The organism is Streptomyces sp. NPDC001604, assembly GCF_042893475.1.
In the GTDB taxonomy this organism is placed as follows: Bacteria; Actinomycetota; Actinomycetes; order Streptomycetales; family Streptomycetaceae; genus Streptomyces.
This window is the reverse complement of record NZ_JBIAUY010000020.1, coordinates 1-200,668: the sequence shown is the minus strand read 5'-3', so window position 1 is coordinate 200,668 and position 200,668 is coordinate 1. Positions and strand designations below refer to the sequence as shown.

Sequence of the window (200,668 nt, the reverse complement as noted above, 5' to 3'; positions counted from 1 at the left end):
TTGGGGGGATGGGGCGCCCTGGCGGGGTTTTTTTTCCAAATGGCGGGGGCTACGCCCCCGGGGGTGCTGCTCCCTAAATAAAAACACCCGATTTTGGGGGGGGGCCCCCCCCCCCGCCGCGCCCCCCCCCCGACCCCCCACCCGCCGGCGGAAGTTGTTCCTCAGCCATGCGCCTGTATCTGCTTGCCCTCAATCCGACCGACTCCGTCTCCGAGGGCTTCCTGCCCGCCGCCGCCCGGCTGGGCCTGGATATCACCGTCCTCACCGACCAGCCCGACGCCCACCGCCGCGCCCACCCGGAGACCGAGGTCCTGGAGTGCGACGTCCGCGACCACCGGGCGGTCATCACCCGCATCTCGACGCACCACCGTCCCGACGCCGTCTTCACCAACAGCGACCACCTCCAGGCCCAGGCCGCCCTCGCCGCCGAGTACTTCGGCCTGCCCGCCAAGGACTGGCGGGCCGCGCTCGCCACCAAGGACAAGGCGGAGATGCGGCGCCGGCTAGCCGCCGCCGGCGTGGACACGGTCTGGTCGGCCGAGCTCACCGAGCCGGTCGCGCCGGACGACGCGCCGTATCCGTGCGTGCTCAAGCCCCGCGAGGGCGTGGCCAGCGAGGACGTCGTCCTGGTCGACGACGCCGAGCAACTCACCACGCACGCCAAGGACATCCTTCAGCGCCGCCCCGGAGCCGTCCTGCTCGTCGAGGAGTACCTCCCCGGCGAGCTGTACACCCTGGAGACGCTCGGTGACGGGCATGTCCGCCATGTGCTGGGCGGGTTCCACACCGAGCTGTCGACCCCGCCGTACTTCATCGAGGAGCGACTCACCTTCGTCCCCGCCCACCCCGAGGCGGTCGTCGCGCAGGTTCTCGCTCAGCTGGACGCCCTGGGCGTCGGTTTCGGAGCCTGCCACACCGAGTTCGTGGTGCACGCGGGCCGCGCCAGGATCATCGAGGTCAACTACCGTGCCATCGGCGACCAGTGCGATCTGCTGCTGGCCCGGCTGCTGGAGATACCGCTCTTCGAGCTGATCCTCCGCGCCCACCTGGGCGAGCGTCTCCCCGCCGACCTCGGGGCCCGCCGCGACGGCGCCGCGCGCCTGGACTACCCGTGCGCCGACCGCTCCGGAACCCTGACCGAGGCTCCCCCCGCCCAGGAACTGACCACCGACGGCGTGCATCTGACGTACCGTCCGCTGCGGCCGGTGGGCGAGCGGCACGAGCTCTACCGCACCAACCGCGACTACCTCGGGGTCCTGCGGGCCGTCGGCACCGACCAGACGACGGTGGACCGGGTGTCGGCCGACTTCCTGGCCGCGCATCGCTGGGAGATCCAGCCGTGACCGCGCCGACCGTGACGGACACCTGCGAGGCGGAGCTGCTCACCCGCGTGCTCAGCGCCCTGCTGCGGGAGGACGTGATCGGGCTGCGCAGCCGCAGCACGCTCGTGCACCGGGCTGACGGCGACTGGCTGCGGCTGCCCACCACCGAGGACGCCTTGCTGCTGCCCGTCACCGAGGACGGCTACCAGTGCGAGCACCGCGCCCGGCTGCCCCTGCTCATGCGCGAGTCGGACGGCTCCGAGCTGACCTCGTACGAGACCGTGCTCGGCGCGCTGCGTGAGCTCGCCGAGCCCGTGGACCGCGACGGCTTCGACGCGTTCGCCGAGGAGTGCCGTCAGACGCTGGACACGCTGCGGCTGCACGCGCGAACCCAGGACGAGGTCGGCCGGCGGCTCATCGACCGGTACGGGCACGATCCGGCACGCTGGACGGGTCTGGCGTACGACACCCTGGCGGCCCGCCTCGACCATCCCGTCTACCCGACCGCGCGCGGCCGCTCCGGCCTGTCCGAGGAGCAACTGCGGACGTACGCACCGGAGTTCCATCCCCGTTTGGCCCTGCGCTGGCTCGCCGTGCCGCGTGAGGCGGTGACCCTGACCGGCCCGCTCCCGGAGCTGTGGCCCTCGCCCGCGCGGCTCGGCCTGCCCGAGGTGGAGCAGACCCATGTGGCGCTGCCCGTCCACCCGTTGACCGTGGGCGCGCCGCTCGACGAGGCGCTGCGCACCACCGGTCTCGCCGGTCGTGCGCTGCTCGCCGAGCAGGCTCATCTCGAAGTCGTGCCGACGCTCTCGATGCGCACGGTCGCGGTGGCCGAGGATCCGTCCCTGCACCTCAAACTCCCCCTGGCGACAGCCACGTTGGGCCTGCGCAACAAGCGCTCCATCAAGCCCGGCACACTCGTCGACGGGGCTGCGGGGCAACGGCTGGTGGAGGCGGTGATCGCGCGCGAGCCGCGTTTCCGGGACACGATCCTGCACGCCGACGAGAGCACGTATGCGCATGCCGGGCACGAACTGCTGGCGGTTCTCTGCCGCCGCTTCCCGGCCGGTCTCGAGGACTCCGTGGTCGTTCCGCTGGCCGCACTCCTCGCCGAGGCGCCCGGCGGACGACTGGTCCTCGACCACCTGGCCGACCGCTTCTACGGCGGCGATCCACTGGCCCTGCTGGACGCCTGCCTGTCGTTGCTGTTCGACTGGCAGACCACCCTGTTCGGCTACGGCATCGCGCTGGAGTCGCACCAGCAGAACGTCTCGCTGGTGCTCGGGCCGGGCGGTCTGCGGTTGCTGTTCAAGGACAACGACGGGCCCCGCATCAACACCTCGCGCCTTGCGGCCGCGCTGCCCGGGCCGTGGGGTTTCGACGACCCGCGGACCTTCACCGCCGAGGACGGGCCGGTCGCCGACGTGTTCGCCACCATCACGGTCCATCTGTGTGCGGGAGCCTACGCGTTCGGGCTCCCCAAGCACCGGGACGCACTGCTGGCGCTCGTACGCGAGCGGCTCGCGGAGGCCGTCGACCGGCTCGGCGGTGACGCGGGCGCCACCCTGCGGGCGCAGGTCCTCGATGCACCGCGGTTGCCGGTCAAGGCCATGGTCACGGCCGGCACGCTGCTCAGCAAGGAGCGCTCGGGCGCCGCTGACGTCAACAAGCACTACACGAGCGGCCCCAACTACCTGCTGCCCGACGGGGGGTGCGCATGAGCACCGAGACGCTGCGGATGCCGGGTACGGCGTTCACCCGCGGCCATGTGCACGCGGTCGCGGGCTGCTACTTCGTGGCGTCGTTCGCGGCGCTCGGGCTGCCGCCGTATCTCACCGAGATCCTCCCGGAGCTGGGTGACCGCCACGCCCGCTGGGCGGGGGTGCTGTACGTCGTGCCGACCGTGTTCGGTGCGCTGGGCGCCCCGCTGTGGGGACGACTCGCCGACCGCTACGGCCGCAAACGGCTGCTGCTGCGCGCCCAGTTGGGGCTCGCCGTGGCCTTCCTGCTCGCGGGCTGGGCGGACTCCCTGGCCACGTTCACCGTGGCGCTGGTGCTGCAGGGCATCCTGGGCGGCACGTTCGCCGCCTCCAACGGCTACCTGGGCGCAGCCCTGGAGGGCCCGGCCCTGTCCAAGGCGCTCACCTTGATGCAGGGCAGCGCGCGGGCGGCGCTGGTCGTGGCCCCCATCGTGGTCGGCTCCCTGTCGGGCTGGCTGTCACCGCACCGCCAGTACGCCCTGCTCGCCGTACTGCCGCTGACGGCCGCCCTGTTGCTGGCCGCACTGCCCGAACCCGAGCCTGCCGCACAGGAGTCGGAGAACGCCCCGGAGACGACTGCCGTACACGAGCCGCCGGTGATCTCGCTCAAGGCCCTGTACGCCCTGGAGTTCGCCTTCGTCTTCTCCACCGTCATCTCCTTTCCCTATCTGATCGCCCTCGTCGACGACCGCCTCCCGGGCACCTCGCCGACCCTGTCCGGCGTGCTGTTCGCCCTCCCCCACCTGTGCTATCTCGTCTCGGCACTGGCCGTGCACTCCGCCTTCCACAACCGCCCCCGCACCGGGATCGCGCTCGGGTTCGCCTGCATCGCGCTCGGGCTCGCCGGACACGGGGTCGCCGGCTCCCTGCCCACGTTGATCGCCGTACGGCTGCTGCTGGGCGCGGGCCTCACTCTCGGCCTGGTGTGCCTGTCGGTGCTGGCCGCCGACTGCGCCAAGGGCCGTGCGCCGGGCGGGATGTTCGGCTCGCTGGAGTTCTTCTCCAAGGCCGGCGCGGTCGCCGCCGGAGTGGCCGCGGCGGCGGGCAGCGCCCGCTTCGGCCCGGCCGCACCCGTGCTCATCGGCAGCGCGGCCGCCGCCGTCACCGTACTGGCCACCGCCCTCCCCCCGCTCACCCCCCGCACCCGCAGGAGCCGCTGATGCCCTCGCTGACCCGTCCCCAGACCCCGTCCGGGGGGCCCGCGATCTCGCTCTCCGGGAGTACCGCCGCGCCCGCCGGGCTCCCTTCCGCCGACGACGCCGTGGCCCACACGCTCCTCAACTGCCTGCTGCGCGAGGTGTCGGGCCCCGAGCACCAGTCGGTCGTCGCCGACGGCCGGCTGCTGCTGCGGCTGCCCCGTCGCGGAGTGCTGCTGCGGGTGGCGCTGCGCCGCACCTCGCTGCTGGGCGCGCACCGCTTCACCGGCCCCGTGAGCGAACAGGGCGAGGGCGGCTGGTCGGAGGTGGACTGGCGGCGGCTGGCCGAGTACACGCACGACGAGCTGTCACTGCGCACCGGCGTACGCAACGAGGAGTTCCTGGAGCAGATCGCCTCCAGCCACGACGCCATCACCACCGCGCTCGCCGCCAGACGCCCGACCCGCCTCCCCGAGGACCGGCTCTCCGCCTATCTGGCCTCCGAGCAGTCCCTGCTGTTCGGGCACCGCTTCCACCCCACGCCCAAGGCTCGCACCGGCGACCCGCACGCCTGGTCCGCGTACGCCCCCGAGGTCGGCGCCTCCTTCCCGCTGCGCCACCTCGCCGTCCGCGCCCACCTGATCGCCGAGGAGTCCGCGGACCCGTCGGCGGCCGCCCCGCTGGACGGGCTGCGCACGGACGTCCCCGAGGGCTACCGGCTGCTGCCCGCCCACCCCTGGCAGTACGAGACGCTCCGGGCCCACCCGGCCCTGCGCGCCGCCCTCGACCGCGGCGACATCCTCGACCTGGGCCCGGGCGGGCAGCCCTTCGCGGCCACCGCCTCGGTGCGCACCGTGTACGACGGGGAGACCTTCCTCAAGTTCAGCCTGAACGTCCGGATCACCAACTGCCTGCGAAAGAACAGCAGTTACGAGCTGTCCGGCGCCGTCGCCCTGACCCGACTGCTGGCCCCGGTACTCGCCGACCTGGCCGAGCGCTTCCCCGGCAGCTCGGTGCTGCGCGAGCCGGCGTACCGCGCGCTGGCCCTGCCCGGCCCGGACGGCACCCCCGACCGGGACCTGTTCGAGGGCTTCGGCGTCATCGTCCGCGAGGGCCTGCCGCGCCGCCTCGCCCCGGGCACGGTCCCCCTGCTCGCGGCGGCCGTCGCCGACGAGTACCCGACCGGCGCCGCCCATGTCTCCCGCCTCCTCGACGGAGCGGACGTACGCACCACCCTCGCCTGGTGGTCGACGTACCTCGACCTGCTCGTCCCACCCGTGCTGGCCGCGTACTTCGACCACGGCCTGGTCCTGGAACCCCATCTGCAGAACGTCCTGGTGTGCGTCGGCGCCGACGGCATGCCCGCGCAGGTCCTCTTCCGTGACCTGGAGGGCACCAAGCTGGTCCCCGACCACCACGCCCGGACGCTGGCCGCACTGCCACCCGACGTCGCGGGCCCGATGACGTACGACGCCCAGCGCGGCTGGGACCGGGTCGTGTACTGCCTGCTCGTCAACCACATCGCCGAGCTGCTGGCCGCCCTCGCCGATCTGCACCCGCAGGCCGAGGCGGCCCTGTGGGCCCGGGTGCGCGGCACGCTCCAGTCGTACGCCGACCGCCACGGCTGCCCGCCGAGGCTCGCCGCCCTGCTCGCCGGGGTGCCGCTGCCCGCCAAGGCCAACCTGCTGACCCGCTGGGAGCGCAAGGCCGACCGGGACGCCGGGTACGTCCGGCTGCCGTCCCCGCTCGCCGAGGACATCCTGCGCGACACGACCGGGAGCGCCCGATGACCGACCCGACGCCAGCGGTCCAGGAGCGCGTCCTGTCCCTGCCCGCCACCGAACTGCCCGCATACGTCTACGACTTGGCGGCGCTGCGTGCCCACGCCGCCGCGGTGCGGGCCGCACTGCCGGAGCGGGTCGAGGTGTACTACGCCGCCAAGGCCAATCCGGAGCCGGAGATCCTCGGCGCCCTCGGCCCGTACGTGGACGGCTACGAGGTCTCCTCGGGCGGTGAACTCACCCATGTGGCCAAGGCGGTGCCGGGCCGCCCGCTCGCCTTCGGCGGTCCCGGCAAGACACCGGACGAGGTGCGGGCCGCGCTGGAGCTCGGCGTCGAGCGTTTCCATGTGGAGAGCGAGTACGAGCTGCGCATGCTGGCCGAGCTGGCGCGGACGTGCGCGCCGGGGCGACGGGTGGCGGTGCTGGTCCGCGTCAATCTGCCGGTCGCGGACGGGGCACTGGCGGGCAGTTCGCTGGCGATGGGGGGCCGTCCGACGCCGTTCGGCCTGGACCCGGCGCAGGCCGTCGACGTCGTACGGGCGCTCGCCGACGGGAGGTACCCGCACCTCGAACTACGGGGTGTTCACGCGCACCTCGCCAGTGGCCTGGAGGCGGCGGAGCAGCTGACGGTGGCCGAAAGCGTCGTGTCCTGGGTGGCGGGTCTCGGTGTTCCGCTCGCCGAGGTCAACGTCGGCGGCGGGATGACCGTCGACTACACCGATCCGGAGCGCCGCTTCGACTGGGCCGCCTACGGCAGCGGACTCGCCCGTCTGACCGAGGCGCACCCCGAGCTGACCCTGCGCATCGAACCGGGGCGGGCACTGACGGCGTACTGCGGCTGGTACGCCACCGAGGTGCTGGACGTGAAGCGCAGCCACGGCGAGGAGTTCGCGGTGGTCCGGGGCGGCACGCACCACCTGCGGACCCCGGCGACGAAGGGGCACGACCAGCCCTGTTCCGTGCTGAAGGTGGACGCCTGGCCGCACCCGTGGCCGCGGTCGGCCGCCGAAGGTGACCAGGTCACGGTGGCGGGACAGCTGTGCACACCGAAGGACGTCCTGGCCCGCCGGGTCCCCGCGCCGGGGCTCAGGGCCGGCGACCGGGTGGTGTTCTCGCTCGCGGGCGCCTACGCGTGGAACATCTCGCACCACGACTTCCTGATGCACCCCCGGCCCGGTTTCCACTTCCTTCACCCTTCAACAGCAGGGTCGTGATCAGGTCACCGGCACAGCGAAAGGGCCGCCCGTCTCCGGGCGGCCCTTTCGCTGTGGGGGGGAACGTTCGATGCTGCGTCGGCGGGTTACAGGGCCCCCGGGAACCCGCTGGCGGCTCCCATGCGGGCGACCCGGTCCAGCTGCTCGAGGTTGTTGAGGCGGTTCAGGTTCCGCAGCTGCTGGGAGGGGCGCGGCACCTCGGCCCTGCGCTCCGCCGGGATGCCGCTCTGGGCGAGCGAGTCGAGCGTGGCGATCGGGTTGAGCTCGCTGGCGTCCTTGTTCTGGATGGTCGCGTCGGACGCACAGGCAAGCGGTGCGGCAAGGGCGGTGATTCCTGCGGCGAGACCAACGGCGGCGACGATACGTCGTGTTGAGATCATGCTTCCCACAACGCCGCCGGGCCCGCGGCGGTCACGGCCGCGCCCCGCCGCTCACCCGTCAGGGGCAGTGCTCCGGCTGCGCTTGCCGACGCTGCCGCAGCGGAGGAGCCTCATAGGAGGGGTCCTTCGCGGCCCGCAGCTCCTCGGGTCGCGGCCCTCGAAGGAGGTCATCATGGGCACCACGGCAACTCCCGGCTTCAGCGCGGACACCCTGCGCAAGGGGGTCGAAGGACACACGGCGGCGGATCTTCTGTCGCTCTACGCGGACGACGCGCAGATACGCATCGTGGACCGCAACACCCAGCCCAGCCAGCCCAAGGTCCTGCGCGGTCGCCAGGAGATCGGCGAAATGTTCGAGGACATCTACAGCCGCGACATGACGCACCACGTGGACCAGTGCATCGTTCAGGGTGACCACGCCGCCTACAGCCAGTCCTGCCAGTACGCGGACGGAACGCGTGTCCTGGCCGAGTCGATGATCACGCTGCGCGACGGCAAGATCGCCGAAGAGGTCCTGATCCAGGCGTGGGACGAGTAGGACGAGCAGGAGGCAGAATCGCGAGGGTCCAGATCACCTCCCGGTTGACCTGGACCTTCTCGGTCCGTGCGGCGCTCGGGCGGGTGCGTCCGGCCGGGCCTCGGACAGGTACGGCACAACGGCTGGCGTCGCTGGCTCTGCTGCGGTCGATGCTGAGAGCGAGGCGGTCCCGGGCGCTGCCTGCTGCGCGAAGGCGGCGCGGCCTGCACCGGTGAGCGGTTCCTGACCGCCGTGGCGGCTCGGCTAGTGTGAGGGCGGGCCGTGACTGGCGCTGAGGTGGAGCACCACCGGGGAGCGGCCACGCAGAGTCGATGCCGTGCGCCTGGGCACACGTCACCCCCTGCCCAGGAGTGGATCATGCCCCAGGCCCGGCTCATCGACGGCACCTCCCTTGCCCGGCGCATCGTCGAGGACACCGCCAAGCGGGCGGCCGACCTCACCGCACGGACCGGAACGGCGCCCTGCCTGGCGACGGTTCTGGTCGGCGAGGACCCTGCCTCCGTCACCTATGTCCGGATGAAGCGCAACCGCTGCCGCAAGGCCGGCATCGAGTCACGGCAGGTGGAACTTCCCGCCGCCACGACCACCGAGGAACTCGTCGGCGCGCTGCGTTCCCTGTCGGACGACCCGGGGGTGCACGGCATCCTGCTGCAGCACCCGATGGGCGAGCACATCGACGAGCGGGCCGCGTTCGAGGCGATCGCGCCCGAGAAGGACGTCGACGGTGTCACCTTCGCCTCGTTCGCGACGATGAGCTTCGGCCTGCCCGGCTTCGTGTCGTGCACGCCGGGCGGCATCATGCGGCTGCTCGACGAGTACGGCGTCGACCCGTCCGGGAAGCGGGCCGTGGTCGTGGGCCGCAGCGCCATCCTCGGCAAGCCGGCCGGCATGCTGCTGCTCGCCCGCGACGCGACGGTGACGTACTGCCACTCCCGTACCCGGGACCTGTCCTCGGTGGTGCGGGAGGCGGACATCGTGGTCGCCGCCGTGGGGCGGCCGCGGTTGATCCGGGGCGAGGACATCAAGCCCGGCGCGGTCGTGATCGACGCCGGCTACAACCCGGGAAACGTCGGCGACGTCGACTTCGGCTCCGCCGTGGAGCGGGCCGGTCTGATCACTCCGGTGCCGGGCGGTGTCGGTCCGATGACGATCGCCACGCTGCTGGAGCAGACCGTGGAGGCCGCCGCCCGGCAGCTCGGGGTGTGATCAGGGCATCCAGGCGCTGTAGTCCATGACGTCGCCGGCCTTGACGCCGTACTGCCGCTCCGCCCTGGTGAAGACGGTCTCCAGGCCCAGGACCGCACCGGTGGACGGCTGCATGATCAGCATCCGCCGGTAGCCGGCGCCCTCGTACTCGTACGCCTGGCCGCGGCGCCCGAGCCGGTCCGTGACCTGGCCGACCGGCCGCAGCCCCTCGGTGCCCGCGAGGAGCCGGGCCAGCGCCGCGGACTCGCGGGCGCCGAGGGTCCAGTGGTCGAGCAACACCCCGACGGCGTCGAGGAGTTCCGGGGTCGTCAGCTTGGTTCGGGTGTACGAGGCCTCCTGGAGATAGGCCCGCAGCAGCGCCGTGTCGTTCGGCGGGGGTGACTCGGGCGGGGCGTCGCTCCAGCTGGGCGGAAACGTCTGGCTGCTGATGACATGGCCGTCCTCGACCAGGTGCGGATCACCCCCGTCGTCTCGCAGGACCGGCCGGCCGGGGTGGCGTGGGTCGGTCGCCACCACGAGCTCGGTGTGGCTGCCGTCGGCCTTCCAGCGCACGACGCGCTCCTCGGGGAGCGTGATCGGGGGCTTGTCGTCGCTCATGCCGAGGCTCCAGGACTGCACATGCGTGCCCTTGCGCAGCTTCGGCGCATCCTCCGCCGTGGCCTGCCGCTCTGCCCGGTCGGCCAGTACCCGAAGGGGCACGGGGGTGGAGTCCGCCTGGACGACGAGCGGGCGGGGCGCGGCAATCGCGGGGGTGGCGCCGGGGCCGCTGAACAGCAGCGTCAGCGCGGTCGCGGCGACGACGGCGGTGGCGGCGAGACCCCAGACGAGCCGGGTGCGGCGGCGGCCCGTGGGGCGTTGGTGCAGCAGCCGGTTGAGCCGTCGTTCGGCGTCGTGGTCGAGAGGGCCGTCACCGTAGTGGGGGCCGTCCACCGGCACCGGGTTGGCGCGGCGCAGGAGTTCGAGTTCGTCAGCCATGGCCGTGTTCCTTCGAGGGGGTCGCGTCGGCGGAGGGCGCGGTGGGGCGCAGAGGACCCATGCGGTCTATCTCGGCTCTCAGCCGGCGCCGGGCACGGTGCAGCCGCATCGATGCGGCCCTCGTTCCGCAGCCGAGGGCGACGGCGACCTCGTCGATGCCCAGTTCCTCCCATGCCGTCAGGCGCAGCACCTCCTGGTCGGCCTCGGACAGCCGGGCCAGCGCCTCGTGCACCCAGCCGCCCGGTGTCTCCGCATCGGGGCTCGCCACGATCTGCCGGCCGTGCGCGGTCTCGTCGTTGCCCAGGCGGTCGACGAGCCGGCGGCGCCGCCCGTAGCCGCGTACCGCGTTCGCCAGGCAGTTGCGGGCCACGCCGTACAGCCAGGGCAGTGGGGATCCCGGCAGGTCGGCCCGGCGTCGCCAGGCGACCGTGAACACCTCCGCCACCACTTCCTCCACCTCGCTGGTCCGCCCGTCCAGTCGCCGCGCAACATAGCGGCTGACCGCCCAGTAGTGCTCGCGATAGGCAGCGGCGAAGATCTCGTCGTTGCTCATGTCCCGTTCGTGTCCGGCACCATCCGGATCGTCACACCCGTTTCCGTGATTCTCCTCGCGTCACCCGAGTGTGACCGGCGGGCCCGGATCGGACACAGGCGGGGCATGAGGCACCTCAAGTGGCTGACGACCACTGATCACAAGACGATCGGAACGCTGTATCTGGTCACGTCGTTCGCGTTCTTCCTGATCGGCGGCGTGATGGCGCTGCTGATGCGCGCCGAGCTGGCCCGTCCGGGTCTGCAGATCATGTCGAACGAGCAGTTCAACCAGGCGTTCACGATGCACGGCACGATCATGCTGCTGATGTTCGCGACGCCGCTGTTCGCGGGCTTCGCCAACTGGATCATGCCGCTGCAGATCGGCGCCCCGGATGTGGCGTTCCCGCGGCTGAACATGCTCGCGTACTGGCTCTATCTCTTCGGCTCGACCATCGCGGTGGGCGGCTTCCTCACCCCGCAGGGTGCGGCCGACTTCGGCTGGTTCGCCTACTCCCCGCTGTCGGACGCGGTCCGCAGCCCGGGCGTCGGCGCCGACCTGTGGATCATGGGTCTGGCCTTCTCCGGCTTCGGCACCATCCTCGGTGCGGTCAACTTCATCACCACCATCATCTGCATGCGCGCGCCGGGCATGACCATGTTCCGCATGCCGATCTTCACATGGAACGTGCTGCTGACCGGCGTTCTCGTGCTCCTGGCCTTCCCGGTGCTGGCCGCGGCCCTGTTCGCGCTGGAGGCGGATCGCAAATTCGGTGCGCATGTCTTCGACGCGGCCAACGGCGGTGCCTTGCTCTGGCAACACCTCTTCTGGTTCTTCGGCCATCCGGAGGTGTACATCATCGCGCTGCCGTTCTTCGGCATCATCTCCGAGGTCATCCCGGTCTTCTCCCGCAAGCCGATGTTCGGCTACATGGGCCTGATCGGCGCGACCATCGCCATCGCGGGCCTGTCCGTGACCGTGTGGGCCCACCACATGTACGTCACCGGCGGTGTGCTGCTCCCGTTCTTCTCCTTCATGACGTTCCTCATCGCCGTACCGACCGGCGTGAAGTTCTTCAACTGGATCGGAACGATGTGGAAGGGGTCCCTGTCCTTCGAGACCCCGATGCTCTGGGCGACCGGCTTTCTGATCACGTTCGTCTTCGGCGGTCTGACCGGCGTGATGCTCGCCTCGCCACCGCTGGACTTCCCGACCTCCGACACCTACTTCGTCGTCGCCCATTTCCACTACGTCATCTTCGGCACCGTCGTCTTCGCAATGTTCTCCGGCTTCCACTTCTGGTGGCCCAAGTTCACCGGCAGGATGCTCGACGAGCGCCTGGGGAAAATCACCTTCTGGACGCTGTTCGTCGGCTTCCACGGCACCTTCCTGGTCCAGCACTGGCTGGGGGTGAACGGAATGCAGCGGCGGATTCCGGACTATCTGGCGGTGGAGGGCCTGACGACGCTCAACACGGTGTCGACGATCTTCTCGTTCCTCCTCGGAATGTCGTTCCTGCCGTTCTTCTACAACGTCTGGAAGACCGCGCAGTACGGCAAGAAGGTGGAGGTCGACGACCCGTGGGGCTACGGCCGCTCCCTGGAGTGGGCGACGTCCTGCCCGCCCCCGCGGCACAACTTCACCTCTCTCCCCCGAATCCGCAGCGAATCCCCGGCGTTCGACCTGCACCACCTTCAGGATCCGGCACCGCAGAGGGAGTTGACCGCCCCATGAGCAGTGACGACGCGCATGTGCTCCTCAACGAGATCGAGGGGCACCTGCTGATCGCCGCCGCCCGCGAGGAGGGCCGTACGGCCGCCGCACGTTTCAGCGCCCCCTTCGACTGGTTGACGCAGGCCCAGCGGGAGGAGGTGGAGCGCCGGTTCGAGGCGGAGTACCTCGCGGTCGCCCGCAGCTCGTGGCAGCACACCGCGGAGCGTGCCCACGAGCTGCGGGAGGAGTACGAGGGCGCCTACCGCGACCTGCGGCGCCGCCTGCTGGCCGGCTGGCTCCTGGCGTGCGCCGCGGTCGTGGCAGTGGGCGTCCTGCTGCTGCCGTTCGCCTAGGCCGGGCCTACGACAGCGTCCACTTCTGGTTGTCGCCCGTGCCGCAGGACCACAGCACGATGGAGGTGCCGTTGGCCGTGCCGTTGTTGTAGGCGTCGAGACAGAGGCCGGCGTTGACGTTGGTGATGGTGCCGTCGCTGTTGACGTTCCACTTCTGGTTGTTCTGGCCGTTGCAGTCCCATATGACGACCTTGGTGCCGTTGGTCGTGCCCTGGTTGTAGGCGTCCAGGCACTTGTTGCCGTACACCACGAGTTCCTTGCGGGAGGTGTACGTCCAGGCCTGGTTCTGGCCACCGTTGCAGTCCCACAGCTCGCCCTGGGTGCCGTTGGTGATCGTGTTGTTGTAGATGTCCAGGCAGCGTCCGGACTGCTTGCCGACGACCTGGGAGCCGTTGGCGCCCGGCAGGGGTCTGACGGTGATCGAGTCGAGGGGCGGGGCGCCGGAGAAGGTGAGCGAGTTGGCGGACCCCTTGGACAGACCGACCTGGACCGAGATGGTGCCCGGGCCGGCGCCCGTCGGCGGGAAGGAGACCGTGGTGGCCACCTGGCCGTTGACCTTGAGGGTGCCGGTGCGGGCCGTGGAGGTGTTGTTGGTGTACGACACGTCGACGACCTTGATGCCGGTGCTCCCGGCGGCCACGCCCGAGAAGCCCGAGGTACCGGTGTACGAGCTGCCGGCCGCCTCCGTCCCGCCGGTGACCGTCAGCATCACCGAGCCGCCCGCCGGAACGCTGGTGGTGTAACCGGTGCCGTAGGTACCGACATCGGCGCGCGCCCACAGGTCCCGCACGGTTGCGGACGCGTTCGTCAGACCGAGGTCGGACCAGCGGGCGGTGATGTTCTGGGCGGAGGAGGTGCGGTTGAGGAGGACGACGGCACGGTTGCCGGTGCCGGAGAGGACCTTGCCGTACACCTGCAGGCCGGTCGTGTCCTCGGCGACCTTCACGCCCTGGAGGCCGCGCGGGTCCAGGTCGACGGCGATGACCTCGGGGTTCTTGAGGATGCCGGCGGTCTCCGATGTCATCGTGGCGAGGTTGTTGCCGGCCAGGAGCGGCGCTCCGGAGATGGCCCACAGGTTCATATGGGTGCGGTTCTGGGCGGCGGTGAAGCCGTCCATGCCGACCATCAGCATGTCCGGGTCGTTGTAGTAGCCGGTGTGCTGGGCGGTGGGGTGCAGGGCCTGGTCGAAGTTGGACATCAGGTTCGTCATCGACGGCGAGTTCCCGTAGTAGATGATGTCCGTGCTGGTGCGCCACATCGGGGCCTGGCCCGGCGCCCAGTTCCAGGGGTTCTGCTTGCCCCAGTTGCAGATGGAGAGGGTGAGCGGCCGGCCGGTGGTGGCCGTCGCCTTGGCGACCGCGTCGCTGATCGACTGGTACGCCGTCGCCGCGTCGAGTCCCTCGACGTCTCCACCGCACCAGTCGACCTTGACGAAGTCGAAGCCCCACTTGGAGAACTGCAGCATGTCCTGGTCGTAGTGGCCCTCGCTGCCGGTGTTCGGGGCGACGGGGCGGCCCGTCGGGTAGTAGTAGCCGCAGCCGTTCCTGCCGGCGTCGGTGTAGATACCGGCCTTGAGGCCCTTGCTGTGGATGTAGTCGGCGATGGCGCTCATCCCGCCGGGCCACTCACCGGTGTCGACGGTGATGTTGCCGGCGCTGTCGCGGGTGCCCTGCCACCAGCCCTCGTCGATGTTGATGTACTTGTAGCCGGCCGCCGGCAGCCCCGCCGCGACGAAGGCGTCGACCTGCTGCTTGATGACGTTGTAGTCGATCTTGGCGGCGAAGCTGTTCCAGGAGGCCCAGCCCATCGGGGCGGTGGGCACGGCCATCTGACGGGTCGTCGCGGCCTGGGCGGGGGCGGGTGCCGCGAACAGGAGTGCGGCGGCCGCGGTGACGGCGAGGGCGAGGAGGCGTACGGCGGCGGCTCTGCAGCGGGCTGCGAGACCTCTGCGGGTCGAGCGCGGAGGAGGGTACATGCGGCTCCATTCATTCGACATATCGAACGAGGATCGATGTTCCGAACGCGTTGCGCGCCGAAAGTAGAGCCACCGCAAGCGTCAAGTCAACGGAAGCGACAAGCGTGAACTCGCCTGTCTCGACGGGGCGTTCTCGCTGAAAGGGGTGTGCCGGCGCCATACTGGCCGTCGTGCGCATCGCGATCATGACGGCGGGATCCCGGGGCGACGTCGCTCCGTACACCGGACTCGGACACGGGCTCTCCCGCGCCGGGCACGACGTCACCCTGGTGACGCACGCCCGTTTCGAGCCGCTCGTGGCCGGGTCGAAGGTGCGTTTCCATCCGCTGCCCGTCGACCCGCTGGCGGAGCTGGAGTCCTCGCGGGGGCGCGGGCTGCATCGCAGTGCGACCGGCGTGGGCAAGCTGGTGCGGGTGGTCGCGATGGCGCGGGCGCTGGTCGGCAGGATGACGGACGATCTGGTGGCGGCCGCCCGGTCAGGCGACATGCTGCTGCTGTCCGGTTCGGTGGGTCCGCTGGGACACACCATCGCGGAGGGGCTGTCGCTGCCCTCCCTGGACGTGCCCCTTCAACCTCTCGCTCCGACACGGGAGTTCGGGCCGCCGATGCTGGGGGCCCGCTCGCTGGGCGCGGTGGGCAACCGGATCGCCGGGCACGGGGTCGGCCTGGCCGTGGAACAGGTCTTCGCCGGGGCGCTGCCTGCGGTACGGCAGCGGCTGGGGCTGCCCCGGATGAGTGTCGCCGCGGCCTGGCGGGCGCGGGAGCGGCAGGGGCGGCCGGTGCTGCACGGATTCAGCCCGCTGGTGGTGCCGCGGCCGGACGACTGGCGGCCGGGCCTGTCGGTGACCGGATACTGGTGGCCGTACGATGCAGAACCTCAACTCCCTGGTCTTGTAAGGGACTTCCTCGACGCGGGGCCGCCGCCCGTGTTCGTGGGCCTGGGCAGCGCGACCGTGCCCGATCCCGAGCGGCTCAGCGCCTGCATCGTGCGCGCCCTGCGCCGGGCCGGGCTGCGCGGAGTGATCCAGCGCGGCTGGGCCGGCCTGGAGGCCTCGGAAGACGACATGCTGGGCGTGGACGAGGTCCCGCACTCCGTGCTCTTCCCCCGCATGGCCGCCGTGGTCCACCACGCGGGGGCGGGCACGACGGCGGCGGGTCTGCGCGCCGGGGTGCCGGCCGTGCCGGTGCCGATCCAGTTCGACGAGGGCTTCTGGTCCGCCCGCCTGGTCTCACTGGGCGTCGCCCCCCGCACGCTGCCGCTGCGCCGCCTCACCCCCGACACGCTGGCCACGGCGCTGATGCGGGCCACCAGGGACCCGGCTTTCGCCCGGCGCGCCGAGACGCTCGGGGCACGCATCCGCGGCGAGGACGGGGTGGCTCCGGTGCTGGCGGCAGTGGACCGGTGGGGTGGCTAGGAGGCCAGGGGCGCCCTCCGCGCGGACGGCGGGGTAAGTCTCGCTCATGACCTTCAAGAGTCCCGTTCAGCGCGGTGGCCCGCGGCGCGGCCGGTTCGATCAATTCGCCGAATACGCCTCCAATTTCACCAGCTCCCCGCTCTTCTTCCTGGTCTGTCTGACGCTCATCGCCTTCTTCGTGGCCTCCCATCTGGCGCATCTGAGAATCGAGCTGCTCCTGCTCGCGAGCGGGTCCATGACCGCGGTGACCCTGCTGCTCCTGGCGCTGTTGAAGAACGCCGAGATGCGCGCCGAGCACGCGGTCCAGCGCAAGCTCGACGCGATCGCCGCCGCCCTGCTCGAAGGGCACCGCGGCGACCACAGTGAGGCGTTCGAGGACCTGAGGAATGCGATCCGGATGGAGGAAGAGACCTGACACCGGACCACGAAACGCCGCCGCGGTCCTTCTCGCCCTTCCGTATACCGACGATCATCCGCGTCATGGACATCTTGCTCGTCGCCAGCGCGTTCAACAGCCTGTCCCAGCGTGTGTACGCGGAACTGTCCGACGAAGGGCACCACGTGGACGTCGTGCTCGCCTCGCACGGCGCCGAGGCGGTCCGGACCGCCGTTCACGAGACCCGCCCGGATCTGATCATCGCCCCGATGCTGAAGACGGCGCTGCCGGAGGACATCTGGCAGGGGCACACCTGCCTCATCGTGCACCCGGGGCCGCCCGGCGACCGCGGCCCGTCCTCCCTGGACTGGGCGATCGCCGAGGGTGCCTTGCACTGGGGGGTGACGGTGCTGCAGGCCGAGGCGGCCATGGACGCGGGCGCCGTGTGGGCGGCCGGGTCCTTCCCGGTGCCACCGGTCGGCAAGAGCAACCTGTACCGGGGCGAGGCCTCCGACGCCGCCTCGGCCGCCGTCCGGCTGGCGGTGCGGCGGTACGCCGACGGATCGTTCAAGCCGCAGCCGCAGAGCGATCCCGCGATCCGGGTGGTCTGGCGCGACTTCTTCCGTCGCGAGCAGCGAAGGATCGACTGGGAGACCGACACGACGGAGACGGTCCTGCGCAAACTCCGCGGGGCCGACTCCCAGCCGGGAGTCCTGGACGAACTCTGCGGACAGGAGATGTTCCTGCACGGCGGGCATCCCGAGGACCGGCTGCACGGACGGCCCGGCGAACTGCTCGCGACGCGTGCCGGGGCCGTGTGCCGGGCCACCCGGGACGGGGCGGTGTGGATTCCGGAACTGCGGCCCCGCAAGGCCTCCGGCGACCCGGCGCCGTTCCGCCGCCCGGCGGCCTCCGTGCTCGCGTCGTTCCCGGGCCCCTCGCTGCCGGAGGTCGCGGCTCCGCTCGAGTTGCCCTCCGGCCGGATCACCTGGAGCGACATCCGCTACCGGCAGCACGGCGACGTCGGATTCCTGAGCTTCTCCTTCCCCGGCGGGGCGATGAGCACCGGCCACTGCCGCAGGCTGCTGGCCGCCTACCGGTACGCGCTCACCCGCCCCACCTCACTGCTGGTGCTGGGCGCGGCCCGCGACTTCTTCTCCAACGGCATCCACCTCAACGTCATCGAGGCGGCCGCCGACCCCGCCGGCGAGTCCTGGTCCAACCTCAACGCCCTGGACGACCTGGTCGAGGCGGTGCTGCGCACCACCGACCGGATGGTGGTGGCGGCGCTCGGCGGCAACGCCGCGGCCGGCGGCGTCATGCTCGCCCTGGCCGCCGACCAGGTGTGGTGCCGCACGGGCAGCGTCCTCAACCCGCACTACCGGCGGATGGGCCTGTACGGGTCGGAGTTCTGGACGTACACCCTGCCGCGCCGCGTCGGAACCGAGACGGCCGAGCGACTGACGGCCGAGGCCTTGCCGCTGAGCGCCGCGAGCGCCGCACGGATCGGCCTGGTGGACCGTCTGGTGCAGGCCCCGCCGCATGAGTTCACCGCCGAGGTCGAACGGCTGGCGGCCGAACTCGCCCACGACCCGGACCTCCCGCAGCGGATCGCCGCGAAGGCCGCGGCACGCCAGGCGGACGAGGCACGGCAGCCGCTCGCGGAGTACCGGCGGGACGAACTCGCCCGTATGCGTGCCATCTTCTTCGATCCGCAGGCCCCCTACCATGCCCTGCGTACCGCCTTCGTCCGCAAGCTGCCGAACGGCGGGGCCCGGCCCCTGACCCCAGTGGGTGACCCGGTCGCCGGGGATGTCCGGTGACGGGGTCCGGTGCCCGGCTGCTGGTGGCGGGCGTCGGCAACATCTTCCTCTCGGACGACGCCTTCGGGCCCGAGGTGATCCAGGCCCTGGCCCGGCGGCCGCTGCCTCCCGGGGTCCGGGTCCGGGACTTCGGCATCCGCGGTCTGGATCTCGCGTACGAACTGCTCGACGGCTACGACGTGGCCGTCCTGGTCGACGCGGCCGCGCGGGGGCACCGACCGGGCACCCTGTCGCTGATCGAGCCGGAACTGCCCGAGGGCACCACGGGCGCCGCCCCGCCCGAGGCCCATGGCATGGATCCGGCCAAGGTGCTGGCCCTGGCCGCCCACCTGGGCGACGAGCCGCTGCCGCGGGTCCTCGTCCTCGCCTGCGAGCCCGAGGTACGGCCGCGCGGCGACGAGGACATCGCCCCGGGCATCAGCGCAGCGGTTCGCGGGGCGGTCGACCGGGCCGTCGCAGCCCTGCACACCCTGGTCCCGGCACTGCTCGCCGACCCCGCGGCCACGCCTTCGTTGAGCCGCCCGGACGAATCCACGGACCTGTCCGCGGCCGAGGTCCCGCTCCCGGTGGCCGGCGGCATCGAGGATCGGTGACGCACCGACACCCATCTCCCTCGAACGACCGCGAGGAGCAGCGCCCATGTGCGAGTCCATGGACGACGTCACCCAGGCCGTCCTGGCGAAGAACGACGGCCTGGCCGCGAGCCTGCGCGTCGAACTGGCCCGACGCGGGGTCGCCGTCGTCAACCTGCTGTCCAGCCCGGGCAGCGGCAAGACGGAACTGCTCGGGCAGGTGCTGGCCCTGGCGGTCAAGCGCCGCATCCCGGTGGCCGCGCTCACCGCCGACCTGGCGACCGAGAACGACGCCCACCGGCTCGCCCGGTCGGGCGCGCCCGTCAAACAGCTGCTGACCGACGGGCTGTGCCATCTGGAGGCGCGGCAGCTCAGCGGCCATGTGCACGGCTGGCTGCCCGAGGACACCGCGGTGCTGTTCGTGGAGAACGTCGGCAATCTCGTCTGCCCGGCGGCCTACGACCTCGGCGAGAGCCTGCGGATCGTCCTCATGGCGGTCACCGAGGGCGAGGACAAGCCGCTCAAGTACCCCACGGCCTTCGGCTCCGCCCATCTGGTCGTGCTCACCAAGACCGATCTGGCCGAGCCCGCCGGTTTTGACCAGGCCGCCTTCGTCGCCCATGTGCAGCAGGTCAATCCCGGGGTGGAGGTCGTACGGACCTGCGCCCGTGACGGCGCCGGCGTCGCCACCGTGCTGGACCGGGTCCTCGCCGCGCGGGACGGAGCCCCCGTGCACCGGCCTCCCCTCGCGCCGCACCCCCACGGCCACCAGCACGCGCACCAGGCTCCGGGCCTCGCGGCCGGCCGCGTCTCGTGACCGCCCCGGCCGCGCAGGCGGTACGGCGCCGCGTCCTGGTGCGCGGCACGGTGCAGGGCGTGGGTTTCCGCCCCTTCGTACACCGCCTGGCCACCGATCTCGCGCTGGCCGGGTTCGTGAGCAACACGGCGAGCGGCGTGGTCATCGAGGTGGAGGGCCCGCCCGACGCTGTCGCCCGTTTCTGCGGCCTTCTGGCCACGGAGCCGCCACCGCTGGCCGCCGTCACCGGCGTCGGCGTCGAGGACCTGCCCGCCACGGGCGCGGACCACGCCTTCACCATCCGTGCCACCGAACGGTCCGCGGGCCGTACGCTGCTCCCGCCGGACACGGCGGCCTGCGAGGACTGTCTGCGGGAGCTGGCCGATCCGGCCGACCGCCGCCACCGGCACCCGTTCGTCACCTGCACCCACTGCGGCCCCCGCTTCACCATCGCCACGGGGATGCCGTACGACCGGGCGGTCACCACGATGGCCCGCTTCCCCATGTGCCCCGCGTGCGCCCGGGAGTACGGCGACCCCGCCGACCGGCGCTTTCACGCCCAGCCCGTCGCCTGCCCGGAGTGCGGTCCCCGGCTGCGGCTGGTGCCGGCGGCCGGCAGCGGTATCCGTCCTGCACGGGACGGCGACGCCCTGGAAGCGGCGCGGTCGCTGCTGGCAGCGGGCCGCGTCCTCGCCGTCAAGGGCCTCGGCGGCTATCACCTCGCCTGTGACGCCACCGACGCACGCGCCGTCGACACACTGCGCACCCGGAAGGAGCGTGGTGGCAAGCCGTTCGCGGTGATGTGCGCGGATCTGGACACCGTGCAGGGGATCGCCCAGGTCTCCGCTGCCGAGCGCGCGGCGCTCACCGGCCCGCGCCGCCCCATCGTCCTGCTGCGCCCGCGGACACCGGCCGCGCACCTGCGCCTCGCTCCCGGCGTCTGCCCCGGCAGCCCGCAGCTCGGCGTGATGCTGCCCTACACCCCTTTGCACACCCTGCTGTTGGGCCTGCCCGGCGATCCGCCGGGCCCTCGTGTGCTGGTCATGACCAGCGGCAACCGGTCGGGGGAACCGATCGTCACGGACGACGAGGAGGCGCTGACCCGGCTGGACGGGCTGGCCGACGCCTGGCTCACCCACGACCGGGCGATCGCCTCACCGTGCGACGACTCCCTGCTGCGGGTGCGCGCCGACGGCAGCGAGCAGGTGCTGCGCCGGTCCCGGGGGTATGTGCCCCGCCCGCTGCGGGTGCCGGTCGCCGTGCGGCCCGCGCTCGCGGTGGGCGGCGACCTCAAGAACGCACTGTGTGTCGGCGAGGGCGATCAGGCCTGGTTCGGCCCGCACATCGGTGACATGGGCGAACTGACCACGCTGGAGGCCGCCGAGCGGGCGGAGGAGCACATCCGGCGGCTGAGCGGTGTCACCCCCGAACTCGTCGCAGCCGACCGGCACCCCGGCTACCACTCGGCCCGCTGGGCCCGCCGCCGCGCCGCCCAACTGCCCCGGCGTACACCGGTGTTCGTGCAGCACCATCACGCGCACATCGCCTCGACGATGGCCGAGCACGGCCTCGACGGCACCGCACCCGTGATCGGCGTCGCCTTCGACGGAACGGGCTACGGCGACGACGGCACCGTCTGGGGCGGCGAGATCCTGCTCGCCGACTACAGGGGCCACCGGCGCTTCGCCCACCTCTCCCCCGCCCCGCTGCCCGGCGGAGACGCCGGGGTCGCCAACCCATGCCGGCTGGCGCTGGCCCGGCTGTGGGCCGCGGGCCTGCGGTGGGACACGGACCTGCCCTGCGTCGCCGCCTGCTCGTCGACGGAACTGGAACTGCTGGAAAGGCAGTTGGCGCGCGGGGTTGCCTGCGTGGCCACCTCCAGCATGGGCCGGCTCTTCGACGCGGTGTCCTCCCTGCTGGGGGTGTGCCACCGCGCGGGATACGAGGCCCAGGCCGCCCTGGAGCTGGAGGCCGCGGCCGCTTCGGCCCGGGACGCCGACACCTCGGCGTACACCTTCGGTATCGGCCCCGGCCTGTGCGACCCGGCACCGGTGCTTCGCGCACTGGTCGCCGATCTGCGGCGCGGCACGCCGGTCCCCGTGCTCGCGGCGCGCTTCCACCGGGGCGTCGCCCGGGCGGTCCTGGAGATCTCCCGGCAGGCGCGCCGGGACACCGGCCTGGCCACGGTCGCTCTCAGCGGCGGGGTCTTCGCCAACGCACTGCTGGAGGAGGAGTGCACACGGCTGCTGGCCGAGGACGGCTTCGCGGTGCTGCGGCACGGTGAAGTCCCCCCGAACGACGGCGGATTGGCCCTTGGACAACTCGTGGTCGCGGCGCACGAACGACAAGAGGAGTGACCCATGTGTTTGGCAGTGCCCGGCAAGGTCGTGGCCATCGACGACAGTGCCGACCCGCTCACCGGGCTGATCGACTTCGGCGGTGTGCAGAAACAGGCGTGTCTGGAATACGTGTCGGACGTGCGGGTGGGCGAGTACGTCATCGTGCACGTCGGGTTCGCTCTCCAGCGCCTGGACGAGGAATCGGCGCTGGCCTCCCTGCAGCTCTTCGAGGAACTCGGGCTGCTGGAGGAGGAGTTCGGCGACGCCTGGGAGCAGGCGTCGCGGGACGCGGGAGTCGCCGCCGTGAGCGAGGAACCACGAGAGAGCGAGGCCCGGTGAAGTACATCGACGAGTTCAACGACCCCGATCTGGCCCGGCGCCTGCTGGACGAGATCCGCGCCACCGCCACCCGGCCGTGGGCCCTGATGGAGGTGTGCGGCGGGCAGACGCACTCCATCATCCGGCACGGCATCGACCAACTGCTGCCGGAGCAGGTCGAGTTGATCCACGGCCCCGGCTGCCCCGTGTGTGTCACCCCGCTGGAGGTCATCGACAAGGCACTGGAGATCGCCGCGCGCCCCGGGGTGATCTTCTGCTCCTTCGGCGACATGCTCCGGGTTCCGGGCACGGACCGGGACCTGTTCCGGGTCAAGGGCGAGGGCGGCGACGTACGCGTGGTGTACTCACCGCTCGACGCCCTGGAGCTGGCCCGCCGCAACCCGGACCGGGAGGTGGTCTTCTTCGCCATCGGCTTCGAGACCACGGCTCCCGCCAACGCGATGGCCGTGCACCAGGCGCGCCGTCTCGGGCTGACCAACTTCAGCCTGCTGGTGTCGCATGTGCGGGTTCCCCCGGCGATCGAGGCCATCATGACGGCCCCCGAATGCCGGGTGCAGGGCTTCCTGGCCGCCGGACACGTGTGCAGCGTGATGGGCACGGCCGAGTACCCCGAACTGGCCGAGCGGTTCCGGGTGCCGCTCGTGGTGACCGGTTTCGAGCCGCTGGACATCCTGGAGGGCATCCGCCGGGCGGTGCGCCAGCTGGAGCGCGGGGAGCACCGGGTGGAGAACGCGTACCCGCGTGCCGTGCGTGAGGACGGCAACCCGGCCGCCGTACGCATGATCGAGGAGGTCTTCGAGGTCACCGACCGCAACTGGCGGGGCATCGGGCCCATCCCGCTCAGCGGCTGGCGGCTGACCGAGGCGTTCCGCGCGTTCGACGCCGAGCACCGCTTCGACGTCACCGGGATCCGCACCGAGGAGCCCGCCGAGTGCCGCGCCGGAGAGGTGCTCCAGGGACTGATCAAGCCGACCGAGTGCGCCGCGTTCGGCACCACCTGCACCCCGCGCACCCCGCTCGGCGCCACCATGGTCTCCAGCGAGGGCGCCTGCGCGGCCTACTACCTCTACCGCCGGATGAACTCCGCGACGCCGAAGGCCGCGCGGGAGGAGATGAACCCCGTTGCCTGAACTCTTCGAAACCGTGGACCCCGCGGCCTGGACCTGTCCAGCGCCGCTTCGCGACCAGCCCGTGGTGGTCATGGGCCACGGCGGAGGCGGCGCCCTGTCCGCCGAGTTGATGGAGCAGGTCTTCGCCCCCGCCTACGGCAATGCCACCCTCGCCGCGCTCGCCGACTCCGCCGTCCTCGAACTGGGCGGCGCGCGGCTGGCGTTCTCCACCGACTCCTATGTGGTCAGACCGCTGTTCTTTCCCGGCGGCTGCCTGGGCGACCTCGCCGTCAACGGCACGGTCAACGACCTCGCGATGAGCGGTGCCAGGCCCGCCTATCTGTCCGCGGCCTTCGTACTGGAAGAGGGCGTGGAACTGACCGTGGTCGAGCGGATCGCGCGGGCCATGGGCGCGGCGGCCGAGGCGGCGGGGGTCGTCGTTGCCACGGGTGACACCAAGGTGGTGGAGTCCGGGCACGGCGACGGCGTGTACGTCACCACCGCCGGTGTGGGGCTCGTCCCCGACGGGGTGGACATCCGTCCCCAGCGTGCGCGGCCCGGTGACGCCGTCATCGTCAGCGGTCCGATCGGCCTGCACGGGGTGGCGATCATGAGCGTGCGTGAGGGGCTGGAGTTCGGTGTGGAGCTCGCCAGCGACACCGCGCCGCTCGCGGACCTGGTGGCGGCGATGCTGGCGGTCACGCCCGACCTCCACGTCCTGCGCGATCCCACGCGTGGCGGTCTGGCCGCGTCGCTCAACGAGATCGCCCGCGCCTCCGGTACCGGTGTCCGCCTCCAGGAGCGGGCCATTCCGGTGCCGGACGCCGTCGCCAACGCCTGCGGCTTCCTGGGCCTCGACCCGCTCTACGTCGCCAACGAGGGCCGGCTCGTCGCCTTCGTGCCACCGACCGCGGCGGAGGAGGTCCTCGCGGCGATGCGCGCCCACCCGCAGGGCGCCGGGGCCACGCTGATCGGCGAGTGTGTGGCCGAGCACCCGGGGATGGTCGTGGTCTCCACCGGCCTCGGCGGCACCCGGGTGGTGGACCTGCCGCTCGGCGAGCAGCTCCCGCGGATCTGCTGAGCCCGACGCACGAGGCCCCGCCGCAGCATCGAGCTGCGGCGGGGCCTCGTGCATGTCACTCGATCCCGGTGATCTCCAGTTCCCGGCCGCTGCGCAGGTCGTTGGAGGGCCGGTCGCAGTGCGGGCACCAGAAGAACGGGGGCATACCCACCGGGAACTCCTGCGCGCACGCGCCGCAGTAGGCGTGCGCCGGGACCCGCTCCACCACGAGCCGGGCCGCGGCGAGAGCGGTGCCGTCGCGGGCCACCTCGAACGCGAAACTCAGTGCGTCGGGTACGACCCCGGCCAGCTCGCCGACCCGCACGGTCACCGCCGAGACGGCGTCCGTCCCGTCCGCCCGGGCGAGCTCGTCGGCCCGCTCGATGATCGCGGTCGCGATCGACAACTCGTGCACGGTCGGCTCATGGATAGCGGCGGCCTGCGCGGAAGCCGCCGGCCAACCGGTAGATCCGCAACTCGCGCCTGATGCTCGGCAACTCATGGACGAACAGCGCCAGGGCCACGGCACCGGCCAGGGCGGCCTCCGCGATCAGCAGCTGCCGTCCCGTCGTTGCGCTCTGTGCGCCGTCTGATCGTTGGACCTTCATTCCGGCTCCCTGTCGTTCCTCATCCCGGGGGGATGTTCGGCATGACGTCGAGGAGGGCGTCGTGCCGCTTCCAATGGATCCCGGTGGAGCGGCGCGCGTCGGCGGTGCCGTCCTTGTGGTGTCCGGTCTGGCGGCCGTAGGGCCCTGTGTTGCCCTGATGCATGCCGGGCACATGCCCGGTGGCGTCGGGCTTGGCCTGGGGTCGGCCGACTCTGATGTTGCCCATGGGGTGTTCTCCTTTCTCGCCTCCGCGCCGCGGAGGCATGGTCATGGCCGCTCGGTGAGGTCGTCGAAGAACCGCTCGACGGCGGGCCAGACCCGGCCGCCGCCGGACAGGCCGCGCCATTCCCGGCGTACGACGGCGATCATCCGGTAGCAGTCGTCGACCGGGACGATCCAGTGGTGGTCGAGGCCGTGGACGGTGTTCACGAGCAGTGCCTCCACGTCGGGTTCCACGGACGCGAGCTGCGGACAGGTCGCGGTCAGCCGCTGCCAGGCCCCGGCGTCGACCTCCCACCGCATGGCCCCGGCCGGGCTCGGGCCCTCGGCGGTGACCGTGCCGTCGGACCGGGGCACGAAGAACACCAGCCCGACGGGCACGCCCAGGATCTCAGTGTCCACCCGGGGGAGCCTGATCCGCCTGCGGGGGACGAGCCGGTAGTGCCCGTCGCCCGCGCCGCTGTCGGCGAACAGCACCGAGCAGGGCCCGCAGGCGCAGCGCACCTCGTCGTCGGCGGTGTCGTACAGGTGGCGGTGTTCCTCGGGCACCGGCGCGGCGCACAGGTCGCACCGCTCCGTCTCAGCCGCCGGCGTGGCCTCGGCGGAGGAGCGGATGAGGCGGGCGAGCGCGCCGTCCGTGGTCACGGTGTGCCTCGGTGGGTGAGCGTCGTCAGCGGTACGAAGGCCGGGGCGGTGGTCTGCACCTGCTCCACCTCCGTCAGCTCCGGGGCCACGGCGAGCACCGCCTCCCGGACGGCGGCGGTGACGTCGCCCGTCCCGCCGCCGCAGCCGGAGCCGCAGCCGCCGCCCGCCGTCAGCCGTACGCGGCCCACCGCACCGTCCACGCCGGCCCACTCCACGTCACCGCCGCGTTCCTGTACGGCGGGCCGCAGTCGCTCGACCGCGCGGGCCGCACGGCGCTCTACGGGCTCGGGGTGGATCGCGTGCAGAACCAGCAGGTGCCCCACCAGCTCGTCGTCGGCGAGGCGTTCGGCCAACTGCGCGTCCGCGTGGTCCATGACCCGGGCGAGCGCCTCGCCGTAGACCTCGGTCAGCAGCCGTACCGTCTCGACTGCGGGGCGGGTGGCGGGTCCGGGCGTGGACTCGAGTTCTTCCAGCAGCTGGTCGAGCCGGGTCAGCCGGGCCACGACGGCCGGGTCCGCGAGCCGCTCGGGCTCAGCCATGGTTCGCGCCGTACGTCGGCGAGTGCAGGGTGGTCAGGGTCTTGCCCTTGCCGACGTACATGTGCACGCCGCACGGCAGACAGGGGTCGAAGCTGCGGACGGTGCGCATGATGTCGACGCCCTTGAAGTCGTCCGGTCCGTTCTCCTCGAAGATCGGCTGTCCCTGGACGGCGTCCTCGTAGGGGCCGGGGGTGCCGAACTTGTCGCGGGGGCTGGCGTTCCACGGAGTGGGCGGGTACGGGTGGTAGTTGGCGATCTTCTTGTCCTTGATCACCAGGTGGTGGGAGAGGACTCCGCGCACCGCTTCGTGGAAGCCGCAGCCGATGGCCTCGTCCGGCACCTCGAAGTTCTCGAAGACCTTGGTGTCGCCGTCGCGCACCAGACCCATGGCCTCGTCCAGGAACTGCAGGGCCATGGCCGCCGCGTAGGCGACGAAGTAGGGCCGGGCGCGGTCCCGTTCGATGGTGTTGCTCCACTTCGGGATGCGCCACTCCAGGGTGGTCTCCGGCAGCGACTCGCCCTTGGGCAGCGAGATGCGCACGCTGTGGCCGGTGGACTTGATGTACGGGGTGTCGACCAGTCCGCTCAGCGCGGTGGACCAGAGGCGGGCGAGCGGGCCGCCGCCGGTGTCCAGGGCGAGGTGGTCGCCGCTGCGCGCGTCGTACCAGCGCGGGCTCATCACCCAGCTGTACTTGTCGTCGAAGTTCCGCTTCTGCGGGACCGGCACGGTGGTCTGGTTCCACGGGTGGCGCATGTCGACGGGGTTGCCCAGCGGGTCGTGGGTGACGAAGGGCTGCTCGCCCACCCAGTCCTCGTAGTACGAGCTGCCGAGCATGATCCGCAGTCCGAGGTTGATGTCGACGAGGTTGTTGGTGACCAGTTCGCCGTCGACGACGATGCCGGGGGTGACGTACATCGCCTTGCCCCAGGTGTTCATGTTCTCGTAGCGGTAGTCGACGACGTCGGGGTTCTGCCACGCGCCCCAGCAGCCCAGCAGGATGCGGCGGTTGCCGACCTGTTCGTAGCCGGGCAGTGCCTCGTAGAAGAAGTCGAAGACGTCGTCGTTCATGGCGACGGCCTTCTTGACGAAGTCGATGACCCGCATGAGGCGGCTGAGGTAGTCGGTGAAGACGGTCGGCTGCGGCAGCGTGCCCACGCCGCCCGGGTACAGCGTGGAGGGGTGGACGTGGCGTCCCTCCATCAGGCAGAACATCTCGCGGGTGACCCGGCTGACCTTCAGGGCCTCCTTGTAGACCTCGCCCTCGAAGGGGTTGAAGGCCTTCATGATGTCGGCGATGGTCCGGTAGCCGTGGATGTCCCCGCGGGGGGCGTCGGAGCGTTCGGCGCGGGCCAGCACACCGGGGTTGGTGGCCTTGACCATGGCTTCGCAGAAGTCCACGAAGACCAGGTTGTCCTGGAAGATCGTGTGGTCGAACATGTACTCGGCGGCTTCGCCGAGGTTGACGATGTGCTCGGCGAGCCGTGGCGGTTTGACCCCGTAGGCCATCTGCTGGGCGTAGTCGGAGCAGGTGGTGTGGTTGTCGCCGCAGATGCCGCAGATGCGGGAGGTGATGAAACCCGCGTCCCGGGGGTCCTTGCCCTTCATGAACACCGAGTAGCCGCGGAAGAGCGACGACGTGCTGTGGCACTCCACGACTTCCCGGTTGGCGAAGTCGATCTTCGTGTAGATGCCCAGGTTCCCGATGATGCGGGTGATCGGGTCCCAGGACATGTCCACGAGCTGCGGCGGCTTGCGTCCCGTGGGCCGGGCCTCGGTTGTGGTCATCGCTGTTACTGCCCCTTGCTGTCGCTGTTCCGTAGGTCGGTCCGTGGTGAGGGTGTGCGGGTCGGGCGGTGTCAGGGACGCCAGTGCGGGTCGTAACCGCTGGTCAGCTTCCGCTTGTTGTGGCGCCACTTGGGTTCGTGGTTGACCAGCTCGTTCGTGAAGCCGCGCAGTCGGCGGATGACGGCCCCGTACGGCTTGACGATCATCGAGGAGAGTGTTCCGCCGGGCGGCTCGTCCATGAACGGCATGAACGCGTCGGGGAAGCCGGGCATGGTGCAGCCGATGCAGATGCCGCCGACGTTCGGGCAGCCGCCGATGCCCGCCATCCAGCCGCGCTTGGGGACGTTGCAGTTGACGACCGGGCCCCAACAGCCCGTCTTCACGAGGCACTTGGGCGAGTTGTAGTCCTTGCCGAAGTTGCCCTGCTCGTAGTACGAGCCGCGGTCGCAGCCCTCGTGGACCGTCTTTCCGAACAGCCACTGCGGGCGCAGCATGTGGTCGAGCGGGGGCGGCGGAGCGGAGCCGGCCGCGTGGTAGAGGACCCAGATCAGGGTCTCCATGAAGTTCTCGGGCTGGATCGGGCAGCCGGGGACGTTCACCACGGGCAGGCCGCCCTGGGACCTGAAGTCCCAGCCCAGGTAGTCCGCGAGGCCCATGCAGCCGGTCGGGTTGCCGGCCATGGCGTGGATGCCGCCGAAGGTGGCGCAGGTGCCGGCGGCCACCACCGCCCAGGCCTTGGGGGCGAGTTGGTCGATCCACCAGTTGAGGGTCTGCGGTTCGCCGGTCTCGGGGTCGTTGCCGAAGGACGTCCAGTAGCCGTCGCCCTCGATGATGTTCTGGTTGGGGATCGAGCCCTCGATGACGAGGATGAACGGGGCCAGTTCGCCGCGTACCGCGGCCCGGTAGGGGGCGAGGAAGTCCTCGCCGCCCAGGCTCGGGGAGAGCACCTTGTTGACCAGGTTCACCTTGGGCAGGCCCGGGATCAGGCCGAGGACCAGGTCCTCGATGGAGGGCTGGTCGGCGGCCGTCAGGGAGACGGTGTCGCCGTCGCAGCTCATGCCCTCGGAGATCCAGAGGATGTGGAGCTCGTCGAAGCCCTGCCGTTCCTCGCCGCGGCCGGGTTCGGCGCTGACCTCGGTGGTGCTGCTGTGTGTCGTCATGTCAACGGCCTCCGGTGCGGGGGGTGTCGGAGTCGGTGGGCTGGAGTGGTTCGAGTTCGTCGGGCCGGAAGTAGTGGAAACGGCCGTACCAGCTGTGCAGTTCGGCTGCGGGGTCGTCGTCGAGGGTGACGGCGAGGTGGACGCTGCCGTCCACGTCGTGGAAGACGGCGGCCACTTCGGCGGTCCGTCCGGCCAGGAACATGTCCTGGGCGTCGGCGCCCCGGCTGCGTGGCCGAAGCCTTACGCGGCTGCCGCCGCCGAGGGGGACACCGTCGACGAGCACCGTGTCGGTGGACGGGGAGAGTCCGTCGTCGGCGCCCTCCTGCCACCAGGCGGGGCGTTCGGTGGGCGGGGGCGAAGGGTTGGCCGGGGCCAGGGAGCGGACGGCGCCGTGCAGCCGTGCGAAGACCTCCGGGGGCATGGTGTCGACCCGGTCGAGGATCGCGGCGGCCCGTGGGTCGGTGGCGCGTGCCTCGCGTTTCTCCTCGTCCGTCAGCAGCATGGTGCGCAGCGTGAGGATCTCGTCGATCTCCGCGGCGTCGTGCAGATCCCCGGGGCTCTCCGGGGCCACCTGCGGATGGTCGGGAAGGATGATCGGCGAGGAGAGCAGGACGTGGCCCGTGGCGCCGGTGCGGGACGTGGAGGGTTCGCCGCCGAGGACGGGGAAGGTGAATTCGTTCCGGCACCTGTCCGCGTGGGCCCGCAGGTCCTCGGGCGGATCGATCAGTGAGACGAATTCGAGGCCGTCACCGCCGATCAGCGTGTGCGCGGCGATGAGCGCGCCACTCAGCGCTTTCTCGCGCGTGGCCCGCGGATCCGGCGCAGGTCCCGTGTTGGTGGTGCACACCCTGAGACGGCAGAGGTTCTCCCCCAACTGCTCGGCGCCGAGGGTGACATCGGCCCGTACCTCTTCGCGACGGCGCACCACGCGCCCTACGCCCGAGGGCAGGGCCTCGATGTCCCTGCCGGCCGCCGCTCCCGCCGGAAAAATGCGTTCGCCCTGGAGGAGGTCGTCCAGCGGGACCGCGATGTCCACTTCGCACGGCACGGCCTCGTCGAAGGTCAGATGCACCGTGCCGTCGTCGGTGCGCAGCGACTCGACCTCTCGGAGGCGGCCGTGGCCGGTCTCCTCCACCTGCTTGCGCTGCAGTTGGAGGTATCGAAGCCTCAGCCGCAGGGTTGCGCCGGGCTGCCGGATCCTCAGCAGCACCTCGGTCTGCTGGTACCAGGAGTCGGCGGAGCCTGACACATTGGGGACGACCGGGCCGTCCTGCTCCACCCAGGCCCGCGGGAAGAGCACTCCGAACTGCCAGCGGACGCGGTTCTTGGCCGACGACCGACGGTAGGGATAGAGCAGGTAGCCCTCATACAGGATCGCGTCGGCGACGGCACTCAACTGCTCGAAGCCGTGCCGGGACCGGTCGGCCGGCAGACCCGGGGCGTCCCTCGTGGCGGGGGGCGCCATGCCGCCCTCGACCGAACCCTGCGACATCGCGCCTCCTCGTCACCGCATGCACGCCCATGCCTTCCACCACCGTCACACCACCTACGCACCCTCGCCTCCTCCGGCGCATCGTCACTGAGCCGTTCGGGGGGTCACTCGGAGTGGTGGGGGCGGTCCGCGGCAAAGCGGATGGGAGTGTCGTCGGCCGCTCGGCGGCAGAAGTCGTCACAGGCCCGGCGGGGCACCGCGCGGGGGGGGCGGCCGGAAGCGCCACGCCGAGCAGCGCCACGCCGCGGCCAGGCGAAGGCACAACACCTAGCCCAGCAGGAACGCCGCGCCATGAGCCTGCGGGAACGCCACACCATGGCCAGGGCGTCGCGCCGTGAGCCGGCAGGGGCGCCACGCCATGGCCCGACAGGGCACCGCGCCGGGGGGCGGCCGGGAGCGCCACGACGCAGTCAGGCGAAGGCCCCACGCCACGAGGGGGCGGGAACGCCCCACCATGCCCCGGCAGGGCACCGCTCCGCGGGCCGACGAAGCCACCGCGCCATAGCCCGGCAGGGGCACCGCGACGCGGTCAGGCGAAGACACCACGCCATAACACGGCGATAGCGCCACGCCATAGCCGGGCAGGGCACCACGCCTCGGCCCGGCGAAAGCACCACGCCATGAACCGGCAGCAACACCACACCATGGCCCGCAGGGGACTGCGCCGCGGGGCCGGCAGGGGCACCGCGCCATGGCCAGAAGGCGTACCGCGCCGCGGTCAGGCGGAGGCACCACGCCATAGCCCGGCGGGAGCACCACACCATAGCCCGGCAGGCGCACCGCGCCCCTGCCCGGCGAAGGCCCCGTGCCGCCGAGCGGCGGGAGCACCGCGCCGTTTCAACCCGTCGGAGTCGTCCACCCCGGCGGGCGCAGAAACGCGAGCAGTTGGTGGACCAGTTCGTCCACCACTTCGTCGAGCGTGGCGTTCACCCAGCCGGCGCTCCAGTCGTGCAACAGCCCGTTGACGCTGCCGATGAAGGCCGTCGCCGCGATGCGGTAGTCGCGGGGCGCCGCCTCTCCGTGGGCGGCGGCACTGTCCGCCTCGGCACAGATGAGGTCCACCCAGCGGGAGCGGCGGGCCAGGCGCTGTTCCTCCAGGCGTGCGCTGACGCCGATGATCTCGACGAAGGTGATCCTGATCCGGCGTGGATCGCCGGTGACGTTCCGGGCGTAGGCCCGGAAGATGGCGGTGACGCGCTCGGCGAGCGGGAGCCCTTGGGCCTCGGCGAACGCGGTCAGTACGGCCTCCTCGGCCCAGTCGTTGACCTGGAGGTGCAGCGCGGCCAGCACGTCCTCGAGGGTGCGGAACTCCTCGTAGAACTGGCGGGTGGACAGGCCCGCGGCCTCGCTGAGTGCCGCGACCGTGGTGGCGCGGTAGCCGGGATCGCCACCGAAGAGTTCGAGGGCGGCGTCCAGGAATCGCCTGCGCCGCTCGGCCTGCCGTTCCGCGGCGGTCTTGCCGCCGTACCGTCCGGTCGGCGCCTTGAGCCTTCCCGCCACTGAGCCTCCCTTGTCGCCCGCCGCGCCAATTTTGTCGTGTACGCAGTCTTGTGGAGAAGGGCACCCCTTCCTTACTTTCCAGTAAGTAAGAATCTGAACGCGCCAGTTTTCAGATTCGGCCTTAATTTCCTTTGGCATGCCCTCATCACACCCGCCCGCAGAGGAGAGAGCACTCATGCCTGCCTTCAGATCCAGGCACATCTGCTCCGTAGCCGCCGCCCTCGTCCTGACCGTCGCCGCACCCGCAACCGCCGCCACCGCCGACTCGTCCGCAGCGCTGCGCGAGGTGCTGTTCGTGGGCAACAACTGGGACGGCACCGCCACCGTCCTGAAGTCGTCCGGCGACTTCGCCGAGGTCGGGAAGATCAACGTCGTTCCCGACAAGGCGCAGCGCATCGCGGAGATCAACGCCGACCCCATCAAGTGGATCTACTACACGGCCATCCGCAACCAGGTCGGCCAGGGCCACGACCAGTACGTCGACGACATGTACTCCACCCCCGACGGCACCTCCGTGGTCGTCTCCCGGCCCAGCTTCGCCGATGTCGTCTCCATCGACCTGGCCACCGACAAGATCAACTGGCGTTTCCCGGTGGCCGGTTACCGTGCCGACCACATGGCCGTCTCCCCCGACGGCACCAAGGTCGCGGTCTCCGCGTCCACCGCCGACAAGGTGCAGGTGCTGGACATCAACACCGGCAAGGAACTGGGCGAGTTCGGCACCGGTGACAAGCCGCACGAGAACGTCTTCACCAACGGCGGCAAGTACATCTGGAACATGGCGATCGGCGAGGTCACCACCTCCCTCGACGACCCGTCGGCGGACTGGACCAAGGGCGACCGTCACATCACCGTCGTCGACGCCACCACGTACAAGACGGTCAGGACCATCGACATGCGCGACCGGCTGGACGCGATCGGCCTGAAGGACTTCTCCGATGCGGTGCGGCCCGCCGCCTTCACCCCCGACTGGTCGAAGATGTACTTCCAGGTGTCGTTCTTCAACGGCTTCCTGGAGTACGACATCGCCACCGACAAGATCACCCGAGTGAAGACGCTGCCGGTGAACCCGGCGACCAGCACCGACCGCACCACCTGGCTGCTGGACTCGCGCCACCACGGCATCTCGATGAGCCCCGACGGCGGCAAGCTGTGCGTCGCCGGGACGATGGACAACTACGCCACCGTCGTCGACCGGGCCACCCTCCAGGAGGGCCCGCTCGTCACCGCGTCCACCCCGTACTGGGCCACGGTCAGCGGCGACGGCAAGGACTGCATCATCTCCGAGAGCGGCGCCGACCAGGTCACGGCGATCGACTTCACGACCGGCCAGAAGGTCACGTCCGTGCCGGTCGGGGACCATCCGCAGCGGGTACGGCTCGGCCATGTGCAGGCCGGGTGGACGGGTCCTTCCGCGAGCTGATCCCACCTCACCGACGGCGCCGGACGATGCAGTCCGGCGCCGTCGGCCTGTCGGCCCGCCCGATCCCTCGACTCAGAAGTGTGCCTCCGCCCAGGTGGCCAGCTCGGCCCTGGCCGCGCTGAGCAGGCTCGCCGATGGCGCCGTTGCCCCATTGGTCACCAGCGCGTAGTGCAGGACGCCGGAGTCCGAGTCGGTGAGCAGGAGGCGCCGGCTGCCCGTGCCGCCCGGCTCGGGAGCCGCCGCGACCGGTGTCGAGGTCGCGTACGCCGGCGGGCCGTAGACCGTGCCGAGGTCGGAGACGACGGTGGTCGTCGCGGTCGGGAACGAGGCGGGCAGGTGCAGTTCGGTGGGTGCCGTGCCACTGCCCGACTTCCACACGAGCAGCCCGTACTGGCCGGAGCCGACCAGCTGGGACACGTTCGGCAGTGAACTCGGCACCGGGTTCCAGGTCAGGGTCGTGGAACCGTCGCGTGACCGGTCCTCGTAGGTGAAGGCGAGCGTCGTACCGGCCGTCGCGCTCGGATAGACGCGGTCGAGGAGCCGGGCGTCCTGACGGAGAGTCACCGCGCCGGAGTCGTCCAGCTTCACGACGGAGAGGTCCTCGTCGTTCCAGGCGTCGCCCGACGTCTTGACCTTGTCGGGGTTGTCGTTCATCAGCTCATGGTGGCGGCCGTTGTAGATGTCCCACTGCCACTGGTTGCCGGAGAGGACCGGGCCGGAGGAGGCCGGGCTCGACCACCAGCCCGAACCCGGCAGCCGGGAGTCGAGGGCCTGGTACATCGCCTTGTCGACCGTGGGGGCCTTGCCCGCCACTGATCCGGACAGGGGATGGCCGAACTCGCTGACCACGGCGGCCGTCCCGGCGGCGGACGCCCGGTCGCGGATGGTGCCGAAGTCCTTCGCGTACTGCCCGTCGGACGCGTTGCCCCACATGAAGATGCCGGAGATGGCCTTCTGGTCGTAGAAGTGGGTGTTGAAGACGTAGCGCGGGCCGAGCGTGCCGGCGTCCAGCAGTCCGCCCTCCTGCTTCTGGGAGTCGATGTTGGCGTTCCAGAAGAGGTTCGGTTCGACGAAGGCCGGTTTGTCCTGCCAGCCTGCCGCGTCCATCCGGGCCCGGAACTTCTGGTAGAAGGGCCACAGCAGACTCTGCTCCCAACTCCGGCTGCTCTGCCCGGAGTCGTAGCTGCCCGCGAAGGGCTCGTTGTACGGGTCGAAGCCGACGACGCCCGCGAACTCCGCGTCACTCAGGTGCTGTTCGACGTAGGCCATGGTCTTCTGGGCGGTGGCGAGGAAGGCGTCCTGCAGGCCGTGGTTGTTGTGCCAGAAGTCGTACTGCGCCTTGGTCACGGCCTGGTTCTGGGTGATGTTCTGACCCCAGAAGAGGCAGATCCCGCACGACTCCTGCGGATAACCGCCCAGCGCCACGGCCCACTTGGGTGCGCCGTCGCCCGTGTACCAGCTGCCCGAGTTGAAGAGGTAGCGGGAGTAGAGGTCCTGGTGGAAGTCGGGATACACGCGGATGCCTGCATCGAGGAAGGCCTGCATCTGCGCGGTGACGGCGGCCAGGTAGGCGGTGTCGACCGTGCCGCGGGTGGGTTCTGCGCGCGCCCAGGACAGCAGGAAGCGGACCGAGTTGCCGCCGCCGAGGGCGCGCAGCGCGGTCGCGGACTTCTTCGCGTCGGCGACCGAGGCGAAGGGCAGGCCGCTGTTCTCCTCCAGCTTGGTCTCGCCGGAGACGTTGTAGCCGCGCAGCACGACCTCGCGGCCGTTGCCGTCGACGAATCTGCCGTTCTGCACCGTCAGAGGCGATGCGTCGAACCAGAGGGAGTCGGGAAGGGTCGCGGCGGTGGCGGAGGGTGCGCCCGCCACCGTCAGGGATCCGAAGAGGACAACCAGCACAAGGAGCAGACGTGTCCGGATATTCGGCATGTCCACTACAGTCCGGTGATTTCCGGACACCGTCAATACTTCTGACTCTTGAGTAAGTTTCAGGATTTTCGAGGAGCGTTCCTTCTCAGCCACCTCAGCCCGTCACGCGACGCGTCACGTTCAACAGGTACTCCTTGCGGTTGAGGGGGTTGTGGTCGGTGCGCGGACGTTCGGGAACCGTTCCGTAGGTGATCGGTGCGTAGTGGTCGAAGGCGCTCTCCAACTCGCCCTCGCCCCGCGTGAGTCCGGGCAGCCGCTGCTCCAGTTCGTGCACCCGGCCGGCCGGGACCGCACCCTCCAGAACGCAGGCGGCATCCTGCGTCCGAGTCGTCTGCGGCACGGCACGCAGGGCGGCCAGCACCGGCAGCAGGGCGCCGAGGGTGTCGGCCGGTGCTTCGAGGCGGAAGCGGTGCATCGGTTCGTGGACCCGGGTGCCCGCCCGGCGCAGCGCCTCGATGAGGACCAGCGGGGTCAGGCCGCGGAAGTCGTGGCCGGTGCTGGACATGCTCTTGTCGAAGCCCTGGTGGGCGTGGCTCTGCCGGGGCGAGTAGCCGGAGTGGGTCATGGTGACCGTGCAGTCGGTGACCTGCCAGCCGTGCAGGCCCTGCCCGAGGGTTTCGCGAACCGTGTCCTCGACGGCCTTGAAGAAGGCGTAGGGCATGGCGCCGAGCTCCACCTCCAGCCGGAACTGCACGCCGGAGCCGACCGGTGCGGGGTCGACGCGCAGCCCGACGGTGGCCAGGAACGGGTTCGGGTCCTTCTTGTTGAACTCGACCGCCGCTCCCGGCCCGGCCGGCCGCTCGATGCAGATGACGGTGGTCTCCCGGAAGGTGACGTCGAGCCCGAACTCCTCGGCGAGCGTGGCCTGGACGACCTCCTTCTGGACCTCGCCGTAGAGGGACACGGAGGTCTCCTGGCGCACCTCGTCGTGGCGCAGGTCGATCAGCGGGTCCTGTTCGGCGAGTTGGGTGAGCGCCAGATGCAGCTTGCGGGTGTCCACGCCCGGGCCCGGGACGACCACCGTCTCCAGCGTGGGCGGGGCGAAGAAGTGCTCGTAGGCCTTGCGGGGTTCGCCGAGCGCGTCGCCGGTCCTGATGTCGGTCAGGCCCCAGAGTCTGGCGATCCGTCCGGCGGGGACGCCGTCCGCCCGGACGTCGGTACCGTGGTCGAAGACACTGATCGCGGTGACCCTTCCCTCCGTGCGCGTCTCGCCGAAGGGGATCCGGTCGCGGGTGCGCAGGGTGCCGGAGAACATGCGGGCGTACGCCACCTTCTCCCCCGCCGGGCCTCGCTCGACCTTGAAGACGGTGCCCGAGACCGGCCCCTCGGGATCGCCGTCGGCCGGCGGCAGAAGCTCTTTGATACCGGTGACCAGGGCGTTCACGCCTGCGCCGGTGATGGCCGAACCGAAGTGGACGGGGTGGACGAGGGCCTGGCCCGTCTGGGTGGTGAGGGCCGCCCGGAGGGTTACATGGGACATGTCACCGCCCTCCACCCAGGCGGCGAGCAGCCCGTCGTCATGGTCCGCCAGGACGTCGAGCGCGGCCTCAGGGAGTCCCGGCACGAACTGGGCAGCGGGCGTGCCGAGTCCGCCGACCGTCCCCATCGGCACGACCGCCGGCGTGAGCCGCTCGCGGATCTCCCGCAGTACGCCGTCGTATCGCGCCCCGCGGCGGTCGATCTTGTTCACGAACAGGAGGGTCGGGATGCGCAGCCGCTGCAGCGTCCGCATCAGGACGCGCGTCTGCGCCTGGACGCCCTCGACGGCCGAGACGACGAGGACCGCGCCGTCGAGCACTCCGAGCACCCGCTCCACCTCGGCGATGAAGTCCGGGTGGCCGGGGGTGTCGATGAGGTTGACCGTCACGTCGTCGATCGCGAACGAGACGACGGCGGACTTGATGGTGATGCCGCGCTGCCGCTCCAGCGCGAGGGTGTCAGTGCGGGTGTTCCCGTCGTCGACACGGCCGGGCTCGTCGATCACGCCGACCGAGTGCAGCAGCCGCTCGGTCAGGCTGGTCTTACCTGCGTCGACGTGCGCGAGGATGCCAAGGTTGAGCAAGTGCACGAAGCGTCATGTCCTTCGAAGAGTGGGTCATTCCTTCCTGGGCGGACATGAACGGTGCTCGCATTGCTTCTCCTGGGCGGTGCGGTGACACGACCCATGAAGTGCACCAGTACGGGCGTCCCGGCGGCAACGGATTAACGCTCAACGAATGGCTTCTCGTCCCCGCCCCCTCTGGAAGCAGCACGTCCTCGGTCGTCTCCGCCCCTGTGGCCGCCGGGATGGCGGCGGCGCTGCCGAGCGTGGACGCTTTCGTCGAGGGGCACAGTCTGGCCGCGCTGGAGCGTCCGGCGGCAGCGGTGGTGTGCGGGGCCGGCCCGGCGCCCGTGGAAGGAGCGGATCGTGCGTGAGATTCTCCCGACGCTGAGCGAGTGGTACGCGGCCCGGGTGCCGTTCGGCCTTGCGACCGTCGTCGCCGTGAGCCGCAGCGCACCGCGTGATCCCGGTGCGGCCATGGCCGTGGGGCCCGGTGACGAAGTCGTGGGCAGCGTGTCCGGGGGCTGCGTGGAGGGCGCGGTGTTCGAGCTCGCCCGGGAGGTCGTCGAGACCGGCGAGGCACGCCTGGAGACCTTCGGCTACAGCGACGAGGACGCGTTCGCGGTCGGGCTCACCTGCGGCGGTGAGGTCACGCTGCTGGTGCGGCCCGTCACGCACGAGACCGACCCGGGGTTCGCCGCGGTCGCGCGGTCCGTGGCCGAGGGCCGTCCGGTGACCGTGGCGACGGTGACGGACGGACCGGCGACGATCGGGGCCACCCTAGCGGTCTGGCCGGACGAGGTGTCCGGGACGCTGGGCACGGCCGGGCTGGACGTCGCCGTCACCGCCGACGCGCGTGGTGAACTCGCCCTGGGGGCCACCGGGTTGCGTCACTACGGCCCGCACGGCGAGCGCCGCGAGGACGCGGTCACGGTCTTCCTGCACTCCTTCGCCCCGCCGCCGCGCATGCTGGTCTTCGGCGCCATCGACTACGCGGCCGCGGTCGCCCGCATCGGCAGCTTCCTCGGCTACCGGGTCACCGTGTGCGACGCCCGCCCGGTGTTCGCCACGCCCAAACGCTTCCCGGACGCCGTCGAGGTGGTCGTCGACTGGCCGCACCGCTATCTGCGGGGCACCGACACCGATGAACGCACGGTGATCTGCGTTCTCACCCACGACCCCAAGTTCGATGTGCCGCTGCTGGAGGAGGCACTGCGCCGGCCGGCTGCCTACATCGGGGCGATGGGCAGCCGCCGCACCCACGACGACCGCATGAAACGCCTGGTCGACGCCGGGCTCACCGAGGGCGAACTGTCCCGGCTGCGCTCCCCCGTCGGCCTCGACCTGGGTGCCCGTACGCCCGAGGAGGTCGCCGTGTCCGTCGCCGCCGAGATCGTCGCGCTGCGCTGGGGCGGCAGCGGCGCCCCGCTGACGGCCACCGGAGGGGCCATTCATCCGTCGACGTGACGCCCGCTGGAGGAAGCCATGGAGCTGCACCACGAGTGCACCGTGCCGGTCCCGGTGGACGACGCCTGGCGAACGCTCCTCGACATCGAGCGGGTCGCCCCGTGCAGGCCTGGGGCGATGGTCGAGGAGTACAGAGGGGAAACCGTCACCGGCTCGGTGGAGGTGAAGGGGCCCGATCAACGTGCCGTACGAGGGCACCTCCGTCTTCGAGGAGCAGGACGGGGCGGCGCACCGCACGGTGCTGATCGCCGACGGCAGGGAGACCCGCGGCCGGAGCACCGCACACGCCACGGCGACCGGCACTCTGAGCGATCGCGACGGCGGTACGGCGATGTCGGTCCGGTCCGATCTGAGGGTGACCGGGCGTGCGGCGCAGTCCCGGCGGGGTGCGATGGCGGAAGTTGAAGTGGGCGACCTGGTCGTCGGCCGGTTCGCTCAGTGTGGCGGTGGCTGTCCCTGCGGCCGTCGTGTTCGCGCGGGTACGGCGGTGGCGGCGCGGTTGATCCCCCGTCCCCTCAGCCCGCGTCGCTCCGGTAGTCCGCCAGGATGGCCTCCAGGTGCTTCAGGGCTGCCGTGATCCGGGCCGGACAGTCCCGGAAGAAGGGGTCGTCGGGTACCGGGAGCGATCCCGCGAGGGCCCAGCCGCGGCCCCGCGCCCAGGTCGCGTCGTCGGCGCCGACCGCCTCGCGGAAGACGTCCCGTGCCCGCGCGGGCAGGAACTTCCAGGCGGGCACCAGGTCCACGGCGGGGTCGGCCACGGCCAGCGTGCCGAAGTCGATGACGGCGCTCAGCCGGCCGTTCCGCGTCAGGAGGTTGCCCGCGTCGAGGTCGCCGTGGATCCACACCGGCGGCTTCTCCCAGGCGGGCGCGGTGAGAGCCGCCTCCCACACCTCCGTCACCGCGTCGACGTCGACGAGGCCAGCGTGCTTCAGCGCCTCGAGCTTGGGCCGCACACGTGCCTCCGCGGCCACGGAGTCACGTTCGTCGCCGAGCGGCACACCGCGGAAGGCGTTGCTCTGCTCGGGGCCGGGGCCGCCGGTGGGGTCGGCGGCCTGCAGGGCGGTGATGAATTCGGCGAGGTCGAGGGCGGTGCCGACCGGGTCGACCAGCGCTTCGGTGGCCGCTGTCTCGCCGTCCAGCCACCGGTACACGGACCACGGGTAGGGGTAGCCCTCGCCGGGCTCCCCCATCGCCAGGGGCTCGGGCACGGCCAGCGGGAGGTAGGGGGCGAGGCGGGGCAGCCAGCGGTGCTCGCGCTCCACCTGGCCGGCCCAGTGCGCGTAACGCGGTAGACGTACGGACAGCTCGTCGCCGAGCCGGAAGGTGGCGTTGTCCATGCCGGACTGCGGCACCGGGACCACCGGCAGATGGGCCCATTGCGGGAACTGCGCAACGAGCAGACGGCGTACGAGAGTTGCGTCGATCAGCACGCCGTCCATCTCAGCGGAGGGACGGCTGGACGTCCATCGGATTTCGGCGGGTGGGGTGCCGTCCGGGCAGGCGGCGCCCGATGGGGCATGCACGCTTCCGCGACACAGCACCTGTGCTTCCACGAACGGCCGCTCACGTCACCTCTCGCCGCCCGGAAGCAGGGCGCCCGGCAGCACCAGCAGGGCGAGCACCGCAGCGGCCGCGTAGAGGCCCGCGGCTCCGAGGGCGACGGCGTGGAAGCCCCGTACGAAACGTGTCTCGTCACCAGGCTGTCCGGCGACCGCGCCCGCCACCGCGATGCCTATCGCACCGCCTGTCTGACGTGCGGTGTTGTTCGTCGCGGAGGCCAGCCCCGACCGTTCGGCCGGGACGGCCGCGATGGCCGCGGCGACGACCGCGGGGGTCAGCAAGCCCATGCCGATACCCCACAGCAGGAACGCGGGCAGCAGGACGAGATACGGGGAGTGCGGTGCGGCCAGGGCGAGGAGGGCGAGCCCGGCCGTGGCGACGAGCAGACCGGCGGCGGCCGGAAGCCGCGCCCCGATCCGGCTGGTGATCCGCCCGCCGAAGGGTGCGATGACGGCCAGCGGGGCGAACAGCGGTATCACGGCGGCGCCCGCGAGCAGCGCGGAGCGGTCCTGGACCGACTGCAGGAACAACATGAGCACGAACAGCGTGCCGAGCGTGCCCATGTTCATGATCCCGGCCACCACGTTCGCCGCGTCGAAGGCGGGTCGCCGCAGCAGCGGAACGGGCAGCATCGCCTCGTCCCCGCGGCGCAGTTCGACCACGGCCAGTGCCGGCACGGTCAGGACGGCGAGCGCCGCGGCCACGAGCACCTGCGGGGCATCGGCGCCGGCGCGTCCGCCCTCGATGAAGGCGTATGTCGTCGCCAGGAGCAGCAGGCTGCCGAGCAGCAGTCCGGGCACGTCCAGGCGCCGGGCCTGCTCTTCCCTGCTCTCCCGCACGATCGCGGCGGACCACACGAGGGCGACCAGCACGATCGGCACGTTCAGCAGGAAGATCGCCCGCCAGCCGAGGGTTTCGGTGAGGGCGCCGCCGAGCAGTGGGCCCGCGGGCAGCGCCAGGCTGCCTGTGCCGGCCCAGACGCCGATGGCACGGGCACGTGCCGCGTCGTCGGGGAAGGCGCGGCTGATGATGGCCAGGGTGCCCGGCAGCAGCAGCGCCGCGCCTACGCCCTGGACCACCCGGGCGGCGACCAGGGCGGGGACACCGGGGGCGAGTCCGCAGGCCAGCGAGCCGGCGCCGAAGACGACGAGTCCGGCGAGGACCACGCGCCGGTGCCCGTACAGGTCCCCGGCCGTCCCGCTGGTCAGCATGAGGGCGGCGAGCGCCAGCGCATAGCCGTCCACCACCCACTGCAGGCCGCCGATGTCGGTGTCGAGGCCCGAACCGATGCCGGGCAGTGCCACGTTGACGATGGTGACGTCGAGCAGCACCAGGAAGTAGCCGGTGCACATCACGAACAGGACGGTGCGCGGCGAGCCCTCGTGCCGTGCGGGGCTCACCGCGCGCCGCAGGAGCGTTGCCGGTGATCCAGTCATGGTTCCTTGGTAACAGGAGGGTCTGACAACGCCGCCGGATGCCGGATGCTCGTGAACGGCCGCCGCTGCCGGGTGCCCCGCCCTGTTGTCCCGAAACCGGTGTCTACCTCGGGGGCAGGCGGTGCAGTTCCACGTCCGTGAGGAGGCCGTCGGCCACGGTGGCGGTCATGTAGGTGCAGTGGGGCTGGCGGCGCCGGTCGGTCGGGGAGCCGGGGTTGAGCAGGCGCAGGCCGCCGGGGGCGGTCGTGTCCCAGGGGATGTGGCTGTGCCCGAAGACCAGCACGTCGACGTCGGGGAACCGGGCGGCACAGCGCGCTTCCCGGCCCTGTGCCGGGCCCGTCTCGTGCACGACGGCGAAGCGCACTCCGCCGAGCTCGGCGTACGCCACTTCGGGCAGCCGGGCTCGCAGCTCCGGTCCGTCGTTGTTGCCGTACACGCCGACGACCCTGCGGCAGCGGGCCTCCAGCAGGTCGAGGGTGGCGGTGTCCACCCAGTCCCCGGCGTGGACCACGACGTCGGCGCGCGGGAGTTCGGCCAGGAGCGGCTCGGGCAGTTGCTTGGCCCGTTTGGGGAGGTGGGTGTCGGTGGTCAGCAGAAGGCGCACGCGCTCAGCCTAGATACGGCGGAGGCGGCATGGCGTGAGCGGGCAGCTCGTGGTCGGCACGGTGGTTGTCCCGGCCGCCGAGCCAATCCATCGGGCTTGGAACGAGCACGGTTCACCGTCACGGCAACCCGATTCGCCGTCACGGCAACCCGATCTACAGGAAAACTGTTCAGTCTGGACTGGACAGTTTCACCTTACGGTTTTAGGGTCGGGGCATGGATGCACAGACCACCGGCCCCTCCGAGGGCATCGGCGAGTCCGCCGCCCGTGCGGCGCGTGATCTGCGGGTGGTGGTCAGCCGTCTGCGGCGCCGCATCAGGGAGGTCGCCGAGGACGACGAGCTCACGCCGCCCCAGGTCTCCGCGCTCACCCTGGTGGCGAAGCACGGCGCCGCGACGGCCAGTGCGCTGGCCACGGCGGAGGGTGTGCGGCCGCAGTCGATGGCGACCACGCTCGCCGCGCTGGACCGGCAGGGGCTGATCAGGCGCAGTCCCGACCCCGACGACGGCCGCCGCCAACTGGTCACCCTGACCGAGGCGGGCCGTCTGCGCGTCGAGGGTGACCGGCAGGCCCGTGAGGAATGGCTGGCCCGGGCGTTGCAGGACCGCTACACCGAGGACGAACGGCGGACGGTCCTCGCGGGACTGGCGCTGCTGGAACGGCTCACGCAGCCGTGATACGTCGACTCTCCGGCATCGGGGGCGGCGCGCGGACCGCCCGACCCTCCCCCACCGGGTTCGACCGGCGGCTGATCGCGCCGATGCTGTTCGGTTCGGTGCTCAACCCGGTCAACTCCTCGATGATCGCGGTGGCGTTGGTGCCGATCGGCGTCGCCTTCGGTGCGCCGCCGGCCGAGACGGTGTGGCTGGTGTCCGCCCTCTACCTGGCCACAGCGGTGGGACAGCCGGTCGTCGGGCGGCTCGTGGACATGTACGGGCCGCGTCGCCTGTATCTGATCGGTACGGGTCTGGTGGGCATCGCCGGGCTCCTCGGCGCGTTCGCCCCCTCGCTCGGCGCGCTGATCGGTGCGCGCGTGCTGCTCGGCTTCGGGACCTCGGCCGCTTATCCGGCGGCCATGCAGCTGACCCGCAGCGAGGCCGAGCGCACCGGCCAGGACAGCCCGGCGGGGGTGCTGACCGCGCTCGCCATGGCCAATCAGGTCGTGGCCGTGATCGGTCCCGCCCTCGGCGGTCTGCTGATCGGCCTCGGGGGCTGGCGGGCCGTCTTCACCGTCAACGTGCCGCTGTCGGTGGTCTGTCTGGCCCTGGGGATGCGCCGACTGCCGAGGACGCCCGGGCGACCGACGGGCCGGGGAAACGGTGTCGACCTGCCCGGCATGGCGCTGTTCGCGGTCACGCTGGTCTCGCTGATGGTCTTCCTGACGGGCCTCAGGCTCGATCGGTGGTATCTGCCGGTGCTGTCCGCCGTGGCCGCGGCGGGTTTCGCGGTGCGGGAGCTGCGGGTGCCCGACCCGTTCGTCGACCTGCGCGTCCTCGGCGGCAACGTTCCGCTGATCGTCACGTATGTGCGCCAATGGCTCGGCTACACGACCTCGTACGCCTTCATGTACGGCTTCACCCAGTGGCTGGAGGAGGGGCGCGGTCTGCCCGCCGCGACGGCGGGAGTGGTGCTGCTGTCGCTGTCGGCCACCGGGCTCGCCGTCTCCGCCGTCACCGGACGCCGGGAGGCCGTACGGACCAAGCTCGTCGTCGGCAGCCTTATGCAGATGGCCGGCTGCGCCGCGCTGCTGCTGGTCGGCGCCGGAACCCCGATGTGGGCGCTGGTCCTGGTCGGAGCAGTGATGGGCGTGCCGCAGGGCCTCCTCGGTCTTGCCATCCAGAACGCCCTGTACCGCCAGGCCGAGCCGGCCCGCACCGCCTCGGCCGCCGGGCTGCTGCGCACCTTCGGCTACCTCGGCGCGCTGGCCGCGTCCGCCGCCGCCGCGGCCTTCTTCCCGCACCGCGCCGACACCTCCGGGATGCACGACCTGGCGCTGTTCATGCTCGCCGGATCGGCGCTGCTCCTGGCGTCCGCTCTCCCCGACCGTTCACTCGACACCCTCGTACCGCAACGAAAGGCCTGATCCCATGACCGTCACCGCCCTCGACCCGCGCACCGCCCTCGTGGTGATCGACCTCCAGGCCGGCATCGTCGCCGCGCCCGTCCAGCCGCACAGCGGCGCCGACGTCGTCACCCGTACGGTGGAACTCGCCGACGCCTTCCGCGCTCGGGGTCTGCCCGTGGTGCTGGTCCGGGTCTCGTTCGCCGCCGACGGGGCGGACACGGTGCCCGGCCGCACCGAGGTCTCCCGCCCGGGCGGCGCCTTCCAGGAGGGCTGGGACGTCGTGGTCGCCGAACTGGCCGGTCACCCCGGCGACATCACCGTCACGAAGCGTAACTGGGGTGCCTTCCACGGCACCGGTCTCGATGTCCAGCTGCGCCGCCGCGGTGTCACTCAGATCGTGCTGACGGGCATCGCCACCAGCATCGGCGTGGAGTCCACCGCCCGCGCGGCGTACGAGCACGGCTACCACGTCACCCTCGCCACCGACGCCATGAGCGACCTGGACCCGGAGGCCCACCGGAACAGCGTCGAGCGGATCTTCCCGCGGCTGGGCGAGACGGGCACCACCGCCGAGATCCTGGAACTGCTGGCCAAGACGCACGCCTGACCGGCTCGCGCAAACGATCTGCAGACAGGCTCGCAGTGGGACGAAACCCAGGGCGGAGATAGCATCTGGCCACCCGTACCCACACTTTCGGCGAGCGACCCGAGGGGGCTCGGAAGCCCGATGCCGGTCAAGGTCAGCGTCATCGTCCCCGTCTACAACCCGGGGCCCTACATCGAGGACTGCATCACCTCGTTGCTGAAGCAGTCACTGCCACCCGACGAGTACGAAGTGATCTTCGTTGACGACGGTTCCACCGACCAGACCCCGGCCCGGCTCGATGCGCTTGCCGCAGAGGAGCCCCGCGTCCGGGTGATCCACCAGGAGAACTCCGGCTGGTCGGGCAAGCCCCGCAACGTCGGCATCGCCGCCTCCCGGGGCGAGTACGTGATGTTCGTCGACAACGACGACCGCCTCGGCGACGAGGCCCTGGAGCGGATGTACGGCTACGGCGTGGCCAACGGCGCCGACGTCGTCGTCGGCAAGATGGCCGGCCAGGGCCGCGGCGTGCCGGTGGAGCTGTTCCGCCGCAACCGGCCGCGGGCCAGTGTGCGGGACGCCCCGCTCATCGACAGCCTCACCCCGCACAAGATGTTCCGCCGGGCCTTCCTGGACGAGATCGGCCTGCGCTTCCCCGAGGGCAGACGGCGCCTGGAGGACCACGTCTTCGTGACGGAGGCGTATCTGCGCGCGGCCAACGTGTCCGTCATCGGCGACTACGTCTGCTACTACCACCTCCGGCGCGACGACTCCTCCAACGCGGGGTTCCAGGAGTTCGACCCGGTCGGGTACTTCAAGAACCTGCAGGAGGCGCTGGACGTCGTCGACCAGTACACCGAGCCGGGCGCGGTGCGCGACAGCCTCCACCGCCGCTGGCTGCGGGTGGAGATGGTGGAGCGGCTGCGCGGCAGCCGTCTCCTCGCCAAGCCGGACGACTACCGGCGCAAACAGTTCGAGGAGATCCGCCAGGTCGTCGTCGAGCGCTTCGGCCCCGGGGTCGCCGTCGGACTGCAGCCGACGCAGCAGGTCGTGGCCGCGCTCGTCGCCGCCGACCGGTATGACGACGTGGTGGCCTTCGCCGAGTGGGAGACCGGGCTCGGCCTCTCGGCCCGGCCCGGGACCGTCGAGTGGCAGGGCGGCAGGCTGCGCTTCGATTTCGCCGCCGAGCTCACGGCGGGCGGTAAGCCCCTGACGTTCCCCGGCGGCGGGGTCCGCACCCCGCTGGACGGCCCGCCGAAGGACCTCGACGAGGCGATCGCGTGGGTGGGCGCCGACACCGTGGCCCGGTTCGGTCGGGCCACCGTGGACCTGCTGGTGCGCGAACGCTCCAGCGCCGCCCAGTACTTCCAGCCCGTCGAGGTCACCCGGGAGATCGTGCCGGTCGAGGACAGCGGGCAGGTGCGGCTCGTGCTGCGCGCGACGGCCACCGTCGACCCGGCCGCCGCGGTGGACGGCGCGCCGCTGCGCGCCGGGCTGTGGGACACCTACGCCCGCGTCAAGCTGGGCGGATGGAGCAAGACGTCCCGCGTGGGCCCGGGCCCGCGCAAGGCCCGTGCCGCCACGTCCGCGGCGGTCGTGGGCGGGCGGGTGGTCCTGCCGTACTGGACCGACCAGCACGGCAATCTGTCCCTGGACGTCGACCGGGCCAACCAGCGCCTCGGCCTCGGCCGGCTCGATCCGGACGCCGTGGGTGTCTCCGGGGGCCGGCTGCGCGTGCCCCTGCCGCTGCACGTCCCTGCCGAGACGGCCGTACTGCTGCGGCTGACCTCGCCCGACAGGTCGGTGGACGTGCCCGGCACGCTGTCCCCGGCCGGGGACGGGGCCCTGCTGGAGGCCGCCCCGACCGTCGCCGATCTCAGCGGCGCGACCTGGCGGACCGCCCTGTGCGCGGCCCCCGACGCCGCCGAGCCGCGCTTCCTCCCGCTGCCGCTCGCCCTGCACGCGGACGCGAACTCCATCAAGGTGGTACGGACTCCCAGGCCCTCGGCGGTACGGCGACTGGCCCGCAGGGCGCGGCGTGCGCTGGCCGCGGTCCTCAGACGGCGTGCGGCATCCCGGGCGGGAAAGGCGTGAAAGGGAGCGCTCCCTGGGCATAGCGGGCGCGTGAGCACGGCGTGCACCCCAGGCGTGCAGGCGCCGTCGTCGGCAGAGGCCCGGCGGACCGGGCTCCTGCCGTCGTACGACGCCTGCACCTCCCCGTTACGAGGAGTTTCTGCGCGGCCGGCAGTTCAGCGGCCGGCCGTCAGGCTCTCCAGGGCCGAGCGCAGCGGCTGCCAGCCGCGCGAGCGGCTGAGGCCGCGGTTGCGCGCACGGACCAGAGGCCGCCAGAAGTCGGCTCCCAGCAGGGCCTCGGGCGTGACCGCCTTCACCCGCTCCAGGACCGTCTCGGGCACCTTCTGGGGGTCGGGCACCTGGAACTCGGCGATGATCTCGTCGTACTTGTCCTTCAGCACCGTGTTCTGGTGGTCGGCGCCGAAGACCACCAGCTGGCCGGTGGGCTGGGTGTCGACGAGGACGGTCACGAGATCCGGCCGGTAGCGGTTCAGGATCTCGATGAGCTTGTAGACGTCGCCGGTCCAGGCGTCGGTGTGCCGGTCGCGGGCGGCCTCGTCGATGCTGCGCGGCAGCATGTCGTCGAAGACGATCACGCTCGACCAGTCCGAGTGCTTCTCGATGTTGATGAAGTCCCGCAGCGCGTACTCGAACAGGTGCATGCCGTCGATGAACGCGAGGTCGAGCGTGGTGCGCCGCCAGTAACCGATCGGGCTGCGGCCCCGGCGCAGGTTGCGCACGGGGTGGCGGCCGCCCTTGAGGTGGCCGAGGGGGTTGTCACGGGCGAAGAAGTCGTCGCTGGTGGCCTTCACCAGGTGGACGTCGCAGCGGATCTCCGTGACCACCTTGAACGCGGGGTCGACCGCGATGCTGGGGACGCGGGACAGCGTGAGACTGCGGCCGTCGTTGACTCCGATCTCCAGGTAGTTGCGGTTCGCGGTGGCCTTGTGCAGACCCCGCAGGAATTCATGGCGTTTCACGAAGAGGACTCCTTGCGGATAAAGGGGAATGCTTCATGCAGGGCGGATCGCCGGTCGCGCGGCGCCGGCAGACCCAGCCTCTGCCGACGACCGTGGGCGAGGGCGCTGTACGCGGGGCGGGGAGCGAGCCGCGGGAAGGCCCCGCTACTCACTCGCCGCGCCCGGTCCGGGTCCGCGCCGAGGCGGGCGCAGACCTCTCGGACCGACTCGTACCAGGAGGTGTCACCACGGCCGGCGGCATGGAGGACACCGCTCGCACCCCGGCCCGGGTGCGGGCCGAGGTCGACGGGACGTGCGGCGACGTCCGCGCTCCACGTGGGCTGCCCGCGCTGGTCGTCGACGACGTCGAGGGTGTCGTGGCGGGACTCCAGGTCGATCATCGTGCGGACGAAACTACGCCCGTGAACGCCGTAGAGCCAAGCGGTTCGCACGATTGCGCTCGATGTGGGAGGCTCCTCCGCCACCGGCGAACCGGGTGCGGCCGCACGCCTTGCTCGGGACGGTGCATGATCTCCGGGATACGGGGTAGGCGCATCGCCCGCCGAAGACGTGGTCGGCGCAGAGATGGATCAGGCGGACGCCGTGTGTGCCGTGCAGGCCCTGGCGGGATCGCGAGCGCATCGCCGTTGATCCGGTTCGGCCAACGCCCGCTGGACGGGGTCCTGTTGGGCGATGAAGAGGCCCCCGCTCCGGCTTCTCTTCCAGGCCCACGGTCTGGCCGGGGAGTTGCCATGGGGGGACGAGCTGCTTGGCTGAAGTTGAGACTATGCGCTGGTGCGGGTGGGCGTGCCGGTGGTCAGTCCTCGCCCCGCACGATGTTGCCCTCCGGGCCGGGCTGGTCCGTTCGGGTGGTGCCCTGCTCGAGAACCGCCGGAATACAGGTGCGCAGAACGCCCTTGCCCCGCAGCCGCCGGGCCCTCGCCCAACCGGTCTCCGGTCGACGGATCGCAAGCTTGTCTGTGGTGTGCGGCGTCACGGCGGTTCATCTTCCTTCTGCTTCAGTGGCTGTCGACCGGGTCCCCTTCGGCGGCCCGGTCAAACGCCGCATCCGCCCCACGGAACCTGCCGCGGGCAAGCCCCACTTCGGCGCCCTTTCGGCACTCAGGCAGTGCCCAGCGCCCCGCGAAGGAGGCTGACAGCCTGGCTGATGGCGGCCTCCGCGGCATGGGTCTCGCGCAGGGCGTTGAGCATCACGAAGTCGTGGATGATGCCCTGGTATCGGACCGCGGTGACCGGGACGCCCGCCTCGCGCAGCTTGTTCGCGTAGGCCTCGCCCTCGTCGCGCAGCACGTCGGCCTCACCGGTGATGACGAGGGCGGGCGGCAGACCGGTGAGCTGCTCGGTGGAGGCCCGCAGCGGGGAGGCGGTGATCTGGGCGCGCTCCGCCTCGTTTGTCGTGTACTGGTCCCAGAACCACTGCATGGCGTCGCGGCGCAGGAAGTAGCCCTCGGCGAACTGGTGGTAGGACGGCGTGTCGAAGCTCGCGTCGGTCACCGGGTAGAACAGCACCTGCGCCGCCGGCCGGACGTCGCCGCGCTCCTTGGCCATCAGCGTGAGGGCGGCGGCCATGTTGCCGCCGACGGAGTCGCCTGCCACCGCGAGGCGGGAGCCGTCCAGGCCCTGGGCGGCGCCCTGCTCGACGACCCACTTGGCCACCGCGTAGTTCTGCTCGATGGCGACCGGGTAGCGGGCCTCGGGCGAGAGGTCGTACTCGGGGAAGACGACCGCGGCGCCGGTGCCGACGGCGAGTTCGCGCACGAGCCGGTCATGGGTGTGGGCGTTGCCGAACACCCAGCCCGCGCCGTGGATGTAGACGATCACCGGTAGGACGCTGGTGGCCCCGGCGGGGCGGACGATGCGGGTGCGGACCTGGCCGGTGGGGCCGCCGGGCACGGCGATCCACTCCTCGTCGACTCCGGGCTTCTCGATGTCGCCGGACTGCACCTCGTCGACGGTCTTGCGGCCCTCGGCCGGGCCGAGGTCGAAGAGGTAGGGCGGGTTGGCGGTGGCCTCGACGAAGGCCTGGGCGGCGGGTTCGAGGACGGGGCGGGGTGCGGTGGTGCCGGTCATGACGGCCTCCTCGGATCGGGTGCCGCGGCCGCGGCACACAATGGAGAGTAGCGCGCGATTAAGTCGTGCACAACTAATATGGGCGCGACTTATTTGAGCCCGATACAATCGAACGGACCCGAACGACAGGCTGGTGATCGCCGTGCACAGGACAGCAACCGGGAGCCCCACCGCGAGGCCCGCTGCGGAAACGAGCGAGGGCTCGCTCCTCCTCGACGACCAGCTCTGCTTCGCCCTGTACGCCGCCTCCCGCGCCGTCACCGCCCGCTACCGCCCCCTGTTGGACGAACTCGGCCTGACGTACCCGCAGTACCTGGTCATGCTCGTGCTCTGGGAGCAGGACTCGATCTCCGTACGTGACCTGGGATCCGCGCTCCAGCTGGAGTCCAGCACCCTGTCCCCGCTGCTGAAGCGGCTGGAGGCGAACGGGCTGCTGCGCCGCGAACGCCGCGTCGAGGACGAGCGGTCGGTCGCCCTGCGCCTCACCGAGGCCGGTGCTCAGCTGCGGGAAAGGGCGGCCCGGGTGCCCCTCGCCATCGGCGACGCCATGGGCCTGACCCCCGAGCAGGACGCCCTGGCCAAACAGCTCCTCCGCCTGATCACCGCCAACGTCACGAACTGAGCACGAGCTCCGCCCACACCTGTTTGCCGCCGCTGGCCGGCACGGTCCCCCACGCCTCGGACATCGCTTCCACGAGGAGGATGCCGCGACCGCCGGTGGCCTCCCAGCCGATGCTGGTCGGCTTCACCGGAGTGCGCGGCGAGGCGTCGGCGACCGAGACGCGCAGCCGGTTGTCGAGCAGGGTGAGGTCGAGGCGGACCTGGCCGTCGGTGTGCACCAGGGCGTTGGTGACGAGCTCGGAGACGACCAGGAGTACGGCGTCCATGTCGTCGCGGGTGACGCCCCAGGCGCGCAGGGTACGGCGGGTGAAGCGACGGGTGTGGCCGACGGCCTCGGGCACGCGCCAGACCGTCCAGTTCTCGCGCAGCGGACGCAGCGCCATGCCGTCGTAGCGCAGCAGGAGCAGGGCGACGTCGTCGCTGCGCCGGGCGTTGCCGAGGAGGGCGTCGGCGACCAGGCCGAGGTGGCCGGGGTCGGAACCGGACAGTTCCCGGGCGAGTCGCTCCATGCCGTCGTCGATGTCCGCCTCCGCGGACTCGACCAGGCCGTCCGTGGTGAGCGCCAGGACCGTGCCGGGCTGCAGCCGCAGCGCGCTCATCGGGAAATCGGCCTGGGCGACCACGCCGAGCGGCGGCCCGCCGTCGGACTCGGGCACCTCGGTGCTGCCGTCCGGGTGGCGCAGCACCGGCGGCAGATGGCCCGCGCGCACGTACCAGGCGGAGCCCTCCTCCATGTCCACGTCGACGTAGCAGCAGGTGGCGAAGAGGTCCGTCTCCATGTCCGTCAGGAGCCGGTTGGCGTGGGAGACGACCACGTCCGGCGGGTGGCCCTCGACCGCGTAGGCGCGCAGCGCGGTGCGCATCTGGCCCATGAGGGTCGCGGCGCTCGCGTTGTGGCCCTGGACGTCGCCGATGACCAGGGCGACGTGGTTGTCGGGCAGCGGGATCACGTCGTACCAGTCGCCGCCGACCTCCAGGCCCGCCGTGGTGGGCAGGTAGCGGGCGACGGCGACCGCGCCGGGCAGCTTGGGCAGGCGGCGCGGCAGCAGCTGGCGCTGGAGCATGCCGACCAGTTCGTGTTCGGCGTCGAAGGCGTGGGCGCGCATCAGGGCCTGCCCCGCGAGGCCCGCGGACGCGGTGAGCAGGGCGCGCTCGTCGGGACCGAAGTCGTGCGGGGTGTCCCAGCCGATCAGACAGGCGCCGGCCATGCGGTTGCCCGCGGGCAGCGGCAGCACGGCGAGTCCGCCGGGGCCGACGTCGGCGAGGGCGGGTTCCAGAGGGGTGCCGGCGGGCCAGATGCGGGCGCGTCCCTCGCGCAGGGCGGCAGCGAGGGTGGGCATGGCGCGCACGGGCGCGTCGGGCCACTCGGTGCGCCACTCCAGGCGCCACAGCTCGGGCCAGGACTCCGGATCGGGCGGGTCGAGGACCGTGACGACGAGCCGGTCGCCCTCCAGTTCGGCGAGCGCGATCCGGTCGGCCTGCAGCGGCTTGCGCAGGGCGGAGACGACGGCCTGACTGACGTCGCGGACGGTCCCGGCCGTCGCGAGCATGGCGGCGAGGCGCTGGACGCGGGCCACGTCGGTGACCTCGGAGCGCAGCTTGGAGGCGTCGGCGACCGTGCCGACGAGCATGGCGGGCCGGCCCTCGCCGCCGGGCAGCAGACGCCCGCGCAGCCGCAGCCACTTGGGCGGGCCGGAGGGCTGCAGGACCCGGAACTCCAGCTCACGGTCGCCGAGGGACATGTGGTCGGCCTCGACCACCGACATCAGCGAGGGCAGGTCCTCCGGCACCGTCAGGCCCAGCAGCGTCTCGGCCCTGCCGTCGAATTCGGCGCGGGTGATCGCGAACAGCCGCAGGATGTCGTCGCCGGCCTCGACCCGGCCGCTGTCCATGGCGAGGCTGAACGCGTTGGCCGGCAACTCCGCGCCCTCGGCGGCGCGGGCCGGGGCGGGACAGCCGACGGCGTCGGCGATCAGCTCCAGGCACTTGCGGTCCTCGGTGTCGAAGCCGTCCGGCCGCTCGCTGACGGCCAGCAGACAGCCGCCGTCTCCGTTCCCGCGCGCGGGCAGCACGGCCAGGTGGAAGTCCCGCGGCGGCGTCCGCCGCGCCTCGGTGTCCCCGGCGAGTTCCTCGGGCCCCAGCCACACCGGGCTCCCGGAGCGGTGGCCGTCGGCCACCGGGGAGCTGCCGGAGCGCGGGTAGCTGTCGCGCAGCCCGAACAGCGTCCTCGGAACGCCCGCCGACTCCACCAGGCACAGCAGGTCGCCGTCCTCCTCCGGCGTGTACACACCGGCGAACGCCGCCCCGGCGAAGACCAGCGCCTGCTCCAGGACCCGGCGCACCCGCTCGGGTGCCGGACCGGACGTGAGCGCTTTCAGGGCACCTTCGGCGCGCAGAGTTCTCGTTCTGCGTGCCTCGGCGCCCTCACTGACCACGTCCGCAATTACAGCGCGTATGGGACGCCTGCGCAGCCCCTGTGAGCATTCCGTGGAGGTCGTCGTGCCTGTCCGCTCGAAACGCGCCGAACATGTCTTAACGCGTGCGTATCGCACGGTGATCTCGTGACAGGCGTGACTGTCCCGGGCCCTCGGACGGCTGGAAGTGTCGGTGCCGGGCCACGGAGGGGAATCCATGGACAAGCGGTACGAGGTGTACGCACTCGCGGACAGACACTTCTACGAGACGCCGGACCGGCTTGCCGGCGCCGGACAGCAGCCGGCACCGCTCTTCGAGACCGCGCGTCGTGAGGTGCCGGAGGGCTGGGACGCGGCGCGGATCGGCGACTGGCTGACGCTGACGCCGCTCGGCGCGGACGGCGGCGTACAGCCGGGCCCGGCGCAGGGCTGGAAGATCCACGCCTCGGCCACCCGGGCGAACGCGGAGCGGATCGCGGCGATCGTGTGGGACTACTGTGTGCCGCGCCGGATCCCGTTCAAGTTCGTGCCGGGACCGCATCTACTGCACCTGCGCAACACCAAGTACGCGGCCCGCGACACGAGCGGCAAGTTCGTCACCGTGTATCCGGCCGACGAGGAGCAGCTCCACCAGGTGCTGCGCGAGCTGGGCCAGTTGCTGGAGGGCTTCGAGGGGCCGTACATCCTCACCGATCTGCGCTGGCACGACGGCCCGCTCTACGTCCGCTACGGCGCCTTCGCGCGCACCTTCGTCGTCGACGAGCGGGGCTCGCTCGTGCCGGCGGTGCGGGACGGCGCGGGCACGCTGGTGCCGGACCGGCGGGCGCCGTCCTTCCAGGTGCCCGACTGGGTGACGCTGCCGGCGTTCCTGGAGCCGCATCTGGCGGCCCGCAACACCACGACGGTGGGCGAGCTGCCGTATCGCATCGAGAAGGCACTGCACTTCTCCAACGGCGGCGGGGTGTACGCGGGCACCGACACCCGTGACGGGCGCAAGGTGGTCCTCAAGGAGGGGCGGCCGCACGCGGGGCTCGCCTCCGACGGCGCGGACGCGATCGCCCGGCTGGAGCGCGAGAAGCAGGCGCTGGAGCAGGTGGCGGGCACCGGGGTGGTGCCCGAGGTGCGGGACTGGTTCACGCTGGGCGACCACCGGTTCCTGGTGATGGACTTCCTGGAGGGGCGGCCGCTCAACTCCTTCTTCGCCGAACGGCATCCGCTGCTCACCCCGGACCCCGATCCGGAGGCCGTCGCGCGCTACACGGCGTGGGCGGTGCGCATCCACGGGGCGGTGCAGCGGGCGGTGGAGGCGGTGCATGCGCGCGGGATCGTCTTCAACGACCTGCACGTCTTCAACATCATGGTCGCGCCTGACGAGGAGTCGGTGTTCCTGCTCGACTTCGAGGCGGCGGCACCGGTCGAGGAGAACGGCCGTCAGGTCGTCGCGCACCCCGGTTTCTTCGCCCCGCCCGACCGGAGGGGCACCGAAGTCGACCGCTATGCGCTGGCCTGCTTACGGCTCGCGCTGTTCCTGCCCGTGACCACCCTGTTCGTGGTCGACCGGGGCAAGGCGGCACATCTGGCCGAGGTGATCGCGGAGCAATTCCCGGACGTGCCGCGGGAGTTCCTGGACGAGGCGGTCGCGGAGATCACGCGAGGCGCCGCTGTGGGCGCCCCGGCGCTGGTGCGGCCCGGCGACTGGCCGCACAGCCGTGACTCGATGGTCAAGGCGATCCTCGCCTCGGCCACCCCGGGGCGCGAGAACCGGCTCTTCCCCGGTGACATCGCCCAGTTCTCCGACGGCGGCGGACTCGGGCTCGCCCACGGCGCGGCCGGAGTGCTGTACGCGCTGGCCGAGACCGGCGCCGAGCGGTACGAGGAGGGCGAACGCTGGCTCCTGGAGCGTACGGCCCCGCCACCGCCCGGCACACCGCTCGGCCTGTACGACGGACTCGCGGGCGTCGCGCACGTCCTGGACCGGCTCGGTCACCGGCAGCGGGCCCTCGATCTGGTCGAGGGCATCCTCGCCGAGAAGTGGCAGAACCTCTCCTCCACCCTGCACGGCGGCCTGGCCGGCCTCGGCCTGGTCCTCGGCCGACTGGCAAGCACGACGGGTGAGTCGGAGCTGCGCGAGCGGGCCGCCGAGGCCGCCGAGATCGTCGTACGACGCCTTGCCGAGCCGCTGCCCGACAAGCCGAGGCGGCGGGCCGGGCTGCTGCGGGGTGCGAGCGGACCGGCGCTGTTCCTGCTGCGGCAGTACGAGTGGACCGGCGACGCCGGGCTGCTGGAAGCGGCCGGAGTGGCGCTGCGCCGGGATCTGGACTGCTGCGTCGTGCAGAAGAGCGGCGGTGGTCTGGAGGTCGACGAGGGCTGGCGGACCCTGCCCTATCTCGGTGACGGCAGCGTGGGCCTCGGCATGGTCCTGGACGACTATCTCGCGCACGCCGCCGACGCGGAGTTCGACAAGGCGCGTTCCGGCATCCTCACCGCCGCCACCTCCCGCTTCTACGCACAGCCCGGCCTGTTCCAGGGCCGCGCCGGGATGATCCTGCACCTCGGCCGCACCACGGAGCCGAGCGCGACGGACCGTCACCTGGCCGAGCAGATCGCCGCGCTCGGCTGGTACGCGATGGCGTACGAAGGCCAACTGGCCTTCCCCGGGCACCAGATGATGCGGCTGTCCATGGACCTCGCCACCGGAACGGCAGGGTGCCTGCTCGCGCTCGCGGCGGCCACCGGTGGCAGCGCGCACCTGCCGTTCCTCCCGCCGCTGCGGCGGCCCCTATGACGCGGCTCCGCGACCTGGCGGAGTCGTGACCCAACCCCGTCCCCACGGGTGAACACACAGATGGAAGGACACGAAATGGCACTGCTCGACCTGCAGACGATGGAATCCGACGAGCACACCGGCGGTGGCGGCGCCAGCACCGCGAGCCTGCTCTCCTGCATCAGCGCGGCGAGCGTTCTGCTCTGTCTCTGACGGCACCGTGATCCACGGCTCCGGGCGGTCCGCTCCCGCGAGGGAGGGGCCGCCCGGGGTCCTGCGCTCCCCCGACCCCGGATGCGAGGCCGCAGCCGTATGACGACTCGTGCCGACGCCGCACATCCCGCCGCGTTGCTGAACTCCGCCACCCGGCACAGCGGCGCGCGCTGCATCGCCCTCTGCCTGATGAGCACGGCGTCCACCGGTACCGGACTCCTGCTGCCGGTCGCGCTCGGCCGCACCCTCGACCTCCTCCTCGCCCACGCCCCGGCGACCCGCTGGGTGCTGTACTGCGCGGGGATCGTGCTGCTGCTGGCCCTGCTGGACGCCGGCGAGACCGTGCTGAGCGGCACCGTCGACGCCCGGACGACTGCATGGCTGCGGCGACGGCTGACAGGACATGTGCTGGCCGTCGGTCCGCGTGCCGCCGCCCGCTTCGGGCCCGGCGACCTGGTCGCCCGCCTCGTCGGCAACGCTGCCCAGGCGGGAACGGCTCCGGCCGCCCGCGCCGCGCTGCTCGCCGCACTGGCCGGCCCAGTCGGAGGCATGGTGGCGCTCGGCCTGATCGACCCGTGGCTGGCGGCCGTGTTCCTGGCCGGAGGGCCACTCCTGACGCTCCTGCTGCGCGCCTTCTCCCGTGACACCACCCGCTGCGTGGCGGACTACCAGCAGGTACAGGGGCGGATCGCGGGCGCGCTCGCGGAGGCGGTGGCCGGCCACCGCACCGTCCAGGCGGCGGGTACGGCGGACAAGGAGGCGGCGCGGATCCTGCGGCCCCTGCCCGAACTGTCCCGCGCGGGCCACCGCATGTGGCGGGTGCAGGGGCGGGCCGCGGCGCAGGCGAGCGCCGTGGCGCCGCTGCTGCAGCTGGGCGTCGTCGCCGTGGCCGGGCTGCTCCTCACCAGGCACCGGCTGACGGTCGGCGAGGTGCTCGCTGCCTCCCGGTACGCGGTCCTCGCGACCGGTGTCGGCGTGCTGGTCGGCCAGTTCGCGAGCCTGGCCCGGGCCAAGGCGGCCGCAGGGCGCCTCGACGAGGTACTGACAGAACCGGCCATGACCTACGGCCACCGCCGACTGCCGCCCGGTCCCGGCCGCTTGGAACTGCGTGGCGTGACGGCGCGGCGCGGCGACCGTACCGTTCTCGACGGCGTCGACCTCGTCGTCCCCGGCGGCACGACACTCGCCCTGGTCGGCCGTTCCGGCACGGGCAAGTCGCTGCTCGCCGCACTCGCCGGCCGCCTGGCGGAGCCGGACGCGGGAGAGATCCTGCTCGACGGCGTCCCCCTGCACGACCTGACCCACAAGGACCTTCGCGGATCGATCGGTTACGCCTTCGAACGCCCCGCCCTCCTGGGCACCACCATCGAGGACGCGCTGGCGCTCGGCCTGCGGTCCCCCTCCCCCGCCCGCATCCGGGAGGCGACCCGCCTGGCTCGTGCCGACGACTTCGTACACCGCCTGCCGAAGGGCTACGCCACCACGTGCGCCGACGCACCCCGTTCCGGCGGCGAGTCCCAACGCCTGGGCCTGGCCCGGGCCTTCGCCCACGACGGCCGCCTGCTCATCCTCGACGACGCCCTCTCCAGCCTCGACACGGTGACGGAGGCACAGATCGCAGAGTCCCTGACCCGGGGCATGGCCGGCACCCGACTTCTCATCGCCCATCGAGCGGCCACGGCGGCCCGTGCGGATGCGGTGGCGTGGCTGGACGGGGGGCGGGTGCGGGCGGTGGGCACACATGCGGAGTTGTGGCGGATGGCCGGGTACCGGGCGGTGTTCGGGGACGGGGGGCAAGCGTGAACGGCGGGGGCCGCTGGTGTCGACGGGGGTTTCGGCGGGGCGGGGCGCGAGTGGAGGAGTCCCGGTGGAACGCCGGCTGCTCGGCAGGACTCAGTGACGAGGCCTGTCCCGGGCAGGACGGGATCGAGCGGCACGACCCCCGCCGGGTTCGGCAGAGCGAGGCGCGAGTGGATGGGCTCCGGCGGAACACCCACTGCTCGGCAGGACTCAATGAGGAGCCAGACCCCAGCCAGGACGCGATCGAGCGGCACAGCCCCCGGCAGATCCGGCCGAGCAAAGCGCGCGTGGAGGAGCCCCGGCGGAACACCCACTGCTCGGCAGGACTCAATGAGGAGCCAGACCCCAGCCAGGACGCGATCGAGCGGCACAGCCCCCGGCGGATCCGGCCGAGCAAAGCGCGAGTGGATGGGCCCCGGCGGAACGCCGGCCGCTCGGCTTGGCTTGCTGAGGCGTGTTCCTGGCAGGAGAGGGGCGGGTGGTGCGGTCGCCGTTCGCCGTGGGGCGGAGGCCTGGCGGCGAGGGTGGGCATCGGGCGGTGGCAGGGTGTCCGCTTCCGGATGGTGGACGGAGACGGGGTGCCCGTATGAACGGCAGGGGGATCCTTGGGCGGGGGCTTCGTTTCCTGCGGGACCGGTGGCGGGTCGTGGTGCGGCTCGGCGGGTGGTCCGTGCTGGAGACGGGGCAGACCTTTGTCACCGGGTACGCCCCGGCGCGGGCACTCGACGCGGGGTTCCTGGCCGGGCGGGCCGAGGTCGGGCTGGCCTGGCTCGGGGTGGCCGGGCTCGGTGTCCTCGTGGGGGCGTACGGGACCGGACGGGTGTACGCGGCCGTCGCCGCGCTGGTCGAACCCCTGCGAGACCGGCTCGTCGAGCGGGTGGTCGGGCGCGGGGTGCGGGAGGCCGACGGCGGGACGCTGTCGGGGCTGACCCAGCAGGTGGAGATCGCGCGGGACACCTTCGCCGGGCTCGTGATGGTGTCGCGGTCGTTCGTGTTCACCGCGGTCGGCGCGTTCGTCGGGCTGTTCTCGCTCGCCCCGCTGCTCCTGCTGGTCGTGGGCCCGCCACTGGTCGCCGGAGTGGCCCTCTTCGCGGCGTCGCTGCGGCCGTTGGCCCGCCGGCAGGAGGCGTTCCTCGTCGCCGACGAGGCGCTGGCCGACCGCCTGGGTGCCGTCTGCCCGGGGTTGCGGGACATCACGGCCACCGGCGCCGAGGAGCGGATCGCCGCCGACACGGGGGAACTCGTCGACGCCGAACTGCGGGCCGCCCGCTCCCTCGCCCGTTGGGGCGTCCTGCGCATCGCGTCGCTCGCCGTCGGCGGCCAGCTCCCGATCGTGCTGCTGCTCGCCGCCGCCCCCTGGCTCCTGTCCCGCGGTGTCACGACGGGCGCCCTGGTCGGCGCCCTCGCCTACATCACCCAGTCCCTCCTCCCGGCCCTCGGCAACCTGGTCCACGGCCTGGGCACAAGCGGCTCCCGCCTGACGGTGGTGCTGCGGCGCCTGGCTCCGCCCCACCGGACCGGCACCCACGAACCGCCCGCGGAACGGAGCGCACCACAGACCCCCGACGGACACCCCGCACCGCCCCAGCCCCGGCCGACACGCACTGACCAGGCCAGTCCTTCGCCTACTCCCGACGACCAGTCCCCCGAACACCCGCCCGCGCTTGACCCACAAGGCGAAGAGCCGCCTCCTGCCCCGCACCGTTCGCCCGCCCCGGCCCCCGACGACGCCCCCCGCAGGACGGCGGCCTCCGGCACCGGTCGAGACGGGCATCCAGCCACTCCCCCGCACCGGTCGACTTCCACCCGCACAGCCACCACCCAGCCCATGTCCGACGACCGCCGTCACCCGGCACCGATCGCACCAGGCCCCCCGGGCAGACGCCCCGCCGCACGGCGCCCGGCGCCCCCGGCCCTCTCCCTCACCTCCGTCACCTTCGCCTACGGCCCCACCGCCACCCCCGTCGTCGAAAACCTGGACCTCGTCCTTCCTCCCGGCTCCCACCTGGCCGTCGTCGGCCCCAGCGGTATCGGGAAGTCCACGCTCACCGCTCTCGTCGCGGGGCTGTTGGAGCCGCGTGGCGGGACGATCAGGGTGGGTGGGGAGCCGGTGCCGTCGGCGGCTGCCGCTCGGCGGCGGGTGCTCATTCCGCAGGAGGCGTACGTGTTCACCGGGACCGTCGCCGACAACCTGGCCCACTTCCGGGGGGACCCCGTCCCCGAGGCGGAGCTGCTCGCGGCGGCCGACGCCGTCGGACTCGGTCCGCTCCTCGACGCCCTCGGCGGCCCCGGTGCCCGGATCGACCCCGCGGCGCTCTCCGCGGGCGAACGGCAGCTGCTCGCGCTGGCCCGGGCCTATCTGTCGGACGCCCCGCTCGCCCTGCTCGACGAAGCGACCTGTCATCTGGATCCGCAGGCCGAGGAGCGCGCCGAGCGTGCATTCGCGCAGCGGCCGGGCGGCACCCTCGTCGTGGTGGCCCACCGCATCAGCTCGGCGCGGCGGGCGGATCGCGTGCTGGTCATGGACGGCAGGGGCACCGCGTGCGGAACCCACCACGAGCTGCTGGAGACCTCGCCTCTGTACCGGGAGCTCGTCGGCAGCTGGACGCCCGTGCCGTCACAGCCAGCCCTCCCCCTGCGAGATACGGATCGCGTCGATGCGGTTGCGGGCCCCGGTCTTGCGGGTGATGGCCGCCATGTAGTTGCGCACGGTCCCGTGGGACAGGTGGAGGCTCCCGGCGATCTCCGCGACGGACGCGCCCTCGGCGGCCAGGGATAACACGCTCAGCTCCCGCCGGGTCAGCGGCATCTCGGCGGCCTTCAGGAACCCGAAGCCCAACGAGTCGCTGATGAAACGTTCCCCCTGGGCGACCCGCCGGATCCCGTGCACGAGGTGTTCCGGCGAGGCCTCCTTGTCGACGTAGCCGAGCGCCCCCGCCTCGATCGCCCGTTTCAGCAGGCCCGGTCTGTTCGCACCGGCAAGCACGAGAAGTCTCGGCGGAGCCCCGTCCGGGCCCCGCGAGCGTAACTCGCCCAGCGGCGGGATGCCGTACGCGTCCGCGCACTCGAGGTCCGCCGCGCAGACGTCGGGCCGCAGGGATCTCACCCGGCCGGGTGCGCTGCGCCACGGCGTGTCCTCCACCCGGAGGTCGGGTTCCCGGCGCAGCCAGTCCGCCAGCACCGATCGCACCAGACACTCGTCATGTACCAGAAGTACCCGGATCACTGCCGCCCCTCAGCATTCCGTCATTCCGTCTGCGGTCGCATTGGTGTTGAACGCGTGCCCATTGTTGGCGCCCGCGACCAATCATGGGCGCGAAGAACCGGCCAACAGGGTGCGCGGGGGCGCACGCGCGGCGCCCGCACACCCTGCCGCGCATCAACCGAGGGGGCATGCACCGGCGGCGAGGGGGTACACGGGCTTTCTTCACCGGGCCGCGGGCCGTCGTGTGCCCGTACGCGAGCCGGGCGACGGCGCCCCGGCCACCGCTCGCCGTGCGCGAACGGCCGCCAGGGGGCAGATTGATCCCTGGGACCCGTCGCCCGGCCGTGCGAGGAGGTGGTCGGCGTGTCCGACGGGCAGACGTCCGCACAGGCGCCGGCGACCACGAGGACGCGGGTGGGCCGACCGCTGCTGTCCCTCGCGCTCGCGTCGATGATGGACGAGGTCAACGCCCACTCCGGGGCGGTGTATCTGCTGTCGCCCGACGAACCCGTGCTGGAGATGGCCGTGATGGCGGGCCTGCCCCGGGCCTTCGCCGCGCCCTGGGAGCGGGTGGGGCTGAGCGCGCCGATCCCGGTCGCGGACGCGGTGCGGGAGCGGCGGCTGGTGTGGGTGGGCGGCGAGGAGGAGATGGCGGCCCGCTACCCGCGCATCGCCGTGGTGCTGCCCTATCCCTTCGCGCTGGCCGCGGTACCGGTGGCGACCGGCTCGACGGCGTACGGCGCGGTCTTCGTGACCTGGCCCGGCTCCCATCCGCCCGACCTGTCCGAGCGGGAGCGGGAGCATCTGACCGCGGCCTGCGACCGGCTCGCGAAGCGGCTGGAGCGCGCCCTGGAGGAGAGCCGGCAGCTGCTGCCCGAGTCCGATCTGCTCGGTGGACCGCCGGTGGGCGGCCTGGCCGGCACCCTCGGCACGGTGGAGGCTGCGCGGATGGTGGCGCGGCTGCCGTACGGACTGTGCTCACTCGATCTGCACGGCCGGGTCGCCTTCGCCAACGCGGCGGCGGCCGAGCTGATCGGTCTCCCGGTCAGCAGGCTGCTGGGCACGCAGCTGTGGGCGTCGGTGCCCTGGCTCAACGACCCCGTGTACGAGGACCGCTACCGGGCCGCACTGATGAGCCAGCAGACCACCTCGTTCGTGGCGCTGCGCCCGCCCGGGGACTGGATGTCCTTCCGGATGTATCCCAGTACGACCGGGCTCAGTGTCCGTGTCACCCGGGCGCGGGCGGTGGCGGAGATGAACCGCGCGGGGCCACAGCCCGGTGACACCCCCTCCCGGCTGGTCACCATCTCCCAGGTGCTGACGCTGGCCGGTGCGCTGACCGAGGCGGTGGGGGTGCAGGACGTGGTGCAGCTGGTCGCGGACGAGATCGCGCCGGCCGTCGGCAGCCAGGCGCTGGTGATCCTCGGTTCCCGGGCCGGGCGGCTGCATGTGCTGGGGCACCGCGGATATCCCGACCCGCATCTCGTGGAGCGGTTCGACGGGCTGCCGCTGGCCGAGCCCACACCGGGCACGCACGCCCTGAACACCGGGGTGCCGGCGTTCTTCGACTCCCGGGAGGAGCTGGAGCGCCTGTATCCGTCTCGGCACGCCACCCCGGACGGCTTCGCTGCCTGGGCCTATCTGCCGTTGATCGCCTCGGGGCGACCGGTGGGCACCTGTGTGCTCGCCTACTCGGAACCGCACCCGTTCCCCGCGGACGAGCGGGCGGTGCTGACGAGCCTGGGCGGCCTGATCGCGCAGGCCCTGGAGCGGGCCCTGCTCTACGACGCCAAGCACCAGCTGGCGCACGGCCTGCAGGCGGCCCTGCTGCCGCACTCTCTGCCACCGCTGACCGGCATCGACTCGGCCTCCCGCTATCTGCCCGCCACGCACGGCATGGAGATCGGCGGCGACTTCTACGACCTGGTGCCGACGCGGGGCGGGGCGGCGGCGGTGATCGGGGACGTGCAGGGCCACAACGTGACGGCGGCCGGGCTGATGGGGCAGATCCGCACCGCCGTGCGTGCCTACACGACCGTGGGGCAGGCGCCCGAGGAGGTCATGGGCAGCACCAACCGGCTGCTCATCGACCTCGGCGCGGACCTGTTCGCCAGCTGTCTGTATCTGCGGCTCGATCCCGCGCGCGGGCGGGCCGTGATGGCACGGGCGGGTCATCCACCGCCGCTGCTGCGCCGCCCCGACGGCCGGGTGCGGGTGCTCGACCTCGCCGGTGGCCCGCTGCTCGGCATAGACGGCTCCGCCGGCTATCCGACGACGGAGGTCGACCTCGCTCCCGGCTCCGTACTCGCCCTCTACACCGACGGGTTGATCGAGTCGCCCGGTGTCGACATCGAGGACGCGCTCGCCGGTCTCGGTGAACGCCTCACCGAGGCGGGCGAGTTGCCCCTGGACGAGCTCGCCGACCATCTCGTACAGCACAGCACGGCCGCACGCGAACGGCTCGACGACGTGGCGCTGTTGCTGCTGCGGGCACGTTGAAAAGGTCCGAACGGGCGCGGACACGACGCGGTCCGGCCCTCCCGCCGGAGGGCCGGACCGTCCACCGTCGACCGGAACCGCACTGGAGGCCGATCAGTGGGTCTCCATCAGAGGGTCCGCGCCGGGTGAATGCGCTCGATCAGTGAGCGGCACCCGATCACTGGGACCCGGTGAGCGACGACGAACCGTCGTCCGCGCCGGTGCCGCTCTGGTCCCCGACGCCCGCACCGGACTGGTCCCCGACGCCCGCACCGGACTGGTCGCCGACGCCGTTCCCGGACTGGTCGCCGACCCCAGCTCCGTCACTGGCCGTCGCGGACGGGTCGGCGGTGCCCACCTGGTCGCCGCCGCCGACCGCGTCGCCGCCTCCGGCCTGGTCGCCGGCCGAGGCGGACGGGTCGGCGGTGCCGGCCTGGTCACCCGCACCGGCACCCGCGCCTGCGCCACCGTCGCCCAGCGTCGCGCCCGTGGCCTGCAGGGCGGTGGTCACCGGCTGGAAGAACGTCTCGCCGCCGTTGGTGCAGTCGCCGCTGCCGCCGGAGGTCATGCCCACCGCGCTGCCGTCCTGCGTGAACAGCGAGCCACCGCTGTCGCCGGCCTCTGCGCAGACGTTGGTCTGGATCAGGCCGGTGACGGTGTCGACGCCGTTCGGGTCGGTCTCGCTCTGGAAGTTGACGGTGGCGTCGAGACCGGTGACCTGGCCGTCGTGCAGGCCGGTGGTGCTGCCCATCCGGAAGACCGTCTCGCCGACGGTGGCGTCCGCAGCCTGGGTGATCTGGACGGTCTTTCCGTCGCCGGTGTTGACCTCGCTGGCCGCCTGGGTGTTCGGGTCGTCGTACTTGACCAGGGAGAAGTCGCCGTCGCCGGGGAAGGTGGCCTGGTCGACGGTGGCGATGGGCTGCCCGGTCTCCGAATCGGACCACTGCTTGGCCGCCACACCGCAGTGGCCGGCGGTCAGGAAGGCCGGACTGCCGTCGCTGGCCTTGACGTTGAAGCCGAGGGAGCAGCGCACGGTGCCGCCCTGCGCCTGCGCGAAGATGGCGTCACCGCCCGACACCTTCGTCTTGAAGGTGCCCGAGGACTTCTTCACGGTGGCCATGTCGGCGCCGAGGCTCTTGACCGTCGACGTCAGTCTGTCCCACTTGGCGCCGGTGACCGTGGAGTCCGCCGTGACAGCCAGCTTGTTGGTCTTCGGGTCGATCGCCCAGGCCGTGCCCGGGATGGTCGCCTTGGCCTTCAGGGTCTGTGCGCCCGCCTTCAGCGCGGCGAGGCTGTTCTTGACCTCGCGGACCTTCGCGCCCGCCTTCTCCGCCTGGACGACCACGTTGTTCTTGTCGCCGGATATGACGTTGACGACGAGCTGCTGTGTGCCCGAGTCGTAGTAGGAACCGGCGAAGGCGTCACCGAGCAGGTTCTGGAGCTGCGAGGCGAGATTCGAGGCGTCGGTCGCCTTCAGGACCCTGGGGGCGGCATTCGTCGACGACCCGTCCTGCGAGGCGTTGGCGTGCGGAAGCAGGATGGCGGCTGCGCCGAGCGCCGCGACGCTGCCTGCCGCGATTGCGGCCTTGCGCTTCGGAATTCGCTTGTGACTCAAACTTCTCGACCTCCTGGGGGACCGGAGTCTGTGCCGCCGTACGGCAGCTGTTCTGTTCGGGCGCCTGGATGGCTGTTGGTACGCACGGGTCACGTGGTGCGTTCAATTCCGTTTGCCAACTGGCTTTGCGCAACGCCGAATCGGCCATGACCCGCGTCTGAGGAAACCGCGCGGGGAACAATCGCCCATATGACGATGACCACCGCCGAAGCCGACAAGATCCTCTCCGCCAACTTCGCCCCTTGGGTCCTCGAGCTGGGCCTGACGGTCGAGGCCCTCGCCGAAGACCGGGCCACGCTGCGACTTCCCTGGTCGGACCGGCTGGCCCGGGAGGGTGGCGGGCTGTCGGGGCAGGCACTGATGGCCGCCGCCGACACGGCCACCGTGATCGCCGTGTCGGCCGCCCGCGGGGCCTACGGGCCGATGACGACGGTGCAGCAGTCGACGTCGTTCCAGCGCGCGGTGACCGGTTCGGATGTCCTGATCGAAGCGGTGCTCACCAAGCTGGGCCGCCGTATGGCATTCGCGGACGTCACGATGACCGCCGAGGCTTCCGGTGAGCTCGCGGCACGCGCGAGCACCGTCTACGCACTTCTCGGCTGAGCGTTTCTCGGCCCGACAAGGGGCCGACACGTTCCGCAGTCGATCGACAACGGTCCGTTCAGAACTGCGACCTGAATCACAACTTCAGGGAATCTGCACATCCAATTCCCATCCGGGTCACCGGGTGCAGGGGATCTGCACACGGTGGCGGACTTCGTCATGCCATTGGGACGGGAGTGTCGGATTCGTCGCGGGGAGGGCAAGGCCGCGGCTGAACCGATGCCGTGACGCATGTGAAGAACTCGCCATCGAGCGGTGCGCAAGCCTGCACGGATGGGTGCCTCTGGGACTCAAGTTGCCTGGTGAGGCCGTTGGTTGATTGGAAGCCCGCGCCTGCAGCGTGCTTTGATCCATCGCACCGCAGGGGCCGCGAAGGGTCACCGGAAACGGATGCCCGGCGCCTGCGGTCGCGGCCGTCGCTCTGTCCCCCAGAGGGGGGCCGCTCCCCCCTTGTGAAATATCCATACGAAGGGAAGTTCCATCATGAACTCCACCCCCCGTGTTGAGACCGTTGAGATCTCGGACGCCGAGCTCGACGCTGTTTCCGGCGGCCTGTCGATCAACGCTGTCAACTCCGTCACCGGTGCGCTGGACGGCATTGCTCCCGTTTCCGGCACGGTCGACACGGTCGTCGGCACCGTCGAGGGTGTGACCGGCCTGAACACCGCTCCGGTCACCAGCCTGGTCGCCGGTCTCTGATCGCGCCTTTTGTGATCGTCGAGTCCCGGAGTCGTATCGCGACTCCGGGGCCTTCGGTTGCCGTAAAAGCCTCACACAGGCTCTTGAACCAGCCGGCTCGTGCGAGCCGGTCCTCTCTCGTTTTCAGGTGAGGGAAAGTTCCGTGCAGTTCCGCCAGCAGGCCCTCGCCAAGCTCCAGTCGCCGGAGGAGCTCGATCTCCCGGTGCGTTTCGCCCGCCCTCAGGGCTGGCTCGTCCTGTCGGTGACGGTGGTCGCCATGGCGGCCGCCTCCGTGTGGGCGGTGACCGGCACGGTCACGTCCACGGTCGGCGCGCCGGCCATCCTCACGCACGGTGAGGGCAGCTACATCCTGCAGAGCCCGGTCGCGGGCCAGGTCACGGCGGTGCTCGCCGAGCAGGGCGAGCGGCTGCCGGCCGGCTCGCCGGTTCTGAAGGTCCGGACCGCCCAGGGCGACAGCGTCGTCCGCACGGTCGCCGCGGGCCGGATCACCGGGCTCGCCGCGACCATCGGGCAGATCATCCAGACCGGCGCGAACGTCGCCGCCGTGGAGAAGGTCGCGCACGCCGGCGATCCGCTGTACGCCACGGTGTACGTGCCCGCCGAGAACGCCGCTTCCATCCCCGCGGACGCCGCCGTGGACCTGACCGTCTCGTCGGTGCCGACCCAGACGTACGGCGTGCTGCGCGGCCATGTGAAGTCGGTGGACCGCTCGGCGCAGTCGGCCCAGGAGATCGCCGCCTTCCTCGGGGACAACCAGCTGGGCGAGCAGTTCACCAAGAAGGGCCGCCCGGTGGCCGTGCTGGTCAGGCTCGACAAGTCGTCGAGCACCAAGAGCGGCTACAAGTGGTCGTCCGCGGACGGCCCGCCCTTCGACCTCACCTCCATGACCCTGGCCTCGGCCTCGATCCGGCTGGCCGATCAGCGTCCCGTCGATTGGCTGCTGCCGTGAGCACCGCACAACAGACGCGGAGCAGGCGCCGTGCCGCTCCGCCCAAGCGCCCGGTCCCCAAGGGCAAGGCGAAGACCGTCCGCACGCCGACCGTCCTCCAGATGGAGGCCGTGGAGTGCGGCGCCGCCTCCCTCGCGATGGTGCTCGGCCACTACGGCAAGCACGTCCCTCTGGAGGAGCTGCGCATCGCCTGCGGTGTCTCCCGCGACGGCTCGCGCGCCAGCAACCTGCTCAAGGCGGCCCGCAGTTATGGCCTGACGGCCAAGGGCATGCAGATGGACACGGCCGCCCTCGCCGAGGTCAAGACACCGGCGATCCTGTTCTGGGAGTTCAACCACTACGTCGTCTACGACGGCATGGGGCGCCGCTTCGGCCGCCGCGGTGTCTACATCAACGACCCCGGCAAGGGTCGCCGTTTCGTGCCGATGGAGGACTTCGACGGCAGTTTCACCGGCGTCGTCCTGGTGATGGAGCCCGGCGAGGGCTTCAGCAAGGGCGGCCGCAAGCCCGGCATCCTGGGCGCGATGCCGGCCCGGCTGCGCGGCACCGCGGGCACCATGCCCGCCGCGGTGCTGGCGAGCCTGCTGCTGGTCGCGGTCGGCGCCGCGGTGCCCGCGCTCAGCCGGACGTACATCGACGAGTTCCTGATCGGCCAGAACACCTCGCTGCTGGGTGTGCTGTTCGCGTCGATGGGCGCGTCCGTGCTGCTCACGGTGGTGCTGACGTGGCTGCAGCAGGCGAATCTGCTGCGCGGCCGCATCATCTCCTCCACCCTCTCCAGCGCCCGCTTCCTGCGGCATCTGCTGCGGCTGCCGGTGACGTTCTTCGCCCAGCGCAGCCCGGCCGACCTGGTGCAGCGGTTGCAGTCCAACGACCAGGTGGCCGAGACCCTGGCCCGCGACCTCGCGGCGGCGGGCGTGGACGCGGTGGTCGTGGTGCTCTACGCCGTCCTGCTCTACACGTACGACCCGCAGCTGACGTTCCTCGGCATCGGTGTGGCCCTGCTGAACATCGTCGCCATGCGGGTCGTGATCCGGCTGCGGGCCACCCGGACGGCGAAGCTGCGGGCCGACAGCGCCCGGCTCACCAACACCGCCTACACCGGGCTGCAGCTGATCGAGACGATGAAGGCGACCGGCGGTGAGGACGGCTACTTCCGCAAGTGGGCCGGTCAGCACGCCACCACCCTGGAGGAGCAGCAGCGGCTCGGTGTGCCGAGCGCCTGGCTCGGGGTGGTCGCGCCGACGCTGGCCTCCCTGAACAGCGCGCTGATCCTGTGGATCGGCGGCATGCGGGCGGTCGAGGGCGGTATCTCGGTCGGTCTGCTGGTCGCCTTCCAGGCCCTGGTCACCCGCTTCACCGCTCCGATCACCCGCCTGAACGGCGTCGCGGGCCGCATCCAGGACTTCGCCGCCGACGTGGCCCGTCTGAAGGACGTCGAGAACTTCCAGGCCGACCCGCTCTACGGCCGCCCCGGCGCCGGCGACTCCACGCGCCGCCTGCACGGCCACGTCGAGCTGCAGAACATCAGCTTCGGCTACAACCCGCTCGACAAGCCCCTGCTCACCGGCTTCGACCTGACCGTCGGCCCCGGTCAGCAGGTGGCGCTGGTCGGCGGCTCGGGAAGCGGCAAGTCGACGGTCTCCCGGCTGATCTCGGGCCTGTACACCCCCTGGGAGGGCGTGATCCGCATCGACGGACAGCGCCTGGACGACATCCCGCGAGGCGCGCTCGCCGCCTCGGTCTCCTTCGTCGACCAGGAGGTCTTCCTCTTCGAGGGCACGGTCCGCGACAACGTGGCGCTGTGGGACCCGTCGATCCCGGACGACGCGGTCGTCGACGCGCTGCGCGACGCGGCGCTCTACGACGTCGTGACGCGACGGCCGGGCGGCATCCACAGCAAGGTCGAGCAGGACGGCCGCAACTTCTCCGGCGGCCAGCGTCAGCGCCTGGAGATCGCCCGGGCGCTGGTGCGCCGCCCCAGCATCCTGGTCCTCGACGAGGTCACCAGCGCCCTGGACGCGGAGACCGAGCAGGTCGTGATGGACAACCTGCGCAGGCGCGGCTGCGCCTGCGTGGTGATCGCGCACCGGCTCAGCACCGTGCGCGACAGCGACGAGATCGTCGTACTGCAGCACGGCACGATCGTGGAACGCGGTCGGCACGAGGACCTGGTGACGCGCGGCGGCGCGTACGCGGCGCTGGTCAGGGAGCGATGAGATGACGACCGCACACCACCATGGCGACCTGGTTCTCGGCGCCCTCGGCTCCATGGGCAGCTACGTGGACTGCTCGGGCCTGACCCGGCTCGACCTGGAGGGTCCGCAGGTGCTGTGGCTGGTCGCGGCCGGCAGCCTCGACCTGTTCGCGGTGGACGCCGTGCAGCAGGGCCACTGGCACCACCTCGGCCGGCTGGAGGCGGGCTCGCTGATCCTGGGCCCGGTCCCCGGCCCCCAGCACACCCTGGTCGCCCGCCCCTTGCGCGACTGCGTGGTGCACCGCATCGGCCTGCGCGAGCTCTACCAGACGGCCGACACCCAGACCTGGTCCTACGACGAGTACGGCAACGCCCAGTACGTCCCGCCGACGACCAGCCCCCTCGAGTACGCCCTCGCCCTCGGCGTCGGCCGCAGCCTGTCCGTCCTCTTCCAGGCGCCGATGGCGACCGAGGGCTCGGCCGCCGAGGTGACCGACGACGACGTGTTCTGGATGCAGGTGCCGCCCGGCAGCGTCCAGTACGGCTCGCTCTACGGCGCCGAGGCCGCCGCCGACCTGCTGATGGACCCCGCGGTCTGGCAGAGCATGGTCGACCAGCAGTACCGCCTGCTGACCACGCTGGACCGCTGGATCGAGCAGCTGGAGCGCACCCACGAGACGCGTACGGCGGCCGGTATCAAGGCGGGCGAGGCGGTCCGCGCCCAGGCCGACCGCACCCTGCTGGCCTCCATCGGCAAGACGTCCGGCAAACGCACCACGGCCGCCGACGCGGACGCCTCGTACGCGGCCTGCAAGCTGGTGGCGGAGGCGGCCGGGATCACGCTTGCCGAACCCGCGCAGAGCGGCACCGAGAGCGAGCGCCTGGATCCGGTGGAGCTGGTGGCGATCGCCTCCCGCGTGCGCACCCGGGCCGTGCGCCTGGACGGCCGCTGGTGGCGGGACAACATCGGCCCGCTGGTGGGCCACCGGGCCCTGTCGGGGGCGCCGGTCGCGCTGCTGTGGCGGCGCGGCGGCTACGTGGCCGTACATCCGTCTACCGGGCGTGAGACGCCGATCGAGAAGGACAACGCGGAGGAGTTCGAGCCCCGCGCGGTGATGTTCTACCGCCCGCTGCCCGAACGGACGCTGAGCCCCCTGCGGCTGCTGCGGTTCAGCATGCGCGGCACCGGCGGCGACCTGACCAACCTGCTGCTGAGCGGTCTGGTGACGGTGGCCATCGGCGCGCTGGTGCCCGTCGCGACCGGCAAGGTGCTGGGCGAGTTCGTCCCGAAGGCGCAGACGGGACTGATCGCGCAGGTCTGTCTGGCCGTGATGCTCACCAGCATCGTGGCGGCGGCCTTCATGCTGCTGGAGAACCTCACCATCCTGCGCCTCGAGGGCCGCATCGAGGCCACGCTCCAGCCGGCCGTGTGGGACCGGCTGCTCAGGCTCCCGACGAAGTTCTTCACCGAGCGCTCGACCGGTGAGCTGGCCAGCGCGGCCATGGGCATCAGCTCGATCCGCCGCATGATGGCCGGGCTCGGGCCCGTCATCGCCCAGTCGTTGACCGTCGGCGGGATGAACCTGGCGCTCTTGTTCTGGTACAGCCCGTCCATGGCGCTGGCGGCGATCGGCATGCTCGTCGTCATCGCGGCCGTCTTCCTCGGGCTCGGTCTGTGGCAGGTGCGCTGGCAGCGCAAGCTGGTCGTGCTCAGCAACAAGCTGAACAACCAGGCCTTCCAGACCCTGCGCGGTCTGCCGAAGCTGCGGGTGGCGGCGGCCGAGAACTACGCCTACGCGGCCTGGGCCTCGGAGTTCGCGCACAGCCGTGAACTGCAGCAGAAGGTCGGCCGCATCAAGAACCTCACCACGGTGATGGGCGCGGTCTATCTGCCGCTGTGCACCCTGCTGATGTTCATGCTGCTGGCAGGCCCGGCACGCGGGGTGATGTCGGCGGCCGCGTTCTTGACCTTCAACACCTCGGTGACGATGGTGCTGACCTCCGTCACCCAGCTGACCAGCGCGTTCGTCTCGACCGTGGCCGCGCTGCCACTGTTCGAGGAGATCAAGCCGGTGCTTGAGGCGACGCCGGAGGTGCGCACGGCGAGCACCCGGCCGGGCCCGTTGTCCGGCGCGATCGAGGCCCGGCGGCTGTCCTTCCGTTACTCGGACGACGGTCCGCTGGTCCTGGACGACGTGTCGTTCGAGATACGCCCGGGTGAGTTCGTGGCGATCGTCGGCCCCAGCGGCTGCGGGAAGTCGACCCTGCTCAGGCTGCTGATCGGCTTCGACAAGCCGGTCTCGGGCAGTGTCCTGTACGACGGCCAGGACCTGGCGGCGCTCGACCAGTCGGCCGTGCGCCGGCAGTGCGGTGTGGTGCTGCAGCACGCGCAGCCGTTCACCGGTTCCATCCTGGACGTCATCTGCGGCACCGAGCCGTACACGCCGGAGGAGGCGATGGCGGCGGCCGAGATGGCGGGGCTCGCCGAGGACATCAAGCGGATGCCGATGGGGCTGCACACGATCGTCCAGGGCAGCGGCGCCGTCTCCGGAGGCCAGCGTCAGCGCCTGATGATCGCGCAGGCGTTGATCCGCCGGCCGCGGATCCTCTTCTTCGACGAGGCCACCAGCGCCCTCGACAACGAGACGCAGCGCACGGTGATCGAGTCGACCAAGGCGCTCAACGCCACCCGCATCGTCATCGCGCACCGTCTGTCCACGGTCCTGGACGCGGACCGTGTGATCGTGATGGAGGACGGCAAGGTCGCCCAGCAGGGCCCGCCCGCGCAGTTGCTCGCGGACACGGGCGGGCGGCTGCACGAGCTGGTGCGGCGGCAGATGGCGTGAGGGCTCAGTCGAGGCCGGGCACCGGCGCCCCGGAGGGCACACCGGCCTCGACGTACCCCTCGTAGAAGTCCTTCCAGGAGGCGCCCGCCCCGGCGTGCGGCCGCTCGGACCGCTCCCCTCGTGCCTTCGCGTCGAGGGCGGCCAGGCACACCTCCCAGCCGGCGCCGTTGCGGGCGGCGGTGTCGGCGGCCTTGAGGACGTTGGTGAGGGTGAAGCGGGTGCGCTTGTCGTCCAGCGCCTCCAGGTCGAAATGCAGCTCGTCGCCGCCCCACTCGAAGGACAGGCGACGCGGCTCGTCGAGGGCGAGCACCCGGCCCGTGGACTCGGGCATGTGCGGATCGCCGCTGAAGTTGATCGTGCCGCCGGGCCGGGGGTCGATCTCGGCGCGCGAGGGGAACCAGTGGGCGAGTTCCTCGGCCTCGGTCACGAACTGCCAGACCCGCTCGATGGGGTGGTCGTAGACACGGCTGAAGCGGACGGCCGGGCGGCCGTCGTCCAGGGTCAGATAGGTGCCGGTGGGTTCAGCGGCCATGGTGGATCAGTCCTTGGGGGCGGGGTCGAGGGCGTGGACACGCCTCCACGATCCCGCCCGGGGGCCGCGACCGCTCCAGGAGCAGCGCGACGACAGTCCGCATGAGACGGAGGCCACACCTAGCGAAACGTTGCCGTTTCGCTTGCGGAGGGTCTAGTCTGCCGGTGTACGAAACCGTTTCGTTCAAGGTTGCCCGAACGACTTCCCTGGAGTGGTTCCCCCATGTCTGAGAACACCCTGACCGACAGCGCCCCCAGACGGGTGGTCGAGGCCGAGCCCGCCGCCTCGTCGAAGCGCTGGTGGATCCTCGCGGTCGTCGCCGTCGCGCAGCTGATGGTGGTCCTTGACGCCACCATCGTGAACATCGCCCTGCCCTCGGCCCAGGCCGACCTCGGCTTCTCCGACGGCAACCGGCAGTGGATCGTCACCGCCTACGCGCTGTCGTTCGCCTCCCTGCTGCTGCTCGGCGGCCGTATCGCCGATCTCTTCGGCCGCAAGACCGCCTTCCTCATAGGTGTCGTCGGCTTTGCCGCCGTCTCCGCGCTCGGCGGTGCCGCGAACGGCTTCGGCATGCTGGTCACCGCGCGTGCCCTGCAGGGAGCCTTCGGCGCACTGCTCGCGCCGGCCGCGCTCTCCCTCCTCAACACGACCTTCACCGACGTCCGGGAGCGCGCCAGGGCATTCAGCGTCTACGGCGCCATCGCCGGTGCCGGCGGCGCGGTGGGCCTGCTGCTCGGCGGTGTCCTGACCGACGCGTTCGACTGGCGCTGGACGCTGTATGTGAACGTCGCGATCGCCGTCGTCGCCTTCGTGGGCGGCTGGCTGCTGCTGACCAACCACCGCGACGCGGAGAACTCCAAGCTGGACGTGCCGGGCACGCTGCTGGTCGCCGCCGGTCTGTTCTCCCTCGTCTACGGCTTCTCCAACGCCGAGACGCACGACTGGGATTCTGGCCTGACCTGGGGCTTCCTGATCGCGGGTGGTGTGCTGATCGCGGCCTTCGCCTGGTGGCAGACCAAGGCCGCGCACCCGCTGCTGCCGCTGCGCATCCTGCTGGACCGCAACCGGGCGGCCTCGTTCCTCGCCGTGCTGATCTCCGGCGGCGGCATGTTCGGTGTGTTCCTCTTCCTCACCTACTACCTGCAGCTGAACCTGGGCTTCAGCCCGACGAAGACCGGTGTGGCGTTCCTGCCGATGGTCGGTGCGCTGATGGTGGCGGCCCAGCTCGGCACCACGGCCCTGGTGCCGCGGATCGGGCCGAAGGTCGTCGTCCCGCTGGGCTTCGCGATCGCCGCGGTCGGCATGGCCTGGCTGACCGGGATCGGCGTCGGCTCCAGCTACGTCAGCGCGGTGCTTCCGCAGCTGATCGTGACCGGCGTGGGCCTCGGCCTGGTGATGCCGGCGGCGATGCAGCTGGCCACCGGCGGGGTGGCCGCCGAGGACGCGGGCGTCGCCTCCGCCACCGTCAACGCGATGCAGCAGGTGGGTGGTTCGATCGGTACGGCCCTGCTGAACACCCTCGCCGCGAGCGCCGCTACCGACTACCTGGCCGGCAAGGACGCGACCAGCAAGCTGGTGCAGGCCCAGGCGACGATCGAGAGCTACACCACCGCCTTCTGGTGGTCGGCGGGCCTGTTCGCCGTCGGCGCCGTGATCGCCTTCGTGCTCTTCCGCCGCGGGGTGCCGGAGCAGGACGCCAACGCCGCACCGGTCGTCCACATGTGATCGGTCCGGCCTGAGCCGCACGGGTCCGAGGGGCCGCCGTCCGCAGGGAGACGGTGGCCCCTCTTCGCTGCCATGGTGGCCGTATGCGCAAAACAGCGGCGGCACTCGGGGCCACGCTCTTCCTCTTCCTCGCGCCCGGCACCGTGGTCGTCCTGCTGCCGTGGTGGCTGACCGGCTGGCGGGCCGGCGACTGGTGGCCGCCCGTGCGCGTGCTCGGTTTGCTGCCGCTCGTCGCGGGGGCGGTCGTCCTGCTGTCGGCCTACGTCCGCTTCGTGGTCGAGGGGTCGGGCACGCCGGCACCTGTCGCGCCGCCCGAGCACCTCGTGGTGGGCGGGCTGTACCGGTACGTGCGCAATCCGATGTATGTCGCCGTGGTCGCGGCGATCGGCGGTCAGGGCCTGCTGCTCGCCCGACCGGTGCTGTTCGGTTACGGCGCCTGCGCGGCAGGGGCGATGTGGGCGTTCGCGACGTGGTACGAGCAGCCCGCGCTGACCCGCCGGTTCGGCGCCGACTACACGCGCTACCGGCGCGCGGTGCCGGGCTGGTGGCCTCGAATGACACCTTGGCGCGGTGGGTGACGGGCGTTGGACCGACCGTAATTGGGTACCCCCTGGCCCATGCGAATCAGCGTGGTGGATGTGGGATCGAACACGGTCAGACTGGTTGTGGCGGACGCCGAGGGCGGGGTGCCGCTGCCGGTCCACACCGCCAAGTGGCGCCTGCGGCTGTCGGAACACGTGAGGCCGGGGAGCAGCATTTCCGAGGAGGACATCGACCGGATCGCCGGGGCGGTCGCCGACGCGAGCCGGACGGCGGCCCGGTGGGGTGCGACCGCACCGCTTGCCTTCGCGACGGCCGTGGTGCGGGCCGCCCCGAACCGGCGGGAGGTGCTGCGTACGGTCCGGTCCCGGACCGGGGTCGAGCTGTGCACGCTGCCCGGCGAGGTCGAGGCCGAGCTGACCTTCCTCGGGGCGCGGCGCTGGATGGGCTGGCGTTCGGGGCCCCTCGCACTGCTGGACATCGGCGGCGGTTCCCTCGAAGTGGCCTTCGGGCGCGGCCGGCTGCCCGACTTCGTGGCCTCGCTGCCGCTGGGTGCGGGACGGCTCACCCATGAGTTCTTCCAGGGGCAGGATCCGCCACCGCAGGAGCAGATGCGGGCGCTGCGCCGCAAGGTCCGGCACCAGTTGCGGGACGTCGCCGCCCGGATCCGCTGGGAGGGCCCGCGCACGGCGGTGGCCACCTCGCGCACCTTCCAGCAGCTGGGACGGCTGTGCGGAGCACCGCCCGGGCGCCACGGCCCGTTCGTGGAACGGCAGTTGAAGCGCTCGGACCTACGCCTCGCCGTCGGCCGGCTCGCCGCACTGCCGGCCGCCGAGCGCGCCCGGCTCCCCGGCATCTCCGCGCCGCGCGCCGAACAGAGCCTGGCCGGCGCGGTGGTCGCCCACACCTCGATGAAGCTGACCGGCCTCAGAGTGGTCACGATCTGCCCCTGGGCGATCCGTGAAGGCGTCCTGCTGCGCCAGATCGAGGACGGCACATCCTGGTGGACGAAGATCAACAATCTTGACGAGGCGCCCCTGTCCCCCGATCACGTGCCCCTGCGCATAGCCGCCCCAACGCCCTGAACCAAGGCCCTTGAGTCGTTGCGCGCGCAAATTGTCAAGCGCCTCCACCGCAATTCACCGGGTCGAGTGAACCAGATCTTGCGCTCGGCGTGTCGGGGATGCTCCGCCACCGGTCGGGGTAACTCCGAGACCGAATGCGCCCTTTGCCTAGGTGGAGCGGACATGAAGCCGCATGCCGACGACCACGCTTCCGAACCGCCCGCGGCGAACCCTCATGCCCGCACTCGGGTCGGCGGCCGGTTCACCGTGGTCGTGGTCGCGGGTGAGATCGATCTGGCGACCGCAGGGTTCCTCCAGGAACACCTGGACGCGGCCACTGCGCGGCCGGTGCCGGACGTACTGGTCGACCTGCGGCAGATCGAGTTCCTCGACTGCTCGGGCCTGCGTGTGCTGTGCCGGGCCGAGTCGCGGGCCCGGGAGCGCGGCGGCCGGCTGCGCATCGTCTCCGATGCACCCGGCATCCGCCGGCTGCTGGGCGGTGCGGGACTGCTGGGACGTTTTCCGCCCCTCCCCGCGATCCCCGGGGAGGGGCGGAACTGATGCCAGGAGTCGGCGGGCGGCCCCACTCCGCCCTGCCGACCCCTGGTGCGAGATCGACGGGTACCCGCGACAAGGGACTCGCACTCCCCAACTGCGTGCCTCTTCAGGTGTGCACGAGGACCCCGCGATCCCGGTCTCTCAGAACGCGAAGAGGCTGGTCCCGTAGGAGTTCTTCACGCACTCGTTTCCGAAGGTCCGTTCGTAGGAGACGCGCTTGCCCTGCCAGACACCTTCGACCGTGACGACGACCGGGTCGTACAGCTTGTTGCACATCACGCCGTCTCGCGCCTTCAGGGCGTCGATGTCACCGGCGACCCCGCGCAGATCGGCGCAGGCGAGGGCCGGGGCCGGGTGGGTGCCGGAGGCCGTCGGGGCGCAGCTCAGGGTGACGGCCCGTAGCGGGGTCGCGGCGGCCGCGCTTGCCCCGTGGCCGACGGTGAGCACCAGGGCCGAGGGGGCGTAGAGCGAGGCGGGGGCGGCCGCCGGGGTGGCGAGCGCGGCCCCGGTCACAGGTCCGCAGACGGCGGTGGCCGTGAGGGCGAGGGTGGCTGCCCAGCGCGCGGTGTTCCGCATTGTATGCATCCTTCCGCAGGATTCGAGGGTGTGCCGACCCGTTCCGGGTTGGTGCCGGACCGGCGAGCGCGAGTCTGCCGAGTCCGCCGCGGAAAAACACCTCGACCCCATGCGTTTCAGTAACCTTGCGTGTTGAATCAGTGGCGCGAAGTCACAGAGTTCGACCGCATGAACCCCGAAACTGAGCGGTTCTTGATCGCTCGAAGCAGCCAAGTGGCTGATTTCCTGCGCCTCGTTAATAGGCCTGAAACATTCCGGTTGAGCTGTCGGCGGACTCCCCCGCACCCCCTTGCGTTCATGGTCCCGTCGAGTAATCGTCATTACATGATTACGACAGAGCAACGAGAGAAGCTGCGCGGCTGGTTCGCCGGCCGGCTGCCCGAGGATCTCTTCGAGGAGTTGGTCGAACTCGCGGTCGACCGCGAGGAGATCACCGTGATCGGTCGCATCCCCGCGCCCCGGCTCGCCGAGGGTGCTTCGGACGCCGAGCGGGAGGCCGCCGTCCAGGGCAGGGTCCAGGAGTTCCGGGAGCGCACCCGGGAGGCGCGCATCGAGGTGGCCCGCGAGGCCGAGCACCGCTTCCGCCGGAAGGTGTCCTGGGGTGTGGAGTGCGATGGGGAGCGCACGCTGTTCACGCACGTGGCCGCGCCCGTGATGACCCGGCTGCGCCAGCCGGAGCGCCAGGTGCTCGACACCCTGATCGCCGGCGGGGTCGCCCGCAGCCGCAGCGACGCCCTCGCCTGGTGTGTGCGTCTGGTCCAGCGGCACACCGACGACTGGCTCGCCGAGTTGCGTGAATCCCTGGAACACGTCCAGCGGGTGCGGGCACAGGGCCCGGACACGGAACCGCAGGACGCGGCCACGGACCGCTCCCCGGACACATCGGCCGACGACGACTGATGGAGGATTCGTACATTCACCGCGCAAGAAATGGATGAACCGTCCTCTGGTGCGGGTCCTGCACACCGCCGTACGGTCGGCAGACCGCCGAGAGGACGGCCGCCATGCCCGCCGCACACCCCAGCCGCGACGACCGGCCGTCCACCCCGCCGCGCCACAACGCGCTCCACCGTCCCGCCCCCGCTGAAGCCACCTTGTCCTCGCAGTCGTCCGACTCCCCGAGCACGCCGCCGTCCCTCACCGAGGTCGAGGCCCATGGCGTCGAGCGCATCCCCGACGCCGACCGCACCGCGACCCCGCTCGACCTGTTCCGGCTCGCCTTCGGCGGCGCCAACACCTTCTCCACCTGCGTCCTGGGCGCCTTCCCGATCCTTTTCGGCCTGTCCTTCTGGCAGGGCCTCGCCGCCACCCTCCTCGGCGTCCTCGCGGGCGCGCTGATCCTGTGCCCGATGGCGGTGTTCGGCCCGGTCAACGGCACCAACAACGCCGTCTCGTCCTCCGCGCACCTGGGTGTGCACGGACGGGTGGTCGGCTCGTTCCTGTCGCTGCTGACCGCGATCGCGTTCTTCTCGATCTCGGTGTGGAGCTCCGGGGACGCCCTGGTCGGCGGTGCGCACCGGCTGTTCGGCCTGGAGCGCGGCAACCTCTCGTACGTCGTCGCGTACGCGCTGTTCGCCGGCCTGGTGCTCGCGGTGTGCGTGTACGGCTTCCGGTTCATGCTGTTCGTCAACAAGGTCGCGGTGGCCTCGGCGACGGTGCTGTTCCTGCTCGGCGCGATCGCGTTCGCCGGAGACTTCGACCCGTCGTACGCCGGTGTCTTCACCGGCACGGCGGACGCGGCGACCAGGTCCCTGTTCTGGCCGTCGTTCATCGGCGCGGCACTGATCGTGCTGTCCAACCCGGTGTCGTTCGGGGCGTTTCTCGGCGACTGGTCGCGCTACATCCCGGCGAGCACCCCGCGCCGCCGGGTCATCGGGGCCGCGTTCCTGTCGCAGATCGCGACCCTGCTGCCGTTCGTCTTCGGTCTGGCGACCGCGAGCATCATCGCCGCCAAGGCCCCTCAGTATGTCGACCCGGCCGCCCCCGACTTCGTGGGCGGGCTGCTCGCCATCTCGCCGACCTGGTACTTCCTGCCGGTGTGTCTGCTCGCCCTGGTCGGCGGCATGTCGACGGGGACGACCTCGCTCTACGGCACCGGGCTCGACTTCTCCTCCGTGTTCCCGCGGCTGTCGCGGGTGCAGGCGACCGTGCTGGTCGGCGTCCTGTCGATCGCGTTCATCTTCATCGGCCGGTTCGGGCTCGATCTCGTCCAGTCCATCTCCACCTTCGCCACGATGATCATCACGTGCACCACGCCGTGGATGGTCGTCATGATGCTGGGCTTCTTCACCCGGCGCGGCTGGTACGACCCGGAGGCCCTCCAGGTCTTCAACCGCCGTCAACGGGGCGGCCGTTACTGGTTCGCGCACGGCTGGAACTGGCGGGGCATGACCGCGTGGTGGGTGTCCGCACTGACCGGCGTGCTGTTCACGAACATTCCGGGCCAGTTCGTGGGCCCGCTGGGCGACCTCGCGAACGGCGTCGACATCAGCCTGCCGCTGTCGCTGGTGGTGGCCGCCGTGCTGTATCTGGCGCTGCTGCGGATCTTCCCCGAACCGCGCGCGGTGTACGGGCCGCAGGGCGCGCGGCTGGCCCGCGCCGTCGAGGTCGCGGTGCCGCCGATCACGGGGCCGGGAACGGGAGTCGAGGAGGGGACTTCGTCGGGCCCTTCCGCCACGCTGCGGGCGTGACGCACTTCGTACCACCGGTCCACCCCTGTGGGCGGACCTGCACTTACTCGCCAGTATCGTCGGGGTGCAACGCGTTCTCAGCGACGAGGGGCGGGACGTGCCCATGGCCAAGCACTGGGCGGACTTCCAGTACGAGATCTATCTGGGCGGGATGTCGGGCGCCGTACCGAGGCTGCCCACCGATCTGACCCGGCTGGAGGAGCTGACCGAGCAGCGGCTCGGTCCCGGGCCCGTCGGCTATGTCGCGGGCAGCGCGGGCGACGGCAGCACGGCGCGCGCCAACCGGGCGGCGCTCGGGCGGCGCCGGATCGTGCCGCGGATGCTGCGGGACGTGCACGAGCGGGATCTCTCCGTCGAGGTGCTGGGCCGCGCGCTGCCCGCCCCGCTGGCCCTGGCACCGGTCGGCGTGCTGTCGATCATGCACCCGGACGCCGAGTGTGCGGCCGCCCGGGCCGCCGCGGCGCAGGGTGTGCCGTACATCCTGTCCTCGGCGTCCAGCACGCCGATGGAGCAGGTCGCGGAGGCGATGGGCGACGGGGAACGCTGGTTCCAGCTGTACTGGGCCAAGGACCGTGAGGTGACGCGGAGTTTCCTCGACCGGGCGAAGGCGGCCGGGTTCACGGCGCTGCTCGTCACCCTCGACACACCGCTGCTGGCCTGGCGGCCCCGCGACCTCGACCAGGCGTATCTGCCCTTCCTGCACGGCGTCGGCACCGCGAACTACTTCTCCGACCCGGCCTTCCAGGCAGGTCTCGCCAAGCCGGTGCACGAGGACCCGAACGCGGCCGTGCTGCACTTCGTCGGCATGTTCGCGGACCCCGGCAAGACCTGGCCGGACCTGGCGTTCCTGCGGGAGAACTGGGACGGCCCGATCGTCCTCAAGGGCATCCTGCACCCGGACGACGCCCGGCTGGCGGCCGACGCCGGGATGGACGGCGTGGTCGTCTCCAACCACGGCGGCCGCCAGGTGGCCGGCTCCGTCGCGGCCGCCGATGCGCTGCCCCGGGTGGCCGAGGCGGTCGGCGACCGGCTGACGGTCCTGTTCGACAGCGGCGTGCGCACCGGCGACGACGTCTTCAAGGCACTCGCTCTCGGCGCGCAGGCGGTGCTCCTGGGCCGGCCGTACGTGTACGGGCTCGGTCTCGACGGACAGCAGGGCGTGGAGCATGTGATCCGCTGTCTGCTCGCCGAGTTCGACCTCACGCTCGCCCTGTCCGGACACGCCACACCCGCCACGATCGGCCCCGCCGACCTCATCGAGGAATCCGCATGACGCCCCCGAAGAACATCCTCGCGGTCATCGCCCCGCACGTCGGGGGCCGCGCCGCCGGTGCCGGGCTCGCCACGCTCTTTCCCGGCGAGGCGAACGTCACCGTCGTCGAGACGGCCGACGAGGACCAGGCCGCCCTCCGCGCAGCACACGTGATCATCACGGCGCTCTCCCCCGTCACCGACGGACACCTCGCCGCGGCACCGGACTTGAAGCTGGTGCAGTGCGCGAGCCACGGCTTCGAGTACGTCGACGTGGACGCGGCCCGCGCCCGGGACGTACTCGTGTGCAACATCGGCTCCAGCGGCGCCGAGTCGCAGAACGTGGCCGAGCAGACCTTCGCCCTCATGCTGGCGCTGGCCAAGCAGCTGGTCCCCGCGCACACGGCGCTCGTCGAGGCGGACTGGGCGCTGCCCCGACTGCAGCGCTCCCTCACCGAACTGTGCGGCAAGACGCTCGGCATCGTCGGACTCGGCGGCATCGGGCAGGAAGTCGCCCGCCGTGCGGTCGCGTTCGACATGAGCGTCGTCTACGCCGGTCGCCGCAGGCTGCCCGAGGAGACGGAGGCCCGGCTCGGCGGGGCCCGCCATGTCCCGCTCGACGAGCTGCTGCGTACGGCCGACTACGTCTCCCTGCATGCGCCGCTCACCGACGAGACCCGGCATCTGCTCGACGCCGAACGGCTCGCCCTGCTCAAACCGACGGCGTTCGTGATCAACACGGCGCGGGGCGCGCTCATCGACCAGGAGGCCCTCGCGGACGCGCTGGAGAAGGGCGCCCTGGCCGGGGCGGGCATCGACGTCTTCGACCCCGAACCGCCCACCCCGGCCCTGCGCCTGCTCAAGTCACCGAACGTGGTGCTCTCACCGCACGTCGGCGGAGTGACCCGCGAAACCCTGATCCGCATCGCCTTGGCCGCCGTGCAGAACGTGGCGGATTTCCTGACGGGTGGCCAACCGCGGGACATCGTCAACTAGCAGTCGCTGTTCAGGGGCGCGGGGCTGTGTCGATATGCGGCTCCGCCGCAGGGGCGCGAGAAGCCACTACGGACCCGCAGCCGCCACATTCCCGCACCCCCGAGCCATCAGGCGCTCTCCGTGAACCACGCCGGCCGAGCCGCAGGCGTCCCCTTCCCCGTGATCGACGGCGACCCCGGGGTCGCCGTCGCCGTCGCCGACGGATCCGCCAGCCACCGTTGCGCCGGCGAGCCGTCGCGGGCCTTGGCGACGACGTCCGCGCCCGGCTCCTCCGCGGCGGCGGCGAGGGCGAGCCGCTCGTCCCAGCGGGGCAGCAACTCCCCCTGCACGGTCAGGTCGTAGCGCACGTCCGCGCCCCGCTTGTCCTTCTCGGCGGCGCACTTGCCGAGAACGGCCACGCCGGCGTCCACGTGCGAGTCCAGGCACAGGTCGGGGTCGGCCGCGCTGCGCAGCAGACCGTCCTCGTCGAACGACCACTGCTGGGTGTCGGCGTCCGAGCACGCCGCCAGGTCGGTCCCGGCACCGGCCTTGACCGTGCCGGTGATGTCGAGGCAGAGGTCGGCGCCTTCATTCCGGAGCCTCGACTGCCCCGGAACCGTGGGGAGTTGGGGCGCTCCGGGCGACGAATGGGAGCCGACACCCGGCGCAGCGCCGCCGCCCGCACTGGTGGAGGCGGCCGGGTCGACGCCGTCGTCGTGGGACCACAGGCCGGCCGCGAACAGACTGGCGAGCAGCCCGGCGGAGACGACGCCCACCCCGGTCAGCAGTGCCCGCGAGTTCCGCGGAACGCCCGGCGGCCGCCGTCCGGGCAGCGGGATACGGGGCAGGATGCGTGGACGACCGCCGCCGTGCCGGGCGGAGCCGCTCGCGCGCGTTTCCTGCGGCGCACGCCCGGGACGGGAGTCCAGGTAGCGGCGGGCGCCCCAGCCGAGCACCGCCTCGGCGAGGAGTACCCCCAACCCGCCCTCGAAATGGCTCAGTTGTTCAGCGGCGGAACGGCAGTAAGGGCACTCCGCCAGATGCTGCTGGACATCCGGCAGCAGAGCCCCGCCCCGGCGAATCGGAACATCGAGGAGACGGTTGTAGAACCGGCAATCCTTGCTCGGCGCGAGTTCCCGATGGGCATGTACACAACCTTCGCGGAATTTTTCACGCGCCTGTTCGAGTGCCGCCGACGCGGTGTCGGTATCCATGCCGAGCAGACCGGCGGGAACGGTTATGGGCTCCGCTTCGACCTCGGTGTGCCAGAGCAAGCACCGGGAGAGTCCGGGAAGGGCCTGGAAAGACCGTTCGGCGAGCCTGCGGTTTTCGGGCGTCATGGACTTCGCCGTCCGTATACCGCGGCCGCCGGAGGGTTTCTGCAGCTCCGGCAGAACACTGGATATCCGGTCCTCGGCGGACCACAGACGGACCGTCTCGCGTACGGCCACCAGAATCCGGGGGCGCAGCGCGAGCGCGGCCTCGCCCAGCGCCAGCCGGTCCAGGACCTGGTGGAAGGCGGACGCCGTCACCATGGAGGCGAGGTCGGCCGGGGAGGTCAGGCAGATGGCCGCGTAGTCGCGGGCGGGCTGCCAGTGCCGCGCCATCAGCAGCGCGACGGATTGGGCGACCTCGCCGTCGGGACGGCCCCTGAGCCGGGTGGCGAGGTTCTCGTCGGATTCTCCGGGAACACCGCCGGGCGGCGGGTAAGGGGGACGAGGTGGGTGGGGGGTGGGCACTGAGCGGATTCCTTCCCACATGCATGGGACTCACAGGAGGGCGTGAATTCGGGTAGGTCCGTCCGGCCCGGTTTTCCGATTGGCCGATCGACACCCGGCCATTACACCCCCCGCACGGGTAGTTCACCCTTGCACAACACACTCATGACCAACAAGGCACTTGGGCAACATCTGCCTCTTTGAAGGTTGGTCAGAAACGGCGACAACTCGCCTCGTCCGCATGAGCTTTCGTCATTCCATGCGCCCCGTGTGAAACAGGCGCACGCGCCGGAGCACCGCGCACGCTCCCGGCGTGCACCACCCCGTAGTGCACTGGGTAGCGGCCCTTTCTCGGAGGCCCTGCGCAGGACGGCGGCTCTCCTGCGCCGCACGGGCCGCCGGCCTTGTTCCTCCCGCCCTCGGTCGGCGGCCCCGGGGGCGGGTCGTCCCTACTGCGGTCGGCGGCCCTCAGATCTGCCAGGAGCGCAGCCGGTCGGCCGCGCCGTAGACGTCGGCCTTGCCTGAGATCAGATCGCGGGCCAGGTCGACGAGGGCGCCGTAGGGCGGGTCGATGCCGACATCGCTGACGAACATGTACGCCACCGCTGTCGCGCAGGCGAAGCGGGCGTTGGCCGAGGGCAGGGGCTTGAGCAGGGCGAGGGTGTGCAGCAGGGCGGCGGCCCGCCAGGCGGGGTCGGAGTCCACGCCGAGGCGGGGCGGGTCCACGCGGTGGCGGGCGACGGCGGCGACCAGCGCGGAGAAGTCGTTGATGGTGGGCTGGTCCGGCAGGACCTCTTCGTGGCGCTGCAGCAGCCAGGGCACGTCGATATGGATGACGGGTGCCATCGGTCAGGCGACCCGCCCCTCACCGGCGTGGGCGGGTTCGTCGTCGGGGAAGGCGGCGGCGAACTCGTCGGCGTGGGAGGCGAAGAAGCGGCGGAACGCCTCCGCGCCCTCCTGCAGCGCGCGGTGCCGGGCTATGTCCGCCGCGGCCGCCTCGCGCACAAGGGCCTTCATCGACGTACCGCGCTCCTTGGCGATCTGCCGCAGGTCCTCTAGTTCGCGGTCGCTGAACTCGACATTCAGGGCTGGCATGCCTTCACGGTACCGCCGGGGTACTCACTCGTAAATAGCCGCTGGTCACAGCAGCTTTTCGACGGTACCTCCAGCCGTCGGAACCGCTTGAGGACCATGTCCGTTTCCCGCCGGTTCCGGACGGCGCGGCGCAGCAGACTGGAGCCATGACGACGTACACGAAGATCGACAGTCCGGTGGGTGAGCTGCTGCTGGTGGGCGAGGGCACGGCCCTCACCTCGCTGTCCCTGCCGGGGCAGCGCAACGCGCCCGTCGTCGGTGCCGACTGGCGGCGCGACGACGAGGCGTTCGGGGAGGCCGCCCGCCAGCTCTCCGCCTACTTCGCGGGCCGGCTCCCCCGATTCGAGCTGAGCCTCGCCCCCGAGGGGACCGAGTTCCAGCAACGGGTGTGGCGGGCGCTCGACGCGATCCCGTACGGCACCACGATCACGTACGGGGGACTCGCCGCCCGGCTCGAAGTGCCGCGGAGCGAGATCCGTGCCGTGGGTGCGGCGATCGGCGCGAATCCGCTGCTGATCGTCCGCCCCTGCCACCGCGTGATCGGCGCCGACGGTTCGATGCGCGGGTACGCGGGCGGCGTCGAGCGCAAGGTGCGGCTGCTCACCCACGAGGGCGCGCTGCAGCCGATGCTGGGGTGACGGGAGGGAATGGCATGACGCTCACCGAGGCTCAGGCCCACAGGCGGGTCGCCGGGACCGAATGGGCGGCTGTCGCCGCCGAGTTGGACGTCCACGGCAGCGCGCCGACGGGGCCGCTGCTGACGCCCGCCGAGTGCCGCGACCTGGCCGCGCTGTACGAGAAGCCGGAGCTGTTCAGGACCACGGTCGACATGGCACGGCACCGTTTCGGTTCCGGCGAGTACCGGTACTTCACCCACGACCTGCCGACCCCGGTGACCGCCCTGCGGGCCGCCCTCTACCCGCGGCTGCTGCCGATCGCGCGGGACTGGGCGGCCCGCCTCGGCCGCCCGGCACCGTGGCCGGACTCCCTCGAAGAGTGGCTGGAGGCCTGTCACACGGCCGGACAGAACCGCTCGGCGCAGATCCTGCTGCGCTACACCGAGGGCGACTGGAACGCCCTGCACCGTGACGTGTTCGGCGACATGCTCTTCCCGCTGCAGGTGGTCGTCGGCCTCGACGAGTACGGCAGCGACTACACCGGCGGTGAGTTCCTGATGGTCGAGCAGCGGCCACGGGCCCAGTCCCGGGGCACCGCGACCGCGCTCCGGCAGGGCCACGGGCTGGTCTTCACCACCCGGGACCGGCCGGTGCGCACCAAGCGCGGCTGGTCGGCCGGAGCGATGCGGCACGGCGTGAGCACCGTCCGCTCCGGCCGGCGGCATGCGCTGGGTATCGTCTTCCACGAGGCGTGAGTACTCCGCCGCTGTACCGATGAGCGGCTCAGGCCCCTGCCCACAGCCCCCTGCGGCGGTAACTCCCCTCCCAGAACAGCCGGTTGAGAACTCGTACCGGTGGCGGCAGGGCGCCGAGGAAGCGGGCGCGGTCCGCCGGCGGGGTACCGTCGACGATCCACGGCACGAACACCGAGGCGCCGCGCAGGCCCTGGGTCTCGCGGATGCGGCCGGTGAAGGCGGCCCAGTCCGCGGCCGTCAGGACGTCCTGCATCAGCGGCAGGGCGCTGTCCTCCTCGTGTTTGAGATGGTCGTCGAGGGTGGCCGTCAACGCCCGTACGAGATCGGGCAGTTCAGGCTCCTGGTCGTCCAGGGCGGTGTCGACGGCATCCAGCAGGGGGTCGATGCGGGAGTGTTCCGCCTCCATGTCGTCCAGCAGGGCCAGTTCCCTCGGGCGCCCCGCTACGCGCTCCCGCACGCGCGGCCACAGGTCGCTGTCCTCGGCGGTGTGGTGGATGTGCAGCTGGTGCGTGAAGTTCTCCCAGCCGGCGCGCACGCCCGGGGTGTGCGCACGGCCCTCGGCGACGGCCTGCGCGAGGCGTTCCAGGTCGCGTCGGAAGGCGTCGTGGGAGGCGTACATGGCGGTGAAGTCGATGCTCATCGGGCGGCTTCCTCCAGTTCGGTCTCGTTGATCGGCAGGGCATGGGGGTTGGCAGACGGGCCGCGGTGGCGCCGTACGGCGAGACAGACGAGCGCTCCGGCCAGCAGCACGGCGGCGGACACGTACACGGCGGGGCCCATCGCGTCCACGAAGCCGTGGCCGAAGACCTGTCCGCCCAGGGCGCGCATGCGCTCGGCGACGTCCTGCGGCACCCCGTGCGGCGCGCCGCCCTGCTGCCGGGCGCCGACGTCGGACTCGGCCTTGGAGAAGGCCGCGACGAAGGTGTCCCGGTATGCGGCGGGCAGCCGTCCGGCGCTCTCCCGCGCCCGGTCCGAGAGCGCGGAGGCGAGCTGGTTCTGCAGCACCGCGCCGACCACGGCGCCCGCGAGGACCGAGCCGACCTGCCTGAGCGCGTTGGTGACGCCGGAGGCCGCCCCGGCCAGCCGGGCCGGTACGCCCCGCATGACCTCGGTGGCGAAGGGGGCGAAGGTGCAGCCGACGCCGAGGCCGACGAGGAACAGCGGCACGGCGATGCTCGGCCAGCCCGAGCCGACGTCCGCGACGGTCACCACCCAGGCCAGTCCGCCGGCCCAGGCGAGCAGCCCGCTCATCAGGATGAACTTGCCGCCGAGCCGGTCCGCGAGCGCTCCGGCGGGCCCCGCCGTCACGAACGAGCCGAGGGCGACGGGCAGCAGCACCAGACCGGACTTGAGGGCGCTGAAGCCGAGCACGGACTGCAGGTAGATCGTCAGCGGCAGGAACATTCCGACGACGCCGAACGCCACCGTGACGCCGACCAGGTTGACGAGGGTGAAGTTGCGGTCGCGGAAGAGCGCGAACGGGACCAGGGGGTCCTTGCTCTGCCGGCCGCGCTCGTGCAGCAGGAATCCGGCGAAGAGGACGGCGGCCAGGGTGAACAGGCTCCAGATCCAGCGGTTCCAGTCGTAGCGCTGTCCCTCGGTGAGTCCGAAGGCCAGGCAGAACAGGGCGGTCGAGGCGAGCAGTACACCGAACGTGTCGAAGCTGTGCTTCACCGTGCGCCGGGAGCCCGGGATGATCGCCGCGGTCATCACCAGGACGATCACGCCGAACGGCAGGTTGACGAAGAAGATCCACCGCCAGCTCAGACGGGTGATCAGCGTCCCGCCGAGGATCGGCCCGAGCGCGCCGGACACACCCGCCACCGCGCCCCAGACGCCCATCGCCGCTCCGCGCCGGTCGGCGGGGAACACTTCGGCGATGATCGACAGGGTCTGCGGCATCAGCAGCGCCGCGCCCAGCCCCTGCACGGTCCGGAACGCGATGAGCTGGGCGGGGTCCCGGGCGAGGCCGCAGGCGAGGCTCGCCAGGGTGAACAGGGCGATCCCGGCGGCGAACAGGTTGCGTTTGCCGCGCAGGTCGCCGAGGCGTCCGCCGGTGATCAGCAGGACGGCCAGCGCCAGGGTGTAGGCGTTGACGACCCACAGGATCTCGTCCAGGGACGCGTTCAGATCCTCGCCCAGTTGTGGGATCGCGATGTTCACGATCGTCAGGTCGAGCAGTGTCATGAAGAACCCGAGGGAGAGGGTGATCAGGATCGCCCACGGGTTGCCGTGCCATTTCTTGAACACGATGTCGGTCTCCTTGCGGTCGGACTCGAGCCGGTCTCGTGTCGGACTCGCGTTCAAGAGGGCGGGACGGCGGACGGGTGTGACACGCTGCGATTTCGGTGAGACGTAGGTCACATTCCGCCCGATCCATGTCACATTCGGACCCCTCCCGGCCCTCGAAGTAGTGAGCGCGGCACCCGGGAGGCCCACACATGACGCACAGCACCGGAAGTCCGGTCGCCGACGGGGCGACCGATGTCTTCATGAACCATCGGGAGCTGTTGTTCAGCCTCGTCTACAACATGCTGGGCAGCGTCGCCGACACCGAGGACGTGCTGCAGGAGACCTGGCTGGCCTGGTCGGGCCGGGGCGTCGGCGGGATCACCAACCCGCGCGCCTATCTGGTCCGGATCGCCGTCAACCAGGCCTTGCGGCGGCAGGCCGTGATCGCCCGCCGCCGCGAGACGTATGTCGGCCCGTGGCTGCCCGAGCCCCTGGTCGCCGCCGACGCGGGCGCCGACGACCCGGTGCTGAGGGGCGAGTCCGTGTCCCTGGCGATGCTGGTCGTCCTGGAGGCGCTGACCCCACTGGAACGCGCGGTGTTCGTCCTGGGCGAGGTGTTCGGCTACCCCCACGCCGAGATCGCGGACGTCATCGACCGCAGCCCGGCGGCCGTACGGCAGCTGGCGCATCGCGCGCGCAACCATGTGCTCGCCCGCCGGCCGCGCTACCGGGCGCATCCGCGCGTCCGGCAGGAGGCGACCGAGCGGTTCGTGCGGGCCGCGCTCGGCGGGGACATCGGCGAGCTGATGGAGATCCTGGCGCCGGACGTCACGGTGTGGACGGACGGCGGCGGCAACCGCAGGCAGGCGGGGCTGCGCCCGGTGCACGGCCGGGACAAGGCGGTCCGCCTCATCACCACGTACGCGGCGCGGCGCGGCCCCCAGCAGCTCGACCTGCGCTACCGCCGGGTCAACGGCGACGACGCCGCGGTGCTGTTCGAGGGCGACTCGCCGTACGCCGTGATGGTCATGGACCTCACGCCCGAGGGCGACCGAGTGGACGGCGTCTACATCGTCACCAACCCCGACAAGCTCACGCACGTGCACAAGGACGACGAGGAGGACGAGTGACCGCCACGCAGACAGCGGGCCGGGGCGAGCGGGTCGCCGACTGGCTCGACGGACGCCTCGGCATCCACTCGCTGGGCAGGAAGTATCTGCGCAAGGTGTTCCCGGACCACTGGTCGTTCCTGCTCGGCGAGATCTGCCTGTACAGCTTCGTCGTGCTGGTCCTGACCGGCGTGTACCTCACCCTGTTCTTCCATCCGTCGATGAACGAGGTGACGTACCACGGCAGTTATGTCCCGCTCAACGGCGTGCGGATGTCCGAGGCGTACGCCTCCACGCTGCACATCAGCTTCGACGTGCGCGGCGGGCTGCTGATCCGGCAGCTGCACCACTGGGCGGCGCTGGTCTTCGTCGCCGGAATGCTGACGCACATGATGCGGCACTTCTTCACGGGTTCGTTCCGCAAGCCCCGTGAGGTCAACTGGCTGTTCGGCTGGCTGCTGCTGTTCCTCGGCCTGTTCGAGGGCCTGTTCGGCTACTCGCTGCCGGACGACCTGCTGTCGGGCACGGGCCTGCGCTTCGTCAACGGCGCGCTGCTGTCGGTGCCGGTCGTCGGCACGTATCTGTCGATGTTCCTGTTCGGCGGCGAGTTCCCCGGCCACGACATCGTGGCCCGCTTCTACTCGCTGCACATCCTGCTCATCCCCGGCATCATGGCGGCGCTCGTCGTGGCGCACCTCATCCTGGTCGTGTACCACAAGCACACACAGTTCGCGGGGCCGGGACGCACCGAACGCAACGTCGTCGGAACGCCGTTCATGCCGGTGTACCTGGCGAAGGCGGGCGGTTTCTTCTTCCTGGTCTTCGGCGCGCTGACGCTGGTGGCGGCGGTGGCGACGATCAACCCGGTCTGGGTGTACGGCCCCTTCCGCCCCGACCAGGTCTCCACGGGCGCCCAGCCCGACTGGTACCTGGGATTCGCGGAGGGCCTGGTCCGGGTGATGCCGGGCTGGGAGATCACCCTGTGGGGTCACACGCTGGTCCTCGGCGTGCTGATACCGGTCGTGGTCTTCCCGCTGCTGCTCGTCTTCATCGGGATCTACCCGTTCCTGGAGGCGCGGGTGACCGGTGACGAACGCGAGCACCACCTGCTGGACCGCCCGCGCAACCGCCCGGTCCGCACGGCGATCGGCGCGGCCTGGATCAGCCTCTATCTGATCCTGCTGGCGGGCGGCGGCAACGACATCGTGGCCACCCGTCTCCATCTGTCGATCAACACGGTCACCTGGACGGTCCGCGTGGCGGTGTTCGTCCTGCCGGTGGTCGTCTTCGTCGTCACCCGCCGCGTCTGCCTGGGTCTGCAACTCCGCGACGCGGAGCTGGTGTTGCACGGTCGGGAGACCGGTGTGATCAAGCGGCTGCCGCACGGCGAGTACGTCGAGGTGCACCAGCCGCTCGATCAGGCCGAACTGCACACCCTCACCGCCCACCGGCGGCAGGGCGAACTCGTGGAACACGAGCCGCGACCCGAGCTCGTGGAGCGCGAGCCGCAGCCCTGACGGGTCTCAGCCCTGGTCCGCCACGAACGACGCCATCCGGGCCAGGGCCGCGTTCCAGTTGATGGCCGTCTCGTTGGTCGACCAGGACTGGATGTCGTCGATGTAGCAGAACTGACCCACGCAGCCCTGGAGTTTGCTCTGTGCGTAGGGGTCCTGGATGGACGAGTTCGGCCCGCCCGCCAGCGTTCCGTGCGGCGGGTTCGGAAGCTTCGGGTCGAGCTCGTGGGCGTACCAACGGCTGTGCTGGTTGTGGGAGTTGACCTCGCCGTAGCCGGTGACGTACGAGATGTTCAGCGCGTTGCGGCCGAGGATGTAGTCCATGGTCTGGACCGCGCCGTCCCGGTACTTCGAGGCTCCCGTGATGTCGTACGCCGTCGCCAGGACCACCCCGTTGTTGAGGATCTGGTGGCTGGAGCCCCAGTCGTAGACGTTGTCGTCAGGCGCGTACGGCATGCCGTACGGCTGTGACTTCAGGGTGGCCAGGTAGCGCTCCGCGCCCTTGACGACCGACTGGCGGATCTTGTCCCGGCCCGGCAGTTTGCTGGGCACGGTCGCCAGGTCGAGGCGGCCCGCCGCCGCGGTCCTTCCCCAGTCGAAGCCGAGCGGGCCGAAGATGTCGGCGGTGTTCACCGGCGAGTTGCGCAGGTAGTCCGCGAACTCCTTCTCACCGGTGGTGAGATACAGCTCCGCCGCCGCCCAGTAGAACTCGTCCGTCGCGTTGGTGTCGTCATAGGCGCCGCCTCCGGTGCCGTCACTGGCGGAGGCGTACATGGCGGGGTGGGCGAGCGCCGCCGTCCAGGCCTTGCGCGCCGCCGTGAGTGCCTTCGCCGCGAAGGCGCGGTCGTAGGGGCGGTAGAGGCGGGCCGCCTGGGCGGCCGTCGCCGCCAGGTTGAGGGTCGCCTGGGTGGACGGCGGGTGCAGTTCGCGCTTCTGCGGGTCGTCACTGGGCAGCAGGGGCAGTCCCGTCCACTGCGCGTCGTGGATCTTGTGATGGGCCATGCCGGCCAGCGGCTGCCCGTCGGGCACCTGCATCTTCAGCAGGAACTCCAGCTCCCAGCGGGCCTCGTCGAGGATGTCGGGCACCTTGTTCGCGCTCTCCGGGATGGCGAGGCTGCCGTCCCGCAGCTTCCCTGGCTCCCCCGTGCGGGCCAGCTTTTCTCGTTCGTAGGTGCTCAGCAGCTCCCAGGTGGCGATGCCGCCGTTGACGACGTACTTGCCGTGGTCGCCGGCGTCGTACCAGCCGCCGGTGACGTCGAGCGTGTAGTCGCATACGCCGGGCTGGCAGGGCACGTGGGCGTCGCCCTGGTTCGGCGCCACGTCGAGGTGCCCGGCGGCTCGGCCGTAGCCGGGACGCAGATCGTCGCGGATCGCGATGCCGCTGCGCTGCGTGTAGTAGTACTTCACCGAGTCGAGGCGCAGTTGCTCGTAGGCGCCGGTGCCGATGTCGAAGGGGCGGCTGGTCTCACCGTCGGCGACCAGCGTGAAGCCCTTGCCCTGCCTGCGGTAGTCGCCGAAGTCGATCGAGTGGACGTTCTGCCCGGAGGAGACGTCGACCCCGCGCGGCACGGTCCAGCCGTGGTCGACCGTCACGCCGTCGGCGTCCTTCAGCTGCCAGGGCAGTTTCGTGGTGGCGTCGGTGACCAGGGTGGCGTTCTTGGGGCCGGAGGGAAGATAGGCGACCTGGTTGACGCGGACCCTCGGCCCTGTGTCCGGCTGGTACACCTCGGGCGGGACACCGCCGAGCAGCGATATGTCGTCCATGCAGAAGCGCCAGGCGTCCGTGCTGCCGCCGGCCTGGAAGGCGACCTGGCCCTGGGTGGTGTCGACGGGTGAGGTGAAGGTGTACGAGTAGGTGTTGCCGGAGACGCTCAGCTGCGGGCTGACCTCGAAGTAGGTGTCGTAAGGCGCCACTTGGAGCCCTACGACCGCCCGCACCACGTGTGCTTCGGGTGAACCGGTCGCTTTGAAGCTGAACTTGTACGACTCTCCCTTCTTCAGGGTGACGTCGTTCTGCCCGACGGCGGCGTCCCAGCGGTTGGTGGTGCCGCCCGGCACATCCGCGCAGAGCTGTCCGCCGGACACGCCTGCGGTGACGTTGGTGGTGGTCCACCAGGGGTCGATGGTGGTGTCGAAGGTGCCGTTCTTGAGCTGCTCGACCGGGTCGGCGGCGGCCGGAGAGGCCGGCACCCCGGTCAGCGCCGTCCCCAACAGGGCCGTCAGGGTCAGCAGAACGGTTCTGCGTCGTTTCACGTCTGGGCTCCTCTGGCGGAGGTACGGGTGACGCTCGCCGACCCAACGGGGTGGGAGCGCTCCCAGATGCGGACGCCGCTCATGCTTGTTTGCGCCATGACACTCCGTCAACGGTCCGGACAGGACTGTTTTCCCGCCCGGACCGCTCCGGCGGCTCAGCCGCCAGGTGCCTCCAACTTGCTGATCCGCACGGCCCCGTGGACTTCGCCCGGGTGAGCGCTGGTCAACGTGAGCCGCAGGCGGGAGCCGCGCTGCGCGTCGAAGGTGACGACGGTGGGGGCGTCCGAGGCGGTGGCCCAGTCGACCGCCGCCCCGGTGACGGGCACATACCGGCGCCCGTCCCACACGGCCGCCTCGACCTTCGCGGGCAGGCTGTGCGTCGCGTCAACGCTGAAGGAGACCTCCACCCGGTCGAAGGTCCGGGTCCGCCCGTAGTCCACCGAGACCCAGTCCTTTTCCCGCGCTCCGTTGAAGGCGGGCAGCAGAGCCGTCGCCGACTTGCTGAAGGCGTTGGACCAGCCGGTGGCCGCGTCGCCGTCGAGCATCGCGGCAGGGAGGGTGTCCGGTCGGCCTGAGTAACTGGCGTCCGCGTACGGGTAGTTCGGCGGCACCGGGTGCTCAGGGCCGAAGGCCGCCGCCGACGTGGTCGCGGCCGACCGGGCGGGCGTGGTGCGCGCGGTCGCCGTCCCTGTCCGCAGTCCCTCCGCGCGTGCGGTCACCTTCAGCGTGCCGGCCTTGGTGCCGGCGCGGACGATCGCGAGGGCCTTGCCGTGGAAGGCGGTACGGGTGGTGGCCTGATAGCGCTCGGCGCTCTCCTCCCGGCCGTTGTCGAGCCCGGCGAGGGATCCGCCCGTCACATCGAAGGTGATCAGATGCTCGGCGTCGGGCACCACCACCCCGCGCGAGTCCACGACGTCCGCCGTCACGAAGGCCAGCGAACGCCCTTCCGCGGCAAGGGACTTGCGGTCCACGGTCAGCCGTACGGCATGCGGTTCCCCTGCCGTGCGCAGCACGTCGGTGGCGACCACCTTGCCGTCCCTGCGTGCCACCGCCTTCAACTCGCCCGGCTGGAACGGCACTTTCCAGGTCAGGTGCAGTTTGCCGGCGCTGCCGTTCGGGCTGGTGTAACTACCGGGGTAGGGGCCGGTGGTGAAGGTCTTGTCGTCCCCGGCGGCCTCCGTGGTCTCCAGATAGGTACGGCCGTCCGTGGTCCTCTTCGTGTCGAAGGTGCGTGTGCCGAGGGACTCTCCGTTGAGGTACAGCTCCACGGTGTCGACGTTGGAGTAGGCCCACACCTCGACCGTGTCGCCCTGTTCGTGGTTCCAGCTCATGGGCAGCAGATGGACCATGGGCCCGCTGGTCCACTGGCTCTGGAACAGGTAGTACATGTCCTTGGGGAAGCCGGCCGTGTCGACCGCGCCGAAGAAGGACGCCTTGACCGGGAAGACGTCGTACGGCGTCGGCTCGCCGATGTAGTCGATGCCGGACCACAGGAACTGCCCGGCGAACCACTTGCGGTCCCGGTCCTTCTTGTGGCCGTACTCGCCGCTCATGGTCCAGGAGGCGAGGTTGTTGTCGTAGGAGGAGACCTCGCGTCTGCCGGGTGTGTGGTTCTCGCCGGTGTTGAGGTGCTCGGGCTCCTGGTAGGAGCCGCGGGTCGAGGTCTCCGAGGAGGACTCCGACTCGAAGAGGAACAGCTTGGGGTACTTGGCGTGCAGGGCGTCGACCGACTTGGCGGTGTTGTAGTTGAGGCCGAGGCCGTCCAGCTTGGCGAGCATGAGGTCGGCCGCGGAGCCGGTGGCGGGGACACCGTGGTACTTGTTCGAGCCGATGACGACCGGCCGGGTGTCGTCCGCCGCCTTGATGGCTCCGATGATCCGGTCCGCCATGGCGAGTCCGGCGGTGGAGGTGGAGTCGGGTATCTCGTTGCCGATGGACCACAGCACCACGGCGGGCGAGTTGCGGGCGGCGAGGACCATCTCGGTGGCGTCCTTCTCGCACCACTCGTCGAAGAAGCGGCCGTAGTCGTACTTCGTCTTGCCGGTCCGCCAGCAGTCGAAGGCCTCCACCATCATCACGATGCCCAGCTCCTCGCAGACCTGGATCATCTGCGGCGAGGGCGGGTTGTGCGAGGTACGGAAGGCGTTGACGCCCATCGACTTCATGATGGTCATCTGCCGGCGCACGGCGTCGATGCTGATCGCGGCTCCGAGGGCACCCTGGTCGTGGTGCAGGTCGACGCCCTTGATCTTGGTGTGGGTGCCGTTGAGGGAGAAGCCCTCGTCGGGGTCGAAGCGGTAGGTGCGGACGCCGAAGGGGGTGCGGTAGGTGTCGACGGTCCGGCCGCCGACGCGCAGTTCGGTCTCCAGGGTGTAGCGGTGCGGGGCCTCGAAGTCCCACAACTGGGGCTGGGGGACGGTGAGTTCGTGGGTCTCGGCCGTCTTGTCGGTGACCGTGACCGTGGTGGCGGCGCGGGCGGCCGTGCGGCCGTCGGGGTCCTTGACCGTCGAGCGGATCTCGACCTGGCTCGCGGCGCCGGACTCGTTCACCACCGTGGTCCGTACGCGTACGACGGCTCGCTCCGCGGTGATGTCCGGCGTGGTCACGTAGGTGCCCCAGCGCTCGACGTGGACCGGCTCGGTGACGACCAGGCGGGCCTCGCGGTAGATGCCGCTGCCCGAGTACCAGCGGCTGCTGGGGAGCTGGTTCTGGACCTTGACGGCGATCACGTTCTCGGTGGTGCCGTCGGTGTGCAGCAGGCCGGTCAGGTCGAAGGCGAAGCCGGTGTAGCCATAGGGGTGCCGGCCGGCCTGGGTGCCGTTGCAGTAGACGTAGGAGTCCATGTAGACGCCGTCGAACTCCACCGAGATCCGCTTGCCGTCGAAGGCGGGCGGCAGGGTGAAGGCGAGGCGGTACCAGCCGAGGCCGCCGGGGAAGAAGCCGGTGCCGCTGGTGGTGCCGTGCTCGGTGGTCGGGGTCTGCTCGATGCTCCAGTCGTGCGGCACCGCCACCTCGCGCCAGCCCGAGTCGTCGTAACCGGGGTCGGCGGCCCGCGCGTAGGCGCCGGTCGGATCGGTGATCCCGTCCGGGTTGACCAGCGCGAAACGCCAGCCGTCGCGCAGGGCGACCGTGCGGCGGCCCGATCCGCCCGCGGCGGCCTCTGCGGCCCGGGCCACCGGGGTGGCGAGAAGCGCTCCGGCGGCCGGCGCGGCGGCGGAGGCGAGCAGAACCGATCTCCGAGTCACTGTCATGGCGGCTCCCCCTCATCAGGGCCCAGAAGTACTCACAACTGATCGCGAACAAACAGATTCTGACGTGGCGCCACACGCGGCCGTCAAGGGTGCGGGAACGCTCTTCTGCCCCATGCGGCACAACGGCCGGAATCGCCCCTTGACCGGGCCGCCGCGCGCCCATGGGGGTTCCCGTCCGCGCGGTTCGCCGACGGACTAGGCTGGAACTCAAGTGACCCGGCGGTTCACTGTGAGTGTTCGCGATGGAGTGGCGACGATGAGCCCGGAGTATCCGTTCGACGATGCCGCGACGGCGCGGGCTGTCATCGATGAATCCGGCACGCTCGTCGAGTGGAACGCGGGTGCGGAGCGGCTGCTGGGCTGGCCGGTCACCGAAGTCGTGGGACGTCCCGGCCGGAACCTGCTGATCGACAGGGATGTCAGCGCGCCTGCCGGGGCCCGCTGGCACGGCACCGTCGCACTGCGCCACCGCGACGGTCACGAGGTGTCCGTCTGGCTGCTCGCCCACCATCGCCCCTCGCGCGACGACACGCCCGGCCGATGGCTCCTCTTCAGCCCGCTGGACGGCGACGCCCCGCACTCCCCCGACGACCCGCTGGCCCGGGCCGCGCTCACCCAGTCGCCCTGCGCGGTCGCCGTGTACGACGAGCGGCTGCGGCTGAGAAGGGTCAACGACGCCATGGTCGACGTGATCGGCCTGCCGGAGGAGCGCATGCGGGGGCTGCGCCTGGCCGAGATCGGCGGCAAGCCGCAGAGCGAGGAGCTCGAGGCGCACATGGTGCACGTGCTCACCACCGGGCGCCCGCTGGACGTCCAGACGTACATGCGCACCGGCGGCGAGGAACGCGCACACGCCTGGCTGGCCCGGATGGCGCCGATCACGGACGCCGAGGGACGGGTGCGGGGCGTGTGCCTGGCCGCACACGACTTCACCGACAACTACCTCGCCCGGGAGCGGCTTCAGCTGGTCAACGAGGCGAGCGTGCGCATCGGATCCACGCTCGACGTCACCCGTACGACGCAGGAGCTCGCGGACGTCCTCGTGCCCGCCCTGGCCGACCTGGTCAGCGTCGACCTGCTGGACCTCCAGGAACACGGCGGCGAGCCACCGCTCAGGCTGACCGCACCCGTCGGACTGCGCCGCGCCGCACACCACTCGGTCAATCCCGGCACGCCCGAGGCCGTCCTCCAGCCCGGGCAGCTGGAGCACTACCCGGCGGGTTCGCCCCAGGCCGACTCGCTCATCGCGGGCCGTACGATCGTCGCCTCCGTCTCCTCGGGCGCCCTCGACCAGTGGCTCAGCTGGCACAAGACACGCGCCGACCGGGTCAAGGAGTACGGCATCCACTCCACGATGTCCGTGCCGATCCAGGCCCGCGGTCAGACCCTCGGTGTCGCGGTCCTCACCCGGTTCCGGCGGCCGGACCCCTTCTCCGCTGACGACGTCCTGCTGGCCGAGGAGATCACCACACGGGCCGCCGTCTGCATCGACAACGCCCGCCGCTTCTCCCGCGAACGGGAGACCGCCCTCGCCCTGCAGCGCAGCCTGCTGCCCCGCTCACTGCCACGCACGGCCGCGGTCGATGCGGCCTCGCGCTATCTGCCCGCGGCCCGGGCGGGTGTGGGCGGTGACTGGTTCGACGTGATCCCGCTGTCGGGGATGCGGGTCGCCATGGTCGTCGGGGACGTCGTCGGGCACGGCATCCAGGCCTCGGCCACCATGGGCCGGCTGCGCACCGCCGTACGCACCCTCGCCGACATAGACCTCGCCCCCGACGAGCTGCTGACCCACCTGGACGATCTGGTCGTCCGGCTGTCCGCGGAGGCCGGCAACGACGGCAGCCCCGGCGAGGTCGGCGCCACCTGTCTGTACGCGGTCTACGACCCGGTGTCGCGCCGCTGCACACTGGCCCGGGCGGGCCATCCGCCGCCGGTCGTGGTACCGCCGGGCGGCGTACCGCAGCACGTGGACCTGCCCGCCGGGCCGCCACTCGGCCTGGGCGGGCTGCCGTTCGAATCGGCCGACCTGGAGCTACGCGAGGGCAGCGTGCTGTCGTTCTACACGGACGGCCTGATCGAGACCCGTGAGCGGGACGTCGACGCCAGCCACCGGATGCTGTGCGACGCGCTGGAGACGTACTCCGACTCGCTGGACGAGACCTGCGACCGGGTGCTGCACACCCTGCTGCCCTCGGGCGGCGCCCTGGACGACGTGGCCCTGCTGCTGGCCCGCACCCGCGGGCTGCCGTCCTCGCAGGTGGCGACCTGGCACATCCCCGCCGACCCGGCACTGGTGGCGCCGATCCGCAAGCAGGTCGTCGAGCAGCTGGACACCTGGGCGCTGCAGGAGGCGGCGTTCACCGCCGAGCTGGTGGTGAGCGAGCTCGTCACGAACGCGATCCGGTACGGCGCGCACCCCATCCGGCTGCGGCTGATCCACGACGAGGCCACGCTGATCTGCGAGGTGTCGGACACCAGCCACACGGCTCCGCATCTGCGGCGTGCGAAGACGTGGGACGAGGGCGGGCGGGGGCTGCTGCTGGTGGCTCAGCTCACGCAGCGGTGGGGGAGCCGGCACACAGCCGACGGGAAGACCATCTGGGCGGAGATCGGGCTGCTCGACGAGTGACGATCCGCGGGTTGTGCAGGTTCGGGTCGTCTTGTCTCTGCGGCTGCGTCGTGGCTGGTCGCGCCCCGCGGCGGAGCCGCATGTCGACACAGCCCCGCGCCCCTTTGGGGCGCTATCGATCAGGGTGCTTCCAGCAGCCAGGGTCTTATCTGTTTGCGGGCCTCGTGGAGGCGGGACTTGAAGGTGCCGAGGGGGATGCCGGCGCGGTCGGCGGCCTCGGCGTAGTCGAGCTGGCAGATGTCGCGGTAGACCAGGGGGTCGACGAGTTGGGGGTGTTCGCGCTCCAGGCGGTCCAGGGCTTCCAGCAGGTCGAGGCGGGAGCCGGCGATGACACTCGTCGTGCGGGGGTCGGTGAGCCGACCCGCGTCGATCGGGGCCGGTTGTTCGGCCGAGCGCCGCTTGAGTTCGCGGTACTTCTGACGGCAGCAGTTGGCGACGACCGTGTAGAGCCAGGTACTGAAGCGGCTGCGGCCCTGGAAGGTGGAGATCTTCCGGGCGACCTGCAGCAGGACGTCCTGCGCGGCCTCCTCCGCGTCCTCACGGCAGGGCAGGAACCGGCCGCAGCGCCGGACGACCTCGGGCCCGATCGCCCGGAGCAGTCCCTCCAGCGCCGCCGGGTCGCCCGCCGCTGCGCTGCGGGCCAGGTCCTCGGTGGGCGCCACCTGGGGCTCTCCTCGGGAACGATCCACGTCCAGGCATGATAGTCGTATGCATTCCGTCGAGCGGATCGGGCGCTACCGCCTCGAACGGCGCCTGGGCACAGGTGCGTTCGGCACGGTCTGGCTGGCCCATGACGACGAGCTCGACGCGCCGGTGGCGGTCAAGGTCCTCGCCGACAACTGGTCCCACCGGCTCGATGTGCGCGAGCGGTTCCTGGCCGAGGCGCGGATGCTGCGGCGGGCGGGTTCGGACCGGGTGGTGCAGGTCTACGACATCGGTGAACTCCCGGACGGGAGACCGTACTTCGTGATGGAGTACGCCGACGGCGGCACCCTCGCCGATCTCCTGGCCGGCGGTCCGCTGCCCGTGGCGGAGGCGCTGCGGCTGACGGCGCTGGCCGCCCGTGGTGCGGCGGCGCTGCATGCGGCGGGGATCGTGCACCGGGACATCAAGCCGAGCAATGTGCTGCTGTGCTCCTCCCCCGACGGCGGCTCGCGGGTGCTGCTGGCCGACCTGGGGCTCGCCAAGAGCCTGGCGGAGGCGTCCGGGCTCACGCAGGCCGCCGGTTCGGCGGGATACCGGCCGCCCGAGCAGGCCGAACCCGGCGTGGGTATCGACGCCCGGGCCGATGTGTACAGCCTGGGCGCGGTCGGCTACCACCTGGTCACCGGCGAGGTTCCGGGTGAGCCCGGCAGGGTCGTACGGCCCGACCGGCTGCGTCCGGATCTGACTCCTGCCGTCCGGCGGGCCCTGATGCGGGCGCTGGCGCCGGACCGCAGACGCCGCTGGCCCGATGCCGAGGCCTTCGCGCAGGAGCTGGAACGGCTCGCCGACTCCGGTCACCGGCCCCGGAGACACCGCACGGCCCTCACTCTTACGGGTGCCGTGGCCGTGGTCGCGGCCGTCGGTGTGACGCTGGCGCTGGTCGACCGGCAGGCCCCGGCCACCCCGGATGTGCGGGTCTCGGACACGACCGGCAGGGTGGTCGCCGAGGTTCCCCGCGGCTGGGACCGGCAGGTGCGCGACTCCGGGTGGGATCCGCGGGCGCTCGGCCTGCCTTCCGGCCATGAGCCGGGGTTCGCCGTCGCGGACCGCCTGACCGCGTGGCAGGACCTGACGGCCGCGGTCAACGGCGTGCTGGTGGGCCTGAGCGAGCACGGCGACCTCCCGGCCGCGGTGAACGCCCTCACCCACCCCGGTTGCCACTACGACGGCGCCCGTGCCTACACCGGCACCGTGTGGCACGGCAGGGTCCGCACCTGGGACGGCTGCCCGGGCGGCGGGTCGGTCACGGAGGCCGCGCTCGCCCCGGCGGCCGGCAGCGCGCAGACTCGGGTGTACGTGCAGATCCGCCAAAATGGCCGAGCGCATGCGACCGACCGCATCCTCGCCTCCGTACGCATCGGAAGCTGACGCGAAAGGCTCGGGGCGCGCGAACTTTTTCGTCCCGGCACGCATCGGACCTGCATGACGGGGCACATCAGCGCCGTACGTACACGCCACGACGTGTGCGAGGAATCTCCGGGAGTGTTGAGGCACATGGCGAAGAAGTCCCCCTCCGTCCACCGGGCGGCCCTGCTCGCGAGTGCGGTCGCGGTGCTCGGTCTGCTGACGGCCTGCGGCAGCAGTGGCAACGGCGGCACGGCGAGCGCTCCGACGACGCTGCCCGGTACAGCCGCCCCCGCCACGGGCGGCCACCACAGCACCGACCCGTCGAGCGCCTCCGCCTCGACGACGAGCACCGCTCCTGGCGAGGTCACCGTGACCGCGTCGGCGGCGCAGTCCACGCCGGCCGGCAGCACGGGAGGCCGTTGCCACACCTCGGAGCTGCGGGCGACCGTCGGGCAGAACGACCCCGGTGCCGGACAGGAGAACTTCCCGGTCGTTCTGACCAACGCCTCCTCACGCACCTGCACGGTGCGCGGCTATCCGGGTGCCGCGTTCGTGGACGCGTCCGGCCGACAGCTGGGCCCGGACCCGAAGCGCTCCTCGGGCAGTCCTACGACGGTGACGCTCGCGCCGGGCAGGAGCGCCTGGGCCGGGCTGACCTTCTCCAACCCGGACGTCAGCGGCGCCCACGCGGCCACCCCCGCCTCGCTGCTGGTGACACCGCCCGACGAGCGGGACCACCTCACGGTGACATGGAAGGGCGGCCCGGTCCCCGTGTCCGGCAACGCCTCCTCGGTGTTCCTGACGGTCCTCAGCCCGGGCACCGGTCCCTGACCCGCTCCTCGGCATTCCCACAACCGTGACACTCGCGCACCGGCGCCGGGCTGACCCTCCAGAGACACCGGCGCCCACCCGCCCATCTCACGATCATCTGGAAGGGCGGCCGGGTCCCCGTGTCCGGCAACGAACGGTGTTCCCGACCATGCTTCGCCCGGGCACCGGGCCCTGAACGGGCGGGCCCCCGGTGGATCTCTTACCGTGACCTGTTTTCATTGAGGGCCCCGCGCTGATCCGCCCTGAAGGACCCTGCCCTGAACACCGCGCTCGCCGAAATACTCTCCGCCGTCCTGCTCGTCGCGGTCCTCGCCTGGGCGGTGCTGCGCCCGAAGGGCCTGCCGGAGGCCGTGCTGGCGGTCCCGGCCGCGGGGATCGTGATCGCCACCGGGGCGATCTCCCTGGACCACGCCCGGGCGGAGGCCGCCGGCCTCGGGCCCGTCATCGGCTTCCTCGCCGCCGTGCTGGTGCTGGCGCACTTCTGTGACGTGGAGGGACTGTTCCAGGCCTGCGGGGCGTGGATGGCCCGGCGGGCGGCGGGCTCCCCCGGGCGGCTGCTCGCGGCGGTCTTCGTGCTGGCGTCGGCGATCACGGCCGTGCTCAGCCTGGACGCCACGGTGGTGCTGCTGACGCCGGTGGTGCTCGCCACCGCCGCCCGGGCCGGCGTGCGGGCCAGACCGCATCTCTACGCGTGCGCCCACCTGTCGAACACGGCCTCGCTGCTGCTGCCCGTCTCCAATCTCACCAACCTGCTGGCCTTCGAGGCGAGCGGGCTGAGCTTCACCCGGTTCGCGGCGCTGATGGCGCTGCCGTGGCTGGTCGCGATCGGCGCCGAGTACCTGGTCTTCCGGCGGTTCTTCGACGAGGACCTGGCCGCGTCCGTGCACTCCCCCGAACCCGGTGAGACACCCGCGCTGCCCCTGTTCGCGCTGATCACGGTGGGGTGCACACTGGGCGGATTCGTCGTGGCCTCAGCGGCCGGCATCGACCCGGCCTGGGTGGCCGCGGCGGGCGCGCTGGTGCTGGCCGGCCGCGCGCTCGTACGACGCAGGGCCACCCCGCTGTCGGTGGTGCGGGCCTCCTCCCCGGCGTTCCTGGCCTTCGTCCTCGCGCTCGGCATCGTGGTGCGGGCGGTCGTCGACAACGGGCTCGCGGGCGCGCTGGGCCATGTGCTGCCCGGCGGCTCGGGGCTGCTCGCACTGCTGGGCATCGCCGCGCTGGCCGCCGTACTGGCGAACCTGATCAACAATCTGCCCGCGGTGCTGGTCCTGCTGCCGCTGACCGCCGCCGGTGGGCCCGGTGCGGTGCTTGCGGTGCTGCTCGGGGTGAACATCGGCCCGAACCTGACGTACGCGGGATCGCTGGCGACGCTGTTGTGGCGGCGCATCGTTCAGCGGCACGGTCAGGAGGTGCAGCTCGGGGAGTTCACCCGGCTCGGCCTGCTCGCCACCCCGGCCGCGCTCGTCGCGGCCGTGGCGGCGCTGTGGCTGTCGCTCCAGGTGGCGGGCTGAGCCCGGCGGTCAGTGGTGGCCGCCACCGCCGTATCCGCCACCGCCGTATCCGCCACCGCCATAGCCGGGGCCCGATCCGTAGCCGCCCCATCCGCAGGAGGCCGGGTTGTAGTAGCAGTACGGGTTCGAGGGGGAGGGGCTCGTCGGCGTCGGCCACGCGGTCGTCGGAGCGGCCGACGGCGTGGGCGTGGGGCTCGGGGTCCTCGCGGCCTTGGGAGTGGCCCTCGGGGTGGGCGAGTGGCTGTTGTCGGCGTCCCAGTTGACCACCTGCATCTGCAGGTCGGCCTTGGTCGTGTCGAACACCCAGCGCTGGGCGGTGCCGTCGTCGCGGGTCTTGACGACCAGCGCGCCCGAGCCGTCGGTGGCCGCCGGGGTCAGGGCCAGGTCCTGGTTCCAGCGCGGCACCAGGGTGCCCTGCAGGGTGAAGTCGTAGCGGATGTTCTTGGCACCCGGCTCGGAAGCGCCCGTGCACGGGGCGAGCTGCACCGAGTAGCCGAGGTGGGAGTCCAGGCACAGGTCGGGGTCCGTGGCGCTGCGCAGGCGGCCGTCGGTCTCGTACGTCCACTGCTGGACGGCCGGCGAGGAGCAGTCGGCGAGTTCGGTCTCGGCTCCCTTGACGGCCTTCTTGCCGACGACGGCGACGCACAGCCCGGAGTCGGCGTTGTGCAGCTTGCCGCGCATGGTGCCCTGGGAGCCCGCGCCGGTGCCGACCCAGGAGGGGCCCGCGGACGGTGTGCCCGTGCCGCTGCCGGGGGTCTCGGAGGGGTGGTCGCCGTCGGCCTTGGTGCTGCCGTCGCCGGAGCCGAGGACTGACCACAGGACCAGCGGCAGGACGACCAGCCCGCTGACCGTCAGGACGGCCGCGGCGAGATTGCGGCGGCGGGCGGCCGCATGCCGGGCGGCCTTGTGGGCGGCACGCCGGGCGGCGGAGCGGCCACCCGGGCGGGGGGCGGTGCCGGACTCCCGATGGGACGGGGCGAAGGGCTCGCCGGGGATCGGCGGGAGGGGGATCTCGGGGGGCAGGGCACCGGACTCCTCGGTCGGCGAGGCCAGCCGGGACTCCACATACGCCCGCGCACCCCAGCCGAGCACCGCCTCGGCCAGCGCGAGGCCGAGTCCCTGGTTGAACTGCGCCAGCTGGTCGGCGGTGTGGCTGCAGTGCCTGCAGCCGGCCAGGTGGGCATTCAGGTCGGGATCGATCTCGACTCCGCCGCGCCGATAGGTCACGTCCAGCATCCGCAGATAGCGCCGGCACTCCTGCTCGGGTGCGAGTTCGCGGTGGACCTGGAGACACTCCTCGCGCAGCCGTTCACGGGCCCGCTCCAGTTCGACGGCGGCGTCCTGCTCCTCGATGCCCAGCAGGCCGGCGGGTATCCCCAGCGCTTCCGCCTCGACCTCGACATGCCACAGCAGGCAGCGGGCCGACTGGGGCAGCCGCTGGAAGGCCCCGGACAGCAGGCGGCGGTCGGACGGCGGCAGCAGGCGGGCCGCGACGCGGTCCCCGCCCTCGGAGGACAGCTCGGGGTGAAGGTGTTCGCGTCGGTGGTCGTTGTCCCACTCCGCGGCGATCCGGCGGACGGTGACGAGGAGTTGGGGCCGCCAGGCGGAGGTCGGCCCGTTCTGCCGCAGGGTTTCGCCGAAGAGCCGCGTGAATGCGGCGGTGGTGAGCATTCCCGCCGAGGCGGCACCGTCGGTGCACAACCGGGCATAGGCGAACGCCGCTTCCCAGTGCCGGTCGAGAAGTTCACCGACGGGCTGCAGCGCGGGCGTCGTCCCCGTCCACTTCTTCAGTTCTGCGCTCAGCTGTTCGTCCGTCACGAAGAACCGGCGGTCGGGCGTGGGGGAATTCGACAGGCCCGCGTCTTTCACGGCTGCATTCCTCTCGGGGCATGCGTCATAAAGTCCATACCAACAGGCATGAGTACAGGATTCGGCAGCTCCAACGCCCACCTGGGGAAGCTCTTTTGGAGCGTAGGTCGAACGGGAGCGGCCTCGTGCACACAGCCGGAAAAAGTATTGTCCGTGCGCCGACAGGGCACACCTTTGCACAGGTCAGGGATGCCTAACAAGAGATCCAGCGGTTTTCTGCCTTACGGGCCCGCCGACGAGATTTGACGAACGGTCAAACCTGTCGGCACGGCAATCGGAAATGGGATTCAGTTGGTCGGCACTCAGGTAGCTCCGCAACCATTGAACAGGCGTTCCACGGCCGTCCCACGGGCCGGACGGAGTGCCGCGGTTCATGTCTCAACCATTGAGCCGCCTCTTCGATAGGCGCCGGGTGGCACTCCGTAGCGTGTACGGAAGACCCGGTTGAAGTGGAACGGGCTGGCGAACCCCGAGGCGGCGGCCACCCGGTCCACGGACAGGTCGGTGCTCTCCAGGAGCCGGGCGGCATGCCGCAGCCGGGCCTCGCGCAGGGCGCGCATCGGGGACTGGCCCAGTTGCCGGGTGAACAGGTGGGCGAACCGGGAGGGCGAGAGGGAGACGCTCTCGGCGAGCGAGTGCACCGTGTGCGGGGCGCCCGGGTCGGCGGCGATCAGCGCCTCGGCGCGGCGGACCCGGCCGTCGACGCCGGGCGGCGGCGCCGGGGTGCGCGCGGTGGCGACGGTGAGCAGGACGATCTCCTCCAGGGAGGACAGGGCGAGCTCCCGCGCCGCGGTTCCGTGCGCCACGGCGACCCGGTCGTCCGGCGCGGCGACGGGCGGTGACCCGCTGCCGGTCCAGCGGGCGTCGGCGAGCATCCGGCGGAAGGCCGCGTCGACCCGGTCGTGCAGGGCGGCCGGGGTCGGGGCGACGACGAACAGTCCGTCGCCGGTGTCGTACGGCCGCAGCCACGGCGCCCAGGACGGCCGTGCCTGGCAGTGCACCCACCAGAACTCCCAGCTGTGGGAGCCCGGTTCGACCGCGTACTCGTGCCCGACGCCCGGGGCGAGCACCACCAGGTCGCCCGCACCGGCCCGTGCCTCGAACGCGCCCTGGCGCAGCCGGCCGTGCCCGCCGGTGGTCCAGGTGAACAGCCAGCTGTCCGCACCGCGCGGCCGGTTGACGCCGTAGCCCTCCAGCCGGTCGTAGCGGCCGACCACGACGAGGCCCGGCGGCGGGGCGGGATCGCCGGGCGCAGCAGTCTCGGGCAGTCCGTCAGCCTCCACGGGCATCCTCCTGAAACACACGGCGACCTAGCGTGATGAGCCGAGGACACCCGATCGAAGGAGCGGACACATGACAGCCATGGATATGGGCGCCGTCGGCGCCCCCATCCTCACCCAGGACGGGCTGAGGCAGTTCCAGGAGGACGGGTTCACGGTCGTACGCGGGCTGTTCGGACCCGATGAGATCGACCGGCTCTGTGCGGAGTTCGCGGCGCTGCACGCGGCCGGTCCGGTGCCCGGGCACTTCGAGCCGCGCGCGTCCGAGGATCCGCTCGCGGCCTACCCGCGGGTGATGCACCCGCACGAGATCAGCGAGAGGGCGCTGCGCGTGCTGCTCGACGCCCGGTTGCGCGGGGCGCTGGAGGCGCTGCTCGGCGAGGAGGTCCTGGCCGCCCAGAGCATGTTCTACTTCAAGCCGCCGGGCGCGCGCGGGCAGGCGCTGCACCAGGACAACTTCTATCTGCGGGTGGAGCCGGGCACGTGTGTGGCGGCGTGGGTGGCCTGTGACGTGATCGGCCGGGACAACGGCGGTCTGGAGGTCGTCCCCGGTACCCACCGCATGGACCTGTTCTGCCCGGAGGAGGCGGACGTCGAGGTGTCGTTCGCGCGGGAGTACGTCGCCCCGCCGCCCGGCCTCGCCACCGTGCCGGTCGACATGGCGCCGGGGGACGTCCTGTTCTTCAACGGCAGCCTGGTGCACGGCTCTCAGCCCAACCGGACCACCGACCGCTTCCGCCGGTCGTTCATCGGCCACTACGTGGGGCGGTCGGCGGAGCGCATCGGGCACTACTACCGCACCCTCACGATGGACGGCGAGCGCGTGGTCCTGGCGGAGAGCGAGGGAGCGGGCCCGTGCGGCACGGAGTTCGCACCGCACGGGCCGCACTAGCCGACCCGGGCGGACCTCAGCTGTGACCGACGACGGAATGCGGGGAGTAAGGAGCCTCCAGCTCCTCGATCTCCTTGTCGCTGAGCTCGAGTTCGACGGCGGCCACGGCGTCCTCGATGTGGTGCGGCTTGGCGGCGCCGACGATCGGGGCCGCCACCGTGTCCTGGTGCAGCAGCCAGGCCAGGGCGACCTGGGCGCGCGGGACGGCGCGGTCGTTCGCGATGCGGGTGACGGCCTCGACGATGGTGCGGTCGCCCTCCGGGTAGAGGCGGCTGCCGAAGTTGTCGCCCGCGCTGCGCTCCGTCACCGTGCCCCAGTCCCGGGTGAGGCGGCCGCGGGCGAGCGGGCTCCAGGGCAGGACGCCGACGCCCTGGTCGGCGCAGAGCGGCAGCATCTCGCGCTCCTCCTCGCGGTAGAGGAGGTTGTAGTGGTTCTGCATGGACACGAACTTGGTCCAGCCGTGCCGCTCGGCGGTGTACTGCATCTTGGAGAACTGCCAGGCGAACATCGAACTCGCCCCGATGTAGCGCACCTTGCCCGCCTTCACCAGGTCGTGCAGGGCCTCCATGGTCTCCTCGACCGGGGTGTGCGGGTCGAAGCGGTGGATCTGGTAGAGGTCGACGTAGTCGGTACCGAGCCGGCTCAGGCTGTGGTCGATCTCCGTCATGATCGCCTTGCGGGACAGGCCGGCGCCGTTGGGGCCGGGGCGCATCCGGCCGTGCACCTTCGTCGCCAGCACGATCTCGTCGCGATCGGCGAAGTCGCGCAGCGCCTTGCCGACGATCTCCTCGCTGGTGCCGTCGGAGTAGACGTTGGCGGTGTCGAAGAAGTTGATGCCGGCCTCCAGCGCCTGCCGGATCAGCGGACGCGAGGCCTCCTCGTCGAGCGTCCACTCGTGCACGCCGCGGTCGGGCAGGCCGTAGGTCATACAGCCGAGACAGACCCGCGACACGTCCAGGCCCGTCGAACCGAGCTTCACGTACTGCATCGTTGCTGCTCCTGCCTTCGGGATGGGTACGAAGGGGAGCGTACGGCCTCGCCCTCACTCCGAGCAGCACGCCCCCGGGCGGCCGGGGCACCGGCCGTTGCTGCCCGCAGGTGACCGCCCGGCGTGGGAGCCGCCTCGCGGTCGGCTCGTGCGCGCATCCTCGGCGCAGGTGACCGGCGCCCGGCCGGTCGTGGCCCTGCGGGAGGAACCCGATGCCGACACGTGCGACGAAGACGAAGCCGAAGCTCCGGATGGGAACGGCGGCGCAGACCCTCGCCCTGCCCCTCATGCTGGTCGCGCCCGCATGGAGCAGTCCCAGTCCCCCACCGGAACCGTCGACGCTGTGCGCACCCGCGGGGGTCCTGCGGGGCGCGAACGGGCAGCGGGCCGTGGTCAGCCTGTGCGCGGGCAGCGGCACCCCCACGATGGCGGTGTCGGCCCCGGCGACCTGCACCGGTCCGGGAGAGGACGACGACGACCGCGCCTGTCTGACCTCGGGCACCTGGACCGCGCAAAAGGGCGGCGTGACGGCCGCCTCGGGGAAGCTTCCCGGAGGCGGCGAGTATCCCGGCCCGGGGACGTACGACGTGACGGCCGATGTCCGCGTGAAGTCGTCGCCCGCCGGACTGAACCTGCACGGCACCGTCCACGCCACACTGACCCTGACCGCACCCAAGCCGCCGGCCACGCACCGCATCGAGGTCGACCGGGCCACGCTGCAGCGCGGCGCGGCGACCACGCTGACGTACCGGATCTACCGCGACAGCGAACAGGGGGACGGCAGCGCGCGGTTCGGGCTGATCGGGGAGGAGAGTTCGGGGGTGCGGCTGTCCACCTCGGACGCCCGCTGCGTCAACCCGCTGACCGGCCGCTATCCCGCGACGACCAGGAACGCGTACGCCCTGGACTGCGCCCTGACGGACCTGCAGCCGGGTCACCCGGCGACGGTCGTGGTCCGCGCCTCGGTCGGGTCCGTCTGCTCGACGGTCGTCTCCAAGCTGGGCTACTGGATGCCGCAGGGGCAGACGCTGTACACCGGGGGCATGCTGGCCGGTCCGACGGTCCGCTGCGCCTGACCCGTCACCGCCGTTCGATCAGGTCCAGCGCGCGTTCCCAGCCGAACTCCGGGCGCGTGCCGTCTTCTTCCGGCTCGCCGGAGTACGGCTCGCCGAACCGGACGCCCATCCCGCGCAGCCGCACCAGGCTGTCCCGGTAGGCGGGATGGGCGGCCAGCGCGTCGGCCACGCACGGGAGTACGGCGACCGGGACGCCCAGGCCGTAGGCCTCGCACAGGGTGGCCACCGCGAGGGTGTCGGCGAGGCCGGCCGCCCACTTGTTGACGGTGTTGAAGGTGGCGGGCGCGACCACGACGGCGTCCGGCGGCGGGAAGGGGCGCGGGTCGCCGGGGGTGCGCCAGGCGGAGCGTATGGGGCGGCCGGTCTGCGCCTGGACGGCGGCGGTGTCGAAGAAGCCGTTCATGGCGACCGGTGTGGCGATCACGCCGACCTCCCAGTTCCGCTCCTGGGCTGCGGTGATCAGCTTGCTGACGTCCGCGGCGATCCCGGCGGCGCACACGACGACGTAGAGGAAGGGCTTCTCGGCCTGTTCGGTCATCCGCGAAACCCTACTCACCGGGCACGCTAGGCGAGCGGGAAGGAGTGTCCCCGTTCGGCCTCGGGCCGCGGGCCGTGGATACGGCGCTGCTTCTCCTCGATCGGCACGTCGTTGATGCTGGCCTCACGCCGGGTCATCAGGCCGTGCTCGTCGAACTCCCACAGTTCGTTGCCGTAGGAGCGCCACCACTGTCCGTCGGCGTCGCGGGACTCGTACTGGAATCGGACGGCGATGCGGTTGCCGTCGAAGGCCCACAGGTCCTTGCGCAGCGCGTAGTCCAGCTCGCGCTCCCACTTCGCGGTCAGCAGCTCGACGATCTCGGCCCGCCCGGTGACGAAGGTGTCGCGGTTGCGCCACACCGAGTCCTCCGAGTACGCGAGCGCCACCTTGTGCGGGTCGCGGGTGTTCCAGGCGTCCTCGGCGGCCTGGACCTTCTGCGCGGCGGTTTCGCGGGTGAAGGGGGGCAGGGGTGGGCGGTCGGCGGCCATGAGTTCCTCCTCGACGGGCGGACTGCGGCGGAGAACGAGCGTTCTCCGCCGGGCTGCTACCGTAGGAGAACGCTCGTTCTCGCGTCAAGCGAGCACACCAAGGGGAGGTCGTACGCCGCATGGCCGTCATGGACAGTGCAGTCGCCCGGGAGCAGGCGCTGGATGCCGCGGAGGAGCTGTTCTACGGGCGGGGCATCCAGTCCGTCGGCATGGACGACATCCGCGGCGCATCGGGCGTCTCGCTCAAGCGGCTCTACCAGCTCTTCCCGGCGAAGGAGCAGCTGGTGGAGGCATATCTGGAGCGGCGTGACGTGCGCTGGCGCGGCCGGCTGGCCGAGTTCGTCCAGCGGCAGGAGGGGCCCGAGGAGCGGATCCTGGCGGTCTTCGACTGGCTGGAGCTGTGGTTCGGCGAGGACGGCTTCCGGGGGTGCGCGTGGATCAATTCCTACGGCGAGCTGGGCGCCTCGTCGGCCCGGGTGGCGGCCCAGGTGCGGGCGCACAAGAAGGCGTTCCGGGACTATCTCGCCGGGCTCGTGGCGGACGCGGGGCTGCCCGGCGCCCTGGCCGGGCAGCTGTTCCTGCTGGCCGAGGGCGCCATGGTCACCGCCGGGATCGTTCGGAGCGCGGAGCCCGCCCGGCAGGCGCGCGAGGCGGCACGGCTGCTGCTGCGGGCGGGCTGAGCCCCTGGCTCTCAGCCCTCCGACACAGTGATCGCGCCGACCGGGCAGGCCCGGGCCGCCTCCCGCACCATCGGGTCGCCGCCGCCGTCCTCCCGGCCCGGCAGCAGGGTGCTGAATCCGTCGTCGTCCTGGGTGAAGACGCCCGGGGCGGCCAGGGCGCACTGGCCCGCGCCGATGCAGACGTCCTTGTCGATCTCGATGTGCGTGTCGGTGTGCATGGCCTTGAGCCTCTTACCAGGTCACGGGGAGTTCCAGCATCCCCTGGATCGTGTCGCCGGGTTTGAAGGAAATCTCCTTGGCGGGGGCTGCGAGGCGGAGCGTGGGCAGCCGGTCGAAGAGGGTGTGCAGGGCGATCTCCAGCTCTGCCCGGGCCAGGTTCTGGCCGAGGCACTGGTGGATGCCGAAGCCGAAGGCGACATGGTGGCGGGCGGAGCGGTGCCAGTCGAGGGTGTCGGGCGCGGGGTAGACGTCCTCGTCGCGGTTGATGACCGAGGTCGCGAACACCACGCCGTCGCCCGCCCGGATCGTCGTGCCGCCGGCCTCGATGTCCTCGGTGGCCCGGCGCAGCAGGCCGTCCGCGATCGACAGCATGCGCATCAGCTCCTCCACGGCGCCGGGCAGGAGCTCAGGGTCGCCGCGCAGCTCGGCCAGCTGCTCCGGGTGCTGGAGGAGGGTGAAGGTGCCCAGGGAGATCATGTTGGCGGTCGTCTCATGGCCGGCGACCAGCAGGATGGTCGCGAACGAGATGACCTCCTGGCGGTCGAGCACTCCCTCGCGCAGCTGCTGGTGGACGAGTTCGTCCAGCACGCCGTCGCCGGGCTCCGGCTGTTTCAGCTTGCTGTCGATCAACTCCTCGAAGTAGGCGTCCAGTTGGTCGCGCGCGTCCTGCACGTCGTCCACCGTGGGGCCGCGCAGCAGCCGGCGCGACTGCCCCTCGAAGAACTCGTGATCGGCATACGGGACGCCGAGCAGCGCGCAGATCACCATCGACGGCACCGGGAGCGCGAAGGCGTTCACCAGCTCGGCGGGCGGCCCCTGCGCGATCATCGCGTCGAGCCGCTCGTCCACGATCCGCTGGATCTGCGGCCGCAGTTCGACGGCGCGCCTGAGGGTGAAGCTGGGCACCATCATCCGCCGCTGCGTACGGTGTTTCGGGTCGTCGACACCGAGGAGGGCGACCCTCCGGTTCTTCACCGCGGCGAACCGCTCGGTGGGCGCCGGGAAGCCCGGATGGGTGCGGTCGGTCGACAGGCGCTGGTCGGAGAGCAGCTCGCGGGCCAGGGCGTGCCCGGTGACGAGCCAGGCCGGACGGCCGTCGTAGAGCGTGATCCGGCTCAGCGGGCGGGTGGCGCGCAGCGGGTCGTAGGCGGTGGGCGGGTGGTAGGGACAGGTCCGGTCCTGGGGGAACGCGACGGGTTCCGTTTCCGTCATGGAAGACCTCGCAGACGAAGAGTGCGTCGTGCAGATCCTCATTAGATGCCCGGGGCATCTATGGGACGACGTGAAGTTCGGCCAGATGCTCGGCGCGGGCATTCTGGCCGGGGATGCTCGCTCGGGCATCTGAATCGGGCCGGGGCGGCGGTGGCCGCCTCCACAATCCGGCCGTGCCCGGGGCCGTTGCGGGATCGGCCGGTGACCGATCCGCTGACGGGTGGCGTGATCACGACCCCACAGGGCAGTGCGGTATGGATGAATCTTGCGCGCACTGGTGTTGTCAGCTGCAGAACTCGACGATGGGACGGATGACATGCCTCTTGAGGGCGAGTACGAACCCAGCCCGGAGCAGTGGGTACGCGAGCAGGTGGAGCTGTACGAGAGCTCCGGCGGCACGAAGGGGACGACCCTCCTCGACACCGGTCTGCCCGTCGTCCTGGTCACGACCCGGGGTGCGAAGAGCGGCAAGATCCGCAAGACGCCTCTGATGCGCGTCGAGCACAAGGGCCGCTACGCCCTGGTCGCCTCGCAGGGCGGCGCGCCCAAGCACCCGGTCTGGTACCACAACGTCAAGGCGGATCCCCGTGTGGAGCTCCAGGACGGGCCGGCCAAGCAGGACATGACGGCCCGCGAGGTCACCGGTTCGGAGAAGGCCGAGTGGTGGGAGCGTGCCGTGGCGGCGTATCCGCCGTATGCCGACTACCAGAAGAAGACGGACCGGGAGATCCCGGTGTTCGTGCTGGAACCGGTCGACGGGGAGCACTGATCCGGGCCGGGTCCGAAGGTCCCGGAACCGGGCCCTCCCACAGCCGCCCGACCGGCGGCTGAAGGGGGCCGGAAAAAAATCTTCGTTCGAGGACGCATGAACCGGTTGGCGCCGGGCACGCGTGCGTCAGGCCCCGCCGCGTTCCCCCGTCGCGGCGGGGCTTTCTCGTGCCTCATCGGCCGGCCGGTCGGTGATGTCGAGGAAGATCTCGGCGGCCTCGGGCACGGTGTTCGCGAGGGACCGCTTGATTCGCACGGCGACCTCCTCGACCTGCTCGCTGTCCAGGCCGGGCACCAGGTCGACGCGGGCGGCCACGAGGACCGTGTCGAGGCCCGTCTTCATGGTGAACAGCGCCTCCACGCTGTCGATCTCGGGCTGCGCCTCCAACAGGGACCGGATCCGGGCTGCCGTGCGCGGGTCGGCGGACTCCCCGATCAGCTGGTCGCGGGCCTCGCGGCCCAGGCGGTACGCGACGAAGACGAGCAGCGCGCCGATCGCCAGCGAGGCGGACGCCTCCCACACCACCTGCCCGGTGACCATGTGCAGCGCCATGCCCACGGCGGCCAGCGTCACGCCGAGCACCGCCGTGCCGTCCTCGGCGACCACCGTGCGCAGCGCCGGGTCGCGCATGCCCTGTGTGCCGCCCTGGCGGCGCACCTGGTGCAGGGCCCGCGCCAGTGAGATGCCCTCCGCGACGAAGGCGACGCCCAGCACGATCAGGCCCGCGACATAACCGCTCAGTTTCTCCTCGGCCCCGTTCTTGAGGGCCTCGGCGCCCTGGAAGAAGGAGAAGCAGCCGCCCATGACGAAGATCCCGACGGCTGCCAGGAGTGACCAGAAGAACCGTTCCTTGCCATAGCCGAAGGGATGCTGCTTGTCGGCCGGGCGGCGGCTGCGGCGCAGCGCGGCCAGCAGGAAGACCTCATTGAAACTGTCGGCCACCGAGTGCGCCGCCTCCGACAGCAACGCCGGTGATCCGGCGATCAGGCCGCCGGCGGCCTTGGCCACCGCGATCAGCAGATTGGCGGCAAGCGCCACCAGCACGGTGACGTGTGTCCTGTGGTCCGCCTTGTCGTCCGAGGATGTCGAGGATGTCCCGCTCACCTTCGCCGACTGCCCCGCTCGTGGCGGCTCACACCGCGCGCGCGGAATTCGGGGGAAACGATCGAATGCGGGGAACCCGGTCATCAGACACGGGGAACCGGTTATGAGGGGAACACGGGGAACCGGTGATCAGGGGACACGCGACGCAGGGAGGAACCATGGGCGGCGGGGGCAACAGCAGCTACGGGCAGACGGCGTTCAAACGGTCCAAGAGCCACTTCACGGACCGGATCACGGCGGACGGCCGGGACGGGTGGCCCGTGGAGGCGGGTCGCTACCGGCTGGTGGCCAGCCGTGCCTGTCCATGGGCGAGCCGGGCGCTGGTCTCGCGCCGGCTGCTCGGCCTCGAGAAGGCCCTCTCCGTGGGCATCGCCGACCCGATCCAGGACGACCGCAGCTGGCGCTTCTCCCTGGACCCGGACGGCCGCGACCCGGTCCTCGGCATCCGCTACCTCAGCGAGGCCTACGACCGGCGGGAGACCGGCTACCCGGGCGGCGTGAGCGTGCCGGCGATCGTCGACATACCCAGCGGGAAGCTGGTCACCAACGACTACCAGCAGCTCACCCTGGACCTGGCCACCGAGTGGCGGGCCCTGCACCGCGAGGGGGCGCCCGATCTTTACCCGTACGCCCTGCGCGACGAGATCGACTCGGTGATGGCGGATGTCTACGAGGACGTCAACAACGGTGTGTACCGGGCGGGTTTCGCCACGGACCAGGAGGAGTACGAGGCCGCGTGCGCCGGAGTCTTCCGGCGGCTGGAGCTGCTGACGCCGCGACTTGAGCGGCAGCGTTATCTGGTCGGCGACACGATCACGGAGGCGGACATCCGGCTGTTCACCACCCTGGTGCGTTTCGACGCGGTCTACCACGGCCACTTCAAGTGCAACCGCTGGAAGCTCGCGGAGAATCCGGTCCTGTGGGCGTACGCCCGCGACCTCTACCAGACGCCCGGCTTCGGTGACACCGTCGACTTCGACCACATCAAACGGCACTACTACCAGGTGCACACCGGCATCAACCCGACCCGGATCGTGCCCCTCGGGCCGGACCTGTCCGGGTGGCTGACCCCTCATCACCGCGAGGAACTGGGCGGCCGGCCGTTCGGCGACGGGACGCCGCCGGGGCCCGTCCCCGCGGACGAGGAGATCGCCGCGCCGGGCCGGCCCTGACCGACGAAGGAGACAGACGTGGCAAAGACGAAGAAGAGGAAAATGAAGCTGCCCCTCGCCTACAAGCCCCTGGGGTTCGCCATGGGGTGGGCCAGCGGTGCGATCGCCTCCCTCGTCTTCCGCAAGACGTGGATGGCGCTGCGGCACGAGGAGGACGCGCCCGACGCCCTCGACCGGGACCGCGGCTGGGGAGAGATCCTGCTCGCCGCGGCGGTCCAGGGCGCCCTGTTCGCCGTGGTGCGCAGTGCGGTGGACCGCACGGGAGCGAAGGCCATCGAGCGCTCGACCGGCGTCTGGCCGGCAGGCGACCAGGGCGGGCGGGACTGACACCGTCAGGGGCCTGTCGGGGCGGATCAGGCGGGCGGCCTCTCGCGCCGCAAAGGGCCGTGAGGCCGCGCTGATCCGCCCCGACAGGCCCGTCTCAGCCCTGCTTGGGTGCGGTCGGCGTGGTGCGGCGCAGGGTGAAGGAGTGGCCTGCCGGGTCGGCGTAGCCGCGTTCCTCGAAGGGGCCGGACGCGTCCTTCGTGTCCAGGGGGCGTCCGCCGAGTTCGATCACCTTGCGCTCCACCGCGTCCAGGTCCTCCACCATGAAGTCCAGATGGACCTGGAGGGAGTTCTCGGGGCGCGGCCAGCTCGGCGGCGTCGCGTTCACATCGCGGCGGAAGGCCAGCCGGGTGCCGTCGGCGCCCCTGATCTCCACGCGGTTGGCGGTCGCGTCCGTCTCCTCGGCCGCCAGCAGCTCCTTGTAGAACACGGCGAGCTTCTCCGGCTCGAGGCAGTCGAGCACCAGATAACCCGCTTCCACCAGTGGCATGTCTCCTCCGAACGGTCCGGGGCGCGGGACTTCGTGCCCCACGGCCCTGTACCTCACGGATATCCCGGTCCGGCCGATTCAGTCGGCGCCCGTCCGCTCGGCCGCCCTCGCGTGGCCGTGCCCGGATCTCTGCTGGCCGTGCCGCCGCAGCGCTCAACAGCAGGTCCAGGGCGGCCGGACAGGAGCTGCTGGGCAGGTCGGCCGCGAGGTGACGGGCCGTCGCGGCGATGTGCGGGCGCGTGTCGGCGGGCAGCCTGGCGTAGGTGGCCCGCCACACGGCCGCCTCCGCCTCCCCGGGCGGTCTTCGGCAGCGCCGTACTCGCCGAGTCGAGGGCGCCGAAGGCGAAGGACTGGTCCACGAAGACGTGATGGATCCGCCGCCTCGGCGTCCGGGAAGCCCGCGGCGCGCAGCACGCCGAGGATGGTCTCGACGGCCTGGATCTCGTACGCCCACCCCGTCACCCGGTACGAACTCAGGGGGGGCCGCCCGCGGATGGGCGAGAGCGCCCGCGTGCATGCGCAGACCGAGGTCGCGCAGGTCGGCCTGCCAGTCGCCGATGGGCCGCCGGATGCGCAGGGTGCGGCCGATGGGTTCGGCTTCCTCGGCATGGACGACCCCTCGGGGACGTATCCGGCAGCGGCACGGGACGGTTCACTCACCGCTCGTGTGGTGGGTGCGATGTGGTGGGACCGTGAGCGCGGGCCGGGCAGGTTCCCGAACTCGTCGAGAAGCGGGCCGAGTTGCGCCGCGGCCGGTTCCGGGCCGGCTCGGTGAAGCTGATGCCGGACGGGGTCGCCGAGAACGGTACGGCCGCCCTGCTCGATCCCCATCTGGACAAGTGCGGCTGCGCCACGCCCATCACGGCAAGAGCTTCATCGACCGCCGTCAACTACCGACGCACGTGGCCGAGTTGGATGCTCCCGGCTTCCAGTGCCACCTTCACGCTTTGGCGACCGGGCCGTACGCGACGCCCTGGACGCCGTCGAGGCGGCGCGAACGTGCCGCGCGGCAGTACCCGTTCGGTGCGCTGCTGCGCTCCGTTGCCCGGCTCGCGGCGGGCAGCGACTGGCCGGCCAGCAGCCCCGCATCGGTCTCGCCGAGGCATCTGACCTGTGTGGGAGGGGAGGCAGTGTACGCAGCTCATGAGGCGTAAGCAGTAACGCACATCACGGTGAGGTCACGCGTAGATCATTTACGCTCTGGGCAGCCTCGTAACGCTTCTCGGTTCAACTTTCGGCCATAGAAGCTCAGTTCGAGGGCGCGGGTGGCCATTTCGGCCACCCGTTCGCAGGGCCGGGGGGACTCTGCACCGCCGTCTCCCGGAAGGAAGCGCATGCCTCAGGACGTCACGCTCGATCCCCCCTTCGACACCCCCATCAGCAGACATCACTGCATTCCCTGGCCTTCCTCCGGCTGTGGCGCACCCCGGATCCGGTGGTTGCGCCTCACCTGAACCACCGCGCAGGCGACCGGTGAGGCCGCCGCACAAGGCCACAGAAAACTCTCGGACACGACCGGCCGACCACCATGGCCGATCGATCCATTTGTCATGTCCACAGCTTGATGGGAGACCGGTGTGAAATCCCGAGTCGCAGGTACTGTTCCGCAGGCGTCCGTCGACAGCTCGATCCCGGCGCAGCCGAGCACCCCGCTCCAGCCCGCCGAGGCGGCGAACGCCCTGGCCCGCCTCCTGGAAAAACGCATCAAGGGGGGCACGGAGGAGTACCGAAGCAGCCAGAACGCCGCTCGGCAGCGACTGGACGCACTCATATCCCCCCGCTCCAGTACGACGCTGGAGGTGGCGGGAGCTCTCCACCTGGGGCAACCCGCGTTCCTCCCGCCCGACGAGGAGGGCTACGCCAGGTTGCGGCACCTCGATGCCGGCCTGCGTATGATCGAAACGGCCTTCCCCCAGGTCAGCACCGATGTCGAGATCTGCCGACTGACCTGCACGATGCTGGAGGGGGCCTGGCGGAGCCGGGCACTCACCCCAGCGCGTGAGGAGAAGCAGACAACCGCCTGCACCTGCCCGCTCTGCCGTCGGCTGCCCACACCCCCCGCACGCACGCTGGGTGACTACAACTGGCGGCAGAGCGCCGGTCGTCCCCTCACCGTCAAGGCCTGGCCGTACCGCGAGGAACTCGACAGCGTCCTGACCGCCGGATGGATCTGGGTCCGGCAGTTGAACGACCTTGAACGAGACCTTGGCCTCCGCCACCGTTTCGAAGACGACATCCTCGTCTTCCACGAGTACAAGCGCGTGATCGAGACCATCGACACCGCGAGCGTCATCCGACTCGTCGAAGGCCGCCTGGCCGAGGATTTCAGCACCAACAGCGCACGGGCCCTGGTCTGCGGACTCTACGCGGCCCACAAGCGATCCGCCGACGAGTACTGGCTCCAACAGCACCAAGCAGGCAGCGCAAGGCTCCCCCAGACCAACCCGCTGAGCCAGAGCGCCTATTCAGCCCTGCAGATGCTGGACTGCCTGTTCTGGCACGTCTCACCCGACACCGAACTCTGGCAGGAGGAACACCTCGCCTCCCTGCTGCTGTGCCGCGTCATCGACGACATGGCCGACGTACGAGTCGACTCCCTCACCGGCGAGATCAGCAACTTCTGGCTCGCCGACATACCCACCCACACCAAGGCCCTCTACGCCGCCTGCACGATCGCCCTCATCAAGTACGGGTGCATGCCCGAGGCGCACCACCCGATGTGGAACACCTGGCTGATGAACAGCACCATCGTCTGGCTGGGGCTCACGGGCCGCCATGCCCTGTGGTTCGACGGCATCACCCAGGGCCTGCCGCCGGCCGAAGAGTGCCCGCTCTGCGACCTGCAGCCCAACGCATGCGCCGGCATCCTCACAAACGGCACCACCCTCACCATCGCCCCGCGGCCCACGGCACCGACACTGAGCCCCCGGACCGCCGAGCTGTCCGCACTCTGCCGAGCCCAATTCCCCCGGACCTGGTCCCTCTTCGACGCCGAGCTCCATGCCTTCGAAGCACTGCACGGCCCCTGGCAGGGCAACACCGCCGGCGCATGGGAGATCCTGCGACGCACCTACATCGCCGCCGTGGAGGCATCCATGGACGCGCCGTCCCCGGACCGCGCTCGGCAGGTCCAACAGGACGCCGGCGCAGTCGGATCCGAGATGTTCTCCACCCTGTACGACCCTCGGACCGGGAGGGAGGACACCGCGCTGCTCTCCTACATGTTCGGCTGCGCCCACCCGCACTTCATCTGGAACGCCACGGGATACCGTCCCTCGGGCGTCACAGGCGACTGGCTCGACGGCTGAGGCACGACCGGCCGGCCGCATGGGAAAACGCTGCTGCCCGGCCGGTTTCCGGCCGGGCAGCAGCGCGCTCGCTCACACCGGGAACTCGACCGGCAGTCTGTCCAGCCGGGACTCCCAGGTGGAGGCGGTCGACGTGAGCTCGTCCGCCTCCACTGCCAGCCGCAGGCCCGGCAGCCGGTGCAACAGGACGTCCACCGCGATCTCGATCATGGACTGCCCCATGCTCTGCCCGGGGCACTCGTGAGGGCCCGAACCGAACGCCAGGTGCGCCTGGTTGCCCGCCACCGAGGCATGCGGGTCGGGCCGGACCTCGGGGTCGAAGTTGCCCGGGGCGAGACCGAGGACGAGCAGGTCACCCGCCTCGATGCGATGCCCGCCCAGTTCGACGTCCCCGGCGGCGAAGCGGCCCGGCAGGACGGCCAGCGGCGGAGAGTTCCACATGGCCTCCTCCATCACCGCCGAGATGTTCAGCTGACCGCCGATCAGCCCGGAGAGCCGGGAGGCGTCGGTCAGGACCAGCCGCAGCACCCGGGCCAGCAGGTTGGTCGTGACGGCGGCGGCGATCATCACCATACGCAGATGGTCGACGACCTCGTCGTGGTCGAGAGCCGCGTGATGCCCCAGGAGGTCGGTGGCGAGGTCGGAGCCGGGCTCGGCCCGTCTGCGCTCGACGAGTTCACCGAGGATCTCCCTGGTCACACCGTCGTGCACGAGGGCTTCCTCACCGCCCTTGAGCACCCCCGCGCAGGACTCGACCAGCCGGCGCCCCTGCGCCTCGGCGAGACCCAGAACGCGGCTCATCACGAGCATCGGCACATAGTCGGCGTAGTCCGCCACCAGATCCGCGCGGCCCTCGGCCGCGAACCCGTCGATCTGCTTGTTGGCGAAGTGCGTGGCGTGGCGCCGGATACCGCGCACGACAGCGGCCTGCAGCACGTCCTTGACCGCGCCGCGCAGCCTCCGGTGCGGTTCGCCGTCCTGGGACACACAGTCAGGACGCCAGGCGAGCATCGGGATCAGCGCAGAGGTCGCCGCGATCCGTCCTTCCTGCCAGTCCCGCCAGGTCCGCGCGTCACGGGGGAACTGGCTGGGGTTGTCGAGCACCCGCCGGCTCTCCCGGTAGCCCAGCACCAGCCAGGCAGGAACGTCACCCTCCAGCAGTACCGGCGCGACGGAGCCGTGCTCCTTGCGCAGCCGCTCGTAGACGGCCTGCGGGTCAGTGGCCACGTCCGGGCCGTACAGCCGCGCGAGTTCCGCCCCGCCGTGCGCGACGGGGCACCCGCGGGGCTCGTCGGGGCCGTTTAAGGTCTGGGCGTTCATCGGGACTCCAGTGCGACGGCGGAGCGGTCCTTCAGGTGGCGTATCAGCGCGACGAGCACGTCCCGGCTGGAGGCACGGTCTCGGGCGTCGCAGGCCACGACCGGGATGCTCTCGGGGATGTCCAGGGCGTCGCGGATCTCCTCGACCGGATAGTCCTTGGAGTCGGGGAAGACGTTCAGGGCGACGACGAACGGGACGTTCTGCCGCTCCATCTCCTCGATGGCCCGGAAGCTGGAGGCCAGGCGCCGTGTGTCGACCAGGACCACCGCGCCGAGCGCGCCCTTGAACAGTCCGTTCCACAGGAACCAGAAGCGCTCCTGCCCCGGCGTGCCGAACAGGTAGAGCATCAGGCTGTCGTTGAGGCTGATCTTGCCGAAGTCCAGGCTGACGGTGGTCTCCGTCTTGTCGGCGACGCCGATGAGATGGTCGACGTCGGCGCTTGCCTGGGTGAGCGTCTCCTCGGTGGTCAGCGGCTTGATGTCGCTGACCGAGCGGACCATGGTGGTCTTCCCGGTGCCGAAGCCGCCGGCGATCATCACCTTCACCGAGCGGGTGCCGCCGGCTGCCGGGCGGCCAGGGTGATCAAAGCCGTTCAAGTCCACTGAGTACCTCCTCAAGGAGCGCGAGGTCGGGCCCGCGACCGGCCCCGTGCGCCGGGATGGGGTCACGGGCTTCGACGCGGCCTGCCTCGAGCAGATCCGCCAGCAGCACCGCAAGAATGTTGAAGGGCAGTCCCAGATGGGCGCCGAGTTCGGCCACCGACAGCGGATCGCGGCAGCGCCGGAGGATGTCCTCGTGTTCGTGCTGCATACCCGGTGCGGGGGCGGTCAGGGAGACGATGAGGGTCGCCACGTCGAGACTCGACGCCGATCCGCCCGGTCCGCTGCGCCCCCCGGTGAGGACGTAGTAGCGCTCGAGACCGGACGGGTCCGTGGGCCTGCGGGGAGCACTCATCCAGAGTGCTCCTCCAGGCGCGGAGTGGTGCCGAGGAGTTCGCCCATCCTCCGGGCCAGGTCCCTCATCTGGTGTCCGAGCAGCCCCTGGTCGAGGCCCTCGCGGGCCAGGACCCCGAGATACGTCTCCACACCGGCCCGTACGACGAAGAGGTGGCCGCCGTCGACCTCGATCATGGCCAGCCGCAGCTGCCCCGCGTACCTGGGGAACTGCTCGGCGACCGGCTGGGCCAGCGCCTGCAGGCCGGCCACCACGGCCGCGAACCGGTCCACGTCGTCGGGGTCTTCGGCGCCGAAGGAGGTGATGGCCTTGCCGTCGCTGGAGGCCACGAGCGCGAAGCGGATCTCCGGGATGGACTCCACCAGATCGCGCAGCGCCCAGCTCACGTCTGTTCCCTGTTGCGTCATGTGGACTAGTCGCTCTCTTCAGTGCGGTGCTCGGTGGACGGGCGGCCGAAAGGCGCCGTGTCCTCCGTGGTGGACTCCTCGTCTGCCTCGCGGCCGGCGGTGGCAAAGGCAGCCAGGCCGGTGAACGAGGCGTCCGGCGGGACGGCGGAGACCCTGGTCTCCTCGGTGCGCTCGGCCTGCTGGGGCCGCGCCGTACCCTCTTCCTCGTGCCGTTTGCTGCGGCGTCGGGGCAGTCCGCCGGGAGTGGTCTCCACCGCCTCGGAAGGCTCGGCCACCGGCCGGGCGGACGCCGCCGCCGACACCTGCGCGGCCGCCGCGGGCGGGGCCGCCGAGGTCGACGCCGTGGTCGTGGCAGTCGTCGCAGCAGCCGCGGGAAGCGGGCTGAAGTACTTGTGCGGGACCACGACCACCACCGAAGTGCCGAGCCAGGGCGAGTCCGCGAAGGTGACGCGGATGCCGTAGCGGCGAGCGAGTGCGCCCACCACGCGCAGACCGATGTTGGCGTCCTCGGAGATTCCGCCGATGCCGGGTCCGGCCGCGGTGCCGGTGAGGGCCTCCTCGGCCTCGCGCTTCTTCTCCTCGCTCAGGCCCTTGCCGGAGTCCTGGATCTCGATGCCGACGCCGTTGGGCACCTCCTTGCCGGAGACGAGCACGGGCTCGCTGGGCGGCGAGTAGCGGGCCGCGTTGTCCAGCAGGTGGGCGAAGATCAGCGTGAGGTGGTCGACCAGGCCGCCGTCGACGCCGAGTTCGGGCAGATGACGGACCTCGACGCGGTGGAAGTCCTTGATCCGGCCGATACCGCCACGCACCACGCTGAGCAGGCGCTGCGGCTCCTGCCACTGCCGGCCCGGGCGGTCCGAGCCGCCGAGCACGCCGATGCTCGCGGCGAGCGAGTCGGCGGGGCCGAGTTCCTGGTCCAGCTCCATCAGCCCGCGGGCGACGGCCGGCAGCCGGCCGTGCTCGCCCTGCAGCTCGTGCAGCCGGCCGCGGAGCTTGCTGGTCAGCACGTGGATGCGGTTGCCGATGCTGATCACGGCCTGCTCGGCGGTGGTGGAGCGGTTGAACTCCTCCTCGACGCCGATCAGGGCGGTGCGCAGCACCTTGCGCAGTTCGGCCTGCAGGTCGGTGCTGACCTTGGCGCACTGGCCGGGCTCGGGCAGCAGGTCGTCGATGGCCTCACCGGCACGCAGCTGCTTGAGCGCGTCGGGCAGCTGCTCGTCGGCGAGCCGGGCCACCGCGTCGTGCTGGTGGGCGAGCTGCTCCTGCCAGACCTCGGCCTGGTCGGCGAGCTGGGCCTCGTACGACTTGGCCTGGTCGGCGAGGCGCCCCTCGAAGGCCCGCGCCTGCTCGGCCAGTTGGGCCTCGTACGTCGAGCTCTGCTCCGCCAGCCGTGCCTCGTAGGCGCCGGACTGGTCGCCCAGCCGGGCCTCCAGCGCGCCGCGCTCGGCGGCGTACTTCCGCTCCAGGCCCGCAACATGCTGCTGCCACTGCTGCGAGTGCTCGGCCTGCGCGGCACGGAAGGAGCCCTCGCTGGCGCTCAGCTGCGTGCGGGTGCGGAGCAGCAGCCGTACGCACACGGCGCTGGCGGCAGTGGCCGCGATGCCCGCGACACCTGCGGCGATTCGCTCGGAGCTCATGAACGTGGCGGCAACCGTTCCGCCTCCTAAGGCCAGCGGCATCAACCACCAGCTGTACCAGGCGACAGGGGCCCGCGCCGCCGGCGGCGGAGTGGCGAGTTCCATCTGCATCCTTACAAGCAACACGAACGAACAGGGGGGTGTGCAAGGGGGACCGCACTGATGCGTGAACACCACGGGACGACCGATCGCGATCGAGTCAACTCGCAGCGCCGCACAGGAGCTTATCGGGTTTGAACCCGAAAGGATCAACCTCGAACAGCCGACGGAAGTGAGGGTTCCATCACTCTCAGCCAGCGGCCCACACGTCGACAAATCCCTTTGCGGACCAGCGAACTTGTCAGTTGATGACAATTCACCTGTCCATGACTGTCCGTCGTTGATAAGCCTTGACGGATTACCGACGGGTATCGTCGCGGCCGTGCCGAAGAGAGCCGCTGTGCCGGTGGAGGAGCCGGGCGGCCCGTTCAACGCGTTACCGACGGGCCTGCACCACCACCTCAGACCGTTCTTCGCCGACATCACCGAGGAGGTCGTACGGGCGATCAGGACCGAGATCCCCGAGTACGCACGCCCCGCCGACGACACGTACATGCAGGGTGTGCACCGGGGCGTGGACCATGCCCTGCAGGGCTTCCTGGAGCGGATGGCGAAGCCGGACACGGACTGGGAGCCGGTGAAGGCGACGTATCAGCGCATCGGCCGCGGGGAGGCCGAGGAGGGGCGCAGCCTCGACTCGTTCCAGTCGGCGCTCCGGCTGGGGGCGCGGGTGACATGGCGGCGGGTGAACGCGCTGGTCGACGCGGATCTGCTGCCGCGCAATGTGCTGGCGGCCTTCGGCGAGGCGCTGTTCCTGCACCTGGACGAGATGGCGGCCGCGACCACCGCCGGCTACACGGAGGCGCGGCTGCACGCGGCCGGCGAGCTCCAGCAGCGCCGCACCCGGCTGCTCGACCTGCTCACCGCGGATCCGCCCGCCTCCGCCGAGGCCATCGCGGACCTCGCGCACAGCGCACGCTGGCCGGTGCCGCGCGCGCTCGCGGTGGTGGCGATCGACCACCGCCCGCAGGCGGCCGGGCAGCCGATCGTGGCGCCGGAGTTCCTCGCCCGCTTCGACATCCAGCCGGCCGTGCTGGTCGTACCGGACCCGGAGGGCCCCGGCCGGGCGCGGGCGGTGGCCGGGGCACTGCACGGACGGCTGGCCGCGATGGGCCCGACGGTGGCACTGCAGGAGGGCGCGCGGTCGCTTCGCTGGGCGTCCGAGGCACTGGACCTGATGCGGCGGGGCGTGCTCCCGGGCGGTGAAATGGTGCGCTGCCAGGACCACTTGGCCACGCTGCTGCTCCTGCGCGACGACGCGCTGATCGACGCCATGGCCGAGCACCGGCTGCGCCCGCTGGAGCAGGTGCGGCCACCGCAGCGCGAGCGTCTGGCGGAGACCCTGCTCAGCTGGCTGCAGTGCGGGCACAACGCCAGTGAGGTCGCCGTCCGGCTGGCCGTGCACCCCCAGACGGTGCGCTACCGCATGCGCCAGCTGGACGAGCTGTTCGGCTCCCAGCTGCACGACCCGGCGGCCCAGTTCGAGATGCAGCTGGCCCTGCGCGCCCTGGAGCTGCGCCGCGTCGCTACAGGGACTGGCGCAGGGTGACCGTCATGGCGGTGAAGCCGCCCCGCTCGTAGAACCGGATGGCGTCCGCGTTCGCCGCGTAGGCGGTCACCTCGGCCTGCTCGGCTCCCTGCCGCCTGGCCCAGTCCAGGAACTCCTCCACCAGCCGGTCTCCGGCTCGGGCGCGCCGGTGCTCGGGCCGGACGTAGATGCTGACCAGGGTCGCGGAGGTGACGGTCCGCTTCTCCGTGGGCCCGGTGACGGATCCCGTCAGGTGCCCGACGACCTGTCCGTCGTGCTCCACGGCGAGGACGAGTCGCGCCGGGTCCTCCAGGGCCGCGGCGAACGACCGCGCGCCGTGCTCGCGCGGCCAGTCGACATTCACGCTGCTGTCCCGCGTGCCGCCGTCCTCGGCGAACAACCCGGCGCTGGAGGCGACGAGGCCCGGTATGTCCTCGACGCGGGCGCGTCGCACGATCACCTGTCGATCAGTCATGCGCGCAGGCTATCGGCGGGCACTGACAGTGACACTTCCTGGACACCTGTCCCGCTATAGTGGACACCTGTCCAGGAAATCGAAACAAGAATGACGGAGCCCTGCAATGGAGACGCTCGCGAACGTACTGGTCGGTCTGGTGGCCGCCCTGCATGCCTACATCCTGGTGATGGAGATGTTCCTGTGGCAGAAGAAGCCCGGGCGGGCACTGCACGGGTTCGACCGGGAGATGGCGCGGGCGACCGCGCCGATGGCCGCCAACCAGGGGCTCTACAACGGCTTTCTCGCGGCCGGCCTGGTCTGGGGCCTGATCGCGGCGGACCCGACCGGCTTCCGCGCCCAGGTGTTCTTCCTGTGCTGCGTCGTGATCGCAGGCGTCTACGGCGCCCTCACCGCCAACCGCCGCATCCTGTTCGCGCAGGCACTGCCCGGCGCGCTGGCCCTGGCCGCCGTCCTGATCGCGCAGTGACCCGCCGCGCGCCCCATGACCCGCGGGCCGCACGCACCCGGGCGCGGCTGCGGGAGGCGCTGCTCGCGGAGTGCGCCGAGCGGCCCCTCGCAGAGGTGGGGGTGGCGGCGCTGGTACGGCGGGCCGGGGTCGGACGGGCCACCTTCTACGTCCACTACGACGGTCTGGAGGCGCTGGCCGTCGACGCCTGCGCGGATGTCGTCCGGGAGGCCGTGGAGGCGCTGCACTCGTGGCAGGGCCGCCCGGACCCGGTGCATGCGCCGCCAGCGCTGGCCGAGTTCTTCGCCTCGCTCTCCCCGCACGCCGGCCTATACCGCGAACTGCTGACCCCGGGCGGCGGCGGCCCTCTCGGCCGGGTGCTGCACCGGGACCTGCGCGCCTACAGCCTCCGCGAACGCGAACGGGCGGGCGCGGCGGACGCACCGCTGGTCGCATCGGCCGTGGCCGCCACCTTCGCGGGCGTCCTGGCCGACTGGCTGCACGGCCTCCTCGAGGGCGACGCGGCTCAAATCGCCGACGAGGTCTGGCAGTTGCTGGTGGCCCTGCACGCGAGCCGGTGACGGAAGCTCACGCGCAGCCCATGCCCGCCTTCACCAGCGGCCAGGCCTCGATGCCGTCGCCCTTGCTCCACGGGTCGCTGCCGTCGGCGTAGATCTGCCCGTCGCGCTCCAGTGCCCGGCCCGCGGCACCCGACGCGATCCGCACAGCGCGAACGCCGTGCTCGCCGACTTGCTGCACGGGCACGTGCAGCGGCCCTCTGCAGGGCGCCTCGGGAACCGCGCCGTCGACCACGAGATCGTGCGCCTTCTCACTGCCGCACGCCAGCGCCGCCGAGGCGACCAGCACCGTCGTCGCCACCACTCGTCGGCGCATCCCCACCCCTTCGTTCCGCTCGCCGGCCTACGGCCCTGCGACGCGGCGGTGCGGAATGTTTGCGGCTAGCGGGCGGCCGTCTGGAAGGTGCGCCGGTACGCCTGCGGTGAGACGCCGATCGCGGCGTGCAGGTGCTGGCGCAGGGACGCGCCCGTTGCGAAGCCCACACGGCCCGCGATCTGGTCGACGGACAGGTCGCTCGACTCCAGGAGGTGCCGGGCCCGGGCGATGCGCTGCTGGACGATCCAGCGGCCGGGGCTGAGGCCGACCTCCTCGTTGAAGCGGCGGGCGAAGGTGCGCAGGCTCATCCGGGCGTGCGCGGCGAGGTCGGAGAGGGTGAGCGGTTCGTCGAGGCGTTCCAGGGCCCAGGCGCGGGTCGCGGCGGTGCTCGCGGCACCGCTCTCCGGCACCGGCTGCTCGATGTACTGGGCCTGACCGCCGTCCCGGAACGGCGGTACGACGCAGCGGCGGGCCACGGCATTGGCCAGCTCGCTGCCGTGGTCGGTGCGCACGATGTGCAGGCAGACGTCGACGCCGGATGCGGCGCCCGCGGAGGTGAGGATGCGGCCGTCGGCGACGAAGAGGACGTCCGGGTCGAGGTCCACGTGCGGATAGCGCCGCCGGAACGCATCGGTGACCTGCCAGTGCGTGGTGGCCCTCCGGCCGTCCAGGAGGCCCGCCGCCGCGAGGACGAAGGCGGCCGTGCAGATGGAGACGATCCGTGCCTCCGGGCGGATGAGGGCGAGGGCGGCGGCGAGCTCGGCGGGCAGTTCGGTGGGGATGCGCGAGGGGGTCATGGAGGCGACCACCACCGTGTCGGCCGTGGCCAGGATCTCGGGACCGTGCTCCACACCGATGGTGAAGTCGGCGCAGGTGCGCACCGGTTGGCCGTCGACGCTGCAGGTCAGCACCTCGTACCGGCCGTCGGCGGCGCCGAGGATCCGGCTGGGGATACCCAGCTCGAAGGGGTACACGCCGTCCAGGGCCAGCACCACGACCCGTTCCATCTGCCGCTCACCAGTCATGGCACGATCTTATCGAAGGTTGGCAATCGTGCCATTTTCTTGTCGGGCGGTCCCCGGCAGGCTGGGTGACCATGAGCGATGTGAACACGATGCGAGCCATCAGCCAGGACGTCCTCGGCGGTCCCGAGGTCCTCAAGGAAGTGCAGTTGCCGCGCCCCGAGCCGCGTACCAACGAGGTGCTGGTCCGCGTGCGCGCCGCCGGCCTCAACCCGACCGACTGGAAGCACCGCGCGAACGGCGGTTTCCTGGGCGAGCCGCCCTTCGTCCTGGGCTGGGACGTCTCCGGCACGGTCGAGTCGGTCGGGATCGGTGTCGCCCGGTTCAAGCCCGGCGACGAGGTCTTCGGCATGCTGTCGTACCCGTTCGGCCACGGCTCGCACGCCGAGTACGTCACCGGCCCGGCGCGCTGGTTCGCGCACAAGCCGGCCTCGATCGACCACACGCAGGCGGGGGCGCTGCCGCTGGTCTCCCTGACCGCATGGCAGGCCCTGGTGGAGTACGCCGACCTCCAGCCGGGACAGCGGGTGCTGGTCCATGCTGCGGCCGGCGGGGTCGGGCATGTGGCCGTGCAGATCGCCAAGGCGCGCGGCGCATATGTGATCGGCACGGCGAGCGCCGGCAAGCACGACTTCCTGCGCGAGATCGGCGTGGACGAGGCGATCGACTACCGGGAGACGGACTTCACCGAGGCCGTGAAGGACGTGGACGTCGTCCTGGACACGATCGGCGGGGACACCTCGACGAACTCGCTGCGCGTGCTGCGCCCCGGCGGGATCGTCGTCTCGATCCTGCCCGTCGGTTCGAAGGACTTCCACGAGGAGGCGGAGCGGCTCGGTGTGCGGGCGCTGCGCATGCTGGTGGACGCCTCGCACAGCGGTCTGAAGGCGATCGCGGAGCTGGTGGAGGCGGGGAAGTTGCGCCCCACGATCGCCGGTACCTTCCCGCTGGCCGATGCCGCCGAGGCACACAGGCTCGGCGACACCGGCCGGACCGCGGGGAAGCTGGTCCTGACGGTCGGCTGAGTCAGAACGTCAGCACGGGCTTGATCGCCTTGCCCGCGCCCATGTCCCGCACCGCCTGGTCGATGTCCGCGAACGGATAGGTGCTGATCAGGCGGTGCAGCGGGAGCCGTCCCTCCTTCACCAGCCGCACCAGTGACGGGATGAACGACTGTGTCTCGGCGTCGCCCAGGGTGAGGCCGACGACCTGCTTGCCGCCCAGCAACCCGTTGACGTCCAGGGCGACTTCGCTGCCGAAGGGCGGGGCTCCTACGACGACCAGGGTGCCGCGGGCGGCGAGCGCGTCGACGCCCTGGCGCAGCACGGCGACGCTGCCGGTGGTTTCGACGGCACCGTCGGCGCCCTGGCCGCCGGTGATCTCCGCGAGCGCCTCGCCGAGGTCGGCCTCGCCGACGTTGACGGTGTGGGTGGCGCCCAGCTCCTTGGCGAGCGAGAGGCGTTCGGCGACCTTGTCGACGGCGACGATCCGGGTGGCGGGGGTGAGGGCGGCGGCCATCACGGCGGACAGGCCGACGGCGCCGGCGCCCAGGACGACGATCGTGCTGCCCGTCACGGGCTTCAGCACGTTCCAGACGGCGCCCACACCGGTCTGCACACCGCAGCCCAGCGGTGCGATCGACTCCAGCGGTACGTCCGCGTCGACCTTGACGAGGCTGCGCTCGTCCACCAGCGCCCGCTCGGCGAAGGAGGACTGGCCGAAGAAGTGACCGCCGAGCGGGATGCCGTCCCGGCTGATGGTGGAGGTCCCGTCGGCGCGACGGCCGCCGATCAGGTTCAGCGGCAGCCAGGTCGCACAGTAGGCGGGGTGGCCGCCGTGGCAGTTGCGGCACTCCCCGCAGGAGGTGAAGGACAGCACGACGTGGTCGCCGGGCGCGATGCCGGTGACGGCCGGTCCGACGGCCTCGACGACACCGGCGCCCTCGTGGCCGAGCACGCCGGGCAGCGGGAAGGGAAGGCCGCCGCTCGCGACGCCGAGGTCGGTGTGGCACAGGCCGGTGGCCACCATGCGGACGACCGCCTCGTGGGGCCCGGGCTCGTCGAGCTCGACGTCGGCGAGGGTGAAGGGCGCTCCGCCCGACTCGACGACCGCAGCACGGGTGGGGATGGACATCGTACGAACTCCCTTGGTTCTCGGGCGAGTTGAGCCGTGCGGGTTCAGTCGAGCGAGACGACCACGGACTTGACCTTGGTGTAGGCGGCGAGGGCCTCGGGCCCGTACTCGCGGCCGAAACCGGAGTCCTTGACGCCGCCGAAGGGCACCGCGGGGTCGAGCATGGCCCAGTCGTTGATCCAGACGATGCCGGCCTGGAGGCGGTCGGCGATGCGGTGGGCGCGGGCGAGGTTGCTGGTCTGGATGCCCGAAGCCAGGCCGTACGGCGTGGAGTTGGCGAGCTCGACGGCCTCGTCCTCGGTTTCGAAGGGCTGCACGGTCAGGACCGGGCCGAAGATCTCCTCCTGGACGACCCGGGAGTCGTTGGACAGGTCGGCGATGACGGTGGGCTTGTAGTAGTAGCCGCCGTCGAGGTCGAGCCGCTCGCCGCCGCAGACTATGCGGCCGCCCTCCTTGCGGGCGATGTCGACGTATTCCTCGACCTTCTTCAGGTGCTTCTCCCCCGCCATCGGTCCGACGACGGTCTCGGGGTTGCGCGGGTCGCCGACCGGTACGCCGGGCACGGCCTCGGAGAGGATGCCGAGCAGGGTGCTGTAGACGGGACGGGCCACCAGCAGGCGCGGGCCGCCCATGCAGAACTGGCCGGTGTTGAAGACGAAGGCCTTGATGACCGCGCCGACGGCCTTCTCCAGGTCGGCGTCCTCGAAGACGATGTGGGCGGCGTTGCCGCCGAGTTCCATGGTGACGGGCTTGAGGGCCTCGCCTGCGGTGCTCGCCACATGGCGGCCGATCGCGGTGGAGCCGGTGAAGGCGACCTTGTCGACTCCGCGGTGGCGCAGCAGCGCCTCGCCGGCGACCGGTCCGGTGCCGGTGACGACGTTGACGACGCCGTCGGGGACTCCCGCCTGCTGGAGCAGCCTGGCCATGTACAGGGCGCTGAGCGGGGTCTCGTCGGCCGGCTTGTGCACCACGGTGTTTCCGGCGGCGAGCGCGGGGCCGATCTTCGAACCGGCCAGGATCAGCGGGAAGTTGAAGGGCGTGATCGCGGCGACCACGCCGATCGGCTCGCGCTTGGTGTACGCGAGGGCGTTCATCGGGGTGTCGCGGACGGCGCCGTCCAGGGAGTGGGCGAGGGCGGCGAAGTGCTCGTAGTCATTGGCCGCGTTGGTGATGTCGACGGCATGGCACAGCGAGATGGGCTTGCCGACGTCGAGGCTCTCCAGGCGGGCCAGTTCGTCGGCGTTCTCACGGATCAGCTCGGCGACGCGGTGCAGGATCCGGCCGCGCTCGCGGCCGCTCAGCCCGGACCAGGCGCCGCCGTCGAAGGCCTCCCGGGCGGCGCGCACGGCCGCGTCCACGTCGGCGGCGCCGGCCTCCGCAACGGTGGTGACGACCGCGCCCCGGGACGGGTCGACCACCTCGGTGCGCGCTCCGTCGGCGGCCTCGCGCCACCGGCCCCCGACAAACAGCCGTCCGGGTTCGATCTCGAAGGCGGTCATCACCACTCCTCAGCCTCATTGCCAAGATTTCAACCAACAGGATTCCTGTTGGTTCGCAGTCTCATTACGGACAGGTTTCCTGTCAATGCTCTAGGCTGAACTCATGCTCGACACCCAGGCGACCAAGACGTCCCCGTCCCTGCTCTACATGGTGAAGCAGGTGGAGCTGGTGGTGCGCTCGCACCTGGACGAGCTGGTCAAGCCGTCCGGCATCACCGCGCTGCAGTACACCGCGCTCACGGTCCTGGAGCGGCACGACGGACTGTCGGCCGCACAGCTCGCCCGCGACTCGTTCGTCACCGCCCAGTCCATCGCCGATCTCGTACGGTCCCTGGAGGGCCGCGGACTGGTGCGCCGGGAGCGCAATCCGCACAATCGGCGCGAGCTGCTGATCCTGCTGACGGACGCCGGACGGGAGCTGCTGGAGCAGTTCGCGGCGCCCGTGCGGGAGCTGGAGGAGCGGATGGTCCGGGATCTCACGGCACACCAGACCGAGCAGCTGCGCCAGGCCCTCACCAAGGCCTGGCACGCACTGTCGTAGTCCGGCCGCACCCACCGTGGGAGCGCTTCCTTGCAATTCGAAGACATATGTCAATCGAACATGCTCAAATTCACTCCATCGAGGGTAACTTGCAGGGCGGAGCAGGTTGGAGGCGATGTCGTCGTGCACCAGGAACCCGCACCGCTGACCCGACACCTGCGCGTCCACCGGGACCGGGGCCATACGGTGCTGGAGTTCCGCGGCGAGATCGACATCGCCGCGGCCCTGGAGATCGCCCCCGTTCTGGACCGGGTGACGGCACGCCCCGAGGTCCGCCTGGTGATCGACCTGCGGCCGGTCGAGTTCTTCGACTGCTCCGGGTTACGCCTGCTCTACCGGGCGCGCGCCCGGGTCCTCGACCAGAACGGCGAGCTGCGGCTCGTCTGCACGCACCCGCTCGCCCTGCGCATCATGCGGGTCACCGGACTGACCCGGCTGCTGCCCGCGCACCCGACCCTGGACGCGGCCCTGGGCCAGCCCGAGGCCACGTCCGGGTCGTGGTGAGACTCCCTACTTGAGGATCTTGGTGACCTGACCCGCGCCGACCGTCCGGCCGCCCTCACGGATGGCGAACTTCAGTCCCTCCTCCATGGCGATGGGCTGGATCAGCACGACATGGATGCTGGTGTTGTCGCCCGGCATGACCATCTCGGTGCCCTTGGGCAGGGTCACCACACCGGTGACGTCCGTTGTGCGGAAATAGAACTGCGGGCGGTAGTTCTCGAAGAACGGCGTGTGCCGGCCGCCCTCGTCCTTCGACAGGATGTACGCCTGCCCCTCGAACTCCGTGTGCGGGGTGACCGAGCCGGGCTTGATGACGACCTGCCCGCGCTCCACGTCCTCGCGCTTGACACCGCGCAGCAGCAGTCCGACGTTCTCCCCGGCCCGGCCCTCGTCGAGCAGCTTGCGGAACATCTCGATGCCGGTGACGGTGGTCCTCGTCTTCTGCTCGTGGATGCCGATGATCTCGACCTCGTTGTTGACGTGCAGCACACCGCGCTCGATCCGGCCGGTGACGACGGTACCGCGGCCGGTGATGGTGAAGACGTCCTCGATCGGCATGAGGAACGGCTTGTCCACGTCGCGCTGCGGCTCGGGGACCGCCGTGTCGACGGCGTCCAGCAGGTCCAGCACCGACTGGGTCCACTGCTCGTCGCCCTCCAGGGCCCTGAGCGCGGAGACCTTGACGACCGGGACGTCGTCGCCGGGGAACTCGTACTCGCTGAGCAGCTCGCGCACCTCCAGCTCGACCAGTTCCAGGATCTCCTCGTCGTCCACCATGTCGGTCTTGTTGAGGGCGACGACGATGTACGGCACGCCCACCTGCCGGGCCAGCAGCACATGCTCCTTGGTCTGCGGCATGGGTCCGTCCGTGGCCGCCACGACCAGGATCGCGCCGTCCATCTGGGCGGCGCCCGTGATCATGTTCTTGATGTAGTCCGCGTGTCCGGGGCAGTCGACGTGCGCATAGTGCCGGCGCTCGGTCTGGTACTCGACGTGGGCGATCGAGATCGTGATGCCGCGCTGCCGCTCCTCGGGCGCCTTGTCGATCTGGTCGAACGGCGTGAACGGGTTCAGGTCGGGAAACCTGTCGTGCAACACCTTGGTGATGGCCGCCGTGAGCGTCGTCTTGCCGTGGTCGATGTGACCGATCGTGCCGATGTTCACGTGCGGCTTGGTCCGCTCGAACTTCGCCTTCGCCACTGCAACCCCTCCTGAGCATCCCTGTGATGCCGAGCGTTGCTCGCTACCTCATGTCTATTCGCTTCGCGGCGCGTCGAACAGGGCGCTGACGGACTCCCCGTTGTGAATGCGTCGTACGGCCTCGGCGAGGGCGGGGGCGATGGACAGGATCCGCAGCTTCTCGGTGCGCTCCTCCTCCGGGACCGGCACGGTGTTGGTGCACACGATCTCCAGTACGTCGGGCTGCTCGCCGATCCGCTTGAGCGCCCCGGCCGCGAACAGGCCGTGCGTACAGGCCACCCGGATGGACCGCGGCCCCAACTCCCGCAGCCGCTCCAGGAGTTCGAGGACGGTACTGCCCTTGGCGATCTCGTCGTCCAGGACGATGACGTCCCGGTCGGTGACCTCGCCGATCACCGAGCTGATGGAGACCCGGTCGTCCGCGTACCGCTGCTTGGCGCCGGCGGCGACCTGGGCGCCGATCATCCGGGCGAAGGCGGCAGCCTCCTTGGCGTTGCCGAGGTCCGGCGAGACGACGGTCGTTCGGGACAGGTCGTGCTGCCGGAAGTGGGCAGCCAGTTCGCGCCGGGCGTGCAGATGGTCGACCGGTACCGAGAAGAAGCCGTGCACCTGCGGCGAGTGCAGCGTCATGGCGAGGACCCGGCTCGCGCCCGCCGCGACCATCAGGTCCGCGACGAGCCGGCCGCCCAGGGAGATCCGGGGTGCGTCCTTCTTGTCGGAGCGTGCGTAGGAGTAGTGCGGCATGACGACGGAGATCCGCGCCGCCGAGGCGCCTCGGGCCGCGTCGCACATCAGCAGCAGTTCCACGAGGTGCTCCTGGACCGGCCGGACCAGCGGCTGGATCAGGAAGACGTCGCGCTCGCGGCAGTTGGCCTGGAGCTGCACCTCCAGACAGTCGTTGGCGAAGCGGCTCACCCGGGTGGGGCTGAGCGGCACACCGAGATGCGCACAGACCTCCGCGGCCAGGTCGGGGTGGGCGCTGCCGCTGAACACGGAGATGTCTCGCACGATCCGCTCCTCGCGTGATCATTCCGGGGGACGGGTTCATGCTACTGACCGCGGAAATTCGGTTGCGGTGCGCCACCGGCCGCACGCCATGATGTCCCGGTCCGAGTCCCTCACCTCAGGAGATCCCATGCGCCGACTCCTCGGAATCAACCAGCGCCCCCATCGGCCCACGGTTCTCGAGGACTCGACCCCGCATGAACACCCTGAACATCGGCATTCTCGCCCACGTCGACGCCGGTAAGACCAGCCTCACCGAGCGGCTGCTGTTCGACCACGGAGCGATCGAGCGGCTAGGCAGCGTCGACGGCGGTGACACCCGTACGGACGACGGCACGATCGAGCGGCAGCGCGGCATCACCGTCCGCTCCGCCGTCGCCGCCTTCACCGTCGGCGCCACCCAGATCAACCTCATCGACACCCCCGGGCACTCCGACTTCATCGCCGAGGTCGAGCGCGCCCTCGAGGTCCTGGACGGTGCGGTGCTGCTGCTGTCCGCCGTGGAAGGCGTGCAGGCACAGACGAGGGTGCTGATGAGGACGCTGCGGCGGCTGCGGCTGCCCACGCTGGTCTTCGTCAACAAGATCGACCGCGCGGGTGCCCGGTCCACGGGCCTGCTGGCCGACATCCGGCGCAGACTGACGCCGTACGTCGCACCGCTCACGGACGTGCCGGGCATCGGCACCGCCGACGCCCGCGTGACCGTACGCCTGCCCGGGGATCCGCAGCTGGCCGAGGCGCTCGCCGAGGTCGACCCGGAGGTCCTCACGGCGGTCGTCGACGGCCCCGCGCCCACGCCCGACGACCTGCGCAAGGTGCTCGCCGCGCGGACCGCCGACGGCTCCTTCCACCCGGTCTTCTTCGGCTCGGCCCTCGGCGGACAGGGCGTCCCCGAGCTGGTCGAGGGGATGGTCGGGCTGATTCCGCCGGCACCGCCGGCCGAGGGCACCGGCCCGCGCGGCACGGTCTTCGCGGTACGTCCCGGCCCGGGCGGCGAACGCACGGCGTATGTGCGGCTCTACGACGGCGAGGTGACACCGCGTCAGCGCCTCACCCTGCTGCGGCGCGAGGCCGACGGCCGCACCACGGAGGTCTCCGGACGGGTGAACCGCCTTGACGTCATCGGCCGGGACGGGCCGCTCACGGCGGGGAACATCGCGGCGATCGGCGGTCTCGGCGGAGTACGGGTGGGTGACCGGCTCGGTGAACTCGCCGACCGCGCCCCGCAGTTCGCACCGCCCACACTGGAAACCCTGGTACGGGCCCGGCACCCCGAGCAGTCGGCCTCACTCCGGACCGCCCTGCTCGCCCTCGCCGACCAGGACCCGCTGATCCACGCCCGCCCCGGATCCGCCGGCACCACCGCCCTCCTCCTGTACGGCGAGGTGCAGATGGAGGTCCTCGCCGCCACGCTGGCCCAGGACTTCGGCATCGAGGCCGACTTCGAGCCGGGCCGGGTGCGGTTCCTGGAGCGCCCGCAGGGAGTCGGCGAGGCCTCGCAGGAGATGCCGTGGCACCTCGGTACACGCCTCTGGGCGACGATCGGGCTGCGGGTCGAGCCGGGGCCCCGCGGCTCGGGCGGGGTGTTCACCTACGAGACGGAACTCGGGGCACTCCCCCGCGCGTTCCACCAGGCCATCGAGGACACGGTGCACGCCGGCCTGGAGAGCGGGCTGAGCGGTGCCCCCGTCACGGACTACCGGGTCACGCTGATCCGTTCCGGCTACTGCGCACCGATCAGCACGGCCGCCGACTTCCGGGCGCTCACCCCGATCGTGCTGCGCGGCGCGCTGCAGCGGGCGGGGGCCCGGCTGTACGAGCCGTACCACGCGTTCGAGACGGAGGTCCCGCTCGACGCACTCACTCCCGTCACGGCCCAACTTGCCTCCTGCGGTGCGGAGTTCACCGGCACCACCGGCGGCTCCACGGCGTGGCTGATCACGGGCGAGCTGCCGGCGCGGCGGGTACGGGAGGTCGAGCTGCGGCTGCCGGGGCTCACGCATGACGAGGGGGTGTGGTGGTCTCGCCCGTCGGGTGACCGGGAGCTGCGGGTGCACTGAGGCGGGTTCGAGACGCTCGTCAGCCGATCCGCCAGGGACGGAGCTTCTCGGGGTTGCGTACTGCCCAGATGCGCCTGATCCGGTCGTCCACGATCTCGAACGAGAACACGGTCGCGATGGTGCCGTCCTGCACCGCCACCAGGCCGGGAAGGCCGTTGACCGTGCACTCCAGGAATGTCGTGCGGTGGCCCGCCACCCGCGCGATCTCGGCGTAGGCGTGTGCGATCTGCTCGCCGCCCACGATCGGATGCAGATGGGTGACGGCCAGCCCGCCGCCGTCGGCGGTCGCCGTGGCGTCGGGGTCGAGCAGGCCGATCAGGGCGTCGATGTCCTTGGCCTCCCATGCCGTTCTGAACCGCCTGACGATGCCGGCCTGCCCTGCGCTCGGGCCCGCCGGAGCCTGCGCGGTCCGGATACGACGACGGGCGGACGAGGCCAGTTGGCGGCACGCCGCCGGGGTGCGGCCGACGATCTCGGCGACCTCGGTGAAGGGGTAACGGAAGACGTCGTGCAGGACGAACGCGACACGCTCGGCCGGTGTCATCGAATCGAGAACCACCAGGAAGGCCATCGTCACCGACTCGTCGAGGGTGACCCGGTCGACCGGGTCGATCCCATCGACGCCGGAGCGGCCGGTGGTCCATTCCGTGGGCTCGGGCAGCGGTTCCGGGATCCAGTTGCCGACGTACGTCTCACGCCTGGCCCGCGCCGAGCCGAGCAGGTTCAGGCAGATACGGCTGGCGACCGTCACCAGCCAGGCGCCGGGCGACTCGATGGCCTGCTGCTCCCGTGCGGACATGGCGTACCAACGGGCGTAGGTCTCCTGCACGACGTCCTCGGCGTCGGCAAGGGATCCGAGCAGCCGATAGCCGAGGTTGATCAGCCGCCGCCGCTCGCTCATGATCGCGTCAATGCCGGGCTCGCTCTGATCGTCGCCCGTCTCGGCTCTGGTGGTCATGGTCCGGACGTCTCCCTCGCTCGCTTCTGTGGCTCTACCCGATAGGACAAGGCAGCGCGCCGGGATGTGAGGCCGAGGCGCCGCCTCACATTCCGCACGGCTGCGTTGTCGTACCGGCGAGGACGACAACACACGATGCAGAGGGGACTTCGATGACCGACTTCCAGGCCGTCGCGGACCGCGTCGAGATCGAGGCGCTGCGCGGGGAGTTCACCGACGCGGCGATGATGCGCGACCGGCCGCGGCTGGCGTCGCTTTTCACACCGGACGGTGTCCTGCGCATGCCCAACATTCCCGTCGAGCAGGTGGGCCGCGAGGAGATCCTTGCCGGAGGTGAGCGGCTGCAGGCCCAGTGGGACTTCTTCGTCCAGAACACACACCCCGGCACGATCCAACTCGACGGTGACACCGCGACCGGCCGCGCCTACATCCAGGAGATCGCGCGCACCCTCGACGGCCGCCAGGGACTGAACTACGCCGTCTACCACGACCGTTACCAGCGCACCGAGGAGGGCTGGAGGTTCGCCGAGCGGGTGTACGAGGTCAGGTATCTCGACACCTCCCCGCTGGCGGGCACGGCGCCCCAGTCGGCGCGGAGCTCCGGAACCGGCCAGGCTCCGGCCAGGTCCTTCGCCGACCCCGCGTCGGCCGAGCAACTGGAGCGGACAGCGGCCGCGCTGCGTGCAGGCGGCTTCGCCGCCGAGATCCTCGACGACGCAGCGGCTGCGCGTGTCCGCATCAAGGACCTGGTTCCCGAGGGTGCCGGCGTGTTCACCGGTGCCAGCGAGACCCTCCGGCTGTCCGGGATCGACGAGGACATCAACGGCAGCGGCCGGTACGACGCCATCAGGCCGCGCGTCCTGGCCGTCGACCGTGCCACCGGAGCCGACGAGATCCGAAGGCTGGTCGCTGCTCCCGATTTCGTCGTCAACAGTGTCGCCGCGGTCACCGAGACCGGCTCGCTCGTTCTTGCCTCGGGCAGCGGCAGCCAGATCCCTGCCAACGGGGGCGGCGCCGGCCACGCGATCTGGATCGTCGGCGCGCAGAAGGTGGTGCCCGACCTGAGCACGGCGCTGCGCCGCGTCGAGGAGCACGCCCTCCCGCTGGAGAACGCCCGCGCCCAGGCGGTGTACGGGATGCCCAGCGCGGTCAACCGCCTGCTCGTCCTCAACGCGGAACCCCGCCCGGGACGTGGCACCGTGCTGCTTCTCCGGGAGGCCATCGGCTACTGACCCGGCCCCCTCCGGTCGTGTTCACCACGACACCGGCAGTCGCCTCGGGCTTCGTGTCATCTGGCCCTCCCGCCACTCGATGGTGTCCGGGGTGAACTCGGCGCGGAGGTCGGGGAAGCGGGCCGCGAGGCGGTGCAGGGCGAGGCCGAGTTCCAGGCGGGCCAGCCAGGCGCCGAGGCAGTGGTGGGGGCCCGCGCCGAAGACGATGCTGGGGGCGGTCAGCGGGGTGAACAGGTCCGGTGGGCCGGGCGGGAACACGTCGGGGTCGCGGCCGGCGGCGTTGGTCTGGACGGCGACCACGCTGCCCGCCCGGATCGTCACGCCGCCGACCTCGGTGTCCTCGACGGCGCGGCGGATCAGACCGGGCAGTACCCGCCCCTCGCTGAGCGGGACGGCCCGCAGCAGCTGTTCGGCCGCGACGGCCGCCGTCTCCTCGTCCTCGGCGAGACCGGGCCAGGCCTCCTGCCGGTCGGTGAGGAGGTAGACGACGATGTTGCCGAGCGCCGTCATGGTGGTCTCGTGGCCCGCGACCACCAGTCCGCACACCAGGGTGACCAGTTGCCGTTCGTCGATGTCCAGGCTGTCACCCGCCGCCACCAGGCCGCTCACCAGGTCGTCGCCGGGGGTCTTGCGCCGCTGGGCGACCAGATCGGCAGCGAAGGCGCCGAACTCGTGCATGGCGGCGACGACCTGCTCCCGGGTGTGCGCGCCGCCGGAGAGCGCGTGGTCGGCCCAGTGCCGGATGCGCTCGCGGTCCACGTGGTCGAGCCCCATCAGCCGGGAGATGACGGAGACGGGCAGCGGGCGGGTGAAGCCCTCGATGATGTCCGCGGGACGGTCCTGCGCGGCGAAGTCGTCGAGGAGCGTCTCGACCACCGAGGCCACCCAGGGGTGCCAGCGGGCGATCGCGCGGGGCGTGAACGCCCGCTGGACGGTGCCGCGCAGGCGTTGGTGGGCCTCGCCGTCCTGGTTGAGGAGCCCGTTCGGGTCGTCCAGCAGGTTCGGTACGACGAGCAGCGGCGGGGCGTCCTCGGCGTAGAGGGAACTCCTGTTGAACCGGGGGTCCATGAGGACCTGGCGTACATCGGCGTAACGGGTCACCAGCCACACCGGGGTGCCGGTGGCGAGGGTGGCGGGGCGGGGCGGTCCGGGTTCGGGGAGGTCGATGCGGTGCATGGGGCAGAGGGGCCGGGACGTGCTGTGTGTACTCATCCGGGACTCCAGGCGCGCCGGTACGGAGAGTTCTCCACGCTAGTGCGCCCTGCGTGCCCCCGTCAGCGGTGCCATTCGGCCAACGGCCGGGTCTGCCAAGGGCTTTGGGGGGCATGCGCACTGTAGGAAGGAGGGCCGTCGCCATGACGACTCCCATCAGGCGCGTGTCCAGGCGCATGCCAGGCTGGGCGAAGGCGGTGAGCGCCGTCGTGCTGGTGCTCGTGGTGTTCTTCGCCGGAATCCGGCTGAGTGTGCTTCCTGGCCTCAAGGACCTGTTCGGCACCGAAACGCACGACCGCTCGGGACCCGCACTGCTCCAGTCCATCCAGGACATGAGCCGTTACGACGCCGCCTCCGGCAACTTCCAGGTCGTCGTCGACCTGGAAAAGGACACCAAGTACCTGCCCGACGCGATCCGCGGCTCCCGCACGCTGTACATCGGTGCGGGCACCGTCGACGCGTACGTCGACCTCGGCAAGGTCGGCAAGAACGACGTGACGGTCAACGGCGACCGCACGTCCGCCACGCTCCGGCTGCCGCACGCGGCGCTCGGCAAGCCGGCCCTCGACCCGGACCGCTCCTACGCCGTCTCCAAGCAGCGCGGTCTCCTCGACCGGCTCGGCGACCTCTTCTCGGACAACCCCAACAGCGAACAGGCCGTGCAGAAGCTCGCCGTCAAACACATCGGTGACGCGGCCAAGGACAGCGGCCTGACCCGGCGCGCCGAGACCAACACCACGGCCATGCTCGACGGCCTGCTGCGTTCCCTCGGTTTCAAGGAGGTGCATGTCAGCTACGGCAGCTGATCAGCCGGCCCCCGACACCCCTGGCAGGGCCAGCGCGCCGAGCAGGGCGGCCCCGACCAGCACCCAGGCCACGTAGTCCCCGACGTGCCCGGACTGCAGGCGCCGCAGCGGCAGCGCCCAGTCCGGGGCGGCGAGCACCTTGGGGCGGGTGACGGCGACGGCGGCGAGGCCCAGGGCGAGCAGGGTCGAGGCCAGGCCCAGGAGCACGCCGGGCAGGGTCCACTGCGGGGTGGAGACCACCACCCCGCCGGACCCCGCCTCGCTCATCCCGTGCGCGACGAGACCGGCGAAGCCGGGGACCACGCCGACGGCCAGCGCCGCGGCGAGCAGCACGGTCGGGACGACCGTCATCGGGCCCGGGACCCGGCTGACGCGCTGGCCGGTCTCGGGCTCCTCGCCGGTACCGGTCGTCTCGTACTCGCCGTGGTCGGGCGGCGTGGGCCCGAGGCCGAGGAAGACGCGGGCGGCGACCCGCAGCACCGCACCGGCGGTCACCGCGCTCGCGGCGACATACACGACGGTGAGGGGGCCGCCCACGGCCTCCTCCGTCACCGACTTGCCGAGTGCCGTGCCGAACGGGGGCAGCCCGGCGAGACCGAGGCCGCCGGCGGCGTACAGGACGGCGACCCCGCGCAGCCGTCGGGCGCGTCCGTGCAGGGCGTGTTCGTCGACGCTGCCGTACCGGTCGAGGAGGACGCCGGTGCAGGCGAACAGGGCGGCCTTCACACCGGCGTGGCCGAGGACGTACAGCGCGACCCCGTCGTCCGCCTCGGGGATCAGCACCCCGATCCCGATGAGGAACAGGCCGGTGTGGGCCACCGTCGAATACGCGAGCAGCCGTTTGAGGTGCCGCTGGTACCAGCACATGACGGCGCCGATCACGGCCGTCAGCACGCCGAGCACCACGAGCACCCGCGTCAGGGCCCCGGCCGGCACCCCGCCGGGCCCGGAGAACACACTCCCGTACACCCGCCAGACGCCGTACGTGCCGAGTTCGACCATCACGCCCGACAGCAGCATGCACACGGGCGTCGGCGCGACGGCGTGGGCGTCGGGCAGCCAGAAGTGGAAGGGCAGGGCGGCCGCCTTGACCAGCAGTCCGGTGAGGACCAGGACGAACCCGGCGAGGACCAGTGCGTCGGGCCCGCCGTGCCGGTCCAAGGCGCGGCCGATCTGGGTCATCGCCAGTTCGCCGGTGCGGGCGTACAGCAGCCCGATGCCCATCAGCATGGCGTACGCGCCGAGCGAGGTGACGACCGCGAAGGTCAGCGCGCCCTGGACGGCCTTGGCCTCCTCGACGCGGGTGCCTGTCAGGGCGTAGGCGACGACGCTCATCAGCTCGAACCAGACGAACATGTTGAACAGATCGCCGGCGATCGCGAAGCCGCACATGCCGCCCTGGAAGAGCAGCATCAGCGCGGGGAAGGAGCCCGCGTGGCGGCGGGGCGGTTCGTCGAAGTAGTGCCAGGAGTACGCGAGGGCGGCCAGGGTCAGCAGTGAGGCGAGCGCGGCCATGCCGAGGCCCGGCCCGTCGCCGGTCAGGACGATGCCGACGCTCTCGCCGTTCACGGGCTGCCAGCCGCCGACCCACTCGGTCATGGGCGGCGAGGAGTTGAGCAGCAGCACGATCGCGAGTCCGGCCGTGCCGGCGGAGACGGCGCACCCGGTGGACTCGGCGACCACGCGGGGCAGTCGGCGGCCCGCGGCGACCAGGAGGGCGGCCCCCAGCAGGGGCACGGCGACGACGAGGGGCAGCAGGTCGTTCATCAGCCGCGCAGCTCGGAGAGTTCGTCGGGGTCGACGGTGCCGTGCCGCTTGGCGACCTGCATCACGAGCGCGAGCAGCAGCGCGGTGACGGTGGCGCCGACGACGACGTCGGTGAGGGTGAGCGCCTGCACGACCGGGTCGACGACCGGCCGGGAGCCGGGTTTGATGTCGGAGAACACGGGCGCGGTGGCGCCGTCGCGGTAGCCCACGGACAGCAGCAGCACATAGGTGCCGGCCTGGCACACGGACAGGCAGCCGACGGCGTGGATCAGGTTGCGGCTGGTGGCCAGGCCGTAGCAGCCGGCCAGGAAGACCCAGGCGGCGACCAGGTACGGCAGTACATCCATCACGGCTCTCATGTGCCGCTCTCCTCCTCGATCTCGACGGCCTGGTCCAGGAAGCGGGCGAGCAGCACGACGACCGCGCCGGCGACCTCCATGCCGATGGCCGCGTTCAGCAGCGGGACGGTGCCGCCGGAGGACAGCGTGTTGAAGGTGCCGTAGGGCAGCAGCGTGTTGGCGAGGAAGGCCGTGCCTCCGATCAGTCCCGCGAAGCCCATGACGAGGTAGCCGGAGGTGGCGAGGGCGTCGGCGACCTCGTAGGCGCCGATCGGCCTGATGCGTTCCAGGGCCGCGTAGTCGGCGCCCAGGTAGAGCAGGTGCAGGGCGGTCGCGGCGACCACTCCGCCCTGGAAGCCGCCGCCGGGGCTGAGCTGGCCGTGGGCGATGACGTACAGGCCGCTGAGCAGGGCGACGGGCAGGACGACGAGGGCGTAGCGGCGGACCGGCAGGGCGACCTCGGCCGGTTGGGGGCGGGCCCGGTGTTCGTCGCGGGTCTGGCGCAGCAGCATCACGCAGCCGAGGACGGCGGAGAACAGGATGGTCATCTCGCCGAGGGTGTCGAAGGCGCGCTGGTCGAAGTTGACGGAGGAGATGGTGTTGGCGGTCCGCCGGGCCAGGGAGGCGTGCACGGCGCGGTCGCCGTAGGGGTGGCGGTCGCCGCCGAAGTGCGGCAGGTCCAGGCAGGCGGCGACGAGCAGTGCGGCCAGGCCCGCACCGCCCGCGAGCAGCACCCACAGCCGGGCGCGCCGGGTCACCGCTCACGCTCCTTGCCCTGTCCGCGCCGCCTGACCTTGCGGACGGTGAGCATCAGCAGCAGCGGCGTCAGCGCGGAGCCGACGGCCAGCTGGGAGAGCCCGACGTCGGGCGCCTGGAGGACGGTGAACAGGGCGGCGAGGACGACGCCCAGGACGGACAGGACGAGGGCCTGGCGCATGGGGTCGCGGGTGGCCACGGCCGCGGTCGCGCAGGCCGCGACCAGCAGCAGTGCCACGACGATCACCGCGTCAGCCACCGCGGACCCCCCGGAATCCCCCGGCCAGGGCCCGCGAGGCCATGATGTTCCCGCTGATCAGCAAGGCGCCGATGACGAGGAGTTTCACCATGGCCCGGCCGGGGCCGGTGGCGACGCACAGGGCGGTCACGGCGGCCGCGCCGAGCCCGGCGACCGTCAGGGTGGGGCCCCAGGCGCGCGGCGGGTCCTCGGCGAGTTCCTCGGCGAGCAGCCGGGCGAAGACGAGGGTGCCGACGGGTCCGAGCAGGGCCAGGACGAGGCCCAGGTCGACGTAGGAGGGGCGGTTGTAGGCCTGGGAGAGGAGCAGCAGGCTCGGGCAGGCGAGCGCGGTGGACAGGTTCTGGGCCACGACCCGGCGGCGCAGCGGACCGGTGGTCACGCCCCACAGCGCGGTGCCCAGTCCGCCGGCGAGGCCGACGGCGGCGGCGAGCGTCCAGCCGTTCACGTCCCCCTCACCGCCCGTCGTGCGCCCCGGGCCGCGAAGGCCGCCACGCCGGCGCAGCTCGCGCCGACGACGAGTTCCAGGGTGTCGACGGTGCTGATGAGGACCAGCCACAGCAGGCCGAGCGCGAGCCACCAGCCCAGCAGCTCGGCCACGGTGAACAGGACCGTTCGCGGGGTCATGCGTCACCTCCTCGGGCTCTGCTCGCACACCGTCACGGGCGGGATGTCCGGTACGCCCGTCCCGCGGCATCCAAACATCGCGGCGGGCACCCCGGGCGGCGGCGCGCTGGCTTCCACCGCCGGAGTGCCCCTACGGCAGGAAGGGAAACCGCGGGGCCGCGTGGGCGGAGTCGGCCCGGCGGCGGCATTCTCGGCTCGCAAGCGGGTAACCGCCCTACAACGCAGGGAAGTTGAAGACTGGAGGACCTGATGGCCCGTGCAGCCTTGCGACCACGTTCAGCGTTGCGCCTGCGTACCACCAAGACCCGCACGTCCGAGAAGCTGAAGAAGTACGCGAAGTGGAAGAAGCCGGAGAAGGAGAAGGCGAGCAAGCCGGAGAAGACGAAGAAGTCCGCGAAGCCCGCGAGCAAGTCGCAACCGGCTCCTCGTGAGCGGCATGTGATGCCCTTGCCGATCCGTCTGCTGGCGATGCTGTGCGCCTTCGGGTTCATGGTGGCCTTCGCCGCGGTGCTGGCCCGGCTGACCCTGCAGCCCTCCCCCGCCTCTGCTGCGATGGCCCACACGAACTTGCATCCGGGGACCACTCTGCGGCTCTACCTGGACCAGCCGGCTTTCCGGGACGCCGTGAAGCAGATCGGCGGCAATGTGCTGCTGGGCGTCCCGTTCGGCATCCTGGTGCCGGTCGTCGCGCCACGGGCGCGCGGGTTGCTGCGGGTGCTGGTGCTGACCGCGCTGGTGATGCTGCTGGTGGAGTTCGCCCAGGGAGCACTGGTCCAAGGCCGGGCCTTCGACATCGACGACGTCATCCTCAACACGACCGGTGCACTGGTGGGTTACCTCCTGCTGGGGCGGCGGCTGAGCCGGGCCGTGCACGCGCGGGAGCGGCTGCCGCGACGGGCGGCGAAGCGGGCAAAGGACGCATAGCCCCACCACCCAACTCCTGGTCCGTACCAAAGTATTGACGACCCCTTATCTCACTACTTAAATCAAGAGGCGACGCCTTCACCCCCACCCTCGGCCGGACGTCTCCCTGCGCCCGGCCGCCGTACGGAAGGAAGTCCCGTGGCCTCCCCACGCCTGCTGCGCAGATGTCTGTTCGCCGCCCTGTCCGCCGTACTGGTCGCGTCCGCCGCGGCCGGTGCTGCGCAGGCGGATCCGCCCGGGGCGGCCGCCGCCACGGTGGCGTTCTCCGACACTTTCGACGGGCCGGCCGGGGCCGCGGTCGACTCCTCGAAGTGGCAGACCGAGACCGGGGACAACGTCAACAACCACGAGCGGCAGTACTACACCCCGGGCACCAGGAACGCGGCCCTGGACGGCCAGGGCCATCTGGTGATCACGGCGCGGCACGAGAACCCGGCCAACTACCAGTGCTGGTACGGAACCTGCCAGTACACCTCGGCGCGGCTGAACACCTCGGGGAGGTTCACCGCCCAGTACGGGCACGTCGAGGCACGGATGAAGATCCCGCGGGGGCAGGGCATGTGGCCCGCGTTCTGGATGCTCGGCACGCCCGTCAACTGGCCGGACTCGGGCGAGATCGACGTCATGGAGAACGTCGGCTACGAGCCGTCCACCGTGCACGGCACCATCCACGGCCCCGGCTACTCCGGCTCGGGCGGCATAGGCGCCGCCTACTCCCTGCCGAACGGGCAGGCCTTCGCGGACGCCTTCCACACCTTCGCCGTCGACTGGGCACCCGACTCGATCACCTGGTCGGTTGACGGCACCGTCTACCAGCGGCGCACACCCGCCGATCTGGGCGGGCGCACCTGGGTGTTCAACAGGCCGTTCTTCCTGATCCTGAACCTGGCGGTGGGTGGCTACTGGCCCGGCGACCCGGACGGCTCCACGTCGTTCCCGCAGCAGCTGGTGGTGGACTCGGTGTCGGTCACGACCGGCGACTCGGCCACCGGAGCGGCGATCAGGGGACTGGCCGGAAAGTGCGTGGACGTCGCCGGGGCGAACTCCGCCAACGGCACCCCCGTCCAGCTCTACGACTGCAACGGCACCGCCGCCCAGCAGTGGACGGTGGGTTCCGACGGCACCCTGCGTGCGCTCGGCAAGTGCCTGGACGTCACCGGCAACGGCACCGCGGACGGCTCCACAGTCCAGCTGTGGGACTGCACCGGCGGCCCGAACCAGAAGTGGACGGTCACCGGGGCGCACGACATCGTCAATCCGCAGACGGACAAATGCCTCGACGTGACCGGGAACAACTCGGCCAACGGCACCCGGCTGCAGATCTGGACCTGTTCGGGCGGCGCCAACCAGAAGTGGACGGTCGGCTGAGCCGCGCCGTCAGTGCAACTTCCAGGTGAACTTGTCACCGCCCACCCAGCGCACCACGTCCGGGTCGTCCAAGTCGTGCACCGTGATGCCGAAGGCGGCGGCGGCCTCCAGGACGTCGGTGACGGACTTGGCCTCACCGATCACTTCGCCGTCGATCTCCACGATCCGGAACGGCGGTGTGCCCGGCTGCACACGGAGGACCATGATCCGCGGATTGGAGATGTAGGGAGCTGCTTGTTCGGTCATGCAATAGAGCGTAGGACGCATCAGGCCCAGGTGGCTCGGGGGTGTCAGCGCTCCAGCAGCTCGAGCACCGCCGCCTCGACGGCGCCCTGCGTCGCGGGACGGCCGAAGTGCCCGTGTTCACCCAGCCGGGTGAGCACGGGGGCGATGGTCTCCCCCTGTTCGAAGAGCTCCACGACCCGGGGGTCGATGTAGGAGGCACGGCACACGGCGGGGGTGTTGCCGAGGTAGTGGCTGACTTCGCGGACGGCGCGGCTGGTCTGCCGGCGCCGGGCGGCCGGGGTGGCGCTTGCCTCCTCGGTGACGACGGCCAGGGCGACGGCGGCGAGGACCGTGGCGTGCCAGGTGCGGAAATCCTTGGCGGTGATCTCGGTGCCGGACAGCCGGCGCAGCGCCTCGTTGAGGTCGTCGCCGTGCAGGTCGTGCCAGGCGCGCCCCTCCCAGTACACCAGCAGCCGCTCGCCGCCGCTGCGGCGGCGGCGCAGCAGGGCCCGTACGACGGCGTGGGCCTGCTCGTCGACGAGGGCCCGTACGATCTCGGTGCCGCCCTTGGCCGGGTAGCTGAACGCGATCTCCCCGCGGCCGCAGGTGACGTGTTCGCGCAGCATCGTCGTCAGGCCGTAGGTCTCGCTCTCGCGAGTGTGCCGGTCGCTGCCGATGCGGAAGCCCGGGTCGAGCAGGCGCACGGCGCACGCGGTGCCCCGGGAGCGGGACAGGCCGCGGCCGACGAGGTCCAGGGCGACCTTGGCGCGCAGTTCGGCCAGAGCGCAGGCGACCTCGCGGACGTGTTCGTGCTTGGCCTGCTCCTGCTGGGCGCGGAACTGTTCGTGGTAGAGGTACTGGCGACGCCCCGCGTCGTCCGTGCCGACGGCCTGGAGATGGCCGTGGGGCCAGGGGCAGATCCACACGTCCCGCCAGGCGGGCGGGATGACCAGGGCCCGGATGCGGGCGAGGTGCCCGGGGTCCTTCAGCGGCGCACCAGTCTCGTCCAGGTAGCGGAAGCCGCGGCCGCAGCGATGGGGGTCCCCCCGCTCGAGCGAAGCCGAGAGTGGGGGAGGGTGAAACCGGGGCCGTCGCAGGAGCTGGTGCGCAGTCTCACAGCGGTCGGCTCAGGGGCGACGCCAGTCGTCGCTCTCGAGGTGGGAGCCGGCCTGCGGGCCCATCCGCAGCATGCCGCCGTCCACGCTCCAGGAGGCGCCGGTGACGTAGGAGGCGTCGGGGCTCGCCAGGAAGGCGATCACGGCGGCAACCTCGCGGGCATCCCCGGGCCGTCCCACGGGAATGCCGGGGCGGGGCTCGGTGTGCACGTCGGTGTCCTCCTGGCCGGTCATCGGGGTGGCGATCTCGCCGGGCGCGACCGCGTTGACGGTGATGCCGTACTCGGCGAGCTCCAGGGCCATGACCTGGGTGAGCAGTCCGAGGCCGCCCTTGGCCGCGCAGTAGGGGGCGGCGCCGACCCGCGGCTGGTGCTCGTGGACGGAGGTCACGTTGACGATCCGGCCGCCGTCGCCCTGCCGGATCATGTGTCGCGCCGCCCGCTGTCCGCACAGGAACGGGCCGATCAGGTCGACCTCGACGACCTCGCGCACGGTGTCGAGTTCGAGGTCGAGGAAGGGCGTCATGGTGCCGGTACCGGCGTTGTTGACCAGCACGTCCAGGCGGCCGAGCCGGTCGCAGAGCTCGTCGACGGTGCCGGCGGCGGTGGGCAGCCGGGTGAGGTCCATCTGGGCCACGGCGGCCCGCTGCCCGTGGGCGCGCACCTCCTCCGCGGTCTCCTCGGCGCCCTTGAGGTCGCTGTTCCAGGTGATGCCGACGTCCATGCCCGCCCGGGCCAGCCGTACGGCGGTGGCGCGGCCGATGCCGGAGTCGGAGCCGGTGATCACGGCGACCTTGGTGGGAGCTGATGTGGGCATCGCCGACCTCCTCGTGGACGGTGCGGGGTGCGCATCGCAGTACCCGGGTGCGGGCGGGACAAACCGTGCGGGGTGCCCGGCGCTGGGGAACCCTGGAGGAGGAGGTCACCATGGATCCCGTCGAGGCACTGGAGCGGATCGCCTTCCTGCTGGAACGGTCCCTGGCGCCGACGTACCGCGTCCGCGCCTTCCGTACGGCGGCCCGCGTGCTGACGTCCCTGCCCGCGGACGAGGTCCGCGAGCGGGCGGCCGCCGGGTCACTGGAGTCGCTCAAGGGCGTCGGCCCGAAGACCGCGCAGGTCGTCCGGGAGGCGCTGGCCGGCGAGGTGCCCGGCTATCTGCGCAAGCTGGAGGGCGAGGCGGGGGCGCCGAGCGAGGACCGGGCCGGTGCGGGGCTGCGGGCCAGGCTGCGCGGGGACTGCCATCTGCACTCCGACTGGTCGGACGGCGGCAGCCCGATCGAGGAGATGGGCCGGGCCGCGCAGGCCCTCGGGCACGAGTGGGCCGTGCTGACGGACCACTCCCCCCGGCTGACGGTGGCGCGCGGCCTGTCTGCCGAACGGCTGCGGGAACAGCTGGACGTGGTGGCGGAGCTGAACACCACCTGGGCGCCGTTCCGGCTGCTCACCGGCATCGAGTGCGACATCCTCGAAGACGGCACGCTGGACCAGGAGCCGGAGCTGCTCGAGCGGCTCGACGTGGTGGTGGTGTCGGTTCACTCCAAGCTGCGCATGGACGCCCGCTCGATGACCCGCCGCATGGTGGCCGCCGTACGCGATCCGCACTCCGATGTGCTCGGGCACTGCACGGGGCGGCTGGTGACCGGGCGGGGGCGGCCCGAGTCGGAGTTCGACGCCGACGAGGTGTTTGCCGCGCTGGCCGAGACGGGCACCGCCCTGGAGATCAACAGCAGGCCCGAGCGGCTCGATCCCCCACGGCGGCTGCTGCGCCGGGCGGTCGAGGCGGGGGTGCTGTTCTCGGTCGACACCGACGCGCACGCGCCCGGCCAGCTGGACTGGCAGATCCTCGGCTGTGCCCGGGCGGAGGAGTGCGGGGTGCCGGCCGAGCGCGTGGTGAACACCTGGAGCCTGGACGAGTTGCTGGCCTGGACCGGCTCGCGGCGTACGCCCGCAGGAGTGGCAGGAACCTGACGTGGGTACTCGGGGCAGCGGAAGAGCAAGGGAGTGCGCATGGAACGGGCGGCCGTGTTCGACGTCGACGGAACCCTCGTCGACACCAACCACCTGCACGTGGTGGCCTGGTGGGAGGCTTTCCGCCAAGCCGGGCACAAGGTGCCCATGCACGCCATCCACCGCTCCATCGGCCTCGGCTCCGAGGACCTCGTCGCCCGGCTGCTGGGCGATCGGCGGGACACCGAGCAGGACGCCGAACTCAGCGCCGCGCACAAGGCGTTGTACGGCCAGTACTTCGACCGGCTGCCCGCGTTCGAGGATGCGGGACGGCTGCTGCGGCGCCTCGACCACGACGGCTGGAAGGTGGTGCTGGCCACCTCCGCGAGCGGCCCGGAGCTCTCCGCGCTGCGCCGCGCGATCTCCGCCGACGACGCGATCACCGCCACCGCGAGCGCGGACGACGTCAAGGAGGGGAAGCCGGCCCCCGAGCCCGTCGAACACGCCCTGGAACTGGCCGGGGTGCCCGCCGAACGGGCGGTCTTCGTCGGTGACACCGTGTGGGACATGCGCGCGGGCAGCCGCGCCGGCGTGCGCTGCCTGGGCGTGCTGTGCGGCGGCATCCCGCGCGCCGACCTGGAGGAGGCGGGAGCCGAGGCCGTGTACGACGACCCTGCGCATCTGCTGTCCGACCTGAAGAACAGCCCGCTGGGCTGAGCGGCCCGAGCGGGTGACGCAGATCACCGCACAAGATGCCGAACACCGGAACACCCCGCGGTAGTTCGCCGTTGAACCAACCGTGGGTGCGGATGGGACAGTGTCCCTGGGCCTCACCATTCGCCCACAGGGACGATCGTTCGGCTGAAGCCCTGTGGAGCCTTTCGCCGAGAGGCGACCGCCATCCGTGCCCACCACCAGGCGAGCCCCGACCGGCCTCCCCCGTCCGGTCGGGGCTCTTTCCTGCCCGCGCCCGACCGCACCGGGCCGCGCTTGACTTCGAGAGCACTCCAATCCGTAGCGTTCTCGGCATGAGCACTGGCACTGCACAGCACAAGATCGGATCCGGTTTCGGCGCCACGAGCACGGCCGACGACGTCCTTCAGGGCATCGACCTGACCGGCAGGCTCGCCGTCGTCACCGGCGGATACTCGGGGCTCGGCCTGGAGACCACGCGCGCCCTGACCAAGGCGGGCGCCCGGGTGGTCGTCCCGGCCCGCCGCCGGGCCACCGCCGAGGAGGCGCTGACCGGCCTCGACGGTGTCGAGGTGGACGAGCTGGACCTCGGCGACCTGGAGAGCGTGCGGGCCTTCGCCGAGCGCTTCCTCGCCTCCGGGCGGACCATCGACATCATGATCGACAACGCCGGGATCATGGCGTGCCCGGAGACGCGGGTGGGGCCCGGCTGGGAGGCCCAGTTCGCCACCAATCACCTGGGCCACTTCGCTCTGGTCAACCGGCTGTGGCCGGCGATCGCGCCCGGCGGCGCCCGCGTCGTCTCCGTCTCCTCCCGTGCCCACCACTTCTCCGGCATGCGCTGGGACGACGTCCACTGGACCCAGGGCTACGACAAGTGGCAGGCCTACGGGCAGGCCAAGACCGCGAACGTCCTGTTCGCCGTGCACCTCGACAAGCTCGGCCGCGACGCCGGCGTGCGCGCCTTCTCCCTGCACCCCGGCGGCATCCTCACCCCGCTGCAGCGGCACATCCCCAAGGCGGAGATGATCGAGCGCGGCTGGATCGACGAGGACGGCAACGTCCTCAACCCCGAGGGCTTCAAGACCCCGCCGCAGGGCGCGGCCACCCAGGTGTGGGCGGCGACCTCGCCCCAGCTGGACGGCCTCGGCGGTGTCTACCTGGAGGACTGCGACATCGCCGAGCTCGCGGTCGACGGCGCGACCAGCGGCGTCAAGGACTGGGCGATCGACCCCGAACAGGCCGCCCGGCTGTGGGAGTTGTCGGCGGAGCTGACGGGCGTGAACGCCTTCGCCTAGGAGTCACCCGGTTCCCTGGGCCCGTACAGGGCGGCTGGTGCGCCGGTCACGAGGGCCCAGTAGCGGTCTCCGTAGGACCAGTGCCACCACTCGGTGGGGTAGTTGACGAGCCCGGCGGCTGTCAGCGCCCCGCCGAGCAGGGCACGGTGGGCGCGGGCCTCGTCCGTGATGTTCGGGGCATCGGTGTAGCAGGCGCCGTCGCTCTGCTCCGGGGTGGCGTTCATCTCGGTGCCCAGGTCCAGCTCGCGGCCGTCGGCGTCGGCGAGGGTGAGGTCGACGGCCGCGCCCGCGCTGTGCGGGGCGATCTCGGGCGGGGAGACATAGCGGCTGGCGGCGCTGCGGATACGGTCGGCGGGCCAGTCGGGGTGGGCTGTGCGCAGTTCGTCGGCGTACTGCTCGAAGTAGCGGCGCTGGAGGGCCGGCGGCCGGTATCCCTCCACGAACAGCAGACGCAGGCCCTCGGGGAGCAGTGCCTGTGCGGCGAGCAGGCGGTCGAGGACGCCCCGGCGCAGCAGGATCTCGGCGCCGTGGGAGTCCTCGTGCCTGCGGTCGTCGACCAGGAGCTTGTCTCGTACGTCGACGAGGGGCTCGCCGTTCTCCACCACCGGTACGGCGGCGACCCGGGCGTCGGGCATCAGGATGATCTGGCTCATGGCTTGATCATCTCCTGGTCGGCCCGGAGCTGCCGGGGCTCAACCGGCCATGAACTCCCGTAGGTCGGCGGTGAGTTGTTCGGCGTGGGTGACGAACAGGCCGTGGCCCGCGTTCTCGTAGACCTTGAGCGTGGCGTCGGGAGCGAGGGCGGCGGCGCGGCGGCCGGTCGTCTCCAGGGGTGCCGAGACGTCGTGCGTGCCGTGCACGACGAGCAACGGCAGTTCCAGTTTGGCCAGTTCGGGGGCGACGTCGAGGGTGACGATCGTCTCCTGGACGGCGCTGGAGGCCCGCACGGTGGACACCAGACAGCGGTCGCTCAGGTAGCGGACGTAGGCGGGCGAGACGTCGTTGCCCGGCCGGTGCAGGGCGAAGAAGCCGCTCAGTGCCTCGGGGTCGTTGAAGAACGCCGCCCGGTCGCGCAGGAAGGCCGCGTTGCCTGCCCGCATGACCGCGGGGTCCCAGCCGTCCGGGTTGTCCTCCGTACGGGCCACACCCGGGGCGATGCCCGCCACCAGCGCGACCCGGGTCACCCGGCCGCTGCCGTGCCGGGTCAGGCAGCGCACGATCTCCGCGCTGCCCACGGAGTGGCCGATCAGCGTCACCGCGCGCAGATCCAGATGGTCCAGCAGCCCGTACAGGTCGTCGGCGAGGGTGTCGAGGTCGTAGCCGTTCCACACGTCGTCGGAGCGTCCGTGCCCGCGCCGGTCCAGGCCCACGCAGCGGTAGCCCTCGGCCGCCAGCGGCAGCATCTGGAACTCCCACATCTCGGTGCCCAGGTAGGCGCTGTTGACGAAGACGGCCACGGGGCCGTCGGCCGGTCCGTAGTCGACGTAGTGCAGCTGCGTGCCGTCGGCGGGGCTGGCGAAGTACGGCATGGGACGTCCTCCTGCGATCCGGTGGAGTGGGTACGTCCTCCATCGTTCCGGGGGCCGGTACGGGCGTCGATTACCTCCGAGGTCATACGGCGGCTTCCGCGTGCCCTCGCCCCGGCCGGGGTACTCGGTCACCCCGTTTCGGACCGTGCGGCCGGAAGGAGCCGAAGGTGAGCAGCGCAGTGGGCAGCAGGATCGTTGTCACGGGTGCCACCGGCAACGTCGGCACCAGTGTGGTGCGCCTCCTCTCCGAGGAAGCGCAGGTGGAGTCCGTGCTGGGTCTGGCCCGGCGGATTCCCGAGTGGTCGCCGGCCCGGACCGAGTGGTCCGCGGTCGACCTCGCATCCCAACAGGCCGATCTGGCCAAGGAGTTCGAGGACGCCGACGCGGTCGTCCATCTGGCGTGGGCCTTCCAGCCCACGCATGATCCGGCGGCGACCTGGCGCACGAACGTCCTCGGGAGCATCCGGGTGTTCGAGGCGGTCGCGGCGGCCCGGGTGCCGACGCTCGTGCACGCCTCGTCGGTGGGCGCCTACTCTCCGGGACCGAAGGACCACGCGGTGGACGAGTCGTGGCCGACGCACGGCTGGCCGGATGCCGCGTACTGCCGCGAGAAGGCCTATCTGGAGCGCACCCTGGACGCCTTCGAGCGCGACCACCCGGAGGTGCGGGTGGTCCGGATGCGGCCCGCCTTCCTCTTCAAGCGCGAGTCGGCGAGCGAGCAGCGCCGGATCTTCGGCGGCCGCTTCCTTCCGGGCCCACTGGCGCGCCCGGAGCTGCTGCCCTTCCTCCCCGACATTCCGGGTCTGCGGGTGCAGGCGCTGCACACCGACGACGCGGCCAGGGCGTACGTCCTCGCGCTCGGCTCCGAGGTCCGCGGCGCCTTCAACCTGGCGGCCGAGCCCCCGGTCGACGCCGAACTGCTCGCTCAGCTGCTGGACACCCGCCCGCTGCGCCTCCCCCGCGCCGCAGCCCGCTCGGCGATCGCCGCCGCCTGGGGCCTGCACCTCCTGCCGGCGTCACCGCATCTGTTCGACGCGGTCCTACGGCTGCCGCTGATGGACTGCACCCGCGCGCGCACCGAGCTGGGCTGGCACCCGGAACATGAGGCGACCGAAGTCCTGGAGGAGTTCCTGCACGGCCTCCAGCACGGCGCAGGGGTACGCACCGAGCCGCTGCGGGGGCGCAAGGTGGGCTGACCGGCCTGGAAGGGGGCGGCCACGCCTGAGGCGCGGACCGACGAGGTCTAGGTGGGTCTAGGTGGTCTCGCCGAGCCGTTCGCGCTGGGGCACCACCGTGTACTTGGGGTCCTCCGCCGAGGCGATGCCCGCGGCGAAGACGCCGAAGCGGGTGCAGGCCGATCCCGCGAGCAGGGCGAGCCCGGAGGCGGCCGCGGCGCCGCGCCGTCCGCCGAAGAGGGCGGCCGTGACGGCACCCCCGGCGGTGAGCACCTGCGCCGCCCGGAGCAGTGTGCCCGCCCGGCCCTCCCGCCAGGTCTCGGCGACCATGCCCAGGCGCTGCTCGGCCGCCTTCGTGACGGCCGCGTCGGCCAGCGCAGCCAGCCCGGCGGCGCAGCGGGCCGGAGCGTTCTCGCTCGTGGGTCCGGCGACGAGGGCCATCCCGGACGCCGCCGCGGTCGCGGACGCCGCGAAGAGGTACGGCAGCTCCCGGTGGACGCCGTGCCAGGCCGGTACGGCGGTGTCGGCGGCCAGCACCGCGGTGTAGGTGGCGACCGCGGGGCCCAGGAGTGCGGCGGCTCCGGTCGCCGCGCCCCCGAGACGCGGCGACCGGCCGGTCACGGCGCTCGCGGCGGCCGCACCCGCCACGGGCCCGTAGGCGCCGAGCAGCCAGGACCCCATGCTCATGGGCGAGGTCGGCTTGAACACCCGCAGCATGTTCGCGAACCGGCCCGGCTTTCCGAGGTCGTGGATCAGGGCGGCGGCCGACAGGGAGACGGAGGCCAGCGAGGACACCTTGAGTGCCGTCGCGGTCCTCGTACGTCCGGTCAGGTGTGCGCCCGCCGCGAGCACCGAGCCTGCTCCGGCGAGCCCGCCGAGGAAGAAGTACCCGGCGATGTCCGGGGCGGCCCAGGAGGGTGCCTTGATCACCGGACGGCCGTAGTAGGACTCGAACTCGGCCCGGGGGACGACGGGTTGCTCGCCGCGCCGCCTCCTGCGTCCCGCGCGCTCGGTCGTGCTCATCGCCGGCCCCTCCCGGTGAGCGCGAAGCAGGCCGCGAGGCCGCCCAGCAGGGACAGGGCCGCGGCGCCCGCGTGCTTCCACATCTCGGGCAGGTCCCGGGTGGTGACGACGGGGTCCGGTGGCAGCCCGTACACCTCGGGCTCGTCCAGGAGCAGGAAGAACGCGCCGTCGCCGCCGACGCCGTCGTCCGGGTCGTGGCCGTACAGGCGGGCGTCGGTGACGCCCGCCTCGTGCAGCTGGTCGACCCGCAGCGCGGCCCGCTCGCGCAGTTCGTCGAGCGGGCCGAACTGGATGGACTCGGTGGGACAGGCCTTGGCGCAGGCCGGTTCCTGTCCTGCGCCGAGGCGGTCGTAGCACATCGTGCACTTGAACGCGCGTCCGTCGTGCGGGCGTTGCTCGATGACGCCGTACGGGCAGGCGGGTACGCAGTAGCCGCAGCCGTTGCAGATGTCCTCCTGGACGACGACCGTGCCGAACTCGGTGCGGAAGAGCGAGCCGGTGGGGCAGACGTCGAGGCAGGCGGCGTGGGTGCAGTGCTTGCACACGTCGGAGGACATCAGCCAGCGCAGTTCGCCGTCACCGCCGACCGGTGTCTCCTGCGCGGTCGACTCGCCCTCGACCAACGGGAGTTGGGTGCGGCCGTCCGGGCGCGGCTGCTCGATGAAGGCCACATGCCGCCAGGTCGAGGCGCCGAGCGCCTGCGTGTTGTCGTACGACATGGCCGTGAGCGACAGCCCGTCCTCCGGGATGGCGTTCCACTCCTTGCAGGCGACCTCGCAGGCCTTGCAGCCGATGCAGACGGAGGTGTCGGTGAAGAAGCCGACGCGTTCCTCGCTCACTTGCGTGCCTCCGTTCCGGTGTCCGGGGTGATGCCGGCCCGGGTGCGGTACTCGGCGACCAGCCTCGGCAGGTCCGGGCCGCGCGGGCGGCGGCCGGCGCGGATGTCGGCGGTCAGCGCCTTGTCCTCCTGGATGTGGGCGTTGGGGTCGAGGGCGATGGCCAGCAGTTCGTTGGCTGCATCACCCTTGGCGACGCCGTTGGGCCCCCAGTGGAACGGCAGGCCGATCTGGTGGACCGTGCGGCCCTGCACCCGCAGGGGCCGGATCCGGTCGGTCACCAGCACGCGTGCCTCGACGGCGTTGCGGGCGGTGACGATCGTCGCCCAGCCGCCGTTCTCCAGGCCGCGCTCGCGGGCCAGCGCGGGCGAGACCTCGCAGAAGAACTCCGGCTGCAGCTCGGACAGATACTCCGACCAGCGACTCATGCCGCCCGCCGTGAAGTGCTCGGTCAGGCGGTGCGTGGTGACGACGTACGGGAAGACTTCGGCGCCCTTCTCGTCTCCGCTGGGGTGGTAGCGGTTGCCCTCGCGGGGCAGCAGCTCACGCACCGGGTTGCGCGGGGTCGAGGGGTACAGGGCGTTGGGGAACGGCGAGTCCTGCGGCTCGTAGTGGGTGGGCAGCGGGCCGTCCTCAAGGCCTGCGGGGGTGAACAGCCAGCCCTTGCCGTCGGCCTGCATGATGAACGGGTCGTCGCCGCGCAGCGCGTCGGGGCCGACCGCGTCCTCGTCGGGCACGAAGTCCGGTGCACGGTCGGGGACGAAGTCCGGGACGTCGCGCCCGGTCCACTTCCCCTCCTCCGGGTCCCACCAGACGTACTTCTTGCGTTCGCTCCAGGGCGTGCCGTCGGGGGCGGCGGAGGCGCGGTTGTAGAGGATGCGGCGGTTGGCGGGCCAGGCCCAGGCCCACTCGGCGGCCACCCAGTCCTGCTCCCAGTGGGGTTTCTTGCGGGCGGCCTGGTTGACGCCGTCGGCGTAGACACCGCAGTAGATCCAGCAGCCGCAGCGGGTGGAGCCGTCGTCCTTGAGTTCGGTGTAAGCGCTCAGCGGGGTGTCGTCGGGCCCATGGCCGCTGATCTCGGCGAGCACGGCGTCGGCGACGGGTTCCTCAAGCTCTCCGGTGACCGGGTAGTCCCAGGTCAGGTCGAGGACCGGGCGGTCCATGGGGTCGGTCGAGCCGGCCAGCTTCTCCCTGATGCGGCGGCCCAGGTGGTACATGAACCACAGGTCGCTGCGGGCGTCGCCCTCGGGTTCCACGGCCTGGTAGTGCCACTGCACCCAGCGGTTGGTGTTGGTGAAGGAGCCGGACTTCTCGGTGTGGGAGGCGGCCGGGAAGAAGAACACCTCGGTGCCGATGTCCTCGGTGCGCAGCTCACCGGTCTCGATCTCGGGGCCGTCCTTCCACCAGGTCGCCGACTCGATGAGGGAGAAGTCCCGCACGACCAGCCAGTCCAGGTTGGCCATGCCCAGCCGCTGCAGACGGGTGTTGGCGGAGCCGACGGCCGGGTTCTCGCCGAGCAGGAAGTAGCCCTTGCAGTCGCCGTCGAGCTGGGCCATGACCGTGTCGTAGGTGGAGTGTGAGCCGGTCAGCCGCGGGAGGTGGTCGAAGCAGAAGTCGTTGTCGGGAGTGGCGGCATCGCCGTAGTAGGCCTTCAGCAGACTGACGATGTACGCCCGCATGTCGGCCCAGAAGCCCTTCACGGTGCGGGTCGTCTCGACGAAGTTGTCGAGGTTCATGTCCTCGTGGGCGTGCGGCATCGGGATGTAGCCGGGCAGCAGGTTGAAGAGGGTGGGGATGTCGCTGGAGCCCTGGATGGAGGCATGGCCGCGCAGGGCCTGGATGCCGCCGCCGGTGCGGCCGATGTTGCCGAGCAGGAGCTGGAGGACGCAGGCGGCGCGGATGAACTGGGCGCCGGTGGTGTGCTGGGTCCAGCCGACGGCGTAGCAGAAGGCGCTGGTGCGCTCGGGGCCGGAGTTCGTCGTCAGCGCGTCGCAGACCTGCCGGAAGGTCTCGACGGGGATGCCGCAGACCTCCTCGACCATCTCGGGGGTGTAGCGGGCGTAGTGCCGCTTGAGGATCTGGTAGACGCAGCGCGGATGCTGGAGGGTCTCGTCGGTGGGGGCTCGGTGGCCCGTACGCGCCCCGCCGGAGCCGTGGGCCTCGGCGCCGGCGGACTTGCGGGTGCGCTCCTCGTAGAGCTCGTCGGCCTCGCCGGCCGGCTGCTGGATCTCGACGCCCTCGTACTGCCAGGTGGTGGGGTCGTAGTGCTTCTTCTCCTCGTCCAGACCGGAGAAGACGCCGTCGAGGTCCTCGGCGTCGCGGAAGTCCTCGCCGACCAGGGTGGAGGCGTTGGTGTAGTTGAGGACGTACTCGCGGAAGTCCTTCTCCTCGGTCAGTACGTGGTTGATGATCCCGCCGAGGAAGGCGATGTCGGTGCCCGCGCGGATGGGCACGTACAGGTCGGCGAGCGCGCTGGTGCGGTTGAAGCGCGGGTCGACGTCGATGATGGTGGCGCCGCGCTTCTTGGCCTCCATCACCCACTGGAAGCCGACCGGGTGGCACTCGGCGAAGTTGGAGCCCTCGATGACGATGCAGTCGGAGAACTGCAGGTCCTGCATGAAGGTGGTGGCGCCGCCACGTCCGAAGGAGGTGCCGAGCCCTGCGACCGTCGACGAGTGACAGACCCGGGCCTGGTTCTCCACCTGCACCACGCCGAGGCCGGTCAGCAGCTTCTTGATGAGGTAGTTCTCCTCGTTGTCGAGGGTCGCGCCGCCGAGACTGGCGATGCCCATGGTGCGGGCGGTGCGCATCCCCTCGTACTCCCACTGCCAGGTCTCGCGCCGGGTACGGATGACCCGCTCGGCGACCATGTCCATGGCGGTGTCCAGGTCGAGCGGCTCCCAGTCGGTGCCGTGCGGGCGGCGGTAGAGCACCTGGTGCTCGCGGGCCGGTCCGGTGGTCAGCTGCAGGGTCGCCGAGCCCTTGGGGCACAGCCGTCCGCGGCTGACTGGCGAGGCGGGGTCGCCCTCGATCTGCACGACTTTCTCGTCGCGCACATAGACCTGCTGGCCGCAGCCGACCGCGCAGTAGGGGCAGACGGACTGCACCACGCGCTCCGCGCTGTCCGTGCGGGGACGCAGGCCTTCGGTGTACGAGGATTTCGCGGCGCTCCCCCGGCCCGTGCGGTCGGTGCCGGTGAGCTGCCGGTAGACGGGCCATGCACGGACCCGGTCGCCGATACCCATGCTGGGCTCCTGTCGCGGTCAGGCAGAGGGCTCGTCCGGAGCGGGGTGCTCAGGATGGACGGTGGCCGAACGGGGGCCGTCGCGGCGACCGGTACCGGCCTCGTCGGTGTCCGGCACCTCGTCGTCGGACGTATCGGTCTCCATGTCCGGAACGGGTATGTCCAGCGGGTCTTCACCCTCGCCGACCTGCTGGTCAGGCAGATCCCGCGGCACGGGCTCACCGCCCTGGCCTGTGTCGTGCCGATCGGCCACGGCGCACTCCCTTCACGTGGTTCGAGCGAGACGCGAGTACCTCCGCCGGTGACCACCGAAACCTGGGGGTGCGCCCCCAAGGGGCGGGGAGCTGTCAGGAAGTGCGCTCCTCCAACGCCGTCTGCCACGCAGGCACCGGCCCCTCAGGCACCCGCTCCAGCCGCCGCCCGCCCCGGGCGAAGAAGTCCGCCAGCGGCAAGATCGCCGCACCGACGGTCACCGCGTCGGGCCCGAGCCGCCCAAGCTCGATGGTCACCTTCTCGGCCGGATACCGCAGCGCGTACGAGGCCGCATACCGCCGCACCGCAGGCAGGAACCGCGCCCCCAGCTGAAGCCCCGCCCACCCCCCGATGAGGATCCGCTCGGGCTGGAACAGGTTGATCAGGTCGGACAGCCCGGCACCGAGATACTCGGCGGTCTCCTCCAGCACGGCCAGGGCAACCGGGTCGGCCTCGCCACTCTCGGCCGGATAGGCGGAGGCAAGCATCGCCGTCAGAGCGGTCTCCTCGTCCGTCCCCTCGGGCGGCCGCCCGCCCTCCTCGCGCCACCGCTCCAGCAGGGACTCCGCCCCCGCGTACGCCTCCAGGCAGCCCAGCGCACCGCACCGGCAGCGGCGCCCCCTGACCCGTACCGTCAGATGCCCCCACTCGACCGCCCGTCCATGCTCCACCTCGGGCGTCACGAGGCACGCGCCGACACCGGAGCCGAAGAGGACGACGATCGCATTGTGAGCGCCGCGTCCCGCACCGAACCACATCTCGGCCTGGCCGAGGGTCTTGGCGCCGTTGTCGATGAAGTAACGGACGCCGTCCGGGAGTTGGGAGGTCGAGCGGAGCAGCGCCTCCAGCGGGACGGCGTCCCAGCCGATCGTCTGACCGTGCACGACGGCGCCGCGCTCCGGGGTGCGCTCCACGATGCCGGGGACGCCGATGCCGACACCGAGGAGCTGTTCGGGGCCGATACCGGCACCGGCGAGCACCTCGGCGATCCCGTCGCGGATGTGGCCGACGATGACCTCGACGTCGTAGCGCTGCTGTTCCAAGGGCCGCTCGGCGCGGGCGAGTTCGGTGAGGGTGAGGTCGAACAGCTCGACGCGCACCCGGGTCTCGCCGACGTCCACGCCGATCATGTGGCCGGCGCCGGGTGCCACGCGCAGCAGGGTGCGGGGGCGGCCGCCGTCGGAGTCGACGCTGCCGGCCTCCTCGACCAGGCCGTCGGCGACCAGGTCCGCGACGACGTTGCTGACCGAGCCGGAGCTCAGCCCGGTCACCGGGCCGAGCTCGAAGCGGCTGAGGGGTCCGTCGAAGTAGAGCCGCTGCAGCACGACCGCGCGGTTGGCCCGCCTGAGGTCACGCACCGTGCGCCCGTTCCGCCCCGCCATGTGGTTCCTTTCGCGCCCTGTCCGACCTGCAACATACCTCTGCGGACAGGCTTGGCGCGACATTCCTCCAACCCTTAGTTCACGATGTGAGCTAAGAGGTGGCCTCCTCGATCTCGTCCAGGGCGGCCACGAGCTCCGGCGCTACCGCCTCCTCGCGCCACCGGATGTCCCCCGCCCCCATCGCCCGCGGCACGGTCTCCACCAGCATGATCAGGTAGAGGTAGGAGCGGTAGAGGGCGAGGCGCAGGAGGGCCGGGCGGTCGAACTCGGCGCGTCCGCCGCTCTCCCGGTAGCCCGACAGGAACGCCTCGTCCTTCCTGATGTCGCCCAGCAGCGCCAAGGAGACGAACTCGGCCAGCGGGTCGCCCCAGAACATGCGCTCCCCGTCGATGAGCCCGCCGATGCGGACGGAGTGCGCCGAACGTTCCACGAGGATGTTGCCGTCCCACAGGTCGAAGTGGACGAGTACGGGCACGGTGACCTCGTCGAGGGCCTCGTACGCGCCGCGGAGGGTGCCGGCGATCTCGTCGACGGGTCTGGGCAGCCGGGCCGAGAAGCGGCGCGCGTCGTCGAGGATCGCCTCCAGCATTCCGCTGAAGGCGGTCCGCCAGTCGGGGGCGAGGGGACCGAGCGCGCCGGACGGGTAGCCGAAGGCGGTTCCGGTGACGCGGTGCAGGGCGGCCACCTGGCGGCCCAACTCCCCGCGCAGATATGCCCGTTCGGCCTCGGTGAGGGATCCGTCCCAGGGGTCGCCAGGGCATGCGGTCATCAGGAGTACGGAGCTGTCGTCGTGGAGGCTGACGAGCCGGGGCGCCGGCACCCCGGCCGTTTCGGCGCCCCGGTAGAACTCCGCCTCGGCGACGAGGAGCCGGCTCTCGTAGCGCAGTCCGGGGGTGTCCGGTGCGGCCTTCAGTACGTAGCGGCTGCCGTCGGTGAGCCGGAGTTCCTCGACGGTGTTGTAGGTGCCACCGGTGAGCGGGCGCAGATGGGCCAGCCGGTCGGAAGGGATCTGTGCGCCCTCCAGGATGCGTCGGGCCCGCTCCCAGGAGTCCACCATCGTGCGCCCACCTCTCCCCTCGGTCAGCCGGCCGCGTACACGTCCTCGACGTAACGGCCGTCCGCAATCAGTGCGTCGAGCCACTCCTCCGCCGCCGTGCGGTCGGCTCCGGGCGTGCGGTCTCGGTACAGCGTACGGAACGCCTCCCGCACGCCCGGCGCCATTTTCGAACCGTCGCCGCAGACGTACACCCGGGCCCCGGCGCCGAGCAGTTGCCAGACCTCGTCGGCCTCGGCGGCGATGCGGTGCTGCACGAAGGTCCCCGTGGTGCTGAAGGCCGGGCGGAGCGACACCACCCCGGCGGCCTCGGCCGCGCGGAGTTCCTCGGCGTGCAGGAAGTCCGCGTCGGGTGCGTCGCAGCCGAAGTAGCACAGAGCGGCGGCCAGTTCGGTGCCGGCCGCGACGGCGGCCGTGCGGTCGGCGACGGCTCCGCGGAAGGGGGCAAGCCCCGTGCCCGCCGCGATCATGACGACCGGGGCGGAGTGGTCCACCCGGAAGGCCTCCCGGCACGGCTGGACCCGGGCGAGGATCGTCTCGCCGGGAGCGACGGTGGCGAGGTGCCCGGACCCGGTCCCCCGGTAGACGCCCTTGCCGGAGCGTGCGGGGGCTTCGAGGAGGGAGACCATGAGCTCCACGTGGTCCGCGTCGACGGCGGGTGAGGAGGAGACGGAGTAGTGGCGTGGCCGCAGCGGCGTGAGGATCTCCAGGAGCAGCGGCCAGTCGAGGGCGCCGCGCAGGGCGGGGTGGTCCTCGATCAGCTCGACGAAGGTGCGCGGGTCGTCGGCCGGGAGGGCGGTCAGGGCAGCGCGCTCGGGCGGGCAGGGGTTGGCGGCGGCGAGCGCGGCCCGCTGGGCGGCCGTCGGCCGCTCCTGCAACTCCACGTGGTGTGTGAGCAGTTGACGTACCGTCATGGGCCGGTCGATCGCCAGGCCGTCTCGGCGGGGGCGGGTGGCCCGGATGTCGAGGACGGTGTCGGGGTCGACGCCGAGGGCGGTGGCGGCGCGGTCGACGAGAGCCGGGGCGTTGACGGGCAGCACGGTGAGGTGGTCGGCGGTGCGGTAGGCGGTGCCGTCCGGCAGGGCGACGCGGACGAAGCGCTTGCGGCGCGGGTGGCCGGGGGCGGTGAGGTCGTACGCCTCGGTGACGGTCATCGGAAGGAGCCCGTGCCGTTCGGCGAGGGCGTCCAGGGGGCCGCCGGTGAGGGTGCGGACCTCGTACGCGGTGGTGGGCTCGTCGGCGGCCGGTGCGGTGGCGTCCGGGTCGCCGTACCGCTCGAGCAGGGCCGTGCGCAGTCGGGCCGTGAAGTCCCTTACGGCGCCGGTGAGATCGCCCGAGGCGTCGGCGGCGGCGCGGTCGACGAGACGGGTGGCGCCGAGTTCGGCGAGGCGGTCGTCGATGCGGGCGGGGACGTGCTGGTAGGTGGCGGCCCAGTTGCGGTCGCCGACGCCCAGGACGGCGTAGGTGACGTCCGCCAGGTCGTGGGTGTCCTCCAGCCAGGCGGCGAAGGCGGTGGCGTCGTCGGTGGGTCGGCCGTTGTAGGAGGCGGCGGTGATGACGACGGGCCGGTCGGTGGGCAGGCCGCCCGCGTGGGCGTCCAGGGGTGCGACCTCCGTCTCGCAGCCGATCCCGGCCGCTTCGTCGGCGAGGCCTGCGGCGAACTCGCGGCAGGTGCCGTAGTTGCTGCCGTGCAGGAGGAGGACGCCGGTGCCGGGGCGGACGCGGGCCGGGAGGGCGTGCGGGTCGGGGCTGTGCGGGGTCCCGGCCGGGCGGGTTCCGGGGAGGACGCCATGGTGGCGGTCGGCGGTGGTGCGCGGGGTGAGGGTCAGGGTGAAGCCCTCGGGCTTGAGGGTGAGGGTCTCCTTGACGTGGAGCGCGTAGTCGGCGTGGTCGTGCAGGCGGTAGCGGTGCACCAGCATCGCCAGCAGCATGGTCGCCTCGTGCAGCGCGAACTGCCGTCCGATGCAGGCGCGTTCACCGGTGCCGAACGGTTTGAAGGCGTGCGCCGGGCGGGCCGCCTCCGCCTCGGCGGTGAACCGGGAGGGGTCGAACAGCTCGGGGTTGTCGCCCCAGACGGGCTGGCGGTGCAGCATCGGGGCGAGCACGGTGACGGCCTGTCCGGCGCGCAGCGGGATCCGGCCGCCGAGCAGGGTGTCCTCGCGGGCGTGCCGGCTGAAGGCGGCGGCCGTGGGCCACAGCCGCAGGGCCTCGTTGAGGACCTGGCGGGTGTAGGTGAGCCTGCCGATCTCGTCGTACGTCGGCTCTGGGTCGGCCTTGTCGCCCCACAGGGCGTCGGCCTCGCGCTGGACGAGCTGGAGCGCGGTGGGGTGCTTGGCCAGGTAGTAGAGGGCGAAGGACATGGCACCGGAGGTGGTCTCGTGGCCCGCAATCAGGAACGTGATGACCTGGTTGCGGATGTTGGCGGCGTCCAGGGTGGTGCCGTCGGCCGGGTGCCGTGCGGTGAGCATGAGGCCGAGCAGGTCCTCGGCGCCGCTCTGGTCGGTGCCGGTGCGGGAGGCAATGACGTCGTCCACGACCTGGGCGAGGTAGGCGGAGTCGTCCCGGAAGGCGGCGTCGGCGGCCGAGTGGTCACGGCCGGGGATGCGGGCGAGCCGGGTCATGCTCCACTCCAGGCAGCGGACCATCGACTCGACGAACGGGTGGGGTTCGTCCCGCCCGAAGGACCCGAAGTCGTAGCCGAATCCGGCGAGTCCGATGGTGTCGAGGGTCATCCGGGTCATGTCGTCTGGCACGTTGACGGGCTGTCCCTCGCGGGCGGCCCGGTCCCAGGACGCGATGAGCCGCTGGGCCACCTTGAGCATCACGGGGTGGTAGGTGCGCATCGAGCCGAGCGCGAAGGCGGGCATCAGGATGTCGTGCGCCTTGGCCCAGTTGGGTTCGTCGTTGTACGCGGTGAACAGGCCGTCGGCGGTGAACTCGCGGACGTTCTCCAGGGCGGGCCCGACATGCTTGGCGAACCGGGTCTCGTCGGCGAGGTCGGCCACCAGGTCCAGGTCGCCGACGAACAGCGTGTCGCGTCCGTGCAGCCGCCGCAGGAGGACCGGGCCGTGCTCACGCATGAGGTCCATGACCTGCTGGATGGGCGTGCGGCCGGGTCCGGTGGCGGTGATGTCGACGAGGGGGACACCGGGGAGGGGGGCTGCGGTGCGGGGGTGGAGGGCGGTGGGGGGCATGGCGCGACAACTGCCTTTCGCGGTACGGAAGTACTGCGATCCAGGTTGGTCCAGCGGATCCGGCCGTCCGCGCCACCGCACTACATGATCGTGTAGTCAAGAACGTGCCCGGGGGCTTGCGGAAGCCCTCAGGAGGGGTTCTCGTCCTCCGTCGCGGGGCAGAGGGGCCGGGCGGTGGTGCCGCGCGGGATCAGGCTGGTCGGCAGGACGATGTGCCGCTCGTGGTCCGCCTCGGGGTCGTTGATCAGCTGCAGGACCAGCTCGCCGGCCACGCGGCCCATCTCGGAGGGCGACTGGGCCACCGTGGTCAGGTCGAACCACTCGGCCAGCGGCTGGTCGTCGAAGCCGAGGACGGACATCGCCTCCGGCACCTCGATCCTGGCCTTGCGCAGGGTCGAGATCAGGGTGGCGGCGAGCTCGTCCTGCTCGGCGAAGACCGCGGTGGGCGGCTCACGCAGGCCGAGCAGCTGCCCCAGGGCTTCGGCGACGGCGCGCTTGTCCTCCGCGGGGGCGGCCACCACGAGGGAGTCGTCCACGGGGATGCCCGCCTCGGCGAGCGCCTGCCGGTAGCCGTGCAGCCGCGCGTGCGAGCTGAAGGAGAAGCCGGTGGCGCCCGGGCTCTGCATGAAGGCGATGCGGCGGTGGCCCAGGTTCAGCAGGTGCCGGGTGCCGCTCAGGGCGCCGGCCGCATCGTCGACGTACACGCTCGGGCGTCCCTCGGCGTGCTGGCTGACGTAGATGACCGGCATCCCGAGGTCGTCGAGCCGTGCGCTCTCCTCCTCGGTGAGGTCGAAGCAGTGCACCAGCAGGGCGTCTGCGTTGCGGCGGGCCGGCAGCTGTTCGAAGAACGAGGCGCGTTCGGCGAGGTCGGGTATCACATAGAGGGCCAGTTCCATGTCCGCGGCGCGCAGCAGCGGGCCCAGGCTGGACAGGGCCGAGCCCATGAACCACGACTTGAGGGTGGGCACGAGCACCGCCACCACACCGGTCCTGCCGGTCACCAGACCGGAGGCCTGCCGGGAGACCGCGAAGTTCAGCTCGCGTGCGGCCTGTTCCACGCGGGCGCGGACGTCGGGCGAGACGCTCGACAGGCCGCGCAGCGTGCGGGAGACGGTGGACGTGGAGACCCCGGCCCGTTCGGCGACATCGGCCATCGTGGGGTGCCGTTGAGCTGCTGGCATGGGCGGACGTTAGCACAAGCGTGCACTGAACCGCCCTCCTTTGTGACAGCGCTGTCACGGCATTACTTCCGCGTAACGCATTGACGTGCCGCCTGACCTGCTCCTAGCTTGCAAACGTTGTCTCGAAGGGAACCAATCAATTGAGCAGATCTCAACTCTATGTGCTCTGACCTGCATATTGTGATCTGCAATCGCTGCCCTGGGAGTGACTTTGAGGATCAGGAAGACCAGAGCGCTGCGGCGCTCCGGGGCGCTGTGCGCTGGGCTGGCCGCCGTTGCCGCGTGTGGCACCGGCGGCGGCTCCGTGTCGAGTACGGGGCGCGGCCCCATCACCTATGTCGCCGGCGCCGACAACACCGGCACCGTGCAGGCGGTGCTCGACCGCTGGAACAAGCTGCACCCGGGTGAGAAGGTCACGTTCGTCCAGCTGCCCACCGATCCCGACGCCCAGCGGCAGCAGATGATCCAGAACGCGGCGACGAAGTCGGACGCCTTCACCGTGCTGTCCCTGGACGTCGTGTGGACCTCGGAGTTCGCGGCGCACCGCTGGGTGGACCGGCTGCCCGAGGACCGCTTCCCGCTGAGCCGGATGCTGAAGCCGATCGTCGCGACCGGCATGTACCGCGGCGGTCTGTACTCCGTCCCGGCCAGTTCGGACGGCGGCATGCTGTACTACCGCACCGATCTGCTCCAGCAGGCAGGCATCACTCGACCGCCGGTCACCTGGGCGGAGTTGAAGGCGGACTGCGCCAAGGTGCGCAGACTGCCCGCAGCCAAGGGCATGTCCTGTTACGCGGGCCAGTTCCAGAAGTACGAGGGCCTGACGGTGAACTTCGCCGAGGCGGTGAACTCCGCGGGCGGAGTCGTCACCGACGCCCGGGGGCGCCCGCACCTCGACACCCCGCAGGCCAGAAAGGGCCTGGACTTCCTGGTCCGCTCCTTCCGGGACGGCACCATCCCCAAGGAGGCCGCCACCTACCGTGAGGAGGACGCCCGCCGCGCCTTCCAGTCCGGCAGGCTCGTGTTCGAACGGCAGTGGCCGTACATGTATCCGCTGGTGAACAAGAAGGACGGCTCCAGCAAGGTCGCGGGCAAGTTCGCTGTCGCACCGCTGCCCGGCCTGAACGGGCCCGGCGCGTCCAGCCTGGGCGGCCACAACCTGGCGCTGTCCGCCTCGGCGAGGAACAAGGCCACGGCGCTGGACTTCATCCGGTTCTTCACCAGCCAGGAGACGCAGCGCTTCACGCTGAACTACGCGCCGGCGGCGCCCACGTACCAGGCCCTGTACCAGGATCCGCGCCTGGTGAAGAAGTATCCGTACCTGCCCGTCCTGAAGCAGTCCATCCTGCATGCGGTGCCGCGGCCGCGGGTCTTCGGCTACGGCGACGTCACCGCCGCCGTGCAGCGGGAGGCGTTCGCCGCGCTGACCGGAGCCAAGAGCAGCGCGAGCGCGCTCGAGGACCTGCAGAAGGACCTGCGGCAACAGGCGGCGGGGCAGTGAGGAGACACGACATGGTGACCACCCACAATCCGCCGGACAGCCTCGACCGGCCGGAGGCGAAGACCCGCGGCAGCGACGGCCGGGCCCTACGGGCCCCCTGCCGCAGAGCCACCTCCGGCGAGGGCAGGCTCGGCGCCCTGCTCGTCTCACCGACGCTGCTGGTCCTGGCGGTCGTCGTGCTCTGTCCGACGATCGTGGCACTGAAGGACTCCTTCTACGGCACCCCGGGTCTCGACCCGCAGACGGGGTTCGTGCGCGAGCACGACCCTTTCGTCGGCGCCGACAACTACACCGCGATCTTCGGGGCGGCGGGCGACCGCTTCTGGAACGCCTTCTGGAACACGACCTTCCTGACCGTCACCACGGTCGCCCTGGAGACGGTGCTCGGCATCGCGATGGCGCTGATCATGCACCGTGCGCTGCGCGGCCGGGCGGTCGTCCGCGCGTCCATCCTGGTGCCGTGGGCGATCCCCACCGCCGTCACGGGTCTGCTGTGGCGCTGGATCTTCAACAGCGACGGAGTGGCCAACGCCTTGATCGGCCGGCAGATCCTGTGGACCACCGAGGGGTTCCACGCCAAGGTCGCGGTCATCGTGGCCGACGTGTGGAAGACGGCTCCGTTCATCGGGCTGCTGGTGCTGGCCGGCCTCCAGGTGATCTCCAAGGAGGTGTACGAGGCTGCGCGGATGGACGGAGCGGGCGCACTGCGCCAGTTCTGGAACATCACGCTGCCGCTGGTCAAGCCGGCCCTGCTGGTGGCCGTGCTGTTCCGCACGCTCGACGCGCTGCGCATGTTCGACCTGCCTTACATCCTGATCGGCGCGCAGAAGACGTCCGTGGAGACGCTGTCCATGCTCGCCCAGGACCAGGCCGCGAATGTGCGGTTCGGGCCGGCTGCCGCCTACGCGGTGATCCTCTTCGTCTACGTCTTCCTCATCGCGCTGGCGTTCGTGCGACTGCTGGGCGCCGACGTGGTGCCGCGCCGCCACAAGGCGGTCGCCGCATGAACTCCGCCGCCCTGCACCCGGTCCTGCGCAGAGCACTGCTCTGGCTCGGGGTCGCCGCGGTCGTCGCCTACTGCCTGGCACCCTTCTACTGGATGCTGGTCTCCAGTCTGCGCCGCACCTCGGACATCTTCGACAACTCCCTGTTCCCTGCGCGGATCTCCTTCGAGAACTACCGTGCCGTGCTCGACCCGTCCGAGAACTTCACCCGTGCCCTGTTCAACAGTCTTGTCGTAGCGGGCATCACGACCGTATGCGCACTGCTGCTGGCGACGTTCACGGCGTATGCGATGGCACGGCTGGAGTTCCGCTTCAAACGGTTCGTGCTGACGCTGATCATCACCACGTCGATGTTCCCGGTGGTGTCGATCGTGGTGCCGCTGCTCAAGATGTTCGTCGGCTTCGGCTGGATCAACACCTACCAGGCGATGATCGTGCCGAGCCTGTCGTTCACGCTGCCGCTCGCGGTGTGGAACCTGACGGCGTTCTTCCGGCAGATGCCCGACGAGCTGGAGCACGCGGCCATGATCGACGGCTGCACCCGTGCCCAGGCCTTCCGCCGCGTCATCATTCCGCTCGCCGCGCCCGGCATCTTCACCACCGCGATCATCACCTTCATCGCGGCATGGAACGAGTTCCTGATCGCGCTGTCGATGACGAACAAGCCCGACATCCAGACCGCACCCGTCGCGATCTCCAAGTTCGCCGGGGCGACCCAGTTCGAGACGCCGTTCGGCAGCCAGATGGCCGCCGGGGTCCTGGTCACGGTGCCGCTCGTGGTGGTGGTGCTGCTGTTCCAGCGCCGGATCGTGGCCGGCCTCACGGCGGGCGCGGCGAAGTAGCCCCTTTCCCCACTGATGTACCCCCACCGATGTACGAGGAGTACGCACCCATATGTCCACCAGCACCGCACCTTGGTGGCGCGACGCCGTCATCTACCAGGTCTACGTCCGCAGTTTCGCCGACGGCAACGGCGACGGCATCGGTGACATCGCGGGCATCCGCTCCCGGCTGCCTTATCTGAAGTCGCTCGGCGTGGACGCGATCTGGATCAACCCCTGGTACAAGTCGCCGATGGCCGACCACGGTTACGACGTCGCCGACTTCCGTCGGATCGATCCGCTGTTCGGCACGGTCGCCGAGGCGCAGCAGCTCATCGACGAGGCGCACCGGCACGGCATCCGCGTGATCCCGGACATCGTGCCCAACCACACCTCCGACCAGCACGCCTGGTTCCAGGCGGCGTTGGCTGCCGGGCCCGGCAGCCCGGAGCGGGAGCGCTACGTCTTCCGGGCCGGCCGCGGGGCGGACGGCGCCGAGCCGCCCAACGACTGGGTGTCCTGCTTCGGCGGCCCGGCCTGGACCCGGCTGCCCGACGGGGAGTGGTACCTGCACCTGTTCGCCCCCGAGCAGCCGGACCTCAACTGGCAACACCCGGAGGTGCGGGCCGAGTTCGAGTCGATCCTGCGGTTCTGGTTCAGCCGTGGCGTGGACGGCTTCCGCATCGACGTCGCGCACGGGCTGATCAAGCATCCCGAGCTGCCCGACCTGCCGCCGCGCCCGGAAGCGGCACCCGACGGGCCGCGGCAACACCTCGACCACCCGCACTGGGACCGGGACGAGGTGCACGACATCTACCGCGCCTGGCGCCGGGTGGCCGACGAGTTCCCCGGTGACCGCTCCTTCGTCGCCGAGGCCTGGGCGGACACCCCGGAGCGGCTCGCCGCCTACGTCCGCCGGGACGGTCTGCACACGGCGTTCAACTTCGACTTCCTGATGTCGAGTTGGGACGCGAAGGAGCTGCGGGCCGTGATCGACGACTCCCTCGCCATGCTCGGCGCGGTGGGCGCCCCTGCCACCTGGGTGCTCTCCAACCACGACGTGATGCGCCATCCCAGCCGCTACGGCCGCAAGGTGGTCCGGCGCTGGGTGGCCAACGAGCCCTACCGGCCCGAGGGGCCGCTGGACCTGGCCCTGGGCACCCGGCGGGCCCGCGCCGCAGCCCTGCTGATGCTCGCGCTGCCCGGCGGCGCCTACATCTACCAGGGCGAGGAGCTCGGCCTGCCGGAGGTCGAGGACCTGCCCGAGTCCGTCCTCCAGGACCCGGTGTGGGAGCGGTCCGGGCACACCGACCGCGGGCGCGACGGCTGCCGGGTGCCGATCCCGTGGTCGGGGCGCAGTGCCCCGTACGGCTTCAGCCCGGAGGGTGCGACGGCCGAGCCCTGGCTGCCGCAGCCGGGCGGCTGGGCGGACCACAGCGTGGCCGCGCAGGACGGTGTCGAGGGCTCGATGCTGGAGCTGTACCGCGCCGCCCTGCGCCTGCGCCGCGACCGTCCGGCCCTCGGCGACGGCGGCCTGAGCTGGCTCGACGCCCCGGCCGGTGTCCTGGCCTTCCGCCGCGAGCCCGGCTTCGTGTGCGTGGTGAACCTCTCGGCCGAGCCGTACCGGCTGCCCGAGCACACCTCGGTCCTGCTGGCGAGCGGCTCACTGGACGATGGTCTGCTCGGACCGGATCAAGCAGCCTGGCTGGCCACATGATTGTGTAGTGCATGCAGTGCGTGTCGCCGTCGTAGGTGTCGCCGTCGTGCATGTCGCCGTCGTGCTGGTGGCAGGAGGTCTTGGTGGAAGAGGGCCGTCGGGAGGCCGTGATGTGGCGCAATCGCGCCCTGACGCTCTTCGACCGGGTCTCCGTGCCCGTCGCGGTGTGCGACGCCTACGGCGCCGTCCTGCTGGCCAACCCGGCGATGGCGGCCGAGTGCGGTACGACTCCGGGGCGGCTGCGCGGCCGTGATGTGCTGGAGCTGTTCCGGCCGCAGGAGGCCACGCAGGTGGAGCGCATCGCGCAGGCGCTGCGGCTGCGGCACCGCTCGCGCTATCAGGTGTCGGTGTGCTGGGAGGTGCCGGGCGGCGGCGAGCGGTTCGGGGAGCTGACCGCCGACCCGGTCAGCGACACCGTGGAGGAGACGCCGGCCCTGCTGGTGATGCTGCGGGTACGGGGCGAGCGCGAGCCGCTCGGTGAGGAGCCTGTGCGGGTGGCGCCGGTGGAGGCCCGCATCCTGGCGCTGCTCGCCGGCGGCGCCACCACCGCCAGGGCCGCCAAGGATACCGGTCTCAGCGCGGACGGCGTCACCTATCACCTGCGGCGGCTGTCGGCGCGCTGGGGCGCGTCGAACCGTACCGAACTGGTGGCGCGCGCCTATGCGCTCGGCGTCCTCACTCCCGGGGTGTGGCCGCCGGGCGCATAGGCGGTGCCCGCCCCTTCGGGTGCGCCGAAGCGGGCGAGGGTGTGCCAGATCATCTTCAGGTCCTGCAGTTCGTGGCGCCCGGTGCGGGCGGCGTCGCCGATGATCCGCGGGTCGACCCGGCCGTCCTGGGCGATCCGGGCGCCCAGTTCCGCGTACTCCGCCCCGCGGTAGTCGGCGTGCTCCCGCAACTCCGCCACGCCCAGCCGGTATCCGGGGTGCCACTCGACGGGGCAGGGCAGCAGGCGGGCGGCGGCCTCGACGGGTGTGCCGCGATAGCTCTCGTCCAGGACGAGCGCCTCCATGTGCGCGGCGAGCAGCACGCCTCCGTGGACCTGGGCCTCGATGTAGTCGTTGAGGGCGTCCTGCTCGTCGGCCTCGGCGAGCGCGATCAGCGACATGCCGGCAGCCACCCCGAAGTCGGTCGGCTCGGCCGCGCTGTCGGGGTAGCAGAAGGTGGTGCGGGCGAGGGCGTCCGCGGTGAGCCGGAAGTGCGAGGAGCCGAACCGGGGCGCGGCACCGACCACTTGGCGCCGGAAGTTCAGCGCGCCGTACACGGGCCGCTCGTGCGGGTCGGCGTCGTCGTAGGCGCCGCCGAAGATCCGGCTCTCCCAGCGCCAACGGTCACCGCCGGGGTGTGCCGTGAGCCCGCCATTGCTGGTGCCGGTGACGAACTGCGAGTGGTAGGCGCCGTCCTGGGCCAGCGCCTGGAGGATGGGCAGCCCGCCGGCCAGCCGGTCGGGGTGGAAGTTCAGCGTGATCCGCAGGTCGGGGCCGAGGGCCGGGCCCGTGGAGCGGGCGGCGACATGGCCCAGCGCCCGCCGCGCCCGCGGTGAGCCGACGTTCCCGGAATCCACTCGTCCCCCTTCTCGAACCGGTCCCCGAAGCGACTCGAGGAACGCCCCTGAGACCCCCTCATGAGATCACTCAGAGGTCGGCCACCGCCAGGACGATTTTGCCGCGGTTGCTGCGCCGCTCCAGCAACTCATGGGCCCCACCGGCCTGTTCGAGGGGTACGACGGTTTCGACGGGCACCCGGTACGCCCCGGAGGCGACGCGCTCGGCGAGCTCCCGCAGATCGTTGCGGGGGTCGTAGCCGTGGATCTGGAGGTTGGTGAGCTGGAAGCCGAGGACGGCTGCGTTCTTCGGGTAGAAGTCGCGGGTGTCGACGGTGCTCGGCTCCAGGGCGACGTTGGCGAGGGCCACGACCCGGCCGCCGTGGCCCACCTGGCGCAGACTGCGGGCGAACGCCCGGCCGCCGACGGTGTCGAGGACGACGTCGGCCCCTCGGCCGTCGGTCAGCCGCAGCACCTCTTCGACCTCCGCGTCGTCGGGGTGCGCGGAGGTGTCGACGGTGACGTGGGCACCGAACTCCCCCGCCCAGGCCGCCTTTTCGGCCGATCCGGCAAGCGCGATGACCCGGGCGCCCGCCTCCGCGGCGATCTGCACGGCTGCGCTACCCACCCCGCTCGCAGCCGCCTTCACCACCACCGTGTCCTCCTTGGTGACCCGGGCGAGATGGCGCAGGCAGTACCAGGCCGAGAGCCAGGCCACGGGGAGGGTGGCCGCCTCGGTCAGGCCCACGACCTGCGGCAGGACGGTGACCTGGGTGGCGGGCACGACCGCCAACTCGGCATAGAATCCCGGGGCGTTCACCCCGTCCAGGGCCATGACCCGCTGCCCGACCTCCAGACCGGTCACCCCCTCCCCCACCGCCGCGACGACGCCCGCCGCCTCCACGCCCGGGATCAGCGGCGGCCGCCCGGCCCGGTGGTAGACGCCCCTCCTGATCAGCGCGTCGGCGCGGTTCACGCCCGCCGCCGCGATCCGCACCAGCACCTCGCCGGGCCCCGCCACGGGGTCGGGCACCTCGACCGGCACCAGCACCTCCGGGCCGCCGAACTCGTCGATCCGTACCGCACGCATACCGCACCCGCTTCCTGCCACAGCCGCCCACGCGACTGACACCGGTTGAAGTGGTGTCACCATCCAACACCAGTTCAACCGGTGTCAAGGGTTCGCGGCCGCGAGCGACACCATCTGAACAGGTGTACGCTCTCCCCCATGACCGGCACCTCCGCGCCGCCCGCCGACCCGGCGCTCGCTTTCCCGTTCATCGGCGGCCGCCCCTGTCTGAACTTCGTGGCGACACTCGGCCGGCGGCACGCCTCCGCCCCCCTGGAGCGACTCCCCGACCCGGCCGCGCTGGCCCGCTGGTTCACGGAGGCGGAGCTGACCGCGGACGGCGAGCCGGTACGGGTCACCGCCCGGGACCTGACCGGCGCCCGCGACCTGCGCGAGGCCCTCTACCGCCTCGTGCGCACCTCGAGGGCCGGGCAGTCTCCGGAAGCGGCCGACGTGGAGCTGATCAACGAGGCGGCGGCCCGCCCCGACCTCGCCCCCCAGCTGGGCCCCGTACGCTGGACGGCCCGCCAGCCGGCCCGGGCCGCTCTGGCGACGGTCGCCCGCGATGCCGTCCTCCTGGTGCGCAGCCCCTTGCTGGAACGGGTCAAGAAGTGCGAGAACCCGAACTGCTCGCTGCTGTTCCTGGACGACTCCCAGGCCCGCCGCCGCCGTTGGTGCTCCATGGACCGCTGCGGCAACCTCGCGAAGGTGGCCGGCTACCGGTCCCGGAGCCGGGGCGTCTCCACCCGGTGAAGGTGATCAGGGCGTGAGGCCGCCTTGATCAGGGCATGAGGCCCACCGCGCCCAGGCGCCGGCCGTGTCCGGGGCGGTGCGGCTGCGCCGCGAGCGCGTGCGAGGCCTCGCTGCGGGCCTCGCTGCGGGTGGATCTGCCACGGCCGGGCAGGTCTTCGAATCCGCCGTCAACCAGTTCTCGGCGGTGGCGAACCGGCTGATCGGAGGGTGTCTGCCGGCCATCCTCTCGGCTGCGCCGGGCGCGTCAGGACGCCGCAGGCGACCAGTGCGGGTCGCGGCCCAGGAAGGCGAGCAGCGCCTCGGCGGTGTCGTAGCCCGGCGCAGGCTCACGCGCGGGCGCGAACACCTGGTACGCGTCCCGCAGATGGTCGACGAGCCGGTCCGCCGCCGGCCGGATGCCCTCGGCGAGTTCGCCGGTCAGCGGCCGGTCCTGGCCCGTGGCCACCGCGATGTCCCAGGCGTGCACGGCCGCGTCCATGGCGGCTGCCGCCGCGGCGAGCGGCACGGGCAGGGGGCCCAGCGGAGTCGGCGCCTGTTCGGCGTCGGCGGGCAGTCCCGCGTAGGCGTCCGCCACCGCACGCAGCACCTTGTCGAGCTCCGCAGCGGGGTCTCCGTCGAGGGCGTCGGCCGGGTGGAACGGGTCCGAGTCCGGGCGGCCTCCGGTGATGGCGAGACCGTAGGCCTGCTGGTCGACACGCGCATGGTTGAGGACCTGCCGTACCGTCCACTCGCTGCACGGCGTCGGCGCTCCCCACGCCGACTCCGGCACCCCGGCGACCACCTCGGCGAGATAAGCGTGCGCCCGCGTGAGAACCTCGATGCCCTGGGTGTGCTCCACGATTGTTCCCCTCCTGTCACCCTTCGACCGACATGAACAATCTAGGCTGCCTTGCGGACAGTTACGGTCCTCAATGACGCGGTCCTCAGGGACAGGTCGTCAAAGGACAGGAAGGAGCGCGGCCCGAGGATGCGAGTGGTACGTGAGTGGACGGCGTCTGTCGTGCGCTATGTGAAGCGCCGCCGGGACCCGATGGTCGTACAGACCCTGCGGTCGGCCGCCGCGGCGACGATCGCCTATGTCGTCGCACTGCGCCTCAGCCCCGAGCCCGCACCGCTCACCGCTCCGCTGACCGCGCTGCTGGTCGTCCAGGTCACCCTGTACGCCACCCTCACCAACGGCATCCGCCGGGTGAACTCGGTCGTGGCCGGCGTCCTCGTCGCGATCGCCTTCAGCCTTCTGGTCGGTCTGACGTGGTGGAGTCTGGCCCTGCTGATCGTGGCCTCGCTGGCGGTGGGGCGGCTGGTGCGGGTCGAGGAGTACGTGCCCGAGGTGGCGATCAGCGCGATGCTGGTGCTCGGCGTGACGACGCACGGGGACACGGCCTGGGCTCGGGTGGTGGAGACACTGATCGGCGCGGTCGTCGGGTTCGGCTGCAATCTGCTGCTCGCGCCGCCCGTGTGGGTGGACGAGGCCGGCGAGTCGATCGAGGGTCTGGCCCGCCGGGTGCGGCAGCTGATGCTGCGCATGGGCGAGGAGGCCGCCGGCCGCACACCCGTCGAGCGGGCGACGGAGCGGCTGTACGAGGCACGTCGGCTGGATCACGACATCGTCGAGGTCGACGCGGCCCTCAGGCAGGCCGAGGACAGCCTGCGGCTCAATCCCCGGGTGCGGGAGGGCCTGCTGCACCGGGTGGTGCTGCGCACGGGCCTCGACACGCTGGAGATCTGCACGGTGGTGCTGCGGGTGCTGGCGCGCACCCTCACCGACCTCGCCAAGGAACGCGATCCCGAGCCGCTGTTCGCGCCCGAGACGGGGGCCGCCGTGGAGGGGCTGCTGTCGGAGATCGCCGACGCGGTGGTCAGTTTCGCGGTGCTGGTCACCAGCCATGTCAGCGAGAGCGCCGAGTCGGCGGAGTCCCGGCTGGCCGCGGAGCTGCGGCAGGCCGCGGCCACCCGCGACAAGCTGGCGCAGCTGCTCCTTGAGGAGGTCCAGCGCGACGCCCGCAGCTGGCAGCTGTACGGCGCCGTGCTGACCGAGGTCAACCGCATCCTCGACGAGATGGACACCGAGCACCGCTCGCGCCGTCTCTTCGAGGAGCTGGACCGCAACTCCCGCGAACAGCGCGAGCGGATGCCGCGGCTGACCAGGCTGCGGGAGAGCCTGCGCGATTCCGAGCGGCTGCGGGTTCCGGAGGTGCTGCGCAGGAACCCCGACGGCGGCGGTCGTCGTTCTAGGTGACGGAGTCACCGGAGCGGCGTACGCGTCCGGGGCCGGAAAGCAAGGGGGCGGGCGGATGACGGACACGGGCGTGCGGATCGACGGGAACACCCTGCGGTTGCCGGGGGGTGTGGCGGTGCGGTTCGTGCGCACCCTCCGGCTGCCCGAGACGGGCACCCATCCGCTCCCGCCGGGACTCGGCGAGTTCCCGGTGCGCCGGGTCGCAGACTTCCCGGACACGGTGCCCGAGCAGTGGCGTGCGCGGGGCGGTGTGATGCTGCCGGTGTATCTGCGGGAGGCGATGTGGCTGAGCTTCGGCGGGACCGTGGAGCCGGCCGCCCTGCAGGTGGGGGTCGGCAAGGTGTGCGCGGTCTCGGGGAAGCCGTGGAGCGACCGGCTGTCCCGGAAACCGCAGAACTACCTCGTGCTGCCCCGCCAGCCCTGGCTGGACGGCATCAACTCCGGCAAGGGCACGGTCCGCCAGTTCGTGGCGGTTCCGCTGGGCCTGGGAGCGACCGTCGAGGGCCAGGTCACGGGCGAGGAGACCTGGGGCGGCGTCCAGCTGCAGTCCTTCCCGCTCCGCGAGGCCAAGCTGGCCGAGTGGCGCGAGGAGGAGCGGCGCCGCTCCGAGCTGCGGCGTACGAGCATGGCAGGCGGTGGCTACGGGGCGGCGCTGCCCATGGCGGCGGCCGCGCCGGGCGGTCCGGTGGCGGCTCCAGCGGGCCCTGCGCGTCCCGCCGCGGCCATGGGGCTCGGTGTCGGCGGTTCGATGCGGCAGGAGGTCTACCGGGACGACCGGCCGCTCGGGGACTGGGCCGAGGAGCCGGCCGGGCGGGTGTTCGTGCACCTGGTGACACCTCCGGAGTGGCGCCGCATCACCGGTGAGGCTCCCCCGACGTCGCCCGTGAACCGTGCGGAGTACACCCGGGCCGGGCTGCCCTGGTACGACTACTACGACCAGGACGCTGAGGATCTCGCGCCCACGGACACCCTGGAGGGCGTGAAACCGGTCGGCGACTGGCTCGGCGACGACCACGAGCCCTGGCAGGACCCGTCGCCGCAGCAGGTCAAGCCGCTGAAGGACGCACCGGGCAAGCCGGTGGAGGACGGCGACTGGTAGAGCCACGGTCATTGCACCCTGCGCAACGCCCGTTGCCGTTCTTGCGGACACGGGCAGCCACGGGTCATGGTGGCTTGTCACGAACGAGACGAGCGACCACCTGAGGTGTGGACATGGGCAGTGGGACGGGAGCGGCGCGCGGCGGCTGGAGCAGGCGCCGCCTCGTCGGTGCGCTCGCCGGGGCGGCCGCGGTGACGGCCCTTCCGGCACCCGCACCACCCAAGGGCACGGCCGCCCGCACCCCCACGGCCCCCGACCGGGCGACGCCCGCTGCCAAGCAGCCCTCCGCCGAGCCCGCCTCGCCGCGCCCGACCAGGAAGCCCTCCGGCCCTCAGCCGCTCTACCTCGGCACCTACACCACGGTCGAAGGCGGCGGCACGGGCGTCGGACTCGCCACGTACGACCCCACGTCCGGCCGCATCACGAGCACCGGAACCCTGAAGGGCATCGTCAACCCGTCGTATCTCGCGCTCCACCCGGACCGCCGCACGCTGTACGCGGTGAACGAGCGCGACGACGGCGCCGTGACCGCCGTGCGCCTGGCCGACCGCAGGATCCTCGGCGCCCGCAGCACCGGCGGGGCGGGACCTTGCCACCTCTCCGTGCATCCGGGCGGTCGCTGGCTGCTGAGTGCCAACTACACGTCGGGCAGTGTGGCCGTGCACCCGATCGACAAGTCGGGCGCACCGGGCGAGCGCACGGACGTGGTCACGCACTCGACTCCGGCCCCCGGACCGGGCCAACAGGGCCCGCACGCACACCAGTTCATCACCAGCCCCGACGGCGGCCATGTGCTCGCCGTCGACCTGGGCACGGACACCGTGTACAGCTACCGCCTGGACGAGCGCCGGGGCACCCTCACCGAGGTCGCGCAGGCGCACACAAGGCCGGGTGCCGGTCCGCGCCACCTCACCTTCCACCCCGGCGGACGGCACGCCTATCTGGCCAACGAGGTCGACAACACGGTCACCGTCTGCGCGTACGAGCCCGCCACCGGACGGCTGACGATCGGCGAGCCGCAGTCCACGGGCTCCGCCACCGGCACCAACTACCCGGCGCAGATCCTGGTGACCGCCGACGGCTCCTGTGCCTATCTCGCCAACCGCGGCGACAACAGCCTCGCGCGCTACGCCGTCGAGGCGGACGGCGCCCGGCTGCGGCTGCTCGGCACGGTGCCGGTCTCGGGTGACTTCCCGCGCCAGATCGCCTTCTCGCCGGACGGGAGTCTGCTGTTCGCGGCGAACCAGAAGTCGGGCACGGTCAGCGTCTTCCACGTGGACGGCGAGTCCGGTGAGCTGCGGCTCGCGGGCGAGCCGTTCGCCTCACCCGTCGCCGTCTGCGCGCTGCCGCTGTAGCGCACGCGGGCAGGAGGCGGCACTGGCCTGCGCGAGCAGGACGTGCATGCGTTCCGTGAGCTGTCCGACGTCGTCGGCGGGTGCATGGAAGGGCAGTCGTACGTCGCCGTGGGCGCGGTTGCGTTCGATGCGCAGCGTCAGCCCGTGGCGGTCGACGGCGACGGGCTGGACGCGGACGGCGCCGTGCAGACTTGCGTGGTCGACGAGCCGGGTGAGCCGCTCGACGGCGTCGGGGTGGCAGTCGGCGAGGTGGGTGAGCAGGTGCGCCTCGGCCAGGGCGAGCGGGTCGGGTCCGGCGGCGGCGAACTCGTCGAGGTCGACGGCCACAGCGCCGGACGACTGCCGCAGCACGATCCGGGTGGGCCGCAACGCCAGGTGGCCGTCCTCGGGGAGGAAGTAGCCGGCGAGCCAGAGCCGGGCGCGGATGCGGTGGCGTACCGGGACGGGTGCGACGTCGGCGAACTCCAGCACCGCATGGGGTTCTCCGCGGGGTGCGCAGATCGCGGCCGCGAGCAGGGCGCTGTCCTCGGGCACGTGCAGCAGCACCCGGCCGTCCTCGTCCACGCCGTGCGCGCCGACGAACTCCTCGCGGCCGCCCTCCGTGGTCACCGCGCAGGACCAGGCGGCGGCGAGTACCGACCGGGCCCGTTCGGCCGCGGCAGGCGCGGCCGTCCAGTTGGGGCTGTCACCCATCCCAAACCTCCTTAGGTAAGCCTTGCCTAACCTATCGAAGATCGGGGTGTACGCCAACCACGGGGCGGCCGAAGTGGTTCACCTCAGGGAGCGATGACTCCCAGCAACGCCCGGGCGCACAGGTCGCGCACCTGCTCCCGGGTCAGATCCGAACCCCGCAGCCACTCCAGGCAGACCGCCGTGGTGAAGGCCAGCCAGCCGCGGACGGCCAGCTTGAGGTCGGGGCGCTGCTGTGCAACCGGGCCGAGTTCCGGGTCGGCGGCGAGCGTCGCCAGGATCTGCCGCTCCTGCGCGGCCAGTGCCCGCTGGTAGACCCGGCGGATGGCCTGGTCCCCCGCCGCGTCCGCGCGGTGGAAGGCGCGGAAGCCGTGCGCGTGGGTGTGGACGTACTCCAGGAAGATGTCGAGTCCGGCAGCGAGTTGCTCGCGCGCCGGGACCCCGGGCACGGCCGCCGTCATCTGCAGCATCCGTTCGCTCTGCCGCTCGACGACCGCGGCGAAGAAGTCCCGCTTGGTCGGGAAGTAGTGGTACAGCAGCCCGCGCGAGACACCGGCGATCTCGGCGACCTGCTCGATCCACACCTCGTCGTACGGGCTCTCCGAGAACAGCCGCGCCCCCACTGCCAGCAACTGCTCCCGACGCTCCTCGGTGCTGAGCCGGCGACGCGTGCGCTCGCCCTGGTTCGCGGCCATGCCTGCACTTTACTTGACGCCGGTTCAACAGCGGGACCAGACTGGAGCCGCTATTGAACCCACGTACAACAGATGCTCTGGACAGTTGCACGACAGCTCGACCTGCCGCTGATTCAAGGGAGAACGCGTCATGGCGGAGACGACGTCAGAGGCCCGGCCCGCGCTACAGGCCACGCTTCCCAAGGGATTCCGGGGCGCCGAACAGGGCTGGCCCGAGCTGCACCGCATTCCGCATCCCCCGCACCGACTCCCCCTGCTCGGCGATGTGCTCGGCGCCGACCGGCGCGCCCCCGTCCAGGACTCCATGCGCTACGCACGGCAGCTCGGGCCGATCTTCCGGCGCAAGGCGTTCGGCAAGGAGTTCGTGTTCGTGTGGGGCGCCGAGCCGGCCGCCGACATGGCGGACGAGTCGCGCTTCGCCAAGCACGTCGGCCTCGGGGTCGCCAATCTGCGCCCGGTCGTCGGGGACGCGCTGTTCACGGCGTACAACCACGAGCCGAACTGGCAGCTGGCGCACGATGTCCTCGCCCCGGGCTTCAGCCGGGAGGCCATGGAGGGCTACCACCCGATGATGCTGGCGGTGGCCGAGCGGCTGACCGACCACTGGGACCGCGAGCTGGCGGCGGGCCGGGCGGTGGACGTGCCCGGTGACATGACCAAGCTGACGCTGGAGACGATCGCACGCACCGGGTTCGGGCACGACTTCGGTTCCTTCGAGCGGCCCCGGCTGCATCCGTTCGTGACCGCGATGGTGGGCACACTGACGTACGCCCAGCGTCTGAACACGGTGCCCTCGCCGCTGGCGCCCTTCCTGCTGCGCAGCGCCTCGCGCCGCAACGAGGCCGACATCGCGTACCTCAACCGCACGGTCGACGACCTGGTCCGGGCCCGCCGCGCGTCGGGCGGGAGCGGGGGCGGAGATCTGCTGGACCGGATGCTGGAGACGGCCCACCCCGAGACCGGGGAGCGGCTGTCCGCCGAGAACGTGCGCCGCCAGGTCATCACCTTCCTGGTGGCCGGCCACGAGACGACCTCGGGCGCGCTCTCCTTCGCCCTGCACTACCTCTCCCGGCACCCCGAGGTCACCGCCCGCGCCAGGGCCGAGGTCGACGCCGTCTGGGGCGATGCGGCGGTGCCCGGCTACGACCAGGTGGCCAAGCTGCGGTATGTGCGGCGGGTGCTGGACGAGGCGCTGCGGCTGTGGCCGACGGCGCCGGCCTTCGCCCGGGAGGCCCGCGAGGACACCGTGCTGGCCGGGGACCATCCGATGCGGCGCGGGGCCTGGGCGCTGGTCCTCACCGCGATGCTGCACCGCGACCCGCAGGTGTGGGGCAGCGACGCCGAGCGGTTCGACCCGGACCGCTTCGACCCGAAGGCCGTGCGGTCCCGGGCCCCGCACACCTTCAAGCCGTTCGGGACGGGCGCGCGGGCGTGCATCGGGCGGCAGTTCGCGCTGCACGAGGCCACGCTGGTGCTCGGTCTGCTGCTGCGCCGCTACGACCTGCGGCCCGACCCGGACTACCGGCTGCGGGTGACCGAGCGGCTCACCCTGATGCCGGAGGGGCTGCGGCTGCACCTGGAGCGGCGCCCGGTCAGCGCGGCCGCCGCGGCCGCACCGGTCGGCGAGGAGGCTCCGTCAGAGCTGCGCTGTCCAGTGCACGGGGCGGGTGAGTGAGTCCGGCAGCCGGGTGCCGGCGCTGCCGCGGGCGGCGCCCAGCTGGGGCTGGGTGAGGAAGAAGGCGCCGGTCAGGTCGGCGTCGGTGAGATCGGCGTCGCGCAGGTCGGCGCCGATCATGTCCGCGCCGCGCAGGTCGGCTCCGGTCAGGTCGGCGGCTATGAGGTAGGCGCCGCGGAGGTTGGCACCACGCAGATCGGCACCCTTGAGGCGGGCGCCCATCAGGTCGGCGCCGCGGCGGTCCTTCTTGCGGCCGCGGGCGCCGGCACCGGCCCGTACCAGCTCGCTGGTCTTCAGCAGGAGCACGTTGACGTCCTGCCGGTGCGCGCCCACGTCCAACGCGGCCAGCTGCCCGGGGGTTTGGAGGGTGAGCTCCTCGGTTTTCCGCAGGGCGCGGCGCAGCTCGGCGTGGACGGGGCGGGCCGCGGGCAGGGCGAGGGCTTCTGTGAGGTACCAGAGCAGTTCGTGCAGCTGCCGTACGACCGGGAACACGTCGAACATGCGCCGGGCGTCCGCCCGCGGGCCCGTACGCCAGTCCTGTCCGCCGAAGGTGACCTGCGAGACCTTCTGGCCCGCGCCGAAGCAGTCGTAGACCGTGCAGCCGCTGAAGCCCTGCTGCCGCAGCCGGGCGTGGATGCCGCAGCGGTGGTCCTCCCGCAGGTTCCGGCAGGGCGTCCCGGCCTGCTTGTCGACCGCGAAGTCGGCGGAGGCGGCGAAGGGCAGGGCGACACAGCAGAGACCGAAGCAACGCTCGCAGTCGCCGCGCAGCTCGGCCCGGTCGGCTGTCTGATCTGGCATGACGCCAAGCCTAACGGGGTGCGGCGGGGCGCTGTCGGTGGCCGTACGTACAGTCGTCGTATGGCGCTTTCACGCGAAGAACGGGAAGGTTTCCTTGCTGAGCCGCAGGTGGCCGCGCTGGGCGTGGCCGCCGGTGACGACCGCGGACCGTTGGTGGTGCCGATCTGGTACGCCTACGAGCACGGCGGTCTGCCCTGGATCCTCACGGGCGCGACCTCCCGGAAGATGACCCTGATCAGGGCGGCGGGCCGCTTCAGTCTGATGGTCCAGCGCACGGAGCCGACGATCCGGTACGTGTCGGTCGAAGGACCGGTCGCCGAAGTGACGGAAGGCAGCGGCGCGCTCCACCGTGAGATGGCCGGGCGCTATCTGTCGGGGGCGGCACTCGACGAGTTCGTGTCCTTCGCCCAGGCCGAACTTGCCGATCACGTCGTGGTGCGTATGCGGCCGGAGCACTGGTTCGCCGCGGATCTGGGCACGACCGGGTGACGAGCCGCGGCCGTCAGCCGGACAGCAAGGCCCGCTCCCACCGGTCCTGGCGCTCTTCGATGTACTCGGCATCCCCACGCCACGCGTCGCCGTGGCCTTCCGCCCAGAGCTTCGCCCACGGCTGGTTGCCCCGGTCCGACTGATCTCTGAGGAAGTCGTGCATGGCTCGGGTGCGGCGGCCCAGCATCGGTACGAGGGCACGCCGTTCGGTCTCGTCGAGTCCATAGGCCTCGGCGAAGAGGCGCAGGCGGGCGGCGGCGTCGGGGGTCTGCCAGTCGGGATGCGCGGACAGGGGCACGAAGCCGCGGATGGCGTAGGCGACGTCCCAGAGGCGGGAGCCGGGAGCGGCCGTGTCCCAGTCGATGAAGGCCCACTCGTCCTCGCCGCCGACCACGAGGTTCCACGGTGCGAGATCCTGATGGGCGATGATGTCGGCGCCCTCCGCGGGAACGAGCACCTGCCAGCGGGCGTCGGCCGGCGGCGTGAAGTCCTTCACGGCGTCGTGGAACTCCCGGACCAGCCGGGCCACGCGCACCAGTCCCGCCGCCGGCTCCACCAGAGCGAACCGGTCGGGCCAGATCACATCGCCCGGCACGAACGTCAGCACCTCGCGCCCCTGGTCGTCGATCCCGAGGGGTCGCGGGGCCGCCCGGAAGCCCACCTCGTGCAGATGCGTGAGCAGGGCATGCACCGCGGGCGTCCAGGGCCCCGCGGGCCGCCGGACGGTGTCACCGACGCGGACGACACCGTCGCTGACGTTCCCGCCGGACAGGGGCTGTTCGTCCTCGTGCACCGATCCCTCCTCAACTCCCATGAGGCAAGTGCGCCTTGACAAATTCGTTTTGTCAAGGCGCACTTGCCTCATGACTCTCCCCGATCTGGACGGCCTCATCGCCGAAGTGGACCGCACCTGCGCGACCGCCCACCGTCCCGGTGACCAGGAACAGCCCGACTGGCTGGCGCTGCTGACCGCCGCCGCCACCATATCCGGCCAACTCCAGGCGCTGGCCGAGGACTTGGTCGAGGACTACGTGGAGCACTGCCGGATGCACGGCGTGTCCTGGACGGACATCGGGTCGGCCCTCGGGGTGACCCGGCAGGCGGTGCAGCAGCGCTTCCAGGCCCCGCACAAGCGCTACAGCCCCGAGACGATGACCGAGGACCTCCGGCGGGCGATGGCCCACGTCAAGGCGGCGGCTGTGCAGCATCGCAACAACTACATCGGAACCGAGCACCTGTTGTGGGGGCTGACCGCGGAGGACAACAGCGCCACCCGGCTGCTGCAGGAGTCCGGAGTGTCGGCGGAGGCCGTGCACCGCTCGGTCGGCGGCCGGTTGAGCATGGGCGCCTCACAGGCCGCCGAGCGGATCGCTTGGACGCCGTACTCCCGCAAGGCGATCGCGCTGGCCGAGGCACGCGTCGAGCAGGCCGGCTCAGAACTGATCGACTGTGCCGACCTGCTGGTGGGGCTGGCGCAGGTCGGGCGGGGAGTCGCCTCCTTGGTCCTTGCGGAACACGGCTTCGGTGAGCGGCGGTCATGACCCCGCCTGCTTGCTCGGGTCCGTGATGTGGTGCCGTGCAGCTTCGGTGTTCTCGATGTTCTCGACCAGCCTCGCGATCTTCGCCTGCTTCGCCTCGATGCCTCGGGCCATGAGCCGTAGGTGAGCCGACGACTCAGGCACGGTCGACTCGAGTTCCGCCAACCGGCGTCGTTCGAGGGCGAGTTCCGTCCTGAGGCGCGCTGCCCGGTCGGGAGGGGCGGGCGGGGTCTCGCCGTTGAAGATCACGTTGTACTTGGGGCGTTCGGTCCAGACGGCCTCGCGTTCGGCTGCCTCTGCGTCGTCCGGGTACTCGATCCGTATCCCGACGACCTGCGAGGCCCATGGCTGCTCCCGCAGGTGTGTGCGCACTCGGGTGAGCGGGGAGATCGAGATGCCGACGTACAGCAGGCCTTCCAGGCCGTACAGCCGGTACAGCGCTGTGCGGCCCGCAGTGTGCAGGCTGCCCTCCTCGTCGAACAGGCCGCGCAGGAACTGCGAATCGACGTCGGCCATGACACGCCCCCTTCGGCTCGACGGGCACCGTCTGTCCATGTCCCACGCTGCCACGCGGGTGTGACAGAGACTCCGCTGCGGATCCCGCCGAGAACGACCGGCGGGAAACCGAACCTCACCGATGAGTTTCCGGCACTGTGGGGGTCTCCTCATTCAATGGAAAACAAGCTCGGCTATCACAGATACGAGCCCACTTCAGGCGGGAGCCAGACGGATCGAGGAGCGAGACCATGTGCAGTCACCGGCCACCGTGCCCCACCGCAGACAGCCCGGACCACCACAGCGCCGTGATCGTGTCGGCCCATCCCGAACAGGGCTGGAACCTGCTGTGCAACGGGACGATCGTGTTCGACGACACCGGTGAACTGCTGCCGGACGGGCGGGTCGTGGACCCGCACCGCACGCTGCGTCCGCTGGCCGTGGCCGCCTGACTCTCAGTCGAACGCGCCGAGGTCCAGCCGGGCGAGCCGTTCCGGGTCGGCCAGGATGTGCAGGGCCACGATCCGGCCGTCGGAGACGGTGACACCCATGACCGACAGCGGGCGGCCTTCAGGCGCGTTGACGACACCGATCTCCCCGTTGACCAGCACCACCCGTGCGAACTGCGCGAACTGCCGGAACAGCAGTGCCTGTTCGGCCACCGGCTTCGCGCCGCGCACCGACTTGGAGGCGGCGGCGCCTCCGACCAGGGGACCGGAGTCGGCCCGCAGCACCACATCGGGATGCAGGACGGCGACCAGCGCCTCGAAGTCACCGGCCCGGGCGGCCGCCATGAAGGCGTCGACGACCTCCCGCTGTCTGCCGAGGTCGGGCTCCGAGGACGGTGCGGCACCGCGCACCCGGCGCCGGGCCCGGCTCGCGAGCTGTCTGGTCGCCGCCGAACTGCGCTCCACGATCGGCGCGATGTCGTCGAACGGCACGGCGAACATGTCGTGCAGCACGAACGCCAGCCGCTCGGCGGGTTCCAGGGTCTCCAGGACCACCAGCAGGGCCAGGCCCACCGAGTCGGCCTGCAGGACCTCCTGCTCCGGGTCGATCTGCGACAGCGGCCTGATCACGGGATCGGGCACGAACGTCTCGTCGATGGGATCCTCGCGACGCGAGGCCCGGGAGCGCAGCATGTCGAGACAGACCCGGCCGACCACGGTGGTCAGCCAGCCGCCCAGGTTCTGGATGCCGTCCACGTCACTGCGGCTCAGCTTCAGCCAGCTCTCCTGGACGGCGTCCTCCGCCTCGGCGACCGAACCGAGCATGCGGTAGGCGACCGCCTTCAGATGGCCCCGGTGTTCCTCGAACCGGTCGGCCAGTACGTCCGTGCCGTTCATGTGCTCCCCCTGTGCGTCTTGATCGTGCGGGCGATCTATCGGTTGAAGACCTCGAACGCGACCGCGGGCCGGCCCCCGAACCGCTGCCCCGCCGCCGTGGCGTTCGCCGTCAGAAATCCGCGGGCGTAGGTCTCCGGGTCCTCGTCGGTCAACGCCTCGATGTAGCTGCGGTGTTCGAGCAGCGAGTGCACCGCCCGCTCCAGTCCGGCCGAGGCGTCCGCCGCGTGCGTCGGCGAGGCGGAACCTGCGACGGCGACCCAGCGGACGCCGCTCCAGGGCTCCAGTCCCTGTTCGACCAGCTCGGGGAAGATCCACCGGTTGCCGGCGTCGCCCGCCGCGTCGAGCACGGCGCGGCCGACCGCGACGTGGTCCGGAGTGTTCCAGGCGACTCCGCCCCAGGTGTCCCGGTGGTTGAGGGTGATCACCAGCTCCGGCCGGTGGCGCCGGATGGCGGCGGCGATGTCGCGGCGCAGCGCGGTGCCGTACTCGATCACTCCGTCCTTGTGGTCGAGGAACTCCACCTGCGTCACCCCCACCATCGCCGCACTCGCCCGCTGCTCCCGCTCGCGCAGCGGACCGCACTTCGCGGGCTCCAGGGTGTCGATGCCCGCCTCACCGCGCGTGGCCAGGACGTAGACGACCTGGCGGCCCTCGTCGGTCCAGGCGGCGACGGCCGCCGAGCACCCGTACTCGAGGTCGTCCGGGTGCGCGACGACGGCGAGGGCACGCTGCCAGTCGGCGGGCATGGGCTGCAGCTCGGTGATCTTCGGCTCGGTCATGGTCGAAGACTAGTGCGTGACGCCGACATCACTCCCGGTGAATCTCATGCCTCGTCACGCGTGAGTGCCAGCAGCCGGTCCAGCACCCGGGGCCCTCCGGCCCGTACGCCGTCGTGCTCGAACTCGTCGGTCACCCAGGTCCGCAGGCCGCGGATGGTGTGCGCCGTCTCCAGGGCGTGGGCGGTGTCGACGTACATGTCGTCGTGGTAGATCGCCGCGGCGACCGGGACCTCGTTGGCGGCGAGGCGGGCGGGGTCGTAGAGGCGCGGCCAGTCGTTGCGGGCGGCGAGCAGGTCGGCGGTCTCGCGCAGCGGGCGGAGCGCCGGGTCGCAGTCGAACGTCCAGGGGTGGACGGACTCGCCGGTGAACAGGAGCGGGCCGTCGCCCGCGAGGGTCTTCGCGGCGTCGAACTGCGGGAACTCGGCGCGGACGCGGTCGGCGGACCAGGCGGTGGGCCGCTCGTCCTGACCGTAGATCGCCTCGTGCACGAGGGCGTAGAGGGGGTGGCTCGCGTAGGAGAGGAGACCCTGGGCCTGTTCCTGGAATGCGTCGGAGAGGACGTGGCCCTGCGGGGTGCGGACGAAGGCGTGCTCCAGGAGGTAGTGCAGGCGGTGGCTGCCCTCGCTGCCGCCGAGGACGATGCCGAGGGACTGGAAGGCCTCGACGGTGAGGCGGTAGCCGTTCGGGAGGGTGACCTCGTGGGTGAGGAGGTGGTCGGCGATACGGCGGGCGCGCTCGACGTCCTGCGGGTAGCGGGCGTAGTGGGCCGCGACCTTGCGTTCGATACGGGGGTAGGCGGCGCGGTAGACGTCGTCGGCGTGCGCGTCGAGGGAGGGCAGGCCGCCGGTGATCACGGCGGCGGCCAGGCCTTCGGGGGCGCTGGAGAGGTAGTGCACGGTGCAGAAGCCGCCGAAGCTCTGGCCGAGGACCGTCCAGCGGGCGCCGCCGGTGACCTGGGGGCGGATGGCCTCGCAGTCGCGGACGATCGCGTCGGCCCGGAAGCGCGCCAGGTAGTCGGCCTGTTGGGCGGGGCCGCCGCGCAGCGGGAGGGTCTGGCGGTTGGCGGGCGTGGAGTGGCCGGTGCCGCGCTGGTCGAGGAGGAGGACGCGGTACTCCTTGAGGGCGCGGCCCAGCCAGGACTGCCGGCCCACGAAGCGGTTCGCGCCGAAGCCGGGGCCGCCCTGGAGGTACACGAGCCAGGGCAGGTTCTGCTGGACCTTGTCGCTCGCGACGACCTCACGGGCGTAGAGCTCGATCGTCTCCCCCGCCGGGTCGTCGTGGTCGAGGGGCACGGTGAAGTGGCGGTCGGTGAGGACGACGCCGGGCTGGCGGTAGGTGGCGGTCAACGGGTCTCCAGGGACGGACGGGTTTCGGACCGCGTCCCACTTCACCACAGGTTCGTCGGGCGGCCGACCCCCTGATCATGAAAACTTACTGACCGGGCGATCAGCGGGCGGACAGGCTGGAGCGTCGTACGACGAGCTCCGGCTGGAGCACGACGCGCCGGTGCTCGTGCCGCTTCGTCGCGGTCTCCGCCTCCGTCTCCTCCAGCAGCAGCTCGGCGGCCAGGGCGCCCATGGTGACGGCGGGCTGGCGTACCGAGGTGAGCGGGACGGCCGCGGCGGCCGCGAACTCGATGTCGTCGTAGCCGACGATGGCGAGGTCGTCGGGGACCGTTATGCCGGCCGCGTACATCGCCTGCAGGACGCCGAGGGCGAGGAGGTCGTTGGCGCAGAAGACGGCGGTGGGGCGGTCGGCGAGGCCGAGCAGGCGGGCACCGGCGTCGCGGCCCGCGGCCACGTCGAGGCGTTCGGTCGGCAGTTCGCGCAGGCAGTCAGGGCCTAGGCCGGCCTCGGCGAGGGCGTTCAGGGCGCCCGTGCGGCGGTCGCGCACCTGGTTCAGGCCGGGCGGGCCGCTGACATAGGCGATGGTGCGGTGCCCGGCGTCGACGAGGTGGCGCACGGCCAGGGCGCCGCCCGCCACGTCGTCGACGGAGACGGAGCACTCGGTGGTGCCCTCGGCGACCCGGTCGACGAGGACGAAGGGGATGTTGTGCCGCCGGAACGCCTCGATGTTGCGGCCGGTCGCATCGGCGGGGGTCAGCAGCACGCCGCGCACCCGCTGCTCGGCGAAGAGGGAGAGGTACTCGGCCTCCTCGCCCGCGCTCTGGGCGCTGTTGCAGACCATGACGCCGAGTCCGGCGTCGCGTGCGGCACGCTCGGCTCCGCGCGCGACGTCCACGAAGAACGGGTTGCCCATGTCCAGGACGAGCAGCCCCATGATCCGGCTGCGGCCCGCGCGCAACTGGCGCGCGGACTCGCTGCGGACGTAGCCGAGCCGGTCGATCGCGGACAGCACCCGGGCACGCGTCTCCGTGGCGACCGTGTCCGGACGGTTGATCACGTTCGACACCGTGCCGACGGAGACTCCGGCGGCGCGGGCGACGTCCTTGATACCCACCGACTGGCTCATCGGGCAGGGACCTCCAGGGGGACGTGATTCGGCCGGAATGCCTTCACATTACCGTCATCGTTCGGCGCATCATGCCCGGTCACGCGGGCAGTGCGAAGTCGACGACGTGGAGTGCCGAGGGGGTCGTACCGCTCGACTTCTCCTGGTACATGAACGACAGGACGTTGTCCGCCGCGACCCGCAGCTCGTCGATCACGACCTCGCCGAAGGCGTTCAGTTCGCTGCCGTCGTACAGCAGCGTCCAGTCCATGTGCCCGGAGGCCTTCGAGGCGGCGGCGATCCGGCCGAAGGGGAAGATCGCGTAGGCGTTGTCGTACTTGTCCAGGATCAACTTGGTGCGCTGGCTGGAGCCCAGCGCGACGGGGATCTCGGTCTTCTGCCAGGTGCCGGAGGAGTTCTTGCGGAGGTGGAAGGCGCGGCCGCTCGCGGTGCGGTCGGCGACGTAGTCGGTGGTGCACTGGCCGAAGCGGCCGGGGACATAGCTGATGATCGCGTGCGGGAGGCCGGAGGAGTCGGTGAACTGGCTCTCCTGGTTCATCAGCGAGTGGTCCGGGTTGAGCGCGTCGACGACCAGTCCGCCGTCGGTGACGGCCACCGTGTCGGAGCTGCCGGTGGTGCCTACGACGGTGCCCGCGTCGTTGCGCCAGGTGCGGCCGCGGTCGGTGGAGTAGACGTAGCCGGTGTCGTGGTTGGTGATGCCGCCGCCGCTGCACATCACGGCGGCGTTCTGCTCACGCCAGGTGAAGAAGGAGTGCAGGCGGCCGCCCGCGTCGTAGTCGATGCCGTGCAGGTACATGTTCCGGGCGGTCGAGGAGCCGTGCGAGCTGGTGTACGTGCCGGTGGAGCTGGACCACTCCCCCAATGCCGTCCACGTCGAACCGTCGTACTCGGCGAGGGCGTTGCGGCCGTTGCCGGAGATCCCGACCCGGTAGCTGAGCTGGAGCCTGCCCTCGGGGGTCGAGATGAACTGCGGGTAGGTGAACTGCGAGGTGAGCGCCAGGCCGTCGAGCGAGGTCTGCACGGCGCCGAAGACCGACGAGGTCCAGGCCGTGGTCGCCGGGTTGTCGAGGAGTCCGGCGATGGACTTCACGTAGAAGTAGCCGTCGCTGTGGGAGTCCATGTTGAGGTGCAGGCGGCCGTCGACCTCGGAGACGCCCATGGAGATGACGTTGTGGGAGTCGCTGGTCTTGAGGACGTGGGACAGCGTCACGGTCGACCAGCTGCTGTCGCCGAGCGCACGACGGCCGACCACCGCGTTGCCGCCGGCGGTGTACCAGGCGGCGTACTGGTAGCCCCTGTAGGTGAACAGGCCGTTCTTCTGGAACGAGTTGTTGTTGACCAGCCCGTCGTAGGAGACGAAGAAGATGGCCGCCGCGTCGAGTCGGGTGGTGCTCTTCTTGGTGACGGAGGGGCCGGGATCGGCCGCCCGTGCGATGCCCGGCGTTGCCACAGCCGCAAGTATGGCGGTCGCGAGCACGGTACGTCTTCTCATGAGCGGCTCCAGCAGAGAGGCGAGGGGACGTCAGGCGAGGTGGAACACTTCGGTGAGCGGTTTCATGGCCTCGTCGGGCCTGGCGCCGTCCAGCGACTCGAAGAACGGCGCCATCTCGGCCTGCCAGCGGGCGTTGACCTCGGTGGCCTCCATGCCGGCGATCGCTGCGGCGAAGTCCTCGGTCTCCAGGTAGCCGACGAGCAGACCGTCGTCGCGCAGGAAGAGGGAGTAGTTGTGCCAGCCGGTGGCCGAGAGCGCTTCGAGCATCTCCGGCCACACGGCGGAATGGCGTTCGCGGTACTCGGCGAGCCGGTCCTCGCGGACCTTGAGGAGGAAACAGACGCGCTGCATGAAGTACCGGCTCCCGCGGGGGCGTAGGGGCTCAGAAGTTGAACTGGTCGATGTTCTTGGCGTTGAACACGGTCGGCTTGCCGAGGGTGATCACGCCGTCCTTGCCGATGGTGTAGGTGGTGGAGCCGGCCTTGAAGGTCTCGCCCTCCTTGCCGGTGATCTGACCGGAGGCCAGCGCGACGGCGGTACGGGCGGCCAGGTCACCGAGCTTGGACGGGTCCCACAGCTCGAAGCCCTCGACGGTGCCGTTCTTGACGTACTTGCGCATGTCGTTCGGGGTGCCGAGGCCGGTCAACTTGACCTTGCCCTTGTACTTGGAGCCGGACAGGTACTGGGCGGCCGCCTTGATGCCCACCGTGGTCGGGGAGATGATCCCCTTCAGGTCCGGGTACTGCTGGAGCAGGCCCTGGGTCTGCTGGAAGGACTGCTGGGCGTCGTCGTTGCCGTAGGCGACCTTGACCAGCTTGATGTTCTTGTACTTCGGGTCCGCCAGCTCCTTCTTCATGAAGTCGATCCACACGTTCTGGTTCGTCGCGGTCTGCGCGGCGGACAGGATCGCTATCTCGCCCTTGTAGCCGATCTGCTGGGCGAGCAGCTGCACCTCGGTACGGCCGAGGTCCTCGGCGCCGGCCTGCGAGACGAAGGCGTTGCGGCACTCGGGCTTGGTGTCGGAGTCGTAGGTGACGACCTTGATGTTGTTCTTCATGGCCTGCTTGAGCGCGGTGCACAGGGCGCCCGGGTCCTGCGCGGACACGGCCATCGCGTTGACCTGCTGCTGGGTGAGCGTGTTGACGTAGGAGACCTGGCCGGCGGTGTCGGTGGCGCTGGAGGGGCCGACCTCCTTGTACTTGCTGCCCAGCTCGGTGAGGGCCTTCTCGCCGCCCTTGTCGGCGGAGGTGAAGTACGGGTTGTTGACCTGCTTGGGCAGGAAACCGACGGTCAGGCCCTTCTTGAGGGCGGCGTTGGGGTCGGCCTTGGCGGTCGAGGTGGCGCCCGCATCGTCGCTCTTGGAGTTGTTCTTGGTGGTGCCGCCACAGGCGGTCAGGGCCAGGGCGAGGGAGGTTCCGGCGGCGAGCGCCGCACAGGCACGGCGGAGGGATGACTTGCGCATGGCATGGGGTCCTTTGATACGAGGGGTGAGCTGGACGCGCCCCAAAGGGGCGCTGGGCTGATTTGAATTTGCGGCGCTGCCGCGCGGGCGCGACCAGCCACATCCGGCCCGCAGCCGACGAACGGGCTTTCAAGCTGAACGTGCGGCCCTCACCAGGGCGATCTGCCGTGCGACCCTGGGGCCGAGCACAGAGACAACGAGCAACACACCCGTGACGACGATCTGCGACTGCGCGGAGACATTGAGCAGGCTCATCACGTTCTGCAGCGCCCCGAGCAGGAAGACTCCCGCGATCGCGCCGCCCAGCGTGCCCTTCCCCCCGTCGAAGTCGATGCCACCGAGCAGCACGGCGGCGACGACGGAGAGTTCGAGACCGGTGGCGTTGTCGTAGCGGGCGCTGGCGTAGTGCAGCGCCCAGAAGATCCCGGTGAGGGAGGCCATCAGCCCCGTCACCGTGAACAGGATCAGCTTGTGCCGCTTGACGCGGATGCCGGCGAACCGCGCCGCCTCCTCGTTCGCACCGATCGCGAACAGGGAGCGGCCGAAGGGGGTGGCGTGCAGGACGACCACCGCGATGGCGAGCAGTACCAGGAAGGGCAGGAGTGCCTGCGGGACGAAGGTGTTCCCGATGCGTCCGGCCGCGAAGTCCAGGTACTGGGTGGGGAAGTCGGTCACCGCGTCGGAGCCGAGCACGATCTGTGCGATGCCCCGGTAGGCGGCGAGGGTGCCGATGGTGACGGCGAGGGAGGGCAGGCCGAGCCGGGTGACGAGGAGCCCGTTGACGAACCCGCAGACCACGCCCAGCAGCAGGCACAGCGGGATGATCGTCTCGATGGCCATGCCGTCGTTCCACAGCTTGCCCATCACGGCGCCCGAGAGGCCGGCCGTGGAGGCGACGGACAGGTCGATCTCGCCGGAGACGACCAGCAGTGTCATGGGCAGGGCGATCAGGGCGATCGGCAGGGTGTTGCCGATCAGGAACGACAGGTTCAGGGCGTTGCCGAACCCGTCGACCGTGCCGAACGAGAGCAACAACAGGACGACCAGGAGCGCGCCGACGACCGTGTCCCAGCGGACCGCGCGCGTCAGTGACTCAGGCATGGCGGGCGTTCCTCTTCTTCAGGGCGGAGGCCACGCGCAGCGCGACGACCCGGTCGACCGCGATGGCGAGGATGAGCAGGATGCCGTTGATGGCGAGCACCCACACGGAGCTGACGCCGAGGGCGGGCAGCACGCTGTTGACGGAGGTCAGCAGCAGGGCGCCCAGCGCGGCCCCGTAGACACTGCCGGAGCCTCCGGTGAAGACGACACCGCCGACCACGACCGCGCTGACGACGGTGAGTTCGTAGCCGGAGCCGGTCCCGGAGTCGACGTTGCCGAACCGCGCCAGGTACATGGCACCCGCGAGGCCGGCGAGGCCGCCGCAGAAGGTGTAAGCGGCCAGGATCCGCTTGCGCACGGGGATACCGGCGAGCCTGGCGGCCTCCGGGTTGGAGCCCAGGGCGTACAGCTCGCGGCCGCTGCCGAAGTGCTTGAGGTAGTACGCCGTCGCCACCAGCACCGCCAGGGCGATCAACGCCAGCCACGGCACCGCGGAGAGGCCGCCGGAGCCGAAGTCCACGAAGCCGCCCGGCAGGTCGGCCGCCGTGATCTGGCGGGAGCCGACCCAGATGGAGTCGACACCACGGATGATGTAGAGCGTGCCGAGGGTGACGACGAGGGCGGGCACCTGGCCGAGGCTGACGAGCAGACCGTTGAGCAGGCCGAGGCCCACGCCCAGCAGTACCGCCAGCAGGATGGCGACGAGCGAGTTGCCGCCGCCGTGCAGATAGTCGCCGGCGGCGAAGGCGCTGATGCCGAGGGTCGAGCCGACCGACAGGTCGACGTTCCTCGTGATCACCACCAGGGACTGGCCGGTGGCGACCAGCACCAGGATGGTCGCGTTCAGCAGCAGGTCCTTGATGCCCTGCTCGGACAGGAACTCGCTGTTGCCCGCCTGGGTGATGGCGATCATCACCAGGAAGACGGCCAGGATGGCGAGTTCGCGCATCTTGAAGACGCGGTCGACGAGCCGGGTGCCACTGGACCTGGGCACCTCGGCGACGGGGGTTTCGTCGGCAGTGGTCACCGTCATGCGGCGGCCCTCCCGGTGGCTGCGGCCATCACGGTTTCCTCGGTGGCTTCGGCGCGTGGGATCTCGGCGGTGAGGCGGCCCTCGTGCATGACGAGCACGCGGTCGGCCATGCCGAGGATCTCGGGCAGGTCGGAGGAGATCATCAGGACGGCCACGCCGTCGGCGGCCAGCTCGCTGAGCAGCCGGTGCACCTCGGCCTTGGTGCCGACATCGATGCCGCGGGTGGGCTCGTCGACGATCAGCACCCGCGGGCCGGTGGCGAGCCACTTGGCCAGGACCACCTTCTGCTGGTTGCCACCGGACAGGGTGTTGACCGTGTCGGCGATCCGGGCGTACTTCACCTGGAGCTTGACGGCCCAGTCCAATGAGCGGCTGCGTTCGGCGCCGCGGTCGACGAGGCCCGCCCGGACGGTGGTGCGCAGACCGGTGAGGCCGATGTTGCGCTCGATGGACATGTCCATCACCAGGCCTTGGGCGCGCCGGTCCTCGGGGACGAGGGCGAGCCCGGCGGCCATGGCGGTGGAGGGGGCGCCGTTGGTGAGCTTGCGCCCCTGGACCTCGACCTCGCCGGCGTCCCAGCGGTCGATGCCGAAGACGGCCCGGGCGACCTCCGTACGGCCCGCGCCGACGAGTCCGGCGAGGCCGACGATCTCGCCGTGCCGCACCTCGAAGGAGACGTCGGTGAAGACGCCCTCGCGGGTCAACCTCCTTACGCTCAGGGCGACTTGGCCGGGCTCGACATCCTGCTTGGGGTACAGCTCGCCGAGGTCGCGGCCGACCATGCGCCGCACCAGGTCGTCCTCGGTCATGCCCTCGATCGGCTCGCTGGAGATCCAGGCGCCGTCGCGCAGGGTGGTGACCCGCCGGCAGATCTCGAAGATCTCCTCCAGCCGGTGCGAGATGAACAGCACGGCGGCGCCCTGTTCACGCAGGGTGCGCACGACGCCGAAGAGGCGGGCCACCTCGCTGCCGGTGAGGGCCGCGGTCGGCTCGTCCATGATCAGGACACGGGCCTCGAAGGAGAGGGCCTTGGCGATCTCGACGATCTGCTGGTCGGCGATGGACAGGCCACGGGCCGGGCGGTCGGGGTCGAGTTCGACGCCGAGACGCCGCATCAGGGCCACGGTCGCCGCATGGGTGGCCTTGTGGTCGATACGGCCGAGGGCGCGCCGGGGCTGGCGACCCATGAAGATGTTCTCGGCGATCGAAAGGTCGGGAAAGAGCGTGGGCTCCTGGTAGATGACGGCGATGCCGGCGTCGCGGGCGTCGCCGGGCCCGTGGAAGACGACGGGCTCACCGTCGAGCAGCACCCGGCCGGCATGGGGCCGGTGCACACCGGCAAGGGTCTTGATCAGGGTCGACTTGCCCGCGCCGTTCTCTCCGGCGAGTGCGTGCACCTCGCCGGGGAACAACTCCAGGGAGACGTCCCGCAGGGCGCGCACCGCGCCGAAGGACTTCGAGATGTCCTCGAGCGCCAGCACCGGGGCCGGGCCCGTGTCGGACGGGTGGGTCATCAGGGGCTCCTCGACGACGCCGACAACGGGCTCACGACGCCGTGAAAGGTTTCAACTTGGTTGCCGGGACGTTAGGCGCGTGGGCCATGTCACGTCAATGGGTGGGCCTCGAAAAGACTTCGAGAGCCCTTCGAGAGCCAAAGGCCACGGTCGAACCACGGGCAACAGCCTCTGCCGGAATGCTTGACACCCCCACAGGGAGCTTTAGGCTTCCCGCCCTGAATCGATTCATCAATCTGCCTTACGGCCAGACGTCACAGGAGCCCTGAAGTGACCGAGCTCGCCGCGGTGAAGGCCGCGCTGAAGACCCAGGCAGTCGAGACGCCGTCGTGGGCGTACGGGAACTCGGGGACCCGGTTCAAGGTGTTCGCGCAGCAGGGCGTGCCCCGCACGCCGCAGGAGAAGCTGGCCGACGCGGCGCAGGTGCATGCGTTCACCGGTGTGGCGCCGACGGTCGCGCTGCACATTCCGTGGGACAAGGTCGAGGACTACGGCGCCCTGGCGAAGTACGCCGAGGACCAGGGCGTGAAGCTGGGGGCGATCAACTCCAACACGTTCCAGGACGACGACTACAGGCTGGGCAGCATCTGCCATCCCGACGCGGCGGTCCGGCGCAAGGCGGTCGACCACCTGCTGGAGTGCGTCGACATCATGGACGCCACCGGCTCCAGGGACCTGAAACTGTGGTT

General features: G+C 71.4%; 182 protein-coding genes, 4 pseudogenes and 1 riboswitch. Of the genes and pseudogenes, 90 read left to right on the top strand and 96 right to left on the bottom strand.

All coding sequences use genetic code 11. The features are described from left to right. Positions 1 to 167: 167 nt before the first annotated feature. From ACFY1E_RS39250 to ACFY1E_RS39230, 5 genes are read left to right on the top strand one after another with little or no spacing between them, the layout of a single operon-like run. A complete protein-coding gene (locus tag ACFY1E_RS39250; protein WP_389085103.1) occupies positions 168 to 1,343 on the top strand; it encodes an acetyl-CoA carboxylase biotin carboxylase subunit family protein in 1,176 nt (391 codons plus the stop codon). Beyond that, a complete protein-coding gene (locus tag ACFY1E_RS39245) occupies positions 1,340 to 3,043 on the top strand; it encodes an IucA/IucC family protein (RefSeq protein ID WP_389085101.1) in 1,704 nt (567 codons plus the stop codon). Before ACFY1E_RS39250 ends, ACFY1E_RS39245 begins: the two co-directional genes overlap by 4 nt. Next, a complete protein-coding gene (locus ACFY1E_RS39240; RefSeq protein ID WP_389085098.1) occupies positions 3,040 to 4,242 on the top strand; it encodes an MFS transporter in 1,203 nt (400 codons plus the stop codon). Before ACFY1E_RS39245 ends, ACFY1E_RS39240 begins: the two co-directional genes overlap by 4 nt. Beyond that, the gene (locus ACFY1E_RS39235; RefSeq protein WP_389085096.1) at positions 4,242 to 6,008 is read left to right on the top strand and encodes an IucA/IucC family protein; all 1,767 of its coding nucleotides are present in this window, start codon (positions 4,242 to 4,244) and stop codon (positions 6,006 to 6,008) included. Before ACFY1E_RS39240 ends, ACFY1E_RS39235 begins: the two co-directional genes overlap by 1 nt. Continuing rightward, positions 6,005 to 7,213: a type III PLP-dependent enzyme gene (locus tag ACFY1E_RS39230; protein ID WP_389085094.1), complete on the top strand. Its 1,209-nt coding sequence runs from the start codon at positions 6,005 to 6,007 to the stop codon at positions 7,211 to 7,213. Before ACFY1E_RS39235 ends, ACFY1E_RS39230 begins: the two co-directional genes overlap by 4 nt. A gap of 86 nt (positions 7,214 to 7,299) precedes the next feature. On the opposite strand, the gene ACFY1E_RS39225 is transcribed toward ACFY1E_RS39230, so the two are convergent. After that, positions 7,300 to 7,593 carry a hypothetical protein gene (locus ACFY1E_RS39225; protein WP_389085092.1) on the bottom strand — a complete coding sequence of 98 codons (294 nt, stop codon included), beginning with the start codon at positions 7,591 to 7,593 and terminating at the stop codon, positions 7,300 to 7,302. Positions 7,594 to 7,765: 172 nt separating this feature from the next. Between ACFY1E_RS39225 and ACFY1E_RS39220 the strand changes: the two genes are divergently transcribed. Further along, positions 7,766 to 8,131, top strand: a complete 366-nt coding sequence (locus ACFY1E_RS39220; RefSeq protein ID WP_389085089.1) for a nuclear transport factor 2 family protein — start codon at positions 7,766 to 7,768, stop codon at positions 8,129 to 8,131. A gap of 251 nt (positions 8,132 to 8,382) precedes the next feature. Then, positions 8,383 to 8,466: riboswitch (ZMP/ZTP riboswitch) on the top strand. A 22-nt stretch (positions 8,467 to 8,488) separates the two neighbouring features. Continuing rightward, a complete protein-coding gene (locus ACFY1E_RS39215) occupies positions 8,489 to 9,337 on the top strand; it encodes a bifunctional 5,10-methylenetetrahydrofolate dehydrogenase/5,10-methenyltetrahydrofolate cyclohydrolase (RefSeq protein ID WP_389085087.1) in 849 nt (282 codons plus the stop codon). Here ACFY1E_RS39215 and ACFY1E_RS39210 read toward each other — a convergent pair whose 3' ends face one another. Beyond that, the gene (locus tag ACFY1E_RS39210) at positions 9,338 to 10,312 is read right to left on the bottom strand and encodes a CU044_5270 family protein (protein WP_389085084.1); all 975 of its coding nucleotides are present in this window, start codon (positions 10,310 to 10,312) and stop codon (positions 9,338 to 9,340) included. Continuing rightward, positions 10,305 to 10,865 (bottom strand): RNA polymerase sigma factor, encoded by a 561-nt coding sequence (locus ACFY1E_RS39205; RefSeq protein ID WP_389085082.1) that lies wholly within the window; start codon positions 10,863 to 10,865, stop codon positions 10,305 to 10,307. The genes ACFY1E_RS39210 and ACFY1E_RS39205 overlap by 8 nt, the downstream gene beginning before the upstream one ends. Before the next feature lie 105 nt (positions 10,866 to 10,970). Between ACFY1E_RS39205 and ctaD the strand changes: the two genes are divergently transcribed. Together ctaD and ACFY1E_RS39195 are read left to right on the top strand one after the other, a co-directional pair. Continuing rightward, positions 10,971 to 12,578 (top strand): cytochrome c oxidase subunit I, encoded by a 1,608-nt coding sequence (ctaD, locus tag ACFY1E_RS39200; protein WP_389085079.1) that lies wholly within the window; start codon positions 10,971 to 10,973, stop codon positions 12,576 to 12,578. Further along, entirely contained in the window at positions 12,575 to 12,910 is a 336-nt protein-coding gene (locus ACFY1E_RS39195; RefSeq protein WP_389085077.1) for a hypothetical protein, read from the top strand. Before ctaD ends, ACFY1E_RS39195 begins: the two co-directional genes overlap by 4 nt. A gap of 7 nt (positions 12,911 to 12,917) precedes the next feature. On the opposite strand, the gene ACFY1E_RS39190 is transcribed toward ACFY1E_RS39195, so the two are convergent. Then, on the bottom strand, positions 12,918 to 14,885 hold the full coding sequence (locus tag ACFY1E_RS39190; RefSeq protein WP_389085074.1) for an RICIN domain-containing protein: 1,968 nt from the start codon (positions 14,883 to 14,885) through the stop codon (positions 12,918 to 12,920). A 185-nt stretch (positions 14,886 to 15,070) separates the two neighbouring features. Between ACFY1E_RS39190 and ACFY1E_RS39185 the strand changes: the two genes are divergently transcribed. From ACFY1E_RS39185 to hypE, 9 genes are all read left to right on the top strand, one after another. Next, positions 15,071 to 16,300 carry a glycosyltransferase gene (locus ACFY1E_RS39185; RefSeq protein ID WP_389085127.1) on the top strand — a complete coding sequence of 410 codons (1,230 nt, stop codon included), beginning with the start codon at positions 15,071 to 15,073 and terminating at the stop codon, positions 16,298 to 16,300. A gap of 46 nt (positions 16,301 to 16,346) precedes the next feature. Next, entirely contained in the window at positions 16,347 to 16,715 is a 369-nt protein-coding gene (locus ACFY1E_RS39180; RefSeq protein WP_389085072.1) for a low affinity iron permease family protein, read from the top strand. A gap of 65 nt (positions 16,716 to 16,780) precedes the next feature. Next, complete coding sequence (locus ACFY1E_RS39175) at positions 16,781 to 18,499, top strand: hydrogenase maturation protein (protein WP_389085069.1); 1,719 nt, start codon at positions 16,781 to 16,783, stop codon at positions 18,497 to 18,499. Then, positions 18,496 to 19,092, top strand: coding sequence for a hydrogenase maturation protease (locus ACFY1E_RS39170; RefSeq protein ID WP_389085067.1), 597 nt, complete (start codon positions 18,496 to 18,498; stop codon positions 19,090 to 19,092). Before ACFY1E_RS39175 ends, ACFY1E_RS39170 begins: the two co-directional genes overlap by 4 nt. 46 nt (positions 19,093 to 19,138) lie before the next feature. Continuing rightward, complete coding sequence (gene hypB / locus ACFY1E_RS39165; RefSeq protein WP_389085064.1) at positions 19,139 to 19,888, top strand: hydrogenase nickel incorporation protein HypB; 750 nt, start codon at positions 19,139 to 19,141, stop codon at positions 19,886 to 19,888. Continuing rightward, entirely contained in the window at positions 19,885 to 22,224 is a 2,340-nt protein-coding gene (gene hypF, locus ACFY1E_RS39160; protein ID WP_389085062.1) for a carbamoyltransferase HypF, read from the top strand. Before hypB ends, hypF begins: the two co-directional genes overlap by 4 nt. 3 nt (positions 22,225 to 22,227) lie before the next feature. After that, positions 22,228 to 22,545 carry a HypC/HybG/HupF family hydrogenase formation chaperone gene (locus tag ACFY1E_RS39155; protein WP_365846168.1) on the top strand — a complete coding sequence of 106 codons (318 nt, stop codon included), beginning with the start codon at positions 22,228 to 22,230 and terminating at the stop codon, positions 22,543 to 22,545. Next, entirely contained in the window at positions 22,542 to 23,675 is a 1,134-nt protein-coding gene (gene hypD / locus ACFY1E_RS39150; RefSeq protein ID WP_389085060.1) for a hydrogenase formation protein HypD, read from the top strand. The genes ACFY1E_RS39155 and hypD overlap by 4 nt, the downstream gene beginning before the upstream one ends. Beyond that, complete coding sequence (hypE, locus tag ACFY1E_RS39145; RefSeq protein ID WP_389085057.1) at positions 23,668 to 24,735, top strand: hydrogenase expression/formation protein HypE; 1,068 nt, start codon at positions 23,668 to 23,670, stop codon at positions 24,733 to 24,735. Before hypD ends, hypE begins: the two co-directional genes overlap by 8 nt. A gap of 55 nt (positions 24,736 to 24,790) precedes the next feature. On the opposite strand, the gene hypA is transcribed toward hypE, so the two are convergent. The 9 genes from hypA to ACFY1E_RS39100 all read right to left on the bottom strand — a co-directional run bounded on the left by hypA (position 24,791) and on the right by ACFY1E_RS39100 (position 32,663). Then, positions 24,791 to 25,129 carry a hydrogenase maturation nickel metallochaperone HypA gene (hypA, locus tag ACFY1E_RS39140; RefSeq protein WP_389085055.1) on the bottom strand — a complete coding sequence of 113 codons (339 nt, stop codon included), beginning with the start codon at positions 25,127 to 25,129 and terminating at the stop codon, positions 24,791 to 24,793. A 7-nt stretch (positions 25,130 to 25,136) separates the two neighbouring features. After that, complete coding sequence (locus ACFY1E_RS39135; RefSeq protein ID WP_389085053.1) at positions 25,137 to 25,322, bottom strand: hypothetical protein; 186 nt, start codon at positions 25,320 to 25,322, stop codon at positions 25,137 to 25,139. Positions 25,323 to 25,341: 19 nt separating this feature from the next. After that, a complete protein-coding gene (locus ACFY1E_RS39130) occupies positions 25,342 to 25,548 on the bottom strand; it encodes a hypothetical protein (protein ID WP_389085050.1) in 207 nt (68 codons plus the stop codon). A gap of 41 nt (positions 25,549 to 25,589) precedes the next feature. Beyond that, positions 25,590 to 26,186 (bottom strand): DUF5947 family protein, encoded by a 597-nt coding sequence (locus tag ACFY1E_RS39125; RefSeq protein WP_389085048.1) that lies wholly within the window; start codon positions 26,184 to 26,186, stop codon positions 25,590 to 25,592. Beyond that, on the bottom strand, positions 26,183 to 26,725 hold the full coding sequence (locus ACFY1E_RS39120) for a NifU family protein (protein WP_389085045.1): 543 nt from the start codon (positions 26,723 to 26,725) through the stop codon (positions 26,183 to 26,185). Before ACFY1E_RS39120 ends, ACFY1E_RS39125 begins: the two co-directional genes overlap by 4 nt. Then, on the bottom strand, positions 26,718 to 28,511 hold the full coding sequence (locus ACFY1E_RS39115) for a nickel-dependent hydrogenase large subunit (protein ID WP_389085043.1): 1,794 nt from the start codon (positions 28,509 to 28,511) through the stop codon (positions 26,718 to 26,720). Before ACFY1E_RS39115 ends, ACFY1E_RS39120 begins: the two co-directional genes overlap by 8 nt. A gap of 71 nt (positions 28,512 to 28,582) precedes the next feature. Next, positions 28,583 to 29,671, bottom strand: a complete 1,089-nt coding sequence (locus ACFY1E_RS39110) for a hydrogenase expression protein HypE (RefSeq protein ID WP_389085040.1) — start codon at positions 29,669 to 29,671, stop codon at positions 28,583 to 28,585. A 1-nt stretch (position 29,672) separates the two neighbouring features. Then, entirely contained in the window at positions 29,673 to 31,163 is a 1,491-nt protein-coding gene (locus tag ACFY1E_RS39105; RefSeq protein ID WP_389085038.1) for a hypothetical protein, read from the bottom strand. Between the two features lie 837 nt (positions 31,164 to 32,000). Further along, a complete protein-coding gene (locus ACFY1E_RS39100; protein ID WP_389085035.1) occupies positions 32,001 to 32,663 on the bottom strand; it encodes a TetR/AcrR family transcriptional regulator in 663 nt (220 codons plus the stop codon). Positions 32,664 to 32,838: 175 nt separating this feature from the next. On the opposite strand from ACFY1E_RS39100, the gene ACFY1E_RS39095 reads away from it, so the two are divergent. After that, positions 32,839 to 34,086: a YncE family protein gene (locus ACFY1E_RS39095; RefSeq protein ID WP_389085033.1), complete on the top strand. Its 1,248-nt coding sequence runs from the start codon at positions 32,839 to 32,841 to the stop codon at positions 34,084 to 34,086. A gap of 72 nt (positions 34,087 to 34,158) precedes the next feature. Here the strand turns inward: ACFY1E_RS39095 and ACFY1E_RS39090 are convergent, their stop codons facing one another. Next, the gene (locus ACFY1E_RS39090; protein ID WP_389085030.1) at positions 34,159 to 36,015 is read right to left on the bottom strand and encodes a cellulase family glycosylhydrolase; all 1,857 of its coding nucleotides are present in this window, start codon (positions 36,013 to 36,015) and stop codon (positions 34,159 to 34,161) included. Between the two features lie 94 nt (positions 36,016 to 36,109). Further along, the gene (locus ACFY1E_RS39085; protein WP_389085028.1) at positions 36,110 to 38,083 is read right to left on the bottom strand and encodes a GTP-binding protein; all 1,974 of its coding nucleotides are present in this window, start codon (positions 38,081 to 38,083) and stop codon (positions 36,110 to 36,112) included. 101 nt (positions 38,084 to 38,184) lie between these two features. On the opposite strand from ACFY1E_RS39085, the gene ACFY1E_RS39080 reads away from it, so the two are divergent. Continuing rightward, positions 38,185 to 38,430 carry a hypothetical protein gene (locus ACFY1E_RS39080; protein WP_389085026.1) on the top strand — a complete coding sequence of 82 codons (246 nt, stop codon included), beginning with the start codon at positions 38,185 to 38,187 and terminating at the stop codon, positions 38,428 to 38,430. Continuing rightward, positions 38,423 to 39,523, top strand: coding sequence for an XdhC family protein (locus ACFY1E_RS39075; protein WP_389085024.1), 1,101 nt, complete (start codon positions 38,423 to 38,425; stop codon positions 39,521 to 39,523). The genes ACFY1E_RS39080 and ACFY1E_RS39075 overlap by 8 nt, the downstream gene beginning before the upstream one ends. A 515-nt stretch (positions 39,524 to 40,038) precedes the next feature. On the opposite strand, the gene ACFY1E_RS39070 is transcribed toward ACFY1E_RS39075, so the two are convergent. The 3 genes from ACFY1E_RS39070 to ACFY1E_RS39060 form a co-directional block, all read right to left on the bottom strand. Continuing rightward, positions 40,039 to 40,962 (bottom strand): aminoglycoside phosphotransferase family protein, encoded by a 924-nt coding sequence (locus tag ACFY1E_RS39070; protein WP_389085125.1) that lies wholly within the window; start codon positions 40,960 to 40,962, stop codon positions 40,039 to 40,041. Positions 40,963 to 41,091: 129 nt separating this feature from the next. Further along, complete coding sequence (locus ACFY1E_RS39065; RefSeq protein WP_389085021.1) at positions 41,092 to 42,519, bottom strand: MFS transporter; 1,428 nt, start codon at positions 42,517 to 42,519, stop codon at positions 41,092 to 41,094. A gap of 103 nt (positions 42,520 to 42,622) precedes the next feature. Next, complete coding sequence (locus ACFY1E_RS39060; protein ID WP_389085019.1) at positions 42,623 to 43,123, bottom strand: metallophosphoesterase family protein; 501 nt, start codon at positions 43,121 to 43,123, stop codon at positions 42,623 to 42,625. A 215-nt stretch (positions 43,124 to 43,338) separates the two neighbouring features. On the opposite strand from ACFY1E_RS39060, the gene ACFY1E_RS39055 reads away from it, so the two are divergent. The 4 genes from ACFY1E_RS39055 to ACFY1E_RS39040 all read left to right on the top strand — a co-directional run bounded on the left by ACFY1E_RS39055 (position 43,339) and on the right by ACFY1E_RS39040 (position 47,865). Beyond that, a complete protein-coding gene (locus ACFY1E_RS39055) occupies positions 43,339 to 43,800 on the top strand; it encodes a MarR family transcriptional regulator (RefSeq protein ID WP_389085016.1) in 462 nt (153 codons plus the stop codon). Then, entirely contained in the window at positions 43,797 to 45,206 is a 1,410-nt protein-coding gene (locus tag ACFY1E_RS39050; protein WP_389085014.1) for an MFS transporter, read from the top strand. Before ACFY1E_RS39055 ends, ACFY1E_RS39050 begins: the two co-directional genes overlap by 4 nt. A 4-nt stretch (positions 45,207 to 45,210) precedes the next feature. After that, positions 45,211 to 45,795: a hydrolase gene (locus ACFY1E_RS39045; RefSeq protein WP_389085011.1), complete on the top strand. Its 585-nt coding sequence runs from the start codon at positions 45,211 to 45,213 to the stop codon at positions 45,793 to 45,795. 120 nt (positions 45,796 to 45,915) lie between these two features. Beyond that, on the top strand, positions 45,916 to 47,865 hold the full coding sequence (locus tag ACFY1E_RS39040) for a glycosyltransferase family 2 protein (RefSeq protein WP_389085009.1): 1,950 nt from the start codon (positions 45,916 to 45,918) through the stop codon (positions 47,863 to 47,865). A 155-nt stretch (positions 47,866 to 48,020) separates the two neighbouring features. Here ACFY1E_RS39040 and ACFY1E_RS39035 read toward each other — a convergent pair whose 3' ends face one another. From ACFY1E_RS39035 to ACFY1E_RS39020, 4 genes are all read right to left on the bottom strand, one after another. After that, positions 48,021 to 48,824 (bottom strand): class I SAM-dependent methyltransferase, encoded by an 804-nt coding sequence (locus ACFY1E_RS39035; RefSeq protein WP_389085007.1) that lies wholly within the window; start codon positions 48,822 to 48,824, stop codon positions 48,021 to 48,023. Beyond that, a complete protein-coding gene (locus ACFY1E_RS39030) occupies positions 48,821 to 49,255 on the bottom strand; it encodes a sugar nucleotide-binding protein (RefSeq protein WP_389085003.1) in 435 nt (144 codons plus the stop codon). Before ACFY1E_RS39030 ends, ACFY1E_RS39035 begins: the two co-directional genes overlap by 4 nt. Before the next feature lie 365 nt (positions 49,256 to 49,620). After that, entirely contained in the window at positions 49,621 to 49,800 is a 180-nt protein-coding gene (locus ACFY1E_RS39025; RefSeq protein ID WP_344401353.1) for a hypothetical protein, read from the bottom strand. A 125-nt stretch (positions 49,801 to 49,925) separates the two neighbouring features. After that, positions 49,926 to 50,894, bottom strand: a complete 969-nt coding sequence (locus tag ACFY1E_RS39020; protein ID WP_389085001.1) for an alpha/beta hydrolase — start codon at positions 50,892 to 50,894, stop codon at positions 49,926 to 49,928. Between the two features lie 142 nt (positions 50,895 to 51,036). Between ACFY1E_RS39020 and ACFY1E_RS39015 the strand changes: the two genes are divergently transcribed. Next, on the top strand, positions 51,037 to 51,516 hold the full coding sequence (locus ACFY1E_RS39015) for a MarR family winged helix-turn-helix transcriptional regulator (protein WP_389084999.1): 480 nt from the start codon (positions 51,037 to 51,039) through the stop codon (positions 51,514 to 51,516). Here ACFY1E_RS39015 and ACFY1E_RS39010 read toward each other — a convergent pair. Then, positions 51,506 to 53,950: a SpoIIE family protein phosphatase gene (locus ACFY1E_RS39010; protein WP_389084996.1), complete on the bottom strand. Its 2,445-nt coding sequence runs from the start codon at positions 53,948 to 53,950 to the stop codon at positions 51,506 to 51,508. The two genes, ACFY1E_RS39015 and ACFY1E_RS39010, sit on opposite strands and share 11 nt — an antisense overlap. Positions 53,951 to 54,146: 196 nt before the next feature. On the opposite strand from ACFY1E_RS39010, the gene lanKC reads away from it, so the two are divergent. The 4 genes from lanKC (at position 54,147) to ACFY1E_RS38990 (ending at position 61,485) form a co-directional block, all read left to right on the top strand. Continuing rightward, positions 54,147 to 56,714 (top strand): class III lanthionine synthetase LanKC, encoded by a 2,568-nt coding sequence (lanKC, locus tag ACFY1E_RS39005; RefSeq protein ID WP_389084994.1) that lies wholly within the window; start codon positions 54,147 to 54,149, stop codon positions 56,712 to 56,714. Positions 56,715 to 56,789: 75 nt separating this feature from the next. Next, positions 56,790 to 56,906 (top strand): SapB/AmfS family lanthipeptide, encoded by a 117-nt coding sequence (locus ACFY1E_RS39000; RefSeq protein ID WP_030937754.1) that lies wholly within the window; start codon positions 56,790 to 56,792, stop codon positions 56,904 to 56,906. A 99-nt stretch (positions 56,907 to 57,005) separates the two neighbouring features. Further along, positions 57,006 to 58,709 carry an ABC transporter ATP-binding protein gene (locus ACFY1E_RS38995; protein WP_389084991.1) on the top strand — a complete coding sequence of 568 codons (1,704 nt, stop codon included), beginning with the start codon at positions 57,006 to 57,008 and terminating at the stop codon, positions 58,707 to 58,709. Between the two features lie 583 nt (positions 58,710 to 59,292). Continuing rightward, the gene (locus ACFY1E_RS38990; RefSeq protein ID WP_389084989.1) at positions 59,293 to 61,485 is read left to right on the top strand and encodes an ATP-binding cassette domain-containing protein; all 2,193 of its coding nucleotides are present in this window, start codon (positions 59,293 to 59,295) and stop codon (positions 61,483 to 61,485) included. Here ACFY1E_RS38990 and ACFY1E_RS38985 read toward each other — a convergent pair. Continuing rightward, positions 61,408 to 61,887: pseudogene (locus ACFY1E_RS38985) on the bottom strand (LuxR C-terminal-related transcriptional regulator); the annotation flags it as partial. The gene ACFY1E_RS38990 and the pseudogene ACFY1E_RS38985 sit on opposite strands and share 78 nt — an antisense overlap. Positions 61,888 to 62,265: 378 nt before the next feature. On the opposite strand from ACFY1E_RS38985, the gene ACFY1E_RS38980 reads away from it, so the two are divergent. Beyond that, the gene (locus tag ACFY1E_RS38980; protein ID WP_389084986.1) at positions 62,266 to 64,410 is read left to right on the top strand and encodes a PP2C family protein-serine/threonine phosphatase; all 2,145 of its coding nucleotides are present in this window, start codon (positions 62,266 to 62,268) and stop codon (positions 64,408 to 64,410) included. A 157-nt stretch (positions 64,411 to 64,567) separates the two neighbouring features. Here the strand turns inward: ACFY1E_RS38980 and ACFY1E_RS38975 are convergent, their stop codons facing one another. After that, positions 64,568 to 66,004, bottom strand: coding sequence for a S1 family peptidase (locus ACFY1E_RS38975; RefSeq protein ID WP_389084984.1), 1,437 nt, complete (start codon positions 66,002 to 66,004; stop codon positions 64,568 to 64,570). 189 nt (positions 66,005 to 66,193) lie between these two features. Here ACFY1E_RS38975 and ACFY1E_RS38970 point away from each other — a divergent pair, with 189 nt between their 5' ends. The 5 genes from ACFY1E_RS38970 to ACFY1E_RS38950 all read left to right on the top strand — a co-directional run bounded on the left by ACFY1E_RS38970 (position 66,194) and on the right by ACFY1E_RS38950 (position 73,298). Then, on the top strand, positions 66,194 to 66,607 hold the full coding sequence (locus ACFY1E_RS38970; protein ID WP_389084981.1) for a PaaI family thioesterase: 414 nt from the start codon (positions 66,194 to 66,196) through the stop codon (positions 66,605 to 66,607). 483 nt (positions 66,608 to 67,090) lie between these two features. Then, positions 67,091 to 67,306: a type A2 lantipeptide gene (locus ACFY1E_RS38965; RefSeq protein WP_351476953.1), complete on the top strand. Its 216-nt coding sequence runs from the start codon at positions 67,091 to 67,093 to the stop codon at positions 67,304 to 67,306. A gap of 142 nt (positions 67,307 to 67,448) precedes the next feature. After that, positions 67,449 to 68,255 (top strand): HlyD family efflux transporter periplasmic adaptor subunit, encoded by an 807-nt coding sequence (locus ACFY1E_RS38960; protein WP_389084978.1) that lies wholly within the window; start codon positions 67,449 to 67,451, stop codon positions 68,253 to 68,255. Further along, on the top strand, positions 68,252 to 70,474 hold the full coding sequence (locus ACFY1E_RS38955; protein WP_389084976.1) for an NHLP family bacteriocin export ABC transporter peptidase/permease/ATPase subunit: 2,223 nt from the start codon (positions 68,252 to 68,254) through the stop codon (positions 70,472 to 70,474). Before ACFY1E_RS38960 ends, ACFY1E_RS38955 begins: the two co-directional genes overlap by 4 nt. A gap of 1 nt (position 70,475) precedes the next feature. Beyond that, positions 70,476 to 73,298 carry an NHLP bacteriocin export ABC transporter permease/ATPase subunit gene (locus ACFY1E_RS38950; RefSeq protein WP_389084973.1) on the top strand — a complete coding sequence of 941 codons (2,823 nt, stop codon included), beginning with the start codon at positions 70,476 to 70,478 and terminating at the stop codon, positions 73,296 to 73,298. 4 nt (positions 73,299 to 73,302) lie between these two features. Here the strand turns inward: ACFY1E_RS38950 and ACFY1E_RS38945 are convergent, their stop codons facing one another. After that, a complete protein-coding gene (locus ACFY1E_RS38945; protein ID WP_389084971.1) occupies positions 73,303 to 73,830 on the bottom strand; it encodes an SRPBCC family protein in 528 nt (175 codons plus the stop codon). A gap of 222 nt (positions 73,831 to 74,052) precedes the next feature. Here ACFY1E_RS38945 and ACFY1E_RS38940 point away from each other — a divergent pair, with 222 nt between their 5' ends. From ACFY1E_RS38940 to ACFY1E_RS38925, 4 genes are all read left to right on the top strand, one after another. Continuing rightward, entirely contained in the window at positions 74,053 to 75,555 is a 1,503-nt protein-coding gene (locus ACFY1E_RS38940) for an MFS transporter (protein ID WP_389084968.1), read from the top strand. Between the two features lie 83 nt (positions 75,556 to 75,638). Further along, positions 75,639 to 76,133, top strand: coding sequence for a methyltransferase family protein (locus ACFY1E_RS38935; protein ID WP_389084966.1), 495 nt, complete (start codon positions 75,639 to 75,641; stop codon positions 76,131 to 76,133). A 39-nt stretch (positions 76,134 to 76,172) separates the two neighbouring features. Next, on the top strand, positions 76,173 to 77,180 hold the full coding sequence (locus ACFY1E_RS38930; protein WP_389084963.1) for a Ppx/GppA family phosphatase: 1,008 nt from the start codon (positions 76,173 to 76,175) through the stop codon (positions 77,178 to 77,180). Positions 77,181 to 77,342: 162 nt separating this feature from the next. Continuing rightward, the gene (locus tag ACFY1E_RS38925; RefSeq protein WP_389084961.1) at positions 77,343 to 77,720 is read left to right on the top strand and encodes an STAS domain-containing protein; all 378 of its coding nucleotides are present in this window, start codon (positions 77,343 to 77,345) and stop codon (positions 77,718 to 77,720) included. Between the two features lie 138 nt (positions 77,721 to 77,858). On the opposite strand, the gene ACFY1E_RS38920 is transcribed toward ACFY1E_RS38925, so the two are convergent. Then, entirely contained in the window at positions 77,859 to 78,293 is a 435-nt protein-coding gene (locus ACFY1E_RS38920) for a protease inhibitor (RefSeq protein ID WP_389084958.1), read from the bottom strand. 324 nt (positions 78,294 to 78,617) lie between these two features. Here ACFY1E_RS38920 and ACFY1E_RS38915 point away from each other — a divergent pair, with 324 nt between their 5' ends. The 4 genes from ACFY1E_RS38915 to ACFY1E_RS38900 all read left to right on the top strand — a co-directional run bounded on the left by ACFY1E_RS38915 (position 78,618) and on the right by ACFY1E_RS38900 (position 83,230). After that, positions 78,618 to 79,193, top strand: coding sequence for a hypothetical protein (locus ACFY1E_RS38915; protein ID WP_389084956.1), 576 nt, complete (start codon positions 78,618 to 78,620; stop codon positions 79,191 to 79,193). A gap of 194 nt (positions 79,194 to 79,387) precedes the next feature. After that, the gene (locus tag ACFY1E_RS38910) at positions 79,388 to 80,983 is read left to right on the top strand and encodes a purine-cytosine permease family protein (RefSeq protein ID WP_389085122.1); all 1,596 of its coding nucleotides are present in this window, start codon (positions 79,388 to 79,390) and stop codon (positions 80,981 to 80,983) included. Between the two features lie 103 nt (positions 80,984 to 81,086). Further along, positions 81,087 to 82,256, top strand: coding sequence for a lactate 2-monooxygenase (locus ACFY1E_RS38905; protein WP_389085120.1), 1,170 nt, complete (start codon positions 81,087 to 81,089; stop codon positions 82,254 to 82,256). Further along, the gene (locus ACFY1E_RS38900) at positions 82,253 to 83,230 is read left to right on the top strand and encodes a 2-hydroxyacid dehydrogenase (protein WP_389084953.1); all 978 of its coding nucleotides are present in this window, start codon (positions 82,253 to 82,255) and stop codon (positions 83,228 to 83,230) included. Before ACFY1E_RS38905 ends, ACFY1E_RS38900 begins: the two co-directional genes overlap by 4 nt. Positions 83,231 to 83,337: 107 nt before the next feature. Here ACFY1E_RS38900 and ACFY1E_RS38895 read toward each other — a convergent pair whose 3' ends face one another. From ACFY1E_RS38895 to ACFY1E_RS38885, 3 genes are all read right to left on the bottom strand, one after another. Continuing rightward, on the bottom strand, positions 83,338 to 84,948 hold the full coding sequence (locus tag ACFY1E_RS38895; RefSeq protein WP_389084951.1) for an RICIN domain-containing protein: 1,611 nt from the start codon (positions 84,946 to 84,948) through the stop codon (positions 83,338 to 83,340). A 447-nt stretch (positions 84,949 to 85,395) separates the two neighbouring features. Further along, on the bottom strand, positions 85,396 to 85,773 hold the full coding sequence (locus ACFY1E_RS38890; RefSeq protein ID WP_365838911.1) for a toxin Doc: 378 nt from the start codon (positions 85,771 to 85,773) through the stop codon (positions 85,396 to 85,398). Positions 85,774 to 85,776: 3 nt separating this feature from the next. Continuing rightward, positions 85,777 to 86,022 (bottom strand): hypothetical protein, encoded by a 246-nt coding sequence (locus ACFY1E_RS38885; RefSeq protein WP_030937710.1) that lies wholly within the window; start codon positions 86,020 to 86,022, stop codon positions 85,777 to 85,779. 146 nt (positions 86,023 to 86,168) lie between these two features. On the opposite strand from ACFY1E_RS38885, the gene ACFY1E_RS38880 reads away from it, so the two are divergent. Next, on the top strand, positions 86,169 to 86,660 hold the full coding sequence (locus ACFY1E_RS38880) for a methylated-DNA--[protein]-cysteine S-methyltransferase (protein WP_389084947.1): 492 nt from the start codon (positions 86,169 to 86,171) through the stop codon (positions 86,658 to 86,660). Positions 86,661 to 86,674: 14 nt separating this feature from the next. Beyond that, positions 86,675 to 87,394, top strand: a complete 720-nt coding sequence (locus ACFY1E_RS38875; protein WP_389084945.1) for a 2OG-Fe(II) oxygenase — start codon at positions 86,675 to 86,677, stop codon at positions 87,392 to 87,394. A 28-nt stretch (positions 87,395 to 87,422) separates the two neighbouring features. Here the strand turns inward: ACFY1E_RS38875 and ACFY1E_RS38870 are convergent, their stop codons facing one another. Then, positions 87,423 to 88,034: a hemerythrin domain-containing protein gene (locus tag ACFY1E_RS38870; protein ID WP_389084942.1), complete on the bottom strand. Its 612-nt coding sequence runs from the start codon at positions 88,032 to 88,034 to the stop codon at positions 87,423 to 87,425. After that, positions 88,031 to 89,644: a DHA2 family efflux MFS transporter permease subunit gene (locus tag ACFY1E_RS38865; RefSeq protein WP_389084940.1), complete on the bottom strand. Its 1,614-nt coding sequence runs from the start codon at positions 89,642 to 89,644 to the stop codon at positions 88,031 to 88,033. The genes ACFY1E_RS38870 and ACFY1E_RS38865 overlap by 4 nt, the downstream gene beginning before the upstream one ends. Positions 89,645 to 89,835: 191 nt before the next feature. On the opposite strand from ACFY1E_RS38865, the gene sigJ (ACFY1E_RS38860) reads away from it, so the two are divergent. Together sigJ (ACFY1E_RS38860) and ACFY1E_RS38855 are read left to right on the top strand one after the other, a co-directional pair. Further along, a complete protein-coding gene (sigJ, locus tag ACFY1E_RS38860) occupies positions 89,836 to 90,756 on the top strand; it encodes an RNA polymerase sigma factor SigJ (protein ID WP_389084938.1) in 921 nt (306 codons plus the stop codon). Further along, entirely contained in the window at positions 90,753 to 92,252 is a 1,500-nt protein-coding gene (locus ACFY1E_RS38855) for a cytochrome bc complex cytochrome b subunit (protein ID WP_389084935.1), read from the top strand. Before sigJ (ACFY1E_RS38860) ends, ACFY1E_RS38855 begins: the two co-directional genes overlap by 4 nt. A 6-nt stretch (positions 92,253 to 92,258) precedes the next feature. On the opposite strand, the gene ACFY1E_RS38850 is transcribed toward ACFY1E_RS38855, so the two are convergent. Both ACFY1E_RS38850 and ACFY1E_RS38845 read right to left on the bottom strand, forming a co-directional pair. Next, positions 92,259 to 94,502 carry a glycoside hydrolase family 9 protein gene (locus ACFY1E_RS38850; RefSeq protein ID WP_389084933.1) on the bottom strand — a complete coding sequence of 748 codons (2,244 nt, stop codon included), beginning with the start codon at positions 94,500 to 94,502 and terminating at the stop codon, positions 92,259 to 92,261. 155 nt (positions 94,503 to 94,657) lie between these two features. Beyond that, the gene (locus tag ACFY1E_RS38845; RefSeq protein ID WP_389084930.1) at positions 94,658 to 97,753 is read right to left on the bottom strand and encodes a glycoside hydrolase family 2 TIM barrel-domain containing protein; all 3,096 of its coding nucleotides are present in this window, start codon (positions 97,751 to 97,753) and stop codon (positions 94,658 to 94,660) included. Between the two features lie 256 nt (positions 97,754 to 98,009). Between ACFY1E_RS38845 and ACFY1E_RS38840 the strand changes: the two genes are divergently transcribed. Continuing rightward, positions 98,010 to 100,382, top strand: a complete 2,373-nt coding sequence (locus tag ACFY1E_RS38840) for a SpoIIE family protein phosphatase (protein ID WP_389084927.1) — start codon at positions 98,010 to 98,012, stop codon at positions 100,380 to 100,382. Positions 100,383 to 100,501: 119 nt separating this feature from the next. Here ACFY1E_RS38840 and ACFY1E_RS38835 read toward each other — a convergent pair whose 3' ends face one another. Next, the gene (locus tag ACFY1E_RS38835) at positions 100,502 to 101,071 is read right to left on the bottom strand and encodes an RNA polymerase sigma factor (RefSeq protein ID WP_389084925.1); all 570 of its coding nucleotides are present in this window, start codon (positions 101,069 to 101,071) and stop codon (positions 100,502 to 100,504) included. 19 nt (positions 101,072 to 101,090) lie between these two features. Here ACFY1E_RS38835 and ACFY1E_RS38830 point away from each other — a divergent pair, with 19 nt between their 5' ends. The 3 genes from ACFY1E_RS38830 to ACFY1E_RS38820 all read left to right on the top strand — a co-directional run bounded on the left by ACFY1E_RS38830 (position 101,091) and on the right by ACFY1E_RS38820 (position 104,776). Next, on the top strand, positions 101,091 to 102,455 hold the full coding sequence (locus tag ACFY1E_RS38830) for a serine/threonine-protein kinase (RefSeq protein WP_389084922.1): 1,365 nt from the start codon (positions 101,091 to 101,093) through the stop codon (positions 102,453 to 102,455). A 126-nt stretch (positions 102,456 to 102,581) separates the two neighbouring features. After that, on the top strand, positions 102,582 to 103,265 hold the full coding sequence (locus tag ACFY1E_RS38825) for a DUF4232 domain-containing protein (protein ID WP_389084920.1): 684 nt from the start codon (positions 102,582 to 102,584) through the stop codon (positions 103,263 to 103,265). Between the two features lie 257 nt (positions 103,266 to 103,522). Next, positions 103,523 to 104,776, top strand: a complete 1,254-nt coding sequence (locus tag ACFY1E_RS38820; RefSeq protein ID WP_389085117.1) for an SLC13 family permease — start codon at positions 103,523 to 103,525, stop codon at positions 104,774 to 104,776. A 9-nt stretch (positions 104,777 to 104,785) separates the two neighbouring features. Here ACFY1E_RS38820 and ACFY1E_RS38815 read toward each other — a convergent pair whose 3' ends face one another. Both ACFY1E_RS38815 and ACFY1E_RS38810 read right to left on the bottom strand, forming a co-directional pair. Further along, positions 104,786 to 106,645: a ricin-type beta-trefoil lectin domain protein gene (locus ACFY1E_RS38815; protein ID WP_389084917.1), complete on the bottom strand. Its 1,860-nt coding sequence runs from the start codon at positions 106,643 to 106,645 to the stop codon at positions 104,786 to 104,788. Between the two features lie 371 nt (positions 106,646 to 107,016). Then, positions 107,017 to 107,934, bottom strand: coding sequence for a helix-turn-helix domain-containing protein (locus ACFY1E_RS38810; protein ID WP_389084915.1), 918 nt, complete (start codon positions 107,932 to 107,934; stop codon positions 107,017 to 107,019). A gap of 64 nt (positions 107,935 to 107,998) precedes the next feature. Between ACFY1E_RS38810 and ACFY1E_RS38805 the strand changes: the two genes are divergently transcribed. Next, a complete protein-coding gene (locus ACFY1E_RS38805; RefSeq protein ID WP_389084912.1) occupies positions 107,999 to 108,817 on the top strand; it encodes a phytanoyl-CoA dioxygenase family protein in 819 nt (272 codons plus the stop codon). A gap of 16 nt (positions 108,818 to 108,833) precedes the next feature. Here the strand turns inward: ACFY1E_RS38805 and ACFY1E_RS38800 are convergent, their stop codons facing one another. Beyond that, positions 108,834 to 109,805: an aldo/keto reductase gene (locus ACFY1E_RS38800; protein ID WP_389084909.1), complete on the bottom strand. Its 972-nt coding sequence runs from the start codon at positions 109,803 to 109,805 to the stop codon at positions 108,834 to 108,836. Between the two features lie 212 nt (positions 109,806 to 110,017). Between ACFY1E_RS38800 and ACFY1E_RS38795 the strand changes: the two genes are divergently transcribed. Next, on the top strand, positions 110,018 to 110,881 hold the full coding sequence (locus ACFY1E_RS38795) for a hypothetical protein (RefSeq protein WP_389084907.1): 864 nt from the start codon (positions 110,018 to 110,020) through the stop codon (positions 110,879 to 110,881). Positions 110,882 to 110,885: 4 nt separating this feature from the next. Here the strand turns inward: ACFY1E_RS38795 and ACFY1E_RS38790 are convergent, their stop codons facing one another. Both ACFY1E_RS38790 and ACFY1E_RS38785 read right to left on the bottom strand, forming a co-directional pair. Next, positions 110,886 to 111,419, bottom strand: a complete 534-nt coding sequence (locus ACFY1E_RS38790) for a flavoprotein (RefSeq protein WP_389084904.1) — start codon at positions 111,417 to 111,419, stop codon at positions 110,886 to 110,888. A gap of 26 nt (positions 111,420 to 111,445) precedes the next feature. Continuing rightward, positions 111,446 to 111,907, bottom strand: a complete 462-nt coding sequence (locus tag ACFY1E_RS38785; protein WP_389084902.1) for a nuclear transport factor 2 family protein — start codon at positions 111,905 to 111,907, stop codon at positions 111,446 to 111,448. 128 nt (positions 111,908 to 112,035) lie between these two features. Between ACFY1E_RS38785 and ACFY1E_RS38780 the strand changes: the two genes are divergently transcribed. After that, positions 112,036 to 112,587: a TetR/AcrR family transcriptional regulator gene (locus ACFY1E_RS38780; RefSeq protein ID WP_389084899.1), complete on the top strand. Its 552-nt coding sequence runs from the start codon at positions 112,036 to 112,038 to the stop codon at positions 112,585 to 112,587. A gap of 11 nt (positions 112,588 to 112,598) precedes the next feature. Here ACFY1E_RS38780 and ACFY1E_RS38775 read toward each other — a convergent pair whose 3' ends face one another. Beyond that, positions 112,599 to 112,805 carry a ferredoxin gene (locus ACFY1E_RS38775; RefSeq protein WP_123969574.1) on the bottom strand — a complete coding sequence of 69 codons (207 nt, stop codon included), beginning with the start codon at positions 112,803 to 112,805 and terminating at the stop codon, positions 112,599 to 112,601. 13 nt (positions 112,806 to 112,818) lie between these two features. Then, positions 112,819 to 114,018 carry a cytochrome P450 gene (locus ACFY1E_RS38770; protein WP_389084897.1) on the bottom strand — a complete coding sequence of 400 codons (1,200 nt, stop codon included), beginning with the start codon at positions 114,016 to 114,018 and terminating at the stop codon, positions 112,819 to 112,821. Between ACFY1E_RS38770 and ACFY1E_RS38765 the strand changes: the two genes are divergently transcribed. Together ACFY1E_RS38765 and ACFY1E_RS38760 are read left to right on the top strand one after the other, a co-directional pair. Continuing rightward, entirely contained in the window at positions 114,017 to 114,151 is a 135-nt protein-coding gene (locus ACFY1E_RS38765; RefSeq protein ID WP_389084894.1) for a hypothetical protein, read from the top strand. The genes ACFY1E_RS38770 and ACFY1E_RS38765 overlap by 2 nt on opposite strands. Before the next feature lie 183 nt (positions 114,152 to 114,334). After that, entirely contained in the window at positions 114,335 to 114,787 is a 453-nt protein-coding gene (locus ACFY1E_RS38760) for a nitroreductase family deazaflavin-dependent oxidoreductase (protein ID WP_389084892.1), read from the top strand. A gap of 126 nt (positions 114,788 to 114,913) precedes the next feature. Here ACFY1E_RS38760 and ACFY1E_RS38755 read toward each other — a convergent pair whose 3' ends face one another. Then, positions 114,914 to 115,975, bottom strand: coding sequence for a cation diffusion facilitator family transporter (locus ACFY1E_RS38755; protein ID WP_389084889.1), 1,062 nt, complete (start codon positions 115,973 to 115,975; stop codon positions 114,914 to 114,916). Between the two features lie 74 nt (positions 115,976 to 116,049). On the opposite strand from ACFY1E_RS38755, the gene ACFY1E_RS38750 reads away from it, so the two are divergent. Both ACFY1E_RS38750 and ACFY1E_RS38745 read left to right on the top strand, forming a co-directional pair. Further along, positions 116,050 to 117,063 (top strand): glutathione S-transferase family protein, encoded by a 1,014-nt coding sequence (locus ACFY1E_RS38750; protein ID WP_389084887.1) that lies wholly within the window; start codon positions 116,050 to 116,052, stop codon positions 117,061 to 117,063. A 42-nt stretch (positions 117,064 to 117,105) separates the two neighbouring features. Further along, positions 117,106 to 117,390, top strand: coding sequence for a DUF4235 domain-containing protein (locus ACFY1E_RS38745; RefSeq protein WP_389085115.1), 285 nt, complete (start codon positions 117,106 to 117,108; stop codon positions 117,388 to 117,390). Positions 117,391 to 117,484: 94 nt separating this feature from the next. Here the strand turns inward: ACFY1E_RS38745 and ACFY1E_RS38740 are convergent, their stop codons facing one another. Both ACFY1E_RS38740 and ACFY1E_RS38735 read right to left on the bottom strand, forming a co-directional pair. Next, positions 117,485 to 117,877, bottom strand: coding sequence for a VOC family protein (locus ACFY1E_RS38740; RefSeq protein WP_344401306.1), 393 nt, complete (start codon positions 117,875 to 117,877; stop codon positions 117,485 to 117,487). Between the two features lie 118 nt (positions 117,878 to 117,995). Continuing rightward, positions 117,996 to 118,472: pseudogene (locus tag ACFY1E_RS38735) on the bottom strand (TetR/AcrR family transcriptional regulator C-terminal domain-containing protein); the annotation flags it as partial. A gap of 3 nt (positions 118,473 to 118,475) precedes the next feature. Here ACFY1E_RS38735 and ACFY1E_RS38730 point away from each other — a divergent pair. Beyond that, positions 118,476 to 118,986, top strand: a pseudogene (locus ACFY1E_RS38730) (amidohydrolase family protein); the annotation flags it as partial. 468 nt (positions 118,987 to 119,454) lie between these two features. Continuing rightward, positions 119,455 to 121,185 (top strand): hypothetical protein, encoded by a 1,731-nt coding sequence (locus ACFY1E_RS38725; protein WP_389084885.1) that lies wholly within the window; start codon positions 119,455 to 119,457, stop codon positions 121,183 to 121,185. A 72-nt stretch (positions 121,186 to 121,257) separates the two neighbouring features. Here ACFY1E_RS38725 and ACFY1E_RS38720 read toward each other — a convergent pair whose 3' ends face one another. Genes ACFY1E_RS38720 through ACFY1E_RS38700 form a run of 5 tightly spaced genes read right to left on the bottom strand, consistent with a single transcriptional unit; the run spans position 121,258 to position 125,608 of the window. Beyond that, on the bottom strand, positions 121,258 to 122,505 hold the full coding sequence (locus tag ACFY1E_RS38720) for a cytochrome P450 (RefSeq protein WP_389084882.1): 1,248 nt from the start codon (positions 122,503 to 122,505) through the stop codon (positions 121,258 to 121,260). Further along, on the bottom strand, positions 122,502 to 123,107 hold the full coding sequence (locus ACFY1E_RS38715) for an ATP/GTP-binding protein (protein WP_389084880.1): 606 nt from the start codon (positions 123,105 to 123,107) through the stop codon (positions 122,502 to 122,504). Before ACFY1E_RS38715 ends, ACFY1E_RS38720 begins: the two co-directional genes overlap by 4 nt. Further along, entirely contained in the window at positions 123,088 to 123,459 is a 372-nt protein-coding gene (locus ACFY1E_RS38710; protein ID WP_365834042.1) for a DUF742 domain-containing protein, read from the bottom strand. Before ACFY1E_RS38710 ends, ACFY1E_RS38715 begins: the two co-directional genes overlap by 20 nt. Beyond that, positions 123,456 to 123,866 carry a roadblock/LC7 domain-containing protein gene (locus tag ACFY1E_RS38705; RefSeq protein WP_099933429.1) on the bottom strand — a complete coding sequence of 137 codons (411 nt, stop codon included), beginning with the start codon at positions 123,864 to 123,866 and terminating at the stop codon, positions 123,456 to 123,458. The genes ACFY1E_RS38710 and ACFY1E_RS38705 overlap by 4 nt, the downstream gene beginning before the upstream one ends. Positions 123,867 to 123,871: 5 nt before the next feature. After that, positions 123,872 to 125,608 carry an ATP-binding protein gene (locus tag ACFY1E_RS38700; protein ID WP_389084877.1) on the bottom strand — a complete coding sequence of 579 codons (1,737 nt, stop codon included), beginning with the start codon at positions 125,606 to 125,608 and terminating at the stop codon, positions 123,872 to 123,874. Positions 125,609 to 125,924: 316 nt separating this feature from the next. Here ACFY1E_RS38700 and ACFY1E_RS38695 point away from each other — a divergent pair, with 316 nt between their 5' ends. Beyond that, a complete protein-coding gene (locus tag ACFY1E_RS38695) occupies positions 125,925 to 127,151 on the top strand; it encodes a PucR family transcriptional regulator (protein WP_389084874.1) in 1,227 nt (408 codons plus the stop codon). Here ACFY1E_RS38695 and ACFY1E_RS38690 read toward each other — a convergent pair. Then, positions 127,129 to 127,605 (bottom strand): GNAT family N-acetyltransferase, encoded by a 477-nt coding sequence (locus ACFY1E_RS38690; RefSeq protein WP_389084872.1) that lies wholly within the window; start codon positions 127,603 to 127,605, stop codon positions 127,129 to 127,131. The genes ACFY1E_RS38695 and ACFY1E_RS38690 overlap by 23 nt on opposite strands. Positions 127,606 to 127,711: 106 nt before the next feature. Between ACFY1E_RS38690 and ACFY1E_RS38685 the strand changes: the two genes are divergently transcribed. Together ACFY1E_RS38685 and ACFY1E_RS38680 are read left to right on the top strand one after the other, a co-directional pair. Then, positions 127,712 to 128,074 (top strand): DUF1304 domain-containing protein, encoded by a 363-nt coding sequence (locus ACFY1E_RS38685; protein ID WP_389084869.1) that lies wholly within the window; start codon positions 127,712 to 127,714, stop codon positions 128,072 to 128,074. Next, positions 128,071 to 128,634 carry a TetR/AcrR family transcriptional regulator gene (locus ACFY1E_RS38680; RefSeq protein ID WP_389084867.1) on the top strand — a complete coding sequence of 188 codons (564 nt, stop codon included), beginning with the start codon at positions 128,071 to 128,073 and terminating at the stop codon, positions 128,632 to 128,634. The genes ACFY1E_RS38685 and ACFY1E_RS38680 overlap by 4 nt, the downstream gene beginning before the upstream one ends. 7 nt (positions 128,635 to 128,641) lie before the next feature. Here the strand turns inward: ACFY1E_RS38680 and ACFY1E_RS38675 are convergent, their stop codons facing one another. Both ACFY1E_RS38675 and ACFY1E_RS38670 read right to left on the bottom strand, forming a co-directional pair. Next, positions 128,642 to 128,947, bottom strand: a complete 306-nt coding sequence (locus tag ACFY1E_RS38675) for a hypothetical protein (RefSeq protein ID WP_389084865.1) — start codon at positions 128,945 to 128,947, stop codon at positions 128,642 to 128,644. Positions 128,948 to 129,012: 65 nt separating this feature from the next. Continuing rightward, the gene (locus ACFY1E_RS38670) at positions 129,013 to 129,972 is read right to left on the bottom strand and encodes a GlxA family transcriptional regulator (RefSeq protein ID WP_389084862.1); all 960 of its coding nucleotides are present in this window, start codon (positions 129,970 to 129,972) and stop codon (positions 129,013 to 129,015) included. 71 nt (positions 129,973 to 130,043) lie between these two features. On the opposite strand from ACFY1E_RS38670, the gene ACFY1E_RS38665 reads away from it, so the two are divergent. Continuing rightward, positions 130,044 to 130,994 carry an NADP-dependent oxidoreductase gene (locus ACFY1E_RS38665; RefSeq protein WP_389084860.1) on the top strand — a complete coding sequence of 317 codons (951 nt, stop codon included), beginning with the start codon at positions 130,044 to 130,046 and terminating at the stop codon, positions 130,992 to 130,994. A 1-nt stretch (position 130,995) separates the two neighbouring features. Here ACFY1E_RS38665 and ACFY1E_RS38660 read toward each other — a convergent pair whose 3' ends face one another. Together ACFY1E_RS38660 and ACFY1E_RS38655 are read right to left on the bottom strand one after the other, a co-directional pair. Next, positions 130,996 to 132,102: an NAD(P)-dependent alcohol dehydrogenase gene (locus ACFY1E_RS38660; protein WP_389084857.1), complete on the bottom strand. Its 1,107-nt coding sequence runs from the start codon at positions 132,100 to 132,102 to the stop codon at positions 130,996 to 130,998. A gap of 44 nt (positions 132,103 to 132,146) precedes the next feature. Beyond that, positions 132,147 to 133,601, bottom strand: coding sequence for an aldehyde dehydrogenase family protein (locus ACFY1E_RS38655; protein ID WP_389084855.1), 1,455 nt, complete (start codon positions 133,599 to 133,601; stop codon positions 132,147 to 132,149). Positions 133,602 to 133,704: 103 nt separating this feature from the next. Between ACFY1E_RS38655 and ACFY1E_RS38650 the strand changes: the two genes are divergently transcribed. Beyond that, positions 133,705 to 134,142: a MarR family winged helix-turn-helix transcriptional regulator gene (locus tag ACFY1E_RS38650; RefSeq protein ID WP_389084852.1), complete on the top strand. Its 438-nt coding sequence runs from the start codon at positions 133,705 to 133,707 to the stop codon at positions 134,140 to 134,142. Between the two features lie 123 nt (positions 134,143 to 134,265). Then, positions 134,266 to 134,646 (top strand): anti-sigma factor antagonist, encoded by a 381-nt coding sequence (locus ACFY1E_RS38645; protein ID WP_389084850.1) that lies wholly within the window; start codon positions 134,266 to 134,268, stop codon positions 134,644 to 134,646. A gap of 6 nt (positions 134,647 to 134,652) precedes the next feature. Here the strand turns inward: ACFY1E_RS38645 and tuf are convergent, their stop codons facing one another. Both tuf and ACFY1E_RS38635 read right to left on the bottom strand, forming a co-directional pair. Further along, complete coding sequence (gene tuf / locus ACFY1E_RS38640; protein ID WP_389084847.1) at positions 134,653 to 135,846, bottom strand: elongation factor Tu; 1,194 nt, start codon at positions 135,844 to 135,846, stop codon at positions 134,653 to 134,655. 54 nt (positions 135,847 to 135,900) lie between these two features. Further along, positions 135,901 to 136,854 carry a ribose-phosphate diphosphokinase gene (locus ACFY1E_RS38635; protein ID WP_389084845.1) on the bottom strand — a complete coding sequence of 318 codons (954 nt, stop codon included), beginning with the start codon at positions 136,852 to 136,854 and terminating at the stop codon, positions 135,901 to 135,903. 194 nt (positions 136,855 to 137,048) lie between these two features. Here ACFY1E_RS38635 and otr(A) point away from each other — a divergent pair, with 194 nt between their 5' ends. After that, positions 137,049 to 138,911: a tetracycline resistance ribosomal protection protein Otr(A) gene (gene otr(A), locus ACFY1E_RS38630; RefSeq protein ID WP_389084843.1), complete on the top strand. Its 1,863-nt coding sequence runs from the start codon at positions 137,049 to 137,051 to the stop codon at positions 138,909 to 138,911. A 19-nt stretch (positions 138,912 to 138,930) separates the two neighbouring features. On the opposite strand, the gene sigJ (ACFY1E_RS38625) is transcribed toward otr(A), so the two are convergent. Continuing rightward, positions 138,931 to 139,869, bottom strand: coding sequence for an RNA polymerase sigma factor SigJ (gene sigJ / locus ACFY1E_RS38625; protein WP_389084841.1), 939 nt, complete (start codon positions 139,867 to 139,869; stop codon positions 138,931 to 138,933). A 152-nt stretch (positions 139,870 to 140,021) separates the two neighbouring features. On the opposite strand from sigJ (ACFY1E_RS38625), the gene ACFY1E_RS38620 reads away from it, so the two are divergent. Then, entirely contained in the window at positions 140,022 to 141,101 is a 1,080-nt protein-coding gene (locus ACFY1E_RS38620; RefSeq protein ID WP_389084839.1) for a nuclear transport factor 2 family protein, read from the top strand. A gap of 21 nt (positions 141,102 to 141,122) precedes the next feature. Here the strand turns inward: ACFY1E_RS38620 and ACFY1E_RS38615 are convergent, their stop codons facing one another. After that, positions 141,123 to 142,313, bottom strand: a complete 1,191-nt coding sequence (locus ACFY1E_RS38615) for a cytochrome P450 (RefSeq protein ID WP_389084836.1) — start codon at positions 142,311 to 142,313, stop codon at positions 141,123 to 141,125. Between the two features lie 143 nt (positions 142,314 to 142,456). Between ACFY1E_RS38615 and ACFY1E_RS38610 the strand changes: the two genes are divergently transcribed. Next, positions 142,457 to 143,119, top strand: a complete 663-nt coding sequence (locus ACFY1E_RS38610; protein ID WP_389084834.1) for a DUF4230 domain-containing protein — start codon at positions 142,457 to 142,459, stop codon at positions 143,117 to 143,119. Here the strand turns inward: ACFY1E_RS38610 and ACFY1E_RS38605 are convergent, their stop codons facing one another. From ACFY1E_RS38605 to ACFY1E_RS38580, 6 genes are read right to left on the bottom strand one after another with little or no spacing between them, the layout of a single operon-like run. Next, the gene (locus tag ACFY1E_RS38605) at positions 143,120 to 144,886 is read right to left on the bottom strand and encodes a complex I subunit 5 family protein (protein WP_389084831.1); all 1,767 of its coding nucleotides are present in this window, start codon (positions 144,884 to 144,886) and stop codon (positions 143,120 to 143,122) included. Then, a complete protein-coding gene (locus ACFY1E_RS38600) occupies positions 144,886 to 145,233 on the bottom strand; it encodes a sodium:proton antiporter (RefSeq protein WP_389085112.1) in 348 nt (115 codons plus the stop codon). Before ACFY1E_RS38600 ends, ACFY1E_RS38605 begins: the two co-directional genes overlap by 1 nt. An 8-nt stretch (positions 145,234 to 145,241) precedes the next feature. After that, a complete protein-coding gene (locus ACFY1E_RS38595; protein ID WP_389084829.1) occupies positions 145,242 to 145,982 on the bottom strand; it encodes an MnhB domain-containing protein in 741 nt (246 codons plus the stop codon). Beyond that, on the bottom strand, positions 145,979 to 146,239 hold the full coding sequence (locus ACFY1E_RS38590) for a Na(+)/H(+) antiporter subunit B (protein WP_389084826.1): 261 nt from the start codon (positions 146,237 to 146,239) through the stop codon (positions 145,979 to 145,981). Before ACFY1E_RS38590 ends, ACFY1E_RS38595 begins: the two co-directional genes overlap by 4 nt. Continuing rightward, on the bottom strand, positions 146,232 to 146,684 hold the full coding sequence (locus ACFY1E_RS38585; RefSeq protein ID WP_389084824.1) for a monovalent cation/H+ antiporter complex subunit F: 453 nt from the start codon (positions 146,682 to 146,684) through the stop codon (positions 146,232 to 146,234). Before ACFY1E_RS38585 ends, ACFY1E_RS38590 begins: the two co-directional genes overlap by 8 nt. After that, positions 146,681 to 146,863 carry a hypothetical protein gene (locus ACFY1E_RS38580; protein ID WP_389084822.1) on the bottom strand — a complete coding sequence of 61 codons (183 nt, stop codon included), beginning with the start codon at positions 146,861 to 146,863 and terminating at the stop codon, positions 146,681 to 146,683. The genes ACFY1E_RS38585 and ACFY1E_RS38580 overlap by 4 nt, the downstream gene beginning before the upstream one ends. 441 nt (positions 146,864 to 147,304) lie before the next feature. On the opposite strand from ACFY1E_RS38580, the gene ACFY1E_RS38575 reads away from it, so the two are divergent. Both ACFY1E_RS38575 and ACFY1E_RS38570 read left to right on the top strand, forming a co-directional pair. Further along, positions 147,305 to 147,787 carry a VanZ family protein gene (locus ACFY1E_RS38575; RefSeq protein WP_389085110.1) on the top strand — a complete coding sequence of 161 codons (483 nt, stop codon included), beginning with the start codon at positions 147,305 to 147,307 and terminating at the stop codon, positions 147,785 to 147,787. Between the two features lie 138 nt (positions 147,788 to 147,925). After that, entirely contained in the window at positions 147,926 to 149,155 is a 1,230-nt protein-coding gene (locus tag ACFY1E_RS38570; protein WP_389084819.1) for a lectin, read from the top strand. A 9-nt stretch (positions 149,156 to 149,164) separates the two neighbouring features. Here the strand turns inward: ACFY1E_RS38570 and ACFY1E_RS38565 are convergent, their stop codons facing one another. The 3 genes from ACFY1E_RS38565 to ACFY1E_RS38555 all read right to left on the bottom strand — a co-directional run bounded on the left by ACFY1E_RS38565 (position 149,165) and on the right by ACFY1E_RS38555 (position 151,311). Next, complete coding sequence (locus ACFY1E_RS38565; RefSeq protein ID WP_389084817.1) at positions 149,165 to 149,401, bottom strand: hypothetical protein; 237 nt, start codon at positions 149,399 to 149,401, stop codon at positions 149,165 to 149,167. Positions 149,402 to 149,445: 44 nt separating this feature from the next. Further along, complete coding sequence (locus ACFY1E_RS38560) at positions 149,446 to 150,369, bottom strand: DNA topoisomerase IB (RefSeq protein WP_389085108.1); 924 nt, start codon at positions 150,367 to 150,369, stop codon at positions 149,446 to 149,448. Positions 150,370 to 150,507: 138 nt separating this feature from the next. Further along, on the bottom strand, positions 150,508 to 151,311 hold the full coding sequence (locus tag ACFY1E_RS38555) for an SDR family oxidoreductase (RefSeq protein ID WP_389084815.1): 804 nt from the start codon (positions 151,309 to 151,311) through the stop codon (positions 150,508 to 150,510). A gap of 110 nt (positions 151,312 to 151,421) precedes the next feature. Here ACFY1E_RS38555 and ACFY1E_RS38550 point away from each other — a divergent pair, with 110 nt between their 5' ends. The 3 genes from ACFY1E_RS38550 (at position 151,422) to ACFY1E_RS38540 (ending at position 154,432) form a co-directional block, all read left to right on the top strand. After that, positions 151,422 to 152,462 (top strand): PHP domain-containing protein, encoded by a 1,041-nt coding sequence (locus ACFY1E_RS38550; RefSeq protein WP_389084813.1) that lies wholly within the window; start codon positions 151,422 to 151,424, stop codon positions 152,460 to 152,462. Positions 152,463 to 152,501: 39 nt separating this feature from the next. Then, positions 152,502 to 153,158, top strand: coding sequence for an HAD family hydrolase (locus ACFY1E_RS38545; protein ID WP_389084810.1), 657 nt, complete (start codon positions 152,502 to 152,504; stop codon positions 153,156 to 153,158). A 311-nt stretch (positions 153,159 to 153,469) separates the two neighbouring features. Continuing rightward, on the top strand, positions 153,470 to 154,432 hold the full coding sequence (locus ACFY1E_RS38540) for an SDR family NAD(P)-dependent oxidoreductase (protein WP_389084808.1): 963 nt from the start codon (positions 153,470 to 153,472) through the stop codon (positions 154,430 to 154,432). On the opposite strand, the gene ACFY1E_RS38535 is transcribed toward ACFY1E_RS38540, so the two are convergent. Then, positions 154,429 to 155,085: a M15 family metallopeptidase gene (locus ACFY1E_RS38535; RefSeq protein ID WP_389084805.1), complete on the bottom strand. Its 657-nt coding sequence runs from the start codon at positions 155,083 to 155,085 to the stop codon at positions 154,429 to 154,431. The genes ACFY1E_RS38540 and ACFY1E_RS38535 overlap by 4 nt on opposite strands. 39 nt (positions 155,086 to 155,124) lie before the next feature. Then, the gene (locus ACFY1E_RS38530; RefSeq protein ID WP_389084802.1) at positions 155,125 to 155,961 is read right to left on the bottom strand and encodes an alpha/beta fold hydrolase; all 837 of its coding nucleotides are present in this window, start codon (positions 155,959 to 155,961) and stop codon (positions 155,125 to 155,127) included. A gap of 167 nt (positions 155,962 to 156,128) precedes the next feature. Between ACFY1E_RS38530 and ACFY1E_RS38525 the strand changes: the two genes are divergently transcribed. Next, positions 156,129 to 157,157: an SDR family oxidoreductase gene (locus ACFY1E_RS38525; protein WP_389084800.1), complete on the top strand. Its 1,029-nt coding sequence runs from the start codon at positions 156,129 to 156,131 to the stop codon at positions 157,155 to 157,157. 57 nt (positions 157,158 to 157,214) lie between these two features. Here ACFY1E_RS38525 and nrfD read toward each other — a convergent pair whose 3' ends face one another. The 8 genes from nrfD to ACFY1E_RS38485 form a co-directional block, all read right to left on the bottom strand. Beyond that, complete coding sequence (gene nrfD / locus ACFY1E_RS38520) at positions 157,215 to 158,159, bottom strand: NrfD/PsrC family molybdoenzyme membrane anchor subunit (protein WP_389084797.1); 945 nt, start codon at positions 158,157 to 158,159, stop codon at positions 157,215 to 157,217. Beyond that, positions 158,156 to 158,998: a 4Fe-4S dicluster domain-containing protein gene (locus ACFY1E_RS38515; protein ID WP_389084795.1), complete on the bottom strand. Its 843-nt coding sequence runs from the start codon at positions 158,996 to 158,998 to the stop codon at positions 158,156 to 158,158. Before ACFY1E_RS38515 ends, nrfD begins: the two co-directional genes overlap by 4 nt. Further along, positions 158,995 to 162,240, bottom strand: coding sequence for a formate dehydrogenase (fdh, locus tag ACFY1E_RS38510; RefSeq protein ID WP_389084792.1), 3,246 nt, complete (start codon positions 162,238 to 162,240; stop codon positions 158,995 to 158,997). Before fdh ends, ACFY1E_RS38515 begins: the two co-directional genes overlap by 4 nt. Before the next feature lie 18 nt (positions 162,241 to 162,258). After that, positions 162,259 to 162,492, bottom strand: coding sequence for a hypothetical protein (locus ACFY1E_RS38505; RefSeq protein WP_389084790.1), 234 nt, complete (start codon positions 162,490 to 162,492; stop codon positions 162,259 to 162,261). Between the two features lie 94 nt (positions 162,493 to 162,586). Then, positions 162,587 to 163,873, bottom strand: coding sequence for an ROK family protein (locus tag ACFY1E_RS38500; RefSeq protein ID WP_389084787.1), 1,287 nt, complete (start codon positions 163,871 to 163,873; stop codon positions 162,587 to 162,589). A 91-nt stretch (positions 163,874 to 163,964) separates the two neighbouring features. Next, on the bottom strand, positions 163,965 to 164,930 hold the full coding sequence (locus ACFY1E_RS38495; protein ID WP_389084785.1) for a phosphotransferase family protein: 966 nt from the start codon (positions 164,928 to 164,930) through the stop codon (positions 163,965 to 163,967). 23 nt (positions 164,931 to 164,953) lie between these two features. Next, on the bottom strand, positions 164,954 to 168,121 hold the full coding sequence (locus ACFY1E_RS38490; RefSeq protein ID WP_389084782.1) for a cytochrome P450: 3,168 nt from the start codon (positions 168,119 to 168,121) through the stop codon (positions 164,954 to 164,956). 128 nt (positions 168,122 to 168,249) lie between these two features. Further along, positions 168,250 to 169,302 carry a LacI family DNA-binding transcriptional regulator gene (locus ACFY1E_RS38485; RefSeq protein ID WP_389084780.1) on the bottom strand — a complete coding sequence of 351 codons (1,053 nt, stop codon included), beginning with the start codon at positions 169,300 to 169,302 and terminating at the stop codon, positions 168,250 to 168,252. Positions 169,303 to 169,513: 211 nt separating this feature from the next. Between ACFY1E_RS38485 and ACFY1E_RS38480 the strand changes: the two genes are divergently transcribed. The 5 genes from ACFY1E_RS38480 (at position 169,514) to ACFY1E_RS38460 (ending at position 175,052) form a co-directional block, all read left to right on the top strand. Then, the gene (locus ACFY1E_RS38480) at positions 169,514 to 170,803 is read left to right on the top strand and encodes an ABC transporter substrate-binding protein (RefSeq protein ID WP_389084777.1); all 1,290 of its coding nucleotides are present in this window, start codon (positions 169,514 to 169,516) and stop codon (positions 170,801 to 170,803) included. A gap of 11 nt (positions 170,804 to 170,814) precedes the next feature. Next, complete coding sequence (locus ACFY1E_RS38475) at positions 170,815 to 171,810, top strand: carbohydrate ABC transporter permease (RefSeq protein ID WP_389084774.1); 996 nt, start codon at positions 170,815 to 170,817, stop codon at positions 171,808 to 171,810. Further along, entirely contained in the window at positions 171,807 to 172,649 is an 843-nt protein-coding gene (locus ACFY1E_RS38470) for a carbohydrate ABC transporter permease (protein WP_389084772.1), read from the top strand. The genes ACFY1E_RS38475 and ACFY1E_RS38470 overlap by 4 nt, the downstream gene beginning before the upstream one ends. Before the next feature lie 52 nt (positions 172,650 to 172,701). Further along, positions 172,702 to 174,345: a glycoside hydrolase family 13 protein gene (locus tag ACFY1E_RS38465; protein ID WP_389084769.1), complete on the top strand. Its 1,644-nt coding sequence runs from the start codon at positions 172,702 to 172,704 to the stop codon at positions 174,343 to 174,345. A 110-nt stretch (positions 174,346 to 174,455) separates the two neighbouring features. After that, entirely contained in the window at positions 174,456 to 175,052 is a 597-nt protein-coding gene (locus tag ACFY1E_RS38460) for a PAS domain-containing protein (RefSeq protein WP_389085106.1), read from the top strand. On the opposite strand, the gene ACFY1E_RS38455 is transcribed toward ACFY1E_RS38460, so the two are convergent. Both ACFY1E_RS38455 and ACFY1E_RS38450 read right to left on the bottom strand, forming a co-directional pair. Then, positions 175,004 to 175,906: a DUF3626 domain-containing protein gene (locus ACFY1E_RS38455; protein WP_389084766.1), complete on the bottom strand. Its 903-nt coding sequence runs from the start codon at positions 175,904 to 175,906 to the stop codon at positions 175,004 to 175,006. The genes ACFY1E_RS38460 and ACFY1E_RS38455 overlap by 49 nt on opposite strands. Positions 175,907 to 175,976: 70 nt before the next feature. Further along, positions 175,977 to 176,975, bottom strand: a complete 999-nt coding sequence (locus ACFY1E_RS38450; RefSeq protein ID WP_389084764.1) for a zinc-binding alcohol dehydrogenase family protein — start codon at positions 176,973 to 176,975, stop codon at positions 175,977 to 175,979. Between the two features lie 138 nt (positions 176,976 to 177,113). Between ACFY1E_RS38450 and ACFY1E_RS38445 the strand changes: the two genes are divergently transcribed. Continuing rightward, a complete protein-coding gene (locus ACFY1E_RS38445; RefSeq protein ID WP_389084761.1) occupies positions 177,114 to 177,707 on the top strand; it encodes a CGNR zinc finger domain-containing protein in 594 nt (197 codons plus the stop codon). 244 nt (positions 177,708 to 177,951) lie between these two features. On the opposite strand, the gene ACFY1E_RS38440 is transcribed toward ACFY1E_RS38445, so the two are convergent. Then, positions 177,952 to 178,545, bottom strand: coding sequence for a TIGR03086 family metal-binding protein (locus tag ACFY1E_RS38440; RefSeq protein WP_389084759.1), 594 nt, complete (start codon positions 178,543 to 178,545; stop codon positions 177,952 to 177,954). Positions 178,546 to 178,674: 129 nt separating this feature from the next. On the opposite strand from ACFY1E_RS38440, the gene ACFY1E_RS38435 reads away from it, so the two are divergent. The 3 genes from ACFY1E_RS38435 to ACFY1E_RS38425 all read left to right on the top strand — a co-directional run bounded on the left by ACFY1E_RS38435 (position 178,675) and on the right by ACFY1E_RS38425 (position 182,400). Next, a complete protein-coding gene (locus tag ACFY1E_RS38435; RefSeq protein WP_389084756.1) occupies positions 178,675 to 179,946 on the top strand; it encodes an FUSC family protein in 1,272 nt (423 codons plus the stop codon). A 55-nt stretch (positions 179,947 to 180,001) separates the two neighbouring features. Continuing rightward, a complete protein-coding gene (locus ACFY1E_RS38430; RefSeq protein ID WP_389084754.1) occupies positions 180,002 to 181,045 on the top strand; it encodes a hypothetical protein in 1,044 nt (347 codons plus the stop codon). Positions 181,046 to 181,158: 113 nt separating this feature from the next. Beyond that, positions 181,159 to 182,400: a lactonase family protein gene (locus ACFY1E_RS38425; protein ID WP_389084751.1), complete on the top strand. Its 1,242-nt coding sequence runs from the start codon at positions 181,159 to 181,161 to the stop codon at positions 182,398 to 182,400. Here the strand turns inward: ACFY1E_RS38425 and ACFY1E_RS38420 are convergent. Together ACFY1E_RS38420 and ACFY1E_RS38415 are read right to left on the bottom strand one after the other, a co-directional pair. After that, positions 182,368 to 183,093: a DUF2470 domain-containing protein gene (locus ACFY1E_RS38420; RefSeq protein ID WP_389084749.1), complete on the bottom strand. Its 726-nt coding sequence runs from the start codon at positions 183,091 to 183,093 to the stop codon at positions 182,368 to 182,370. The two genes, ACFY1E_RS38425 and ACFY1E_RS38420, sit on opposite strands and share 33 nt — an antisense overlap. An 83-nt stretch (positions 183,094 to 183,176) precedes the next feature. After that, a complete protein-coding gene (locus ACFY1E_RS38415) occupies positions 183,177 to 183,785 on the bottom strand; it encodes a TetR/AcrR family transcriptional regulator (RefSeq protein ID WP_123969512.1) in 609 nt (202 codons plus the stop codon). A 130-nt stretch (positions 183,786 to 183,915) separates the two neighbouring features. Here ACFY1E_RS38415 and ACFY1E_RS38410 point away from each other — a divergent pair, with 130 nt between their 5' ends. Further along, complete coding sequence (locus tag ACFY1E_RS38410; RefSeq protein WP_389084745.1) at positions 183,916 to 185,460, top strand: cytochrome P450; 1,545 nt, start codon at positions 183,916 to 183,918, stop codon at positions 185,458 to 185,460. On the opposite strand, the gene ACFY1E_RS38405 is transcribed toward ACFY1E_RS38410, so the two are convergent. After that, on the bottom strand, positions 185,422 to 186,258 hold the full coding sequence (locus ACFY1E_RS38405; RefSeq protein ID WP_389084743.1) for a pentapeptide repeat-containing protein: 837 nt from the start codon (positions 186,256 to 186,258) through the stop codon (positions 185,422 to 185,424). The genes ACFY1E_RS38410 and ACFY1E_RS38405 overlap by 39 nt on opposite strands. A 60-nt stretch (positions 186,259 to 186,318) precedes the next feature. On the opposite strand from ACFY1E_RS38405, the gene ACFY1E_RS38400 reads away from it, so the two are divergent. Further along, complete coding sequence (locus tag ACFY1E_RS38400; protein ID WP_389084741.1) at positions 186,319 to 186,747, top strand: pyridoxamine 5'-phosphate oxidase family protein; 429 nt, start codon at positions 186,319 to 186,321, stop codon at positions 186,745 to 186,747. Positions 186,748 to 186,760: 13 nt separating this feature from the next. On the opposite strand, the gene ACFY1E_RS38395 is transcribed toward ACFY1E_RS38400, so the two are convergent. Next, a complete protein-coding gene (locus tag ACFY1E_RS38395) occupies positions 186,761 to 187,540 on the bottom strand; it encodes a phosphotransferase enzyme family protein (RefSeq protein ID WP_389084738.1) in 780 nt (259 codons plus the stop codon). Positions 187,541 to 187,610: 70 nt separating this feature from the next. Here ACFY1E_RS38395 and ACFY1E_RS38390 point away from each other — a divergent pair, with 70 nt between their 5' ends. Continuing rightward, positions 187,611 to 188,288 carry a Clp protease N-terminal domain-containing protein gene (locus ACFY1E_RS38390; RefSeq protein WP_389084736.1) on the top strand — a complete coding sequence of 226 codons (678 nt, stop codon included), beginning with the start codon at positions 187,611 to 187,613 and terminating at the stop codon, positions 188,286 to 188,288. Here the strand turns inward: ACFY1E_RS38390 and ACFY1E_RS38385 are convergent. Beyond that, on the bottom strand, positions 188,283 to 188,801 hold the full coding sequence (locus ACFY1E_RS38385; protein WP_389084734.1) for a GIY-YIG nuclease family protein: 519 nt from the start codon (positions 188,799 to 188,801) through the stop codon (positions 188,283 to 188,285). The genes ACFY1E_RS38390 and ACFY1E_RS38385 overlap by 6 nt on opposite strands. A gap of 230 nt (positions 188,802 to 189,031) precedes the next feature. On the opposite strand from ACFY1E_RS38385, the gene ACFY1E_RS38380 reads away from it, so the two are divergent. After that, positions 189,032 to 189,232, top strand: coding sequence for a DUF5999 family protein (locus tag ACFY1E_RS38380; protein WP_389084731.1), 201 nt, complete (start codon positions 189,032 to 189,034; stop codon positions 189,230 to 189,232). Positions 189,233 to 189,235: 3 nt separating this feature from the next. On the opposite strand, the gene sigJ (ACFY1E_RS38375) is transcribed toward ACFY1E_RS38380, so the two are convergent. The 10 genes from sigJ (ACFY1E_RS38375) to ACFY1E_RS38330 form a co-directional block, all read right to left on the bottom strand. Further along, a complete protein-coding gene (gene sigJ, locus ACFY1E_RS38375) occupies positions 189,236 to 190,126 on the bottom strand; it encodes an RNA polymerase sigma factor SigJ (RefSeq protein ID WP_389084729.1) in 891 nt (296 codons plus the stop codon). A 35-nt stretch (positions 190,127 to 190,161) separates the two neighbouring features. Continuing rightward, positions 190,162 to 190,905 (bottom strand): PIG-L deacetylase family protein, encoded by a 744-nt coding sequence (locus ACFY1E_RS38370; RefSeq protein WP_389084726.1) that lies wholly within the window; start codon positions 190,903 to 190,905, stop codon positions 190,162 to 190,164. Positions 190,906 to 190,949: 44 nt separating this feature from the next. Next, positions 190,950 to 192,251 carry an alpha/beta fold hydrolase gene (locus ACFY1E_RS38365; protein WP_389084724.1) on the bottom strand — a complete coding sequence of 434 codons (1,302 nt, stop codon included), beginning with the start codon at positions 192,249 to 192,251 and terminating at the stop codon, positions 190,950 to 190,952. 100 nt (positions 192,252 to 192,351) lie between these two features. Continuing rightward, positions 192,352 to 193,377 carry a LacI family DNA-binding transcriptional regulator gene (locus ACFY1E_RS38360; protein WP_389084721.1) on the bottom strand — a complete coding sequence of 342 codons (1,026 nt, stop codon included), beginning with the start codon at positions 193,375 to 193,377 and terminating at the stop codon, positions 192,352 to 192,354. A 79-nt stretch (positions 193,378 to 193,456) separates the two neighbouring features. Continuing rightward, entirely contained in the window at positions 193,457 to 194,869 is a 1,413-nt protein-coding gene (locus ACFY1E_RS38355) for a BNR repeat-containing protein (RefSeq protein ID WP_389084719.1), read from the bottom strand. 30 nt (positions 194,870 to 194,899) lie between these two features. Next, positions 194,900 to 195,220, bottom strand: coding sequence for an L-rhamnose mutarotase (locus ACFY1E_RS38350; protein ID WP_389084716.1), 321 nt, complete (start codon positions 195,218 to 195,220; stop codon positions 194,900 to 194,902). A 31-nt stretch (positions 195,221 to 195,251) separates the two neighbouring features. After that, positions 195,252 to 196,331 (bottom strand): rhamnose ABC transporter substrate-binding protein, encoded by a 1,080-nt coding sequence (gene rhaS, locus ACFY1E_RS38345; protein ID WP_389084714.1) that lies wholly within the window; start codon positions 196,329 to 196,331, stop codon positions 195,252 to 195,254. Positions 196,332 to 196,460: 129 nt separating this feature from the next. After that, positions 196,461 to 197,432 carry an ABC transporter permease gene (locus tag ACFY1E_RS38340; RefSeq protein WP_389084711.1) on the bottom strand — a complete coding sequence of 324 codons (972 nt, stop codon included), beginning with the start codon at positions 197,430 to 197,432 and terminating at the stop codon, positions 196,461 to 196,463. Further along, the gene (locus tag ACFY1E_RS38335) at positions 197,425 to 198,465 is read right to left on the bottom strand and encodes an ABC transporter permease (RefSeq protein ID WP_389084709.1); all 1,041 of its coding nucleotides are present in this window, start codon (positions 198,463 to 198,465) and stop codon (positions 197,425 to 197,427) included. The genes ACFY1E_RS38340 and ACFY1E_RS38335 overlap by 8 nt, the downstream gene beginning before the upstream one ends. Further along, the gene (locus tag ACFY1E_RS38330; protein ID WP_389084706.1) at positions 198,462 to 199,979 is read right to left on the bottom strand and encodes a sugar ABC transporter ATP-binding protein; all 1,518 of its coding nucleotides are present in this window, start codon (positions 199,977 to 199,979) and stop codon (positions 198,462 to 198,464) included. The genes ACFY1E_RS38335 and ACFY1E_RS38330 overlap by 4 nt, the downstream gene beginning before the upstream one ends. Positions 199,980 to 200,249: 270 nt before the next feature. Between ACFY1E_RS38330 and ACFY1E_RS38325 the strand changes: the two are divergent. Next, positions 200,250 to 200,668, top strand: a pseudogene (locus ACFY1E_RS38325) (rhamnose isomerase); the annotation flags it as partial.

What these genes read in the sequence shown, in the direction of transcription:
- ACFY1E_RS39250 (WP_389085103.1), top strand. Translation starts at nt 168, where the DNA reads ATGCGCCTGTATCTGCTTGCCCTCAATCCGACCGACTCCGTCTCCGAG.
- ACFY1E_RS39240 (WP_389085098.1), top strand. Translation starts at nt 3,040, where the DNA reads ATGAGCACCGAGACGCTGCGGATGCCGGGTACGGCGTTCACCCGCGGC.
- ACFY1E_RS39235 (WP_389085096.1), top strand. Translation starts at nt 4,242, where the DNA reads ATGCCCTCGCTGACCCGTCCCCAGACCCCGTCCGGGGGGCCCGCGATC.
- ACFY1E_RS39230 (WP_389085094.1), top strand. Translation starts at nt 6,005, where the DNA reads ATGACCGACCCGACGCCAGCGGTCCAGGAGCGCGTCCTGTCCCTGCCC.
- ACFY1E_RS39225 (WP_389085092.1), bottom strand. Translation starts at nt 7,593, where the DNA reads ATGATCTCAACACGACGTATCGTCGCCGCCGTTGGTCTCGCCGCAGGA.
- ACFY1E_RS39220 (WP_389085089.1), top strand. Translation starts at nt 7,766, where the DNA reads ATGGGCACCACGGCAACTCCCGGCTTCAGCGCGGACACCCTGCGCAAG.
- ACFY1E_RS39215 (WP_389085087.1), top strand. Translation starts at nt 8,489, where the DNA reads ATGCCCCAGGCCCGGCTCATCGACGGCACCTCCCTTGCCCGGCGCATC.
- ACFY1E_RS39210 (WP_389085084.1), bottom strand. Translation starts at nt 10,312, where the DNA reads ATGGCTGACGAACTCGAACTCCTGCGCCGCGCCAACCCGGTGCCGGTG.
- ACFY1E_RS39205 (WP_389085082.1), bottom strand. Translation starts at nt 10,865, where the DNA reads ATGAGCAACGACGAGATCTTCGCCGCTGCCTATCGCGAGCACTACTGG.
- ctaD (WP_389085079.1), top strand. Translation starts at nt 10,971, where the DNA reads ATGAGGCACCTCAAGTGGCTGACGACCACTGATCACAAGACGATCGGA.
- ACFY1E_RS39195 (WP_389085077.1), top strand. Translation starts at nt 12,575, where the DNA reads ATGAGCAGTGACGACGCGCATGTGCTCCTCAACGAGATCGAGGGGCAC.
- ACFY1E_RS39190 (WP_389085074.1), bottom strand. Translation starts at nt 14,885, where the DNA reads ATGTACCCTCCTCCGCGCTCGACCCGCAGAGGTCTCGCAGCCCGCTGC.
- ACFY1E_RS39185 (WP_389085127.1), top strand. Translation starts at nt 15,071, where the DNA reads ATGACGGCGGGATCCCGGGGCGACGTCGCTCCGTACACCGGACTCGGA.
- ACFY1E_RS39180 (WP_389085072.1), top strand. Translation starts at nt 16,347, where the DNA reads ATGACCTTCAAGAGTCCCGTTCAGCGCGGTGGCCCGCGGCGCGGCCGG.
- ACFY1E_RS39175 (WP_389085069.1), top strand. Translation starts at nt 16,781, where the DNA reads ATGGACATCTTGCTCGTCGCCAGCGCGTTCAACAGCCTGTCCCAGCGT.
- hypB (WP_389085064.1), top strand. Translation starts at nt 19,139, where the DNA reads ATGTGCGAGTCCATGGACGACGTCACCCAGGCCGTCCTGGCGAAGAAC.
- ACFY1E_RS39155 (WP_365846168.1), top strand. Translation starts at nt 22,228, where the DNA reads ATGTGTTTGGCAGTGCCCGGCAAGGTCGTGGCCATCGACGACAGTGCC.
- ACFY1E_RS39135 (WP_389085053.1), bottom strand. Translation starts at nt 25,322, where the DNA reads ATGAAGGTCCAACGATCAGACGGCGCACAGAGCGCAACGACGGGACGG.
- ACFY1E_RS39130 (WP_389085050.1), bottom strand. Translation starts at nt 25,548, where the DNA reads ATGGGCAACATCAGAGTCGGCCGACCCCAGGCCAAGCCCGACGCCACC.
- ACFY1E_RS39120 (WP_389085045.1), bottom strand. Translation starts at nt 26,725, where the DNA reads ATGGCTGAGCCCGAGCGGCTCGCGGACCCGGCCGTCGTGGCCCGGCTG.
- ACFY1E_RS39115 (WP_389085043.1), bottom strand. Translation starts at nt 28,511, where the DNA reads ATGACCACAACCGAGGCCCGGCCCACGGGACGCAAGCCGCCGCAGCTC.
- ACFY1E_RS39110 (WP_389085040.1), bottom strand. Translation starts at nt 29,671, where the DNA reads ATGACGACACACAGCAGCACCACCGAGGTCAGCGCCGAACCCGGCCGC.
- ACFY1E_RS39105 (WP_389085038.1), bottom strand. Translation starts at nt 31,163, where the DNA reads ATGTCGCAGGGTTCGGTCGAGGGCGGCATGGCGCCCCCCGCCACGAGG.
- ACFY1E_RS39095 (WP_389085033.1), top strand. Translation starts at nt 32,839, where the DNA reads ATGCCTGCCTTCAGATCCAGGCACATCTGCTCCGTAGCCGCCGCCCTC.
- ACFY1E_RS39090 (WP_389085030.1), bottom strand. Translation starts at nt 36,015, where the DNA reads ATGCCGAATATCCGGACACGTCTGCTCCTTGTGCTGGTTGTCCTCTTC.
- ACFY1E_RS39070 (WP_389085125.1), bottom strand. Translation starts at nt 40,962, where the DNA reads ATGGACGGCGTGCTGATCGACGCAACTCTCGTACGCCGTCTGCTCGTT.
- ACFY1E_RS39065 (WP_389085021.1), bottom strand. Translation starts at nt 42,519, where the DNA reads ATGACTGGATCACCGGCAACGCTCCTGCGGCGCGCGGTGAGCCCCGCA.
- ACFY1E_RS39055 (WP_389085016.1), top strand. Translation starts at nt 43,339, where the DNA reads ATGGATGCACAGACCACCGGCCCCTCCGAGGGCATCGGCGAGTCCGCC.
- ACFY1E_RS39045 (WP_389085011.1), top strand. Translation starts at nt 45,211, where the DNA reads ATGACCGTCACCGCCCTCGACCCGCGCACCGCCCTCGTGGTGATCGAC.
- ACFY1E_RS39040 (WP_389085009.1), top strand. Translation starts at nt 45,916, where the DNA reads ATGCCGGTCAAGGTCAGCGTCATCGTCCCCGTCTACAACCCGGGGCCC.
- ACFY1E_RS39020 (WP_389085001.1), bottom strand. Translation starts at nt 50,894, where the DNA reads ATGACCGGCACCACCGCACCCCGCCCCGTCCTCGAACCCGCCGCCCAG.
- lanKC (WP_389084994.1), top strand. Translation starts at nt 54,147, where the DNA reads ATGGACAAGCGGTACGAGGTGTACGCACTCGCGGACAGACACTTCTAC.
- ACFY1E_RS39000 (WP_030937754.1), top strand. Translation starts at nt 56,790, where the DNA reads ATGGCACTGCTCGACCTGCAGACGATGGAATCCGACGAGCACACCGGC.
- ACFY1E_RS38995 (WP_389084991.1), top strand. Translation starts at nt 57,006, where the DNA reads ATGACGACTCGTGCCGACGCCGCACATCCCGCCGCGTTGCTGAACTCC.
- ACFY1E_RS38990 (WP_389084989.1), top strand. Translation starts at nt 59,293, where the DNA reads ATGAACGGCAGGGGGATCCTTGGGCGGGGGCTTCGTTTCCTGCGGGAC.
- ACFY1E_RS38970 (WP_389084981.1), top strand. Translation starts at nt 66,194, where the DNA reads ATGACGATGACCACCGCCGAAGCCGACAAGATCCTCTCCGCCAACTTC.
- ACFY1E_RS38965 (WP_351476953.1), top strand. Translation starts at nt 67,091, where the DNA reads ATGAACTCCACCCCCCGTGTTGAGACCGTTGAGATCTCGGACGCCGAG.
- ACFY1E_RS38950 (WP_389084973.1), top strand. Translation starts at nt 70,476, where the DNA reads ATGACGACCGCACACCACCATGGCGACCTGGTTCTCGGCGCCCTCGGC.
- ACFY1E_RS38945 (WP_389084971.1), bottom strand. Translation starts at nt 73,830, where the DNA reads ATGGCCGCTGAACCCACCGGCACCTATCTGACCCTGGACGACGGCCGC.
- ACFY1E_RS38940 (WP_389084968.1), top strand. Translation starts at nt 74,053, where the DNA reads ATGTCTGAGAACACCCTGACCGACAGCGCCCCCAGACGGGTGGTCGAG.
- ACFY1E_RS38935 (WP_389084966.1), top strand. Translation starts at nt 75,639, where the DNA reads ATGCGCAAAACAGCGGCGGCACTCGGGGCCACGCTCTTCCTCTTCCTC.
- ACFY1E_RS38930 (WP_389084963.1), top strand. Translation starts at nt 76,173, where the DNA reads ATGCGAATCAGCGTGGTGGATGTGGGATCGAACACGGTCAGACTGGTT.
- ACFY1E_RS38925 (WP_389084961.1), top strand. Translation starts at nt 77,343, where the DNA reads ATGAAGCCGCATGCCGACGACCACGCTTCCGAACCGCCCGCGGCGAAC.
- ACFY1E_RS38920 (WP_389084958.1), bottom strand. Translation starts at nt 78,293, where the DNA reads ATGCGGAACACCGCGCGCTGGGCAGCCACCCTCGCCCTCACGGCCACC.
- ACFY1E_RS38915 (WP_389084956.1), top strand. Translation starts at nt 78,618, where the DNA reads ATGATTACGACAGAGCAACGAGAGAAGCTGCGCGGCTGGTTCGCCGGC.
- ACFY1E_RS38905 (WP_389085120.1), top strand. Translation starts at nt 81,087, where the DNA reads ATGGCCAAGCACTGGGCGGACTTCCAGTACGAGATCTATCTGGGCGGG.
- ACFY1E_RS38900 (WP_389084953.1), top strand. Translation starts at nt 82,253, where the DNA reads ATGACGCCCCCGAAGAACATCCTCGCGGTCATCGCCCCGCACGTCGGG.
- ACFY1E_RS38890 (WP_365838911.1), bottom strand. Translation starts at nt 85,773, where the DNA reads ATGGCACCCGTCATCCATATCGACGTGCCCTGGCTGCTGCAGCGCCAC.
- ACFY1E_RS38885 (WP_030937710.1), bottom strand. Translation starts at nt 86,022, where the DNA reads ATGCCAGCCCTGAATGTCGAGTTCAGCGACCGCGAACTAGAGGACCTG.
- ACFY1E_RS38880 (WP_389084947.1), top strand. Translation starts at nt 86,169, where the DNA reads ATGACGACGTACACGAAGATCGACAGTCCGGTGGGTGAGCTGCTGCTG.
- ACFY1E_RS38875 (WP_389084945.1), top strand. Translation starts at nt 86,675, where the DNA reads ATGACGCTCACCGAGGCTCAGGCCCACAGGCGGGTCGCCGGGACCGAA.
- ACFY1E_RS38870 (WP_389084942.1), bottom strand. Translation starts at nt 88,034, where the DNA reads ATGAGCATCGACTTCACCGCCATGTACGCCTCCCACGACGCCTTCCGA.
- sigJ (WP_389084938.1), top strand. Translation starts at nt 89,836, where the DNA reads ATGACGCACAGCACCGGAAGTCCGGTCGCCGACGGGGCGACCGATGTC.
- ACFY1E_RS38845 (WP_389084930.1), bottom strand. Translation starts at nt 97,753, where the DNA reads ATGACAGTGACTCGGAGATCGGTTCTGCTCGCCTCCGCCGCCGCGCCG.
- ACFY1E_RS38840 (WP_389084927.1), top strand. Translation starts at nt 98,010, where the DNA reads ATGAGCCCGGAGTATCCGTTCGACGATGCCGCGACGGCGCGGGCTGTC.
- ACFY1E_RS38830 (WP_389084922.1), top strand. Translation starts at nt 101,091, where the DNA reads ATGCATTCCGTCGAGCGGATCGGGCGCTACCGCCTCGAACGGCGCCTG.
- ACFY1E_RS38825 (WP_389084920.1), top strand. Translation starts at nt 102,582, where the DNA reads ATGGCGAAGAAGTCCCCCTCCGTCCACCGGGCGGCCCTGCTCGCGAGT.
- ACFY1E_RS38810 (WP_389084915.1), bottom strand. Translation starts at nt 107,934, where the DNA reads ATGCCCGTGGAGGCTGACGGACTGCCCGAGACTGCTGCGCCCGGCGAT.
- ACFY1E_RS38805 (WP_389084912.1), top strand. Translation starts at nt 107,999, where the DNA reads ATGACAGCCATGGATATGGGCGCCGTCGGCGCCCCCATCCTCACCCAG.
- ACFY1E_RS38800 (WP_389084909.1), bottom strand. Translation starts at nt 109,805, where the DNA reads ATGCAGTACGTGAAGCTCGGTTCGACGGGCCTGGACGTGTCGCGGGTC.
- ACFY1E_RS38795 (WP_389084907.1), top strand. Translation starts at nt 110,018, where the DNA reads ATGCCGACACGTGCGACGAAGACGAAGCCGAAGCTCCGGATGGGAACG.
- ACFY1E_RS38790 (WP_389084904.1), bottom strand. Translation starts at nt 111,419, where the DNA reads ATGACCGAACAGGCCGAGAAGCCCTTCCTCTACGTCGTCGTGTGCGCC.
- ACFY1E_RS38785 (WP_389084902.1), bottom strand. Translation starts at nt 111,907, where the DNA reads ATGGCCGCCGACCGCCCACCCCTGCCCCCCTTCACCCGCGAAACCGCC.
- ACFY1E_RS38780 (WP_389084899.1), top strand. Translation starts at nt 112,036, where the DNA reads ATGGACAGTGCAGTCGCCCGGGAGCAGGCGCTGGATGCCGCGGAGGAG.
- ACFY1E_RS38775 (WP_123969574.1), bottom strand. Translation starts at nt 112,805, where the DNA reads ATGCACACCGACACGCACATCGAGATCGACAAGGACGTCTGCATCGGC.
- ACFY1E_RS38765 (WP_389084894.1), top strand. Translation starts at nt 114,017, where the DNA reads ATGGAAGACCTCGCAGACGAAGAGTGCGTCGTGCAGATCCTCATTAGA.
- ACFY1E_RS38770 (WP_389084897.1), bottom strand. Translation starts at nt 114,018, where the DNA reads ATGACGGAAACGGAACCCGTCGCGTTCCCCCAGGACCGGACCTGTCCC.
- ACFY1E_RS38760 (WP_389084892.1), top strand. Translation starts at nt 114,335, where the DNA reads ATGCCTCTTGAGGGCGAGTACGAACCCAGCCCGGAGCAGTGGGTACGC.
- ACFY1E_RS38755 (WP_389084889.1), bottom strand. Translation starts at nt 115,975, where the DNA reads ATGACCGGGTTCCCCGCATTCGATCGTTTCCCCCGAATTCCGCGCGCG.
- ACFY1E_RS38750 (WP_389084887.1), top strand. Translation starts at nt 116,050, where the DNA reads ATGGGCGGCGGGGGCAACAGCAGCTACGGGCAGACGGCGTTCAAACGG.
- ACFY1E_RS38745 (WP_389085115.1), top strand. Translation starts at nt 117,106, where the DNA reads ATGAAGCTGCCCCTCGCCTACAAGCCCCTGGGGTTCGCCATGGGGTGG.
- ACFY1E_RS38740 (WP_344401306.1), bottom strand. Translation starts at nt 117,877, where the DNA reads ATGCCACTGGTGGAAGCGGGTTATCTGGTGCTCGACTGCCTCGAGCCG.
- ACFY1E_RS38720 (WP_389084882.1), bottom strand. Translation starts at nt 122,505, where the DNA reads ATGAACGCCCAGACCTTAAACGGCCCCGACGAGCCCCGCGGGTGCCCC.
- ACFY1E_RS38710 (WP_365834042.1), bottom strand. Translation starts at nt 123,459, where the DNA reads ATGAGTGCTCCCCGCAGGCCCACGGACCCGTCCGGTCTCGAGCGCTAC.
- ACFY1E_RS38705 (WP_099933429.1), bottom strand. Translation starts at nt 123,866, where the DNA reads ATGACGCAACAGGGAACAGACGTGAGCTGGGCGCTGCGCGATCTGGTG.
- ACFY1E_RS38700 (WP_389084877.1), bottom strand. Translation starts at nt 125,608, where the DNA reads ATGGAACTCGCCACTCCGCCGCCGGCGGCGCGGGCCCCTGTCGCCTGG.
- ACFY1E_RS38690 (WP_389084872.1), bottom strand. Translation starts at nt 127,605, where the DNA reads ATGACTGATCGACAGGTGATCGTGCGACGCGCCCGCGTCGAGGACATA.
- ACFY1E_RS38685 (WP_389084869.1), top strand. Translation starts at nt 127,712, where the DNA reads ATGGAGACGCTCGCGAACGTACTGGTCGGTCTGGTGGCCGCCCTGCAT.
- ACFY1E_RS38675 (WP_389084865.1), bottom strand. Translation starts at nt 128,947, where the DNA reads ATGCGCCGACGAGTGGTGGCGACGACGGTGCTGGTCGCCTCGGCGGCG.
- ACFY1E_RS38670 (WP_389084862.1), bottom strand. Translation starts at nt 129,972, where the DNA reads ATGACTGGTGAGCGGCAGATGGAACGGGTCGTGGTGCTGGCCCTGGAC.
- ACFY1E_RS38665 (WP_389084860.1), top strand. Translation starts at nt 130,044, where the DNA reads ATGAGCGATGTGAACACGATGCGAGCCATCAGCCAGGACGTCCTCGGC.
- ACFY1E_RS38660 (WP_389084857.1), bottom strand. Translation starts at nt 132,102, where the DNA reads ATGTCCATCCCCACCCGTGCTGCGGTCGTCGAGTCGGGCGGAGCGCCC.
- ACFY1E_RS38655 (WP_389084855.1), bottom strand. Translation starts at nt 133,601, where the DNA reads ATGACCGCCTTCGAGATCGAACCCGGACGGCTGTTTGTCGGGGGCCGG.
- ACFY1E_RS38650 (WP_389084852.1), top strand. Translation starts at nt 133,705, where the DNA reads ATGCTCGACACCCAGGCGACCAAGACGTCCCCGTCCCTGCTCTACATG.
- sigJ (WP_389084841.1), bottom strand. Translation starts at nt 139,869, where the DNA reads ATGACCACCAGAGCCGAGACGGGCGACGATCAGAGCGAGCCCGGCATT.
- ACFY1E_RS38620 (WP_389084839.1), top strand. Translation starts at nt 140,022, where the DNA reads ATGACCGACTTCCAGGCCGTCGCGGACCGCGTCGAGATCGAGGCGCTG.
- ACFY1E_RS38615 (WP_389084836.1), bottom strand. Translation starts at nt 142,313, where the DNA reads ATGAGTACACACAGCACGTCCCGGCCCCTCTGCCCCATGCACCGCATC.
- ACFY1E_RS38610 (WP_389084834.1), top strand. Translation starts at nt 142,457, where the DNA reads ATGACGACTCCCATCAGGCGCGTGTCCAGGCGCATGCCAGGCTGGGCG.
- ACFY1E_RS38605 (WP_389084831.1), bottom strand. Translation starts at nt 144,886, where the DNA reads ATGAACGACCTGCTGCCCCTCGTCGTCGCCGTGCCCCTGCTGGGGGCC.
- ACFY1E_RS38600 (WP_389085112.1), bottom strand. Translation starts at nt 145,233, where the DNA reads ATGGATGTACTGCCGTACCTGGTCGCCGCCTGGGTCTTCCTGGCCGGC.
- ACFY1E_RS38580 (WP_389084822.1), bottom strand. Translation starts at nt 146,863, where the DNA reads ATGACCCCGCGAACGGTCCTGTTCACCGTGGCCGAGCTGCTGGGCTGG.
- ACFY1E_RS38575 (WP_389085110.1), top strand. Translation starts at nt 147,305, where the DNA reads ATGCCCTTGCCGATCCGTCTGCTGGCGATGCTGTGCGCCTTCGGGTTC.
- ACFY1E_RS38565 (WP_389084817.1), bottom strand. Translation starts at nt 149,401, where the DNA reads ATGACCGAACAAGCAGCTCCCTACATCTCCAATCCGCGGATCATGGTC.
- ACFY1E_RS38555 (WP_389084815.1), bottom strand. Translation starts at nt 151,311, where the DNA reads ATGCCCACATCAGCTCCCACCAAGGTCGCCGTGATCACCGGCTCCGAC.
- ACFY1E_RS38550 (WP_389084813.1), top strand. Translation starts at nt 151,422, where the DNA reads ATGGATCCCGTCGAGGCACTGGAGCGGATCGCCTTCCTGCTGGAACGG.
- ACFY1E_RS38545 (WP_389084810.1), top strand. Translation starts at nt 152,502, where the DNA reads ATGGAACGGGCGGCCGTGTTCGACGTCGACGGAACCCTCGTCGACACC.
- ACFY1E_RS38540 (WP_389084808.1), top strand. Translation starts at nt 153,470, where the DNA reads ATGAGCACTGGCACTGCACAGCACAAGATCGGATCCGGTTTCGGCGCC.
- ACFY1E_RS38535 (WP_389084805.1), bottom strand. Translation starts at nt 155,085, where the DNA reads ATGAGCCAGATCATCCTGATGCCCGACGCCCGGGTCGCCGCCGTACCG.
- ACFY1E_RS38530 (WP_389084802.1), bottom strand. Translation starts at nt 155,961, where the DNA reads ATGCCGTACTTCGCCAGCCCCGCCGACGGCACGCAGCTGCACTACGTC.
- nrfD (WP_389084797.1), bottom strand. Translation starts at nt 158,159, where the DNA reads ATGAGCACGACCGAGCGCGCGGGACGCAGGAGGCGGCGCGGCGAGCAA.
- fdh (WP_389084792.1), bottom strand. Translation starts at nt 162,240, where the DNA reads ATGGGTATCGGCGACCGGGTCCGTGCATGGCCCGTCTACCGGCAGCTC.
- ACFY1E_RS38500 (WP_389084787.1), bottom strand. Translation starts at nt 163,873, where the DNA reads ATGGCGGGGCGGAACGGGCGCACGGTGCGTGACCTCAGGCGGGCCAAC.
- ACFY1E_RS38495 (WP_389084785.1), bottom strand. Translation starts at nt 164,930, where the DNA reads ATGGTGGACTCCTGGGAGCGGGCCCGACGCATCCTGGAGGGCGCACAG.
- ACFY1E_RS38490 (WP_389084782.1), bottom strand. Translation starts at nt 168,121, where the DNA reads ATGCCCCCCACCGCCCTCCACCCCCGCACCGCAGCCCCCCTCCCCGGT.
- ACFY1E_RS38485 (WP_389084780.1), bottom strand. Translation starts at nt 169,302, where the DNA reads ATGCCAGCAGCTCAACGGCACCCCACGATGGCCGATGTCGCCGAACGG.
- ACFY1E_RS38475 (WP_389084774.1), top strand. Translation starts at nt 170,815, where the DNA reads ATGGTGACCACCCACAATCCGCCGGACAGCCTCGACCGGCCGGAGGCG.
- ACFY1E_RS38470 (WP_389084772.1), top strand. Translation starts at nt 171,807, where the DNA reads ATGAACTCCGCCGCCCTGCACCCGGTCCTGCGCAGAGCACTGCTCTGG.
- ACFY1E_RS38465 (WP_389084769.1), top strand. Translation starts at nt 172,702, where the DNA reads ATGTCCACCAGCACCGCACCTTGGTGGCGCGACGCCGTCATCTACCAG.
- ACFY1E_RS38460 (WP_389085106.1), top strand. Translation starts at nt 174,456, where the DNA reads ATGTGGCGCAATCGCGCCCTGACGCTCTTCGACCGGGTCTCCGTGCCC.
- ACFY1E_RS38450 (WP_389084764.1), bottom strand. Translation starts at nt 176,975, where the DNA reads ATGCGTGCGGTACGGATCGACGAGTTCGGCGGCCCGGAGGTGCTGGTG.
- ACFY1E_RS38445 (WP_389084761.1), top strand. Translation starts at nt 177,114, where the DNA reads ATGACCGGCACCTCCGCGCCGCCCGCCGACCCGGCGCTCGCTTTCCCG.
- ACFY1E_RS38435 (WP_389084756.1), top strand. Translation starts at nt 178,675, where the DNA reads ATGCGAGTGGTACGTGAGTGGACGGCGTCTGTCGTGCGCTATGTGAAG.
- ACFY1E_RS38430 (WP_389084754.1), top strand. Translation starts at nt 180,002, where the DNA reads ATGACGGACACGGGCGTGCGGATCGACGGGAACACCCTGCGGTTGCCG.
- ACFY1E_RS38425 (WP_389084751.1), top strand. Translation starts at nt 181,159, where the DNA reads ATGGGCAGTGGGACGGGAGCGGCGCGCGGCGGCTGGAGCAGGCGCCGC.
- ACFY1E_RS38420 (WP_389084749.1), bottom strand. Translation starts at nt 183,093, where the DNA reads ATGGGTGACAGCCCCAACTGGACGGCCGCGCCTGCCGCGGCCGAACGG.
- ACFY1E_RS38415 (WP_123969512.1), bottom strand. Translation starts at nt 183,785, where the DNA reads ATGGCCGCGAACCAGGGCGAGCGCACGCGTCGCCGGCTCAGCACCGAG.
- ACFY1E_RS38410 (WP_389084745.1), top strand. Translation starts at nt 183,916, where the DNA reads ATGGCGGAGACGACGTCAGAGGCCCGGCCCGCGCTACAGGCCACGCTT.
- ACFY1E_RS38405 (WP_389084743.1), bottom strand. Translation starts at nt 186,258, where the DNA reads ATGCCAGATCAGACAGCCGACCGGGCCGAGCTGCGCGGCGACTGCGAG.
- ACFY1E_RS38400 (WP_389084741.1), top strand. Translation starts at nt 186,319, where the DNA reads ATGGCGCTTTCACGCGAAGAACGGGAAGGTTTCCTTGCTGAGCCGCAG.
- ACFY1E_RS38390 (WP_389084736.1), top strand. Translation starts at nt 187,611, where the DNA reads ATGACTCTCCCCGATCTGGACGGCCTCATCGCCGAAGTGGACCGCACC.
- ACFY1E_RS38385 (WP_389084734.1), bottom strand. Translation starts at nt 188,801, where the DNA reads ATGGCCGACGTCGATTCGCAGTTCCTGCGCGGCCTGTTCGACGAGGAG.
- ACFY1E_RS38380 (WP_389084731.1), top strand. Translation starts at nt 189,032, where the DNA reads ATGTGCAGTCACCGGCCACCGTGCCCCACCGCAGACAGCCCGGACCAC.
- sigJ (WP_389084729.1), bottom strand. Translation starts at nt 190,126, where the DNA reads ATGAACGGCACGGACGTACTGGCCGACCGGTTCGAGGAACACCGGGGC.
- ACFY1E_RS38370 (WP_389084726.1), bottom strand. Translation starts at nt 190,905, where the DNA reads ATGACCGAGCCGAAGATCACCGAGCTGCAGCCCATGCCCGCCGACTGG.
- ACFY1E_RS38360 (WP_389084721.1), bottom strand. Translation starts at nt 193,377, where the DNA reads ATGAGCCAGTCGGTGGGTATCAAGGACGTCGCCCGCGCCGCCGGAGTC.
- ACFY1E_RS38355 (WP_389084719.1), bottom strand. Translation starts at nt 194,869, where the DNA reads ATGAGAAGACGTACCGTGCTCGCGACCGCCATACTTGCGGCTGTGGCA.
- ACFY1E_RS38350 (WP_389084716.1), bottom strand. Translation starts at nt 195,220, where the DNA reads ATGCAGCGCGTCTGTTTCCTCCTCAAGGTCCGCGAGGACCGGCTCGCC.
- rhaS (WP_389084714.1), bottom strand. Translation starts at nt 196,331, where the DNA reads ATGCGCAAGTCATCCCTCCGCCGTGCCTGTGCGGCGCTCGCCGCCGGA.
- ACFY1E_RS38340 (WP_389084711.1), bottom strand. Translation starts at nt 197,432, where the DNA reads ATGCCTGAGTCACTGACGCGCGCGGTCCGCTGGGACACGGTCGTCGGC.
- ACFY1E_RS38335 (WP_389084709.1), bottom strand. Translation starts at nt 198,465, where the DNA reads ATGACGGTGACCACTGCCGACGAAACCCCCGTCGCCGAGGTGCCCAGG.
- ACFY1E_RS38330 (WP_389084706.1), bottom strand. Translation starts at nt 199,979, where the DNA reads ATGACCCACCCGTCCGACACGGGCCCGGCCCCGGTGCTGGCGCTCGAG.